This window comes from Pseudomonas sp., assembly GCF_046581935.1.
Taxonomy (GTDB): domain Bacteria; phylum Pseudomonadota; class Gammaproteobacteria; order Pseudomonadales; family Pseudomonadaceae; genus Aquipseudomonas.
The window spans coordinates 57,672-286,103 of sequence record NZ_JAYGFK010000003.1 but is presented as its reverse complement, the minus strand read 5'-3'; the positions used below and the strand labels follow the sequence as shown (position 1 = coordinate 286,103).

General features: G+C 59.5%; 200 protein-coding genes, 3 pseudogenes and 1 riboswitch (2 of these 204 running past the window's edge). Of the genes and pseudogenes, 113 read left to right on the top strand and 90 right to left on the bottom strand.

The window, feature by feature from the left end; genetic code table 11:
• On the top strand, window positions 1-717 hold the 3' portion of the coding sequence (locus tag VCA57_RS03310; protein ID WP_411183534.1) for an ATP-binding protein. It extends 1,038 nt beyond the left edge of the window; only the last 717 of its 1,755 coding nucleotides appear in the window; the start codon falls outside the window, past its left edge; its stop codon occupies window positions 715-717.
• A gap of 188 nt (window positions 718-905) precedes the next feature.
• A complete protein-coding gene (locus VCA57_RS03305; protein WP_411183533.1) occupies window positions 906-2,258 on the top strand; it encodes a sigma-54-dependent transcriptional regulator in 1,353 nt (450 codons plus the stop codon).
• A 3-nt stretch (window positions 2,259-2,261) separates the two neighbouring features.
• On the opposite strand, the gene VCA57_RS03300 is transcribed toward VCA57_RS03305, so the two are convergent.
• Window positions 2,262-3,953: an amidohydrolase gene (locus VCA57_RS03300; protein ID WP_411183532.1), complete on the bottom strand. Its 1,692-nt coding sequence runs from the start codon at window positions 3,951-3,953 to the stop codon at window positions 2,262-2,264.
• A gap of 587 nt (window positions 3,954-4,540) precedes the next feature.
• On the opposite strand from VCA57_RS03300, the gene VCA57_RS03295 reads away from it, so the two are divergent.
• The 6 genes from VCA57_RS03295 to VCA57_RS03270 all read left to right on the top strand — a co-directional run bounded on the left by VCA57_RS03295 (window position 4,541) and on the right by VCA57_RS03270 (window position 12,668).
• The gene (locus VCA57_RS03295; protein WP_411183531.1) at window positions 4,541-5,494 is read left to right on the top strand and encodes a TAXI family TRAP transporter solute-binding subunit; all 954 of its coding nucleotides are present in this window, start codon (window positions 4,541-4,543) and stop codon (window positions 5,492-5,494) included.
• Between the two features lie 239 nt (window positions 5,495-5,733).
• Complete coding sequence (locus VCA57_RS03290; RefSeq protein WP_411183530.1) at window positions 5,734-7,761, top strand: TRAP transporter permease; 2,028 nt, start codon at window positions 5,734-5,736, stop codon at window positions 7,759-7,761.
• Window positions 7,758-8,180: a DUF1850 domain-containing protein gene (locus VCA57_RS03285; protein ID WP_411183529.1), complete on the top strand. Its 423-nt coding sequence runs from the start codon at window positions 7,758-7,760 to the stop codon at window positions 8,178-8,180. Before VCA57_RS03290 ends, VCA57_RS03285 begins: the two co-directional genes overlap by 4 nt.
• 144 nt (window positions 8,181-8,324) lie before the next feature.
• The gene (locus VCA57_RS03280) at window positions 8,325-8,825 is read left to right on the top strand and encodes a GNAT family N-acetyltransferase (protein ID WP_411183528.1); all 501 of its coding nucleotides are present in this window, start codon (window positions 8,325-8,327) and stop codon (window positions 8,823-8,825) included.
• A gap of 412 nt (window positions 8,826-9,237) precedes the next feature.
• Window positions 9,238-11,373 carry a TonB-dependent siderophore receptor gene (locus VCA57_RS03275; RefSeq protein WP_411183527.1) on the top strand — a complete coding sequence of 712 codons (2,136 nt, stop codon included), beginning with the start codon at window positions 9,238-9,240 and terminating at the stop codon, window positions 11,371-11,373.
• Window positions 11,374-11,438: 65 nt separating this feature from the next.
• Window positions 11,439-12,668, top strand: a complete 1,230-nt coding sequence (locus VCA57_RS03270) for a PepSY-associated TM helix domain-containing protein (protein ID WP_411183526.1) — start codon at window positions 11,439-11,441, stop codon at window positions 12,666-12,668.
• Here the strand turns inward: VCA57_RS03270 and VCA57_RS03265 are convergent.
• Window positions 12,665-13,405, bottom strand: a complete 741-nt coding sequence (locus VCA57_RS03265) for a substrate-binding periplasmic protein (protein WP_411183525.1) — start codon at window positions 13,403-13,405, stop codon at window positions 12,665-12,667. The genes VCA57_RS03270 and VCA57_RS03265 overlap by 4 nt on opposite strands.
• A 282-nt stretch (window positions 13,406-13,687) precedes the next feature.
• Between VCA57_RS03265 and VCA57_RS03260 the strand changes: the two genes are divergently transcribed.
• Entirely contained in the window at window positions 13,688-15,355 is a 1,668-nt protein-coding gene (locus VCA57_RS03260) for a BCCT family transporter (protein WP_411183524.1), read from the top strand.
• A 96-nt stretch (window positions 15,356-15,451) separates the two neighbouring features.
• Here the strand turns inward: VCA57_RS03260 and VCA57_RS03255 are convergent.
• From VCA57_RS03255 to VCA57_RS03245, 3 genes and pseudogenes are all read right to left on the bottom strand, one after another.
• Window positions 15,452-15,961, bottom strand: a pseudogene (locus VCA57_RS03255) (methyl-accepting chemotaxis protein); the annotation flags it as partial.
• 348 nt (window positions 15,962-16,309) lie between these two features.
• Window positions 16,310-16,447: pseudogene (locus VCA57_RS03250) on the bottom strand (HAMP domain-containing protein); the annotation flags it as partial.
• 1,601 nt (window positions 16,448-18,048) lie between these two features.
• Window positions 18,049-18,210, bottom strand: a complete 162-nt coding sequence (locus VCA57_RS03245; protein ID WP_411183523.1) for a DUF2986 domain-containing protein — start codon at window positions 18,208-18,210, stop codon at window positions 18,049-18,051.
• 699 nt (window positions 18,211-18,909) lie between these two features.
• Between VCA57_RS03245 and drt5 the strand changes: the two are divergent.
• A pseudogene (drt5, locus tag VCA57_RS03240) lies at window positions 18,910-20,346 on the top strand (antiviral reverse transcriptase Drt5); the annotation flags it as partial.
• 388 nt (window positions 20,347-20,734) lie between these two features.
• Here the strand turns inward: drt5 and VCA57_RS03235 are convergent.
• The 5 genes from VCA57_RS03235 to VCA57_RS03215 form a co-directional block, all read right to left on the bottom strand.
• The gene (locus tag VCA57_RS03235; protein WP_411183522.1) at window positions 20,735-20,947 is read right to left on the bottom strand and encodes a DUF6434 domain-containing protein; all 213 of its coding nucleotides are present in this window, start codon (window positions 20,945-20,947) and stop codon (window positions 20,735-20,737) included.
• 118 nt (window positions 20,948-21,065) lie between these two features.
• A complete protein-coding gene (locus tag VCA57_RS03230; protein ID WP_411183521.1) occupies window positions 21,066-21,773 on the bottom strand; it encodes a 3'-5' exonuclease in 708 nt (235 codons plus the stop codon).
• Window positions 21,770-23,644, bottom strand: coding sequence for a DUF294 nucleotidyltransferase-like domain-containing protein (locus VCA57_RS03225; protein ID WP_411183520.1), 1,875 nt, complete (start codon window positions 23,642-23,644; stop codon window positions 21,770-21,772). Before VCA57_RS03225 ends, VCA57_RS03230 begins: the two co-directional genes overlap by 4 nt.
• 89 nt (window positions 23,645-23,733) lie before the next feature.
• Window positions 23,734-25,503, bottom strand: coding sequence for a sensor histidine kinase (locus VCA57_RS03220; protein ID WP_411183519.1), 1,770 nt, complete (start codon window positions 25,501-25,503; stop codon window positions 23,734-23,736).
• The gene (locus tag VCA57_RS03215) at window positions 25,500-26,150 is read right to left on the bottom strand and encodes a response regulator (protein WP_411183518.1); all 651 of its coding nucleotides are present in this window, start codon (window positions 26,148-26,150) and stop codon (window positions 25,500-25,502) included. The genes VCA57_RS03220 and VCA57_RS03215 overlap by 4 nt, the downstream gene beginning before the upstream one ends.
• 263 nt (window positions 26,151-26,413) lie before the next feature.
• Here VCA57_RS03215 and VCA57_RS03210 point away from each other — a divergent pair, with 263 nt between their 5' ends.
• Both VCA57_RS03210 and VCA57_RS03205 read left to right on the top strand, forming a co-directional pair.
• Window positions 26,414-28,144 carry a ShlB/FhaC/HecB family hemolysin secretion/activation protein gene (locus VCA57_RS03210; RefSeq protein WP_411183517.1) on the top strand — a complete coding sequence of 577 codons (1,731 nt, stop codon included), beginning with the start codon at window positions 26,414-26,416 and terminating at the stop codon, window positions 28,142-28,144.
• A gap of 23 nt (window positions 28,145-28,167) precedes the next feature.
• The gene (locus VCA57_RS03205) at window positions 28,168-32,877 is read left to right on the top strand and encodes a GLUG motif-containing protein (protein ID WP_411183516.1); all 4,710 of its coding nucleotides are present in this window, start codon (window positions 28,168-28,170) and stop codon (window positions 32,875-32,877) included.
• A 209-nt stretch (window positions 32,878-33,086) separates the two neighbouring features.
• On the opposite strand, the gene thrS is transcribed toward VCA57_RS03205, so the two are convergent.
• The 6 genes from thrS to folE2 all read right to left on the bottom strand — a co-directional run bounded on the left by thrS (window position 33,087) and on the right by folE2 (window position 38,665).
• Complete coding sequence (thrS, locus tag VCA57_RS03200) at window positions 33,087-35,015, bottom strand: threonine--tRNA ligase (RefSeq protein ID WP_411183515.1); 1,929 nt, start codon at window positions 35,013-35,015, stop codon at window positions 33,087-33,089.
• Window positions 35,016-35,227: 212 nt separating this feature from the next.
• Window positions 35,228-36,568, bottom strand: coding sequence for a dihydroorotase (locus VCA57_RS03195; protein ID WP_411183514.1), 1,341 nt, complete (start codon window positions 36,566-36,568; stop codon window positions 35,228-35,230).
• 2 nt (window positions 36,569-36,570) lie between these two features.
• A complete protein-coding gene (locus tag VCA57_RS03190; protein ID WP_411183513.1) occupies window positions 36,571-37,131 on the bottom strand; it encodes a carbonate dehydratase in 561 nt (186 codons plus the stop codon).
• A complete protein-coding gene (gene yidD, locus VCA57_RS03185; RefSeq protein WP_411183512.1) occupies window positions 37,128-37,355 on the bottom strand; it encodes a membrane protein insertion efficiency factor YidD in 228 nt (75 codons plus the stop codon). The genes VCA57_RS03190 and yidD overlap by 4 nt, the downstream gene beginning before the upstream one ends.
• Window positions 37,352-37,771 carry a phosphoribosyl-AMP cyclohydrolase gene (gene hisI, locus VCA57_RS03180; RefSeq protein ID WP_411183511.1) on the bottom strand — a complete coding sequence of 140 codons (420 nt, stop codon included), beginning with the start codon at window positions 37,769-37,771 and terminating at the stop codon, window positions 37,352-37,354. The genes yidD and hisI overlap by 4 nt, the downstream gene beginning before the upstream one ends.
• Window positions 37,772-37,774: 3 nt before the next feature.
• Window positions 37,775-38,665, bottom strand: coding sequence for a GTP cyclohydrolase FolE2 (gene folE2 / locus VCA57_RS03175; protein ID WP_411183510.1), 891 nt, complete (start codon window positions 38,663-38,665; stop codon window positions 37,775-37,777).
• A gap of 80 nt (window positions 38,666-38,745) precedes the next feature.
• Between folE2 and dksA the strand changes: the two genes are divergently transcribed.
• Genes dksA through VCA57_RS03160 form a run of 3 tightly spaced genes read left to right on the top strand, consistent with a single transcriptional unit; the run spans window position 38,746 to window position 41,037 of the window.
• Window positions 38,746-39,159 (top strand): RNA polymerase-binding protein DksA, encoded by a 414-nt coding sequence (dksA, locus tag VCA57_RS03170; RefSeq protein WP_411183663.1) that lies wholly within the window; start codon window positions 38,746-38,748, stop codon window positions 39,157-39,159.
• A gap of 28 nt (window positions 39,160-39,187) precedes the next feature.
• Complete coding sequence (gene zigA, locus VCA57_RS03165; protein WP_411183509.1) at window positions 39,188-40,393, top strand: zinc metallochaperone GTPase ZigA; 1,206 nt, start codon at window positions 39,188-39,190, stop codon at window positions 40,391-40,393.
• Window positions 40,393-41,037 carry a DUF1826 domain-containing protein gene (locus VCA57_RS03160; protein WP_411183508.1) on the top strand — a complete coding sequence of 215 codons (645 nt, stop codon included), beginning with the start codon at window positions 40,393-40,395 and terminating at the stop codon, window positions 41,035-41,037. Before zigA ends, VCA57_RS03160 begins: the two co-directional genes overlap by 1 nt.
• Window positions 41,038-41,226: 189 nt before the next feature.
• On the opposite strand, the gene VCA57_RS03155 is transcribed toward VCA57_RS03160, so the two are convergent.
• Window positions 41,227-41,577 (bottom strand): NADH:ubiquinone oxidoreductase, encoded by a 351-nt coding sequence (locus VCA57_RS03155; protein WP_411183507.1) that lies wholly within the window; start codon window positions 41,575-41,577, stop codon window positions 41,227-41,229.
• Between the two features lie 141 nt (window positions 41,578-41,718).
• On the opposite strand from VCA57_RS03155, the gene VCA57_RS03150 reads away from it, so the two are divergent.
• The 3 genes from VCA57_RS03150 to VCA57_RS03140 are packed head-to-tail and all read left to right on the top strand — an operon-like array spanning window position 41,719 to window position 43,974.
• Window positions 41,719-42,684 carry a CobW family GTP-binding protein gene (locus VCA57_RS03150; protein WP_411183506.1) on the top strand — a complete coding sequence of 322 codons (966 nt, stop codon included), beginning with the start codon at window positions 41,719-41,721 and terminating at the stop codon, window positions 42,682-42,684.
• 55 nt (window positions 42,685-42,739) lie between these two features.
• Entirely contained in the window at window positions 42,740-43,618 is an 879-nt protein-coding gene (locus VCA57_RS03145; RefSeq protein ID WP_411183505.1) for an alpha/beta fold hydrolase, read from the top strand.
• A gap of 2 nt (window positions 43,619-43,620) precedes the next feature.
• A complete protein-coding gene (locus tag VCA57_RS03140; protein WP_411183504.1) occupies window positions 43,621-43,974 on the top strand; it encodes a hypothetical protein in 354 nt (117 codons plus the stop codon).
• Window positions 43,975-43,986: 12 nt separating this feature from the next.
• Here VCA57_RS03140 and VCA57_RS03135 read toward each other — a convergent pair whose 3' ends face one another.
• From VCA57_RS03135 to VCA57_RS03125, 3 genes are all read right to left on the bottom strand, one after another.
• Window positions 43,987-44,385, bottom strand: a complete 399-nt coding sequence (locus VCA57_RS03135; protein ID WP_411183503.1) for a DUF3301 domain-containing protein — start codon at window positions 44,383-44,385, stop codon at window positions 43,987-43,989.
• A gap of 80 nt (window positions 44,386-44,465) precedes the next feature.
• Window positions 44,466-44,951, bottom strand: a complete 486-nt coding sequence (locus tag VCA57_RS03130; RefSeq protein WP_411183502.1) for an acyl-CoA thioesterase — start codon at window positions 44,949-44,951, stop codon at window positions 44,466-44,468.
• A 121-nt stretch (window positions 44,952-45,072) separates the two neighbouring features.
• Window positions 45,073-46,053: an AraC family transcriptional regulator ligand-binding domain-containing protein gene (locus VCA57_RS03125; protein ID WP_411183501.1), complete on the bottom strand. Its 981-nt coding sequence runs from the start codon at window positions 46,051-46,053 to the stop codon at window positions 45,073-45,075.
• Window positions 46,054-46,124: 71 nt separating this feature from the next.
• Between VCA57_RS03125 and VCA57_RS03120 the strand changes: the two genes are divergently transcribed.
• Window positions 46,125-46,982, top strand: a complete 858-nt coding sequence (locus VCA57_RS03120) for a sterol desaturase family protein (RefSeq protein WP_411183500.1) — start codon at window positions 46,125-46,127, stop codon at window positions 46,980-46,982.
• A 39-nt stretch (window positions 46,983-47,021) separates the two neighbouring features.
• Here the strand turns inward: VCA57_RS03120 and VCA57_RS03115 are convergent, their stop codons facing one another.
• Window positions 47,022-48,389, bottom strand: coding sequence for a glutamine synthetase family protein (locus tag VCA57_RS03115; RefSeq protein WP_411183499.1), 1,368 nt, complete (start codon window positions 48,387-48,389; stop codon window positions 47,022-47,024).
• A 93-nt stretch (window positions 48,390-48,482) separates the two neighbouring features.
• A complete protein-coding gene (locus tag VCA57_RS03110) occupies window positions 48,483-49,880 on the bottom strand; it encodes an aspartate aminotransferase family protein (RefSeq protein WP_411183498.1) in 1,398 nt (465 codons plus the stop codon).
• 122 nt (window positions 49,881-50,002) lie between these two features.
• On the opposite strand from VCA57_RS03110, the gene VCA57_RS03105 reads away from it, so the two are divergent.
• Both VCA57_RS03105 and VCA57_RS03100 read left to right on the top strand, forming a co-directional pair.
• The gene (locus VCA57_RS03105) at window positions 50,003-50,773 is read left to right on the top strand and encodes an SDR family NAD(P)-dependent oxidoreductase (RefSeq protein ID WP_411183497.1); all 771 of its coding nucleotides are present in this window, start codon (window positions 50,003-50,005) and stop codon (window positions 50,771-50,773) included.
• Between the two features lie 211 nt (window positions 50,774-50,984).
• The gene (locus tag VCA57_RS03100) at window positions 50,985-51,638 is read left to right on the top strand and encodes a GntR family transcriptional regulator (protein ID WP_411183496.1); all 654 of its coding nucleotides are present in this window, start codon (window positions 50,985-50,987) and stop codon (window positions 51,636-51,638) included.
• Between the two features lie 27 nt (window positions 51,639-51,665).
• Here the strand turns inward: VCA57_RS03100 and VCA57_RS03095 are convergent, their stop codons facing one another.
• Window positions 51,666-52,076, bottom strand: coding sequence for an SMI1/KNR4 family protein (locus VCA57_RS03095; protein WP_411183495.1), 411 nt, complete (start codon window positions 52,074-52,076; stop codon window positions 51,666-51,668).
• 284 nt (window positions 52,077-52,360) lie between these two features.
• On the opposite strand from VCA57_RS03095, the gene VCA57_RS03090 reads away from it, so the two are divergent.
• Complete coding sequence (locus tag VCA57_RS03090; RefSeq protein WP_411183494.1) at window positions 52,361-52,954, top strand: hypothetical protein; 594 nt, start codon at window positions 52,361-52,363, stop codon at window positions 52,952-52,954.
• A gap of 31 nt (window positions 52,955-52,985) precedes the next feature.
• On the opposite strand, the gene VCA57_RS03085 is transcribed toward VCA57_RS03090, so the two are convergent.
• The 4 genes from VCA57_RS03085 to uvrD form a co-directional block, all read right to left on the bottom strand.
• Window positions 52,986-53,354, bottom strand: coding sequence for a VOC family protein (locus VCA57_RS03085; RefSeq protein ID WP_411183493.1), 369 nt, complete (start codon window positions 53,352-53,354; stop codon window positions 52,986-52,988).
• A 141-nt stretch (window positions 53,355-53,495) separates the two neighbouring features.
• Complete coding sequence (locus VCA57_RS03080; protein WP_411183492.1) at window positions 53,496-54,335, bottom strand: Tim44 domain-containing protein; 840 nt, start codon at window positions 54,333-54,335, stop codon at window positions 53,496-53,498.
• 178 nt (window positions 54,336-54,513) lie between these two features.
• A complete protein-coding gene (locus VCA57_RS03075; RefSeq protein WP_411183491.1) occupies window positions 54,514-55,647 on the bottom strand; it encodes a TRAP transporter substrate-binding protein in 1,134 nt (377 codons plus the stop codon).
• 30 nt (window positions 55,648-55,677) lie between these two features.
• On the bottom strand, window positions 55,678-57,867 hold the full coding sequence (gene uvrD / locus VCA57_RS03070) for a DNA helicase II (protein WP_411183490.1): 2,190 nt from the start codon (window positions 57,865-57,867) through the stop codon (window positions 55,678-55,680).
• A 233-nt stretch (window positions 57,868-58,100) separates the two neighbouring features.
• Between uvrD and VCA57_RS03065 the strand changes: the two genes are divergently transcribed.
• From VCA57_RS03065 to VCA57_RS03020, 10 genes are all read left to right on the top strand, one after another.
• On the top strand, window positions 58,101-60,989 hold the full coding sequence (locus VCA57_RS03065) for a putative bifunctional diguanylate cyclase/phosphodiesterase (protein WP_411183489.1): 2,889 nt from the start codon (window positions 58,101-58,103) through the stop codon (window positions 60,987-60,989).
• Between the two features lie 125 nt (window positions 60,990-61,114).
• A complete protein-coding gene (locus VCA57_RS03060; protein ID WP_411183488.1) occupies window positions 61,115-61,627 on the top strand; it encodes an RNA polymerase sigma factor in 513 nt (170 codons plus the stop codon).
• A 114-nt stretch (window positions 61,628-61,741) separates the two neighbouring features.
• Window positions 61,742-62,719, top strand: coding sequence for a FecR family protein (locus tag VCA57_RS03055; RefSeq protein WP_411183487.1), 978 nt, complete (start codon window positions 61,742-61,744; stop codon window positions 62,717-62,719).
• A gap of 207 nt (window positions 62,720-62,926) precedes the next feature.
• Window positions 62,927-65,530 carry a TonB-dependent hemoglobin/transferrin/lactoferrin family receptor gene (locus VCA57_RS03050; protein WP_411183486.1) on the top strand — a complete coding sequence of 868 codons (2,604 nt, stop codon included), beginning with the start codon at window positions 62,927-62,929 and terminating at the stop codon, window positions 65,528-65,530.
• 96 nt (window positions 65,531-65,626) lie between these two features.
• On the top strand, window positions 65,627-66,229 hold the full coding sequence (locus VCA57_RS03045) for a heme acquisition protein HasA (protein WP_411183485.1): 603 nt from the start codon (window positions 65,627-65,629) through the stop codon (window positions 66,227-66,229).
• A 165-nt stretch (window positions 66,230-66,394) separates the two neighbouring features.
• Window positions 66,395-68,167 carry a type I secretion system permease/ATPase gene (locus VCA57_RS03040; protein WP_411183484.1) on the top strand — a complete coding sequence of 591 codons (1,773 nt, stop codon included), beginning with the start codon at window positions 66,395-66,397 and terminating at the stop codon, window positions 68,165-68,167.
• 15 nt (window positions 68,168-68,182) lie between these two features.
• Window positions 68,183-69,511, top strand: a complete 1,329-nt coding sequence (locus VCA57_RS03035) for an HlyD family type I secretion periplasmic adaptor subunit (protein WP_411183483.1) — start codon at window positions 68,183-68,185, stop codon at window positions 69,509-69,511.
• Entirely contained in the window at window positions 69,508-70,881 is a 1,374-nt protein-coding gene (locus VCA57_RS03030; RefSeq protein ID WP_411183482.1) for a TolC family outer membrane protein, read from the top strand. The genes VCA57_RS03035 and VCA57_RS03030 overlap by 4 nt, the downstream gene beginning before the upstream one ends.
• An 87-nt stretch (window positions 70,882-70,968) precedes the next feature.
• The gene (locus tag VCA57_RS03025) at window positions 70,969-71,562 is read left to right on the top strand and encodes a biliverdin-producing heme oxygenase (protein WP_411183481.1); all 594 of its coding nucleotides are present in this window, start codon (window positions 70,969-70,971) and stop codon (window positions 71,560-71,562) included.
• Window positions 71,563-71,572: 10 nt separating this feature from the next.
• On the top strand, window positions 71,573-71,956 hold the full coding sequence (locus tag VCA57_RS03020; protein ID WP_411183662.1) for a YbaN family protein: 384 nt from the start codon (window positions 71,573-71,575) through the stop codon (window positions 71,954-71,956).
• Between the two features lie 114 nt (window positions 71,957-72,070).
• Here VCA57_RS03020 and VCA57_RS03015 read toward each other — a convergent pair whose 3' ends face one another.
• The 3 genes from VCA57_RS03015 to VCA57_RS03005 are packed head-to-tail and all read right to left on the bottom strand — an operon-like array spanning window position 72,071 to window position 76,006.
• Window positions 72,071-72,901, bottom strand: a complete 831-nt coding sequence (locus VCA57_RS03015; protein ID WP_411183480.1) for a hypothetical protein — start codon at window positions 72,899-72,901, stop codon at window positions 72,071-72,073.
• Entirely contained in the window at window positions 72,902-74,512 is a 1,611-nt protein-coding gene (locus VCA57_RS03010) for a hypothetical protein (RefSeq protein ID WP_411183479.1), read from the bottom strand. It lies immediately after the preceding gene.
• A 15-nt stretch (window positions 74,513-74,527) separates the two neighbouring features.
• Window positions 74,528-76,006 (bottom strand): OmpA family protein, encoded by a 1,479-nt coding sequence (locus tag VCA57_RS03005; RefSeq protein WP_411183478.1) that lies wholly within the window; start codon window positions 76,004-76,006, stop codon window positions 74,528-74,530.
• Window positions 76,007-76,320: 314 nt separating this feature from the next.
• Here VCA57_RS03005 and VCA57_RS03000 point away from each other — a divergent pair, with 314 nt between their 5' ends.
• Entirely contained in the window at window positions 76,321-77,577 is a 1,257-nt protein-coding gene (locus VCA57_RS03000; RefSeq protein ID WP_411183477.1) for an MFS transporter, read from the top strand.
• A 204-nt stretch (window positions 77,578-77,781) separates the two neighbouring features.
• Window positions 77,782-78,456 (top strand): hypothetical protein, encoded by a 675-nt coding sequence (locus VCA57_RS02995; RefSeq protein WP_411183476.1) that lies wholly within the window; start codon window positions 77,782-77,784, stop codon window positions 78,454-78,456.
• Window positions 78,457-78,505: 49 nt separating this feature from the next.
• Here VCA57_RS02995 and zwf read toward each other — a convergent pair whose 3' ends face one another.
• The gene (gene zwf, locus VCA57_RS02990) at window positions 78,506-79,996 is read right to left on the bottom strand and encodes a glucose-6-phosphate dehydrogenase (protein ID WP_411183475.1); all 1,491 of its coding nucleotides are present in this window, start codon (window positions 79,994-79,996) and stop codon (window positions 78,506-78,508) included.
• 111 nt (window positions 79,997-80,107) lie between these two features.
• Between zwf and hexR the strand changes: the two genes are divergently transcribed.
• The 3 genes from hexR to VCA57_RS02975 all read left to right on the top strand — a co-directional run bounded on the left by hexR (window position 80,108) and on the right by VCA57_RS02975 (window position 82,830).
• On the top strand, window positions 80,108-80,974 hold the full coding sequence (hexR, locus tag VCA57_RS02985; RefSeq protein ID WP_411183474.1) for a transcriptional regulator HexR: 867 nt from the start codon (window positions 80,108-80,110) through the stop codon (window positions 80,972-80,974).
• An 85-nt stretch (window positions 80,975-81,059) separates the two neighbouring features.
• Entirely contained in the window at window positions 81,060-82,325 is a 1,266-nt protein-coding gene (locus tag VCA57_RS02980) for a ubiquitin-like protein (protein ID WP_411183473.1), read from the top strand.
• Window positions 82,326-82,605: 280 nt separating this feature from the next.
• Window positions 82,606-82,830 (top strand): PA3496 family putative envelope integrity protein, encoded by a 225-nt coding sequence (locus tag VCA57_RS02975; protein ID WP_411183472.1) that lies wholly within the window; start codon window positions 82,606-82,608, stop codon window positions 82,828-82,830.
• Here VCA57_RS02975 and VCA57_RS02970 read toward each other — a convergent pair.
• Window positions 82,772-83,734, bottom strand: a complete 963-nt coding sequence (locus tag VCA57_RS02970; protein WP_411183471.1) for a LysR family transcriptional regulator — start codon at window positions 83,732-83,734, stop codon at window positions 82,772-82,774. The two genes, VCA57_RS02975 and VCA57_RS02970, sit on opposite strands and share 59 nt — an antisense overlap.
• A 188-nt stretch (window positions 83,735-83,922) precedes the next feature.
• Between VCA57_RS02970 and VCA57_RS02965 the strand changes: the two genes are divergently transcribed.
• Both VCA57_RS02965 and oadA read left to right on the top strand, forming a co-directional pair.
• Complete coding sequence (locus VCA57_RS02965; RefSeq protein WP_411183470.1) at window positions 83,923-85,338, top strand: acetyl-CoA carboxylase biotin carboxylase subunit; 1,416 nt, start codon at window positions 83,923-83,925, stop codon at window positions 85,336-85,338.
• Between the two features lie 16 nt (window positions 85,339-85,354).
• Complete coding sequence (gene oadA, locus VCA57_RS02960) at window positions 85,355-87,163, top strand: sodium-extruding oxaloacetate decarboxylase subunit alpha (RefSeq protein ID WP_411183469.1); 1,809 nt, start codon at window positions 85,355-85,357, stop codon at window positions 87,161-87,163.
• A gap of 347 nt (window positions 87,164-87,510) precedes the next feature.
• Here the strand turns inward: oadA and VCA57_RS02955 are convergent, their stop codons facing one another.
• Together VCA57_RS02955 and VCA57_RS02950 are read right to left on the bottom strand one after the other, a co-directional pair.
• A complete protein-coding gene (locus tag VCA57_RS02955) occupies window positions 87,511-88,344 on the bottom strand; it encodes an amino acid ABC transporter permease (protein WP_411183468.1) in 834 nt (277 codons plus the stop codon).
• Window positions 88,341-89,162 carry an ABC transporter substrate-binding protein gene (locus VCA57_RS02950; protein WP_411183467.1) on the bottom strand — a complete coding sequence of 274 codons (822 nt, stop codon included), beginning with the start codon at window positions 89,160-89,162 and terminating at the stop codon, window positions 88,341-88,343. Before VCA57_RS02950 ends, VCA57_RS02955 begins: the two co-directional genes overlap by 4 nt.
• Before the next feature lie 112 nt (window positions 89,163-89,274).
• On the opposite strand from VCA57_RS02950, the gene VCA57_RS02945 reads away from it, so the two are divergent.
• Entirely contained in the window at window positions 89,275-90,174 is a 900-nt protein-coding gene (locus VCA57_RS02945; RefSeq protein ID WP_411183466.1) for a homocysteine S-methyltransferase family protein, read from the top strand.
• Between the two features lie 80 nt (window positions 90,175-90,254).
• A complete protein-coding gene (gene glsB, locus VCA57_RS02940; protein ID WP_411183465.1) occupies window positions 90,255-91,163 on the top strand; it encodes a glutaminase B in 909 nt (302 codons plus the stop codon).
• Window positions 91,164-91,397: 234 nt separating this feature from the next.
• Here glsB and VCA57_RS02935 read toward each other — a convergent pair whose 3' ends face one another.
• The 5 genes from VCA57_RS02935 to VCA57_RS02915 form a co-directional block, all read right to left on the bottom strand.
• Window positions 91,398-92,753 carry an 8-oxoguanine deaminase gene (locus VCA57_RS02935; protein ID WP_411183464.1) on the bottom strand — a complete coding sequence of 452 codons (1,356 nt, stop codon included), beginning with the start codon at window positions 92,751-92,753 and terminating at the stop codon, window positions 91,398-91,400.
• A gap of 153 nt (window positions 92,754-92,906) precedes the next feature.
• On the bottom strand, window positions 92,907-93,362 hold the full coding sequence (locus VCA57_RS02930; protein WP_411183463.1) for a GNAT family N-acetyltransferase: 456 nt from the start codon (window positions 93,360-93,362) through the stop codon (window positions 92,907-92,909).
• 104 nt (window positions 93,363-93,466) lie between these two features.
• Window positions 93,467-93,862: a hypothetical protein gene (locus VCA57_RS02925; protein ID WP_411183462.1), complete on the bottom strand. Its 396-nt coding sequence runs from the start codon at window positions 93,860-93,862 to the stop codon at window positions 93,467-93,469.
• Window positions 93,863-93,963: 101 nt separating this feature from the next.
• Window positions 93,964-94,950 (bottom strand): asparaginase, encoded by a 987-nt coding sequence (locus tag VCA57_RS02920; RefSeq protein ID WP_411183461.1) that lies wholly within the window; start codon window positions 94,948-94,950, stop codon window positions 93,964-93,966.
• 79 nt (window positions 94,951-95,029) lie between these two features.
• Window positions 95,030-96,478 (bottom strand): alanine/glycine:cation symporter family protein, encoded by a 1,449-nt coding sequence (locus VCA57_RS02915; protein ID WP_411183460.1) that lies wholly within the window; start codon window positions 96,476-96,478, stop codon window positions 95,030-95,032.
• Between the two features lie 152 nt (window positions 96,479-96,630).
• On the opposite strand from VCA57_RS02915, the gene VCA57_RS02910 reads away from it, so the two are divergent.
• Window positions 96,631-97,449 carry a helix-turn-helix domain-containing protein gene (locus VCA57_RS02910; RefSeq protein WP_411183459.1) on the top strand — a complete coding sequence of 273 codons (819 nt, stop codon included), beginning with the start codon at window positions 96,631-96,633 and terminating at the stop codon, window positions 97,447-97,449.
• 6 nt (window positions 97,450-97,455) lie between these two features.
• Here the strand turns inward: VCA57_RS02910 and VCA57_RS02905 are convergent, their stop codons facing one another.
• The 3 genes from VCA57_RS02905 to VCA57_RS02895 are packed head-to-tail and all read right to left on the bottom strand — an operon-like array spanning window position 97,456 to window position 99,236.
• Complete coding sequence (locus VCA57_RS02905; protein ID WP_411183458.1) at window positions 97,456-98,133, bottom strand: GNAT family N-acetyltransferase; 678 nt, start codon at window positions 98,131-98,133, stop codon at window positions 97,456-97,458.
• Between the two features lie 12 nt (window positions 98,134-98,145).
• Window positions 98,146-98,589 carry a GNAT family N-acetyltransferase gene (locus VCA57_RS02900; RefSeq protein WP_411183457.1) on the bottom strand — a complete coding sequence of 148 codons (444 nt, stop codon included), beginning with the start codon at window positions 98,587-98,589 and terminating at the stop codon, window positions 98,146-98,148.
• Window positions 98,586-99,236, bottom strand: a complete 651-nt coding sequence (locus VCA57_RS02895) for an FMN-binding negative transcriptional regulator (RefSeq protein WP_411183456.1) — start codon at window positions 99,234-99,236, stop codon at window positions 98,586-98,588. The genes VCA57_RS02900 and VCA57_RS02895 overlap by 4 nt, the downstream gene beginning before the upstream one ends.
• 216 nt (window positions 99,237-99,452) lie before the next feature.
• On the opposite strand from VCA57_RS02895, the gene VCA57_RS02890 reads away from it, so the two are divergent.
• Window positions 99,453-100,460: an NAD-dependent epimerase/dehydratase family protein gene (locus tag VCA57_RS02890; RefSeq protein ID WP_411183455.1), complete on the top strand. Its 1,008-nt coding sequence runs from the start codon at window positions 99,453-99,455 to the stop codon at window positions 100,458-100,460.
• 119 nt (window positions 100,461-100,579) lie between these two features.
• Here VCA57_RS02890 and VCA57_RS02885 read toward each other — a convergent pair whose 3' ends face one another.
• The 5 genes from VCA57_RS02885 to VCA57_RS02865 form a co-directional block, all read right to left on the bottom strand.
• The gene (locus tag VCA57_RS02885; RefSeq protein WP_411183454.1) at window positions 100,580-101,581 is read right to left on the bottom strand and encodes an NADP-dependent oxidoreductase; all 1,002 of its coding nucleotides are present in this window, start codon (window positions 101,579-101,581) and stop codon (window positions 100,580-100,582) included.
• A gap of 94 nt (window positions 101,582-101,675) precedes the next feature.
• A complete protein-coding gene (locus VCA57_RS02880) occupies window positions 101,676-102,419 on the bottom strand; it encodes an SDR family NAD(P)-dependent oxidoreductase (protein ID WP_411183453.1) in 744 nt (247 codons plus the stop codon).
• On the bottom strand, window positions 102,416-103,345 hold the full coding sequence (locus tag VCA57_RS02875; protein WP_411183452.1) for an alpha/beta fold hydrolase: 930 nt from the start codon (window positions 103,343-103,345) through the stop codon (window positions 102,416-102,418). Before VCA57_RS02875 ends, VCA57_RS02880 begins: the two co-directional genes overlap by 4 nt.
• A gap of 113 nt (window positions 103,346-103,458) precedes the next feature.
• Window positions 103,459-104,247, bottom strand: a complete 789-nt coding sequence (locus VCA57_RS02870; protein WP_411183451.1) for an SDR family NAD(P)-dependent oxidoreductase — start codon at window positions 104,245-104,247, stop codon at window positions 103,459-103,461.
• 58 nt (window positions 104,248-104,305) lie between these two features.
• Window positions 104,306-105,400, bottom strand: a complete 1,095-nt coding sequence (locus tag VCA57_RS02865) for an alkene reductase (protein ID WP_411183450.1) — start codon at window positions 105,398-105,400, stop codon at window positions 104,306-104,308.
• Between the two features lie 138 nt (window positions 105,401-105,538).
• Between VCA57_RS02865 and VCA57_RS02860 the strand changes: the two genes are divergently transcribed.
• Window positions 105,539-106,105 (top strand): TetR/AcrR family transcriptional regulator, encoded by a 567-nt coding sequence (locus tag VCA57_RS02860; RefSeq protein WP_411183449.1) that lies wholly within the window; start codon window positions 105,539-105,541, stop codon window positions 106,103-106,105.
• A 149-nt stretch (window positions 106,106-106,254) separates the two neighbouring features.
• Here VCA57_RS02860 and VCA57_RS02855 read toward each other — a convergent pair whose 3' ends face one another.
• Entirely contained in the window at window positions 106,255-106,665 is a 411-nt protein-coding gene (locus VCA57_RS02855) for a MerR family transcriptional regulator (RefSeq protein WP_411183448.1), read from the bottom strand.
• Window positions 106,666-106,904: 239 nt separating this feature from the next.
• On the opposite strand from VCA57_RS02855, the gene VCA57_RS02850 reads away from it, so the two are divergent.
• The gene (locus VCA57_RS02850; protein WP_411183447.1) at window positions 106,905-108,398 is read left to right on the top strand and encodes a PLP-dependent aminotransferase family protein; all 1,494 of its coding nucleotides are present in this window, start codon (window positions 106,905-106,907) and stop codon (window positions 108,396-108,398) included.
• On the opposite strand, the gene VCA57_RS02845 is transcribed toward VCA57_RS02850, so the two are convergent.
• From VCA57_RS02845 to aspA, 3 genes are all read right to left on the bottom strand, one after another.
• Window positions 108,395-109,156 (bottom strand): substrate-binding periplasmic protein, encoded by a 762-nt coding sequence (locus tag VCA57_RS02845; protein WP_411183446.1) that lies wholly within the window; start codon window positions 109,154-109,156, stop codon window positions 108,395-108,397. The two genes, VCA57_RS02850 and VCA57_RS02845, sit on opposite strands and share 4 nt — an antisense overlap.
• A 309-nt stretch (window positions 109,157-109,465) precedes the next feature.
• On the bottom strand, window positions 109,466-110,728 hold the full coding sequence (locus tag VCA57_RS02840) for a dicarboxylate/amino acid:cation symporter (protein WP_411183445.1): 1,263 nt from the start codon (window positions 110,726-110,728) through the stop codon (window positions 109,466-109,468).
• Between the two features lie 160 nt (window positions 110,729-110,888).
• The gene (aspA, locus tag VCA57_RS02835) at window positions 110,889-112,313 is read right to left on the bottom strand and encodes an aspartate ammonia-lyase (RefSeq protein WP_411183444.1); all 1,425 of its coding nucleotides are present in this window, start codon (window positions 112,311-112,313) and stop codon (window positions 110,889-110,891) included.
• Window positions 112,314-112,750: 437 nt separating this feature from the next.
• Between aspA and VCA57_RS02830 the strand changes: the two genes are divergently transcribed.
• The 3 genes from VCA57_RS02830 (at window position 112,751) to VCA57_RS02820 (ending at window position 117,697) form a co-directional block, all read left to right on the top strand.
• Complete coding sequence (locus tag VCA57_RS02830) at window positions 112,751-113,674, top strand: LysR substrate-binding domain-containing protein (RefSeq protein WP_411183443.1); 924 nt, start codon at window positions 112,751-112,753, stop codon at window positions 113,672-113,674.
• Window positions 113,675-113,766: 92 nt separating this feature from the next.
• Window positions 113,767-116,637, top strand: coding sequence for an ATP-binding protein (locus VCA57_RS02825; protein ID WP_411183442.1), 2,871 nt, complete (start codon window positions 113,767-113,769; stop codon window positions 116,635-116,637).
• Window positions 116,627-117,697: an HD-GYP domain-containing protein gene (locus VCA57_RS02820; RefSeq protein ID WP_411183441.1), complete on the top strand. Its 1,071-nt coding sequence runs from the start codon at window positions 116,627-116,629 to the stop codon at window positions 117,695-117,697. The genes VCA57_RS02825 and VCA57_RS02820 overlap by 11 nt, the downstream gene beginning before the upstream one ends.
• Window positions 117,698-117,746: 49 nt before the next feature.
• On the opposite strand, the gene VCA57_RS02815 is transcribed toward VCA57_RS02820, so the two are convergent.
• Window positions 117,747-118,532, bottom strand: coding sequence for an AraC family transcriptional regulator (locus VCA57_RS02815; protein ID WP_411183440.1), 786 nt, complete (start codon window positions 118,530-118,532; stop codon window positions 117,747-117,749).
• A 93-nt stretch (window positions 118,533-118,625) separates the two neighbouring features.
• On the opposite strand from VCA57_RS02815, the gene VCA57_RS02810 reads away from it, so the two are divergent.
• Entirely contained in the window at window positions 118,626-119,621 is a 996-nt protein-coding gene (locus VCA57_RS02810; protein WP_411183439.1) for a bile acid:sodium symporter family protein, read from the top strand.
• A 132-nt stretch (window positions 119,622-119,753) separates the two neighbouring features.
• On the opposite strand, the gene VCA57_RS02805 is transcribed toward VCA57_RS02810, so the two are convergent.
• The 4 genes from VCA57_RS02805 to VCA57_RS02790 all read right to left on the bottom strand — a co-directional run bounded on the left by VCA57_RS02805 (window position 119,754) and on the right by VCA57_RS02790 (window position 124,195).
• Window positions 119,754-120,878: a polyamine ABC transporter substrate-binding protein gene (locus VCA57_RS02805; RefSeq protein WP_411183438.1), complete on the bottom strand. Its 1,125-nt coding sequence runs from the start codon at window positions 120,876-120,878 to the stop codon at window positions 119,754-119,756.
• A gap of 57 nt (window positions 120,879-120,935) precedes the next feature.
• Complete coding sequence (locus VCA57_RS02800; protein WP_411183437.1) at window positions 120,936-121,970, bottom strand: histone deacetylase family protein; 1,035 nt, start codon at window positions 121,968-121,970, stop codon at window positions 120,936-120,938.
• A 336-nt stretch (window positions 121,971-122,306) separates the two neighbouring features.
• Window positions 122,307-123,299, bottom strand: coding sequence for an AraC family transcriptional regulator (locus VCA57_RS02795; RefSeq protein ID WP_411183436.1), 993 nt, complete (start codon window positions 123,297-123,299; stop codon window positions 122,307-122,309).
• Window positions 123,300-123,400: 101 nt separating this feature from the next.
• A complete protein-coding gene (locus VCA57_RS02790) occupies window positions 123,401-124,195 on the bottom strand; it encodes a hypothetical protein (protein WP_411183435.1) in 795 nt (264 codons plus the stop codon).
• Between the two features lie 289 nt (window positions 124,196-124,484).
• Between VCA57_RS02790 and purE the strand changes: the two genes are divergently transcribed.
• The 6 genes from purE (at window position 124,485) to VCA57_RS02760 (ending at window position 128,250) form a co-directional block, all read left to right on the top strand.
• Entirely contained in the window at window positions 124,485-124,976 is a 492-nt protein-coding gene (gene purE / locus VCA57_RS02785) for a 5-(carboxyamino)imidazole ribonucleotide mutase (RefSeq protein WP_397492081.1), read from the top strand.
• A 3-nt stretch (window positions 124,977-124,979) separates the two neighbouring features.
• Complete coding sequence (locus VCA57_RS02780) at window positions 124,980-126,065, top strand: 5-(carboxyamino)imidazole ribonucleotide synthase (protein WP_411183434.1); 1,086 nt, start codon at window positions 124,980-124,982, stop codon at window positions 126,063-126,065.
• 53 nt (window positions 126,066-126,118) lie between these two features.
• Window positions 126,119-126,787: a substrate-binding periplasmic protein gene (locus tag VCA57_RS02775; protein WP_411183433.1), complete on the top strand. Its 669-nt coding sequence runs from the start codon at window positions 126,119-126,121 to the stop codon at window positions 126,785-126,787.
• A gap of 156 nt (window positions 126,788-126,943) precedes the next feature.
• Window positions 126,944-127,189 carry a GlsB/YeaQ/YmgE family stress response membrane protein gene (locus VCA57_RS02770; protein ID WP_411183432.1) on the top strand — a complete coding sequence of 82 codons (246 nt, stop codon included), beginning with the start codon at window positions 126,944-126,946 and terminating at the stop codon, window positions 127,187-127,189.
• A 34-nt stretch (window positions 127,190-127,223) separates the two neighbouring features.
• On the top strand, window positions 127,224-127,757 hold the full coding sequence (locus tag VCA57_RS02765) for a DUF3299 domain-containing protein (protein WP_411183431.1): 534 nt from the start codon (window positions 127,224-127,226) through the stop codon (window positions 127,755-127,757).
• 16 nt (window positions 127,758-127,773) lie between these two features.
• On the top strand, window positions 127,774-128,250 hold the full coding sequence (locus VCA57_RS02760; protein WP_411183430.1) for an FAD/FMN-containing dehydrogenase: 477 nt from the start codon (window positions 127,774-127,776) through the stop codon (window positions 128,248-128,250).
• Window positions 128,251-128,256: 6 nt separating this feature from the next.
• On the opposite strand, the gene VCA57_RS02755 is transcribed toward VCA57_RS02760, so the two are convergent.
• From VCA57_RS02755 to VCA57_RS02745, 3 genes are all read right to left on the bottom strand, one after another.
• The gene (locus VCA57_RS02755; protein WP_411183429.1) at window positions 128,257-129,165 is read right to left on the bottom strand and encodes a D-hexose-6-phosphate mutarotase; all 909 of its coding nucleotides are present in this window, start codon (window positions 129,163-129,165) and stop codon (window positions 128,257-128,259) included.
• 100 nt (window positions 129,166-129,265) lie between these two features.
• Window positions 129,266-130,642, bottom strand: a complete 1,377-nt coding sequence (locus VCA57_RS02750; RefSeq protein ID WP_411183428.1) for a TRAP transporter large permease — start codon at window positions 130,640-130,642, stop codon at window positions 129,266-129,268.
• Window positions 130,635-131,180 carry a TRAP transporter small permease subunit gene (locus tag VCA57_RS02745; protein WP_411183427.1) on the bottom strand — a complete coding sequence of 182 codons (546 nt, stop codon included), beginning with the start codon at window positions 131,178-131,180 and terminating at the stop codon, window positions 130,635-130,637. Before VCA57_RS02745 ends, VCA57_RS02750 begins: the two co-directional genes overlap by 8 nt.
• 194 nt (window positions 131,181-131,374) lie before the next feature.
• Here VCA57_RS02745 and VCA57_RS02740 point away from each other — a divergent pair, with 194 nt between their 5' ends.
• On the top strand, window positions 131,375-132,475 hold the full coding sequence (locus VCA57_RS02740; protein ID WP_411183426.1) for a TRAP transporter substrate-binding protein: 1,101 nt from the start codon (window positions 131,375-131,377) through the stop codon (window positions 132,473-132,475).
• A gap of 70 nt (window positions 132,476-132,545) precedes the next feature.
• Here VCA57_RS02740 and VCA57_RS02735 read toward each other — a convergent pair whose 3' ends face one another.
• Entirely contained in the window at window positions 132,546-132,947 is a 402-nt protein-coding gene (locus VCA57_RS02735) for an acyl-CoA thioesterase (RefSeq protein WP_411183425.1), read from the bottom strand.
• 312 nt (window positions 132,948-133,259) lie between these two features.
• Between VCA57_RS02735 and VCA57_RS02730 the strand changes: the two genes are divergently transcribed.
• The 7 genes from VCA57_RS02730 (at window position 133,260) to VCA57_RS02700 (ending at window position 142,220) form a co-directional block, all read left to right on the top strand.
• Window positions 133,260-134,228, top strand: coding sequence for a phosphate ABC transporter substrate-binding protein PstS (locus tag VCA57_RS02730; RefSeq protein WP_411183424.1), 969 nt, complete (start codon window positions 133,260-133,262; stop codon window positions 134,226-134,228).
• A gap of 166 nt (window positions 134,229-134,394) precedes the next feature.
• Window positions 134,395-136,680, top strand: a complete 2,286-nt coding sequence (locus tag VCA57_RS02725) for a phosphate ABC transporter permease (protein ID WP_411183423.1) — start codon at window positions 134,395-134,397, stop codon at window positions 136,678-136,680.
• Between the two features lie 81 nt (window positions 136,681-136,761).
• Window positions 136,762-138,378 (top strand): phosphate ABC transporter permease PstA, encoded by a 1,617-nt coding sequence (gene pstA / locus VCA57_RS02720; RefSeq protein WP_411183661.1) that lies wholly within the window; start codon window positions 136,762-136,764, stop codon window positions 138,376-138,378.
• A gap of 65 nt (window positions 138,379-138,443) precedes the next feature.
• Window positions 138,444-139,277: a phosphate ABC transporter ATP-binding protein PstB gene (pstB, locus tag VCA57_RS02715; RefSeq protein ID WP_411183422.1), complete on the top strand. Its 834-nt coding sequence runs from the start codon at window positions 138,444-138,446 to the stop codon at window positions 139,275-139,277.
• Between the two features lie 150 nt (window positions 139,278-139,427).
• Window positions 139,428-140,159: a phosphate signaling complex protein PhoU gene (phoU, locus tag VCA57_RS02710; RefSeq protein WP_411183421.1), complete on the top strand. Its 732-nt coding sequence runs from the start codon at window positions 139,428-139,430 to the stop codon at window positions 140,157-140,159.
• Between the two features lie 132 nt (window positions 140,160-140,291).
• Window positions 140,292-141,203, top strand: a complete 912-nt coding sequence (locus VCA57_RS02705; RefSeq protein ID WP_411183420.1) for a response regulator — start codon at window positions 140,292-140,294, stop codon at window positions 141,201-141,203.
• Between the two features lie 120 nt (window positions 141,204-141,323).
• Window positions 141,324-142,220: a peptidoglycan DD-metalloendopeptidase family protein gene (locus tag VCA57_RS02700; protein WP_411183419.1), complete on the top strand. Its 897-nt coding sequence runs from the start codon at window positions 141,324-141,326 to the stop codon at window positions 142,218-142,220.
• A 162-nt stretch (window positions 142,221-142,382) separates the two neighbouring features.
• Here VCA57_RS02700 and VCA57_RS02695 read toward each other — a convergent pair whose 3' ends face one another.
• Together VCA57_RS02695 and VCA57_RS02690 are read right to left on the bottom strand one after the other, a co-directional pair.
• Window positions 142,383-143,105, bottom strand: a complete 723-nt coding sequence (locus tag VCA57_RS02695) for a FadR/GntR family transcriptional regulator (RefSeq protein ID WP_411183418.1) — start codon at window positions 143,103-143,105, stop codon at window positions 142,383-142,385.
• Between the two features lie 68 nt (window positions 143,106-143,173).
• Complete coding sequence (locus tag VCA57_RS02690; RefSeq protein WP_411183417.1) at window positions 143,174-144,493, bottom strand: C4-dicarboxylate transporter DctA; 1,320 nt, start codon at window positions 144,491-144,493, stop codon at window positions 143,174-143,176.
• 540 nt (window positions 144,494-145,033) lie between these two features.
• A riboswitch (guanidine-I (ykkC/yxkD leader) is annotated at window positions 145,034-145,138 on the top strand.
• A gap of 45 nt (window positions 145,139-145,183) precedes the next feature.
• On the opposite strand from VCA57_RS02690, the gene VCA57_RS02685 reads away from it, so the two are divergent.
• The 16 genes from VCA57_RS02685 (at window position 145,184) to VCA57_RS02610 (ending at window position 159,651) form a co-directional block, all read left to right on the top strand.
• On the top strand, window positions 145,184-146,188 hold the full coding sequence (locus VCA57_RS02685; protein ID WP_411183416.1) for an ABC transporter substrate-binding protein: 1,005 nt from the start codon (window positions 145,184-145,186) through the stop codon (window positions 146,186-146,188).
• A gap of 77 nt (window positions 146,189-146,265) precedes the next feature.
• Entirely contained in the window at window positions 146,266-147,291 is a 1,026-nt protein-coding gene (locus tag VCA57_RS02680; protein WP_411183415.1) for a fatty acid desaturase family protein, read from the top strand.
• A gap of 2 nt (window positions 147,292-147,293) precedes the next feature.
• Window positions 147,294-148,067: an SDR family NAD(P)-dependent oxidoreductase gene (locus VCA57_RS02675; RefSeq protein ID WP_411183414.1), complete on the top strand. Its 774-nt coding sequence runs from the start codon at window positions 147,294-147,296 to the stop codon at window positions 148,065-148,067.
• On the top strand, window positions 148,064-148,831 hold the full coding sequence (locus VCA57_RS02670) for an SDR family NAD(P)-dependent oxidoreductase (protein WP_411183413.1): 768 nt from the start codon (window positions 148,064-148,066) through the stop codon (window positions 148,829-148,831). Before VCA57_RS02675 ends, VCA57_RS02670 begins: the two co-directional genes overlap by 4 nt.
• A gap of 1 nt (window position 148,832) precedes the next feature.
• The gene (locus tag VCA57_RS02665; RefSeq protein ID WP_411183412.1) at window positions 148,833-149,717 is read left to right on the top strand and encodes a DMT family transporter; all 885 of its coding nucleotides are present in this window, start codon (window positions 148,833-148,835) and stop codon (window positions 149,715-149,717) included.
• The gene (locus VCA57_RS02660; RefSeq protein WP_411183411.1) at window positions 149,714-150,478 is read left to right on the top strand and encodes a creatininase; all 765 of its coding nucleotides are present in this window, start codon (window positions 149,714-149,716) and stop codon (window positions 150,476-150,478) included. Before VCA57_RS02665 ends, VCA57_RS02660 begins: the two co-directional genes overlap by 4 nt.
• A complete protein-coding gene (locus tag VCA57_RS02655; RefSeq protein WP_411183660.1) occupies window positions 150,466-151,101 on the top strand; it encodes a cysteine hydrolase family protein in 636 nt (211 codons plus the stop codon). The genes VCA57_RS02660 and VCA57_RS02655 overlap by 13 nt, the downstream gene beginning before the upstream one ends.
• Window positions 151,098-151,874, top strand: coding sequence for an N-acyl homoserine lactonase family protein (locus tag VCA57_RS02650; RefSeq protein WP_411183410.1), 777 nt, complete (start codon window positions 151,098-151,100; stop codon window positions 151,872-151,874). Before VCA57_RS02655 ends, VCA57_RS02650 begins: the two co-directional genes overlap by 4 nt.
• Window positions 151,871-152,629 carry a hypothetical protein gene (locus tag VCA57_RS02645; protein WP_411183409.1) on the top strand — a complete coding sequence of 253 codons (759 nt, stop codon included), beginning with the start codon at window positions 151,871-151,873 and terminating at the stop codon, window positions 152,627-152,629. The genes VCA57_RS02650 and VCA57_RS02645 overlap by 4 nt, the downstream gene beginning before the upstream one ends.
• The gene (locus tag VCA57_RS02640; RefSeq protein WP_411183408.1) at window positions 152,626-153,462 is read left to right on the top strand and encodes an ABC transporter permease; all 837 of its coding nucleotides are present in this window, start codon (window positions 152,626-152,628) and stop codon (window positions 153,460-153,462) included. The genes VCA57_RS02645 and VCA57_RS02640 overlap by 4 nt, the downstream gene beginning before the upstream one ends.
• Before the next feature lie 5 nt (window positions 153,463-153,467).
• On the top strand, window positions 153,468-154,310 hold the full coding sequence (locus VCA57_RS02635) for an ABC transporter ATP-binding protein (RefSeq protein WP_411183407.1): 843 nt from the start codon (window positions 153,468-153,470) through the stop codon (window positions 154,308-154,310).
• 700 nt (window positions 154,311-155,010) lie between these two features.
• Window positions 155,011-156,363, top strand: a complete 1,353-nt coding sequence (locus tag VCA57_RS02630) for a flavin-containing monooxygenase (RefSeq protein WP_411183406.1) — start codon at window positions 155,011-155,013, stop codon at window positions 156,361-156,363.
• Window positions 156,363-156,809: a RidA family protein gene (locus VCA57_RS02625; RefSeq protein ID WP_411183405.1), complete on the top strand. Its 447-nt coding sequence runs from the start codon at window positions 156,363-156,365 to the stop codon at window positions 156,807-156,809. The genes VCA57_RS02630 and VCA57_RS02625 overlap by 1 nt, the downstream gene beginning before the upstream one ends.
• Complete coding sequence (locus tag VCA57_RS02620) at window positions 156,806-157,480, top strand: DUF1028 domain-containing protein (RefSeq protein WP_411183404.1); 675 nt, start codon at window positions 156,806-156,808, stop codon at window positions 157,478-157,480. The genes VCA57_RS02625 and VCA57_RS02620 overlap by 4 nt, the downstream gene beginning before the upstream one ends.
• 252 nt (window positions 157,481-157,732) lie before the next feature.
• A complete protein-coding gene (argE, locus tag VCA57_RS02615) occupies window positions 157,733-158,884 on the top strand; it encodes an acetylornithine deacetylase (protein WP_411183403.1) in 1,152 nt (383 codons plus the stop codon).
• 134 nt (window positions 158,885-159,018) lie between these two features.
• Complete coding sequence (locus VCA57_RS02610; RefSeq protein WP_411183402.1) at window positions 159,019-159,651, top strand: LysE family translocator; 633 nt, start codon at window positions 159,019-159,021, stop codon at window positions 159,649-159,651.
• Window positions 159,652-159,749: 98 nt separating this feature from the next.
• Here VCA57_RS02610 and VCA57_RS02605 read toward each other — a convergent pair whose 3' ends face one another.
• The 7 genes from VCA57_RS02605 to VCA57_RS02575 form a co-directional block, all read right to left on the bottom strand.
• Window positions 159,750-160,493: an endonuclease/exonuclease/phosphatase family protein gene (locus tag VCA57_RS02605; RefSeq protein WP_411183401.1), complete on the bottom strand. Its 744-nt coding sequence runs from the start codon at window positions 160,491-160,493 to the stop codon at window positions 159,750-159,752.
• Window positions 160,494-160,772: 279 nt separating this feature from the next.
• Entirely contained in the window at window positions 160,773-162,899 is a 2,127-nt protein-coding gene (locus VCA57_RS02600) for a UvrD-helicase domain-containing protein (RefSeq protein WP_411183400.1), read from the bottom strand.
• Between the two features lie 55 nt (window positions 162,900-162,954).
• The gene (locus tag VCA57_RS02595; protein ID WP_411183399.1) at window positions 162,955-165,213 is read right to left on the bottom strand and encodes an AAA family ATPase; all 2,259 of its coding nucleotides are present in this window, start codon (window positions 165,211-165,213) and stop codon (window positions 162,955-162,957) included.
• A 450-nt stretch (window positions 165,214-165,663) separates the two neighbouring features.
• Window positions 165,664-165,978 carry a hypothetical protein gene (locus VCA57_RS02590; RefSeq protein ID WP_411183398.1) on the bottom strand — a complete coding sequence of 105 codons (315 nt, stop codon included), beginning with the start codon at window positions 165,976-165,978 and terminating at the stop codon, window positions 165,664-165,666.
• Between the two features lie 108 nt (window positions 165,979-166,086).
• Window positions 166,087-166,455 carry a DUF6232 family protein gene (locus tag VCA57_RS02585; RefSeq protein ID WP_411183397.1) on the bottom strand — a complete coding sequence of 123 codons (369 nt, stop codon included), beginning with the start codon at window positions 166,453-166,455 and terminating at the stop codon, window positions 166,087-166,089.
• Window positions 166,456-166,611: 156 nt separating this feature from the next.
• Window positions 166,612-166,992: a hypothetical protein gene (locus VCA57_RS02580; protein WP_411183396.1), complete on the bottom strand. Its 381-nt coding sequence runs from the start codon at window positions 166,990-166,992 to the stop codon at window positions 166,612-166,614.
• 580 nt (window positions 166,993-167,572) lie between these two features.
• Entirely contained in the window at window positions 167,573-168,493 is a 921-nt protein-coding gene (locus VCA57_RS02575) for a LysR family transcriptional regulator (RefSeq protein ID WP_411183395.1), read from the bottom strand.
• 174 nt (window positions 168,494-168,667) lie between these two features.
• On the opposite strand from VCA57_RS02575, the gene VCA57_RS02570 reads away from it, so the two are divergent.
• The 7 genes from VCA57_RS02570 (at window position 168,668) to VCA57_RS02540 (ending at window position 177,220) form a co-directional block, all read left to right on the top strand.
• Window positions 168,668-169,468 carry a carbon-nitrogen hydrolase family protein gene (locus VCA57_RS02570; RefSeq protein ID WP_411183394.1) on the top strand — a complete coding sequence of 267 codons (801 nt, stop codon included), beginning with the start codon at window positions 168,668-168,670 and terminating at the stop codon, window positions 169,466-169,468.
• 227 nt (window positions 169,469-169,695) lie between these two features.
• Complete coding sequence (locus tag VCA57_RS02565) at window positions 169,696-171,189, top strand: aldehyde dehydrogenase (RefSeq protein ID WP_411183393.1); 1,494 nt, start codon at window positions 169,696-169,698, stop codon at window positions 171,187-171,189.
• Window positions 171,190-171,298: 109 nt separating this feature from the next.
• Entirely contained in the window at window positions 171,299-172,669 is a 1,371-nt protein-coding gene (locus tag VCA57_RS02560) for an aspartate aminotransferase family protein (RefSeq protein WP_411183392.1), read from the top strand.
• Between the two features lie 191 nt (window positions 172,670-172,860).
• Entirely contained in the window at window positions 172,861-173,847 is a 987-nt protein-coding gene (locus VCA57_RS02555; protein WP_411183391.1) for an ABC transporter substrate-binding protein, read from the top strand.
• 157 nt (window positions 173,848-174,004) lie between these two features.
• Window positions 174,005-174,808, top strand: a complete 804-nt coding sequence (locus tag VCA57_RS02550) for an ABC transporter permease (RefSeq protein ID WP_411183390.1) — start codon at window positions 174,005-174,007, stop codon at window positions 174,806-174,808.
• 17 nt (window positions 174,809-174,825) lie between these two features.
• The gene (locus VCA57_RS02545; RefSeq protein ID WP_411183659.1) at window positions 174,826-175,629 is read left to right on the top strand and encodes an ABC transporter ATP-binding protein; all 804 of its coding nucleotides are present in this window, start codon (window positions 174,826-174,828) and stop codon (window positions 175,627-175,629) included.
• Between the two features lies 1 nt (window position 175,630).
• A complete protein-coding gene (locus VCA57_RS02540) occupies window positions 175,631-177,220 on the top strand; it encodes a GMC family oxidoreductase (protein WP_411183389.1) in 1,590 nt (529 codons plus the stop codon).
• Window positions 177,221-177,260: 40 nt separating this feature from the next.
• Here VCA57_RS02540 and VCA57_RS02535 read toward each other — a convergent pair whose 3' ends face one another.
• The 6 genes from VCA57_RS02535 to glcC all read right to left on the bottom strand — a co-directional run bounded on the left by VCA57_RS02535 (window position 177,261) and on the right by glcC (window position 183,465).
• Window positions 177,261-178,601: a hemolysin family protein gene (locus tag VCA57_RS02535; RefSeq protein WP_411183388.1), complete on the bottom strand. Its 1,341-nt coding sequence runs from the start codon at window positions 178,599-178,601 to the stop codon at window positions 177,261-177,263.
• A 69-nt stretch (window positions 178,602-178,670) separates the two neighbouring features.
• Window positions 178,671-179,978, bottom strand: coding sequence for a phosphate regulon sensor histidine kinase PhoR (gene phoR / locus VCA57_RS02530; protein WP_411183387.1), 1,308 nt, complete (start codon window positions 179,976-179,978; stop codon window positions 178,671-178,673).
• Window positions 179,979-180,032: 54 nt separating this feature from the next.
• Complete coding sequence (gene phoB / locus VCA57_RS02525) at window positions 180,033-180,722, bottom strand: phosphate regulon transcriptional regulator PhoB (RefSeq protein WP_411183386.1); 690 nt, start codon at window positions 180,720-180,722, stop codon at window positions 180,033-180,035.
• 222 nt (window positions 180,723-180,944) lie between these two features.
• The gene (gene ubiA / locus VCA57_RS02520; protein WP_411183385.1) at window positions 180,945-181,841 is read right to left on the bottom strand and encodes a 4-hydroxybenzoate octaprenyltransferase; all 897 of its coding nucleotides are present in this window, start codon (window positions 181,839-181,841) and stop codon (window positions 180,945-180,947) included.
• Window positions 181,842-182,029: 188 nt separating this feature from the next.
• Window positions 182,030-182,584, bottom strand: coding sequence for a chorismate--pyruvate lyase family protein (locus VCA57_RS02515; protein WP_411183384.1), 555 nt, complete (start codon window positions 182,582-182,584; stop codon window positions 182,030-182,032).
• A 107-nt stretch (window positions 182,585-182,691) separates the two neighbouring features.
• Window positions 182,692-183,465, bottom strand: a complete 774-nt coding sequence (gene glcC / locus VCA57_RS02510) for a transcriptional regulator GlcC (RefSeq protein ID WP_411183383.1) — start codon at window positions 183,463-183,465, stop codon at window positions 182,692-182,694.
• Window positions 183,466-183,718: 253 nt separating this feature from the next.
• Here glcC and glcD point away from each other — a divergent pair, with 253 nt between their 5' ends.
• The 12 genes from glcD to VCA57_RS02450 all read left to right on the top strand — a co-directional run bounded on the left by glcD (window position 183,719) and on the right by VCA57_RS02450 (window position 195,791).
• On the top strand, window positions 183,719-185,218 hold the full coding sequence (gene glcD / locus VCA57_RS02505; protein WP_411183382.1) for a glycolate oxidase subunit GlcD: 1,500 nt from the start codon (window positions 183,719-183,721) through the stop codon (window positions 185,216-185,218).
• A gap of 5 nt (window positions 185,219-185,223) precedes the next feature.
• Window positions 185,224-186,282, top strand: a complete 1,059-nt coding sequence (gene glcE / locus VCA57_RS02500) for a glycolate oxidase subunit GlcE (RefSeq protein ID WP_411183658.1) — start codon at window positions 185,224-185,226, stop codon at window positions 186,280-186,282.
• Window positions 186,283-186,285: 3 nt separating this feature from the next.
• Window positions 186,286-187,503 carry a glycolate oxidase subunit GlcF gene (gene glcF, locus VCA57_RS02495; RefSeq protein ID WP_411183381.1) on the top strand — a complete coding sequence of 406 codons (1,218 nt, stop codon included), beginning with the start codon at window positions 186,286-186,288 and terminating at the stop codon, window positions 187,501-187,503.
• A 12-nt stretch (window positions 187,504-187,515) separates the two neighbouring features.
• A complete protein-coding gene (locus tag VCA57_RS02490) occupies window positions 187,516-187,917 on the top strand; it encodes a heme-binding protein (RefSeq protein WP_411183380.1) in 402 nt (133 codons plus the stop codon).
• Between the two features lie 68 nt (window positions 187,918-187,985).
• Window positions 187,986-190,166 (top strand): malate synthase G, encoded by a 2,181-nt coding sequence (locus VCA57_RS02485; protein WP_411183379.1) that lies wholly within the window; start codon window positions 187,986-187,988, stop codon window positions 190,164-190,166.
• Window positions 190,167-190,370: 204 nt separating this feature from the next.
• Complete coding sequence (locus tag VCA57_RS02480) at window positions 190,371-192,071, top strand: L-lactate permease (RefSeq protein ID WP_411183378.1); 1,701 nt, start codon at window positions 190,371-190,373, stop codon at window positions 192,069-192,071.
• 148 nt (window positions 192,072-192,219) lie between these two features.
• Entirely contained in the window at window positions 192,220-192,387 is a 168-nt protein-coding gene (locus VCA57_RS02475; protein ID WP_108489156.1) for a rubredoxin, read from the top strand.
• Between the two features lie 182 nt (window positions 192,388-192,569).
• On the top strand, window positions 192,570-192,737 hold the full coding sequence (locus VCA57_RS02470; protein WP_411183377.1) for a rubredoxin: 168 nt from the start codon (window positions 192,570-192,572) through the stop codon (window positions 192,735-192,737).
• A 55-nt stretch (window positions 192,738-192,792) separates the two neighbouring features.
• Entirely contained in the window at window positions 192,793-193,947 is a 1,155-nt protein-coding gene (locus tag VCA57_RS02465; RefSeq protein ID WP_411183376.1) for an NAD(P)/FAD-dependent oxidoreductase, read from the top strand.
• A gap of 185 nt (window positions 193,948-194,132) precedes the next feature.
• Entirely contained in the window at window positions 194,133-194,405 is a 273-nt protein-coding gene (locus VCA57_RS02460; RefSeq protein ID WP_090250753.1) for an HU family DNA-binding protein, read from the top strand.
• A 133-nt stretch (window positions 194,406-194,538) separates the two neighbouring features.
• The gene (locus VCA57_RS02455; RefSeq protein ID WP_411183375.1) at window positions 194,539-194,931 is read left to right on the top strand and encodes a helicase; all 393 of its coding nucleotides are present in this window, start codon (window positions 194,539-194,541) and stop codon (window positions 194,929-194,931) included.
• Between the two features lie 122 nt (window positions 194,932-195,053).
• The gene (locus VCA57_RS02450; RefSeq protein ID WP_411183374.1) at window positions 195,054-195,791 is read left to right on the top strand and encodes a hypothetical protein; all 738 of its coding nucleotides are present in this window, start codon (window positions 195,054-195,056) and stop codon (window positions 195,789-195,791) included.
• Window positions 195,792-195,847: 56 nt separating this feature from the next.
• Here the strand turns inward: VCA57_RS02450 and VCA57_RS02445 are convergent, their stop codons facing one another.
• The 3 genes from VCA57_RS02445 to VCA57_RS02435 all read right to left on the bottom strand — a co-directional run bounded on the left by VCA57_RS02445 (window position 195,848) and on the right by VCA57_RS02435 (window position 200,356).
• A complete protein-coding gene (locus tag VCA57_RS02445; protein ID WP_411183373.1) occupies window positions 195,848-197,254 on the bottom strand; it encodes an aminoacyl-tRNA deacylase and HDOD domain-containing protein in 1,407 nt (468 codons plus the stop codon).
• Between the two features lie 90 nt (window positions 197,255-197,344).
• Window positions 197,345-199,420 (bottom strand): ATP-dependent DNA helicase RecG, encoded by a 2,076-nt coding sequence (gene recG / locus VCA57_RS02440; protein WP_411183372.1) that lies wholly within the window; start codon window positions 199,418-199,420, stop codon window positions 197,345-197,347.
• Window positions 199,421-199,429: 9 nt separating this feature from the next.
• Entirely contained in the window at window positions 199,430-200,356 is a 927-nt protein-coding gene (locus tag VCA57_RS02435; RefSeq protein WP_411183371.1) for a hydrogen peroxide-inducible genes activator, read from the bottom strand.
• A gap of 266 nt (window positions 200,357-200,622) precedes the next feature.
• Here VCA57_RS02435 and VCA57_RS02430 point away from each other — a divergent pair, with 266 nt between their 5' ends.
• The 10 genes from VCA57_RS02430 to VCA57_RS02385 all read left to right on the top strand — a co-directional run bounded on the left by VCA57_RS02430 (window position 200,623) and on the right by VCA57_RS02385 (window position 212,714).
• Window positions 200,623-201,036 (top strand): NADH-quinone oxidoreductase subunit A, encoded by a 414-nt coding sequence (locus VCA57_RS02430; RefSeq protein WP_090379694.1) that lies wholly within the window; start codon window positions 200,623-200,625, stop codon window positions 201,034-201,036.
• 10 nt (window positions 201,037-201,046) lie between these two features.
• Entirely contained in the window at window positions 201,047-201,724 is a 678-nt protein-coding gene (locus tag VCA57_RS02425) for a NuoB/complex I 20 kDa subunit family protein (RefSeq protein WP_411183370.1), read from the top strand.
• A 56-nt stretch (window positions 201,725-201,780) separates the two neighbouring features.
• Window positions 201,781-203,562, top strand: coding sequence for an NADH-quinone oxidoreductase subunit C/D (nuoC, locus tag VCA57_RS02420; protein ID WP_411183369.1), 1,782 nt, complete (start codon window positions 201,781-201,783; stop codon window positions 203,560-203,562).
• Window position 203,563: 1 nt separating this feature from the next.
• Window positions 203,564-204,076, top strand: a complete 513-nt coding sequence (nuoE, locus tag VCA57_RS02415; protein ID WP_411183368.1) for an NADH-quinone oxidoreductase subunit NuoE — start codon at window positions 203,564-203,566, stop codon at window positions 204,074-204,076.
• A complete protein-coding gene (nuoF, locus tag VCA57_RS02410) occupies window positions 204,073-205,422 on the top strand; it encodes an NADH-quinone oxidoreductase subunit NuoF (RefSeq protein ID WP_411183367.1) in 1,350 nt (449 codons plus the stop codon). Before nuoE ends, nuoF begins: the two co-directional genes overlap by 4 nt.
• A 96-nt stretch (window positions 205,423-205,518) precedes the next feature.
• Entirely contained in the window at window positions 205,519-208,254 is a 2,736-nt protein-coding gene (nuoG, locus tag VCA57_RS02405; protein ID WP_411183366.1) for an NADH-quinone oxidoreductase subunit NuoG, read from the top strand.
• Window positions 208,251-209,243 carry an NADH-quinone oxidoreductase subunit NuoH gene (gene nuoH, locus VCA57_RS02400; protein ID WP_411183365.1) on the top strand — a complete coding sequence of 331 codons (993 nt, stop codon included), beginning with the start codon at window positions 208,251-208,253 and terminating at the stop codon, window positions 209,241-209,243. The genes nuoG and nuoH overlap by 4 nt, the downstream gene beginning before the upstream one ends.
• 12 nt (window positions 209,244-209,255) lie before the next feature.
• Window positions 209,256-209,804: an NADH-quinone oxidoreductase subunit NuoI gene (nuoI, locus tag VCA57_RS02395; protein ID WP_411183364.1), complete on the top strand. Its 549-nt coding sequence runs from the start codon at window positions 209,256-209,258 to the stop codon at window positions 209,802-209,804.
• Between the two features lie 230 nt (window positions 209,805-210,034).
• Window positions 210,035-211,414, top strand: a complete 1,380-nt coding sequence (dbpA, locus tag VCA57_RS02390; protein WP_411183363.1) for an ATP-dependent RNA helicase DbpA — start codon at window positions 210,035-210,037, stop codon at window positions 211,412-211,414.
• 64 nt (window positions 211,415-211,478) lie between these two features.
• On the top strand, window positions 211,479-212,714 hold the full coding sequence (locus VCA57_RS02385) for a diguanylate cyclase domain-containing protein (protein ID WP_411183362.1): 1,236 nt from the start codon (window positions 211,479-211,481) through the stop codon (window positions 212,712-212,714).
• Here VCA57_RS02385 and VCA57_RS02380 read toward each other — a convergent pair whose 3' ends face one another.
• Window positions 212,715-213,452 carry a substrate-binding periplasmic protein gene (locus VCA57_RS02380; protein WP_411183361.1) on the bottom strand — a complete coding sequence of 246 codons (738 nt, stop codon included), beginning with the start codon at window positions 213,450-213,452 and terminating at the stop codon, window positions 212,715-212,717. It lies immediately after the preceding gene.
• A 132-nt stretch (window positions 213,453-213,584) separates the two neighbouring features.
• On the opposite strand from VCA57_RS02380, the gene VCA57_RS02375 reads away from it, so the two are divergent.
• Window positions 213,585-214,769, top strand: coding sequence for an NAD(P)/FAD-dependent oxidoreductase (locus tag VCA57_RS02375; RefSeq protein ID WP_411183360.1), 1,185 nt, complete (start codon window positions 213,585-213,587; stop codon window positions 214,767-214,769).
• Window positions 214,770-214,806: 37 nt separating this feature from the next.
• Here the strand turns inward: VCA57_RS02375 and VCA57_RS02370 are convergent, their stop codons facing one another.
• Complete coding sequence (locus tag VCA57_RS02370; RefSeq protein WP_411183359.1) at window positions 214,807-215,487, bottom strand: glutathione S-transferase; 681 nt, start codon at window positions 215,485-215,487, stop codon at window positions 214,807-214,809.
• Window positions 215,488-215,648: 161 nt separating this feature from the next.
• On the opposite strand from VCA57_RS02370, the gene yccS reads away from it, so the two are divergent.
• The 3 genes from yccS to VCA57_RS02355 all read left to right on the top strand — a co-directional run bounded on the left by yccS (window position 215,649) and on the right by VCA57_RS02355 (window position 220,276).
• Window positions 215,649-217,826 carry a YccS family putative transporter gene (yccS, locus tag VCA57_RS02365; protein WP_411183358.1) on the top strand — a complete coding sequence of 726 codons (2,178 nt, stop codon included), beginning with the start codon at window positions 215,649-215,651 and terminating at the stop codon, window positions 217,824-217,826.
• Window positions 217,827-217,919: 93 nt separating this feature from the next.
• On the top strand, window positions 217,920-219,722 hold the full coding sequence (locus tag VCA57_RS02360) for a diguanylate cyclase domain-containing protein (protein ID WP_411183357.1): 1,803 nt from the start codon (window positions 217,920-217,922) through the stop codon (window positions 219,720-219,722).
• 71 nt (window positions 219,723-219,793) lie between these two features.
• A complete protein-coding gene (locus tag VCA57_RS02355) occupies window positions 219,794-220,276 on the top strand; it encodes a GreA/GreB family elongation factor (protein ID WP_411183356.1) in 483 nt (160 codons plus the stop codon).
• Between the two features lie 5 nt (window positions 220,277-220,281).
• Here VCA57_RS02355 and VCA57_RS02350 read toward each other — a convergent pair whose 3' ends face one another.
• Window positions 220,282-221,034, bottom strand: a complete 753-nt coding sequence (locus VCA57_RS02350; RefSeq protein WP_411183355.1) for a substrate-binding periplasmic protein — start codon at window positions 221,032-221,034, stop codon at window positions 220,282-220,284.
• A gap of 111 nt (window positions 221,035-221,145) precedes the next feature.
• Here VCA57_RS02350 and VCA57_RS02345 point away from each other — a divergent pair, with 111 nt between their 5' ends.
• The gene (locus tag VCA57_RS02345) at window positions 221,146-221,379 is read left to right on the top strand and encodes a DUF2789 domain-containing protein (RefSeq protein WP_411183354.1); all 234 of its coding nucleotides are present in this window, start codon (window positions 221,146-221,148) and stop codon (window positions 221,377-221,379) included.
• Here VCA57_RS02345 and VCA57_RS02340 read toward each other — a convergent pair.
• The 9 genes from VCA57_RS02340 to tkt form a co-directional block, all read right to left on the bottom strand.
• Window positions 221,362-221,886, bottom strand: a complete 525-nt coding sequence (locus VCA57_RS02340) for a YgjP-like metallopeptidase domain-containing protein (RefSeq protein ID WP_411183353.1) — start codon at window positions 221,884-221,886, stop codon at window positions 221,362-221,364. The genes VCA57_RS02345 and VCA57_RS02340 overlap by 18 nt on opposite strands.
• Before the next feature lie 75 nt (window positions 221,887-221,961).
• Window positions 221,962-223,062, bottom strand: coding sequence for a PQQ-dependent sugar dehydrogenase (locus tag VCA57_RS02335; protein ID WP_411183352.1), 1,101 nt, complete (start codon window positions 223,060-223,062; stop codon window positions 221,962-221,964).
• 31 nt (window positions 223,063-223,093) lie between these two features.
• Window positions 223,094-223,549, bottom strand: a complete 456-nt coding sequence (locus tag VCA57_RS02330; protein WP_411183351.1) for a hypothetical protein — start codon at window positions 223,547-223,549, stop codon at window positions 223,094-223,096.
• A gap of 168 nt (window positions 223,550-223,717) precedes the next feature.
• Window positions 223,718-224,143, bottom strand: a complete 426-nt coding sequence (locus VCA57_RS02325) for a hypothetical protein (RefSeq protein ID WP_411183350.1) — start codon at window positions 224,141-224,143, stop codon at window positions 223,718-223,720.
• Window positions 224,144-224,208: 65 nt separating this feature from the next.
• Entirely contained in the window at window positions 224,209-225,273 is a 1,065-nt protein-coding gene (gene fba, locus VCA57_RS02320) for a class II fructose-bisphosphate aldolase (RefSeq protein WP_411183349.1), read from the bottom strand.
• 102 nt (window positions 225,274-225,375) lie between these two features.
• Window positions 225,376-225,702: an MliC family protein gene (locus VCA57_RS02315; RefSeq protein ID WP_411183348.1), complete on the bottom strand. Its 327-nt coding sequence runs from the start codon at window positions 225,700-225,702 to the stop codon at window positions 225,376-225,378.
• Complete coding sequence (locus VCA57_RS02310) at window positions 225,695-226,858, bottom strand: phosphoglycerate kinase (protein ID WP_411183347.1); 1,164 nt, start codon at window positions 226,856-226,858, stop codon at window positions 225,695-225,697. Before VCA57_RS02310 ends, VCA57_RS02315 begins: the two co-directional genes overlap by 8 nt.
• Window positions 226,859-226,860: 2 nt before the next feature.
• Entirely contained in the window at window positions 226,861-227,916 is a 1,056-nt protein-coding gene (gene epd, locus VCA57_RS02305) for an erythrose-4-phosphate dehydrogenase (protein WP_411183346.1), read from the bottom strand.
• Between the two features lie 66 nt (window positions 227,917-227,982).
• Window positions 227,983-228,432 carry the end of a transketolase gene (gene tkt / locus VCA57_RS02300; RefSeq protein WP_411183345.1) on the bottom strand. 1,551 nt of this gene lie beyond the right edge of the window, so only the last 450 of its 2,001 coding nucleotides appear in the window; its start codon lies off the right edge, out of view; its stop codon occupies window positions 227,983-227,985.

The following is a 228,432-nucleotide window of genomic DNA, read 5'->3' as shown; positions in this document are numbered from 1 at the left end:
GAATTACGCGAGGCCCAGGACGGCCTGGTGCACGCGGCGAAGATGGCCGCACTGGGGCAGATGTCCGCCGCCATGGCCCATGAAATCAACCAGCCGTTGACCGCCATGCAGATGCAACTGGGCAGCCTGCGGCTGTTGCTCGACAGCGGCCGTCAGGATGATGTGCGCGAGGGCTTGCAGCGCATCGATGGCTTGTTGCAGCGCATCGCCGGGCTCACTGGCCACCTGAAAACCTTTGCCCGCAAGAGCCCGGCTGGCCTCAGTGAACGCCTACGCCTGAGTGATGTACTGGAGCAGGCCTTGCAACTGCTGGCGCCGCGCCTGCGCAGTGAACAGGTGCAGCTGCACACGGAGATCGACAGCAGTGCGCGGGTGCTCGGCGATGCCATTCGTCTTGAGCAGGTGCTGCTCAATCTGCTCAACAACGCCTTGGATGCGATGGCATCTGCTGAGTCGCGGCAGTTGCATATCCGTATTGAGCGGCAGGCCGAGCAATGCCTGCTGAGCATCACCGACAGCGGCGGCGGGATTGCCGCCGAAGTGCTGGGCCATGTGTTCGAGCCGTTCTTCACCACCAAACCGGTGGGTAGCGGTTTGGGCCTGGGCTTGGCGGTGTCCTACGGCATTGTGCGTGAGTTGGGCGGCAGCCTGGAGGCGGCCAACGCCGAGCAGGGCGCGGTGTTTACCCTGCGTCTGCCGGCAGCGCCAAATGCGTGACATCCCGTAGGATGGGTTAGCGGCGCAGACAGAACAGGTAACCGCAACGAGGTTTTCGAGCGCTGCGTAACCCATCAGTTTTAATACAGAGGGGGCTTGGTGGGTTACGCCGCCCCTAGGCATGGTGTAGGCCAGGCAACCGTGCCGGGCGGCTAACCCACCCTACCGCCGATTGATCAGGAGGTGATATGACCGGGCAAGTGATAGTCGTTGACGATGAAGCGGCGATCCGCGAGGCGCTGCAGCAGTGGCTGGAGCTGTCTGGCTTCAGCGTGCACAGCTGCGCCAATGCGCAGGACGCGTTGGCGCTGATTGATCGCGACTTTGCCGGCATTCTGGTTAGCGATGTACGCATGCCCGGCACCGATGGCCTGCAGCTGCTCGACAGCGTGCTGGAGCGCGACCGCGACCTGCCGGTGATTCTGATTACCGGGCATGGCGACGTGCCGATGGCAGTGCAGGCGCTGCGCCAGGGCGCTTACGACTTTATCGAGAAGCCCTTCACCCCCGAACGTCTGCTCGACAGCGTGCGCCGCGCCCTGGACAAGCGCCGCCTGGTCTGTGAGAACCGCCAGCTGCGCCAGCAGTTCGCCCTCAAGGACCATATCGAAGCGCAGCTGCTCGGCGTCTCGCGGCCGATGGAAACCCTGCGCCGGCAGATCCTCGAACTGGCCGGCACCTCGGTGAATATCCTCCTGCGTGGCGACACCGGCAGCGGCAAGGAGCGGGTGGCGCGCAGCCTACACGACTTCAGCAATCGCGCCGGCAAGCCGTTTGTCGCGCTTAACTGCGCGGCAATCCCCGAGCACCTGTTTGAAAGCGAGCTGTTCGGCCATGAAAGCGGCGCGTTTACCGGCGCGCAAAGCAAGCGCATCGGGCGCATCGAACATGCCGACGGTGGCACGTTGTTTCTTGATGAAGTGGAAAGCCTGCCGCTGGCCCAGCAAGTCAAATTGCTGCGCGTGCTGCAGGAGAAAACCCTGGAGCGCCTTGGCTCCAACCGCAGTATTCGGGTCGACTTGCGGGTGATCAGCGCGGTTAAGCCGGACCTGCTCGATGAGGTCAAGGCCGGGCGCTTCCGTGAGGATTTGTATTACCGCCTGAACGTCGCCACCTTGCGCATTCCGCCGTTGCGCGAGCGCCGTGAAGACATTCCGTTGTTGTTTGAACACTTCGCCAATCAGGCCGCGCTACGCCATGGCCGCGAAGCCCCGAGCCTGGCCCCGGCTGAGCTGACGCGTTTGCTGGCGCATGACTGGCCGGGCAACGTGCGCGAGCTGATCAACGCCGCTGAGCGGCATGCTTTGGGCCTCAGTGGCGGGGCCGAGCAGGCGGATGGCGGGCCGGTGCAGTCGCTGGCCGAGCAGATGGAAGCCTTCGAGGCGCAATGCCTGCACCGCGCGCTGCAACATTGTCAGGGCAATATCGCCGAGGTGATGGCGCTGCTGCAGCTGCCACGCCGTACCCTCAACGAGAAAATGCAGCGCCACGGTTTGCTGCGCAGCAGCTACCGACCCGCCGGCAGCAGCGACGAAGAGTAAGCCCTACAGCGCGTCGGCGGCGTATTTGCGTTGCCCAGCTAGGTACACCGCGCGCACCTGTATGCGCTGTAGGTCAGTTGGCGCGACTTGGTAGGGGTTTTTATCGACAATCAGCAGGTCAGCCCATTTACCGGGCTCCAGGCTGCCGGCCTGTGCTTCGATGCGCAGTTGATAGGCGCCGTTGATGGTCATGGCCCGCAGCGCTTGGTGAATATCGATGGCTTCAGCCGCGTTGAGGGTGCGCCCGGAGCTGGTGGCGCGGGTGATCGCGGTTTGCATCAGGCTGAACGGGCTGGCCGGGAACATCGGGCTGTCAGCATGCAGGGTCGGGCGCATGCCCTGCTCGAAGGCGCTGCGCACCGGCAATATCTGCTGCGCCATGCGTGCGCCGATGATCGAATCCTCTAGGGCGTCGCCGTAATACAGAATGTGGTTGATGTGGAACGACACCGTCACGCCCATCTTGGCCAGTACCGGCAGCCTGTCGATTGGCAGCTCTACGCCATGTTCCAATCGCAGCACCGGCAATGGCCCGGAGATTGGCCCAGCAAGCTTGATCGCCTGGGTCACGGCGCGTGCCGAGGCATCGCCCTGGCTGTGGATCGCAACCTGCCAGCCATCGGCGGTGTAGCGCTGGATTTTCGCCTGCATCTCGGCCTGGCTGAACATCGCCTCGCCATAACTGCCGGGGCTAATCCCCAGGCTGCCACTCAGTGGGCTGGCGAGGTAGGGTGCGCTGGTAAACATGCTGCCGGTGTAGGGCGAGCCGTCGTGCCAGAGCTTGACGCCGAGGATGCGGAAGTAAGGGTCGTCATTATCGGGATGATCGGGCAGGTATTTCAGTTCGTCCTCAACCAGGTAGAAGAACTGACGGATGCGCGGCTGCAGGTTATCCGAGGAGACAAAGCGCGCCATCAACGGCGGCACGTTGAAGCCCAGCGAGGCCACCGAGGTGAAGCCGTTGGCGACGAGGTTGTTGAGCACGGCCTCATAGCGACTGAACAGCTTCCAGGGTGATTTGAGGTCTTTCAGGAACGGTTGCGCCGCGCGGCTTTCGGCAATAAACCCGGTCAATTCGCCTTGGCTGTCGCGCTGGTAGTAAGCACCATCGCCGGGATCGGGAGTGTTTTTGTCGATGCCGGCTTCGGCAAAGGCGCGGGAATTGGCCCAGAATGAGTGCAGGGTTTGCGATACCAGCAGCACTGGGTTGTCCGGGGCGATTTGGTCCAGCGCCTGGCGCATGGGGATGTTCAGGTCCGGGGTGAGAATCGGGTCGATCCCGCCGGCATATACCCAGTCACCTTTCTCGGCGTTGGCCACCGCTTGCTTCAGGGCTGCCCAAACCTCGGCGTTGCGTGTGTGGGTAAAGCCGGAGAGGTCCGCTGCACCGTTGAATACCGCGCTAAGGGTCGGGTGCTCGTGGGCGGCGATAAAGCCTGGCAACACGCTGCTGCCTTGGAGGTCGATGACCTTGGTACGGGCAGTTTGCAGGGCGAGTATCGCCGCGTTGCTGCCAACGGCCTGAATCACACCGTCACGCATGGCAAGTGCTTCGGCGACGTCATCCTGCGGGTTGACGGTGAGCACGCTGCCGCCGTGCAGGATCAGCTGCGGGCCGTCATCAGCCGAGCAGCCAACCAGTAGGACACAAAGTGCGAATAGGCGGCTTAGATTTAACAGGCCAAACCTGGGCATGGCGTTATTTCCTTGTCGAATCACACCGACTGTTCAGGTATTGGCAGGCGCGTGTTTGGTGATGGGCAAAGGGGCTGCGTGTAGCGATCCTAATGATTTGAGCGTGGTTGTTGGCTATCAACCGTGGAAATGGCCAAGTAGGGTGATCATCTGGCAGAAAAGCCCTGCAAGCCCCGAGAAGTCTGCGCCGGACTATTTGCTATGGGATCAGCGGTTTTCCGCCTATTGCTGTTCTGGTGCTGGCGGAATTCCGCTCAATGTGCCCTTGTATAGTTGCTGTAACCGCTCTAGAACGCCACTTTCAGCTCTGGCACGGCATCTGCTATAGCTCTTGTCAGCCACGCACTTGATTGCGTTGGCATACATAAGAAAGGCAAGAGGTTAACCCTATGAGCTGCCAAGCATTATCTGCGCGTCCCGCGTGCCCGGCATCAACACCTGCTCTCTTGTGCGCTCGGCTGCGGCCGTGTGCAGGCGTTGCCTCTTTCCCCCATTCAGCTGATCCAGGCTTTGCACGGCCTTAGTGCCGTATAGCGTCTACAGTGAAAACCTCTGCATAAAGCCATAACAACGACGGAGTTTCTTCCATGCGAATGACTAAACGTTTCAGCCTATTTGCTGCTGCCGCAGCTTTTACCGCCAGCACCGCAGCCCTGGCTGCGCCGACCTTTATCAACATCCTCACCGGTGGCACCAGTGGCGTGTACTACCCGATTGGTGTGGGCCTGTCGCAGCTGTATAGCAACGGTATTGAAGGCTCGAAGACTTCGGTACAGGCAACCAAAGCCTCGGTAGAAAACCTCAACCTGCTGCAAGCCGGTCGTGGTGAACTGGCCCTGGCGCTGGGTGATTCCGTGGCGGATGCCTGGAATGGCGTGGAAGAGGCCGGCTTCAAAGCGCCGCTGACCAAACTGCGGGCGATTGCCGGGACTTACCCGAACTACATCCAGATCGTGGCCAGCAAGGAGTCCGGGATCAAAACCCTGGCTGACCTCAAGGGCAAGACCATTTCCGTGGGCGCACCGAAGTCAGGTACTGAGCTCAACGCTCGCGCGATCTTCAAGGCTGCTGGCCTGAGCTATGACGACATGGCCAAGGTCGAGTTCCTGCCGTACGCCGAGTCGGTTGAGCTGATCAAAAACCGTCAGCTGGACGCCACCCTGCAGTCTTCTGGTCTGGGTATGGCGGCCATTCGTGACCTCGCCGCGACCCTGCCAATCACCTTCGTCTCGGTACCGAGCGACGTGACTACCAAGATCGGCAACGCGGCCTACCAGCCAGCGGTGATTCCAGCGGGTACGTACGATGGCCAGGATGCCGATGTGCCAACCGTGGCCATCACCAACATTCTGGTGAGCCATGACGGCGTGCCGGAAGAAGTGGCCTACCAGATGACCAAACTGATGTTCGAAAACCTGGATCGCTTGGGTAATGCCCATTCCGCCGCCAAGGACATCAAGCTGGAAAATGCAGCGAAAAACCTGCCGATCCCGCTGCACCCAGGTGCTGAGCGTTATTACAAAGAAGTCGGCGCGCTGTAAGGCCGCTGTAAGCTTGGCCGCGTAGGGTAATGCGAGCACATGATACCCAGGCGGCCCAGCGTGGAAGGTGTACACCTTCCTCTGTCTGATGGGTTACGCCGTTACGCGGCTAACCCATCTTATCCAGCGCCGATGCGCCATCCTGTAGGTAGAGTTGCGAATAAAACCGGCGTGCGCGCTACGGTAGGTTTTGTTGGCGACTCTCGTGCTAGCGAAGTTGTAATGAGGGTATCCGCTCCATGAGTGACCAAAACCAAGGTCTTGCTGGCAGCCCCAGTGAGTGGCCGAAAGCGCTGTTTTATGTCGCGCTGCTGTTTTCCATTTTCCAGATCACTACCGCCGCCTTTCACCCGGTATCCAGCCAGATTCTGCGGGCGGTACACGTGGGTTTTCTGCTGCTGGTGGTGTTTCTCAGTTTTCCCGCCTACGGCAAGGGCAAGCCTTGGCAGCCGTTGGCTTGGCTATTTGGCCTGGCTGGTATGGCCACGGCGTTCTACCAGTGGTATTTCGAGGCGGATCTGATTCAGCGTTCCGGTGATCTGACCCAGAGCGACATGGTGATTGGCCTGGTGCTGATCGTGCTGGTATTTGAGGCCGCGCGCCGGGTTATGGGCATCGCTCTGCCGCTGATCTGCGCACTGTTTCTGGCTTATGGACTGCTTGGCCAGTACTTGCCGGGCGAGTTGATGCACCGTGGTTATGCCATCGACCAGATCGTCAACCAACTGGCCTTTGGCACCGAAGGCCTGTACGGCACGCCGACCTACGTTTCGGCCACTTACATCTTCCTGTTTATCCTGTTTGGCGCGTTTCTCGAACAGGCCGGGATGATCAAGCTGTTCACCGATTTCGCCATGGGCCTGTTCGGCCACAAGCTCGGTGGTCCGGCCAAGGTCTCGGTGGTGTCGTCGGCACTGATGGGCACCATCACCGGTTCGGGCGTGGCCAACGTGGTCACCACTGGCCAGTTCACCATCCCGCTGATGAAGCGCTTCGGCTACAAATCGGCGTTTGCCGGTGGCGTTGAAGCAACCTCGTCGATGGGCAGCCAGATCATGCCGCCGATCATGGGCGCGGTGGCGTTCATCATGGCCGAGACGATCAACGTGCCCTTCTTTGAAGTGGCCAAAGCCGCGCTGGTGCCGGCTTTGCTGTACTTCGGCTCGGTGTTCTGGATGGTTCACCTGGAGGCCAAACGCGCCAACCTGCGCGGCTTGCCGAAGGATGAATGCCCGAACCCGTGGAAGGCCGTGAAAGAGCGTTGGTATCTGCTGATTCCACTGTTCATCCTGATCTACCTGCTGTTCTCTGGGCGCACGCCGCTGTTCTCCGGGATGATCGGTTTGGCCATGACCGCCATTGTGATTCTCGGCTCGGCTATCATCCTGCGGGTGTCGTCCAAGGTCATGCGCTTCGCCTTCTGGATTGCTCTGGGCGTGCTCTGTGCGGGGTTCTTCCAGCTGGGCATCGGTGTGGTGTTCGGTGTGGTGGCGTTGTTGGTGGCGATCTGCTGGTTTGTTAAAGGTGGCCGCGACACGCTGACCATCTGCCTGCACGCCCTGGTTGAAGGTGCGCGCCATGCGGTGCCGGTGGGTATTGCTTGCGCCTTGGTCGGGGTGATCATCGGCGTGGTGTCGTTGACCGGTGTGGCCTCGACGTTTGCCGGTTACATCCTGGCCATCGGCCAGGACAACTTGTTCCTCTCGTTGCTGCTGACCATGCTCACCTGTCTGGTACTGGGCATGGGCATCCCGACCATTCCCAACTACATCATCACCAGCTCGATTGCTGCGCCAGCCTTGCTGGACCTGGGCGTGCCGCTGATCGTCTCGCACATGTTCGTGTTCTATTTCGGCATCATGGCCGACCTCACCCCGCCCGTAGCGCTGGCCTGTTTCGCAGCTGCACCGATTGCTAAGGAAACCGGCTTGAAGATCAGCCTGTGGGCCATCCGCATTGCGGTGGCCGGGTTTATCGTGCCGTTTATGGCGGTGTACGAGCCGGCGCTGATGCTGCAAAGCGATAGCCTGTGGGCCACCTTCTATGTGGTGTTCAAGGCGGTGGTAGCGATCGGCATCTGGGGCGCAGTGTTCACTGGCTTCCTGCAGATCAAAATGCCGTGGTGGGAGCGTGCGCTGGGCTTTGCGGCGGGCGCGAGCTTGATTATGGCCACGCCAATGAGTGATGAGATTGGCTTCGCCTTGGCTGCTGTGTTTATTGCCCAGCATGTTTGGCGGGCACGCCAGGCTCAGGTGGCCACTGCATGATCGGCCTGTGTCTGGGTTTGGCTGGCGCGATATGGGCAGAGGTGCCCACGCCCGCTTTTACCCTGGCGTGGAAGCACACCATCGAGAAGATTCGCTGGGAAGAGGATTACCGCGTTACGCCCGAGGGGTTGTTGCTGGGCGAAGCGCGGGTCAAGGGTTCCGGAGCCGGTATGGAAATTCCAGACGGCGCCGAACTACGCGAGGGCAGCTGGCATTACCAGCGTCAGCTACCACCCTTGCAGCCACTGCGATTGGGGCGAACCCCCGAGGCAGGGGATTACCAACTGTGTTTCAACCAGCGTTGTCACTCCATGAGTGAATGGCTCGGCCCGCCACAAGCGACCCAGCCGGCGTTGGAACTTTGGAGTTGTGAGCTAAGCTCCCCAGCCGCTTCGGCGACTGGCCAAGACGACGGTTAATCGACGTCCGCTCCCAAGGCCACAAGCCTTGGCTGTTGTAGAGGAGAACCCCCATTTGGCTCAGCCGGTGGGGGTTTTGTTCGTTTGCAGGAACGAGTAGGTTGCACGGCCGACTTCGTTCAACTGACCGACAAGCAGGGCCCTATGAGCACCATCACCTATTACCTGGCGATGCAGCACCCCGAGCAGATTCTTGGCAAGGCGTTGCCGGCTGACTTGAGCGTGGTGGAATGCCAGCTCAAGCAATTTCAGCTCAACCGTTTTCTCTACCAACTGGTCGGCGAACCCTGGCAGTGGACGGACAAACTCAGCTGGAGCGGGGCGCAGTGGCGCGAGTTGATCGAGCAGCCGGGGCACCGCACCTGGGTTGCCTATCATCAGGGCGCAATCGCGGGGTATTACGAATTGCTGCGCGATACCGAGGGCGCGGTGGAAATTCTCTATTTCGGCCTGGTGCAGGCGTTCTTTGGCCAAGGCTTCGGTGGCCCGCTGCTGACCCATGCCTTGCAGTCCGCCTGGGCTTGGCCGGGCACCACAAAGGTCTGGGTGCATACCTGCAGCCTCGATCACCCCAGCGCCTTGGCCAACTACCAGGCGCGCGGCCTGCGTATCTATTGCGAAGAGGTTGAGGCCGACGCCTCGTAAGCGTGTCCGCTGCTGGCGGTCAGAACGCACCGGGGGATTCGCCCATGCGCCGCGGCCTCAACCGTCTTCTGCCTCTCTTCACGCTTGCCAGTGACGTATCGCTGCAAGTGCTCAGCGTTCTGCGACGGCAAAACCGTGCGCGTTGGGTGGAGGGGCGCTGCAAGAAACTCAGCAGCCGGTGATTTGGCGGCAGTGAAGGTCTATCTCTTGTCCGGTTTAATAGAAATTAATCTCAAAAGATAACAAAGCTTATTTGCGTTGACTGGCGGCAAAAAATCCTGCGAAAATCTAACGGATAATTATTAGCGTTTGCATCTGTGTGCTGGATAACCCGCACGCATGCGGCTAAACGCTTCCTGCAAGCAAGGACGACCCTGCAGGCCATTCGATATTCGTATTGGGGAGAGTCCTTGTGTTGTCCAGAAAGACCCACTTGGCCGTGGCTATCGCCGCTGCCTGCAGTTTCAACCACGCCCTGGCTGCTGACGCTACAGCAGTACAACTCGATGCCCAGACGGTATTTGGCAGCACTGACGATGCTCAGTCAGACAGCTACAAGGCTCCTCGTAGCAGCGCCGCGACCAAGCTGGACCTGACCCCGCGACAGACACCACAGGCAGTCTCAACCATCACTGGCGCGCAGTTGGAGGACTTCAAGCTGACCAGCGTGAATGATGCGCTGAAGGCTGCGCCAGGTATCCAGGTACAGGAAGTGGAAACCGACCGTACCTACTACACGGCGCGTGGTTTCGACATCACCAACTTCCAGTACGACGGCATCTCCGTGCCCTTCGTCTATGGCAACGTCGAAGGTGACCTGGATACCGCCATATACGAACGTGTTGAGGTCATTCGTGGTGCCAACGGCCTAATTTCTGGCACCGGTAACCCATCGGCGACCATCAATTTCGTGCGTAAACGACCGACCGCTACGACGCAGGCTCGCGTCGATCTGACGGCAGGCTCATGGGACAAACGACGCATCGACACCGACGTATCCGGCCCGCTTAACGACGCCGGAACGGTGCGCGGTCGCGTGGTGTACGCCAACGAAAACAAGAATTCCTACCTCGATCGCTATTCGCGCGAGAAGAACATATTCCATGGAGTGCTGGAGTTCGATTTGGACGACCGCACCCTGTTCACCCTCGGTCACACCCTACAGACCAGCGATGCTAACGGGGCGATGTGGGGGGCATTGCCGCTGGTCTATCAGGACGGCAGCCATACCGACTATTCACGTTCCACCAGCACGGCCGCCGACTGGTCCTACTGGGATAACCAAGAGAATCGCAGTTTCGCCGAACTGGCGCACACCTTCGACAACGGCTGGCAGGCCAAGGGTGTGCTGACACGTGTGGAGAAGAAGAGCGATGGCTCGATGTTCTACATGTACGGCACGCCTAACCGTGAAACGGGTGCTGGTCTGTATTCCTACCCGTCCGAGTATACGGAAAAGAACACTCAGCTAATTGTCGACTTGCAGGCCAGCGGCCCGTTCAGCTTGGCCGGCCGAGAGCACGAGGCGACATTAGGTGCCAGTTGGTCGCGCTCCGAGCTGGAGGATCGCTCTTGGTATGACTCGACCACCGGCACGATGCTGCCGCCGATGGAAGATTGGAATGGCAACATCGGTAGTCCGCTCAACGACAACGGCAGTAACGGCAGTGACTTCACTGATCGCATGAAGAGCCTCTATGGTGCTGCGCGCTGGAGCCTGACCGACAGTTTGAGCCTGATTACCGGCGCTCGGGTTCTCGACGTTAAGAGCGATGGCACTAACTACGGTTTGGCGAAGTCCTCGCAGAACAGCGGCAAGGTCGTACCTTATGCCGGCGTGGTCTACGACCTCAACGAGCAGTACTCGGTCTATGCCAGCTACACCGAGATCTTCGATCCGCAGACCAAGACCAATATCAGCGGCTCGCGTCTGGACCCCGTTGAAGGGGTCAACTACGAGGCTGGGATCAAGGGCGAGCTGTTCGACGATAAGGTTAATGTTGCGTTGGCCGTGTTTCGCACCGAACAAGACAACTTTGCTCAGCAGGCCGGCACCAACGGCGGCGTAGCCTATTACGGGGCCATCGATGGGCTGACCAGCGAGGGCTACGAACTGGAATTCTCTGGCGAACCGCTGGACGGGCTGCAGCTAAGCGCCGGCTACACCTTCGTCGACATTACCAATGCCGATGGCTCACATGGGGTGACCTATTCGCCCAAGCACATGATCAAGACTGCAGCGACTTACCGCGTCCCAGGGATGGATAAGCTCAAGGTGGGTGCTGCGATACGTTGGCAGGACGATATCAAGATCGCCGTACCACTGACTGCCGACGACGGTTACACCAGTCTGGGCAGCGCCGATGCCGAACAGAAGGCCTACGCCGTGGTTGATCTTATGGCCAGCTACGACATCGATCCGAACTGGAGTGTGTCGGCCAACCTCAACAACCTCACCGACGAGAAATACCTGACCAGCTTGTACTGGACCCAGGCTTATTACGGTGCCCCGCGCAACGCCAGCGTGACTGTCAGCTGGAAATACTAGAAAGCTGCCATGCCGGCGCCGCACAGGTTGCCGGCAGGTTGCCACTTACCGTGACGAGATAGCCCATGCGTACCTCACTGGTACTTTTACACCGTTGGTTCGGCCTGTTTATCGCGCTGTTCCTCTTCGTTTCCGGCCTGACTGGGGCAGTGATCTCCTGGGATCACGAGGTGGATGAATGGCTTAACCCGCAGTTGTTCGAGGCGCGCAGTGAAGGGCCGGCGCAAACGCCTGAAGCCTTGGCTGCACAATTGGAAGCGCGTGACCCGCGCCTACAAGTCGGCTTTATGCCGCTGTATACCGAGCCTGGCCACGCCTTCGGTGTCACCGTTAATCCGCGCATTGATCCGACCACCGGCAAGGCTTATACGCTGGACTTCAACCAGATCGCCCTCGACCCAGTAACCGGCGAGGAGCAGGGCAAACGCATGTGGGGCGCGGTTTCGTTGAGCCGTGAAAACCTCATGCCGTTTCTCTACAAACTGCACTACAGCCTGCATATCCCTGATGGTTTTGGTATTGAGCTGGGCATTCTGCTGTTTGGCATCGTTGCTATCGTCTGGACGCTGGACGCTTTTATCGCCCTTTGGCTGTCTTTTCCGAGCTGGCGTGCCTGGCGAAAATCCTTCGCCTTTCGCTGGAAACAGGGTGGCTACAAACTGAATTTCGACCTGCACCGCTCTGGCGGCGTGTGGGTGTGGGGTTTGCTGCTGATCCTGGCGGTGACCTCGGTATCGATGAACCTCAATGTGCAGGTGACCCGGCCGCTGGTTGAGTTGTTCTCGCCGCTGACCCCAAGCCCTTTCGCCAGCCGTACTCCGGTGAGCCTTGATCAGCAGAAGCAACCGGGTATCAGCCGTGCTGAAGCGGTAACCCTGGCAACAGCCGAAGCTACGCGCCTGGGCTTGGCGAACCCTGCCGGCGGGGTGTTTTATTCACCAGAATTCGATGTGTACGGTGTGGGCTTCTACACCGCTGAAAACGACCATGGCGACGGTGGCCTGGGTAATCCTTGGTTGTATCTGGATGGCCAAACCGGCGCGATGGCGGGTAACCAGATCCCGGGTACAGGCAGCGCTGGGGATATCTTTATGCAGGCGCAGTTCCCGCTGCACTCCGGGCGCATCATCGGCATGCCGGGACGCATTCTGGTGTCGCTGCTGGGGTTGGTTGTGGCCATGTTATCGCTGACCGGCGTGGTGATCTGGGCGAAGAAGCGCCGCTCGCGGGTGCTGAGCAAGCAAAGCAGCCGCAACCGCGGTGTCGTAGTTAAAGACGTATCGCTGCAGCCTTAGTGACCAGTTAGCGGGTTGCTGATGCCGTGGCGGTCTTTAAGTGTTTGCACCAGCTCGGCCTGATTGATCAGGAAGGCATCGAACTGCTCAATCACCTCCGGGTGATTGAGGGTTGAGAGGAAGTAGTAATCATCCTGATGGGCCAGGCTGGGATCGAATACCAGCGATTCAGTTTTTGTACTGTTGTACAGCTGGTGCTGAACCACTTGTGGATTGAGGTAAACACCGTCGACCCGATCATTCAGCGCCATGGCCAGCAGTGAATCGATCTGGTTGGCCTGAATCAGCAAAATCTTGCCCGCCTTGATGTCATCCAAATAAGGCCACGGGGTAAAACCGCGCTGGGTGCCCAAGCGGCGCAGGCGCTCTTTGCCTTGGCCAAGAAACTGCGGCTTAACCAGCACGCCATCAATGGCTGGCGCGGCTGCCTGGCTGAAATACACCTTATAAGCCTGCTTCTTATCGGCATTCCAGCGTGGGTTATCTGGGTATTTGAAATCTAACCGGCCGTTGAGGAAGTCATTCAGCAGGCGGCGCACAGGTAATGGTTGATAGACAAAAACATGGCCTTGCTGGGCTGCAAAGGCGTCGAGCAAGTCACGGCCGTAGCCGACGTAATGCCCCTCCACGACACTGGAATAGGGCATGTAGGGTTGCAACTCAACCCCGACCGTAAAGGTCTCGGCGCCGGCTAGCGGGGCAAGGCCAAGCAGCAAACAAATCAGCAGAACTCTCATTATCACGTCTCGTAAGGCCGCCTTTGTAAGCCACCTAGCAACGATAGCTAATTGCCACTCATCGTGGGCGCTAAGCTAGCAAAAAACTGACCAAATAGACGAGAAAAGCTGCCGTAAACGCCCCGTTTTTAACGGCAAAGGCCGCCAATACTGGCTTTGCGCCTGCACGTAGGGGCTATGGCTGTTACCCTGTACCCCGCAGCTGCCGGTTCGGCGGCTGTACGAGTAGGGCAATCCCGTCCTCGTGCGCGTAAAGCGTGCCACACGTCAAAGGAGTCCCCCATGGGTCAAAAACCTTCGTCTGACACGACCCCGCAACCAGAAGCGGCAACTCTGGAAGGTATCCCGGCTCCTACCGGCGATGCCAATCTGATCGACACGGACTACGTGATCGGTCAGGACAACATCAAAGGGCAGTTCTCATTTGCCCTGGATATCCACGGCAAGGTCTTCACCATCTCCGCGCTCACTGTGGTGCTATTTGTGGTGCTGACCCTGGCCCTGCAAAACCAGGTAGAGCCGCTGTTCAGTGCCATGCGTGGCTGGCTTACCAGCAACCTGGCGTGGTTCTTCCTCGGCTCGGCCAACATCTTTGTGCTGCTTTGCTTGGGCTTGATCGTCTCGCCGCTGGGCAAGGTGCGCATCGGCGGTATGCAGGCCACGCCTGATTATTCCTACACCGGCTGGTTCTCCATGCTGTTCGCAGCGGGCATGGGCATCGGTTTGATGTTCTATGGCGTAGCTGAGCCCATGTCGCACTTCTCGGCGGCGCTGGGTGGCGTCAGTGTGGGTGAGGATGGCTTACGTACCGATTGGGCACCTTTGGGTGCGGCAGCCGGCGACACCGCTACAGCCGCGCGCATGGGCATGGCCGCAACGATTTTCCACTGGGGTCTGCATCCCTGGGCGATTTACGCGATTGTCGCGCTGGCCCTGGCGCTGTTCTCGTTTAACAAAGGCCTGCCGCTGTCGATTCGCTCGATTTTCTACCCAATTCTCGGCGAGCGCGTGTGGGGTTGGCCGGGGCATATCATCGATATTCTGGCCGTGTTCGCCACCCTGTTTGGTCTGGCGACCTCTCTCGGCCTGGGGGCTGAGCAAGCGGCGGCGGGTTTAGACCAGTTGTTCGGCATTGCCGCTACCGATACCAGCAAGGTGTTGCTGATCATCGGTATTACCGCGATTGCGCTGCTGTCGGTACTGGCCGGCCTGGATAAAGGCGTTAAGCGCCTCTCCGAGCTGAACATGGGCCTGGCCATTCTGTTGCTGCTGTTTGTGATCATCGCCGGCCCGACGCTAGCCATCCTCACCGGCTTCTTCGACAACCTCGGGGCATACCTGCAATACCTGCCGGCATTGTCCAATCCAATTGGCCGTGAAGACGCCAACTTTAGCCAAGGCTGGACGGCCTTCTACTGGGCCTGGTGGATCAGCTGGTCGCCGTTCGTGGGCATGTTTATCGCGCGGGTCAGCCGTGGCCGCACCGTGCGTGAGTTCCTGATTGCCGTATTGCTGGTGCCGTCGCTGGTGTCGGTGCTGTGGATGACTGCGTTTGGTGGCACGGCTATCGGCCAACTGGTGGGTGACGGCTTTACCGGCGTGCAGGATGCCGCGCTGGAGCTGAAGCTGTTTGCCATGTTGGCGGAGCTGCCGTGGTCAGCGATCAGCTCGTTTGTCGGCATCGTGCTGGTGATCGTGTTCTTCGTCACTTCGTCGGACTCCGGCTCGCTGGTAATCGACACCATTACGGCTGGCGGCAAGGTCAACGCGCCAGTGCCGCAGCGGGTGTTCTGGGTGATTATCGAAGGTGTAATCGCCATTGCCCTGTTGCTTGGCGGCGGATTGGTGGCCCTGCAAGCCATGGCCGTTTCGACCGGCTTGCCGTTTACCATCGTGCTGTTGGTGGGCTGCGTGTCGATCGTCAAAGGTCTGATGAGCGAACCGCGCTGACCGTTGCGGTTGGGTAAGAAAAAGCGCGCCTTCGGGCGCGCTTTTTTGTAGGTGGTTTCGACAACTGTGGCCGATGCCACGGTGTTTCTGCTGAGTTCAGACCTTAAAGCTTTCCACCTGACGACGTAGCGCCTGATAGAGCGCCGAGATCTGCTTCGACTGGCTCTGCACTTCTTCCGACATGCCGCGCACGCCGTCAGTCTGGTCCTTGAGCGCGAGTAGGTTCTCGCTGATGTAGTGCGAGGTCTTGGCCTGCTCATCCGTGGCCTGTGCCGTGTGGGTCGCCATCTCCTGCACGCGCTCGAAGGACGTGCTCAGTGTGTCAAAGACGCTCGTAACCTGGCTAATTTGCGCGGCGGTGCTCTCGGCGTTGCTGCGGCTGTTGCGAATGGCGCTGGCCGACTCAGCCACGCTGAGCTTGAGGCGCTCAATCATCTTGTCGATTTCGCTGGTGCTTTCTTGGGTGCGCGTGGCCAAGGTGCGTACCTCGTCGGCTACCACGGCAAAGCCGCGCCCTTGCTCACCGGCTCGCGCGGCTTCGATGGCGGCATTCAGGGCTAGCAAGTTGGTTTGCTCGGCGATTTTGCGGATCACCTCCAATACCGCGACGATAGCGGCCGAGTTCTGCTCCAGATCGGCGGAGCGCTCAAGCGCCAGCTCGATATCAGCCACCAGCCGCTCGATGGCCTGGTTAGACAGGTTAACCGCGTTGGCTCCTTGATGAGTCAGGCGGCTGGAGTTATTAGCCTCCTCGGCCGTGCCCTTGGCCAGATCCGCCATCTGCTGGTTTGAGGCGTTCATTTGGTTACCGGCGCTGACCATGGAGTCGGACGAGCTGACCAATCCTTCGCTGATCCGCCCAGCCTGCTCGGAGACGGTGTTGAGCTGGCCAGTCATGCCGCCCAGCGTGACCGACTGCGTCTGTATGGCACTGATAATCCCCCGCAGGTGCTCGACAAAACCGTCGAACTCCCTGGCGAGATCCCCGAGTTCATCACGCGAGCGGGAGTTTATGCGTTGGGTTAGGTCGCCATCGCCTTCGGCAATTTCCTTGATGCGCCGGGTCATGTTTTGCACGTTGCGCGTCAGCATTAACGGCACGTAGAAGCCCACCATCAGGGCGATCAAAAAGGCCACAGCGATAACCAACACGGCAATTTTCTGATAGCCGGCAATCCGCTCCTTAACGGCTTCCTTCTGGCTGCGGGCGTGCTCGTTAGCCGCCTCACCTGCCTTGTCGAGCACCCCGCGAATGGCGTCAAAGCGCTCATTAGCTGTGGCCCTATCCTGCGGGATCATGGCCTGGCTCTTCGCTGGCGGCGCATCCAGCATGGCTTTGCTCTGTTGTATCCATTCGTTGAACAGCTCATCAAACTTCTCGTATGGTTTGATCAGCTCGGGCTCACGGATCAGGTAGCTACGGTAGTTATGGAAGCGCTGCAGGGCTTGCTGAATGTTCTCTTCAAAAAAGGCCCGGTTATCAGCCGCGCTGCCTGAGCCAGCCGCCATCTTCTGCAGGGCCAGCCGCGCCTGGTAAATATCACGGTCAGCGTTGAGCACTTCGGAGAGTGCCTCCACATACTGCTGGAGATCGACGTCACCGTCAGACGCGGCCTTCTTCTCGGTTATGTGCTGGCGCAACCGCTCACCGGCATCGTCGAGCATGTTGCGCATCGTCTGGAACTTTTCATCCTGCTGCTGCAGGTTGCTGGACAGCGCTTTACCCGCTTCGAAAGAGGCATTCAGCGATTTGCTGGCCTCCAGCCACTCTTTATAGAGCTGATCGAAATTGGCAAACGGTGCGATTACCTCGGGCTCATCGGCCAGAAAGCCGCGAAATTTCTGAAAGCGGTCGAAGACCTGTTGAGCGTTCTCGTCAAACTCGGCCTGGTTGTCGGCTGCTGTGCCTTCCCCGCTCATCAGCCGTTCCTGGGCGATCAGGGCCTGATAGATATCGCGGTCGGCATTGAGCACCACCGAGACCGCCTCGAAATAGTTCTCCGCCTGGCGGCGCATCGCCTCTTGCTGAACCTGAGTCATCAGCAGCATAAATACCAGCAACCCACCAAGAATCAGGGCCAGCAGCGCTATCGGCAAAATCATTTGAACGCGAATCGAGTGGAGGCGCATCAGGAACTCCTCGCTTACGTATTACTTAACGTTATTTTGAGGTGAGTCTAGGTAACAGAATCAGACTGCGCCAAAGCGGGGCCAAGATTATGGCCAGGTGGGGGGCTTATGGTTTTGCGGTTAGCGAGGTTTGCGCTGGTCGGGACACTGCTTTAGCCGCGACGCTTTGCTTTTCCGCCGGCAGGGCTTCGTAGGCTGGCTCGGGCCGCGCAGGTCGAGCTTGGCGATACCCATCACTTGGCTATTTGCTCGATGTGCTTGGCATTACACCGTATGCGCTGACGGCTCGTGGGAGGGGCTTCAGCCGCGACTTTTCAGTGCTTGGCATTGCACTGCGTGTGTAGAGGTTTTGTGTTGCGCCCTTCGGGGGCACTTTCTCTTGCTGGCCCATCGCCGCTCTCGCGGCACCCGTACCGCTCAATCCCTTACGCAGCGATTCTGCGCATCCAGCTGACGGGACCGTTTGCGACGAGGTTCGGTTAAACCAAAAGTGACCTCTGACGCAATTTCTATGGGCCGCATGTTAGTAAACAGTAAGAAGAATATTTATAAGAGGTGAACTATCAATTATCAGAGATGCTGATTGAATCTTCACTGGCTTCGGCCGTTGGTTTCAAACGGTCGGCTTTACTAACGTATGTAGACTTACGTTTTGGTGCCAACTTAGCGCTGGCCTTTTTGGCGTGAGCTTGTAGTAACTGCTTAATCTTTTTGCGACGGTTCATATGTGCAACTCGATTGTAAGTTGTTGAATAGTAGAAGCTTAGAATGTTGAGCCGGATTTAGATAGTGCGCGATTAGCGCGTAATATTCAGTTTAAGCACGCTATTAGGCGATACCCATCACTCGGCTGATGGTTCGTGGGAGGGGCTTTAGCCGCGACGCTTTGGTGCTTTGCATTGCACCGCGTGTGCAGATATTTCTGTTGCGCCCCCTTCGGGCGCGTCACTTTTTCTTGCTTGCGCGCGGCGGCTGGCCAGAAAAAGTAATCCAAAAGAAGGGCAACCCGACATCCGGCCCTGCCTGCGGCAGGGGACGTTCACGCCATCAGTGCTCCAAGGGCCCGACCGGATGCGGCCTACTGTCGAAGGGCCATCCCTTGTTCATCGCAACTCTCGCGGCATCCATGCCGCTCAACCCCTTGCGCAATGATTCTGCCCACCCTCCTGACGGGAGATTTGGCGCACGTCTGGGAGTCTGGAGTTTATGGCAATGGGTCAGTGGTTTGTTGGAGTAGTCTTGCAGTGAATATGGAGCTACTTTGCTTATGGGGTTTCGTAACGGTACAGCTGGTTGTAAGCCGCAGTTATATGGAGCTATGTGTTATAGCTGAGATGTGCTAACCAACGGTATATCTAGATAAAATAATATATAAGTAGGTTGTAACGACAAATCACAGCAAGGTCAAAGAATTTTATCTCTGGGACTATGATCGGACACTATTCCCAATGGATACTTGCAGGGTTTTAATAGAAAATAATAGTAACGCCCTGTCGGCTTATATTGGAAAAATTGCCAATCCCAAGGAGACAGGATATTCATTTCTTTCTCAAGAAACAGCTTATGCAAGTAAAGCTCAGCATCATCTCAGGAGAACCATGAAGTTAGATCCTGTCGCTGAGTATTATCTGTATGAAATGGCTTATAAGAATAGGAAGATATTCAGGAAAAGTACTAATCCCTCAAGAGAGAATTTTGGGTACAGGTTTGTGGACGGAAAACCCATAGATATAAGTGATGGATATAAAGAGTTTGTTTCTAGGGCGAGCGAGCTAAAGTCAAAGTACAGCTATTTTATAAAGTTTGATATATCATCATACTTTAATTCTATTTATCATCATGATATTACAAACTGGTTTTCTTCCCAGAAGCCGACGCAAACTGAAATTGATTTGTTCGGTCAATACATGCGTGAGATAAATACCGGGTACTCCATCGATTTTCTTCCACATGGACTATATCCGTCAAAAATGCTTGGGAGTCATTTCTTATCATTTATGGATCACTCTGAACTGGTTAAGTGTGAGCACATGATAAGGTTCATGGACGATTACATGCTTTTTTCAGACTCGAAAGATGTTCTGATCAGAGATTTTCAAACAATACAAAAGGGGTTAGGCCAAAAGTCTTTAAATCTTAATTCTGATAAGACGGTTCTATTCTCCGATAAAGAAGTTTCTATCGAACAAACGCTCCATGATGTAAAAAGCGATTTGCTAAGTAAGCTGTATGTAGGGTTAGTTTCTGGAGTCGATCATGAGGAATATGATGATGCCGTTATGGGGTTGTCAGAAGCAGATATTGAGTACCTTGTTAGTCTTTTAAGTGAAGATGAAGCAACTGACAATGAAGCAAGTCTAATTCTAGATTGTATTCATGAGCATTCAGAAAATTTCTACGAATTTATTCCAGATTTCCTATATAAATTCCCTCATCTTGCAAAGAAAATATACTACAAGTGTGAAGACGTATCTGAAATATCAGAGCTTGTTGAGGGATTGATTAAGCTTTTGGAATCATCGCACTCGATGAGTGAGTATCAGTTATTTTGGATAGCAAAGATTGTGGAGAGCTATCTGTTAGGTGCTAATTCAGTTGGTAAATTACTTGCGTTACTTTATGAGCATAAAGATGCTACAAATATCTCTATGGCTAAGGTCTTAGAAATACCAGAGGCTAGATTCGGTATGCCTGAGTGGAGAGAGGTTCATCTTAAAAATGGTTCTAGTGGTTGGTTAGCTTGGGCTTCAGCAGTTGGTATGAGGAATGGCACAAAGCAAAGTAGGAATTATTTATTGGGATATTTTTCAAAAATCAGTACTATAAATAAACTGATTGCTGAATCAATTATTGATTTATAAGTATTTCTGGAGGCAGTTAATAAGAGTTGGTGCTAAATAAATTGGTGTTATGCTCTTATATAAATAAGTATGTATATCAGCCGCGTGCCAAGCCACCGTCAGAGGACAAGTGGAGAAGTTGCGTAGGAGACGAGCCGCTGGATGTGGCGACGACTGCATGGATGAAGGAGGTAGAGCAAAGCGAAACCCGGATGCAGGGGCGCAACCAGAAACATCAGCAAATACGGTGCTGTGCCGAACGCCAAATAAAACGTCGCGGCTGAAGCCCCTCCCACGGTCAGTGCCTTCGATGTTGTGCCAAACACATCGGCGAAATGGCTAAGCAATGATGGGTATCGCGATGCTCAATCTACGCGGCCCGTCCCATCGTACGTTGCTTATTCCTTCGCTACTGCTGCTGACGCCGCTGCCATTCCGCCGCTACGTCACCCATTGTTTTGGGTGCTCCGTCTTTTATCCACGCCATAAACGCGCGATTAAAGCGGAAGTCAGGGCCGCAAGCTTCGGTTAGAAAACGGCGAACATTTTGCGTATTTCGATAGGTGGTCGTGATCGGTGTTGCTGCCGTTATCGTGTCGCTGTGCCAGTCGAAGCTATTCATCCTGGTTTCTCGAGGTCGTAAATGCGGGCGGGGTTATTTACATGGGTGGTTCAGTTTACAAATAAAACCTTCGGCATTTGTGCTGGTGCGTCGCCCACGCTGTGCCTGCGTAACCGCCTCAACTCCACAATTGCCCAACCGGTGTATCCGCCGTATACCGTGTCGCCACTTGCGCCTGCAGCAGCTCGGCGGTGGCCAGGGCATCGGTCAACGCATGGTGCGCTTGGTATAGCGGTAGGTTGTAGCGCAAGCGGCTATCGGCCAGGCGGATTGATATGGGCTGGCGGCCAAGCAGGCGGCCGAGCCAGCCGGGTTGGCGGTTGGGGTACAGGCGCGCTTCCAGTTGCATGGTGTCGATCACCGGGAACTGCAGCCCTTCGCCCAGTTGCTGGCGCACGGCTTGGTCGAGAAAGCCGCGTTCGATAGCGCGGTAGTGCACCACCATCACGTTGCCGGCCATGGCGCTGAGCAGTTCATCGAGAATCTGCCCTAGGCGCGGTGCGTGGCGGATGTCGGAGTGGGTGATGCGGTGGAACGCTACGGATTCGCTGCTCAGTTCGCTGGCGGGTTTGACCACCCAGTAACGTGCATCGCCACAGCGAATACGTTGCAGGCTGAAGGGCAGCAGGCCGAGGCTGACGATGGCGTGCTGGTTGGCATCCAGGCCGGTGGTTTCTACATCCAGGGCCAGCAGAGGCACTTGCTCCAACGGGGTGTCGGCGGCCACGCAGCCGGCCTGGTAGAAGGCTTGCAGGCGTGGGTCGGTGGCGCTGGTGGCGAGCTCGGCAAAGCGCGCGGCCCAGTCCAGTGTGGTAGGCGAGTTCATAGGCTTTTGCCCGGCTGGGCGGGGTAGCGAAAGCGTAGGAATTTCTGCGCGTTGCTGAGTATCTGAAAGGCTTCCTTGAGGTTGTGCCGATCACTGGCGGAAACCTTTTCTGGCTCGATGTAGTTGTTTGGCTCAATGCCTTGCGCCAGTGAGTCGGCTTGATGGCGGATGCGCACCAGGTTGAGAAACTCCAAGGCGTAGCGCAGTTGGCTGATGGCTTCGGGCTGCAGCAGTTTGGTTTTGGCGATGGCGTCCAGGCGCTCCAGCGAGTTCTGCGCCTTGCTGCCGCAGGCCAGCGCGTGCACGCGGATGAGGTCGGTGAGTGGCGCGGTGCCACGGCCTTTGAGGTTGATGATGTTCTTTTGTTGGCCGTCGGTTTCCATCACGAAGGTGCGAAAGAAGCCCAGTGGCGGGGTGCGGTTCAAGGCGTTGCGGGCCATGGCGGCGAGAAAGGCCGGGGCGTTGCTGGCTTTTTCGGCGAGCAGTTCTTTGAGGTTTTCTGCCAGTTCGACTTCGCCGTGCACGCCGTCGAGGTCAAAGAAGATGCTGCTGTTGAGCAGGGTTTGCGGGTTGGGCCGGTCGATCCACTGGCTGAAGTAGTCGCGCCAGACCTTGAGCGGCTGTCGCCATTGGCGGTTACTGGCCATGATCCCGCCCTTGCAGTAGCTGTAGCCGCAGGCGGCCAGGCCATTACTGACGAACTGCGCCAGCTCGGCAAAGTAGGCGTCGTGCAGGTCTGGCTCAAAGCGGTCATCCAGGATCAGCGCATTGTCCTGATCGGTCACCACCAGTTGTTCGTCGCGGGCCATGGAGCCGGCCGCGAGAAAGCAGTAGGGCACGGGCGGCGGGCCGAGTTTCTGCTCGGCCAGCTCCAGCAGGCGCTGCGTGAAGGCGCGGCCGATGCCGGCCATGGCGCTGCCGATCATGTGGGCGGTGGCGTGCTCGTTGGCCATGCGCACGAAGGTGCCGCGTAGGTCGGGCAGCAGCCCTTGCAGGCCGCCGACATCGGGCTGGTTGAAGATCGAGTTGACTAGGTACAGGCTGCTTTGCGACTCGTAGCGGATGATGTCGGAGAGGTTGATCATCCCGACCGGGCGGCGGCGCTGCACCACCGGCAGGTAGTGGATGTTGTGGCGCAGCATACGCAACATGGCCTCGAACACGCTGTCATCGGCCTGGATGGTGATGGGATTTGGCGACATTACCTGGCTGACGGGCGTTGCTGCGTCTAGCCCGACAGCCAGTACCCGGGTGCGCAAATCGCGGTCGGTGAGGATGCCGACCATGGTTGCGCCGGCCTCGTTGCTGTCGAGAATCACCAGCGACGATACGCTTTGCTCGGCCATCAGTTGCGCGGCCTGTTGTACCGGGGTGTCGAAGCTGGTGCCGACGGGCTGACGGGAAATCAGCGTGCGCACTTTAATCTGCATCAGGTCGCTGGCTTTGCCCTGGCTCTCCACGGCGGATTTGAGGCGTGATTGGCCTTCGGCCTCAACAAAGTCAGCGAAGCTGTCGTGTTGCTCACACAGCTGGGCGAACAGGGCAGCGGGGATAAAGTAGATCAGGCTATCTTCGATGGCCCGCGCCGGGAAACGCACTTTGTTGCTGCGCAGCAGGCCGGCCTGGCCAAAAATGTCGCCTTCGCTCAGGCGGTTGTACAGCTCGCCATGGCGTCGGTAGATTTCCACCGCGCCGCTGCGCACGTAGTGCAGGTCTTGGATGGCGGCGCCGTGCAGGAGGATGTCGGTGCCGGCTTTGAAGTAGCTCACGCCGACCTGGCGGGCGATGGCGTCGAGGCTTTCCTCGGGCAGGGCATCAAAGGGCGGGAAGCGTTGTAAGTGGTCACGGATCTCCAGTAACTCGATCTGCATGGGGGCCTCGCGGGTTGGCTGGCCCTACAGGATACGGGCATCGCGATGGCATGTCCGCCTTGCCGACGTTTGTTGAGTGCGTAAGGCACTTAAATTGGCAACTGGTGCGGCACGTGCAGGGCTACAGTGGTGCCCAGGCCTGGGGTGCTGTCGACCCGCAGGGTTGCCGCCAGGCGTTCTGCCCGCGAGCGCATGCCGGCCAGGCCTCGCCCACCCAGGGCGGTCTCGTGCAGGGAAAACCCGATGCCATTGTCGATGACTTGGATGATCACTTCCGACGCTTCGGGGGTAATGACCAGGCGAATGTGGTCGGGCTGCGCATGGCGCAGCGCATTGTTGAGCGACTCTTGCACAATACGCAGGATTGCCAGGGCGCTGGCCGGGCTCAGCGACGCCAGGGCCGGCAACGGTTGCGCCTCCCAGCTCAGCTTGATACCCAGCGAGGCCAGGCGTGGCTCAAGGCGAAAGCGCAGGTTGCCCAACAGGGGCAGCAGGTCGCCCTCACGCACGTCGAGTGAGTCAATGATCAAGCGCAGGTCCTGCAGCGACTCGTCGATCACCAGCGCCAGGTCGTGACGATCCACCTCCGGCCTCAGGGCGAGGCGTTTGGCGGTGATCAACTGGGCACCCATGCCGTCGTGCATGTCCTGAAGGATGCGCGAGCGCTCGGTGGCGATCGCATTGTGCTGGCTGCGCAAGGCTTCCTCGCGGTCGAGCACGAAACGCTCGCCGAAGAACAGCAGCAGCATGATGCACAGTGGGATGCCGCCGGCAGAGCGATAGCGAAAGCTCTCCCACGGCAGCCAGCCAAGCGGCGTGACGAGTGATTGCAGCGCAGTAGTGCACCAGAGCAGGCCGGCCAGCGCGAGCAGTAGCAAGCGTACCGAGCGCTGTTGCCAGGCGGTTTCCAGAATCATCGCCCCGACCAGCGTCAAGGCGACCACGAATGGTAGATCTAGGCCCCACACGCGGTCGCTCGCCACGCCCATCGCCATGCTGCCGAGAATGCTCGCAGTGACGAGCACCCAGAGCCCATCGAAGAGGAGCAGTAGCACTTTCGGTTGGCGATTGGAGAGGCGATAGCCCACGCGACAGAGCATCCACATCAACAAGGTGAAGAACAGGGCGCGCACGGCATGACGCTCTCCCTGCGACAGCGGCAGGATCGGAATCATGTCGATCAGTACGGTCAGACCACCCACGCCGAGCGCGATCAGAATCAGCGTGTATTGCCGGCGCTGGCGTGCATAGGCATAGGCCAGACACATAGCGGCACCGAGCAGGATCATCAGGGCATAGGGCAGCACGGTATACAGCAGGTTCTGCCGTTGCCATACCGGCTCGATCAGTGCTACCGGCCCCAGGCGCACGGCGGACAAGCCGCTACGGATGGCGGCATCGCCCTGTAGGCGCACCAGCAGTTCATTGCTGCCGTTGCGGAAGGCGCTGGCTGGCAGGATCAGGTACACCGGCGTGTCCACGGTTTGTCGACCTCGGTGCTGCGCCGTGGCGAACTCGGCCCGAGGAGTCAGCAGGGCATCGTTCAGCCACAGTTCGCCAAGGGCCGCCAGGCGCGGCAGGTACAACGCCTGGGGTTCCGTAGGCAGTGCGGGCAGGGTGAAGCGAATGCGATACCACGACAGTCCGCTGGCTTGCGGCTGGCGCTCGCGCCAATTGTCAGGCAGCACGACCGTTTGCCAGCCGTCGGCCGGTGGTACCGGCGATTCGCTCATGACGAATTGTGCTTCCTGCAAGGTGCGGACACCGTCGGTTTCGGTGGGCGGCTGCAGCGGATTCCAGGCGACGAACGCCACCATGGCCAGCAGCAATGCCAGCGTCGAGGCGAACAGGCGAATCAACGAATCAACCCGCGCAGGCGGGCCTGGTTGACCGCCTGCACGCGGTTGCTGACGGCCATCTTGCTGTAGATGTTCTTGATATGGGTGGCCGCCGTATGCGCCGAGATGTGCAGATGTTCGGCCGTCTCGCCGACGGTGAAGCCCTGTGCAATCCGAGTCAGGATATCGATCTCGCGTTCGGTCAACGCATCTGGTTCGTGCGCCGGGGCGCGCGGCGTGGGCGGTGCCAGACGAGCCAACAGGTGCTTGGCAATGTGTGGCGACAGCGGCGCGCCGCCCTGATGCACCAGGTTGATGGCGCGCACGAATTCGGCAGGCGTGCTGTCTTTGAGCAAGTAGCCGCGCGCACCGGCCTCGATGGCGCGAATCACATGGGCTTCATCGCCGAACACCGTCGCCACCAGGGCGAACACCGGTGGCTCCCGGTTGGCAAGCTCGGCGATCAGTTCGCTGCCGTCGCCATCGGGTAGCCCCAGGTCGATCACCGCGACGTCCGGTTTATCGTCGACAAGCAGCTGGCGCGCCTGCGCCAGCGAGCCTGCACCACCGAACCAGCATAACCCGGGCTCGCTGAGCACCATGCGCTGGAGCTCCTCGCGCAAGGGCGCATCGTCTTCGACGATGAGAATGGAAAGGGGTGTGGACATCGAGCGATCCCGAGCGGATGAAGGAGTGACGTCAGCGCAGTCGTGGCGGGCCGCGCGCTGGTATGCATTCTAGACCGGATCAAGGCCCTGTCTGCCTACCCGGTTTCAGGTATTTACCGCCGCTGTCGAGGCGTGTTCGAGGTGACGGGGCACTGCGCAAATACCCGAAACAGGGTATGTGCGCAAAGAGCGGAGTTTTCATACTGCAAGCAATGCGCAGACCGCCCAGTGGCTGCATTCACCTACCTGGTGCCCGGATCGTGATGAAAACCTGCTCCGTCTCTCTTGCCATGCGCGCATGGCTGAATACGTCTTTCTGTGTCGCCGGTCTGGCCTGTATGCCCTTGGCAATGGGCGCTCAGGCGCAGACGCTACCCGACGCCGGGCGGATTCAGCAGCAACTCGAACAGTCCATACCGCCACCCGCTTCGACACCGCTCGAGCCGCTGCCTGCCGAGCAGCCGGCCAGCGCTCAGGATCAGCCACGGATCGTCCTGCATCAGGTCGTCGTAGAGGGCGCGCAACTGATCCCGGCTGCCGAGCTGGAACAGGCGTTCGCCGCCCATCTGAACCAGCCGGTTGCCCTGGACACGCTGCAACAGACCGCCCAGTCCCTGGTCGCGCTCTATCGCCAGCGTGGTTGGTTCGCACGCGTCACCCTGCCGGCGCAGGATGTCTCCGGCGGCGTCCTGCACGTACAGGTGGTCGAGGCTCGTTTCGGTACGTTGCACCTTGCGCCCGGCGCGACGCGGGCCAATGCGGACTTTGTCGCGGGCATGGTCGGTAGTCGTCTGCAGGAAGGTCAGCCCTACAGCATGGACGACCTCGAGCGCGGCCTGCTGCTGGCCAACGATCTGCCGGGTATCCAAGCCGACGGCGTACTGCAGGCCGGCAGTACGCCGGGTAGCAGCGACCTGGCACTGAGCGTGCGCGACAGCGCGTGGTTGTCCGGCCAGCTTTCCGCTGGCAACCAGGGCAGTCGTACCACCGGTTATGCGCAGGGTGTAGGGCAACTGGCGTTGAATAATCTCAGCGGTTATGGCGACCAGATCCGCTTGACTGGCGTGGGTGCCGAAGACCTGGACTACGCCCAACTGGGCTACGCCACCCCACTGGGCACTGACGGTTTACGCCTGGATCTGGATGTCAGCCGCCTGAATTATCGGTTGGGCAAGGAGTTCGAAGAGCTCGACGCCGAAGGGCGCTTCGATGTTTATCAGGTTGGGCTCAGCTATCCGCTAACCCGTCTGACGGCGCGCAACCTGTGGGTGAGCTTCGGCCTGGCGCATCGCGACAGCCGTGACGAAGTCCTTGGCAGCGTCGTGCGTGAGCGCGACGTGGACAGCGCCACCCTGTCGCTGTATGGCGACCAACGCTTCGAGCAGGGCGGCAGTGCCTTCTCCTGGCGGCTCGACCTCAGCCAGGGCGAAGCCCGCCTGCACCTTGCGGACGACCGCGCCAGCGATCAGGACGGGCCGCGCGTCGCCGGCAGTTTCAGCCGCCTGAACGGCAACGCGTTGTGGGATCAGTGGCTAGCGCCGGCCTGGTACCTGCGCGTGCGCGGCAGCGGCCAATGGGCGCCCAACAACCTCGACTCCTCGCAACAGTTCTCCCTCGGTGGCATGTACGGCGTGCGTGGCTACCCGACCAGCGAAGGGGCCGGCGACAGCGGTGCCCTCATGCAACTGGAAATCCATCGCCTGCTCGGCGACCTGGGGCTGCCTGGCTTCGAGGCCTATGCCTTCCTCGACGGCGGCGTGGTGCGCCAGCACCACAGCCTGTGGTCAGGCTGGAACACCGCTGAAAGTGAGCACAACAGCTATGCCTTGTACGCCAGTGGCCTGGGGCTGCGTTGGAGCCATGCGTCTGGTCTGGGGCTGGACGCCGTACTGGCCGCACCGCTGGGCAGCAATCCTGGAACCAGCGACGGGCATAACCACGATGGCAGCCGCAAGGGCCCTCGTGGCTGGCTGACCGCTACCTACACCTTCTAACTGATCCGAACCGGAGCCACACCATGTGGAAGCACGCCAACCTCAATCGTCGTTATCGCCTGGTGTGGAATCGCGTACGCCAATGCTGGAGCGTCGCACCGGAAATCGCTTCTGGCCAAGGCAAGGCTGCTGCCGGGGTGAGCGAGCCGGTGCAGGCCGCCTGCATCCTGCCGCTGCGTGCGTTGGTGGTGGCTATCGGCTGCGCCTTCAGCCTGCCAGCCCTGGCTCTGGATGCCAGTGCCTTGCCGACTGGCGGCAGCGTGGTCGCCGGGCAGGCCACGATTGGCCAGCAGGGCAGCACGCTGACCGTTAACCAAACCACGGATCGCGCCATCCTTGAATGGCAGAGCTTCAATATCGGCAAGGATGCGGCCGTGCATTTCAACCAGAACAGTGCCAGTTCGGTGGCCCTGAACCGAGTCACCGGTGGCACCCGCTCGGAGATCTACGGCAGCCTGACCGCCAACGGCCAGGTGTACCTGGTCAATAGCGCCGGAGTGTTGTTCGGCAGCACGGCGCAAGTGGATGTCGGCGGCATCGTCGCGTCCACACTCGACATTTCCAATGACGATTTCCTCGCCGGTAAGAACCGCTTCGTACAGGGCAGCGGCAGTGGTGAGGTGATCAACCAGGGCAGCATCACCGCCCACGATGGTGGCACGGTGGCGCTGATCGGCAGCAGCGTCAGCAACACCGGGCAGATCGTTGCCAATGGCGGCAACGTGGCGTTGGCGGCTGGCCAGCAAGTGACCTTCGCCGCCGGTGCCAACGGCCACTTGCAGATTGCCGTCGATGCCAGCGAAGCGCAGATGATGGTCAACAACGGCGGGCTGATCCAGGCCGATGGCGGGCAGGTGATTCTCACGGCGCAAGGCGCTAATGCGCTGGCTTCTGCCGTGGTGAGCAACACCGGCACCATCCAGGCGCGCACGGTGGCTGAGCGGGAAGGGAAGATTCTGCTGCTGGCGGACTTCGACAGCGGCACCAGCCAGGTGGCCGGTACGTTGGATGCCAGCGCGCCGGACGGCGGCAATGGCGGCTTTATCGAAACCAGTGCAGCGCACGTCACGGTGGCAGAAAGCACCAAGGTCACCACCAAGGCCGCGAGCGGCCAGACCGGCACCTGGCTGATCGACCCCAACGACTTCACCGTCGCTGCCAGCGGCGGCGACATGAGCGGCGCCACCGTAGCGGCCAACCTGGCCAACACCAACTTCACCATCGAAACCGCCACCATGGGCACGGCGGGCGGCAATGGTGATATTCACATCAACGATGCGATCAACTGGAGTGCCGACACCACGCTGACGCTCAATGCCGAGCGCAACATCAACGTCAACGCCGCCATCACCGCCACCGGCAGCAATGCTGGGCTGGCGCTGAACTACGGTGGTACCAACGGCAACAGCAGCAGTACCCCCGTCAGCGGCAGCGACTACAACGTCAAGGCGCCGATCACGCTCAACGGCAGTAATGCCAGCCTGGCGATCAATGGCAACGCTTACACGCTGATTCACAGCATGGCGCAGCTCGATGCGCTCGACGCTGCCGGCACCGGTGTATCGGGTTACTACGCCCTGGCGCAGGATCTGGATGCCAGCGGTACCACGTACGGCCAAGCGCTGGTGGGAACGTCCAACAGTAACGCCTTCACCGGTACCTTCGCCGGGCTCGGGCATACCATCAACAATCTCACCATCGATGCGGGCGGCACCGACTACGTTGGCCTGTTCGGTTATACCGGCAGCAACAGCGTGATTCGTGATATCGGGATGGTGGGCGGCAGTATCAAGGGCAATACTTACGTCGGCGCGTTGTCGGGATACAACGTCGGCAGCATCAGTAATGCCTATGCCACGGGTAGTGTGGCTGGCAACGACACCGTCGGCGGGTTGGTTGGATTCAACTACAACGGCAGCATCAGCAACGCCTATGCAACAGGCAGTGTTACGGGAACAGGTGGCTACGTCGGTGGGCTGGTCGGAACCAACTACGCCGGCAGCATCGGCAACGTCTATGCCACGGGTAATGTCACAGGAATAGGCGATTTCGTCGGTGGGCTGGTCGGATATAACACAGGCAGCGTCGGTAACGCCTATGCCTCGGGCAGTGTATCGGGCTCTTCCTACGTCGGTGGGTTGGTTGGATATAACTACAACGGCAGCATCAGCAACGCCTACTGGGATCGTGACAGTTCAGGCCAGAGTAATGCGATTGGCGGCGGCAGCGGCACGGCTACCCAGATCTCCAGCAGCAACCGCTACAACCCGAATGCTTACGGGAATTTAGGCACCTGGAGCCTCGTTGCCGGCGCCACCAATGTTTACGCCGCCAGCGATGCCAATGGCGTGCAGTGGATCATGATCGAGGGCCAGACGCGTCCCTTCCTCGCCAGCGAGTACAGCACCACCATTGGCAATGCCCATCAGTTGCAACTGATGGCCTACGACCTGGCTGCCAGTTACACCCTGGTACGCGATATCGATGCCAGTGCCACCGCCGGCAGCAATGCCAGCGGCATGTGGAGCACGGCCGGCTTCGTCTCGGTGGGTGACGAGAGCAATCCGTTCACTGGGCAATTGGACGGGCAGAGCCATACCATCGGTGATTTGCTCATCAACCGTAGCAGCACGAACTATGTCGGCCTGTTCGGTTATACCGGCAGCGGTAGTGTGATCCGTAATATCGGGTTGGTCGGTGGGGGCGTGCTGGGGCAGTACTACGTCGGCGGGCTGATCGGCTGGAGCAACGACAGTACCATCAGCAATGCCTACACCACTGGCAGCGTATCGGGTAACGGCAGTGTCGGTGGGCTAATCGGCTGGAACCAGGGCAGTACCATTAGCAATGTCTATAGCACTGGCAGCGTATCGGGGATCAGCCAATACACCGGTGGGCTAGTCGGAGTAGTCAATGGTGGCAGCATCAACAACGCCTATGCCGCCGGCAGGGTGTCGGGCGGCAACCAATATAGCGGTGGGTTGGTCGGGTTCAACAGCGGCGGCAGCACCATCAGCAACGCCTATGCCACCGGTAGCGTGACGGGCGGCTTCCAGGTTGGCGGGCTGGTCGGGGAAAACAATGGCACCGTCACATCCAGCTTTTACGCCACCACTGATGCTCAGGGCAACGTCATCAACAACGGTGGTGGCGCCACCGGTGTATTCACGGGCAACGCTCTCGGCACAGGCAAGAGTTGGGTCGAGCTGACCCAGCTCTCTACCTTCAGCAATGCTGGCTGGGATATCGACGATGCGGGCGGCACCGGCCTGGTCTGGCGGATTTACGAGGGTTACACCACGCCACTCTTGCGCAGCTTCCTCAAGAGCGTGACGGCCACGGCTGCTATCAACCAGAGCAAAACGTACGATGGCACCACGACCGGTACCGTCAGCTACACCACCAGTCTGGTTGATGCGGTACTCGATGGGAGTGTTGGTTACACCACTCAAAGCAAGAACGTGGGTGTCTACAGCTCCAGCAATAGCAGCTTGAGCCTTACCAATGGCTTGTACTCCAGCCAAGAGGGCTATGACATCGCTTATGTAGAGACCAACAGCGATGTCACTATCGACAAGGCCAGCATCACCGTCAGTAGCAGTGATGTCATCAAGACCTACGATGGCACCACCAACGCAGCCGGCTCGGCGGCGGTGACCCTTGGCACTCTGTTCGGTAGCGATAGCCTGTCCGGCGGCAGCTTTGCCTTCACCGACATCAATGCCGGCACCGGCAAAACAGTGAGCACCAGCGGCGTGACCGTCAGTGACGGCAACAACGGCGGCAACTACGACGTGACCTACGCCGACAACATGAGCAGCACCATCGACAAGGCCAGCATCACGGTCAGCACCAGCGATGTCAGCAAGACCTACGATGGCACCACCAGCGCAGCCGGGTCGGCAGTTCTGATCGGTGGCACGCTGTTCAACAGCGACAGCCTGTCCGGCGGCGTCTTCGCCTTTACCGATGCCAATGCTGGCACCGGCAAGACCGTTACGGCCGACGGCGTGACGGTCAGCGATGGCAACAACGGCGGCAACTACGACGTGACCTACGTCGACAACACGAGCAGCACCATCGACAAGGCCAGCATCACCGTGACGGCTAATGGCGGTACTTCCACCTATGGCGACAATGGCCTGCTCAACCCTGGGCTGACGGCAGCCGGGCTGGTCAATGGCGAGGATGAGTCGGTACTTACAGGCCTGGCCAACAGCTTCGGCATCGATAACAGCACCAACGCCGGCAGTTACACGCTCACCGTCGATGGCACGCTGAGCAACGGTAATTACGTGGTGACCCAGACCAGCGACGGCACCTGGGTCGTCGACCGCAAGACCTTGACGGTAAAGGCCAGTGATGACCGCCGAAGCGTATCGAACCAGGCCTACAGCGGCGGCAATGGCGTGACGTACCAGGGTTTCGTCAACGGCGAAGGTCTTGGCGTACTCAATGGCAGCCTGAGCTATGGCGGCACTGCTCAAGGTGCTACGCAGGCCGGCACCTACGCCTTGAGCGTGAGCGGGCTGAGCGGCGACAACTATGCGATTCAGTATGTCGATGGCCGTTTGCTGTTGACGGCGCCGTTGACTACACCAGGCGGTGGCGAGCTGGTGCGGCCGGTGCGTGACAGCCTGCGCAACCAGCCGTCCGGTTTGCCTCTCGCCTTGGCGAGTAGCGAAGGCTTGCGTCTGACCATTCTGGGTGACCCGATGGGTATGGCGGATTGATTGGCGGATTGCACGCCCTGTAGGAGCGGCTTTAGCCGCGAATTTCGCGGATAAATCCGCTCCTATAAATGCTCGATTGCGGCGTTCAGCCGCGCCGATAGCGCAGCAGCAAGCCTTGGCAATTGTCCTGCGTGCCAGGCCAGTTGCCCGCATACCAAGGTGCTGCGCACCGCATGGCGAAAGGCGGGGACCTGGAGCGGTGGCCAGCCTCAGGCGTCGCGGTTCTCCTGGCCGGGCAGGCGCGCTTCTCTGCTCAGGCGTGCGACCAGCTCAGCCAACGGCAGACTGCCGAGGTTGTCGCCGGCGCGGCTGCGCAGGGTAACGCGGCCTTCGGCTTTTTCCTGTTCGCCGATGACCAGCAGGTAAGGCACTTTCTGCAGGGTGGCTTCGCGGATCTTGTAGCCGATCTTCTCGTTGCGCAGGTCTGCCGCTGCACGCAGGCCGGCGCGCTTGAGGCGGGCCAGTACCTGGCGGGCGTAGTCGTTCTGCCCTTCGCTGATGGTCAGCACGGTCGCCTGCTGCGGCGCTAGCCACAGCGGGAACAGGCCGCTGTACTGCTCGATGAGAATGCCGGTAAAGCGCTCCAGTGAGCCGAACAGGGCACGGTGCAGCATCACTGGGCGTTCACGTTCGCCCTGCTCATTGATGTAGCTGATATCGAAGCGCTCCGGCAGGTTGAGGTCCACCTGCAGGGTGCCGCATTGCCAGTCGCGGCCGATGGCGTCACGCAACACGAATTCCAGTTTTGGCCCGTAGAACGCGCCTTCGCCGGGGTTGAGCTGGTAGTCGATGGCCATGCGCTGCAGCGCGCCGGACAGTGCACCTTCCAGTTGGTCCCAGGTTTCGTCGCTGCCGATGCGGTTGGTCGGGCGGGTGGAGAGCTTGACCGCCACCTCGTTAAAGCCGAAGTCGCGGTAGATGGCGAACACCAGGGCGATGGTGTCGGCGCATTCCTGTTCCATCTGCGCGGCGGTGCAGAAGATGTGCGCGTCGTCCTGGGTAAAGTGGCGCACGCGCAGCAGGCCGTGCAGCGCCCCGGAAGGCTCGTAGCGATGCACCTTGCCGAACTCGGCCATGCGCAGCGGCAGGTCGCGGTAGCTCTTCAGGCCTCGGGCGTAGAGCGCCACCGCGCCGGGGCAGTTCATCGGCTTGAGGGCGAACACGCGTTCGTCCTCGGTGGTGGTGGTGAACATGGCCTCGCGGTAGTTGAACCAGTGCCCGGAGGTTTCCCACAGGCTACGGTCCATCACGTCCGGGGTGTTGACCTCGACGTAGCCGGCAGCGTCCTGGCGCTGGCGCATGTAGCCGATCAACTGCTGGAACAGGGTCCAGCCCTTGGGATGCCAGAACACCGAGCCGGGGGCGCAGTCGTCGAAGTGGAACAGGTCAAGCTGGGTACCGAGCTTGCGGTGGTCGCGCTTGCCGGCTTCTTCCAGGCGGGTGAGGTAGGCCTTGAGCTCTTTCGGCGTGGCCCAGCAGGTGCCGTAGATGCGTTGCAGCGCGGCGTTTTTTGCGTCGCCGCGCCAGTAAGCGCCGGCCACCTTGGTCAGCTTGAACGCCTGCAGCAGGCCAGTGCGCGGAATATGCGGGCCTCGGCACAGATCCTCGAAATCGCCCTGGCGGTACAGCGACAGCACCTCGTCTGCGGGAATATCGCGGATCAGCTCGGCCTTGTAATGCTCGCCCTGCGCCTCGAAGTGGGCGATGGCTTGGTCGCGCGGCAGTTCGCGGCGGCTGACGGGTAAATCGGCGGCGGCCAGCGCGTGCATGCGCGTCTCGATCAGCGCCAGGTCATCGGGGGTGAAAGGCCGCTCGAAGGCGAAGTCGTAGAAAAAACCGTCTTCGATGACCGGGCCGATGGTCACCTGGGCACTTGGGTACAGCTGCTTGACCGCCATCGCCAGCAGGTGGGCGCAGGAGTGGCGCAGCAGTTCGAGACCCTCTGGATCGCGGGAGGTGATCAGGCTGAGTTGGGCGTCGTTTTCGATCAGTGTGCTGGTGTCTACCAGGCGGCCATCGAGGCGGCCAGCAAGCGCGGCCTTGGCCAGGCCAGGGCCGATATCGGCGGCCACTTCGGCGACGCTCAGGGGCTGGGGATACTGACGCTGGCTGCCGTCGGGCAGAGTGATGCTGGGCATATGGGGTCTCTAATCAGGGTCGGTTAAAGGTGAAATCTGTAGGGTGGGTTAGCGGCGCAAAGGCGCAGCTATGGAGGCCACCACGTAGTCCGTGCGCCGCGTAACCCACCATCGGCGCAACACAGGGAGATCGTCCGGTGGGTTACGCGGCGCGCCACGAGGGCGGTGTCTGCTTGTTTGTAGCTTGGCGCCGCTAACCCACCCTACAGTTGTTATTGGCGCTGGTAGCGCAGTGGCAAACCCTGGCAATCGTCCTGCACCTGACCGTTGTGCCAGGCCAGTTGCCCGGAGACGATGGTGCTGCGCACGGCATGGCGGAAGGCGCGGCCCTGGAAGGGCGTCCAGGCGCAGTGGGCGAGGATCGGGTCGGCCGCCACCGGGTGTGGTTCGGCCAGGCGTTCGATCAGCGTCAGGTCAGCCCAGTAGCCTTCGCGCAAATAACCGCGCTGCTCAATGGCAAAGCGTTGCGCCACGGCATGGCTGGTTTTTTCCACCAATGTGGTCAGTGGCAGCAAGCCATCGGCCACCAGTTCCAGCAGCGCCGGCAGGGCGTGTTGTACCAGTGGCAGTCCAGACGGCGCTTGCAGGTAAGGCTGCTGCTTTTCTTCCAGGGTGTGTGGGGCGTGGTCGGTGCCGATGATGTCCAGCCGCCCGCACAGCAGGGCCTGGCGCAGGGCATCGCGGTCGGCCTGGCTCTTGATCGCCGGGTTGCATTTGATCAGGTGGCCGAGTGCTGCGTAGTCGCGGTCGTCAAAGTACAGGTGGTGCGCGCAGACCTCGGCGGTGATCTGCTTGCCGGCCAGCGGGCCGGGGTGGAACAGGCTCAGCTCGCGGGCCGTGGTGATATGCAACACATGCAGCTGGGTGCCATAGCGCCGGGCCAGACTGACCGCCAGGCTGGAGGACAGGTAGCAGGCCTCGGCGTCGCGGATCAGCGGATGCTCGCTGGCGGGGATATCGTCGCCGTACTGCGTCTGCCACTGCGCCTCGCGTTCGCGGATGCGCGGGGTGTATTCGCAATGGGTCAGCAGAATGGTCGGGCAATCGCGGAACAGCCGTTCCAGCGCCGGCAGGTCGTCGACCAGCATGTTGCCGGTGCTGGCACCCATGAACACCTTCACCGCTGCCACACGGCTGGGGTCGAGCGCGGCGACGGTGTCGAGGTTGTCGTGGCTGACGCCGAAGTGAAAGCCGTAGTTGACCCGCGAGCAACGGGCAGCGCGTTGCTCCTTGGCCGCCAGCGCCTCCAGCGTCAAGGTCGGCGGATTGGTATTGGGCATGTCCATGACGCTGGTGATGCCGCCGGCCACCGCTGCCCGGGATTCCGTGGCGAAGCTGCCTTTATGCGGTGCGCCAGGGTCACGGAAATGCACCTGATCATCGATCATGCCCGGTAGCAGCAACTGCCCGGCGGCGTCGATTTCCATAGAGGTATTGCGCCCGCCGATGCTGCTGTCGATCTGCTCTATACGACCATTGCGCACCCAGACATCGGCGTCGAACTCACGTCCTTCATTGATCAGGCGGGCGTTGCGGATCAGTAAGCTGCTCATCTTCAGAACTCGTTCTGCAGGGCTTTGTAGCCGCGCACCAGGTCGATATTGGTGCGCGCCACGTCTTCGGAAAATTCGCTGGCTGAGACACTGACGCGTGGCAGGCTGGCCAGCTCGGTCTGTGGCCCGATGCGCTGGGTGGAGGTGACGTGAAAGCCCGCCGGCAGGTCGCAGCCGTCGACCACGGCGTTGTGTCGCACCACGCAGCCGTCGCCGACCGTGCAGTTGAACAGCACGCTATTGAAGCCGATAAACACGCGATTACCGACGCGGCACGGGCCGTGGATGATCGAGCGATGGGCGATGGACGTGTGCTCGCCGATGGTCACCGCCGCGCCGGACTTGGAGTGGATTACCACGCCGTCTTGAATATTGGAGTTGGCACCGATGACGATGGGCTGCATATCGCCGGTTTCGTCCACCTCGTCGGCGCGGATCACTGCATAGGGGCCGACGAAGACGTTGTCATGAATGATCACTTTGCCGCAGATAATCGCGGTCTTGTCGACATAGGCGGACTCGGCAATGACCGGCAGGTGGCCGGACGGGTTCTTGCGGATCATGGTCGTTCCTTGGGCGAGGGCACTGGGTCGTAGCCGCCCGGATGCCAGGGATGACAGCGCAGCAGGCGGCGCAGGCTGAGCCACAGGCCGCGTAGCAGGCCGTGCTTCTCCAGCGCTTCGATGGCGTAGTGCGAACAGCTCGGGTGGAAGCGGCAGCGCGGCCCGAGCAGCGGGCTGATCAGGTACTGGTAGAAACGCACCAAGGCGACGGCCAGGCGCTTCATGCGGGACGGCTCACGGCCACGTGCAGGTGCTCGCCGCCGAGGTCGTTGTAGAAGCAATTGGGCCGGCCGGTGTGGCAGGCCGGGCCTTGCTGCTCGACCTTGAGCAGCAAGGCGTCTCCGTCGCAGTCGAGATGAGCGCTGAGCAGGCGCTGGCGATGGCCGCTGGTTTCGCCCTTGCGCCACAGTTGTTGGCGCGAGCGCGACCAGTAGCAGACTTGGCCGCTGGTCAGGGTTTCCTGCAGCGCGCTGTGATTCATCCAGGCCAGCATCAGCACTTCGCCGCTGTCATGGCGCTGGGCGATCACCGGGATCAGCCCGGCGTCGTTCCAGGCGATGGCCTCCAGGGCCACGCTCAGCGCCACGGTGTGGCCGGCTTCGGCGGATTCCAACTGCAGCCAGAAGGCGTCGGCAGGCATGGCTCAGCTCCAGTTCCAGCGGCTTTGTGCCACCGCGTCGTGGGCGTGCAGGCTTTCCGCATGCACGACCTTGAGGCGGAAGGCGCTGGCCTGCGGCAACTGGCGCAGGGCGCGGTGCAAGCGGCGTGCTGCATCCTCGCAGAACATCAGGTTCTGCCCATTGGCGAGGGCGAAGGCCTGTTCGTCGGCGCGCTTCACCGCCGTCTGCACCGGCGTGGCAAGGGCTTGTTCGGCGCTGTCGATCAACGCCAGCAGCGGCAGGTCGACACAATTCTGAGTCAGGCGCAGTTGTAGGGTCGCCGTGCTGCGCTGGCTGTGCGGCGTGGCGACGATGCCCTGGGTCGAGCCGAGCCAGTCGAGCGCCTCCAGGTAATCCAACGGCTGCGCCGCGAAGGTTTCGGCGAAGCGTTGTTGGATCAACTGCCGAGCCAGCGCTGCCGAACAGGGGCAGGTGGACGAGTAGGTGACGTCCACCTGCAACTCGATGCTCACACCACGGCCGTCCTGGCGAGCGCGAAGCTCGAAGGGGTAGGTCTTCCAGCCACTGAGCGGGCTGACCAGTGCCGGTCGCTCGAGCGGCACCTCGCCGCGTAGCGTGAGGGTGGCACTGTCGGACAGATCCCGGTGGCTACCCAGGCAATCATCCAGTACCCGCAGCATGGCAGGTACATCCAGCGCCTGATGCACCAGGCGCTGCGCAGCCATGTATAGCCGCGACATGTGGATGCCGCGCGCGCCGGCGTCGTCGAGGCTGACGCCGATATCGACGTTGGCGGTCACGGCTGCGCCACCCAGGCGGATGGGCAGGGCGATACCGGCCATGCCGACCCAGTCCAGCGGCAGGTCGTGATGGGTGGGCTGAGCAGCGATATCGGGGAGGGGCTGATCGTTCATCGCAAATCCGTGGGTTGATTGCAGGTTTTAATGTTATGTTATAACACTTAAAACAAGCCAGCCGATTTGCCATGATCCCGATGACTGTACTTACCCAAGACGAGCTGCTAGCCCAGCCGGCCGACGCGTACATGAGCGACACCCAGCAGCAGTTCTTCCGCCAGCTGTTGCTGGCTCAACGTGCCGAACTGCAGGCGCGCATCGACGACGAATTCACCGAGCTACGCCAGCCTGACAGCAGCAGCGATGTGGCCGACATCGGTGCTGCCGAGGAGCAACGCCAGTGGCAGCTGCGCTTGCTAGAGCGGGAAAAGAAGCTGCTCGACAAGATCGACCAGGCCCTCGACCGCCTGGCACGCGGCGAGTACGGCTGGTGCCGCGATACCGGCGAGCCCATCGGCCTTAAACGCCTGTTGCTGCGGCCCACTGCCAGCCTGTGCATCGAGGCGAAAGAGCGCGAAGAACAGCGCGAACGCCACCAACGCCCCGTGTAACCCCTGATTCCGTGATGAGGAACCCACCATGTCCAACCGCCTTCCCGTAACTGTGTTGTCCGGCTTTCTCGGTGCCGGCAAAAGCACTTTGCTCAACGCTATCTTGAAAAATCGCCAAGGCTTGAAAGTGGCGGTAATTGTTAACGATATGAGCGAGATCAATATCGATGGCAGCGAAGTTCAGCGTGATGTCAGCCTGAACCGTGCCGAAGAAAAGCTCGTGGAAATGAGCAACGGCTGCATCTGCTGCACCCTGCGTGAAGACTTGCTGGAGGAGGTTGGCCGTCTGGCGCGTGATGGTCGTTTCGATTATTTGCTGATCGAGTCGACGGGTATCAGCGAGCCACTGCCGGTGGCCGAGACCTTTACCTTCCGTGGCGAAGACGGTCAGAGCCTGGCCGATGTGGCGCGCCTGGACACCATGGTCACGGTGGTCGATGGGGTGAACTTTCTGCGCGACTTTCATCAGGCCGAGAGCCTGGCCAGCCGTGGCGAAACCCTTGGCGAAGAGGACGAACGTGCAATCACCGATCTGTTGATTGAGCAGGTTGAGTTCGCCGATGTGATTCTGGTTAGCAAGATCGACCTGATCAGTAGCCACGAGCGTGAAGAGCTGATGGCCATTTTGCGTGGCCTGAATACCCATGCTGAAATCCTGCCGATGGCCATGGGCGCAGTGCCCCTGGAGAAAATCCTCAACACTGGCCGCTTCGATTTCGAGCGCGCCGCCCAGGCACCAGGTTGGCTCAAGGAGCTGCGTGGCGAGCACATTCCCGAGACCGAGGAATACGGCATTGCTTCAAGCGCTTACCGTGCGCGTCGGCCGTTTCACCCGCAGCGCTTCTTCGGCTTTATCAACCGTGAGTGGAGCAACGGCCGCCTGCTGCGCAGCAAGGGGTTTTTCTGGCTGGCCAGCAAGTACCAGGAGGCCGGCAGTTGGTCGCAGGCTGGCGGCTTGATGCGCCATGGTTTTGCCGGGCGCTGGTGGCGTTTTGTGCCCAAGTCGCAGTGGCCGCAGGACGATGAAGGCCTGCAGACGATCATGAAAAACTGGCAAACGCAGACCGGCGATTGCCGCCAGGAACTGGTGTTTATCGGCCAGAACATCGACTTTGCCCAACTGACCCGCGAGCTGGATGCCTGCCTGCTGACCGATGCGGAAATGGCTCTGGGCACAGACGCCTGGCAGGCGCTGCCAGACCCATTCGGCCCTTGGCACGAGGAGGCCGCCTGATGCTTGCGCCGCTACTGCGTCAACCGATACGCCAGGTTAATAGTGAGCAGATTGAGGTCCTTGGCGAGGTGCTGCGTGATGAGGTCAACCTGGCTGTTTGGCAGCGTCAGTTGCCGGCGCAGATCAGCGATTTCGCCACGGCACTGCTGGCGCAGGGCGAGCCACTGGCACAAACCATCGTGCTTGAATTGGCCAACGCGGACAGCCCGATAAACCTCAGCGGCCTGGTGGACAGTTACAGTGATCTGCCGGGGCAGACGGCTTTTCTGCAGGACTTGAGTTGGTTGGTCGGTGCCTTTGTTTGCCTGTTTGATGCCAAGCGCATTGGCCTGCGTTTGCGCATTCTCGATAAGGCTATGTGTCCGCGCTTTCACGTCGATCACGTGCCCGTCAGGCTGATCACCAGCTACGCCGGGGCGGGCAGCGAGTGGCTGGCTGAGGGCGTGATGGCGCGGCGGCGTCTGGGCGATCCGACGGCCGAGCCAAGCGATGCGGCGCAGATTGAGCGCGCCAAGGCGGGTCATGTGCTGCTGGCCAAGGGTGAGAAATGGATCGGCAATGAAGGCGCTGGCCTGATTCACCGTTCGCCGCAACCACCAGCCGGTGAGCGGCGGCTGTTATTGACCCTAGATTGGCTGGCCTAGCGGCAACAGACCCTAAATACCAGGCAAAAAAATAGGCTGCGATTTAGCAGCCTAAATACTAGAAAGGCATGCCAGCGTGTGGTCCGGCATGCAAGGGGAGACCCTGAGACCACTTGAACACAGACACGGTGACGCTTTGATGACCGTGCATGTCTGTCGCGTAACTAATGGTTTATGCGCAACTGGCGGTTAGCGCGCCATCCACACGCCCTTGCTCTGTTTCTCGCAGAAGGGCTTGAGGTAGTTGGCATCGTTAGCCACGCCGTAATAGTGAATATCTTGTTTGTAGAAACCGCCCACCGTGGCGTTGCGGCACACACCGAATGCGCCGGTTGGGCATTGCTCGACGAAGTCCACTGCAACCTTCTGGCCTTTCATTTGTGGCTGGCAGAAACCGCTACGGAACAGGTTGGGCGGGATGCTGCGGTTTTGCTGGCAAACCTTGACGTCCAGGCGCTCGGCCTGGCTATGCACCACGCAGGCCTCACCCCAGGCCAGGCCGGACAGCGTAAACAGGCTCAGCAGCAAAAAAGCGCGCATCAATTGACCCTCGAAAAATATGCCGGCGACTCTAGCATGCTGTTTTGATTTGGTCTGCGTGGGCCGCGACTAGCGGCGGGGCAGGGTTAGAATGGCCACCGCAAAAATCTTCTTATCGATGAGCAGTGGCAAACGCCGATCATGCTGAAAAATATCCCCACCCATGTGATTGCCGGGCCGCTCGGTGCTGGCAAGACCAGCTTGATTCGTGACTTGCTGGGGCAACGGCCGGCGCATGAGCGTTGGGCGGTGTTGATCAATGAATTCGGTTTGGTTGGCCTCGACGCTGCCTTGCTGACCCGCGATGACGACGGCATCACCATGGGCGAAGTGGCGGGCGGCTGCCTGTGCTGCGTCAACGGCGTGCCGTTTCAAGTTGGCCTGAGCCGGCTGCTGCGCCAGGCCAAACCGCATCGTTTGCTGATTGAGCCGTCTGGCCTTGGCCATCCCCTGCAATTGCTCGCGCAGTTGCGTGAAGCGCCCTGGGCGGGCGTGTTGGCGGTGCAGGAGCCGCTGCTGGTGCTCGATGCCCAAGCGCTGGCCGCTGGCGAAGCCTTGCCGGAGAGCCAGCAGGCGACGCTGAGCCATGCTGGGTTGATCCTGCTGAATAAAGCCGAAGGGTTGGATGATGCGACCAAGGCTCGCATTCAAGCGCAGCTGCCAGCACGGCCGATTTACTGGACCCGTCAGGGTGCACTGCCACTGGTAGAACTGCCCGGCTTTAGCACCCAGGCCGATAGCGGCGGCACGCTGGATAACCTGCCCACGGCCGCTGCGCCATTAGCGCAACTGTGGCGCAGCGCGCATGAGCCCATTTGCCAGGTGCAGCAACAGGCCGAAGGCTGGAGCATCGGCTGGCGCTGGCACCCCAGCCAGCAGTTTGAGTTGCTGCGCGTGCAACAGTGGCTCAGTAGCCTGCCTTGGCGTCGCGCCAAGCTGGTGCTGCAAACCAATGCCGGCTGGTTGTCAGCCAATGCCTTGCATGGCCAGGCCCTGCACTGGCAAAACAGCGAATGGCGCAAGGATTCGCGCTTGGAACTGATCTTTTCTGAGGTGCAGAACATGGCCGAGCTGCAAGCCGCGTTTGCCGCGTGCCGCTTGCCATGAGTGAAAGGCCTGCCGGTGTTGATAAACTGCGCGCACTTTTTTCCGGATAACTACCATGCAACTGCTTCCCTGGTCCCATGACTGCTCTGCCGGTTTTACCCTGCGCGGTTGGCACACGCCGCCTTCAGGCAAGCCGGTGCTGCATTTTTTGCACGGTAACGGCTATTGCGGACGGGTTTATACGCCGTTGCTGCAGCTGCTCAGCGAGGATTTCGATCTGTGGCTGTGTGATGCTCAGGGCCATGGTGAGAGTGACCACGGCGGACGATTCCATGGCTGGAATCGCAATGCCGAGATGGCGGTGGAAGCCTTTGCCGCAGGGCGCGAGCGCTTTGCCGATGCGCCGGTGTTTGCCATGGGGCACAGTTTTGGCGGGGTGCTGACCAGCTTGATCCTGGCGCGCCATCCCGAGCTGTTCCAGCGTGCGGTGTTGCTCGACCCGGTGCTGTTTAGTCCGGCGATGATTGGTGTGTTTGCGCTGTCTGATGTGGTCGGTTTGAGCCGGCGTACTGCCCAGGCTAGCAAGGCGTTGAAGCGCCGCAGCCACTGGCCTGATCGCACAACAGCACATGCGGCCTTGCACGGTCGGGGGATGTTTCGCGGCTGGACCGAAGAAGCCTTTAGTGCCTATATCCAGCACGCGCTAAAAGACAGTGAGAAGGGTGTTGAGCTGAAATGCCGACCAAGCCGTGAGGCGGATATTTTCAGCTCCATGCCCAAACGCCTATGGCCGTCGCTGGGCAAGGTGACAACGCCGACCCAGGTGCTTTACGGCCAACGCAGTTATCCCTTTGTGGCCAAATCGGTGGCACGTTGGTGTGCCAGCAATGGCCATGTCAGTGCCCAGGTGGTGGCGGGCGGGCATTGTTTTATGCAAGAGCAACCGGCCGAAAGCGCCGCCCGCGTGGCGCACTTTCTGTTGCAGCGCGATTAGTAATGAGCCCCCGCGAGGCAGTCTGGCTGGCGCTTTCCGAGCTATGGCTGGACACAACGCTGGATGACTCGGACTTACGGCATATCGCCGCCCGGCTACGCGCCAGTGGTTTGAGTCGAGATGAGTTGCAGCATATCTACTGCTATGAAGTGGCGCCGCAGGTCTGGCATAACCACTGGACGGTCGCTGGGGTGTGGGACGCTTTTGAGCCGCACTGGCTGTTGGCGGGATGCCGGCGTCATCAGCAAGGCGGGCGTTGGCATCGGTTGAAGTGCCGTCTGTTGCATCGCCCGATGACCTACGCCTGTGACGCGCAATGGCAGCAGGTGTTGGTTTATCTGGCGGCTCCGGCCTGAGCTTCGTTGGTTTTAATGGCGCGTGTGGTCATCTGAGTTGAGGTGCCGGCTGCGCCACTGCTGCATTTCGATCACTTGCGCGCTGGGCTGCGGTTCGCGAGTAGGGTGGGGCGCTAGTTCAATGCGGCCCAGCTGTTTGCCAAACAGGGTGATGCTGCCGGCATGCCGCTGCTCGCCGGTAACCGTGAACTCGAAGCCATACACCCGCGCCAGACGTTTGTGCCCGCGTGCATCAGGCAGCAGGGTGAGCCGGCGCAGGGCGACATTTTCATCGAGCAATTCGATGTCGGATTTGGCGCAATGTTGTTTCACCAAACCCAGCGCGTGTTCACGCAGGCCATGGGCGTGCCACAGCCAGGCGCAGGCAGTGGCGAAGAGCATCAGCAGGAATACATCGAAGAGATCGAACATGGTGGCTCCAGCAACAGAGGGCAGAGCTTAACCGGATGTTCGCCTCGTCGCCCAGTTGGTCGAGGCGCAGGCCGGTATGCTTAGTGTTCCGCTGCGTTAAGCGCTTGGTAACGCTGCTGCAGTTCGTGGCGAATTTGCCGGCGTTGTAGGCCTTGGCGTTGCCGGCGCAAACCGTCCGGGGTGTCGGCTGCGAGAGGCGGAACCGTCACGGGGTTACTGTGCTCATCGACGGCCACCATGGTGAAGAAGCAGCTGTTGGTATGGCGCACCGAACGCTCGCGGATGTTCTCGGTGACCACCTTGATACCGACCTCCATGGAGGTGCGCCCGGTGTAGTTGACCGAGGCGAGGAAGGTGACCAACTCGCCGACATTGATCGGCTCGCGGAAAATCACCTGATCCACCGACAGCGTCACCACATAACAACCGGCATAGCGGCTGGCGCAGGCGTAGGCGACTTCATCAAGGTATTTGAGCAGGGTGCCGCCATGAACCTTGCCGGAAAAGTTGGCCATATCCGGGGTCATTAGGACAGTCATCGTCAGCTGGGCGGTTCCGGGTTGCATAAAGGGCTCTGTGGCTGGTTGATACAGGCAGTGGGAGATATTGACGTGCTGTGCGTTGAATACGGTACTGGTTGGGCTAAACGATAAGCAAGCGCTGTAAGGTCTTTGCCTGTGCTTGGTATTACCCCGTGCTGGTTTGCCAACGTTTACGCGCATGCAAGTAGGCAGCGCTGTCGGCGTAGCCAAGTTGCTCTGCAATTTGGCTGCTGTTCATGCTTTGTAGCTGCAGGCTTTGTTCCAGCTCGCTGCGCACGCTGTCGAGCACTTCGCGAAAACCCAGCCCTTGTTCCTGCAAGCGCCTGCGCAGGGTGCGCGGGCTCTGATGCAGGGCATCGGCGGCAGCTTCCAGGCTGGGTGGGCGCTGCTGCTGTAAATCCTGGCGCACCTGTGTGGCCACTTGTGCAGCCCAGCCGTTGAGATGTTGCAGGCGGGCCATGCGGCGATCTAAGCCCTCACGCAGCAATTCAACCAGTACCGGATGATGCTGACGCATGGGCAGCGTCAGGCAGGCGGTATCCAGGTAGAGACGGTTGTGTGCTGCATTGAATCGCACCGATGGGCCGAACCATTGCGCGTACTGCGTGTGGTAGGCCGGCCGCGCATGGCGGAACTCACCGCTCATTGCACTGAGGGCGATGCCAGCACCTTCACGCAGTACGCTGGTAGCCATCACCGAATAATGTTCGACCAGATAGCGTTCAAGCTCGCTGGGAGCATCTATTACTAGGTCGATGGCGATGCGCTCGCCTTCATGTGTTACGCGCACCTGTTCCATGTCTGAAGCCAGGCGTGCATAGCGCTGCCAATGTTGCAGGGCTTCGCCCACGTTGCTGCTGACCTGAGCCAGGTGCAGTAACACATGCCAATCCGCCGGCGTGAATTCGGCAAACAGGTGCAGGCCAATAGCTGGGTCGAGCTCGGCCGCTTGTTGCCAGAGGTTTTCCAGTCGGGCCAGGCTGTATTCCTGTTGCGGCCGTTGCTGGCTTAGATAGCGCTGCAGCACTTGCCCTAGAGCCCCGCGATGCACACGCAGGGTATTGGATGTAGCTGCCGAGCCTGGACGCTTGGCCGTTTCGGGTGGGTTGTTGTCCATTTCGCGCATGGTGGCTGTCACCAGATTGGCTTTTGATACAGGCAACCCGGGCGAACCGGGATTTCTAATAAGAGGTTGCCATGAACCCTAATGCCTTAGCCAATAATCCCATTATCGTAATCAGCCTGATCTTTCTCGGCTTTATCTTGCTGGAGCTAGCCGTAGGCTGTTTTCGCCAGCCTCGTGGCCAGCGGCGTGATGTGCTGATCGAAATTATCGGCTCCAGCCTGCTGTTGGGCGTTACTTTCCCACTGGTTATGGGGCTGACCAACGTCGCGTTGGGTCACTGGCTGCCCGATTGGCGTGGGGCCCTGGCTGGTTTGCCGTTTGTTGCTGGTTTTGCTCTGTTTCTGCTGTTTGATGATATGACCCAATACTGGTGGCACCGGCTCAGCCACAAGGTGCCGTTTCTCTACAGCCTGCACCGCGCGCACCATTCTGCGCCGTATATGAGCATCCGTATCGTCTACCGCAACAACAGTTTTTACTATTTATTGATGCCCGGTATCTGGTTCTCGGCAGCGCTGATTTACCTGGGGTTGTCTGAAGTCTACTACGTGTATCTGATTATCAAGATGAGCGTGATATTCAGTGCCCACAGCAGTGTGGCCTGGGATGAAAAGCTCTATCGCATCCCCGCATTACGGCCCTTGATGTGGCTACTGGAGCGCAGTATTTCCACCCCGGCCACCCACTCTGCCCACCATGGGCTGAATGCCGAGGACGGCGTGACTAACTACAAAGGTAATTTCGGTAATTTGCTGTTCTTCTGGGACGTGTTGTTTGGCAGCGCCAAGATCACCCGTCGCCGTCCAGAGCAGTTCGGCATCGAGAACCTGAAGCCCGTGAGCTGGCAGCATGAGGTGTTCTGGCCGCTGGTGCGTCAACCGGTGGTGCAGGCTGAGCCAGAGGAAACGGCCAAGGAGTTGGCCCAGTGAGCGTGAGCATCATCCGGGCTGCCTTTGGCCTGCTACGGGTCAGGCGTGGGTCAGGTACCAGCGCCAGTCCTGCTCGCCGACTTCGCCCATAAACTGGCGGAATTCATTCCACTTGATTGCCAGGAACACCTTGAGGAATTCCTCGCCCAGCGCGTCTTTGGCCCACGCCGAGTTTTCCAGGGCGCGCAGGGCGGTCAGCCAATCTGTGGGCAGCGTTTCGCGGGCTTGCTCGTAGCCGTTGCCGATGATTTCTTCGCCCGGGTCGATCTGGTTTTTGATGCCGTGGTGGATGCCGGAGAGGATTGCCGCTGCAGCCAAATAGGGGTTGGCGTCAGCGCCGCAGATGCGGTGCTCAACGTGCCGGCTCTTGGCCGGGCCACCGGGCACGCGGAAGGACACGGTGCGGTTGTTCACCCCCCAGCTCTTGGCCAGTGGCGCGTAGCTGTTGGCCTGGAAGCGGCGGTAGGAGTTGGCATTGGGGCAGAAGATCGCCAGCGCATCGTTGAGCGTGGCCATCATGCCGCCGATGGCATGTTTGAGCAGCGGTGTACCGTGCGGGTCTTCACTGGCCATCAGGTTGTTGCCGTTTTCATCCGCCAAACTCACATGCATGTGCATACCGCTGCCAGCCTGATCGCCGAATGGCTTGGCCATAAAGCAGGCCTGCAGCCCGTGTTTGTTGGCCACACCCTTGACCAGGCGCTTGTAGCGCACGCCTTCATCCACGGCTTGCAGGGCGTCGAAGCGGTGCTCCAGGGTCAGCTCGACCTGGCCCGGCGCGTACTCGGAAATCGCCGTGCGTACGGGTAGGCCCTGTACTTCGCAAGCGCTGTAGAGGTCGTCGAGGAACGGTTGCAGCTGCTCCAGCTCGTACACGCCATACACCTGCGGCGCTTGCGGGCGCACGCCGTTGGCTTGCAATGCGGGTTGCGGCCGGCCATTGGCATCACGGTTTTTATCCAGCAGGTAGAACTCCAGCTCCACCGCCATTACTGGGTGGTAGCCGTCGGCCTTCAGCCGGTCGATGGCGCGGATCAGCACATGCCGTGGATCAGCCGGCGCAGCGGGCAGGCCTTGGGTCGGGTGCATGCTTACCTGCAACTGGCCGGTCGGTGTGCTACGCCAGGGTTGCAGGGTCAGGCTGCCGGGGATTGGGTAAGTCCAGCAGTCGGCGTCGGCCACTTCCCAGACCAGACCGCTTTCTTCCACGTCCTCGCCCTGGATAGTCAGTGCAAGGATTGAGCTGGGCAGCGGTCGGCCGTTCTCGTAGATGGCCAGCAGCTCGTCGCGGTGCAGCAGCTTGCCGCGTGGTATGCCGTTGGCGTCGATCAGCATCAGCTCAATCAAGCGCACTTCGGGGTGTGTGGCGAGGAAGTCGTGGGCTTCCTGAATATCGGCGTATTGCATGGCGCTTCTCACTGTGTGTCGTTATCTCGTGGGAGGAGCTTTAGCGGCGATTGTCGCGGCTGAAGCCCATCCCACGGGTCGTAGGATGTGCTTTTATTCGCGGGCGTCGGGGATGGCCAGCAGCTCGGTCAGGGCCTGGTCGAGCATGCTGATCAACTTATCCACATCGTCCGCCGTGGTGCTTGGGCAGCACAGGGTCATGTTGTGGAACGGGGTGATCAGGATGCCGCGGTTGATCAGGTACAGGTGCAGGGCCATCTGCAGTTCATCGTGAAATGCCGCTTCAGCCTCGGCACCGGTCTTCGGTGACACCGGGCAGAACTGGAATTCGCTGCGCGCGCCCAGCTCGGTCACCGACCACTTCAGCTCATGCTTGCCGATCAGCGTGCGGAAGCCATCGGCCAGGCGTTTGGCCAGCGGTAGCATGTGGTCGTAGGCGGCCTCGGTCATCACCTGTTCCAGGTTGGCGCGCATGCAGTGCATGGCCAGGGCGTTGGCCGACAGTGTGGTGCCCATGCCGCTGTGGCCATGGCCATGGCCGTGGCTGTTTTCGCTGGCGCGTTGGCGCGCGGCAGTCATGGCTTCGGCCATCGCTGCGCTGCAGCCAAAGATGCCGCACGGCACGCCGCCGGCAATCGGTTTACCCACCACGAAAAAGTCCGGTTCGAGGTTCCACAGCTTGGTGCAGCCACCCATGTCGGTGGAGATGGTGTGGGTCTCGTCGATGATCAGCAGCGCGCCGTATTTGTGTGTGAGTTCGCGGCATTTCTGCATAAAGCCCGGCTCGGGCAGAACCATGCCGATATTGGTCATCGCGGGTTCACAGATTAGGGCGCAGACATCGCCTTGGGCTAGCGCGGCTTCCAGTGCGACGACATCGTTGAACGGGATCGAGCGGCTGTGCTGGGTCAGGTCATAGGCTTGGCCGAGCAGACCAGAGCGCGGCACGGTTTCGCCATCGATGCAGCGCACCATCACATCATCCACGGTGCCGTGGTAGCAGCCGTCGAATACCAGCAGGGTTTTGCGCTCGGTAATCGCGCGGGCCCAGCGCAGCACGTAGCGGTTGGAGTCGGTGGCGGTGGCCGTGACCTGCCAGAACGGCAGGCCGAAACGCGCGGCCAGCAGCTCGCCGCAGACTACGGCGTCTTCACCCGGCAGCATGGTGGTCAGGCCGTTATTGCCTTGCTCGGCAATGGCCTTGGCGATCGGGTCCGGCGAGTGGCCAAACATGGTGCCGGTGTCGCCCAGGCAAAAATCGATGTATTCGTGGCCGTCGACGTCATAGAAGCGTGCGCCCTTGGCACGCTCGACGAACAGCGGCACCGGCGTCGACCAGTCGGCCATCCAGTGCATCGGCACGCCGCCGTAGAGCGAGTTGCGCGCCCGTTCGGCTAGGGCCACGGATTTTGGATTGCGCGCGATAAAACGCTCACGCTCGCGCTGGGCGAATGCTTCTACGGCGGATGGGCTGATACCACTGGCAGTCATGTTGAACACCTCGTTCGAATATCTGCACATGCTATTTTGTGATCACAGAAAACTCAAGCATTGGTTTAATCAGGCTTTATTGCTAGATTAACTCCATATTTGTGATCACAGGATGTTGAGGAATGGTCTTTGAACAGCAAGTCGCGCTGATCAGCGGTGCGGGCAGTGAATCGGGTATTGGTCTGGCGATTGCCCGCCGTTTGGGTCGTGCCGGTGCGCGGGTGCTGCTGACCGCCAGCAGTACGCGGGTCGAGCTACGTGCCGCTGAACTCTGTGCAGAAGGTATAGACGCACGCGCCAAGGCGGCGGACCTGACCGATGAGCAGCAGGTCGGCGAATTGCTCGACTGGGCGCAGGCGCAGTGGGGGCAGATCGACATTCTGGTGAACAACGCCGGCATGGCCATGCAAGGCAGCCCCGAGCCGTTCGCCGAGTTAGCGGATATGGACCTGGTGACCTGGAACTTGTCTATCGCGCGCAACCTCGGCACTGCATTTCTGCTCACCCGCGCGGTGCTGCCGGGCATGCGTGCGCGTGGCTACGGGCGCATCGTCAATATCAGTTCGACCACCGGCACCCGTGGTAGCAACCCTGGTGAGGCGGCCTACAGCGCAGCCAAGGCTGGCATGCTCGGCCTGAGCATGGGCCTGGCGCTGGAAGTAGCCAAGCAGGGCATCACGGTCAACAGCGTGGCACCGGGTTGGATTGCTACGGGTTCCAGCACCGAGGAAGAGCGCCATGCCGCCGAGTACACCCCTATGCGCCGCGCCGGACGGCCTGAAGAAGTGGCAGCGGCGGTGGCCTTTTTGGCATCGCGCGAGGCCAGCTATATCACCGGCGAAGTTATCGTGGTCGATGGTGGTAACTGCCTGATCGAAAACAAAGCCCCCTGAGCGTTTCTGCGTCGCTCAGGTGTTGTTGCAGGGATACTCGAAAATGCCCATTGACTGCAGTCAACTGCGCTTTTCAAGCCCCCTTGCGCCTAGCCAGTCTCTCGCAGAACCACTTAGATCAATTTGCTTAACTTCGGAGAACCCTATGCATAACTGCTCGCTGACCCTCGCCCAACTCCCTGCACCGCCGGCACAAGGACGCTGCTGAACCATGGCCGACAATCTGCAGGATCAGCTCTACCAACGTATTCGTGAAGGCCTGCTGGCTGGGCGCTTCCAGCCGGGCGAGCGTTTGAAAATCCGCGACCTGGCGGCCGAGTGGGGCACCAGCCCGATGCCGGTACGCGCAGCGTTACAGCGTCTGGTGGCCGAGGGCGCGTTGGAAGGCGAGCCGCAGCGCTCGGTGCGCGTACCGCCGATGACCCGCGAGCGTTACCAGCATATCTTTCAGGTACGCATGGGCCTCGAAGGCTTGGCTGTTGAGCTGGCCACACCGCGCCTGACCCCCGCCGATCTAGATGAGCTGCGTGACTGTGTGGCGCGCATGGATCAGGCCATCGAGCAGCGGCAGATCCAGGCCTATCTGGATGCCAACAGCCAGTACCACCTGCGCCTCTACAGCGCCTGCGGCAACCCTGTGCTGCTGCGCAGCATCGAATCGCTGTGGCTGCAGATCGGGCCATTTTTCAACAGATTATTCACCGGCGCAGACCTGTCGCTGCGCCTCAATGACTTCCACGAGGAGGCCTTTGCCGCCATCGAAGCTGGCGACGGCAAAGCTGCGCGCCAAGCCATGGAGCAAGACCTGCTCTACTTCGCGCGCTTTCTGCTTAATCTGTTGGACTTGGAGCAGGGCCAGCACTAAAGGTGCTGAGCGTGGTTGCCCAGCGTTTTAGCTCTCCAGCCACACATCACGCACCCAATGCCAGACGGATTCCCAGGTTTCGTCTTCATTGATTTCAGTGGTGTCGGCTTCCCACAGCAGCACGGTGCCGTCTTCTTCGACCACGTAGTAGTTGCCGTGGTCTTCGCACAGCGGCACGAACTCGCGCGGCACGCCGAGTGACCAGGCGGTGGCGGCGACTTCGGGCAGGTAGGTGTGCGATTGCGGGTCGCTGGCGGTTACCGGCTCAAGGCGGCCGTACACCACGTCGCTGGCTTGCAGCAGGTATTCGCGCAGGCCGAATGGCAGGTGAATAAGGATCTGTTCCTGGATTTCCACCAGCACTTCTTCTTCCGGAAGTTCCAGCGGCACCGGCACGGGTTCGTTGAGTTCGCGCAGTTGTTCGATGACTTCTTCCACGGGGCCTGCCTCTTTATTTACGGTTACGGGTAATGCGGCAGCGTCTTATACCGTAGAACCTATCTCGGATCTGCTGCGCGTCTGCTCACTGGGGTTAAAAATGCCATTGGGCTGTTTATTTACCGCCTCGTAAACCCCGCGGCCTCAACTATTTTCATAGTGTCTCGTTTTAGTTTGTTGGGGCTGAAACAGGTTGTGGAGGTATTCACGCAAACGGCTGGCAAAGTGCTATCGTTCTGCCTGGTAGTGCGTCAATTAATTAACGTCATAAAAATGGTCTTTCTATGAAAAGCCAAGCGCAAGAGCCCGAAGATGGTGTCCTCAGTGAGGAAGAGCGCCTGCAGGTGCTGACCAAGGCAGGTAAGCGCAATCGCCTATTTATCCTGGCCTTGGCCGGGGTGTTAGGCCCGTTAATGCTGGTTTCGGTCGGGCTGAATATCTACAGCGTATTCAGCCCCGGTGATCAGCCGCGTATCCAGGCGCTGGAAAAACAGGTGGTGCAGCTTGAGCAGCAACTGTCAGAGCAGCAGATCGCGCTAAACAATCAGGAAGAGTTGTTGGCCAGTCAGCAGGCGTCAAAGCTGACGGGTTTGTTTGAGCGGGTGGAGAACCCCGATAGCATTGCTCAGGTGAGTAAGGTGTTGCAGGCCCAGGAGCGCGATTACCAGCAGGTGATGCAGGGCTTGAAGGCCGGCATGCTGGATTTGGCGAATATGTTGCCGGGTTCGCGCAGTTGGCTGGCCTATTACAACGAAATGATTGACCGCGCCCAGCTCAACAGCCGTAAGCGCATTGAGGAAATCCAGGCCTGGAGTGATAAGGCCCAGCAGCCTGCGCCGGCGGCTAAGCCGCCGGGCAAGGCTGTCGACTCGCCCTGACAGGCCGTCTTCCAACGGCCTGCAAATACCTTCAGCCCATATGGTAGAAGGCAAGCTTATTGCCATCTAAATCACGGAAGTAGGCGCCGTAGAAGCCAGGAATGCGTTCACCGGGCTCTCCTTCGCTGCTCGCGCCTAGCTCGATTGCCTTGGCGTAGAGTTTGTCCACACCTTCGCGGGAGCCGGCGGGCAAGGCCACCATGTTGCCGTTACCAGGGTTTGGCGCTTGTGTGTCGTAAGGCAGGCAGACGCCGAACATTGGCTGACCTTTGGCGATACCGTAAAGGGCGAGGCGGCCCATATCCATCACCACTTTGGCGCCCATTTCAGCGAGCAAAGGCGTGTAGAAAGACTTGGCTTTTTCCATGTCAGTGGTGCCAACCGTTGTGTATCCGATCATTGTTCAGTCCTCGTGGTGGTAAATCGCATTGGTAGTTTGCAGCTTGGCCCTTGTGGGCATTAGGCGCTAGCTCATGCGTTTGCTGAATGATGGGCAAAGAAAACCCGGGCATGCCCGGGTTTCTTGGTGTTGCAGCAGTTATTAGCTGTTCTGGCGGATACCGGCGACCAGCCATGGCTGGTTGTCACCAGCGGCACGCTCCATGCGCCAGCTTTCGCTGAAGACTTCACCCTGGTCAAAGCGCGAGGTCTTGGCCACGCCAGTGAAGGTCAGGGTGGCGACGGTTTTGTCGCTGAGGTCATCGACGCCGTCCAACTGCGCGTCGAGGTTGTCGACGTAGGTGGACTGGAAGCCATCACCCAAATCGGCACGTTCGCGACTGAGGAACTCGAGCATTTGCGGGGTGACGAACTCGGCGATCTTGTCCATTTCGTTGGCATCCCAGTGCTGTTGCAAGCTGAGGAAGTGCTCACGACCGGCGCTGATAAAGCTCTGCTCGTTGAACCAGGCCGGGGCGTTGATCACCGGCTTGATGGCTGCAGCACTGCTACTGCCAAAGATCGACGCTGGAGCGCTGGGCATTTCACGCTGCATGGGTGCGCCATTGGCCGCGGCCGGGCTGGCCTGCTGACGACGGGCGGCGAGGAAGCGGAACAGCAGGAAGGCGATCAGGCCGAAGATCAGCATGTCCATGACCTGCAGGCCTTGGAAGCCGTCACCCATAAACATCGACGCCAGCAAACCACCGGCGGCGAGGCCGGCCAATGGGCCTAACCAACGTGATGCACCGCTGGTTGCTGCCGCTTGACGGCCTGCGCTTGCCGGGGCTGCCGATTGCTGAGCTGGTGCTTGGCGGGTTTGGTGGCTTGGTGCGGAGCCAAAGGATTTGCTGCCACCAAAGCGCTTGGCTTCGGCATGGAAACTCATGGTGAGGCCAAGGCTGAGGCACATGGCCAGGGCGATGCTGAGGAAACGCTGCATGTTTGGCTGTCTCTTGGTTATTTGATCTACGCGCGGCATCTTGCCCGGCGAGGCTAGCGCTGGCTAGGCATAGAATGTTTCTGGCTTTTGCCTTGCGCGGTCGCGCTGTTCTGGCGTGGGCTAAAAACGACAAACGGAACCCTGGGGTTCCGTTTGTAAGGCGTTGGTTAAAGCAGCATCAGCGCCAGTTGTACAGCTCCTTCTCGGAGAGCTGGTGCATCTGGCTGACTTGCGCCTGGAAGGCTTGCATTGAGGCCCAGATACGGCCGTTCAACTCGCTCTGTGCGGCCAGATCGTCGAGCACCACGGCGCTTTCACGGTGCAGGGCAGCCAGGACCTCGTCGGGGAAGCGCTTGAGCTGAGTGCCTTGCTGCTTCAGCTCTTCCAAGGCGATGGCGTTGTGGTAGACGTAGTCATCCAGCATGTCTTGGTTTGCGGCGCGGCTGGCCTCGGTGAGAATCGCCTGTAAGTCGGCCGGTAGGCTGTCATAGGCCTTCTGGTTGACCAGCAGTTCGAGCACGGCCTGGGGCTCCTGCCAGCCCGGGTAGTAATAGAATTTGGCCGCTTTATTCAGGCCGAAAGCCAGGTCGTTGTAAGGGCTAACCCAGTCGCTGGCATCGATAGCATTGGTCTGCAGCGCGGTGAACACTTCGCCGCCGGGCAGGTTAACGGTGGTGGCGCCAAGCTTGCTCAGCACTTCGCCGCCCAGGCCGGGCATGCGAATTTTCAGGCCTTTGAGGTCATCCAGGGAGTTGATTTCTTTGTTGTACCAGCCGCCCATCTGCATGCCGGTGTTGCCCACAACCATGGGTTTTACGCCATACGGCGCATAGGCTTCCTCCCACAGCGCTTGGCCGCCGCCCTTGCTCAGCCAGGCGTTCATTTCCGATGTAGACAGGCCGAACGGTACGGCGGTAAAGAACTGCGCGGCTGGAACCTTGCCCTTCCAGTAGTACGCTGCGCCATGACCCAGCTCGGCGGTGCCGCGCGACACGGTGTCGAATACTTCCAGCGGCGGCACCAGTTCGCCACCGGCATACACCTTGATGGTCAGGCGGCCGTTGCTCATGGTTTTGACCCGCTCGGCCAAACGCTCGGCGGCAGTGCCCAGGCCTGGGTAGTTTTTCGGCCAGGCGGTGACCATCTTCCAGTGGAAGCTTTCTGCGGCAGGCGATCCTGTGGCAGGCACTCCTGCGGCAGGCGTTTCTGCAGCAGATTTTGCTGTGGTCTGCGGGGCGGTTTCTTCCTTGCAGGCACTCAGGCCGAGGGCGGCGAGCAGGGCGCTGGCAAGCAGCAGAGGGCGGCGAATCATGTGGGCTCCTGGTTATGTGTACGCGGTTGGTTACAGCGCCTGCAGCTTGGCGTAGCTGAGCATCAGCCACTTGCTGCCTTCGTTCTCGAAATTCACCTGCACCCGTGCCTGCGCGCCGGAGCCTTCGAAGTTGAGGATGGTGCCCTCGCCGAACAGCGAATGCTGCACGCGCTGGCCGAGGTTGAAGCCGGTGTCAGGCACGGCACTGCCAGCGAACAGGTTGTCGCCGCCCATGTTGCGGCTGACCGCGCCAAAGGGTCGACTGACGCTGTTGCTCAGGCGTACTTCCTGAATCAGTTGTGGCGGAATCTCGCGCACGAAGCGCGACACCTTGTTATAGGTTTCGCTGCCATACAGGCGGCGGGTTTCTGCGTAGGTAATCACCAGTTGGGTCATGGCGCGGGTGATGCCGACGTAGGCCAGGCGGCGCTCCTCTTCCAAGCGGCCCGGCTCTTCCAGGCTCATCTTGTGCGGGAACAAGCCCTCTTCCATGCCCACCAGGAATACGTGGGGGAACTCCAGACCTTTGGCGCTGTGCAGGGTCATCAGTTGGATGCTGTCTTCGTTTTCCGCTGCCTGGGTGTCGCCGGCTTCCAGCGAGGCGTGGGTCAGGAACGCCTGCAGGGGCGTCATGTCCTCGCCTTCGTCGTTATCGAAGGTGCGCGCGGCGCTGACCAGCTCTTCCAGGTTTTCTACGCGGGCCTGGCCTTTCTCGCCTTTCTCGGCCTTGTGGTAAGCAATCAGCCCGCTTTGCTCGATTACCGTCTGTGTCATCAGGTGCAGGGGCATGTCCAGCACCTTGGCGGACAGGTTATTGATCAGTTCAATAAACCCGGCTAGGGCCCCTGAGGCGCGTGCCGGCAGGGTTTTCGCGGCGACCATCAGGTGCAAGGCACCCCACATTGAAACGTCATTGGCACGTGCGTACTCGCGGATCGCCTCAATGCTTTTCTCACCAATACCGCGCGCCGGCACGTTGATGATACGTTCCAGTGCAGGGTCATTACCGCGGCCATCGAGCAGGCGCAAGTAAGCCATGGCGTTTTTGATTTCGGCGCGCTCGAAGAAGCGCTGACCGCCATAGATGCGATAGGGAATTTTCTCGCGCAGCAGGGCTTCTTCGAGCACCCGCGACTGGGCGTTGGAGCGATACAGGATGGCGATTTCGCTGCGCTTGAGGCCGTCTTTGCGCAGCGCGTCCTCGATGGTTTCCACCACGTAACGCGCTTCGTCGTGTTCGTTGAACGCGGCGTACAGGTTGATCGGCTCGCCGTCACCAACATCGGTGCGCAACTCCTTGCCGAGGCGGCCCTGGTTGTTGGCGATCAGGGCGTTGGCGGCGTTGAGGATGTTGGCGGTGGAGCGGTAGTTCTGCTCCAAGCGGATGATTTCCGCTCCGGCGAAATCGCTGTCGAACTGCTGAATGTTCTCGATTTTCGCTCCGCGCCAGCCGTAGATCGACTGGTCGTCGTCGCCGACCACCATCAGACTTTCGCCGCCCTTGGCGAGAAAGCGCAGCCAGGCGTATTGCACTGCGTTGGTGTCCTGGAACTCGTCGACGAGGATATGCCGGAAGCGCCGCTGGTAATGCTCCAGCAGGCCCGGCTTGTCGCGCCACAGATCGAGGGCGCGCAGCAGCAGCTCGGAGAAATCGATCACTCCAGCGCGGGCACAGGCAGCCTCGTAGCCTTCGTAGATTTTCAGCATGGTGGCCAGGAACAGGTCACCGCCGGGCTGAATGTTCTTCGGCCGCAAGCCTTCATCTTTCTGCCCATTGATAAACCACTGCGCCTGCTTGGGCGGCCAGCGCTGTTCATCCAGGCCCAGCTCGCGGATTACTCGTTTGACGATGCGCTGCTGATCATCGGAATCGAGAATCTGGAAGTTCTCCGCCAGCCCGGCTTCCTGCCAATGCGCGCGCAGCAGGCGATGGGCCAGGCCGTGGAAGGTGCCCACCCACATGCCGGCCGGGCTCTGCCCAAGCACGTCTTCGATGCGGTGGCGCATCTCGGCGGCAGCCTTGTTAGTAAACGTCACCGACAGGATGCTGTGTGGTGAGACGTCCAGCCGCTGAATCAGAAAGGCAATACGGTGCACCAGCACGCGGGTCTTGCCGGAGCCGGCACCGGCCAGCACCAACTGATGACCAGGCGGCGTGGTGACCGCATGGTGCTGGGCAGGGTTGAGAGAGGTGAGTCGCTGATCGAGGTCATTTTGCATCGCGGCATTCTAGGGGGCTGCGCGAGGCAGGGCAAACCAGGCAGAGCCTTGATTGTTGCACTTGCTGGGATCGGACGACTGGCGAGTCAGCTCGGTGGGCGCAGATAGGCGTTGGCTGGGCTGATCAAAAGTTAGGGGCTTGTGGTGTTATTTAATCGGCGTGCGGCTTGGGCGATGCGTCTAGCTCGCGTATGCTGCCCGACGTTTAGGCAACCATTACAAGAAAATCGCCTATGACCGCATCGACTTCATTTGCTGCTGCAGATGGTATTAAGCCGACTTCCGGGCGGGAGGTGGCTCAGCTATTTGCCGCAGATATCGCCGCCGAACGCATGCGCATGCTCTATCAGGGCTCGCAGGTGCCGGCCTTGTTTATGCTGCTTAGCGGCGTGGCGTGTGCGTTCCTACTATGGGATACGCTGCTGCCACTGTTGTTGGTCAGCTGGTCGACCTGGCTGTTGATTCTCGCTGTGCTGCGCATCGTACAGGTGCGTGCCTTCAATCAGGCGTTGCCCAGCCATCAGCTCGAACGCCATTGGTGGTACCTGTTCCTGCTGGGTGCTGGCGCATCTGGATTGACTCTGGCGTTTGCGGTCATCGCGTTGGTGCCGTCCGATGTGTTCTACCTGCAGGCGCTGGTCTACGGCCTGATTGCCGCGGTGATTCTCTCTGCCAGCGTGGCGTATGCCATCAGTTTTACCGCCTTCCTCAGTTTTGCCTTGCCCTGCCTGCTGCCCTCGGTGGGCTACCTGCTGCTCAGCGATAATTCCCTGCAGCAGGGCTGGGGCATGCTCGGCAGTATCCTGCTGTTGGCTTTATCGGTGGTGGCTTGGCAAGTCAATCGTCTGGTGCAGCGCAGCTTATTGCAGCGCTTTCAGAATCAGGCGCTGATCAGCAATCTGGAGTACGCCAAGTTGCAGGCCGAAGGCCTCAACATCGAACTGGCGCGCGAGGTGGAACAGCGTCGGCGTGCCGAGCGCGAGTTACGCCAAGCCCATAGCGAACTGGAAATGCGCGTGGCCGAGCGCACCCTTGAGTTGGATGAAACCACCTTCGCCCTGAGCAAGAGCCGTGCGCGCCTAACCCTGGCGATTGAGGCCAGTGAGTTGGGGCTGTGGGACTGGAACCTGCAAAGTGATGAGGTGCACCACTCGCGGCTCAAGGAAATCTTTGGCCTGGAGCCACATGAAGTGCAGGTGATGTTGCGCGACCTCAAGCCGCGCCTGCACCCGGATGATCTGCCAGTCCTGCGCCGTGCCCTGATTGAGCACATGAAGGGTCGCAGCGACGACTACCAAGTGGAATACCGTATCAAGCATGCCCAGGGCCATTGGGTGTGGATCGAAGACCATGGCCGTGCGGTTGAGCGCGACAGCGCGGGGCGGGTGCTGCGCATGCTCGGTACGCGCCGCGACATCAGCGCGCGCAAGCTCCAGGAAGAGCAGCAGCAACTGGCCGCCACCGTGTTTGAAGCCGCCAGTGAAGGCATTGTGATTCTCGATCCGCACTACCGCATGCTGTCGGTCAATCAGGCGTTTAGTGATGTCACCGGGTATCGCCAAGAGGATGTAGTTGGTAAGAGCGTGATCAACCTGGCCAGCAGTGGCGACAGTCGCCAGCAATACCAGATGATCCGCCAGGAGCTGGAAAAGACTGGCTCCTGGCGTGGTGAGCTGATTGAAACGCGCAAGAACGGCGAGCTTTACCCGCAGTGGCTGCAACTCAACGTAGTGCGCGATAACCAGGGAAATGTCAGTCATATTGTCGGCTTCTTCGCCGATTTGTCATCAAGGCGCGAGGCCGAAGAGCGTTTGCGCTACCTGTCGCACTATGACGAACTAACCGGTTTGGCCAACCGCAGCTTGTTCAAAGAGCGCCTGCATGAAGCCAGCCAGCGCTCACGGCAAACTGGCCGCAGCATTGCCCTGCTGCATGTCGATCTGGACCGCTTCAAACTGCTTAACGACAGCCTCGGCCATGAAGTGGCTGACCAATTACTGCGTCAAATCAGTCGCCGTCTGACCCAGGCCGTACCGGAGGCCGATACGCTGGCGCGGCTGTCCAGCGACGAATTCGCCATTCTTATCGACTCCTACGCCAGCCTTTCCAGCTTGGCGCGCTTGGCTAGCCGGTTGCTTAGCAAACTGCGTGTACCGATTGTCGTGGGCGGGCATGAATTGGTGATCAGCGCATCCCTCGGTATCAGCTTGCTGCCTGACAACGCCCGGGAGATTTCCGCCCTGGTCAGCCAGGCCAACATGGCCATGCAGCATGCCAAGCACCTAGGCGGTAATACCTTCCAGTTCTTCACCGATAACCTGCAGGCCTGCACTCTGGAGCGCTTGCAGTTGGAGAACCAGCTGCGCAAAGGCATCCAGGACGGCCAGCTAGAAGTGTTCTACCAGCCCAAGCTGTGCCTGGCTGATGACAGCCTCAACGCCGCCGAGGCGCTGGTGCGCTGGCGTCACCCAGAGCTGGGCCTGGTGCCGCCGAACGATTTTATCGGCCTAGCCGAAGAGACCGGGCTTATCAGTGCCATCGGCGAATTCGTCCTGCGCCAAGCCTGCATGCAGGCCCGTGCCTGGCAACTACAAGGGCTGACGCAGATTCGGGTGTCGGTAAACCTGTCTGTGCATCAACTGCGTCAGGGCAATCTACTCAGCCTGGTGCGCCAGGTACTTGATGAAACGGGCCTGGCCGCGCAATTCCTTGAGCTGGAACTGACCGAAAGCCAACTGCTGGACAATGTCGACAGCGTGATCAGCACCTTCCGCCAGCTACGTGAGCTAGGGGTCAAGCTGGCCATCGACGACTTCGGCACCGGCTACTCCTCGCTCAGCTACCTCAAACGCTTCCCGGTGGATTACGTGAAGATCGACCAAACCTTTATCCGCGACCTCACCCCAGGCAGCGAAGATGCCGCGATCACCCGCGCGATCATCGCCATGGCCCATAGCCTGGAACTCAAAGTAGTCGCCGAAGGCGTGGAAACCCAGTCGCAGATGGACTTCCTCAAGAGCCAGCGTTGTGACGAAATCCAGGGCTACTTAATCAGCAAACCGGTGCCGGCTCAGCAGTTTGCACAGCTGTTGCGCGAGCAGGCCAGTGGTCTGTTGGTATAAGGGGCAGCACCTTGCTGCGGCTGTTACAGGCGTGATGCTCTCGGCTGCTGTTCTTTCCTAATTGAAACTTATTCTCAATAAAAATAAGATGCGGCTTCCTTTCGGCCATGACCAGGGATGCTCGCTTGTCGGACTTGGACATCAAGGGCCTGTTCCAACAACACGCCAAAACCCTGCAGCACTTCTTGTTGCGCAAGAGCCGCGACCCGCAATTGGCTGCCGATCTGACCCAGGAGAGCTTCCTGCGGCTGGCTGAGCAGCGCGGCGGCGAAGGCATCGACAACTCACCGGCTTACCTCTACCGCACGGCGAGTAACCTGCTAATCGACCACCAGCGACAGCAGGTGCGGCGCAAAACCGACCTGGCGTCCCACGATATGATGGCGGCGGTGGAGTCGGGCAGTAGTTCGCTGGAGGACATCACCGCGGCACGCCAGACTGTTGAGCGGCTGCAGCAGGCTATCGGCGAACTGCCACTGCGCACGCAGGATATCTTCCGCCTCAATCGTATTGAGGGCATGACCCATGCCCAGGTAGCTCGTGAGCTGGGTATTTCCGACAGTTCGGTGCAGAAGCATCTTGCCCGTGCGCTGGCTCATGTAATGGAGCGGCAGATCGAGGCTGGAGAGCAACAGTGAGTGTGAGTTACGGTAAAACCGGCCGTTACGCGTCATTACCTGAGATGTGGCTATGTTATCGGGGGGACTTTGCCCCGCCACGTCTCTACCTATAACGAGAATCGAGAGTTGAGCGTGATTAGCCAAGATCCGCATGAGCGGAGAGTTCGTGAGGCAGCCGCCGAGTGGGCGATTCTGCTGAGTGAAGGTGAGCTGGACACGGGCCGTGACGAGGCCCTGCAACAATGGTTGCGGGCCGATCCGCGACATGCCGAGGCGCTGTCTTTTGCACAGCGTACTTGGGCTGCTTTGGGCGCGTTACCAGCCGAGCGTAAACCGTCTGCCCGGCGAGCACCTCCGGCACCAGGCGCGCAGTCGGTTCCGCTCGCTGCGCGGCATAAGGCCAGGTTGCGACGTTGGGGCGCGGCGGCTTGTTTGGCGTTGCTGCTCGGCGGCTTCGGTCTGAGTCAGAGCGAACAGCTGCTGCTGCCGCTACAAGCTGATTACCGCACTTCACTTGGAGAGGTGCGCAACGTGACTCTGGCCGACGGCAGCGAAGTCACCTTGGATAGCGCCAGTGCTATCCGCCTCGACTACTCTCCCGAGCAGCGCCGGGTTGAACTGCTCGCAGGGCGCGCGATCTTCCAGGTCGCGCCGCAAGCCGAAAGACCATTTGTCGTGGCTACCTCTGGTGCTACAGCGCAAGCCTTGGGCACTCGTTTTATCGTGCGCCGCGAGGACGATAGGCAGGCTTGGATCGGTGTGCTAGAGCATGCAGTACAGGTCAATGCTGCTGGCCAGGAAAGACGTTTGGAAGAGGGTGATAGCGTGCGCTATGGCGCTGCTGGTATCACCCCTCAGCAGGTTGACCTGCAGCGCGCCACGAGTTGGCAGCGCGGCTTGCTGGTGTTTGATCGGGTGCCGCTGGCGCAGGTTGTCGAACAGCTCAACCGCTATCGCTCAGGGCATATTCTGATTGCGAATGATGAGCTGGCCCGGCGTGAAGTCAGCGGGGTGTTTCGTCTCAATGACTTGGACAATGCGCTGTCCACCCTGATCCGCGAAATGCAGCTGCAGCATACGCAATGGCTTTCTCTGAGCCTGATCTACTGATTCCGACGGGTTGCCGTGACGCGGCTAAAAAACATTTCACATTGGCTTACTGACTTTCTCTAGGTCGCACGTCTTGTTCGTAGTGATATTCATTACCAATAAGGCAGCCTGGAGTCAGTCGTGCATTATCGAAAGTCCGTAGTAGTACCCGCCTTTTGCCGTATCACACCGTCGGCCCTGCTCAGCAGTGTCGCTTTAGGGGTGTCTATGGCTCTGAGTGGCGGCATCTTCGCCGCCGAGCAGGCGAGCGAAGATGTATCGGTCCGGCATGAGCTGATGCCGTTTGACATCGCTGCTCAGCCGCTTGACCAGGCTAGCCTGGCCTTCGCCGAGCAAGCCGGTATTCAGGTGTTCTTCGATAGCGAGCGCCTGCAAGGCTTGAGTAGTCAGGCGGTGCAAGGACGTTTTACGGCCGACGAGGCGATCCGCCAACTGCTGGGGCGTGCCCCGGTAACTTACAGCTTCAGTGGCCCTCGTCAGATCACCTTGACGCGTCAGGTCGCGGTTGATGGACAGACCATTCATTTACAGGACGTCACGGTAGTCGGTGCTCGCCCTGCAAGTGAAAGCGTTTATCAGCAGCCTCGCTCGGTCAGCATAATTACGCGTGAGCAAATCGACCGCAGCCCACCACGTCACGCGGCTGACATGCTTGAGCAAACCTCCGGCGTGTACACCGCTGTCAGCCAGCAAGACCCTGGCCTATCAGTGAATATTCGCGGCGTGCAGGACTACGGCCGCGTCAACATGAACATCGACGGCATGCGCCAGAACTACCAGCAAAGCGGCCACCAGCAGCGCAACGGCACCATGTACATCGACCCGGAATTGCTCAGCGGTGTCTCGGTGGAAAAAGGCGCCACTTCCGGCATGGGCGGCGCCGGTGTGATTGGCGGCGTGGCCGAGTTCAGCACTCTGAATGCCCGTGATTTCATCCACGAGGGCAAAGAGTTTGGCGGCCGTATCCGCGCCACCACGGGCTTGGGCGGTTACGCCAATGGCACCGACTTTATCGGCAGCAGCGCCTTCGCCTTGGGCAATGAAATTGGCGACATTCTGCTGGCCGCCAGCGAGCGTCACCTTGGTGATTACGACCCTGGTACGAACGGTGAAATCGGTGAGTTGCGAACCGGCTCTGGTTTTAACCCCGGTATTGATGACGAGATCAAGAACACCTCCGTGGCCTACTCCGGCTCAGTGATGAAATCGCGTCTGGCCAAGATTGGCGTCAACTTGTCGCAAGACCAGCGCGTGCAGTTCAGCTACCTGCGCACCCACGTCACCTACGACGACGCCAGCATCATGAATGTCGCCACTGACGGCTTGTGGACGAAAAACGGCAGCAGCGATGTGCTCTCCGAAAACTACGCCATTGACTACAACTACGACCCGGACAACAACCTGATCGACCTGAAGGCCAAGTTTTATTACGTCGACAACAGCAATGAGCAGACCGTGCTGCCGGTCAGAACGACGCCAGGTTATGACGTCACCTACCAGACCCAAACCTATGGCATGCAACTGGAAAACACCGCCACCTTCGCTCTGAGCGAAAGCAGCGACCTGAAGGCCAACTACGGCCTGGAATACTTCAAGGACAAGGTGCGGCCCGATTCCAACCAGGCAGTCGCCGCCACGTCGGCTGTGGACTTCCCCGCTTCGGAAGGGCTGACCCCGAAAGGCGAGCGCGCCATGGGCAGCCTGTTTACCAATCTCGAATTCGACTATGACGGCTGGCTGACGCTTACCGGTGGCCTGCGTTACGACCGCTATCGCCTGCAGGGTGAGACGGGCCTCAGCTACACGCTTTATCGCATCAATACCACCGGCAACCCGACCTATAGCGTTCCACTGAATTACGACGTCGACAGCGAAGAGGGCCAGTTTTCCCCAACCTTTGGCATCGCGATAAAACCCGGTGTGGACTGGTTGCAACTGTTCGCCAGCTATGGCGAGGGGTGGCGCCCGCCAGCAGTGACTGAAACCTTGGTATCCGGTCGGCCCCATAGCGGCGGCACGGAGAGCCTGTATCCCAACCCGTTCCTCAAACCGGAAAGCTCGCAGTCCTGGGAAGTGGGTTTCAACATCCTCAAGGAAAACCTGCTGACCGAAGGCGATGTGCTGGGCGCGAAGGTCTCGTATTTCGATACCCGCATCGACGACTTCGTATTTTTGGGTATCGACCTGCAGCGGCCCGGCGTAGGCGTTTCGAGCCTAGGCACCACGGCCTACGTCAATGATCAGAGCAGCACGCGCTTTCGCGGCGTGGAATACCAGATCGACTACGACGCCGGCAGCTATTACAGCAATTTTACCTACACCCACATGATTGGCGAGAACGAATACTGCAAAAAACAAGCGTGGCTTGGGGGCGCTGTCAGCCCGGTATATGGCAGCGGGCGACGCCCGCCAGTGACCGGCTACGTGCCTAACGACTATGCCAATGGCGCGGTCAAGTGCGGCGGGATTATGGGCTCGGCAGAACATATGCCCATGGACCGTGGCAGCTTGACCCTCGGTACCCGCCTGTTCAACGAAACCCTGGATCTCGGCGCCCGAGCCCGTTACAGCGAAGGCTATTCGTTGGACGCTGGCGACTCCGCGGCAGCTGATCAGGTGTACCCGGCCGATTGGAAGGCCTACACCGTTTACGACCTGTACGGCAGCTACAAAGCCACCGACGCCCTGACCTTGCGGCTGGCTCTGGATAACTTCACCGACCGTGCCTACCTGGTGCCGCTGGGCGATGTGCTGGCCTTCACCCTAGGCCGTGGCCGCACCTTGCAGGGTACCGTGGAATACACATTCTGACGTTTTAAAAGCCAAATTTGCCCATGGAGGGCAAAGCCGTTGTGCAGCGGGTTGTAGCACGACGGATCTTAATGAAACCTCAATTGGAGAAATTGCATGAGCCTTTCCATTACCTACGACACCACCTACGCAAGCTGGACCGTCGCTGACTACCTGGCTGACTGGGCTGGCTATTTCGGTGATGCCAACCATCGCATCGGTGAAGTTGAAGATGGCGTGAATACCGGTGGTTTCTACCCAGGTTCTTTGAGCGGTACCCAGTACGCCTTGTCCAGCCCGAACAGTGACGCCGGTTTTATTGCCGGTGGCAGCCTGACCTATTCGCTATTCGCAGACCCGGCACACACCGTATATGGCTCGCTGGATAGCATTTCGCTGGGTACCGATGTGGCCGAAAACGCCTCGGGCTTCTACTTCGCTCCGGGCTTTGAAGAAGTCAGCTTCGACGGTCTGGGTCTGTCCAGCCTGCTCAGCGAAGGCCATGACGGCGTTGTGCATGAGGTCATCTACGGCCTGATGAGCGGCGACGCCACCGCGCTGGATACCGCACTGGACGGCATCCTGGCCGCCTATGGCGTTGACACCGACGACACCTTCGACGTGGTCGCTGCCGCTCTGGCCTCCGGCCCCCTCAGCGTTTCGCCAGCTGAAGCAGTGGGTGTGCAAACGCCGGTCGAGGACTACGCCCTGGCGGCCTGATCGCCTCAAGAGCCTGGCGTAAAAAAGCCAATGGAAGAGTTCTCCTCCATTCGCCGTTCTGTTTCACCCCAGCCTTTGTCTTTTGCGGGGCCAAGGCTGGGTTGCGAATTTTGTGGCTACGCGGGGCAAGCGTCAATAATCCGGGTGGCCGTTTTGGGGTAGCGCATGTCGAGTTCCACGCCGCGTAATGAAGTGCTGCAGGCGCTGTTCGCCTACCGCGCCGGCTTTGTCAACATCGGCCTGTTCACTGCCGTGATCAACCTGCTGATGCTGGCCCCGGCGCTGTATATGTTGCAGGTGTATGACCGGGTGCTGGCCTCCGGCAACGAGATGACCCTGGTGATGCTCAGCTTGATGGTGGTAGGCCTGTTCGTTTTTATGGGCGTGCTGGAGTGGGTGCGTAGCCTGGTGGTGATTCGCCTCGGCACGCAGATGGACATGCGCCTGAATCAGCGGGTGTTTGCTGCCAGCTTCGAGGCCGGGTTACGGCTCGGAAAGGCTAATGCCGGGCAGGCGTTGAACGACCTCACCACGTTGCGCCAATTCGCCACTGGCAATGCGCTGTTCGCCTTCTTCGACGCGCCGTGGTTTCCGTTGTATCTGGTGGTAATTTTTTTGTTCAGCCCGTGGCTGGGGCTTTTTGCGTTGGCCGGCGCGCTGCTGCTGATGGGCCTGGCCTGGCTTAACGAGCGACTGACTCACGCACCGTTGGCCGAGGCCGGGCAAATGTCGATGCAGGCCAACCAGCAGGCCAGCGCCAACCTACGCAATGCCGATGTGATCGAAGCCATGGGCATGCTGGATGCCATGCGCAAGCGCTGGCTCGACCAGCATCAGGGCTTTCTTACTCAGCAGAACCTGGCCAGTGAACGCATGGCGGTGGTCAGCGCTTGGTCCAAGGGCGTGCGCATGACCCTGCAATCGCTGGTGCTAGGCCTGGGTGCCTGGCTGGCGCTGGAGCAGTTGATCACGCCCGGCATGATGATCGCAGGCTCGATTCTGATGGCGCGGGTATTGGCTCCCATCGATCAACTGATCGGTGTTTGGCGGCAATGGGCTTCGGCAAGGCAGGCCTATGAGCGCTTGCTGGCGCTATTGCAGGCCCAGCCGGCGCGCTCGGCGGGTATGCCATTGCCCGTACCGAAGGGTACTTTGAGCGTCGAACAACTCAGCGCCTTTGCCCCGGGCACGCGCCGTCAATGCTTGAGCAATGTCGGTTTTGCCCTGGCTGCAGGGCAGTCGCTAGGGGTGATTGGTGCTTCGGGCTCGGGCAAGTCCTCGCTGGCGCGGTTGCTGGTCGGCGTGGCACTGCCGGCTACCGGGAAGGTGCGTTTGGACGGTGCGGATCTGCAGCAGTGGGACAAGGTCCAGCTTGGCCCGCACATCGGCTACCTGCCGCAAGACGTGCAGTTATTCGCCGGCAGCATCGCGCAAAACATCGCTCGTTTTAGCTGTGTGGACGCTGAACAGGTGGTCGAGGCAGCGCGGCATGCAGGAGTACATGAGCTGATTTTGAGATTGCCCGCAGGCTATGACACTCAATTGGGTGAGGGCGGTGCTGGGTTGTCTGGTGGTCAACGTCAACGCATTGGTTTGGCCCGCGCCCTATACGGTCTGCCAGCTCTGGTGGTGCTCGATGAGCCTAATTCCAACTTAGATGAAGACGGCGAGCGCGCCTTGCTGACGGCTCTTGCTGAGCTGAAAAAACAGGGCAACACGGTGGTGCTGATCACCCATAAGCCCAGCCTGCTGGCCGGCGTCGACAACCTGCTGGTGTTGCGCGCCGGGCAGATGCAGGCGTTTGGCCCCACCGCACGGGTGACTCAGGAATTGCAGCGGGCCGCCGCGCCACCGTCTCGCGTTGAAACGCCGCGTCCGACGGCTGTGGTGGCCCCCAGTTTTAGCGCGAATTATCGCCTGGATGCGTCCAGGCCCTGACTGTCGAGGATCATTGTGAATTCCCTTGCTGAAGATATTCGTCCGCTTGCGCCTGTGTTGCTCCTGGACGAGCGCCGGTTTACCCGGTTGGGGCGCTGGCTGGTGCTATTGGGCTTCGGTGGCTTTGTGTTGTGGGCTGCGCTGGCACCGCTGGATAAGGGCGTGTCGGTCTCTGGCAATGTGGTGGTCGCCGGCAGCCGCCAGGTGGTGCAGCACCAGATGGGTGGGGTGATTGAGCACATTTTGGTCCGCGATGGCGATGTGGTCAGCGCCGGCCAAGTTCTGGTGCAGATGGATACCACACAAACCCGTGCCCAGCGCGAATCGCTCTACGCGCAATACATCAATGCCCGCGCCAGCGAAGCGCGGCTGACCGCTGAGCGCGACGGCCAGGTAGGTATCCTATTCACCAGCGATTTACTCGCCGCTGAAACCGATCCCTGGGTCGCTAGCGCCCTCCAGTTACAGCGGCAACTGCTCACCAGCCGCCGTGATGCTCTGCGGATGGAAGTGGACGGTCTCAAAGAAAACATCGCCGGTGCCCAGGCCATGCTGCAAGGCGTGCGCGACTCCATGGCGCATAAGGAAGAGCAACGCGCGGCGATGGCCGAACAGTTAAAAGGTCAGCGCGAACTGGCCCGCGAAGGCTACCTGTCGCGCAACCGTCTGCTGGAGGCCGAGCGCCTGTACGCCCAACTGAACGGTGCCATCGCCGAAGACCTCGGCAACCTAGGCCGCACTCAACGCCAGGTGCTGGAGCTGAAACTGCGCATCGGCCAGCGCCAAGAGGAATATCAGCGCGACCTGCGCCAACAGCTCAGCGATACCCAACTCAAGGCGCAAGACCTGGCCAGCCGCCTTCGTGCCGCCGACTTTGAGTTAGCCAATACTCAAGTGCGCGCACCGGCTGCTGGCACGGTGGTGGGCCTGAGCGTTTTTACTCCGGGCGGGGTGATCAGCCCCGGCCAGCAATTAATGGAAATCGTGCCCAACGACGTGCCGCTGTTGGTGGATGCCCGCGCCCCCGTTGAACTGGTGGATAAGTTGCACCCCGGCCTTGAGGTGGAGTTGCTGTTTGTTGCCTTTAGCCAGAGCAAAACGCCACGTGTAGCCGGCACGCTGACGCTGGTCTCCGCCGACCGCCTGGAAGACGAAAAAACCGGTGAGCCCTACTACAAAGTGCGCGCTCAGGTCCGCGACGCGGGCATGCAACAATTGGCCGGCGAAGTGATTCGCCCCGGTATGCCAGTGCAGGCCTTTGTGCGCACCGGCGAGCGCTCGCTGCTCAGCTACCTGTTCAAACCATTGCTGGACCGTACTCATATGGCGATGGCAGAAGAATGAAAAACCGCCTGTTCTGCCTTGCCCTGATGCTGCTCAGCGAGCCGGTGGTGGCCCTGAATCTTCAGGACGCTTATGCGTTGGCGCTGCGCAACGATGCCACGTTTCACGCCGCTATCAAGGAGCGCGAAGCCGGTCACGAGAACTTGGCGATTGGACGTGCGGCGCTGCTGCCCAAGGTGTCCTATGCCTACAACAACGCGCGCAACGAATCGCAAGTGACCTCGCAAACGGTCGCCGGAGATGTCACCAGCAACCGCGACTACCGCAGCTACTCCTCCAGCCTAACTCTGCAACAACCGTTGCTCGATTACGGCGCCTGGGCCAGCTACCGCGAAGGCGAAGCCAAGGCGCTGTTGGCGGACGAACGTTTTCGCGGGAAGAGCCAAGAGTTACTGGTGCGCTTATTCCAGGCTTACAGCGAAGCCCTGTTGGCAGGCGAGCAAATCAGCCTGGCCGAAGCCCAACGGCACGCCTACGCCGAGCGCCTGCAACTCAACCGGCGGCTATTTGAGGAAGGTGAAGGCACGCGCACCGATATGCTGGAAACCCAAGCCCGCCACGACTTGGCCCTGACCAGCGAAATCGACGCGCGCGATACCCTCGACGTTGCGTTGCGCGAGCTGCAAGCCATTGTCGGCGAACCACTGGCCCTGCAGGACCTTACCCCGCTACGTGATGGCTTTGTCGTACAGCCGTTGCAGCCAATGGGGTTCGTTGCCTGGCGCGACCTGGCTCTTAGCGAGAATGCCGAGCTGGCTGCGCAGCGTCACGCCCTGTCGGTGGCCGAACAGCAGCGTGAGCAACGACGTGCCAGCCACCTGCCTACCTTGAGCCTCTATGCCAGCACGCGCCTGACCAACTCGGACTCGGAAAGCAGCTACAACCAGAAATACGACACCGACAGTGTTGGGATACAACTCAGTTTGCCGCTGTTTGCCGGTGGTGGCGCGGCGGCCAGTACCCGTCAGGCCTCGCGCCAATACGAACAAGCAAGCTATGAACTGGACGCCCAAATCAGCGTAACCCTCAACGAGCTGCGCAAGCATTACAACCTGTGTCTCAGCAGTGCGGCCAAGTTGCGAGCATATGAATTGGCGGTGGCGTCGGCCAGCACCCTGGTCGACGCCACACGTAAAAGTGTCACTGCGGGCGAGCGAGTCAACCTTGATGTGCTTGATGCTGTACAGCAGCTCCATGGTGCACGTCGTGATTTGGCCGAGGTGCGCTATGCGTACCTGCGTAGTTGGCTGCAGTTGCGTCAACTCGCGGGCCAGTTGCACGAGCGTGACCTGCGGCATCTTGCTCAGTATTTCTCGCAATTACCGAGCATGGCTGCGGATAACTCGACTGAGGCTGATTCGCATCTGTGATTACGGTATTTGCTGCACTGATTCGTCATTAATGGGGGGCTGATCAGTCGATCGGCCACTTCGTCCAGACCATTCGAGAGTGCTCACATGACTGCGCTAAATTCATCACTCGGCGACGCCCTGCGCTCCCAGCGCCTTAATCAGATCACCCATGAGCCACACAGCCGTCTGGATGCGCTGGTCAAGAGCCATGATCCCTTTGCCAGCCGCGAGCGGTTCGCCCGATTTGTTGCCGCGCAGTACCTGTTCCAGCGTGATTTGCAGCCGCTCTACGCTGACCAGCAATTGGGCAAATTGATCCCCGAGCTGGCCACGCGCTGTCGGGTTGAGCAGGCAGAGCTGGACCTGCTCGATTTACAACAGGCCGTGCCCGAGGGCGATCAGGCCATCCGCAGCACGTCGATGGCTATTGGCGAGGCGCTGGCTTGGCTTTTTGTGTCAGAAGGCTCCAAGCTTGGCGCGGCATTTTTGCTTAAGCGAATGCCGGCACTAGGGCTAAGCGAAACGTTTGGTGCACGCCATCTGGGGGAGCCTAAAGGCGGCCGCAGCCAGGGCTGGAAGTCCTTTGTCAGCGCCCTAGATGATGTTGAGTTGACCGCCGAGCAGGAACGCCAAGCCGAAGCGGCAGCGATTGCCGCCTTCAACCGGTTCACTGACCACTTGGAGCGCTGCTTTGCTTGATGCCTCAAACATGCGCCCGGTCTGGCAGCGCTGGCTGTGGTTGTGTGTGGCCTACCTGAGCCTCGGTATGGCCATGCTCGGTGTGCTATTGCCCGGCCTGCCGACGACTGAGTTTGTGCTACTGGCGGCCTGGGCTGCAGCCCGCAGTTCACCACGCTTGGCTGCCTGGCTGGATAATCACCGGTTGTTCGGCCCGCTGCTGCGCGATTGGCGTAATGGTGGGCTGATCAGCCGCCGCAGTAAAATGCTCGCCAGTCTGAGTATGTTGCTGGCCCTTGGCGTTATGTTACTGACCGTCAAGCACTTGCCATCGGTGGTATTCGCGGCCATTGGCATGAGCTGTGGTGCAACGTGGATCTGGTCGCGCCCGGAGCGGCCGAAGCTGCCCTTTTGACCATCACTGCGCCTCCTTGCGCTTGGCTTAGGCCTGATTAGCAGGCTGTTTATATGCCTGCTGAATTAGGTCGCGGCCATACATCTTGGCGATGTGCGTGTGGGGCTTTAGCGGTTAGTTCAAGTCGACATTCAGGCTTGGCGAACCAAATGCCGCCAGGCTTGCGTTAGAGCCTTCGAAGTAGCCTTTCCAAAAGCTTTGCAACAACTCCATGGTTTTGCCTGAGCGGTAGGCCTGCTTGACGTCTTTGGTGACCAGGCCGGCGCCAGCCACGTACACCCGAGCACCTTGCAGGTCGGCAAACAGCTGCTTATCTCCAACCCGCTGCAGTTCGGCCTGCGGCTGCAGGTCGCGGATGCGATTGTTGGCGTAAAAACTGCCGAAGTCGCTGTTCTCTAACATGTCAGAGATCAGCAGGATCACGCGGTCATCGGCCGGTTGGCGGGCCAGGTCAGCGCCTATGTCGCGTAGCGAGTGGAAGATCTCGCTGCGGGGAATATCTTCCGATGCTTCGCGCAAGGTAGTGACGAAGGCTTGGCCGAATTTTTTGCGAAAAAAAGCCTGTTGCTCCACCACGCATTTGTCGAATGTGCGCAGTGATTGCATGCCAACGCTGTCACGCACTTTGCCCTCAAGCGGCTTATTCAACTCACCGGCGAAACGCAGCTGCATGAACTGGTTTGGCAAAAAAGCCGAAAAACTATAAAGACGAATCTTATCGCCAGGGGCGACAAACCGATTGATCTGCCCCCACGCGGCTTTCTGGATGCTTTCTGGCATGGGGATGGTTTGGTCTACGATCACCGTCAGTTCGCGTCCAGAGCCGGCCTGGCGGTGTTCGTTGACCTTGGCATAGCCGTAGCAGTCAGGGATGTCGTTGCGCTCGGCTGCCTGCCCGAGGGCAGGCAGGCACAGCAGCAAGGCATAAAGGGCCTTGAGCTTCATTTAGACCTCTTCAAAGTCTTTCAACAGTTGTTGTTCGGCGCGAATCGCTAGGACGGCATCCAGGTCGTAGCCTTTGGCGCGGCAGATGGTGCCCAGCTGCTCGTCGTTATAGGCGGTGAGGTCCTTGTTGCGCAGTACGTTGTGGTCCGCTGTAACTGGTGCGGCTACGGCTGCTGGCGCGGGGCTTTCGGCCAGTACTTCGGGCATTGCCGGTTCAGGCGTAGCGGCTACTGCAGCAGGCGTGGTTTGTGCTGGCGCGGCTGGGCTGCTCGGGGCCGTTTGCACTGCACTCGGCATGCTTGGCTGTGGCTGCGAGCGGTGGGTGCCGGCTTCTTCCTGCATGCGCAGCACATAAGCATTGAAGTCGCGGCCATGGGCGCCTTTGAGGGCTGTTTGTACGGTGCTGTCGGTGGTGGTGCGTTTGGACAGCTTCATTTGCAGCATGCGCAGCTTGTGATCGGCATGCGCGGCGATCTTGCCGCGTTGGTTTTCCATCCAGCGTTCAAGCTCAACGGCATTGTTGAATTTGTGCGTGTATTCCCAGGCTTTTTTCGATTCGACCCCGGCAAAACCGAAGATCGATGCCAGCCAAACACTGACTGCCTGGATGGCGACGTAGATGACCGAGAGCACCACAAAGGTGATCAGCGAGGCGCTACGAATGGCGTCCATTTTGTCGGTCAGGGTGCTGTTGGTGGCTTCCTGATTTACCGCGGCGGAGTCCGCAGGCAGTTCGAACGGGCTTGCGCTGCTTTCGTAGCTTTGCTCGGCAAACACGCTCGGGTTGCCAACCATTTCGGTTTCGATGCTTTTGAGCTGATAGGCGCGGATACCGAACGCCGCACAGGCCATGATCACGACCACTAGGGCGCAGCCGACGATCCAGCCATGCCGTGGGGTTACGGTTTGATTGGTAACGATACGCGCCAGAATCCGGTTGTAATCTTTGCCGCCTTCATCTTTCTCGGTTTCTTTGATGCGCACACCTGGCTGCACCTGTTTCAGCGGGGTGACCTTGTTCTCATCCTGGTCGCCTTCCCACCAGTGGCGGGCCTTGTTGACCAGCGAGTTGTGGTGGATGGCTCGCCCTGCGGCTTCGGCAAAGCCAGCAGAGATAATCGACAGGAGGAACGCAGCCATCCAGCCCAGGTAGGCCTGGTCATTGGATGACAGGTTCTGGTTGATAAAGGGCACCAGTACATAGGCGAAGCCCACTGCCTCAAAGAGGATCAGCAGAAAGATCAGCACCAGGACCCAGATCGGCCGTTCGCGGCGGTCGCCTTCACCGATGGTGTCCAGGTAGGACTCGCATTTGTTGTAGTAGTCGGAGCTTTTTTCCCCAACATCTTGGTAGTAGTCGTAGTAGTTGTTGCACAGCGAGGCTTCGCTGAGCAGCCATTTCTTGTGATCGGTACTGGTGCTGCCGCTGGCCAGGCGCGAGACAGTGCCAATCAGCGGAATGCCGTGCCATACGCGCATCAGAAAATAGCCAACTTTGTCCCAGTAAACCTTGATAAGGATTGCCGAGAGCAGGGTGGAGATCACCGCGCCGGTAAGCAATTTGTTGGCCCAGGCTAAGGCCATCAGCGCATTGAAGCTGAAGTCTTCCATTTTGAATTCCTTGTATTAGGTTCGAACCGGAATAAACCGGGCGCTGTAGGCTTCGCCATTACTTTTCGGATAGAACAACATGCCGTCTGTTGCCTGCGAGTTACCTTTGCTGAACACCACGTCCATGCAGGACACGGGCTCTTGTGGGTCGGTTATAAACACGCGATAGAGCACGCGGTCTTCGCCTTCGTAGGTGTTGGCGATGGCTTTGGCCTTGACCTGTGCTTTGCGGTTGCCGGCCGCGTAGTCCTGCACCACTTCCACGAAGGGTTGGCGATCCACTGTGGCGGCATCGCGGAGGATGGACACTGGGGAAATCATCACCAGGTGGCCATTGACCGTTTGTGCCCATACGCGGTTGTTGTAGCCGGGTAGGTAATCGGTCGTGGCGCGGGTTTGCAGGGCTTGGCCGCTTGCCAGGTTAAAGACTTCGCCACTCTGGCGCGGCTTATCGCTCTCGCAGCTGCTCATCGGGATGTCGGCTGCGTTGGCCTTGCTAATCAGGGTGAAGCCGCCACTTTTCGGGGTGATAGCCTGGCCCAGCGTCCAACTGCTGGCAGTGGCGGGTTGCCCGGCAAAATCGATCACCTTGCCAGTGTGCGCGGGTTTTGTGGATTTACTGGCAGGGGTTTTAGTGCCGGAGGTCTTGGTGGTCGCTGTGGGTTTGCTCGGCGTAACCGTGGCGACTGTGGTGGACGTGCCGTGAGCCAAATATTTGGGGTTGTTCTGCTCGGCATTGACCCGTTTGACCAGGGTGCTGCGGTCGTTGACCTCGACTATCTCTACGCGCCGATTTTTACCACGCTGCAGGCTGTCGCTGTTGTCGGCGATGGGCCTGGACGCTCCGGCACCTTGGAAATACATACGTTCGCGAGCGATGCCCTGCTCGGCCAGAATACTGGCGACCGCGCGAGCGCGGCGCTCAGAGAGTTGTTGGTTGCCTTGCGCGCTGCCAGTTGCGTCGGTATGACCGACCACCAAAATTGCCGAGTTGCTAGGCTGGTCGGGTTGCGTGGCAAATGCACTGGCCAGCTTGCGTACCTGGCGTCGACCATCGTCGCTGAGTGTGGCGCTGCCCACCGGGAACATGCCTTGGTCTTCGATCTGCGCAACTATGCCGGCGTCTTCGGGGGCTGCGCTTGACGTGCTACCTGAAGTCTGCAGGGTTTCTAGCTGCATCTTGAGGTTTTCTTCGCGTGCTAGTTGTTCCAGCTTGTTCAGGCGGTTTTTGTAGAGCAACGCCATGCCACAACCGGCGGCGGCACCGGCTACCGCACTGCCAATAATGACTTTGTCGTTTTGTTTGGTCAGCACTGCTAAGGCCGCGCCGGCAACGGCACCCGCTGCGCCGCCAGCCATGCAGTTGATGTTGCTACTGTTGTTCTTGGCGAAGTTATCAACCGTGGCGCAGCTGCTGGTGCCTAAGCTAATGGCGATGGCCAGAGCCGTGCTGCGAAATGTTTTCGAGCATCGGGTATGCAGGGCGGTGGGCAAGAATGGCGCTCCTGAAGCGTGGCGGGCACTCCAGGGCAAAGCAGATTGAGCCTGGGGCTCAAATGTTCGTCCATGAAGCATCGGTCTTTCTATCGCGACTCTGCGAAGGGGCGCGATTTCATCACAGTGGTGATGGCAATTCAATGGCGTCAATAAATGGAAGGCTTTTGCCAAGGTGGTGCGTAATGTCTTGGCTATATGGATTCATGTGTGAACACCTACCACCGCTGGCATTGCGAGAGTGTTTCAAGGCGCACTTGTAATACGGCTTTGCTACTCGTTACTGTCGCCGCGTATTCGCCACGAGATCACAGATGTTGCCGTCAGATCCCCGCCCAACTAATGCCACGCTGATCCTCCTGGCCTCGCTGTATTGCGCGCAGGGTTTACCTTCCGGGTTGTTGGCTCATTCGCTGCCGGTGTTGCTGCGTCAGCACGGTGTCGATCTGGCGTTGATCGGCTTGCTCAAGTTGTTGGCGTTGCCCTGGCTGCTCAAGGTGCTTTGGGCACCGTGGGTTGATCGCTTGGCTTCAGCGCGTTTGGGTCATCACCGTGGCTGGATTTTGCCGTTGCAGATGGGCATTACTGGGGTGATTGCCGCCTTGGCATTGCTCAATCCCGAGCGTTTATTCGACAGCCATTTTTTGCTGCTGATTGCTCTGTTGTTGCTGGTTAACCTTGCCGCTGCGACCCAAGACATCGCCACCGATGGGCTAGCCGTGCGCTTGTTGCCGGAGCGTTGGCGTGGGTTGGGCAATAGCTTGCAGGTGGGTGGTTATAAGGTCGGTATGTTGGTCAGTGGCAGCGGCCTGTTGTTGGCGATGGATAGCCTGGGCTGGCACCTGAGCCTTGCGCTGGTGGCTGTGCTGCTGGTGCTGATGACGCTGCCGATCTGGCGCTTTAACGAGCGCCGCGAGCTACCGTTTCAACCGGCGCTGGCGGAGTCGGCCGGGCCGGGGCTGCTGCTACGGCATTACCGTGGCTTGCTGATGCAGCCGGGCATGCTGCTGTGGCTGGCGGTGCTAGTGAGTTTTAAGCTGGGTGACGCGCTGGGCTCGCCGATGATCAAGCCGATGTTGGTTGATCAGGGCTGGAGCAATGCCGAGTTGGGCCAACTGACGTTGATCAGCAGTCTGGTCGGCATTGCGGGGGCGTTTCTCGGCGGCCTGCTGTATGCGCGCATCGGCGCACTGCGGGCGCTGTTGCTGTTTGGTCTGTTGCAGGCCGGTGGCATTGCGGGCATGGCCTTGCTGGTGAATGCCGGCGCTGATAGCGGTTTGGTGTATGGCGTGGCGTTGTTTGAGCAGGCCGCCGATGGTATGTCCACGGTGGCGTTGTTCGCGGTGATGATGCGCCAGTGTCGGCCCGAGCATGAGGGTGCTGACTTTACCCTGCAGGCCAGCGTGCAGTTGCTTTTGGCTGGTTTAGTGGGTGCCACCAGTGGCTGGCTGGCCGAGCAGTTGGGCTTTGCCGGGCTGTTTATCAGCGCCGGCGTGCTGGGCGTGCTGGCGCTGCCTATCGTGCTGTTGCATTTCTGGCGCAGCGCCAGGGCGGTGGTAACCGCAGCATAAAGCGCGTGGTGATGCTTATCGCTGTTTCTGTGTGCAGTCTTACTTGGCATTACCGCGCAACGCTGGTGTTTCTTCTATTCCCATCCGTTTCGCCGTCAGCTTGGCGTAGGGAGCTTGGCGCGCGTGTAACCGGAGCAAAGATGGCTGCCTTTGCCCATCTGGCGGGCAATCCTGATGACCTGTCCGGATTGAATAGAGGTGCGTATGCCCAAACCCGCAAACCTGAGTGTTGGCCTACGTCTACTGTTGGCGTCCCAGGCCATGGCCCCGTTGGCAGTCAAGTTGGGGCTGATCCAACAGTTGGGTGCTGAGAAAGCCGCGTTGTTGGCCCCGCACATGCCGCCTGGCCAGTTGCGTGAGTTGATTATGGCGATGCCTATCGAATTTGTGGCAGCGGTGGTCACCCATCTCGACCCGCGTTTGATCCTCGACACCTACCTGAGCTTGCCGGACAGTTTGCACTTGGAGGTGGCGCGCCAGCTCTGCGCCGATGGCGCGTTTGCCACGGCCGCGCGTTATGCCGAGTGCCTGGCACCCAAGCAGATCAAGGTGCTGATCTACGGCATTAATGATGTTGACCATGTATTGCAGATCGCCCGCTATATCGTGGATATGCCATTGATCAGCGAGAGTTTGCGCAGTTTCTCCACTGGCTACTTGCGCAAGCTCACTGAGGCGGCGCGGATAGACGGCAACGTAGCAGTGTCTGCGCAGGTGCTCAGTGGCCTGTCATTGGTGCGCCAGGCGGATGTTTGTGCGGGGTTACAGCCGGCAACACTGCGTCAGCTCCTGCCGATGCTCCTGCTGATTAGCGGTGAGGCGTTGCGCGAGCAATTGCCGGAAGCCGTGTTGCGGCTTTTTGCAGAGCAGCCGGCGTAGGATCTGCTCCCGTTGCGTTCGCGGCTCACGAACGAAGCTGGAGCAGCCCCTAACTTTCCATCCACTGCCGCTCATGGCGTTCGAGCAGGTTGCTGGCTTGCTCCGGGCCGTCGCTGCCGGCCGGGTACGGGCGCGGGCTTTGATAGTGCTGGTGCCAGCCTTTGATGATCGGGTCGACCCAGCTCCAGGCCGCTTCAACTTCGTCGCGGCGCATAAACAGTGTTGAATCGCCCTCGACCACATCAAGCAACAGGCGCTCGTAGGCGTCCCAGCGCCGTTGTTTGTGAAAGGCATTGGCCAGGTTGAGATCAAGCTCTACCGGCTGTAAATGCATGCCTTTGCCGGGGCTCTTGCCCATTAGTTGTAGGCTGATGCGCTCTTCTGGCTGTAGACGAATCAACAAACGATTGGCCTCGCTGCCGTCGAACAGCTGGTGCGGCACCGGCTTGAACTGAATCAGAATTTCCGAAGTCTTGTGCCCCAGGCGTTTGCCGGTGCGCAGGTAGAACGGCACGCCGGCCCAGCGCCAGTTGTCGATCTCAGCCTGCACCGCGACAAAGGTTTCGGTGTCGCTGTCGTTATCTACATTCTTTTCAAAGTAGTAGGCCGGTACTTCCTGGCCGCCGATCTTGCCGGCGGTGTACTGGCCGCGCACGGTTTTATCCTGCACATCCAGGCCGTTGATGGGCTTGAGTGCTTCGAGGATTTTTACCTTCTCGTTGCGCACCGATTCGGCATCGAAGCGCACCGGCGCTTCCATCGCCACCAGGCAGAGCAACTGCAGCAGGTGGTTCTGGATCATGTCGCGCATGGCCCCGGCTTTCTCGTAATAAGCACCACGGTTTTCCACGCCGAGGGTTTCGCACACGCTGATTTGCACGTGGTCGATGTGCCCGGCACGCCATACCGGCTCGAACAGGGCGTTGGCGAAGCGCAGCGCCATGAGGTTCTGCACCGTCTCCTTGCCCAGGTAGTGATCGATACGGAACACCCGCGACTCATCGAACACGGCGCCAATGGCGGCATTGATTGCTTGAGCCGACTCCAGCGAGTGGCCAATCGGCTTTTCCAGCACGATGCGTGCTTTGGGGCCTGCCAGGTTGGCGATCTTCAAGTGTGAGGCGATGTCTTCGAACAGGTCTGGCGCAGTGGCCAAGTAATAGATGCGCACGCGCTCGTGGTCTTGCCCCAGGCGCTTGCCCAGGCGGCCGAAGTCGGCGCTCTGGCTGGCGTCCATGGCGAAGTAATCGAGACGTGCGGCAAAGCTGGCCCAAGTGGCATTGTCGAAGTCGCTGCGCGCCACTTGAGCACGGCAGTGGCGTTCAGCCAGGGCTTGGTAGGCGTCGCGGCTGTTGGCGCTGCGGGCCAGGGCAAGAATGCGCGTATCGTCGTGTAGCCGACCCGCACGATGTAGATGGTAGAGCGCTGGCAGCAGCTTATGCAGGGCCAGATCGCCGGTGCCGCCAAACACCAGCATGTCGCAGGGAATGCTCAAGGTGGGAACTCCGACTCGGTTTAGCCGTGCGGGAGAGGCGGCCATGTAGTATAACTACAAGACCACTACAACCCGTCGTGCGCCGATCATAACCGAGTCGTGACTCCTATGCGGCGTGCTTGATGGATTCGTTAGCCAAATGTCGAGCCTAAATCCGTGAATCTGTTGCAGCACATTGCCCAATCGCGCTCCTTGTTACGCAAATCCGAATTGAAGGTGGCCGACCACGTGCTGCTTGATCCTGCATCGGTCATGCACAGTTCCATGGCCGAACTGGCGCACAGCGTTGGCATTAGCGAGCCGACCATCGTGCGTTTCTGCCGGGCAATTGGTTGCACGGGTTTTCAGGACCTCAAGCTCAAGCTGGCGCAGAGCCTGGCTGCCGGGGCCAGTTTTGGCCAGTTCGCCATTCATGAAGATGACTCGGTCGCCGACTTCAGTCTGAAGATCTTCGACACCACCCTGCATACCTTGATCGACGTGCGCGAAAAGCTCGACACCCAGGCCCTGCAAAAGGCCATTGCGGCTATCGCCAATGCGCAGCGTGTGGAGTTTTATGGCTTTGGCGCGTCCGGTGCAGTGGCGGCGGATGCCCAGCACAAATTCTTCCGTTTGTTGCTTACTGCGGCAGCTTATTCTGACCCGCATATGCAGGCCATGAGTGCCGTGACGCTGAAGCCTACCGATGTGGCTATTTGCATTTCGCAGTCCGGGCGTTCCAAGGATCTGCTGATTACCGCGAATCTGGTGCGCGAAGCTGGCGCAACCTTGATCGCCCTGTGCCCCAGCCAAACACCTCTGGCTGATCTGGCTACCGTCAACCTGGCCATTGATGTGCAGGAAGACACCGAAATCTACACCCCGTTAACCTCGCGCATCGCCCACCTGGTGGTGATCGACGTGCTCGCCATGGGCGTGGCGATGGCTCGGGGTCCTAGCCTGGTCAATCACCTCAAAAGCGTTAAGCGCAGTCTGCGTAGCCTGCGCTTGTCGCCAAAATCGGTGAAAGCGCAGGAAGATTGAGGTCTTTAGCTGGCCTTGGCGTCGTTATTGTAGTTTTTACTCTCAAGTCGTTCTGCTTTGTACTGAGCTACAACAAGGATCATTCATGCAGTTTTTCAGTGCCTTTCTTTTGCCGCGCTTCCGTCGTCAGTATCTGTGCTCGTTTTTACTGTTGTTCTCTCTGTGTCTCAGCGCTGATGCGTTGGCCATGCAGATATTTGTCAAAACCGTGACCGGTAAAACCATCGGGCTTGAAGTTGAAGCAAACGACACTATCGAAAACGTTAAATCCAAGATTACGGAAAAGGAAGGTATTCCGCCTGATCAACAGCGCTTGGTGTTCGCCGGCAAGGAACTTGAAGAAGGACGCACGCTTGCTGATTACAACATTCAGAAAGAAGCCACCCTTCATCTGTCACTGGCTATACCTGTATTCAATTTAGCGTCCTATCACCAGAGCCTTAGCAGTCAGTCGCAGGTTTCTGTTGCGGCCACCAATACGGCCGCTTTGGTGCTGCACGGCAATCATGGTCATCCACTGGATATGCGCGCCGCGCCTGGTAAAAACAATTGCGCTTGGGTCGCTGGCGACTGGGGCGGCTCTAGCCTTGGCGGTAATAACGGTTCAATTGGTCTGGCGGAGGTGGGCGGGTGCCAGGTACTTGGTGAGTCGCGCGCTCAGATTGGCGTGGCTATTGGCAAGTCATGGAGCAGGCAAAACACTGTTTACGACGGCAAGCAGAAACTCGATGGTCAATACGGGCTCGTCGAGCTAATTGCACCGCTGCAGGGCGTTTCGCCAAATCTATGGGCCACTGCTACTGCGTATTACAACCGTGCAGATGCCTCGGTAGTGCGCGGTTACAGCAGCGGGTTATCTTTTGATAGTTCCAGTGGTGATGCCAATACCGATACTTGGGCGCTGCGCGCTCGGTTGGACTGGGAAAATGCGCTGCGTGCACTGGCAACCGACTTCACGCCCTATGTGGATGTTTCTTGGATCCAGACTAGTGTGGGCAGCTACAGCGAGGATTCTGGGCCTACTCCTGCACATTTTGACAGCAGCAGGCAGGAGGTTACCGAGTTGCGACTGGGCATGAATGCCCGCCATGTGATAACGCCTGCCTTAGCTCTGGTCGCGGGTGCCGAGGGCGTTCACCGGTTCAACAATACAGCGCCTGCTGCCTCCGGTCTGGTCAGGGGTATTCCGTTTGATGTGGACGGCGGTAGTGATGATCGCACCTGGATGCATATGTCACTGGGTGCAGAGCTCGCGTATTCAAGCAGTCGTCTTAGCCTTATTGCCAATACCACCACCGAAGGTCAGGACCCAGATATTTGGGTGGCTCTTACCTGGAGCGTGTCGCTGTAGTTCATAAAGCCAGCCTGCTTGGGTTGGCAGCACGCGACTCTCGGTGGTGCTTTCGGCTTATCACGGCTTTCCCAGCCAGATAACTGGCTTTTATCTCTGTGATGGATGCAGGTACTCGCCATGCCCTGCAATGATCAGTCTTGCTTTCGTTATGTGCTGCGCCGATCCAAGCTAAGGCACTGCGCTGCTGATTTCATCGTCAGGCAATCGTCTGGCCATCAAAGCGTCATATCCCGAGTCGATGCTGGTACTCCCTTATTCAGCTTGGGAGTTACCCCCTATGTCTGGCTATCTGGATAAACCGCAGTCTTACGAAAACACGGATGCTAAAGCGCGGCGCAAGTTGATTGACCAGCGCCGCATGGAGTACCGCCGCGCCATTGAGAGTTATTCCGAGCAGCGCCAGTTGCAGCAGCAATTGGCCGATTATCCGGAGCTGATTGCCGCTAATTACCTGGCTGGGAAGCAGGTTCTGACTCGGCAAAGCGCTCAGCCACAGCGTTGATCAGGCTGCGTTGATCGCGCACGAAGGCAAAAAACGCCTGAGCGACGGGTGACAGGTATTTGCCGCGTGGGTGTACCAGGCACCAGCTGCGCAGTAGTGGTAGCTCGCTCACCGGTAGCTCGCGCAGTGCGCCGCAGGCCAGTTCGCGGCGCACTGCGTGGCGTGGCAGCAGGGCCAGGCCAAGACCTGCTAATACGCCCTCGCATTGGCTTTCCATCGAGCCAACTTCCAGCGTTTGGGCGAAGTGCGCGCGCTTCTGGTGGCAATATTCCTCGCAGGCCAGGCGTGTGCCTGAGCCCGCTTCGCGAATCAATAGTGGGAAGGCGGTGAGGTCTTGCAGGCTCAATTGCCCTTGCTGGCACAGCGGGTGATCGGTCGGTGCCACGGCGATGATCGGGTTGTTGAGGAATGGCAGAAACTCCAGGTTCATGTCCGTGGGTACGCGCGACATGATCAGTAGGTCATCGCGGTTGGCATTGAGGCGCTTGAGTGCCTGGGTGTGGTTGGTGACCACCAGTTGTAAGTTAACTTCTGGGTACTCGCGGCGAAAAGCGGCAAACAGGTGGGGGACGAAGTACTTGGCGCTGGATTCAATCGCCAGGCTTAGTTGCCCTTGCAGTGAGCCCTGCAGGTCAGCCAGCTGCATGTCGAGGCTCTCCAGTCTGCCGAAGATGTCCGCGCTGGCGCGTTGCAGGGTTTCCGCCGCTTCGGTCAGGTAGAGCTTTTTGCCGACATAGTCGAACAGCGGCTGGCCGATCAGCTCCTCTAGCTGGCGAATTTGCAGGCTGACGGCGGGTTGAGTCAGGGCCATTTCTTCGGCGGCGCGGCTGTAGGAGAGATTGGTGCAGACCGCACGAAATACCTGAAGTTGACGAAGTGTCATACGCATCAATGACTTACGCACGTTTTTACCTCTGCAGCGTTGCCTATTCTGGCTAACTATAAGTTTTAACTAATGCTAAACCCAATAAATATTGATTTTGGTTAATCGCCAAGCCGGCGTAGCGTGGCCGCCTGACCGCAATTGCTGCTGCGGTCATACGTCGACCGCTGTTGCCGGTTGCCTGCTCACGTGATCGAGGAAGCTGGCTCGTGATCAAGAAAATTCTGATAGCCAACCGCGGTGAAATTGCCGTACGTATCGTGCGGGCTTGTGCCGAAATGGGCATTCGCTCAGTGGCGGTTTATTCCGATGCCGACCGTCAGGCCTTGCACGTGAAGCGTGCTGACGAGGCTCACGGGATTGGTGATGACCCGCTGGCTGGCTACCTGAACCCGCGCAAGCTGGTCAATCTGGCGGTGGAAACCGGCTGTGACGCGCTGCATCCCGGCTATGGCTTTCTGTCGGAAAACGCCGAGTTGGCGGAAATCTGCGCCGAGCGCGGGATCAAGTTTATCGGTCCTAGCGCCGAAGTGATCCGCCGTATGGGCGACAAGACCGAAGCGCGGCGCAGCATGATCAAGGCTGGCGTGCCGGTTACCCCCGGCACCGAAGGCAACGTGGCGGATATCGCCGAAGCGCTGCTTGAAGGCGACCGTATTGGTTACCCGGTGATGCTCAAGGCTACCTCCGGTGGTGGCGGTCGCGGTATTCGCCGTTGCAACAGCCGTGAAGAACTCGAACAAGCGTTCCCCCGAGTGATTTCTGAAGCCACCAAGGCCTTTGGTTCGGCAGAAGTGTTCCTGGAAAAATGCATCGTCAACCCCAAGCACATCGAGGCGCAGATCCTCGGTGACAGCTTCGGCAACGTGGTGCATCTATTCGAGCGCGATTGCTCGATCCAGCGGCGTAACCAGAAGCTCATCGAAATAGCCCCAAGCCCCCAGCTAACCCCTGAGCAGCGCGCCTATATCGGCGACCTCGCCGTGCGCGCGGCCAAAGCGGTGGGCTACGAGAACGCCGGCACCGTGGAGTTCCTGCTCGCGGAAGGCGAGGTGTACTTCATGGAGATGAACACCCGGGTGCAGGTGGAGCACACCATCACCGAGGAAATCACCGGGATTGATATCGTCCGCGAGCAGATCCGCATCGCCTCCGGCCTGGAACTGTCGGTCAAGCAGGAAGACATCATCCACCGTGGTTTCGCTTTGCAGTTTCGGATCAACGCCGAAGACCCGAAGAACAACTTTCTGCCCTCGTTCGGCAAGATCACCCGTTACTACGCCCCCGGCGGCCCTGGCGTGCGCACCGATACGGCGATCTACACCGGTTACACCATTCCGCCGTACTACGACTCCATGTGCCTGAAGCTGATCGTCTGGGCGCTGACCTGGGAAGAGGCGCTGGCCCGTGGTCTACGCGCCCTGGATGACATGCGCGTGCAAGGGGTGAAAACCACCGCCGCCTATTACCAGGAAATCCTGCGTAACCCGGAATTCCGTAGCGGCCAGTTCAACACCAGCTTCGTTGAGGCACACCCGGAGCTGACCGAGTACTCGATCAAACGCAACCCGTCGCACCTGGCCATTGCCATCGCCACCGCCATTGCTGCCCACGCCGGCCTGTAGGGGAAGGAATCACAACATGAACAAAAAGATTACCGTCACCGATACCATCCTGCGCGATGCTCACCAGTCGATCATCGCCACGCGCATGCGTCTGGACGACATGCTGCCGATTTGCGCCAAGCTTGATCAGGTTGGTTACTGGTCGCTGGAAGTCTGGGGCGGCGCGACCTTCGATGCCTGCGTGCGCTTTCTCAAGGAAGACCCGTGGGAGCGCCTGCGCAAGCTGAAAGCAGGTTTGCCGAATACCCGTCTGCAGATGCTTCTGCGTGGGCAGAACCTGCTCGGCTATCGCCATTACAGCGATGACGTAGTCAAGGCTTTCGTGGCCAAGGCCGCCGTCAACGGTATCGATGTGTTCCGTATCTTCGATGCGATGAATGACGTGCGTAATCTGCGTGTGTCCATCGAGGCGGTGAAGGCTGCCGGCAAACATGCCCAGGGCACTATTGCCTACACCACCAGCCCAGTGCACACCGTCGCGGCCTTTGTGAAGCAGGCCAAGGCCATGCAGGCCATGGGCATCGACTCCATCGCGATCAAGGATATGGCCGGCCTGCTGACCCCATACGCCACCGCCGATCTGGTGCGGGCGTTGAAGGCAGAAGTCGACCTGCCGGTGTTTATCCACAGCCACGACACTGCTGGTCTCGGCTCGATGTGCCAGCTCAAAGCTATCGAGGCCGGTGCCGACCATATCGACACGGCCATCTCCAGCTTCGCCTGGGGCACCAGCCATCCGGGCACCGAGTCGATGGTTGCCGCGCTCAAGGGCAGCGAATACGACACTGGCCTGGACCTGGCGCTGATCCAGGAAATCGGCCTGTACTTCCACGCCGTGCGCAAGAAGTACCACCAGTTTGAAAGCGAGTTCACCACCGTGGACACCCGTGTGCAGGTCAATCAGGTGCCCGGCGGGATGATTTCCAACCTGGCCAACCAGCTCAAGGAGCAGGGCGCGCTAAACCGCATGAACGAAGTGCTGGCGGAGATTCCGCGGGTGCGTGAAGACCTCGGCTTTCCGCCGCTGGTCACGCCGACCTCGCAGATCGTCGGTACCCAGGCGTTCTTCAACGTGCTCGCCGGTGAGCGCTACAAGACCATCACCAACGAGGTCAAGCTCTACCTGCAAGGCCGTTATGGCCAGGCACCGGGCAAGGTCAACGAGCAGTTGCGCAAGCAGGCGATTGGCAGCGAAGAAGTGATCGAAGTGCGTCCGGCCGACCTGATTCCTCCGGAGCTGGCCAAGTTGCGCGGTGAAATCGGCGCGCTGGCTTCGTGCGAAGAGGACGTGCTGACCTACGCCATGTTCCCGGACATCGGCCGCAAATTCCTCGAAGAACGCGCCGCTGGCACCCTTGTCCCCGAAGTGCTGCTGCCGATCCCGGAAGCCGGTGGCGTAGCGGCGGCCGGTGGCGAAGGCGTGCCGACCGAGTTTGTGGTGGATGTGCACGGTGAAAGCTACCGCGTGGATATCACCGGCGTCGGGGTGAAGAGCGACGGCAAGCGGCACTTCTACCTGTCCGTCGACGGTATGCCGGAAGAGGTGGTGTTCGAGCCGCTGAACGACTTTGTTGCTGGCAGCTCAGGCAAACGTAAGCAAGCCAGCGCACCGGGCGATGTCAGCACCAGCATGCCGGGCAATATCGTCGATGTGCTGGTCAAGGTCGGCGACACAGTTAAGGCTGGCCAGGCGGTGCTGATCAGCGAAGCAATGAAGATGGAAACCGAAATCCAAGCACCGATTGCCGGCACCGTGAAGGCGCTGCACGTGGCCAAGGGCGACCGGGTCAATCCGGGCGATGTATTGGTGGAAATCGAAGGTTAACCTCGGAGGCCCCGCTGTTTGAACAGGCATTTGAACGGTTTTTTGGGGCCTCTTTTTACACGGCTGGCGTGGCGTTAAGCGGCGTCGGCAAGGATTTTGGGCAAGTGCCCGAGTCCCTGGGAGCCGAATGGCTCCCTTTTTTTCGGTTATGCCCCACAGTTCAGGGGTTGGCTGGTTACAGCAGGAGCCTGGACAAAGCTGCGGGTATCAGCACGCGCGCGGTAGGGGCATAACCTTTTATTCAGGCAGATGGTGAGGCAGCGAGCGCCAGCGCTGCGGTTCACGCGGCTCGTGGTGAGGCGCTGGCAGTCGTTTTCGCTTGTCGGTTATCTGCGCCCAGAGAGGGTTTACCGGGCGTTCAGATAGGCCTTGCCGTAATGCCGTTCGAGGCGCGCCTGGAGCAATTCCAGGCCGATCGACAGCAGCCAGTAGATCAGCGCTGCGGTGGTCAGCATCTCGATATAGCGGTACGAGGAGCGGCCGTAGGACTGCGCCAGGAACATCACCTCCCAAACGCCCATCACCGAGATCAGCGAGGAGTCCTTGAGCATTGAGATGAACTGGTTGGCCGAGGGCGGAATGATGGTGCGCATGGCCTGTGGCAGGGTCACCCGCCAGAAGATCACTGCCGGCTTGAGGCCCAGAGCCAGTGAGGCTTCGCGCTGGCCCGTCGACACGCCGATGATGCCTGCGCGGAAAATCTCGCTCAGGTAAGCGCCGTAGTTCAGCGACAGGGCGATCACCCCGGCGGTGATCGCGCCTGGCACTACGCCCAACTGCGGCAGGCCGAGGTAGATCAGCATGATCTGGATCAGCAACGGTGTACCCCGGAAGAACGAGGCGTAGAAACTGGCGATACCGAACGCCACGGCGCTTTTCGACAGTCGCGCCAGGGCGGTGGCAAAACCCAGCGCCAGCGAGGCGAAAATCGAGCAGAAGCAGACGAACAGGGTTAGCGCCGCACCCTGCAGGAAGCCGTTGGGTGCCAGCTGTAAGCCGAGCAGGAACGGCAGCTTCTCCTGGATGATCGAGAACTTCAGATCAAAGGTCAGGAAGAACGCCACGCACAGGGCGAGCATTACTGCCCAGGTCAGGTACAGGCGGGTGCGAAAACCGAACAGGCGGGCCAGCGGGGCCACGCGCGGTTCGGCGGCGCGTGGCGGCTGTGGGGCTTGGCTCATTGGCTAATGTCAGCGCCGATCCACTTTTGTGAGAGCGCGGCCAGGGTGCCATCGGCTTTCAGCTCGGCAAATACCGCACGAACCTTGGCGTCCCATTCGGCATCGCCTTTCTCGATGGCCACCGAGTTAGGTTCGAGGTACAGCGGCGCACCGGCTAGCTTGAAGCGGTCGTCCTGATCCAGGCGCGGCTGGGCGCTGACCAGGTTGGTGATCATGGCATCCAGACGCACACCAGCGCCCAGGGCCAAATCCTGGAAGGCGACGTTATCTGAGTCGTATGGCGCGGCCTGGACGTTATCGAAGGGATACTCCAGCTTGGTGTCCTCTGCGCCTTCGATGACCAGGTTCTTGTTCACGTAGCTTTCATAGCTGGAGGCGCTGACCAAGCCGACCTTCTTGCCGCTAAGGTCTTTGGCCGAGGCAATGCCTTGCTGGTCTTTGTGCACCACGATCACCGCCGGCGAGGCGTAATACTCCACCGGGAAGTCGAAGACTTCGGCGCGGGCCTTGCTCGCGGTCATCGAGCAGATGCAGATGTCATAGCGGCCACCCCAGCGGCCAGCGGCGATCACATCCCAGGACGGCGTTTCGAAACGTGCTTTGACGCCCAGCTTTTCTGCAAAGGCCTTGGCCACATCAACGTCGAAACCGTCGAGCTGGTTTTGCTCGTTAAGAAAGGAGAACGGCGGGTAGCTCTCCATCAGCACGTTGACCACTTCCTGATTCTTTTCGACGCGATCAAGGGTGGCGCCGGCCAGTGCTTGGGTGGATGCAGCCAGTACGGTGAGGCCCAAGGCCAATAGCATGTGCAGTTTCACGAGAATCCCTTGAAGCGAAAGTGGTTGTGGAGTGCCAAGGCGGGCGTATTAAATAGTTATAGAGAAAGCTCTGATAGTGAGTTTTTTTCATAACCATATAAGCAGGCAGCATATGAGCGCAAACCCGGTGGTAATTCTTGATGGCGGCATGGGCCGTGAACTGCAACGGCGTGGTGCTCCTTTTCGCCAGCCCGAGTGGTCGGCCCTGGCCTTGAGCGAGGCTCCTGAGCAGGTGGTGGCTGTGCATGCGGCCTATATTGCCGCTGGTGCTCAGGTGATCACCAGTAACAGTTATGCGGTGGTGCCGTTCCACATCGGTGAGGCGCGCTTTGCTGCCGAGGGGCTGGCCCTGGCTGACACGGCTGGGCGTTTGGCGCGCCAGGCCGCAGAGGCATCCGGTGGCAAAGCACTGGTGGCTGGCTCATTGCCGCCGCTGTTCGGTTCCTACCGCCCGGATCTGTTCGAGGCGAGCCGAGTTAACCATGTGTTGGCCCCTCTGGTGGCCGGCCTGGCTCCGCATGTCGACCTGTGGTTGGCGGAAACCCAGAGCGCCACGGCCGAAGCGCGTGCTATTCGTGCTGGGGTACCGGCTGATGGCAAGCCGTTCTGGTTGTCTTTCACCCTGCAAGATGAGGACACCGATGAGGTGCCGCGCCTGCGCTCTGGTGAGCCTGTAGCAGAAGCCGCTGCGGTCGCGGCTGAGCTGGGTGTTGCCGTGCTGCTGTTCAACTGCAGCCAGCCGGAAGTGATCGGCGGGGCCATCGATGCCGCGCGTGAGACCTTCACGCGCCTGGGCGTGCAGGTGGCCATCGGCGCTTACGCCAATGCCTTCCCGCCGCAGCCAAAAGAGGCGACTGCCAATGATGGCCTTGATCCGCTGCGCGATGACCTCGACCCGCCCGGCTACCTGCACTGGGCCGCAGATTGGCGTGCGCGTGGTGCCAGCCACCTGGGCGGCTGCTGCGGCATTGGCCCTGAGCATATCGCCGTGCTGGCGCAACAGTTGCGCTGAGCCGCTGTGCTTTGTCGGCGGCGTCGGGCGTCTAGCAGGCAATGCCCGGACGCCGTCCGGGGTTGCCGGCGAGCCTAAGCATGCAAGCGCTGTTGAATGAAATTCTCGACCAAGTCCGGCCGTTGATCGGTCAGGGCAAAGTGGCTGACTACATCCCAGCGCTGGCCGATGTGTCGGCCAACCAGCTGGGAATCGCGGTGTACAGCAACGATGGCGAGCTTTACTGCGCCGGTGATGCGCACACGCCGTTCTCCGTGCAGAGCATTTCCAAGGTATTCAGCCTAGTGCAGGCCATCCAGCATTCCGGCGAGGATATCTGGCAGCGCCTGGGCCATGAGCCGTCTGGCCAGCCGTTCAACTCCCTAGTGCAGTTGGAGTTTGAGCGTGGCAAGCCGCGCAATCCGTTTATCAATGCCGGCGCACTGGTGATCTGCGACATCAACCAGTCACGCTTTGCCGCGCCGGTGTTGTCGATGCGCGATTTCGTGCGGCGTTTGGCGGGCAATCCCGAGATTGTGGTTGACGGTAAGGTGGCCGACTCGGAATACCAGCACCGCGCGCGCAACGCGGCAGCCGCTTACCTGATGCAGGCGTTCGGCAATTTTCACAACGATGTGGAAGCGGTGCTGCGCAGTTACTTCAGTTACTGCGCGCTGCGCATGAGCTGCGCTGATCTGGCGCGCGCGTTCTGCTTTCTGGCGAACGACGGCTTCTGCAAGCACAGCGGCGAGCAGGTTCTTACGGCGCGGCAGAGCAAGCAGGTCAACGCGATCATGGCCACCAGCGGCTTGTATGACGAGGCTGGTAATTTTGCCTACCGCGTCGGCTTGCCGGGCAAGAGTGGCGTCGGTGGCGGGATTATCGCGGTAGTGCCGGGGCAGTTCAGCGTGTGTGTGTGGTCGCCGGAGCTGAACGCCGCGGGCAACTCCCTGGCCGGCATCAAAGCGCTGGAGCTGCTCAGTGAGCGGATCGGCTGGTCGGTGTTTTAGGGTGGATCGGTTTCGCGCCGCTTGTGTAGGGTGGGTTAGTGACGCAGAGGCTAATCGGCAAGGACAGTTACGTAATCGGTGTGGCACGTAACCCACCAAGCGATGTTCGGCCTGCCACCGCTGGTGGGTTACGGCGCAACTGACTTCGCAGCAGCAGAGAGTCCATGCATATGCGCCTAACCTACCCTACAAAGCTGCTGGTGCGCCGCGTAACCCATCTACGACTCCATACCATCACCCTGCTATCAACTCCTTGGCCGCCTGCCGGTGATCAGCGACCAACTGGGCCACATCCAGCCCTTCGATCTGCCCATCGATCACCCGCCATTGGCCGCCGATCATCATCCGGTCGGCCTTGTCGGCGCCGCACAGCAGCAATGCGGAGATTGGATCGTGGCTGCCGGAGAAGCGCAATTCATCCAGCTTGAACAAGGCCAGGTCGGCCTGTTTGCCGACCGCCAGCTCGCCAATGTCGGTGCGGCCGAGCAGCTTGGCCGAGCCCTTGCTGGCCCAGCCGAGCACCAACTCCGGGGTGATTTTCTCGGCACCGTAGCGCAGGCGTTGGATATACAGAGCCTGACGCGCTTCAAGGATCATGTTCGAGGCATCGTTGGAGGCCGAGCCATCGACGCCGATGCCGATGGGCGCGCCGGCTGCGGCTAAATCAAGGGTTGGGCAAATACCTGAGGCCAGGCGCATGTTCGAACTGGGGCAATGGCAAATGCCGGTGCCGGCTGTGCCGAGGCGTTCGATTTCATCCGGGTTGAAGTGGATGCCGTGGGCCAGCCAGGTACGCGAGCTGAGCCAGCCGACGCTGTCCAGATAATCCACGGTACGCAGGCCGAAGCGTTGCAGGCAGAAGTCTTCTTCGTCCAAGGTTTCTGCCAGGTGGGTGTGCAGGCGCACGTCGAGTGCTTCAGCCAGTTCAGCGCTCTGGCGCATGATTTCCTGAGTTACCGAGAACGGTGAGCAGGGTGCCAGGGCAATCTGGATCTGCGCGCCGTCGCCGCGCTGGTGGTATTGCCTGATCAGCCGCTCGCTGTCGGCCAGGATCACTTCACCTTGCTGTACGGTTTGCTGCGGCGGCAGGCCACCGTCCGCTTCGCCCAGGCTCATCGAACCACGCGTGAGCATGGCGCGCATACCCAGTTCGCGGACTGCCTCGACCTGCACGTCGATGGCGTTTTCCAGGCCACCGGGGAACAGGTAGTGATGGTCCGCCGCCGTGCTGCAGCCGGACAGCAGCAGTTCGGCCAAGGCCACCTTGCTGGCCAGGGCGAGCTTCTCCGGAGTCAGGCGTGCCCACACCGGGTACAGGGTTTTCAGCCAGGGGAACAACGGCTGATTGACCACCGGACCCCAGGCGCGGGTGAGGGTTTGGTAGAAGTGGTGGTGGGTGTTGATCAGCCCCGGCAGGACCACATGCTCGCGGGCATCGAAGGTTTGCTCGCAGGGCCGGGACGGCTGCTGGCCGGCCTTGAGCAGTTCGCTGATTACGCCATTTTCAATGACCAGGCCGCCGGCAGCGTCGAGGTTGTTGGCGGTGAAGATGGCGAGGGGGTTTTTGATCCAGATACGCGTAGCAGCCATTGAGTTGGCTCCTCTGAAGGTGGGTTCAGGTTAGCCAGCTCAGTTTTTCCCTGTCTGCTGATCCAGGTACGCGGCGGCGCAGTGGCCGGGCGTGGTGCCGACGATAGCGCCGTGTTTTGCCCGCTGCAAGAGCAGTGGGCGCAGTGTTGCTCGTCAGAGCAGCTTGCGGTATTGCAAGAAGCCTGAGCGCTCGGCGATGCGTTCATACAGCAGCATGGCTTTGCTGTTGCTCTCATGGGTCAGCCAGTAGGTGCGTGAGCAGCCTTGGGCTTTGGCTTGCTGGTAGACGTACTCGATCAGCTTGCGCCCGGCACCGCTGCTGCGTACGTCCTTGGCGATAAACAGATCCTGCAGGTAGCAGTAGTCGCCTTCGGTCCAGGTTGAGCGGTGGCAGATCCAGTGCACCAGGCCAATGGCTTGGCCTTCATGCCAGGCCAAGGCCGCGTGCATGGGCTCGGCCGGGTCGAGGAAGCGTTGCCAAGTAAGGTCGCTGGTCGCGGCGGCGATCTCGGTCATGTAGAAGCGTTGGTAGCTCTGCCACAGCGGCAGCCAGGCCGCGTGGTCGGCGTCGGTGATGGGACGGATTTCGACAGGAATACGGATGGGCATAAAGCGGATCTCCTCTTCGACTGGCACGGGCAATTAGTCACTGCAAACAGGGTAGATGCTTTGACCTCATTTGCAGTGATTGATGCCGTCAGGGTCGTATTGCATTACTTACTGGCGCGGTACTCGGCCCTGAGCAGGGCTTCGTCTTCACGCGAGCACAGCGCGGGCTGCTGGCTGCTCATATCGAAGCAGCGCTGGCCAAAGCCCATTGGCCAATAAATGATGCTGTAGGGCGGCCAGAAGATCGACACCACGCGAAAGCGCGTGCGCAGCTTGCCTTCAGACAGGGTTGCGCCGGTTGCGCTGGTCAATTTGTACGGCACACCAGCGGTGCGGTTCCAAAAGAACGGGCGGGTTTTCACCAAGCCTTGTGAGTACTGTGTTGGGCGCTCGTTAATGCTGATGGTGCTCTGCTCTGGCAGCTTGAAGAAGGCCTTGGTGGAGCAGCCGGTGATGGCCAGAGCGAGCAGCAGGAAAGAGATAAAGCGAAGCGGTGACATGCAGGTACGTCCTTGTAAGGCGGGTGGCTGGATTTCTCTAGGCCGGCGCGCGAGTTGCCGGGGGCGCGACTATAGCGACTTGCCTGTCGGCAAGCCGCTACTTATTCGGCTCGCTCACCACATAGATCCAGAGTGAACCAGTGTTCCACTTCGGCTTGGCCAAGGCCTGCACCAAGCAGGGCGAACAACTTGCCCAGGGCTGCTTCACGGGTCATGCCACCGGCAGAAATCAGCCCGGCGCTGGCCAGTTGGCTGCCGGCGGCATACACGCCGAACTCGACATGGCCGTGCGGGCACTGGCTGATCGCGGCGAGTACTACGCCTTGATCATGCGCGGCCTTGAGTACGTTGAGCAGTTCAGCATCATCCGCCGGGCCGGTGCCGCTGCCGTAGCATTCCAGCAGCAAACCTTTTACGCCGCTGTCGAGCAGGGCGCGCACATGGCTGGCCTGGATGCCGGGGTAGAACGGCAGTACGGCCAGGTTGACCGGCTGGCGTGACTGGCGGTAGTCGATGCTGGCTGGGATGCTGTCGGCACGCGCACTTTGGCGCTGGCGCGGCAGCACGTGGAAGGCGTCGAAGGCATCGCTGCGCAGCTTGCTGACGCGCGCGCCATGCAGCAGCGCGCCATTGAAATACAGGTGCACGCCTGGCGCTATGCCCGCTTGCAGGGCGCGCATGGCACCGAACAGGTTACCCCAGGCATCGCTGCCCTCGGCGCCGGCTGGCAGCATCGAGCCGCTGAGAATGACCGGGATCGGCAAACCGAGCAGGAGAAAACTCAGGGCCGCGGCGCTGTAGGCCAGGGTGTCGGTGCCGTGCAGCAGCAGTACGCCGTCGCAACCGTCCTGCTCGATACCGGCGCGAATCGCCGTGACCATCGCCAGCCAGTTGTGCTGGGTCATATTGGCGCTGTCGATTGGCGGTAGCAGCTCGGCGAAGGTCCATTGCGGTAGCGGCTGAGCTTCCAGCTGTTGCTGGTTGCGCAAGCGTGCTTCGAAGCCGGACGCTGGGGCCAGGCCGTTGGCGCTCATCAGCATGCCGATGGTGCCACCGGTGTAGAGCACTAGGAGTTTTTTACAGCCCATCAGGAGGCCTCCACTTTTCATTGTTCTTATAAGCAAACAGGGGGCTAAGCCCCCTGTTTAATACATCTTTTCTAGCAGCTTAGCGTTGGTGCGCTGGGGTGCCGTCTTGCATTTGGTTCGCCTGCGCTGGGGCGCTGTTCGACTGAGCAGCCCAGACTTCTGGATCGAGGTCCAGGTCGGCGAAATTCTTCGCGTCCAGTACCGGCGACTCAACGCCCGCCTTGATTTGGCTATCGTAATCGCGCATCAGGCGCAGGCCGACCTTGAACAGCAGGGCCAGGGCAATCAGGTTAGCGATGGCCAGCAAGCCCATGGTCACGTCCGCGAAGGCGAATACGGTGCCCAGGTCCTGCATCGAGCCCCAGAGTATCAGGACGATTACCAGCACACGGTAGACCAGTACCGGTGCGCGCTTTTTGCTGAAGAAGCCCAAGGCGTTTTCGCCGAGGTAGTAGTTATAGATCAGGGTGGTGAACACGAACATCAGCAGGGCGACGGTGACGAACACCCGGCCCCACTCACCGACCACGCTGGCTACGGCGGTTTGGGTCAGCACCACACCGGCGATGTCCATGCCTGGCTGATAAACGCCCGACAGCAGGATGATCAACGCGGTGCAGCTGCACAGGATGATGGTGTCGATAAATACGCTGAGCGACTGCACGATGCCCTGTGCAACCGGGTGCTTAACCTCGGCAACAGCAGCAACGTTCGGTGCACTACCCAGGCCGGCTTCGTTGGAGAACAGGCCGCGTTTTACGCCCATGATGATCGCTGCGCCGATACCGCCAGCAAATGCTGGCTCCAGGCCGAAGGCGCTGTTGAAGATCAGCTTAAAGGTGGCCGGGATAGCGTCAACGTTGCTGCCGATCACGAACAGCGCCATAGCGATGTAGGCAAACGCCATGACGGGTACCAGCACGTCAGCGAACTTGGCGATGCGCTTGATGCCGCCGAAGATGATCATGCCGATTACTGCGGTCAGGATCAGGCCGCTAACATAAGTCGGCATGCCGAAGGTGTCATGCATCGAGCTGGCGACGGTGTAGGACTGCACCGCGTTGAAGCCGAAACCGAAGGTTACCAGCAGCAGGATCGACACAACGATACCCAACCAACGCTGGCCGAGGCCGTGCTCAATGTAGAAGGCTGGGCCACCGCGATAACCGCCATCAGGTTCACGGCGCTTGTACAGCTGAGCCAGGGAGCATTCGAAGTAGCTGGTGGCCATGCCGACCAGTGCTACAACCCACATCCAGAAGATTGCACCAGGGCCGCCGAGCATGATCGCTACCGACACACCGGCGATGTTGCCAGCGCCTACGCGGCCGGCGACTGACAGCATCAGCGCCTGGAACGAGCTGAGTTGGCCTGGCTGACGCTCAAAGGCTTCGGAAAAAATGCGGAACATGCTACCGAAGTAGCGAAATTGGACGAAACGCGAGGCGATGGTGAAGTACAGACCAAGGCCAATCAGCATCACGATCAGGAGCTTGCTCCAGATCAGGTCGTTGAGAATATCGAGCATGGCGGTCAAGTCTCTCTTGTTGTTTTGTGAAGGAAATGTGGCCGGGTACAAATGGTTGAGCAGGCGCGTTTCTGGTGCAATTTCGCGGGTGGCGGCTATCTGATGCGAGTTGATGCTAGAATCGCGCCGCTCGCATCACCAGGAAATCCGTTATGTCCGACTACCTAGGGCTCAATCTCAAGCTGTTGTGCAGCCATTACCGGTCGATTGCCGAGGTGTGCCGCAAACTGGCGATCAATCGCGCCCAGTTCAACAAATACCTCAGCGGACAGAGTCGGCCGACGGCCTACAACCTCAAACGGATTTGCGATTTCTTCGGCGTCGAAGCCTACGAACTGAGTTTGCCGGCTGAGCAGTTCGCCGACCTGATTGGTGCGCGCAGCAGCAGTCAGGAGGTGCGGGTCAGCAGTGATCCCTTGATGGAGTTTTTTCAGCCCCTGGGCGAGTACTCCAACAGCTTGTCGCGCTATTGCGGTTACTACTTCGAGTACGCCAACTGCATGTCGGTACCGGGGCAGATTCTGCTCTCGCTGGTGCAGCTACGTGAGGAGCGCGGCAGCTTCCTATTCGAGCGCCAGGAGCGCCAAGAGCCCTCGCGCGCGGCCAGCGGCAAGGCCGAAGATTGGGTGCGTTGCCGTTACCTGGGGGCGGCGTTCTACCTGCAGGATCGTTTATTTCTGATCGATTACGAGTCGCTGACCGGCAACGAGATGACCCAAACCATCCTCATCCCCAGCTTTAAAAGCCGCATTAGCCGGCTTAACGGCTTGAAAACCGGCGTGTCCAGCGGCGACCTGCGGACCCCTGCCTGTACTCGGGTGGTGTGGGAGTTTCTCGGCAACGACATCAACCGGGTCAACGCCTACCGCCAGGTGATGCTCTACAGCCCGGATGACCCGCGCATCGACGCCGATATCCGGCAGCGCTTGGCCGGTGCGCAGATCCGAAATGGCTTGTTTGAGATCGATTAAAAAGGCTTAGCCGCGTAGCTGCTCCAGACGCTGCTTTTGCTGGCCATTAGTGTCGAAATTATCCACTGCCAACCAGCGCTCATAACCAGCGGCCAGGGCTGGCCATTCGCTGTCGATAATCGAATACCAGGCGGTATCACGGTTGCGGTCCTTGAACACCCTGTGCTGACGGAAAAGCCCTTCATAGCTAAAGCCGAAGCGCTCGGCGGCGCGCTTGGAGCGGGCGTTGTCGTTATTACATTTCCATTCCAGGCGGCGGTAGCCATTGTCGAACGCGTGCTTGGCCAGCAGGTAGATCACTTCAGTGGCCTGCACGCTGCGCTGCATCACGCTGCCGAAACAGACGTGGCCGATTTCGATACTGCCATGTTCCACGGCGATGCTCAGGTAGCTGAGCACGCCCTGCACCTGGCCGCTGCGTTGTTCGACCACCGCGAAAAACAGCGGGTCTTGGCTGGCGGCATTGTGGTTGAGCCAGGCATTGAAGTCCGCGCGCTCGTTGAAGGGGCCGTAAGGCAGGTAATCCCAGAGCAGCGGGTCGGCGTCCGGGCCTTGCAGGGCTTGCCACAGGTCGTCGCCATGGCGTGCCGGGTCGAGTGCTTCAAGGCGCACGCTGCGTCCTTGCAGGGTGTTGCGGCTGGGTGCGTTGACGGTTTGCCAGTTGAGGGGCGGCGTAAGGCTCATGGGTCGGTCCTATTAGAAGAGTTTGCGGTATTGCAGAAATCCGGAACGGTCGGCGATGCGCTCGTACAGCTGCATAGCGTCTATGTTGCTTTCGTGGGTTAGCCAGTGCACCCGTGAAGCGCCGGCGGCGCGTGCTTGAGCATAGACATGCTCGATCAACTGGCGACCGATACCGCCGCCGCGCAGGCCGTCGGCGACAAACAAATCCTGCAGGTAGCAGTAATCGCCCACCGTCCAGCAACTGCGGTGATAGATAAAGTGCACCAGCCCCACGGCGCGGCCATCCTGCCAAGCCAGGGCGGCATGCATCGGCTCCGCCGGGTCGAGAAAACGCTGCCAGGTTACGGCGCTGGTGGCTTCGGCAATCTCGGCTTTGTAGAAATGCAGGTAGCCTTGCCACAGCGGTAACCAAGCGGCGTGATCGGCGGCGCTGATCGGGCGGACTTCAATGCTCATGAGTCTTCCTTTAGTGAGTGATGGTTATTGATGTGGCTAGCCAGCTCGCGGTCGCGTGGCTCAAAGCTGCCTGCCAGACCTTCGCGCATGCCGGCCTGGTCAGCCTGGCTGCGGTTCTGGCCGAGCTTCCACTTACCTTCCAGGCGCTGAATCGGCAGGGCGAAGCCGACGATGGCGCGCAGCATGCTGTCGATGTACTCACGCGGTGCATCGCTCACCGCCCAGGGCTGCGGGCGGTCGGCCTCGTACAGCGCGCTGAGGCGGCTGACCAGTTGCAGCAGGCGCTCGGGGTCATCGAATACCTCGGCGCGGCCATGGGCCTGCACGCTGATGTAATTCCAGGTCGGCACCACCTTGCCGTGCTCAGCTTTGGCGGCGTACCACGACGGGCTGATATAAGCCTCCGGTCCCTGGAAAATCACCAGCACTTCGCTGCCTTCGGCCAGGTCGCGCCACTGCGGGTTGGCGCGCGCGAAGTGGCCGTAGAGCGTGCCGTATTCACCTTCGTCAGGTGCTAACAACAGCGGTAGGTGGCTGGCGAGCAAGCCCTGACTGCCGTGGCTGACGAGCGTGGGCAAGCGGCTGTCGCGCATCTGCTGGTGCAGCGTGGCGAGGTCGTCCTGGCGGAAGGCGGCGGGTGTGTACATGGGCGGACTCCTGGCGAGATGGAGCCATGCTAGGTGGTGTATTGGTCTGTTGTAAGATCCATTTCTTGCGACTTGGATGGGGCCAATTGATATGCAGACCGTCCGCGCCTTCGAGCAGCCCCGTTCACCTTCTGCGGGGCTTGACTCTGTCCTTAGGGGCAGACTTTACCCTGCGCGCTTCTATTCATAGTCAGCGAGCAAGGATCACGGGCCACGATGAGCACATTATGTTTGGTGACAGGGGCCAACGGGCATCTCGGCAACACGTTGGTCAGGGCGCTGCTGGCGCGCGGTGACAAGGTGCGCGCAGGTGTACGCAACCTCGACAACCGCGCGTCTTTCGAGGGGCTGGCCTGTGAGCTGGTCTATGCGGAGTTACAGGACAAGGTGGCCATGCGCAAGGCACTGGAAGGCGTGGATGTGCTCTATCAGGTCGCTGCCGTTTTCAGGCATTGGGCCAGAGACCCCAACGCGGAAATTATTCAGCCCAACATCAACGGCACCCGCTTGTTGCTGGAGGCCGCCGCCGAAGCTGGCGTCAGGCGCATTGTCTACGTCAGCTCGGTTGCTGCCGTTGGGCATAACGGCCAGTTGTTGGATGAGGCGTGCTGGAATGATGAGGCGAGCAACCCTTACTACCTGTCCAAGATCCTCTCAGAGCGTATGGCCTGGAAGGTCGCGCAAGAGCACGACCTGTGGATGGTTTCGGTGTTGCCCTCGGCCATGATCGGCCCCAACGCCAATCGCCTTACCGATACGATGAGTTTTCTCGCGGCGGTTCAGGGCCGCCGAGTGCCGCTTGATCCGAACTTCCACTTCAACTTTGTGGATGTGCGAGATGTTGCTGAGGGCATGATCCAGGCTGCAGAGAAAGGCCGCTCCGGCCAGCGCTACATCCTCGCCAATCGCTACTCGTCACCGCTGGCCGTGTTAATCGACGCCGCCAATCACATAGGCCCCGGCCATCGCCTGCCGCCGTTAGCGCCCCGCTGGTTGCTGCTGGGTTTGGCCTGGTTGCAGGAACGTCTGGCGCGGGTGACTGGCAAACCCGCTGAGCTGCTCGTTAGCCAAGTGCGGCTGTTCTATGGCGTAAGGCAGGAGTACAGCATTGCCAAAGCGCAAGCCGAGCTGGGTTATTGCCCGAGACCGCCGGAGCAGGCGCTGAGGGCTGCCTTTGGCTATTTAGCTGTTCGGGGGACTGGTGGGGTAATTGCATTGATTTGACTTGCCATTTGCAGCGGATTTTACCTGCAGAGAAGGAGCGGCAACAGGATGTGTGTAAGTCCTTCTCCATATCGTAGACATGCCGAGGAATTCCAATGCCTGCGAGGTCTGCGCGCCAGCTAAATCATTTGAACGACAACCTTGCCTTTGGTGCGCCCACTGTCAACGTAGGCCAGTCCTTTGTGGGTGTCCGCAAACGGGAATACTTTGTCGACGATTGGGCGGATCACGCCTAATTCAACGAGACCGGTAATCTTGCTCAGATGCGCTCCGTCGGCCCGCATGAATAAAAACGTGTAGTGCTTTGCGCTCTTCTTTGCTTGCTTCCTAATGCTAAAACTCAGTAGGCGCAGCACCTGTTTGAGCGGCCAGGCCAAGCCACGTGAGGCGGCGAAGGTTGGGGTGGGCGGCCCGGAGATGGAGATGAGATGCCCGCCGGGCTTGAGAATCTGCATGGATTTTTTCAGTTCGTCATTGCCGAGGCTGTTCAGTACCACGTCGTAGTCACGCAGCTCAGCGGCGAAGTCCTGCTTTTTGTAGTCGATGACGACGTCGGCACCCAATGCTTTCGCCCAGTCGACATTGGCAGTGCTCGTGGTCGTGGCCACGAATGCGCCCAGGTGCTTGGCTAGCTGGATGGCAACAGTCCCCACGCCACCGGAGCCGGCTTGGATGAATACCTTCTGTCCCTTCTTCAGCTTGGCGGTTTCGACCAGTATCTGCCAGGCAGTTAGCGCTACCAGGGGAATAGCGGCGGCTTCGACCATGCTGAGGTTCTTAGGCTTTAGCGCCACTGACGATGCCTTGATGGCAATAAACTCGGCAAACGTGCCGATACGGTCATCGTCCGGGCGCGCGTAAACCTCATCGCCTGGTTTGAAGTTGCGTACGCGCGCGCCGACTCGTACCACGGTCCCGGCCATGTCGTTGCCCAACACAAGAGGAAGGCGATAGGGAAGGATCAGTTTAAATTCGCCGCTCTTGATCTTCGTATCCAGCGGATTGACGCTCGCGGCGTGAATTTGCACAAGAACGTCATCGTCCCCCATATCTGGGGTGGGCATTTCGCCGATGCGGCCGACTGCTTTTTTCCCGTAACGCTCAATGATGAATGCCTTCATGGTGAGACCGTGCTCCAGCGTTTTTGATTAAATGTATTCGAGAGTACCGCGCGCACAATGCGTGGCCCGTACCTGGGGTTTTGGATCGATGCGCTTACCAGTTTTCTTTGAACGGTCTCAGGTCGAGCTCCTGCGTCCACGCCGATTTCGGTTGTCGATGCAGCATCCAATAGTTTTCGGCGATCGCTTCGTACCCGAGTAGGCCGTCCGCAGCAGCAAGGTTCACCCTATCCGGAAAGGCGGCTTGAAGCCGATCCCCAAGAATGCCGCCATCGATGACTACGTGCGCGACGTGGAGCCCTGTGGGGCCGTACTCACGGGCCATGCTCTGCGCGATCATGCGCAGCCCTGCTTTGGCAGCCGCGAAGTGGGCGAATCCGGGCTTGCCGCGCAGGCTGCCCGAGGCCCCTGTGAATATCACCGTGCCCCGGCCCTGCGGGGCCAGCCGACGTGCGGCCTCGCGACCGACCAGGAAGCCGGAGTAACAGCCAACGCGCCAGAAGTCCTCAAACTGCGCGGCGGTTAGTTGGGTGAAATCGATGAAGGCATTGTTGCCCGCATTGGAGATGACGACATCGGCGGGCTCGCGCCCAGGTATGGGCTGCATCGCGAGGTCAAAGGCTGCGATCACCTGCGCTTCATCGGTCACATCGGTTGGACATGCCTCGGCACTGCCGACGCCCAGCGCGCTGATTTCTGCCACCACTGTCTCGATCTTGGCCGGCGTGCGTCCTGCCACGATGACGTGGTACCCCTCGCGGGCAAAGCGTTTGCAGACGGCACCGCCAACGCCGCGCACTGATCCCACACCGAATACAATTGCCGTTGGCTGACTCATTTCATCGCTTCCGTTGTGCTGTGCGGACTAACTGTCCCGCTGGAATCCTGTCGTGCATTGAGGAAGGCCAGTGCCGTAAGCACGAACTCACCGTAATACTGGAAAATCCCGCCATGCCCTGCGTCTTTGTAGATGACCAGTTGTGAGTCAAAGATGCGCCGCGCCAGTTCGTGACTGTTTTCGGTAGGCACCATGATGTCGTTGTCGCCATTGGCGATTAACACCGGGATGCGGATGCTGTCGAGCGCTTGAGGTGCCTGCCGTCCCCAGGCCTTGATGGCTTTGAGTTGGCGCAGAAACGCAGCGGGGGTTGGGCCCTTGTCTCGGTCCAGCTTGCGCTCCTTCAGGCTCTGCAGAAAAGCCCGTGCCGCTAGCCGGCCATCGGCCGAAGAAGTGAAGAACAGGTACGTCTTGGGATCGCGTAGGGTGAACAAACCTTTGACCATGAGCGGCCAGGAGACCTTATCTACCTGCGCGATACCTGTGCCGCCAGCCGGCCCCGTGCCAGTCAGAATCAGCCGGCGCACCAGGTCGGGGGCTTTCAGCACGATGTCCTGCGCCACGAATCCACCGAGGGAGAAACCGAGCAGATCAACCTTGCTAAAACCCAGCGCGTGGATCAGTGCGATCACATCCCGTGCCATTGCATCAATGGTCACCGGTGCCGTTCCGCCTGAAGCGCCGATGCCTCGGTAGTCGATGGCGATGACGCGATGCTTGCGTGCAAGCCCGTCAACAATTCGTGGGTCGAAATTGTCGAGGACCGCACCCCAGTGGTTAAGAAGAATCAGCGGTACACCGCTACGCGGCCCCAACTCGCGGAACGCGAATGGGGTCCCGTCGACGTCAATCGAACGGGTCGGGGTGTCGATGTAGCTGATGTTCAACTCGCCCGCTTGATTGGCGTGCGGTGCCTTGACTGTCATTGTTTTCTCCGGCGTAGAGCGCCATGCGTTGCGCAGATCAATCGACCAAATTGCAGAATCTAGGGCTCACCGCCAGGGACGGCGGTGGTTTCCCTACGCGAGGCTGTTGAATTTCAAGGCGCGGCTTGATAACGCTCAGCGACGTGCGCTTGGCGCAGATCGGAAACTAGGCCCAATCGCGCGGCGTTCAGTGCTTCCCAGTGTGCGGCGTCATGCAATGGCGGGATCGTCACCAGTTCGCGGCGATCGAAGCCGACCAGTGCCGCATCCACCAAGTCATCAACGTGCATCAAGTCGGCAAGGGTGTTGACGTCGATGCCAGCACGTTCCCAGATCTCGGTGCGGGTGCCAGCCGGAAGCACGGCCTGCACGTAGACACCTTTGGGCGTAAGTTCAAGGCTCAGACCCTGCGACAAGAACAGAACGAAGGCTTTGGTTGCACCATAGACCGACATGCCGAACTCAGGTGCCAAGCCGACCACTGAGCCGATGTTGACGATCGCGCCTTTACCAGCTTGCGCTAGGCGTGGCGCTATGGCGCTCGCTAGCCTCACTAAAGCGGTGGTATTGAGGGTGACCAAGCGGCCGACATCCTCGGTCGATTGACTGATGAAGCTACCGGACAGTGCGGCTCCAGCGTTGTTAATCAGGATTTCTATTTTGGCGTCTTCGCGCAGGCGTGCTTCGACTGCAGCCAATTCGTCGGGCTGGGTCAGGTCTGCTGGGAGAATATTGACTGTTACCCCGGTTTCCTGGCGCAGGCTTTCAGCGAGTGCTTCCAGGCGCGCCTTGTCGCGGGCAACCAGCACCAAGTTATGGCCTCGGTGTGCAAAGCGTTGCGCGTAGGTGGCACCAATGCCGGTGGATGCGCCAGTGATAAGTACAGTTGAGTGCGATGTCATGATTTTTTCTCTGGTCGAGTGGTCAGCCCATGACGCGATAGGCGCCATGGTCGATTGGCTACTGAGCGTTGCAGTTAGCGAGGGTCGGATAGTCGGTGTAGCCCTTGGGGCCGCCGCCATACAACGTGGTCGGGTCTAGCGGATTAAGCGCCGCGCCGGTCTTCAATCGTTCGACCAGATCGGGATTGCTGATGAACGGGCGACCAAAGGCAAACAGATCGGCTTTGCCTTCGTTCAGGCGGGCGTTGGCCAATTCAAGGTCATAGCCGTTGTTCGCTAGGTAGGTGTTGGTGAATCGGCTGCGCAGGGCGTCGAAGTCGAAGGGAGCAACATCGCGCGGACCACCGGTGGCACCTTCCACCACGTGCAGATAGACGATGCCCAGCGCGCTGAGTTGGTCTGCAATGTAGTTGTACTGCGGTTGCGGGTCGCTGCAGGAAATTCCGTTCGCCGGCGAGACCGGGGAGATGCGTACGCCTGTGCGTTCGGCTCCAATTTTATCGGCTACTGCCGCAGTGACTTCCAGCAAAAGCCGGGCACGGTTCTCAATGGAGCCGCCATACGCATCTGTACGCGTGTTGGCACCGTCTTTGATGAACTGTTCGAGCAGGTAGCCGTTGGCACCATGCACTTCAACCCCATCAAACCCAGCGGCGATGGCATTGGCCGCTGCCTGGCGGAAATCCTCGACGATGCTTGGGATTTCATCCAGCGAGAGTGCGCGTGGCTGGGAGACATCGGTAAAGCCATTGTTGACGAAGGTTTTGGTCTCGGCGCGGATCGCCGAGGGTGCAACCGGCGCAGCGCCATCGGGCTGCAGATCAACATGAGATACACGTCCGACGTGCCACAGTTGAACGAAAATCCGCCCGCCCTTGGCGTGAACGGCGTCGGTCACTGTGCGCCAGCCATCAATCTGCGCCTGGGTGTATAGACCGGGGGTGTCCTGGTAGCCCTGAGCCTGTGCCGAGACCTGCGTGGCTTCGCTGATCAGCAAGCCCGCAGAGGCGCGTTGGCTGTAGTAAGTGGCGGCATGCTCGCTGGGCACTAGGCCCGTACCTGCACGGTTTCGGGTTAGCGGTGCCATTACGAAGCGATTAGAAAGCTCAAGTGAGCCAAGTGTGTAAGGTCCGAAAATCGTGTTGTCAGTCATGGTTATCTGCGCCGCTTCTTTTCTAAAAAGTCGCGTAATGATTTCGATCATAATCTTTACTGTCAAGAATTTTGATTATGATTGACATCAATGTATATTGCCGACTCTATTGATGGTGGATTTAGGGAGTAGCTGGGCATGAAGGTCACCAAAGCGCAGGTGCAAGCGAACCGCGCGCGCGTCGTTGAGACAGCCTCGGTGCTATTTCGCGAGCGGGGTTACGACGGGGTGGGGATTGCAGACTTGATGGCCGCCGCCGGCCTTACCCACGGTGGCTTTTACAAGCACTTTGCTTCCAAGACCGAACTGCTGGCTGAGGCGTCGAGTTGTGGTTTTGCACAGGGCGCAGCCAAAGCCGAGGGCATGAGTGCGGTTGAATTCGTCAAGCACTACCTGTCTCGTGAGCACCGCGACATGCGTGGTGAAGGTTGCACGATGGCAGCACTGTGCGCAGACGCGGCTCGGCAGCCCGAGTCAATTAAGACGGCTTTTGCGTCCGGCTTTGAAAGCATGCTGGCGACCCTTGCACAGCAAACGTGTGAGGGGGACGGTCAGCGCGCTAGATGCATCGAAGTGATTGCTCAGGTGGTCGGTGCGCTGATGCTGTCGCGGGCGTGTCCAGACGACTCACCCTTCGCCGACGAGATTCTGGATGTTTGCCGTGCGGCAGTTTTAACCAAGCCGTCCCTGCGCCCCAGCGAGTAAAGTGCGCACTCGGCAGTCCACCGGTTGTCATTGTGGTCCGGTGACAAATTGTGCGTGTGCCGGTACGGCCGCCAATGCCCTACCCCGAGTCGTGCTTCGTAAAGGTATACCGTCTATTCAGCGTCCAATACTGGGTACTTCTTGGCCTTTTATGAGGGCGACGCAAGCGGGTCTGGTGCGGTGCAATTTCCCATCGGGGTAATAGCGCTGGCAAACAATGCATTTACCTCTGCTTGCAGCTCTACTAGTCGCTTGTCCCGCGCGGTAAGCGCAGCGATATCTGCCTGCACCTGCTGGCGCTTGGCGGCTATTCCTTGATTGGCCAATTCCAGGGAGAAAACCTGCTGGCGCTCTTTCTCCTTGAGCAATGGCTGCATCTCGGCGAGCTGGAAGCCGGCAGCTTGGGCGACGCGGATCATGCGGATGATGGCCACGTGGTGTGCGTTATAGAGGCGATAGCGCCCCTGCCGGCTGAGTGTGGGCAATAGGCCGAGGCTCTCGTAAAGGCGTATGGCTTTCGGCGTACAGCCCGTCAGTTCAGCAACTTTGCCAATGTACATAGTGGAATTCCGTTCCTTGTTCGGGCCAGGGGCAGCGGGTTTTAGTCGGCGTACATGGTGGATGATAGGGCGAGCGCCAGACCGCCAATCAGGCCAGAAAGTACCCTGGGTAGCCTACCTGATGCGCGTCAATAAATAGCGGCTGTGTACAGGGTCACCCTTGAGCTGGGGCGCATGCTAGAACGCGTATTGGTCTGTTGTAATGTGGTCTTCTTGCGACCTCAGTGGAGCCAATTTCTATGTCTGCCCCGATTGCCCCGCCTTTGCCGGTGGACCTCTCCGGTATCCGCCTCGACCCGCAGCAGGGCTTGGCGCGTCAGCTGTATCAGGCGCTGCGTGAGCGCATTCTTGATGGTCGCCTGCAAAGCCGCACGCGGTTGCCGGCGAGTCGCGACCTGGCGCAGCTCTTGGCGATTTCCCGCAATACCGTGACCCGCGCCTTTGATCAGCTCTACGCCGAGGGGTATATCGAGGGTCGCACGGGTGACGGCACTTACGTTGCCGAACTGAGTGCCGTTAGTCGACCAGTGCCATTGGCGACCGCGCCGGTAGCGCAGAGTGCCGCGCTAAAGCGCTTGCAACAACATCACCTGAGCCCACCGCTAAGCGGCCCGCCACGGGCGTTTCGCGTCGGCGTGCCGGCGTTTGATCTGTTTCCGTTCGAGGCCTGGGCGCGTTTGTCGGCGCGCTTTTGGCGTAAGCCGTCGCCGGCGCGGCTGGGTTATGGCGACCCGGCCGGCGACTGGCAATTACGCGAGTTGATCGCCGCTTACCTGCGCAACAGCCGTGGCTTGCATTGCGACCCGGCGCAGATCGTGGTCACCAGCGGCGCTCAGCAAGCCATCAGCCTGTGCGCGCAACTGTTGGTGACGCCGGGTGATCGGGTGGCGGTGGAGAATCCTGGTTACCGCGCCGCCGGCCATGCCTTGGCGGTGGCTGGCGCGCAGTTGTGCGGCGTGGGGGTGGATGCTGACGGCTTGGATACCGCTGCATTGGCGCAGATTGAAAATTGCCGGCTGGTCTACCTGACGCCGTCACACCAGTACCCCACCGGCGTCACCTTATCGCTGGCGCGGCGTTTGGAGCTGCTGGAGTGGGCCGAGCGTCACGACGGCCTGATCATCGAGGACGACTACGACGGCGAATACCGCTACAGCGGCACGCCGTTGGCACCGCTCGCCGCCCTCGACCGGCAGGGCCGGGTGCTCTACGTCGGCACCTTCTGCAAGATTGCCTTTCCGGCGTTACGCCTCGGTTATCTGGTGTTGCCGCCGGCATTGGCGGAGGCCTTTGCCCAGCGCCGCGCGGTGGATATGCGTCATTCGGAGATTGGCACTCAGGCGGTGATGGCTGAATTTATCGCCGCCGGGCACTTTCAGCGGCATATCCGCCGCATGCGCACGGCTGCTCGCAGTCGCCGTGATGCGTTGCTGGCGGGTTGGCCTGCTGACGTGCCGGGTTGCGCGCCACTGCCGTTGGTGGAGGCGGGTTTGCACCTGTGTGTGCGGGTCGACAGCTTGGCCCGCGAGCGCGAATTAATTGCCAGCGCTGCACGCGTCGGCGTGGAGTTGAACGGGCTAAGCAGTTATTGGCTGCCGGACAGCGCCACCCCCGAGGATGCCCGCGCCGGGCTGGTGCTGGGCTTTGCTGCGGTGCCCGAAGCGCAGATTGACCAGGCCTTACAGCAGTTGCGTAAGGCTTGGCATGTGGCAGAGGCGGGCTGCCGGGTTTAGCGGCCGAAGCCTTCTGTGCGCATTTGCTCTAGCGCCGCTTGCAGGCGTGTGACGACTTCGTCGGGGGTGTCTTTGTTTATCGCGAGGTACATATCTGAGGTGTTGAAGCTGAGCACGACCTCCAGGTCAGTGACGCCTTGCTCACTGGCATAGGCGCGCCAGACTGGATCGGAGGTGGCCCACAGGTCGATCTGCCCGCGCTGCAGCTTGCGGATATTCTCCTGATCGCGCAGGGCGTTCTGCGTGGTGAAACCCAGGCCCTGCAGATGTTGGCTTACCGCCGAGCTTTGGTAAGCACCGATGCGATAGGCTTTGGCCGATTCCAGGTTATCCACTATCGGGTGTTTGCCTGTGCGGCCGACCAGCACACTTTGATCTTGGGCAATCGGGCCAACCCACTTGAACAGCGGCTTGCGCGCCTCACTCATGGAGGTGGAGAACAGGCCGTGGTTGGCCTTGGTCATGGCCTGCTGGTAGATGCGGTCCCACGGGAAGCGCAGGGTCAGGCTGTAATCGATGCCCGCGCGCTTGAACATCTCGCGCACGATGTCGGTGCTAATGCCCTGGATATTGGCATCGCGGGCGAAGTTCTTGCCGTTCTCGGCCATGTTGAAGGGGGGGAAGTTTTCGGTTAGCAGCACCATCTTGTAGCCGGGCGGTAAGTCGGCCTGGCTCAGGGGGCTGAACAGCAGGCCTAGCAGCAGCGCCGCTAAACCGTGGCGGCGTAAGCGCGGAAGATGTTCAAGAAGCTGCAACATGAGTGTCCTGCCTTCTTAGTGATGTCAGGTTGTGATGCCGCAGCACTGCCCGGATAGGGCAAGGCTGGTGAGTGGTACGTGTGCTGCAGTTAGGCAGCCCGCCTGGTCAGGGTGGTTGCGAATGGGTGTGTGCCGACACAAAAAGTCGCCACCACGCTAACCAGGCGGGCTGTTTGGTGCGGCGGAGCTAGGGATTGCCCGGCTCCGCCTGCGAGGAAGTGGCCGTGTGCTGGGTATAGGCATGCGGCCACCCTCGCAAACTCGTATGCAACACCCGCACATCACCGTGCGGGTGTTGCAGCGCTGGGTCTATTCTGCGTTGTCGCTGTTGTAGATGCGTTGATCCAGCTCATTCTCGCTGCGGCCGACCAGGGTGGTGGTCATCAGGTCACCGGCGACGTTGACCGTGGTGCGGGCCATGTCGAGGATGCGATCAATACCAGCGATCAGTGCCACGCCTTCCAGCGGTAAGCCTACCGAGGTCAGTACCAGACCAAGCATGATCAACCCAGCACCCGGTACGCCGGCGGTGCCGATCGAGGCCAGGGTGGCGGTGAGGATAATCATCAGGTATTGGCCGCCGTTGAGATCAACGCCGAAGGCTTGGGCGATAAACAGCGCCAATACGCCTTGGTAGATGGCGGTGCCATCCATGTTAATCGTCGCGCCTACCGGCAGGACGAAGCCGGCCACGCCTTGCGACACACCAAGGTTCTTGCGCGCACATTCAATCGACACCGGCAGGGTGCCGGCGCTGCTTGAAGTACTGAATGCCACGGCCAGCGCTGGCGCTACGCCTTTAAAGAAACGCAGCGGGCTGAGGCGCGCGAGCAGGGCCAGCAGGCCGCCATAAACCAGCAGCATATGGGCGATGCTGGCCAGGTAGATAACGCCAATTACGCTGGCCAGCGGCAGCAACACTTCGATGCCGTGGGAGGCCACCACGCCGGCAATCAATGCGAATACACCAATTGGTGCGCAGCGCATGATTAGGTCGGTGAGTTTGTAGAACACCTCGGCCAGACTGTCGAACAGCTTGACTGCCGGGGCGGCTTTTTCGCCGATCAAGTTCATGCTCACGCCTAGGGCGATGGCGAACACGATGATCTGCAGAATGTTGCCTTCGGCGAATGCCGTTACCGGGTTGGTAGGCACCAGGCCGACGAGGATTTGCACCAGCGACGGTGCCTGTTTGGCTTCCTGCGCACCGCTGGCGACCATATTCATGCCTTCGCCCGGTGCAAACAGGGCACCGAACAGCAGGCCAATGCTCACCGCAAACGCAGTGGTGACCAGGTAGATGGCGATGGTTTTGACGCTGATGCGGCCGAGCTTGGCGCTGTCACTCATGGCGGTGATACCGGCCACCAGGGAGACGAATACCAATGGCACGATGAGCATCTTGATTGCATTAAGGAACAGTGTGCCGATAGGTGCGAGCACCTGTGCATCGGCCTTGAACAGTACGCCAGTTAGCACACCGAGCACGAGGCCGATAAGAATTTGCTGCCATAGCGGCATGCGGCCTAGGAAGCCTAGGAAGCCTAGGAAAGAGGTCTTGCGCTGACTCATGCGTGTCACCCGAATTGTCGTTTTTGTGGGGCCTTTTTGGCCTGAGCGGTGCCGCCCGGCAGACGAGGGCGGAAAGGCCATATGCCCGGCGTAATGCCAGATTTATGGCTAAAAAAACGCGCCGGTCCTTGCGGATGCGGCGCGTTGTATTGCTCTGTGGTTAGCCTTTGAGTGGTACCAGGCGTGGGGCGATCATATTTTCTGGGCGCAGGATCTCGGCCAGCTCGGCGTCACCCAACAGCTTCTCTTCACGCACCAGCTCCAGTACTCCGCGGCCAGTTTCCAGCGCGACTTTGGCGATGCGCGTGGCGTTTTCGTAGCCGATGTAAGGGTTGAGTGCGGTGATCAGGCCGATGGAGTTTTCCATCAGTTCACGGCAGCGCTCTTCGTTGGCGGTGATGCCGTCGATGCACAGCTCGCGCAGCATATCCATGGCGCGGGTCAGCAGGCGGATCGAGTCGAAGATCTTGTAGGCGATCAGCGGCTCCATAACGTTGAGCTGCAGCTGGCCAGCTTCAGCGGCCATGGTCAGCGCCAGGTCGTTGCCGATTACTTCAAAGGCCACTTGGTTGACTGCTTCCGGGATAACCGGGTTGACCTTGCCTGGCATGATCGAGCTGCCCGGCTGACGTGCCGGCAGGTTGATTTCGTTGATCCCGGTACGCGGGCCGCTGGAGAGCAGGCGCAGGTCGTTACAGATCTTCGACAGTTTGACGGCGGTGCGCTTGAGCATGCCGGAGAACAGCACGAACGCGCCCATGTCTGACGTCGCTTCAATCAGGTCGGCGGCTGGTGTCAGCGGTTGGCCGCTGATAACGGCCAGGCGCTTGACCGCCAGCAGTTGGTATTGCGGGTCGGCGTTGATGCCGGTGCCAATCGCGGTGCCGCCCAGGTTCACTTCAGTGAGCAGGGTTGGGGCGAGCAGTTTGAGGTGCTGCAGGTCTTCGCCGAGGGTGGTGGCGAAGGCGCGGAATTCCTGGCCCAGGGTCATCGGTACGGCGTCTTGCAGCTGGGTGCGGCCCATCTTCAACACGTGGTTGAACGCCAGGTGCTTTTTCGACAGCGACTGGATCAGCTTATCCAGCGCGGTCAGCAGGCTTTCGTGACCCAGCAGCAGGCCAAGGCGAATGGCGGTGGGGTAGGCGTCGTTGGTCGACTGCGCCATGTTCACGTCATTGTTCGGGTGCAGCTGCTTATAGTCGCCTTTCTCGAAGCCCATGGCTTCCAGGGCGATGTTGGCAATCACCTCGTTGGCGTTCATGTTGGTCGACGTGCCGGCGCCGCCTTGAATCATGTCGACCACGAACTGGTCGTGGAACTCGCCCTGAATGATGCGTGCGCAGGCGGTGCTGATCGCTGTGTGCTTGGCTGCGCTCAAGTGGCCCAGTTCGCGGTTGGCGTCGGCCGAAGCCTGCTTGACCATCGCCAGGCCGATGATCAGTTTCGGGTAATGCGAGAGCGTCACACCGGACAGGTGGAAGTTCTGTACGGCGCGCAGGGTCTGGATACCGTAATAGGCGTCAGCCGGAACTTCGAGGGTGCCGAGCAAGTCTTTTTCGAGGCGAGTAGATGCAGCAGCGGACATGATGGAGGTCATCTCAGGAAATGCGGCTTATGCCGCGATGTCCCGTAGATTAGGGGCTGTGCTCCGGTTGTGGCCAATGCTGTTAAACGCTGGGCCATGCATAATCGGCATAACGCTGGCGTGACGTCCCGTATTGTTCGGACGTACAGCGAGCTTGTGGGAGGGGCTTCAGCCGCGATCGTCGCCGCTAAAGCCCCTCCCGCAATGTCTTGCCTCGGAGATCGGCTGCGCAGATGAGTAAACGTAGGATGGGTTAGTCGCCTGCCATCATTGGCAAACTCCAAGCTACTTGAGGTGCGGCGTAACCCATCACAGGTGTAATGCGGTCAGACCGTCTGGTGGGTTACGCGCCGCATACCCAGCGCATATTCAATAAGGATCGGTGTAGGGCGGCGCTAGCCCACCCTACGCATTGGGCAAATTATCGGGAGCCTGGGATGAACCTGGAAAGTAAATGGCTGGATGATTTTGTCACCCTGGCGGCCACCCGCAGCTTTTCCCAGGCTGCGCAAAAGCGTTTTGTCACCCAGCCGGCCTTCAGTCGTCGGATTCGCAGCCTAGAGTCGGCGCTGGGGCTGACGCTGGTTAACCGCGCCTGTACGCCCATCGAGCTCACCGAGTCCGGTCAGCTGTTTTTGGTCACGGCGCGCAGCATGGTCGAACAACTGGGCGATGTTGTGCGGCACTTGCATAACCTGGAAGGTCAGCGCGGTGAGGTGTTGCAGATTGCCGCCGCACATTCACTGACCCTCGGCTTCTTCCCGGAATGGATTGCCCGCCTGCGCCGCGAAGGTTTGCCACTGAACACCCGGCTGGTGGCAACCAACGTAGGTGAGGCGGTGCATGCGTTGCGTGAAGGTGCCTGCGACTTGATCCTCGCGTACTACGACCCAGACGCCGCCCTGCAGATGGACCCGGAAATATTCCCCTCGCTGCACCTAGGCCGCACGGAAATGCTGCCGGTGTGCGCAGTCGGTGAAGACGGTGCGCCGCTGTTTGACCTCAATAGCGGCCAAAGCGTACCGCTGCTGGCCTACAGCGCCGGGGCCTTTCTCGGGCGTTCGGTAAATTTATTGCTGCGTCAGCGCGCCTTGCGTTCGACCACGGTGTACGAAACGGCGATGGCCGACAGCCTGAAAAGCATGGCCCTGCAAGGCATGGGTGTGGCGTGGGTGCCGCGTTTGTCGGTAACGGCCGAATTGGCGCGCGGGGAGTTGGTGGTGTGCGGCGATGAACAGTGGCAAGCACCGCTGGAAATTCGCCTGTACCGTTGTGCCCTGGTGCGCAAGGCGGCGGTGCGTCTACTTTGGCGCAAGCTGGAAGGCGGCTTGGGTGGGCCAGAGGAAGAGACTAAGGGCTAATAAGCTCTTAAGGATTACACTGATATCATTCTGGCATCACACAATGTCGGCTACTCTTCCTGTTTATGAGTGTTTGCAGGAGCCAGATCAGCATGTCGGCCCCCCCCGTTATCAGTTTGAGCCAATGGATCTGGCGAGCGTTTGCGCAAAGCGCCTTGATACCGCTGGTGCTGGTGGAAACGGTGCTGATCGCCATCTACCTGTTAAGCAACAACGCTATCCGTGATGCGCAGATCGAGCATTTGCGGCAAACGGCATTGAGTGACCTGCAGGCCTCTGCGCGAATTCAAACACGGATTATTGATGGGCAATTGATGCAAATCGAGGCCCTGACCAACACCTATCGCAACCTGACCCAGCGCGCCCTGCTGCAACCGGCGAGCGGCGCGCCAGAGCTGGCGATCACCGCCAGCGGCGCGCGATACAGTCCGCATGACAATGGCGGCGCGGCGTTCTTCTATTCAGCAGCCACGCCTGCTGCGCAACATGAGCAGAGCAAGATTGCCCAGTTGGCGACGCTTGATCCGCTGATGCGCGAGTTCAAACAAAGCAACCCGCTGGTGGCCAGCCTGTACTTCAACAGCTGGGACAGCCTTAACCATATCTACCCCTGGTTCAAAACCCAGGAGCAGTACCCACACGATATGGTCATCCCCGATTACAACTTCTATTACCTCGCCGATGCCGCGCACAACCCGCAGCGCAAAGTGGTGTGGACCAATGTCTACCTCGACCCGGCAGGCCAGGGGTGGATGATGTCGGCGATTGCCCCGGTGTATCGCGATAATTTTTTGCAGGGCGTCAGCGGTGTCGACATCACGGTTGACGGCATCCTCTCGCAAATTGACCAACTGGAAGTGCCTTGGAATGGCTACGCCATGCTGGTCAGCGAGAAGCTGAATATCATGGCCCTGCCCAAGACGGGTGAATATGATTTCGAACTCAGTGAGCTGTCCAGTCACTCATCTGAGCAAGCAATTCGTCAGGAGGTCTTCAAGCCCGAGGACTTTAACTTAGCTAACCACGAGCTAACCCGCACTTTGGCCGCGGCCGTGGCTGCTCAACCGCAGGGTGTTTTGTCGGTGGTATTGGCTGGGCACCGCCACTTGATTGCCTGGGCAACGATCGAGCGTACCGGCTGGCATCTGCTGGCGGTGGTGGATGAAGCACAGGTGTTCAGTCAAACCAACTTCCTCGCCAGCCGCTATCAGCAGATCGGTTATTTGCTGATTGCTGGGTTGGTGCTGTTTTACCTGCTGTTTTTCACTTTTATGTGGCTGCGTGCACGCCGTCTGGGCCAGCATTTGCTTAGACCGATTGCCGGTATTTCCACGATGATGGCGGCTATCGGTAAGGGGCAGTGGCAACCTGAACGGGTGACTTCCGATATTTGTGAGCTGGATGACATGGCCGTCCAGGCGGCACAAATGGGCAGTACCCTGGCGCAGAGCGAGTCGCGTAATCACGCCGCTCAGCAGCGCCTTGAACTGGTGCTGGAAGGTGCCACTGAAAGCCTTTGGGAATGCAACTTTGATACAGGCCTGGTTCACTTGCGTGGCCGCTTTGGCCAGCGTTTCGGCTTCCCCGAGCAAACGTTGCGTGAAGAGGATTTTCTGCAGCGCGTGCACCCGGATGATGTGGAATCTATCCACAGTGCGGTGCAGCGCGTGCGCGAGGGTCGTAGCCAAAGCTATGAGGCCGAGTTCCGCTTTGCCGATGCAGCCGGCAATTATGCTTGGCTGCTAGGGCGCGGTCGGGTGCTTGAGTATGACCCGCAAACGGGCTTGCCGCGTGTGCTGGCGGGCACCGATGTGGACATCGATGCACTGAAGCTCAGCCAGGCGGCTTTGCGCCAAGCGACACAAGAGGCGCAAACGGCCAACCAGGCCAAGTCGCGGTTTATCTCCAGTATGAGTCACGAGCTGCGCACACCGCTCAATGCCATTCAGGGTTTTGCCCAGTTGATCCGCATGGGGGATTTACCCCCCACTAAGCAGAGCCAATATCTCGAAGAGATTCTGTCGGCTGGCCAGCACCTCAATCAGTTGGTCGGCGACATCCTGGATTGGTCGAGTGTGCAGGCGCAGAAGCCACAGCTTGAGCTACAGGCGGTGGACGTTGCGACGATCATGAGCGAGTGCGCCGATCTGGTTCGCCTAGAGGTTCGGGGCCATGGTTTGCAGTTCAACGTTGATCTGCCAAGCATGCCACTGCAGGCCCGCGCCGAGCCGCGTCGGCTGCGTCAGGTGCTGCTCAACCTGTTGTCCAACGCGATGAAATACAACCGCCCGAATGGCCAGATTAGCTTCAGTTATCAGGTGCTCGACGGGCATATTCGCCTTCTGGTTGACGATACCGGGTTGGGTATCAGCGCTGCACAACAGGCGCTGCTGTTCGAGCCGTTCCAGCGCCTGGGTCGGGAAAATACCTCGATTCAGGGCACTGGTATTGGTCTGTCACTGTGTCGCGAATACGCCAGCCTTATGGACGCCAGTATCGGCATACGCAGCGAGCCTGGTGTGGGCAGCAGCTTCTGGATCGAGTTGCTGCGGCTTGAGCCTGTCGTCGTCCCGGCGAATAGCCAGCGCGTTGCGCATATCTTCTACGCGGATAACGACGCTGCGAATCAGCAAGCCGTGCGTGAGGCGTTGTCTGGTCTGGGCCGCGTCAGTGTGGCCGGCGATGCTCGGGTGGTGCTGGGGCAGCTGTTGCGTGATCCGGCCGATTTGCTGCTGCTTGATCTCGAACTGCCCGGTATGGCCGGCGAGGAGTTGCTCAAGCAGTTGCGTAGTAACCCGCAGACCGCCGCCATGCCGGTGGTGCTAATGGCTGCCGGGATGAGCGCCGAGGTGGCTGCTGCAGCCGTCAACTGCCAGGGTCTGCTGAGTAAACCTCTGGATTTGAACGAATTGCATGGCCTGGTCGAGGCCCTGTTGAGTGAGGTGTTGGATGATGCTGAGTGAGTCCCTGCGGTTTTCTAAAGTAGTGGTGGTCGATGATGTCAGCGCTAACCTGCGTCTGCTGGAGTCGAGCCTAAAGGTGCTGGGCTTGCGTGAGATCAAGGCATTCAGTGATTCGGCGCAAGGCCTGCAGTGGCTGCTGTCTCAGCATTGGGACCTGTTGCTGCTTGATCTCGACATGCCGGCCCCGGACGGTTTCGAGATTTTGCGGCAATTGGCGGCGCGTGATCGCAACAGCGCTCCGGTGATTCTGGTAACGGCCCTCAGCGATGTGGAAAACCGCCGCAAGGGCCTGGAGCTGGGGGCTAATGACTATGTCTGCAAACCCTTGGACCTGCCCGAATTACTCCTGCGGGTATGCAACAACCTGCAACTGAGCCAGGCCAGCCAGGCGTTGCAGCGCGAACGCGATCAGCTGGAGAGGCATGTCCAGCAGCGTACTGAGCAACTGAGTGTCAGTTACCAATCGGTGATTCGTTGCCTGGCGCGGGCGGCGGACTACAAGGATAACGAAACCGGTAACCACATCATGCGTATTGGCGAGTCTGCCGCCATCCTGGCGCGTGCCTACGGCATGGATGAGCAATGGGTGGAGCTGCTGCGTCAGGCCGCGCCGATGCACGATGTGGGCAAGATTGGTATTCCCGACAACATCCTCTGTAAACCTGGCAGGCTCGATGAGGCCGAGCGACTGGTGATGAACACCCATGCGCAGATTGGTCACGACATCCTCCAGGATGTTGCGGCTTCGCCATTGCTCATCTTGGCGGCCGAGATTGCCCTGCATCACCATGAGAAATGGGACGGCAGCGGTTACCCGCAAGGCCTCAAGGGCGCGAAAATACCGCTGTCAGCACGCATCGTTGCACTCTGCGATGTGTATGACGCGCTGCGCTCCACGCGGCCATACAAGCAAGCCTGGACAGCGCAGAGGGCTCAGGCGTTGATTCTTGAACAATCTGGAACGCATTTTGATCCGCATCTGGTGCAGCTGATGGCACCACTGTTTGAAGATATTGAGAAGCTGCAAAGCAGTCTGGCGGATGAGGACGCTTTAAGTTAAATAGCTCAGTGCAAAAGTAAAGCTATAGATCTGGGGGGGTAGCCAACTGTTAAATATGGAAGAACTGCCCCGGGGTAACCCGGAACTGCTGTTTGAATGCATCACTAAACGCTGACAACGCATCATAACCACACTGGTCGGCCACCTCTGCGACACGACAGCCTTGTTGCAATAGCGATAATGCATGAATAAGGCGAACCCGTTTTCGCCACTGTTGGAAGGTTAAACCTGTTTGCAGTACAAACAGTCGGCTTATGCTGCGGCCAGTCAAGCCGATGTCATTCCCCCATTGTTCAATGCTACGGCGATTCGCCGGGTCGTTTTGTAAGGCTTGGCATATCTTGAGAATACGTTTGTCACTGGGCAGTGGCAGCTCCATCGTAACGCTGGGTTGATCTTGTAATTCGTCGAGCATGACCTGCGCTAGTCGTGCTTGCTTTGAGTCCACGGCGTAGTAAGGGTCACCCTGACAAAAGCGGATGACTAATTCACGGCACAGCGGCGAAATTTCACAAACTAATGGTTGTTGCCACTCATCGGCACATAGCAGTGGCGTTGAAATATAAAGGCTACGCATCTCTGCCGCGCCTAATGAAACGACCCGGTGTTCAATATTTTGCGGTATCCAAATGCCATAGTTGGGTGGTGAAACATAGCTGACGTTACGCGTCTGTACCTGCAGAATCCCGGTAGCGGCATAGGAAAACTGCCCCCAGGCATGCTGATGCCAGGCGGTGACGCTGCCTTCTTCGCCCCAGCTTTCTGGGCGGCCCCAGATGGGGCGCGGCAGTTGGCTGAAAATAGGAACCTGCCGTTCATGTCTGGTATTCGACATTTTTCGTCCTGACATCGGTAGCCCGATATTTTTCGCTAATGTACGGTAATCCGACGGAAAGTTAAATCCAGCGTTAATGTGAGTAATCGGCTGATGAATATAATTAAAAAGGAGTGGTTTTTATTTGCCATGGTCGCGGCAATTGGCCTGGCGGTATTGATGCCAGATATTGGCAAAACCGGCGGATGGCTGCAGTTGGGTTGGTTAACCAGTATTGGTATTGCACTTATTTTCTTTCTTCATGGTATTGGCCTATCGTCACAGAAAATAAAACAAGGTTTAAGTAACTGGCGTTTGCACGTGCTAATTCAGGTTACTACTTTTGTTATTTATCCGTTAATTTGGGTAATAGCAGGGCAAGGCATGCTGGCCTTGCTGCCAAGCGCACTGGCTATTGGCTTCTGTTATTTATTTGCCTTGCCGAGCACTATTTCATCATCAGTCGCGATGACCAGCATTGGTAAAGGTAATGTGCCCGGCGCGATATTTAACGCCTCGTTGTCGAGCATTCTCGGGATTATCCTTACGCCGTTATTGGTTGGCTTGTTTACCGATGTGCAAGGTGCACAGATGGAGATGACCGCCACGATTGTGTCGGTGGCCAAATTGCTGCTGCTGCCGATGGTAATTGGCCAGCTCTGCCGCCCCCTATTAGCAGCACTGCTTGAGCGCTATAAAAGCATCACCAACAAGGTCGATAAGTGGGTGATTTTGATGATTGTGCTCAATGCCTTTAGTGATTCGGTTGCTGAGCATATATGGGTCGGGTTTTCAGTTTATTTGTTGCTGAGTTGTGTGGCGATTTGCCTGGTGGTGTTGCTTGCGATTGCTTACTTCCTTCAGTTCAGTTGCAAGAAACTGCAATTCAACCATGAAGATGAAGTGGCGGCCGTATTCTGCGGCACCAAGAAAACCTTAGCGGCGGGCATCCCCATGGCCAAAGTGATTTTTGGCGCTAACCCTAACCTGGGCATGATCTTGCTGCCGATCATGCTTTATCACCCGATCCAGCTTTTCTATTGCGCGATGTTAGCCAACCGCTACGCCGCACGCGCTACGACCGCAGCGACGGCAGTGGCGGCGAAATAGCAGTGAAGTGCGTGCTGCGACGGTGTCTAGGTCGTTATCGGTGACTGTGTTCGTGTGGCGTAGCCCCAGCCTTGCTCTTCAAGGATGGGCGTCTCACCACACTGGGCGGTGAGACGCCAATGGGCTATGCACTTAGGTGCCGGATTTGATGGTGTTCCACACGCGGGTGCGTACGCGCTCGATCTTTTGCGGCAGGGGTTGCAGCACGTAGAGGGTTTTCTGCGCTTCGGCGGTTGGGGTCAGGCCGGGGTTGTCGCGGATCTCCGGGCCCACCAGGGGCATGGCGTCCTTGTTCGGGTTGGGGTAGCCGAGGAAGTCGCTGATCGGCGCAACCACTTTAGGGTCGAGCAGGTTGTTAAGGAACTCATGCGCTTCGGCGACGTTCTGCGCGCTTTTCGGTATGGCGAAGGAGTCGTACCACAGCGGCGCGCCTTCCTTCGGCAAGCGCCAGTCGACCACTACACCGTTACCGGCCTCTTTGGCGCGATTGGCGAACTGGTAGAAGCTGCCCGAGTAACCGATGGCCACGCAGATGTCGCCGTTGGCGATGTCAGTCATGTATTTGGCTGAGTGGAAGTAGGCGACATAAGGGCGAATTTTCAGCATCAGCTCGGTGGCTTTTTTGTAGTCATCCGGGTTTTTGCTGTTTGGGTCCAAACCCAGGTAGTGCAGGGCGATGGGCAGAATGTCGCCGGGTGAATCCAGCATGGCCACGCCGCATTGCTTGAGCTTGCTGATGTTCTCTTCTTTGAAGATCAGGTCCCAGCTGTCCACGGGGGCATCGGCCCCCAGCACTTCTTTGACCTTGTCCGGGTTAAAGCCGATCAACACGGTGCCGTACATATAGGGCACGGCGTACTGGTTGCCGGGGTCGTTGGCGGTCATCAGCTTGAGCAGGCCAGGGTCGAGGTGCTGCCAGTTGGGCAGCTTGCTCTTATCCAGTTTCTGGAATACCCCGGCTTTGATTTCGTTCTCCAGGAAGGTGTTGGTCGGCACCACCAGGTCGTAGCCGGAGTTGCCGGTGAGTAGTTTGGCCTCCAGCGCTTCGTTGGTGTCGAAGATATCCCAGGTTAGCTTGATGCCGGTTTTGTCGGAAAAGTCCTTGGGCACCGAGGGCAGGATGTAATCAGCCCAGTTGTACACGCGCAGTTCGCGCTGCTTGCTTGGCGATTGTTCTGCTGTTTGTGCCTGGGCCGCCGTAGCCGCTAGGGTTGCGCCGCAGATGGCGACTGCGAGCAGGTGTTTGATCGTGTTCATCGTGTCTCACCCCTGAATCATTATTGATGTTGTGTTGGCTCGGATGCGGTGCGCGGCTTATGCGTTGCCAGCTTCGAAACCTTCGAGGACGTTGACCGCGTTGACGCCGATGGCCTCGACCGCATAACCGCCTTCCATGACAAACAGGGTTGGCTTGCCGAGGGCGGCAATGCGCCGGCCCATGGCCAGGTAATCCGGGCTGTCGAGTTTGAACTGGGAAATCGGGTCGTCCTTGAAGGTGTCCACGCCCAGCGACACCACAATCACCTCGGCGTCGTATTCGGCAATGCGTTGGCAGGCGTCATCCAGCGCTGCGCTCCACACTTCCCATGGGCTGCCCATGGCCAGCGGGTAGTTGAAGTTGCAGCCTTCGCCGGCCCCTTCACCGCGCTCATCGGCATAGCCGAGGAAGAACGGGAATTCTTCGCTCGGGTCGCCGTGAATCGAGGCGAACAGCACGTCATTGCGCGAGTAGAAAATGTCCTGGGTGCCGTTGCCGTGGTGGTAATCAACATCCAGGATCGCCACGCGTTGTGTGCCTTGATCGAGAAAGGCTTGAGTGGCGATGGCCGCGTTGTTCAGGTAGCAGTAACCGCCCATCAGCTCGCCGGCCGCGTGGTGTCCGGGTGGCCGGCATAGGGCAAAAGCGCTGTGTGCACCGTTGCTGATTGCTGCCTGAGCGCTAAGGGCTACTTGCGCGGCACTGTAAGCGGCCTGCCAGGTGCCGGCGGTAATCGGTGCGCCGCCGTCGAAGCTGTAATAGCCGAGCTGGCCGTGCAGATCATTGGGGATCACTTTGCGTAAGGTGCGCGCGGGCCAAGTGAAGGGCAGCAGGTCACCGCTGCCGCTCTGCGCCTGCCAGCGCGCCCAGGCGCCCTTGAAGAAATCTAGATAAGCACTGCTGTGGATGCGTTCGATTGGCGCGAGGCCGAAGTCTGCAGGCGCACGTACTTCGCCGAGCTGGCGAGCTTTGATCCGCTGCAGAATATGGTCGGCGCGTTGCGGCTTTTCGAAGCAGGGCATTAGCTGGCCGTCGATCAGTTCGCAGCTGCCGTGGTGCAGGTGATGGTCGTCGCTGTAAAAGGTCAGCATGCAAGTGGTTCCCAGGCTTGTTGTTGTGGTCTCCATTGTTCGCAGCTAATGCGCGGCGGATGAACGCTGGCAACGGCCAAAAGGGGATCGATGTGGCCAAAAAATCCGCCGGGAGCGTTTTTAACGTCACGCAGCGCTGGCCCGTGGGGTGGTCGCCAGGGTTGGCAGGCCATAAATTGCGCGGCCGCCTTGGCATTTCGTAGGAGGTGCCTTAGCGGCGAGCTTTTTAAAAGCGGTAGTCGCGGCTACGACTGCAGGGATGCAGGAGGTAGAGCGAAGCAGGATGCCGGAGCCGAAAGCCCCTCCCACAAATCTCAGTCACTGTGCAGTGTGGGGTCAAGCGCGAAAGCGGCTCGGCGGCACGCCACTCCAGCGCTGGAAGGCATGACGAAAGCTGGCGGTTTCGCTGAAGCCCAAATGTTCGGCAATGCGACAGATGGGCCAGTCTTCTTGGCCGAGCAAGGTTTTGGCCTGTTCAAAGCGCAGCTCGTCGAGTAGCTCCTGATAATGCGTACCCAGTTCTTGCAGGTGGCGGCGCAGGGTGCGCGGCGAGCAGTGCATTTGCTGCGCCAGTTGCTCCAGGCCTGGCGGGGCGGCCAGCTGCTCGGCGAGTAATTGGCGAATGCGTGCGAGCCAGGCCTGACGGGTGGTGTACTCGGTGTTTTGCTTGCGGCAGCGGTCGAGCATTTCGCGGTGGGTTACCGCATCGGCCAAGGGTAGTGCCTGCTGCAACCAACTGGCGGGGAAGGCGAAGGCATTGCGGGCGGCATTGAACTGCAGCGGGCAGGCGAAGTTGTCTGGGTAGTGGGCGCTGTAGTGCGGTTCGCTGTAGCGAAACTGTGCGGCGCTGAGTGGCAATGGCTGACCGAGCAGGTCATCACTGATCAGTTTGAGCGAAGCCAGGCACATTTCCAGGTTGAAGACTTCCAGCTCCGGCCGGTGCTGGTACTCGCTGGCGACGACCCAGGCCAGCTCGCCTTCGAGGTGCATATCCAGCTTGAAATAGGTGCCCAATAGCGCCGGGTATTGCAGCAGCAGCCGCCAGGCGTCACCAAAGGTGGCGCTCGACAGGGCGGCGTAACCGACCATGCCGTAAGCCGACACATGCATGCGCCGGCCCAGCTCCAGGCCAAGGTCGCTACGTAGCAGTAGGGCATTGGCGCAGACCTGTAATTCCTGCGTGCGGGTGATGCGGGTATCACTGCAGGGCAGATCGGCGGCGCTAATGCCACTGCCGGCCAACAGCTGTTCGGTCAGTTCGGGCTGTGCGGCAAATATTTCGAGGATTTGTGAAACCACATGCAGGGTGGTCAGGTGGGCGTGCAACATCGGGGGTGACCGCAACTGTTTAGAGTCCCCGAGTGACGCAAGAACTATGCCGCAGCACCGCAGCCGGCCGCTCTGATGCGGGCCGCTGCGGCTAGCTGGATTTAGCGATTACGCAGGAAGGCGTTGATAAAGTCGCCCTGATTTGGTGCTTCTTCGTGGGTGGTGAACAGCAAACCGTCATTGCTCTCGCGCAGCTTGAGTTGTGCAGCAAAGCTGCATTGCACGGTTTTCAGCTGTTTAGCCTGGGCTTTGAAGTCCGCGCTGCTTTCACACAGGTTGGCCATCTGGCTAACTACTTCACCGCAGAAGCTCGGTACGCTCAGGCGCTTGAGCTTGTCATCGTCAATCGCACTCCAGTCAACCTGGGTGGTCATCTCGCTGCCGCAGACTTTTGAAGCGTCTTGGTCGATTTGCTGCAGGCGTGCGCTGAAATCGGCAACGCGCTGTTCGCGGTCGAAGCGACTGAGTTTGTCCTGAATGCCCTTTTTCATCTGCTGCTCATACAGCGCCAGCAGGGTGTCGGGTTTGGCTGCCTTGCTTTTGGCTTCATCGAAGCTCAGGGCAAAGCCATCAGTGCTTGGCAGGTACATTTGGTAGTTCTCGCCACCCCAACCCTGGCGTTTTAGCAGCAGGTTGTAGGCGCTGCCGTTCAGGGTGGTGGTGTAGTCGAGTTCATCATTGCCGCGCTCGTTGATGTTGCTCAGCAGTACCACGTCATCCAATGGGTGGTTGATGCCGTTGACCTGGATCAGCGCCTGCTTGCCGTCGCTGCTGGGCGCGACGGTGACGCTGATGCCTTTGCCGGCATTGAACACTTGCGGGTATTTGGCCAGTTCAAGGGCGTGGGCGTTGAGGGTAAGCAGCGAAGCTGCAAGCAGTAGTGACAGCCTTGTCATGGTGGCGTCCTTAGTTGATTGGGGGGCGGGCAGTATAGCCAGGAGGCTACAAGCCGTTTGTGCGCGAGGTCTGCTAATAGTTCCAGCAAATGTTTGAGCTGCTTGTGATGGCATCAGCCTCGACAAACGGTTGGTGCGGGTGCCCGTCCACCAAGGCTTTACGGTATACTGCGCGGCCTTTGGCCGGTAGCACCGGCCGGAATTCGCACACAAGCCACGCCGGTTCTCCCGCGTGGCTTGTTGGTTTTTGCCGCGCCTGCTGGCGCTAATTTTGAGAAGAGGCACGACGATGAGCGCACTGGTTGGCGTGATCATGGGCTCTAAGTCCGATTGGTCCACCCTTAGCCACACCGCCGAGATGCTGGACAAGCTGGGCATCCCCTACGAGGTCAAGGTGGTTTCGGCGCACCGCACCCCGGATCTGCTGTTCCAGTACGCCGAGCAGGCTGATGAGCGCGGTATTCAGGTGATCATCGCCGGCGCGGGTGGTGCTGCGCATCTGCCAGGCATGTGTGCGGCCAAGACGCACCTGCCAGTGCTGGGTGTTCCAGTGCAATCGGCCGTGCTCTCTGGTGTTGATTCGTTGCTGTCGATCGTGCAGATGCCGGCTGGTATTCCCGTCGCCACTCTGGCTATCGGCAAGGCCGGTGCGGTGAACGCTGCATTGCTCGCCGCGAGTATCCTCGGCCACCAGCACCCGCAGTTCCATGCCGCGCTCAAGCAGTTCCGCCAGGAACAGACCGAAACCGTCTTGGACAATCCGGACCCGCGTGAGGCCTAAATCATGAAAATCGGCATAATCGGTGGCGGCCAACTGGGCCGTATGATGGCTTTGGCAGGCACCCCGCTGGGGATGAGCTTCGCCTTCCTTGACCCTGCGCCGGACGCCTGCGCGCAAGCGTTGGGCGAGCATATCCGCGCCGATTATGGCGATCAGGATCACCTGCGCCAGTTGGCCGACGAGGTCGACCTGGTGACCTTCGAGTTCGAGAGCGTGCCGGCGGAAACCGTGGCATTCCTCTCGCAGTTCGTCCCGGTTTACCCGAGCGCCGAAGCCCTGCGTATCGCCCGTGATCGCTGGTTTGAAAAGTCGATGTTCAAGGACCTCGGTATTCCGACGCCGGATTTTGCCGATATCCAGTCACAAGCCGACCTCGACGCCGCCGTGGCCAGCATTGGTTTGCCGGCCGTGATGAAGACCCGCACCCTGGGTTACGACGGCAAAGGGCAAAAGGTTTTGCGCAAGCCTGAGGATGTAGTCGGCGCTTTCGCCGAACTGGGCAGCGTGTCGTGCATTCTTGAAGGTTTTGTACCGTTCACTGGCGAAGTGTCGCTGGTGGCCGTGCGTGCCCGCGATGGCGAAACGCGCTTCTACCCACTGGTACATAACCGCCACGACAGCGGCGTGCTGGCGCTCTCCATCGCCAGTACCGACCACCCGCTGCAGGCGCTGGCCGAAGATTACGTCGGCCGTGTGCTGAGCAAACTCGACTACGTCGGCGTGCTGGCCTTCGAGTTCTTTGAAGTCGATGGCGGCCTGAAAGCCAACGAAATCGCCCCGCGCGTACACAACTCCGGGCACTGGACCATCGAAGGTGCCGAGTGCAGTCAGTTCGAGAACCACTTACGCGCCGTCGCGGGCCTGCCGCTGGGTTCGACTGCCAAGGTCGGCGAGAGTGCCATGCTCAACTTCCTCGGTGTTGTGCCGCCAGTCGAGCAGGTCATCGCCATTGATGACTGCCACGTACACCACTATGGCAAGGCCTTCAAAGCCGGGCGCAAGGTCGGTCACGCGACCCTGCGCTGCGCGGATCGTGCCACCCTGGGCACGCAGATCGCGGCGGTCGAGGCTTTGATCGCCAAGGCCTGATCTGCGCTTTGTGACTACGCTCTTGTGTATAGGCCATACACAAGAGCTTCGTCATGAAGTACGTGCTATTGCTGTTTCTCCTTTGTCTGCCGCTTTGCCATGCCGAACAGGTATTACGCGCCGATTACCGTGAGCGCCCACCGGAAATGCAGGCTCGCGACTCTTTGCCCGTCGGTCCGCTGATCGAGGTGCTTAATGTCGCGGCGCAGCGTGTTGATGCGCGCATTGAATGGCGCTATGCCCCCTTTGTCCGCAGCTTGAAAGATCTCAAGTCTGGGCGCGTCGACCTGGTGCCTCGGGTGTTATTCACCACCGAGCGGATGGGCTACATACACTTTCTGCCATCGATTGGCACCCAGCGAAAAAGCATCCGCTTTATCGTCAAGAGCGGTCAGCAAAGTAGCTTGCGTAGCTATGCCGACCTGCAAGGCAAGGTGATCGGGGTTAAGCGCGGCACCGCCTACTTCGATCAGTTCGACAGTGACAACACCCTGAACAAAAGCCTGATTACCGACGACTATCTGCTGGCCGGGATGTTTCGCGCTGGGCGTTTGGACGCGATGGTCGTGCTGGATGCTGAAGCCATCGAGGCGCAATTCCGCAAGGTCGGGTTCAGCGACTATAGCTATGCCGAATACCGCTATGAGCAGTCCATCGGTAATTATTACGGCGTATCGAAGCGCAATTACCTGGGCGCAAAAAAGCCATTTACGAGCAGTTAGGACAGGTGTTGAACGACATGCGCGAGCGTGGCGAGATCGCTCGCATCTACCACCGCTATGGCGTTGTGCCACCCGAGACCGTCGAATAACGAACTGCCTAATCTTTGCATGGTCAGATCAACGGTCTTAAACCTACCGTTCATTCAGGAGGCTCGCATGAGCATTCTCGGCATTATTTTTATCGGCCTGATTGTTGGCTTGATTGCCCGCTTTATCAAGCCCGGCAACGACAGCATGGGTTGGATCATGACCATCCTGCTCGGTGTTTGCGGCTCAATTGCCGCCACCTATGGCGGTCAGGCGTTGGGCATTTACAAAGTGGGTGAATCCGCTGGTTTTATCGGCGCAGTGATCGGTGCGGTGGTGTTGCTGGTAATCTACGGCGCTGTCAAAAAGGGCTGATGTCCTTTCCTTCTGCTGCCGTGTGAGGCCGTCGATGCGCTACCTGCTGTTCCCCCTGCTATTCATCAGCACCCTGGCCTGTGCCGAACTGCCGGAAACCGATTGGCTGGAGCTGATGCCGCCGCAAGACCGCCAGGCTCTGGAAGACATGCCCGAGATCAGTCACCAGGGCATTGAGCAGGACAGCGGCTTCTACAACCCTGGCGGCCTCAAGCAGCAAGATAAAAACTTGCCCGCCGTGATGTACTCGACGAACACCGTTGCGGCGCTGGATGGCAAGGCACTGCGCCTTGGCGGATATCCCGTGCCGTTGGAGACCGACAGCCAAGGCCGCAGCATCTTGTTCTTCCTGGTGCCGTATCCCGGTGCTTGCATCCACGTCCCGCCACCACCGCCTAACCAGTTGGTGCTGGTGCGCTACCCCAAAGGCATTGAGCTGGAAGACATCTACGCACCTCTATGGGTCAGTGGCACGCTGAAGATCGAGCAGGTCAATAATGACTTGGCTGATGCAGCCTATGCGCTAGATGCAGATACCGTCAGAGTGGTCACCGATGATGACCTTTAACACTGGAGTTCCATCCATGAAAGCTGCCTGCCTTCTGCTGCTGTGTTTGATCTCCGCTAGCGCCATGGCACTGGAAACTGGCGAACGTTTAGCGCCCTGGACCCTGTTGGACCAGCATGACCAGGCTTACACCCTGGACAACCAACTGCAGGTGCTACTGGTGGCCCAAAGTATGGACGCCGCCAAACTGGTCGACGCCGCGCTGCAAGGCAAACCCAAGGGCTACCTGGAACAGCGCCACACGGTCTTTCTCGCCGATATCAGCCGCATGCCCAAGGTGATTGCCACCCTGTTCGCCCTACCCAAAATGCGCGACTACAACTACCGCATCCTCCTCGACCGCGACGCCCGCATCACCCCGCGCTACCCGGTAGACACCACCAGCGTGCTATGGCTCGACCTGCGAGACGGCAAACTGCAGGGGCAACGTAGCTTTACCGACGCTAGTGAGTTGGCTAAGGCATTGGAGGCAGATGAGCCGATTGCCCAGTAAAGGGTTTTAATCAGAGACCAGCAGCTCAGCCCACAAACTAAGGTTGAGCCGGTGCTGCTCACCTGCGGCCAGTACGCGGATGTCGTCCATTACGTTGGCGTGTTCAATACAGAGCATGCCTTGCCAGGCATCGTCAGCGAACTGTGACAGGCGCTGCGCTTTGTCGATCCAGGGGTTCCACAGTACGGCGGAGTTTGAGCCGCTGCTCAGTAGTTGGATGCGCCGCTGCCAGGCGTCATCACGGATGCTCAGGCTGGCTGGAGTGTCCAGGTAGATGCGGTCAGTTTCGCCGTTGAACTGCAGTGGCCCTTCCTGTTGGCGCGTCTGCCAGTCTTCCAGGGTTTCGATGTAGCGGCAGCCGTGCAGGCCCTCAACACTGACCTGGCGAATATCACTGACGGCAAAGTAGCTATGCAGCGCTTGGCTGATCGCCAGCGGTGTAGTGCCCAGGTTACGACTGTGCAGTTCGAGGTGCAGGCGTTCATCCAAGCGAATGCTCAAGCGTAGTTCGGCGGCATGTGGCCAGTCGTTCTGCGGCTGGCTGAGGCTGTTGAAGGTGAAGTCGATGTGGATGCCGTCCGTGCGGCTGTCGATGCCTTGCAGTTGCCAATCAAGGTTGCGTACCAGGCCGTGGGCAGGTGCTTGCGCCGGTTGTGTGTGCATGGCCTGCACCGCTGGCGGATTGCGCTGCAGGTTGCCGAACCAAGGCCAGCAAACCGGTACACCGCCGCGCACGCCTTGGCCCTTGTGGAAGACCGCTTGCTTGCTGAGCCAGATCAGCGGCGGCTGGCCATCGGTCTGGTAGCTGAGAACCTGAGCGCCTTGCTGGCTGATTACGAGTTCGTTAGCCCCGTAGCGCACGCGCCAGCAGGTCAGCTCGCCCAGTTCAACGCGTTCAACATTGGATTCGGCCATCGCTGTGTCCATCCGCTAGATAAAGAGGTCTATTGGAGCGCAGCTTGGCGGTAGAAAGCAAAACGCCCGTCAGTGACGGGCGTTTTGTTGGTTGCGTGGCTTACTTGCCGTAGACCTGCTCTGGCAGCCAGGTGATCAGTCCGGGGAACTGATAGGCAATCACCAGCAGGAACAACTGGATCAGGATAAACGGCAGCACACCCTTGTAGATGGTGCTGGTAGGCACTGACGCCGGCGTGACACCGCGCAGGTAGAACAGCGCAAAACCGAAGGGTGGCGTGAGGAACGAGGTCTGCAAGTTCAGCGCGATCATTACGCCGAGCCAGATCGGATCCAGTCCCATTGCCAGCAATACCGGACCGACAATCGGCACCACCACGAAGGTGATTTCGATAAAGTCGAGGATAAAGCCGAGTAGGAAGATCACCAGCATGACCAGGAAGAACGCGCCGAGCACGCCACCCGGCAACTGCGCGAATATGTCTTCAATCATCACTTCGCCGCCGAAGCCGCGGAACACCAGGGAGAACAGCGAAGCCCCGATCAGGATGAGGAACACCATGGCGCTGATTTCGGTGGTGCCGCTGGCTACTTCGCGCAGTTGGCTAAGGTTCAGCTTGCGTTTGTACAGTGCCAGCAGCATGGCACCCAGCGCGCCGAGTGCTGCTGCTTCGGTCGGTGTCGCGTAACCCGCGAGGATCGAGCCCAGCACTGCGCCGATCAGCAGCAACGGCGGTACCAGGGCATTGATCAGTTTGTTCCATTCGATCGGTCCGAGCTCTTCCTGCGGCAATGCAGGCAGCTTCTTCGGTTGGAAGATTGCCACGCCGATGATGTAGAGAATGTACAGGCCGACCAGCAGCATGCCGGGCAGGAAGGCACCTACGAACAGGTCGCCGACCGAGACCGTCTTCGGCGAGAAGATGCCCATCTTCAATTGTGCCTGTTGATAGGCGCTGGACATCACGTCGCCCAGCAACACCAGCACAATGGATGGCGGAATGATCTGCCCCAAGGTGCCGGTAGCAGCCAAGGTGCCAGTGGAGATAGCAGGGTCATAACCGCGCCGTAGCATGGTTGGCAGAGCTAGCAGGCCCATGGTCACCACGGTTGCGCCCACGATGCCGGTACTGGCGGCGAGCAGTGCGCCCACCACGCACACGGAAATTGCCAGACCGCCGCGCAGGGTGCCGAACAGGCGCGACATCGACTCCAGCAGGTCCTCGGCAACCCTAGATTTCTCCAGCATCACCCCCATGAACACGAACAGCGGCACCGCCAGCATGGTCTGGTTGTTCATGATGCCAAATAGACGGTTGGGCAGGGCACTCAGGTAGCTACCATCAAAGGTGCCGGTGAGTATTCCAATGCCGGCAAATGCCAGTGATACGCCGGCCAGGGTGAAGGCCACCGGGTAGCCAGCCATCAGGGCCGTACAGATGCTGATAAACAGCAGGATCGCCATCAACTCAGCCATGGGTCACCTCCTCTGCAGGCATCCGACTGGTGAGGATGTTGGCAAATTTGATCAAGTCGGAGATTCCTTGCAGCACGAGGCTGACGACCAGCACCATGATGATGCTCTTTTGCAGGTAGACGAATTTAAGTCCGCCTGACTCGCTAGAGCCTTCTAGGGTCGACCAGGAGTTACTGACGTAATCCCAGCTGCTCCAGCCCAAGAACAGGCAGACCGGTAGCAAGAAGCACAGCGTGCCTAGGCTATCGACTAGAGCTTTACGGCGTGGGCTAAAGCTTTGATAGAAAATATCCACGCGGACATGGCCATTGCGTTGCAATACCCAGGCGGCAGCACCCATGAACACCAGGGCGTGGGCATACAGTACGGCTTCCTGCAGTGCGGTTGCGCCGATGCCGAAAGCGTAACGCAACACCACCACAACAGCGGTACCAACGACCAGGAATAAGGTTAGCCAGGAGCAGGCTTTACCGAAGCGTGCGTTGAATGAGTCGATCAGATGAGCAAGGCCGAGTAGGATCGGAGGCTTGTCGGACATCGTAAGTCCTTCTTATGGTTATGAGCTTTGTGGGCAGGCCGGCGATTCTAGACAGGCCTTACGTATGCAGCAATGGCACTACAACTTTAGTCGTATTCGCTAGGCTTGAGAGTCACTTACCCCTATGTTACTCAGGCGCGGTCTGTCTGTAGCGATCCTGTGGTCAGACCACTACAACAATAAAGGAGCTTTGCATGAAACGTCGTCAAATTCTCGCAGCAGCAGGTGTTGGCCTCGCAGCCACGGCTTTAGCCGGTTGCAAGCAAGAGGCGGATACCGCTGGCAAGCCTCAAGAGGGCGCGAGCGCTCAGACCTTCAACTGGAAAATGGTCACCTCCTGGCCGAAGAACTTCCCAGGCGTGGGCGTTGGTGCTGAAAATTTTGCCAAGCTTGTTGAATCAATGAGCAATGGCCGTCTGAAGATTAAAGTGTATGCCGCTGGTGAGCTGGTGCCGGCGCTGGAAGTATTTGATGCAGTGAGCCGTGGTACGGCGGAAATGGGTCACGGCGCACCTTACTACTGGAAGGGCAAAGTGCCTGCTGCGCAGTTCTTCTGTGCTTTGCCATTTGGCCCTAATGCCCAGGAAATGAATGCCTGGCTGTACCGTGGCGGCGGTATGCAGTTGTGGGAAGAAACCTACAAGCCGTTCGGCGTGCTGCCGATGGCCTGCGGTGCAACTGGCGTGCAGACTGCCGGTTGGTTCAACAAAGAAATCAATAGTGTTGATGATTTCAATGGCCTGAAAATGCGCACTCCAGGCCTGGGCGGTGAAGTGCTGACGAAGATGGGCGGCACTGTGGTGAACATGCCGGCTGGGGAAATCTTCACTGCACTGCAAACCGGTGCGATTGATGCCACCGAGTGGATTGGCCCATATAACGACCAGGCCCTCGGCCTACACAAAGCCGCCAAGTACTACTACACCCCGGGCTGGCAAGAGCCGAACGTGACCTTTGAGTTGGACATCAACATCAAGGCTTGGGAAACCCTGCCGGCAGATTTGCAGGCAATCGTCCGCGCAGCGGCTCGTGATGTGAACGGCGACATGCTCGACGATTACAATGCGCGCAACATGGAAGCCATGGAGCAGCTCAAAGCCGAGGGTGTTGATGTACGTCGTCTGCCAGACGAAGTGTTGGCCAAGCTCAAGGTGGTGGCGGCTGAAGTGGTTGACGCCAGCGCAGCGGCTGACCCGGTGGCCAGCAAGGTGTGGGCGCAGCAGAAGGCTTATCTCGAGCGTCTGTACGAGTATGCCGAGATGAACGAGAAGGATATTTACAATATCCGCGGCTGATTCATCGCCCAATAAAACGCCGGCTCTTGAGCCGGCGTTTTCGTTTATGGCGCACTGATGCAACGCCATCCTACCGCCGTGCAGGCACCGGGCGAGTGCGGCCGCTGCCGTCGATGGCGACGAATACGAACACTGCTTCGGTAACTTTGCGCCACTCGCTGGACAGCGGGTCATCGCTCCACACTTCCACCAGCATCTGGATCGAGCTGCGGCCCACTTCTACTGTTTGGGTGTAGAAGGACAGTTGCGCGCCAACTGCCACCGGCACCAGGAACGCCATACGGTCGATAGCCACCGTCGCGACGCGCCCGCCCGCCACCTTATTGGCCATGGCCGTGCCGGCCAGGTCCATCTGGGAAACCAGCCAGCCGCCGAAAATATCGCCGAAACCGTTGGTTTCACGTGGCAGCGCGGTGATCTGCAAAGCCAGGTCGCCTTGCGGGATGGGGTCTTCCTGTTCGAAATCGTGCATTCGGATAGGCTCGCGATGCGGTTGTTTTTATTGGCGCAGTGCCAGGCTTGGCAATGGCGGCGAGTCTGGCTCTGCGGCAATTGCGGGTGTGCCCGGCAGGCCCGCAGTTAGGCGGGCGCTGCGAGTATAACGACTCAGTAGTCGCAGGGCGACCATGGCACTTCGCCTTGATAGTTATTCCAGTCTTTTTGCGGGTAATAGCAAAATCTGAGTAACGGTCATCTAACTGTCATATTGGTTACATACAGTCGTCATACGGCCTACAGATACTTGGCCCCGTTCAATCCAACACTAGTTTTCCAGGAGTAAGGCATGAAACTTAAGCGTTTGATGGCGGCCATGACATTTGTCGCCGCTGGCGTCGCCACCGCCAATGCGGTTGCTGCTATCGACCCGGCTCTGCCGAGCTATGAAAAAACCTCTGGTGTATCCGGTAACCTGTCGAGCGTCGGCTCTGACACCCTGGCTAACCTGATGACCCTTTGGGCTGAGAACTACAAGCAGTTCTACCCGAACGTGAACATCCAGATCCAGGCTGCCGGTTCTTCTACTGCGCCACCTGCTTTGACTGAAGGCACCTCTAACCTCGGCCCGATGAGCCGTAAGATGAAAGATGCCGAGCTGCAAGCTTTTGAAGAAAAATACGGCTACAAGCCGACTGCAATCCCAGTAGCTATCGATGCCCTGGCTGTATTCGTGCACAAAGACAACCCAATCAAGAGCCTGACCATGGCTCAGGTTGACGCGATCTTCTCGAGCACTCGCTTGTGCGGCGAAGCAAAAGAAATCAAAACCTGGGGCGACGCTGGCATGACTGGCGAGTGGGCGAGCAAGCCAATCCAGTTGTTCGGTCGTAACTCGGTATCGGGTACTTACGGCTACTTCAAAGAAGAAGCCCTGTGCAAAGGCGACTTCCGCTCTAACGTCAACGAGCAACCAGGTTCTGCCTCGGTTGTGCAGTCGATCTCCAGCACTGTTAATGCCATCGGTTACTCGGGCATTGGCTACAAAACCTCCAGCGTTCGCGCTGTGGCCCTGGTCGACAAGCAAGGCAACGCTGAAGAAGCCAGCGAAGCAAACGCACTGTCGGGCAAGTACCCGCTGTCGCGCTTCCTCTTCGTTTACGTGAACAAGGCGCCGAACAAGCCGTTGAGCCCGCTCGAAGCGCAGTTCGTGAAGATGGTTCTGTCTAAGCAAGGCCAAGAAGTTGTGGTGAAAGACGGTTACATCCCGCTGCCTGCCAAAGTGGCTGAAAAAGCCATGAAGGATCTGGGTCTCTAAGCGATCCCGGTGTCGTGAAATAATGCGATATAGCAGCGCCCGCACTCGATATTGAGCGCGGGCGTTGTTGTGTCACTACGCTGTAGCTTTTCTGTCACAAAAGACCGTTAGATTTGTGCCTCCGCTGACTCAAGGCGCGCGTGCATAACCGCCCAGAGATCCTCGAATGAACGACTTGGCCAATGACTCCATGACTGCATCTTCCGATAACAGCCAACGAATTGACTTCAACACGCCTGCGTTACTGCGTAAGCGGCGTATTCGCGGGCTCAAAGACCACATGGCGCGTTGGTACGTGTCGATTGGCGGTCTGGCGGTACTGGGTGCGATCACCCTGATTTTCTTCTACCTCGCCTACGTGGTGATGCCGATTTTCTCGGGTGCCGATATAACCGCGCACAAAACTCAGCAACCCGCTTGGTTGGCTGATCAAGGCGAGGCACTGATGCTCGCCGTTGAAGAGCAAAACAAGGTTGCGATGCGTTTGAACCGCAACGGCCATGTGCAGTTCTTCACCCTTAAAGATGGCACTGCACTAACTAATTACGACTTGCCAATGCCGGCGGGCGTGAGCATTAGCTCGTTCAGTGAAGACCAGCCCGGCAGCCGCCGCACCGTGGTCGGTCTGTCTGACGGTACGGCGTTGGTGTTCAAGCAGAATTACGCAGTGACCTACCCGAACAACGTTAAAACCATCACCCCGGTCATTCAGTACCCGTTTGGTGAAGAGGCGATCAAGCTTGATCCGCAAGGTCGTGCCCTTGAGCACGTGGCGGTCAATGTGAATGGTGACAACCTGCTGCTAAGTGCCTCGACCGGCGCTGAGCTGCACGCGTTATTGATCACTAAAGAAGAAAACCAGTTCACTGGCGAAACCAGCCAGGAACAACAAGCGCTTGACCTGCCGCAGATCGCCGAGCCGATCACGGCCATGATCATTGATCCGCGTCAGCAGTGGTTGTACGTGTTTAACGGCAAAGCCACCGCCGATGTTTTCGACCTGCGCAACAAAACCCTGAATGGCCGCTATACGCTGCTGAAAGGTGATGCTGAGGTGACGGCGGTAAGCCCGTTGCTGGGTGGCATTTCGCTGTTGATTGGCGACAGTAAAGGCGGCATTGCCCAGTGGTTTATGGTGCGCGATAAAGACGGTAAGTCTGAGCTGACCAACATCCGCGACTTCCAGATGAAAGACAGCCCGGTCACCCAGTTCATGCCAGAGGAGCGCCGCAAGGGCTTTATGGCGATGGACAGCCAGGGCAACCTGGGCCTGTTCCATAGCACCGCACACCGCACATTGCTGGTTGAGCCGGTTGCCAAAGGCGCTAGCGTTGCGGCCCTGTCGCCACGTGCCAGCCGCGTTTTGATTGAGTCTGGCGGCCAACTGCAAACCTACAGCGTGGACAACCCGCACCCGGAAGTATCCTGGAGTTCGCTGTGGGGTAAAGTCTGGTACGAAAGCTACGACGAGCCCAAGTACGTGTGGCAATCGACCTCGGCCAACAGTGACTTTGAGCCGAAGCTGAGCCTGGCACCCCTGACCTTCGGTACGCTCAAAGCGGCGTTCTACGCCATGCTGCTGGCCGCACCCCTGGCCATCTGCGCGGCAATCTATACCGCCTACTTCATGGCCCCGGCCATGCGCGGCAAGATCAAGCCCGTCATTGAGTTGATGGAGGCGCTGCCAACGGTAATTCTCGGCTTCTTCGCCGGCTTGTTTCTCGCGCCCTATGTCGAGGGGCATCTCCCCGGAATATTCAGTTTGCTCTTGCTAACCCCCATAGGGGTGCTAGTCGCCGCGTACCTGTGGAGTCGCTTGCCTGAGCGCATTCGTCTGGTGATCCCGGATGGTTGGGAAGCGGCGCTGCTGATCCCGGTGATCCTGATGATTGGCGCGGTTTCGCTGTCGATGAGCGGGCACATGGAGAACTGGTTCTTCGGCGGCAACATGCGCCTGTGGTTGAGCAACGATCTGGGCATTGCCTTCGATCAGCGCAACGCCCTGGTGGTCGGCCTGGCGATGGGTTTTGCGGTCATCCCGAACATTTATTCGATTGCCGAAGACGCCGTGTTCAGCGTGCCGAAGAGCCTGACATTTGGCTCGCTGGCCCTCGGTGCAACGCCCTGGCAGACCCTCACTCGCGTGGTCATTCTGACGGCCAGCCCCGGCATTTTCTCGGCGCTGATGATCGGTCTGGGCCGTGCAGTGGGTGAAACCATGATCGTGCTGATGGCCACCGGTAACACGCCGATTATGGACATGAACATCTTTGAAGGCCTGCGCACGCTGGCTGCCAACGTGGCGGTGGAAATGCCGGAGTCGGAAGTCGGCAGTAGCCACTATCGCGTGCTGTTCCTGTCCGCGCTGGTGCTGTTGAGCTTCACTTTCGTGATGAACACGCTGGCAGAAATAATTCGAACCCGCCTGCGTAAGAAATACGCCTCGCTCTAAGACTCAGGAAGGTAGACGTCCGTGAACGTGAAAAAGCAAAACCTCAAATCCTGGTTCCAGAGTGGCTCACCCTGGGTCTGGATGACTGCTAGCGGTGTATCGATTGCGGTGATCATGACCCTGGGTCTGCTTGCGGTAATCGCCACACGCGGCCTGGCGCACTTCTGGCCAGCTGACATTATTGAAGCCACCTATCAAGTGCCCGGCGAAGCGCCGCGCGTGATGGCCGGTGAGTTGGTGCAGGCTGAAGAAGTACCACGCGCCCGTCTGGCATCCGCCGGCTTGCCCGTTGATGTTAAAGGCGGCGAGTTCATGACCCGCGAGCTGTTTAAGGTCGGTAACCGTGACATTAGCGGTGCTGACTTCAGCTGGGTGGTGGATGAGTGGATGAAGGATCCGCGCACGCCAAAAGACATGGTCGCCGTCGAGCGCCGTGAGTGGGGCAACTTCTACGGCTATCTGGTCAACGTTAAAGAGGACGGCAAGCTGGTCGCTGAAGGCGATTCAGCATGGGACGAGCTGCAACAGCGCATCGTTCGTGTTGATGAGTTACACGGGCAAATCGCCGCCCTGCAGAAAAAAGACATTGGCCGAATTAACCATGGCCTTGAAAGCCTGCGCCTGAAAAAGCGCAGGCTGGAAATGCATAACCAGTTGGATGCTGCTGCTCAGGCTGACCTTGATTCCGAACGTGCGCAGTGGGATGCCGAGTACAAGGTGCTAGAAGCGCAGTTGGTTGATCTGAATGAGCAGTTCAATCGCGACAGCGTGACCCTGAAAACCGTCGACGGCACCGAGAAGGAAGTCAGCCTGGGCAAAGTGGTGCGCGCCTATATGCCCAACGCCATGGGCACCACGGAAAAACTGGGCTTCTACTTTGCCAAGATGTGGGAGTTCGTCAGCGACGAGCCGCGTGAGGCCAACACCGAAGGCGGGATTTTCCCGGCAATCTTCGGCACCGTGATGATGACCTTGATCATGGCGGTTATCGTCACGCCATTTGGTGTGCTGGCGGCTATCTACCTGCGTGAATACGCCAAGCAAGGTCCACTGACGCGGATCATCCGCATCGCGGTAAACAACCTTGCCGGGGTGCCAGCGATTGTTTACGGGGTGTTTGGCCTTGGCTTCTTCGTCTATGTACTGGGCGGCTCGATTGACCAGTTGTTCTTCGCTGAAGCAGCGCCGGCACCCACCTTTGGTACGCCGGGCTTGCTCTGGGCTTCGTTGACCCTGGCCATCCTGGCTGTACCGGTGGTTATCGTCGCGACTGAAGAAGGCTTGGCGCGGATCCCCCGTGCGCTGCGTGAAGGCTCGCTGGCGCTGGGGGCAACCAAAGCGGAAACCTTATGGAAAGTGGTGTTGCCAATGGCCAGTCCCGCGATGATGACCGGGCTGATTCTGGCTGTGGCGCGCGCAGCGGGTGAAGTGGCGCCGTTGATGCTGGTAGGGGTGGTTAAGTTGGCCCCAGCATTGCCGCTGGATGGCAACTATCCCTACTTGCACTTGGATCAGAAGATCATGCACTTGGGCTTCCACATCTACGACGTCGGCTTCCAGAGCCCTAACGTCGAGGCGGCGCGGCCACTGGTTTACGCCACTGCGCTGTTGCTGGTGCTGGTGATTGCCTTGCTTAACCTCACCGCCGTGTTTATCCGTAACCATCTGCGCGAGAAATACAAAGCGCTGGATCATTAATCGATTGCGTTGCCCTGGCATGTGTCAGGGCGGACTGAATGAATTGTTAGCGTAGGGAGCATCCCATGCAGCACGAAGTACACACACACGGTATCGACATGGCCGCGCTGGGTCGCCAGCGCCAAGGTCTGGATATGGCCAATGAGCGAGTGGCCATTGATGTTCCAGGTCTGAATCTGTACTACGGCGACAAGCAGGCCTTGTACGACGTCAAGATGACCATTCCCAAGCAGCGGGTTACGGCTTTTATCGGCCCGTCGGGTTGCGGTAAATCGACCCTGCTGCGCACCTTCAACCGAATGAACGATCTGGTCGATGGTTGCCGTGTTGAGGGCGAAGTGAACCTGGATGGCACCAACATCTACCGCAAAGGCGAAGACGTTGCCGAGCTGCGTCGTCGCGTTGGCATGGTGTTCCAGAAGCCCAACCCGTTCCCGAAAAGCATCTACGAGAACGTGGTCTATGGCCTGCGTATTCAAGGCGTAAACCAGAAGCGTGTGCTCGATGAAACCGTTGAGTGGGCACTGAAAAGTGCTGCTCTGTGGGATGAAGTTAAAGACCGCCTGCATGAGTCGGCACTGGGCATGTCCGGTGGTCAGCAGCAGCGTTTGGTGATCGCTCGTACCGTGGCGGTGCAGCCGGAAGTGTTGCTGCTCGATGAGCCGTGCTCGGCCCTCGATCCGATCTCGACGCTGAAGGTTGAAGAGCTGATCTACGAGCTGAAGTCCAAGTACACCATCGTCATCGTGACCCACAACATGCAGCAGGCCGCGCGGGTCTCGGACTACACGGCGTTTATGTACATGGGCAAACTGATCGAGTTTGGTGACACCGACACGCTGTTCACCAACCCAGAGAAGAAGCAAACCGAAGATTACATCACCGGTCGCTATGGCTGATCGGCAATGGCAAATCGCGCTGCGCATTATTGGCAGCGCGTGCTCTACGCGTTTGTACTGTCTGCGCGCCGCCTCCTCGCTTTGTACGATTTACCAAAGGCCGGCTAACACCACGATAGGAATATCATCCAGCTTCGCAAGGGTTCGATCATGATCAACAAAGAAAACCTTACCCAGCATATTTCCCAGCAGTTCAACGCCGAGCTGGAGGAGGTGCGCAGCCACCTGCTGGCGATGGGTGGCCTGGTGGAAAAACAGGTTAACGATGCGGTAACCGCGTTGATCGACGCTGACTCCGGCCTGGCTCAGCAGGTGCGTGAGATCGATGACCAGATCAACCAGATGGAGCGCAATATCGACGAAGAGTGCGTGCGCATTCTCGCGCGCCGTCAGCCGGCCGCTTCCGACCTGCGCTTGATCATCAGCGTCTCGAAATCGGTAATCGACCTCGAACGTATCGGTGACGAAGCGACCAAAATCGCCAAGCGCGCGATTCTGCTGTGCGAGGAAGGCGAAGCGCCGCGCGGTTATGTTGAGGTGCGGCATATTGGTGACCAGGTGCGCAAAATGGTGCAAGAGGCGCTGGACGCTTTTGCCCGTTTCGATGCCGATCTGGCGTTGTCTGTTGCGCAATACGACAAGACCGTTGACCGCGAATACAAGACCGCTTTGCGTGAGCTAGTTACCTACATGATGGAAGATCCACGCTCAATCGCGCGGGTGCTCAACATCATCTGGGCGCTGCGCTCCCTGGAGCGTATTGGCGATCATGCACGCAACATCGCCGAACTGGTGATCTACTTGGTACGTGGTACAGACGTGAAACACATCGGCCTGGCTCGCATGCAGGAAGAAGTGCAGGGTACCGGCAAGAGCAGCTGAGGCGTTAAAGCCTCAGTTGGGCACACGTTCCCCGTTCTGCCCGAGTGCACTAATCGCCATATATGTGCATTTCGGTTGGCCATTGGCCAATAGCCGTGACTATGCTTACGGTCATTAGAACGGGAGTTGTCGATGAGTAAAGTCAGTGTGCTGGTGGTGGACGACGCAACTTTTATTCGCGATCTGGTGAAAAAGGGTTTGCGCGACCATTTTCCAGGCATCCAGATCGAGGAAGCGGTGAATGGGCGCAAGGCCCAGCAGTTGCTTAGTCGGCAAAGTGTTGACCTGATTCTGTGTGATTGGGAAATGCCGGAAATGTCCGGGTTGGAGCTGCTCACGTGGTGCCGTGAGCAGGATGAACACAAGATCACGCCCTTCATTATGGTTACCAGCCGCGGCGATAAAGAAAACGTCGTGCAGGCGATCCAGGCTGGCGTTTCAGACTTTATCGGCAAGCCGTTTTCCAATGAGCAACTGACCACCAAGGTGAAAAAAGCCCTGAGCCGTGCCGGCAAGCTGCAGGCATTGATGTCCAGTGCGCCGCCGAAGATGCTCAGCACAGGTGCTTTCGCCAATGATTCGCTGTCCGCTCTGACAGGTGGCAAGGGTGCTGTGGTTAAGCCAAGTGCTGCGCCGGCGGTGCAAGCAGCGACGGCCTTTGCCGGTAAACCTGCAGCGAGCAAAGCCGCTGCAGCTAGCTCGCCGAGTGGCCGTGGTCAGGGTCAACTGCGTTTACCTGGCGGCACCATGAGCTGTGTGATCAAGGCGTTGAGCTTGAAAGAAGCGCTGTTGGTGGTCAAACGCACTGAAGTGTTGCCGCAGGTGCTGGAGAGCGCCGTGCTTGATTTAGAGCAAGGCGAGGCGGCGGAAACCGCACGGCTTAACGGCTACCTGCATGCCGTAGTAGCGTTCGAGCCCAAGCCCGATAGTGAGTGGCTGCAATTGACCTTCAGGTTTGTTGATCAGGATCCGCAAAAGCTCGATTACATTTCCCGACTGATCGCCCGTGGCACCGCGCAGAAGCATTTCAGCCCCGGTGCATGAGTGGCGCGCGTGGCAAGCCATGGGAGGTGGCTCACAACCCTGGCTTAGCCGGTCGCATGGCAAGCAATCGGCTGCTAATCTCAACGCCCCGGACAGACAAATCATAAGATCCGAGTCGTTATGCTAGGGCGTCTGATACTTCTCTGCAGTGTGTTGAGCCTTGCCGGCCAGGCAATGGCGTTGACTATTTACAAGTACACCGATGCCAACGGTGTGGTCACCTATACCGATCAGGCTGCCCCCGGCGCGCAGGTTTTTGTGTTCCGTGATCGCATGGTCGAGCGCTTGGACAACCAGGTGAAGTTGGAAACCAAGAAGCATGAGGCGGGCGAAACCCTGCTGGTGCGTAACGACCTGTTCGCCCCGGTGCAGGTCGAGTTACGTCTGGAGAACACCGATAACGTCAGCGGCGTTCCCAGTAAACCGATCAATTGGGTGTTGCCGCCGCGCAGTCACATCCGCCTGGCCACTCTGGCCCCGCGTGATGCCAGCAAACCCATGCGTTACACCCCCAAACTGCGTTATGCCATGGGTGATCCGCGCTTGCTGCCAACCCAGAAGCAATATCCGCTGCCCTGGCGTGGTGGCCCGTTCCGCCTGACCCAAGGCGCTAATGGCAAGTACAGTCACTTCACCCCGAAAGGTCGTTATGCGCTGGATATCGCCATGCCGGAAGGTACGCCGATAGTCGCAGCGCGCAGCGGTATCGTGGTGAAGACCGAAAGCCAGCAGACGGGTCGTGGCAATAACCCGTCCGGTAACTATGTGCGCATCCTGCATGACGACGGCACCATGGGCGTGTACCTGCACCTGATGCGCGGTTCGGTGGCCGTCAAAGAAGGCAGCCGGATTGAGGTCGGTACATTCCTCGCGCGCTCTGGCAATACCGGCAACAGCACCGGCCCGCACCTGCACTTCGTGGTGCAGCGCAACGTTGGCTTGGCTCTGGAATCCATCCCATTCGACTTCGCCCAGCCGGTCGACAGCCTGCCCAACTTTGCCGTAGGTGGCGACTAGCAAGCTGCCTAAGTGACCGGTGAGCCAGTGGTCATTCAGGCAAGTTCGGCCGCCGTACGGTGCCGTAAACCATCATCAGGTTGTTAATTACCGAATTGTTCTTTCAGGTGCAGTGCCATGCGGCAGTTGTCGGCGCTAGCGCGCAATATCCGCACCTCGCACTTACTGGTTTGGCTGCGTTGTTGCGGGGTCATTTTCCGGTATACGCAGCACAATATTCAGGCGCAATCCTTCATTGAGAATGTGTTGGCGCATTGCCTGGCTGGCCGCTTCGCTATTGTGCTGACGGATCGTGCGAACGATGGTTTCGTGCTCATGCAGAATGTCTTCAGCATGTGCCGCGTTACGCTGAACGAGGTGTTTGCTTTGCTCAAGGGCACCACTGATTTGTTGCGACACGCTGAGGAAAATCGGGTTAGAGGTGAGCGCCACTAACTTACGATGGAACGCGTTATACGCCTCGACCAGGCCATCGGCGTGCCCATCCTCGACAGCCTCGCGCAGGTCCAACAGCAACAAACGCAGCTGGCCGATTTCATCGCTGGTTATGTTTTGCGCGATCAGGCCGGCGATGAAGGGTTCCAGGGCGTAGCGCAGCTGCAGGACATTCTCTAGGGAGGCTGTTGCAACTGTTGGGCTGCGCAGGTCGCGCAAGGCGGGTGTGTTGTGCTCAAGCACCATTACCCCTTTGCCGGGTAACGAGCGCAGCACTCCCAGGGTTTCCAGAACGGTAATGGCTTCGCGCAAACTTGGTCTGCTGATCGCTAGTTGCTCGGCAAGCTCGCGCTGGCCCGGGAGCATCTGCCCCGTGGTCCAGCGGCCTTGTTCAATGGTATCGAGCAGCCTCTGCACAACTGAGTTAATCAGCCTGGATGAGGAGAACATGATTGCACCTAAAGTTCTCAAAGTCGGGGCTGGTTTAGCCCCGATGATTAGTCAGCAGAGTATGTCTGTTAACCAGACAGTCCGCCTTTGTTTGGTGCGGGCATTGCTGGCGCTTTATCGGCGCTGCCTGGGTGATCATCAAGCACGGCATTGGCGTTTGGGATGTTGATGTCGTTCTCCCAGCGGGCGATGACGACAGTCGCGATGCAGTTACCGATCATATTGGTCAGCGCTCGGGCAATGCCCATGAACCAGTCAACCGACAATACCAGTACCAGACCGGCTGCGGGGATGGCCGGCACAGCCGTGAGGGTCGCAGCGAGAATCACCAGGGCAGAGCCGGGAATACCGTGCGCACCTTTTGAGGTGATCAGCGATACCAGCAACACCGTCATCAGGTCACTAAAGGCAAGTGGTGTACCGGTAGCGTGAGCGATGAACACCACGGCCAGGGTTAAGTAGATCGAAAAGCCATCAAGGTTGAACGAATAACCGGTAGGAATTACCAAGCCCACGGTCGAGCTACGGATGCCCAGCTTTTCCAGCTTGCGCATGATTTGCGGCAACACGGCATCGGAAGAAGCGGTGCCCACAACGATCAGCAGTTCTTCGCGGAAGTAACGCAGAAAGGGAAACAGGCGCACGCCACACAGGCGCAACACGGTGCCGAGCACCAGCGTGACGAACAGCGCGCAGGTTACATAGAACACTAAAACCAAGGCACCAAGATGGCTGAGCGAGCTGACGCCGTAGCGGCTGATGGTGAAGGCTACTGCACCGAATACCCCCAGCGGAGCCAGGCGCACAATCATGCCCATGATGCGAAATAGCACGTGACTGAATTCGTTGATCAGCCGCGCCAGGCCACTGGCTTGCTCACCCACTAGGTTGAGGGCGCTGCCGAACAGCACAGAAAACAGCAGCACTTGGAGAATGTCGTTACCGGCAAAAGCGCTAAACACCGAGGATGGGATCAGTGCCATGAAGAACGCCACCGGACCGTGCATGGCTTGGGCGTTACCGGTATAGGCGGAGGCATCGCTAGCAGACAGGCTGTTCAGGTCGATGTTGGCGCCTGAGCCCAAACCGGTGCTGTAGGCCACCACTAAACCAAGAACCAAGGCAATGGTGGTGAGCACTTCAAAGTAGATCACTGACTTCAGGCCGATTCTGCCGACCTTCTTCAGGTCTCCAGCCCCGGAGATACCGTTGACCACGACACAAAATACGATGAGCGCAATGAGCATTTTGATCAGCTTAATAAAGCCGTCGCCCAGGGGTTTCAGATGGGAGGAAAAATCAGGAAAGCTAACCCCAGCAATTACGCCAAAGATCAGAGCTATTACGACTTGCAGGAAAATTGAGCGCGAGCAGTTTTTGATAAACATTGCAGTGGTCTCCGTATGCGTAGTCGCCCTGTGGGAGAGGATCGGCTCGCAGTTATTGTTCTGGTATTACCGGTAAGACCAGTGCAATTTATGCGCTGCAAACGGCTTTGACAAGTTTTGTATTGGTGGGCAATCGCTGGTAAAGCCAGTGGCTTTTACCAATAACGTCTTCTAAAACGCTGCATTGAATACTCAACGGAGGGTGAGTCAGAGGTTTGCCAGAGGTCCTAGTGCAGCCTTGTAGCGTGTTCATAGCCGTTAGTTGGTTATGGTAAGCCGCACCTGCAATGTGCTCGCACTTAAAGCAGGCGTCGCGCCTTATGCTGGTGCGGTTGTGGGGTAGGGCTGTTGCTTGCGTGGCTCTGTTCTGGTTTTTGCTTTGTGGTCCAAGCCTCTGTATAGGCAGGGCTTTTTTCATACGTGATGATTTTTTGAATGGACTGGCACCGGACTTGCTTTGACCCTTACAGACGGGATGAGTCAGCACGTCGGCCTAGCCGGTACGCAATCGCTCATGACGCTTGGCACAGTGGAGTTTAACCAGAGGCGAACTAGGGTTCCGGTCAACTGCGACGTTGATGCTGGTCCGAGAGTTTTCCGGCCCTAAGGACCAGGGCTACACGGCGGGATAAAAGCCCGGGAGGACGTGATGTCATCCCGTGCCGATTTCTAACGTGTAGGAGCTATGCCATGACCCCGCTATCCCTGCGTTCACTGCGCAAGACTCTGCTTTGTGCCAGCCTGGCCAGCGTATTCGCTGCGCTGCCCTTTTCTGCACACGCCCTGGAAAAACTCAAGATCGGCACCGTGGTATGGGCCGGTTATGCGCCGTTTTACGTCGCTGACGAGTTGGACCTGTACAAGGCGCACGACCTCAAAGTTGAGCTGCAATTCTTCAACGATCCCGCGCTGATTCCCTCCGCCATGCTGGGCAGCGCCCTCGACGGCGGCATGCTCACTTACGACCAGGTGGTTGGCGGCGTGGCCAAGGGCCTGAAGCACAAGGTGGTGATGCCCATCGACTTCTCCAACGGTGGCGATGCCATTGTGGCGGACAAATCGATCACCTCGGTTGCCGACTTCAAGGGCAAGAAAGTCGGCTTCAACCCGCTGTCGCCGTCGGACTTCCTCCTCGCCTATGCGCTCAAGGTAAATGGCCTGACCGACAAGGACATCAAGCCGATCAACATGACGCCTGAGGGCATTCCTGGGGCCATGGCGTCTGGCAGCCTGCCGGTGGGCGTGACCTATGAGCCCAACGTGTCGCAGATTCTCGGCATGCCTGGCGACAAGTTCCACGTGGTCTATTCGTCGAAGGATGCGCCCGGCCTGATCACTGACGTGCTGGTGTTCGACGAGAAGATGATTGCCAAGAAGCCCGCTGCGATCAAAGCCATGATGCAGGGCTACCTCGATGGCTTGGCCTACATGCAGAGCCACCCGGACGAAGCTGCGAAGATCATCGGCAAAGTGCTCGGTGTCAGCGCTGAGGAAGCCAAGGAGCAGATGAGCGGTGTGTACAACATCCCATTGGCCGAGATGAGCAACAACTTTGTCGAGTCCGACAAGACCAGCTCGTTCTTCGGCAGTGGTGCGGTGATCGCCACGTTGCTCAAGGATAACGGCCAGATCCCAGCCATCCCCGATTTCGCCACGACCTTCGACGCGCAGTTCGTCGAGGCGCTGGCCAAGTAGCGCGATAAGTCCGCTGGCAGGCTGGCGCGTCATGTCAGCCTGCCACGCACGGCGTCATGCACCCATCGGAGAGAACCATGTCTACTCAGCTTTATCGCTATGCTGATGGCCGGGTCGCCAACAGCTTGGCTATCGCTTATGCGCTCGGCGGCTATGTCGCCGGTATCGCCTTGTTGCTGGCCGACAGTTGGCTGGCCAACGCGGCCGGTACGTTGCTGCTGGGCCACGCGATGATTATCGCCGCTTACCTGATCCACGAATTCGCCCACGGCACCATCTTCGCCAAGCCCAAATACAACGAACGGGCCGGTGAGCTGGCCAGTTGGATCTGCGGCAGTTGCTACGCCGGCTTCCAGGATTTACGGCGCAAGCACATGCGCCACCACGTCGACCGCGCCGATGTGCTGACCTTCGACACCAAGGTCTTCCTTAACCAGCGCTGCCCCGCCTGGGTGCGCAAGCTGGTGCTGGCCGCCGAGTGGGCCTACGTGCCAGCGGTGGAACTGATCATGCACTGGTACGTGATCATCCTGCCGTTCATTACCGATAACCCCAAGCACCGTGCCAATCGCCGCAAGGTATTGCTGACCCTGCTGGTGCGTGTGGTGCTGTTTGGCTTGCTCGCGGCAGCCTCACTGAAGGCAGCGATTCTCTACTTCGTGGCCTGGTCGATCATGCTCACCGTGCTGCGCTTTACCGATGCCTATCAGCACACCTACGACGCCTTCGCGGTGCTTGAGGACGACGGCAAGATCCCCGCTGACAAACAGCGCGACCGCGTGTACGAGCAGATGAACACCTACAGCAACGTGGTTTCCGTGCGCTGGCCGGTGCTTGATCTGCTGTTGCTCAACTTCGCCTACCACAACGCCCACCACGAAAAACCAGTGGCTCCCTGGTATCGCCTGCGCAAGCTGCACAGCGAGCTGTATGACAGCGAATACAGCCAGATATTGCCGATGCACCTGCTGCTGAAAAGCTTTCACCAGCATCGCCTGCGCCGGGTGATTGATGACCACTATGGCCAGGTTGAACTGAGCGGTGCGCAGCGTGCCGATGGTTTCTACGGCGCGGTTGGCGTGTCCTTTCTGACGGCGGTGTGACGATGATCGACTATCGCGGTAAACAGGTGCTGATCAGCGGCGCGGCCAGCGGCATCGGCCGTGGTCTGGCGCGGGCTTTTGCCGCTCAAGGCGCGAGCCTGGAGTTGCTTGATCGCGATGCGCCGGCGCTGACAGCGGTGGCTGCTGAGTTGGCGTCGCTGACGACCTGCCAGATTGCCACGCTCGACCTGAGCGATAGCGAGGCGATTGCCGCTTACGTTGCCCAGCGCGGCGAGCAGCCGCTGGATGTGCTGATCAACAACGCCGGGGTCGAGTACGTCACCCCGTTGGCCGACACCGGCAGCGCCGCCGATGCCCGCTGGCAGGCGCTGCTGGATAACAATGTGGCCTCGATGCTGCGCCTGACCCGCGCCCTGCAAGGGCAGTTGCGCGCGGGGTCGAGCGTGATCAACCAAGCGTCCATCTGGGGCTTGAAGGGCGTGCCGGGGTTTTCCGCTTACGTTGCCAGCAAGCATGCGGTAATTGGCCTGACTCGTTCGCTGGCCTGGGAGCTGGGGCCGAGGCGGATTCGCGTGAATGCCGTATGTCCTGGCTGGATCGGCACCGAGGCGGCCATGCGTTCACTCAAGGTTATGGCCGAGGCCAGCGGCCGCAGCGAAGCCGATGAGCTGGCGCTGATTCTCGCCGCGCAGGCGGTGCCGGAATTGCTCACGCCCGCCGATCTGGCCGGCACCTTCTTGTTTCTCGGCAGCAGCCTGGCGGCGCCCATTACCGGGCAGGCGCTGTCGGTCAGCCATGGCGAGGTGATGCATTGAACCCGCTCGCGCACGAGCGGCCATTGGCCGGGCAAACCGCGCTGGTCACCGGGGCCACGCAAGGTATCGGCCGGGCGACTGCCGTGGCGCTGGCCCAGGCTGGCGCGTTGGTGTGGCTCAACCACCTTGATCAGGCGCAGGCCGCCGATGAGCTGGTCGCGGAGATTGCCGCCAACGGTGGTCAGGCCCGTGCGGTGCAGGCCGATGTGGCGGATGCGCCGCAAGTGGCGGCAATGTTCACGCAGATTCTGCAGGCCGGTGACCTGGATATTCTGGTCAACAACGCCGGGGTGATTCTGGAAAAACCCTTCGTCGACACCGATGAAGATGATTGGGCTTTTGTTCTGGGCGTTGACCTGCACGGCGTCTACCGCTGCTGCCGGCATGCCCTGCGGCATATGCAACTGCGCCAGCGCGGCTGCATCGTCAATATCGCCTCCGAGTTGGGCCACCTGGGCCGTGCCGATTTCGTCGCCTATTGCACGGCCAAGGCCGGGGTGATCGGCCTGACTAAATCCCTGGCCCGCGAATTTGCCCCGCATATCCGCATCAATGGCGTGGCACCGGGGCCGGTGGATACGCCGATGGTTTCGGCCGAGCACATGAGCGCCGAAATGATCGCCAAGGAAAGTGACATTCCCGCCGGCCGCCTGGGGCAACCACAAGAGATCGCCGCCGCGGTGCTGTTTCTGGTTTCGCCTGGCGCGAGCTTTTTTCACGGACAGATGCTCGGTGCCAATGGCGGTGCCTGGATGGGAGGCTGATATGGGCTGGCTAAAGCCGGAAATCGTCCTGCTGCTGGGTGCCAGTTTCTGGGGCCTGGGCTGGATTCCCTTGGACCACTTGGCCGGGCAGGGGCTGGCCGGTATGCCGGTGGTGCTCTACACCTACGGCCTGCTGTGCCTGGTGGCGTTGCCGATTTTAGTTGTGCAGCGGCGTGCCTGGTGGCCGCAGCGGCGTGCCCTGGCAGTGATCTGCCTATGTGGTGGTTGGGCCACGGCCGGGCTGGTGGGAGCACTCTCTGAAGGTGATGTGGTGCGCGCCATGCTGCTGTTTTATCTGGCGCCGGTGTGGGCGTTGCTGGGTGGCTGGTTGCTGTTGGGGGAGCGGCTCAGTTTTGTGCGCGTTGGTGCGCTGCTGCTGGCGATGAGCGGCATCGCTCTGACGTTGGGCGTCAGTGCGGAAACCTTCCGGCCGCTCACCGCCAGTGATTGGCTGGCGCTCTCCGCCGGCCTGGCGTTTGCCTTTAACAACCTCGCCACCCGCGCGGCGGATCAGGTGCCGATAGCCAGCAAGGCGGTGGTGGCCTTTCTCGGTGCGGCCTTGCTCGGCGGGCTGTTTTGCCTGCAACAACAGGTCGCGTTGCCGCCGATGAGCGCCGGCTTGTGGCTGCAAATCCTGCTGTTTGGGGGGTTCTGGCTGATCGCCATGAGTGCGGCGCAATACGGCTTCAGCCATGTTGAGACAAGCCGTGCGGCAGTGCTGGTGGTGATCGAACTGGTGGTGGCAGTGCTCACCGCCGCCTGGCTCGGTGAGCGCGAACTGGGCCTGCGTGAGTGGTGTGGCGGCGCGCTGGTGCTGTTTGCTGCGCTACTCGCCGAACGTCCATCGCGTGCTTCTTCGACAAAACTCTGTGAGGCCAAACCATGACCATTCGGATGGACCAACTTAGCTGGGTTGAATACGCGCGCCGCGTGCGTGAAGACTCCCCCGTGGTATTCCTGCCGTGCGGCGCCACCGAGCAGCACGGCCCGCACCTGCCGCTGGGCACCGATGCGCTGCTGGCCAGCGCCTTGTGCGAAGACGTTGCCGCGCAGGTCGGCGGTCTGGTCGCGCCGGCCCTGTCCTACGGTTACAAGTCGCAGCCCAAGTGCGGTGGCGGCAACCATTTCTGCGGCACCACCAGCCTCGATGGGCAAACCCTGATCGCCCTGGTGCGTGATGCCGTGCGTGAGTTTGCCCGGCATGGCGTAACGCGTCTGGTGCTGGTTGATGGTCACTACGAAAACCAGTGGTTCGTCACCGAAGGCATCCAACTGGCCATGCGCGACCTGGACGCGGCCAGCAAGCTGGAAGTGATGCGCCTGGAACACTGGGATTTCTGCACCGAGCAGACCCTGGCCGATGTGTTCCCGGACGGCTTCCCCGGTTTTGCCCTGGAGCACGCGGCGGTGATTGAAACCTCGCTGATGCTGCATTACCTGCCGCATCTGGTGCGCATTGACCTGATCCCTGACGATGCCCCAGCGGACTTCCCGCCCTACGACATGTACCCAACCCGCACCGAGTGGGTGCCGCCGTCCGGCGTGCTGTCCTCGGCCAAGGGCTCAACGGCAGAGAAGGGCGCGCGCATGGCCGGCGATATTAGCCAAGGCATTGCCGCTGCTGTGCGTAAGGAATTCAAGCTGTGAGCACGGCCCTGATCGTCATCGATATGCAGCGCGACTTCTGCTCGCCAGGCGGCTATGCCGACCAAGCCGGCTTGGATATTAGCCTGCTGCGTGCGCCGATCCCGGCCATTCGCCGGGTTTTGGATGCCGCCCGCGCCCGTGGCCTGCTGGTGCTGCACACCCGTGAAGGGCACCGCGCGGATCTGGCTGATTTGCCCGAGCCAAAACGCCTGCGTGCGGCCAACTCCGGCGCACCCATTGGCCATCCTGGCCCGCTGGGCAAATTGCTGGTGCGCGGTGAATACGGCCACGACCTGATCGACGAGCTACAGCCGTTGGCCGGTGAGCCGGTAATCGACAAGCCCAGCTACAGCGCCTTCGCCAGCACCGATCTCGACCTGCTGCTGCGCAATCGCGGCATCCGCGAGTTGATCATCTGCGGGGTCACCACCGAGGTGTGTGTGCATTCCACCCTGCGCAGTGCGGTGGATCGCGGTTATGCCTGCACCCTGGTCAGCGATGCCTGCGGCTCGGCCTACCCGCAACTGCACGCGGCGGCGCTGGCCATGGTCGATGTCGAGGGCGGCTTGTTCGGCCGTGTGCTGGACAGCCACAGCCTGCTTAACCAGTGGGAGGCCGCATGACTCAAGTAACCAAGCTCTGGCCGTTGCTCACCGCCACTCATCGTTACGACAAATCCATCTCCACCTGGCAGCGTAATCAGGGCGTGATGATTGAGGCACCGATCCTCGCCTACCTGATCGAAACAAGCCACGGTCGCATTCTTTATGACGTTGGTTGTGACTACGCCAAGATCGCCGAGCCAAGCCTGCGTGAGCGCTGGTACGGCGACTTCCCCATGGGCGCGCCACGCATGAGCGAGGAGCAACGCCTGCCCGCGCATTTTGCTCGCCTGGGGCTGACCCCGGCAGACATTGATCTGGTGTTCCTCGGCCATCTGCATTTCGACCATGCCGGCGGCTTGTGTGAGGTGTGCGGGGCCGAGGTGCACGTGCATGCCGCCGAATTGCAGGCAGCCAAGGCGCAGGCCGACGACGCCTATTTCGTCGATGATTTTGCCGGCGACTACAACTGGAAGGTGCAAACGGGCGAGTACGACCTGCTGCCCGGCGTGCGCGCGATCAACACCCCCGGTCACACCGCTGGGCATATGTCGCTGTTGATCGAATTGCCCAAGGGCGCGCCGATCATCCTTGCCGGTGATGCCGCCGACTTGACGGAAAACATCGAGCAGGAAATCGCCCCCGGTTCGCTCTGGCAAGACCGTGAAGACCTCGCCATCGACAGCATTCGCAAGCTCAAGGCGCTGGCCAACGAAACCGGTGCCGAGCTATGGCCGAACCACGACATGGCCTTTTTCAAGCGCCTGCGCCAGTTCCCGGAGTTCCACGCATGACAGCCGTTCCCGCAAGCTACCTCGGCGTGTGGCAGCGCACGCTGCTGACCACCACGGCCGGGCTGCATGACGCCAGCACGCAGGTTTACTGGCTGCAAACCGCCGAGCTGTTTGCCGACCTGCGCGTGCCGCAGCCGTTGCCGAGCAGCCCGGCCGAGTTGGCGCTGCAGGCTGGCTTTGCCGGCCGCACGGCCATCGACGGGGACATCTGCCAGTGGCACCGCGCGATTGATTTCCAGCCGCCGAGTGGCCGTGATGACATCGGCCGGATGCACTTCGAGCGCCCCGACTACCTGCTGGAAGATGGCCTCGATGGCAGCTACCACGAAGTCTGGGAGCGTTTGCCGGAATCCCTCGGGCGTAACTGGGGCACCTGGCTGAGCGCGGCCGATGGTCGCCAGGGTTGCCTGCTGTTGGCTGGCGACTACTTCCTGTTTGCGGCCGGCCGCGCGCAGGCACTTGCCCCTGCCGACTCGTTGGCCGAGCTACTGGCCGTAGCCGCTGAACCGCAGGCGCTGCTTGCGTTTGAGCTGTCCTTTGGGCGCTATGCAGGCGGCACACAACCCTGGTGCATTGCCCTGTCGACCTTGCCCGCGCGCATCGGCCAGGCGTTGCTGCCGGCGACTATTAATGCCGATTCGCCTGCCGAGCTATTGAGCCCGGCCGTGCTCGCCACCCTCGGTGCACAACCGCCTTTGGGCGGCTGGCAGGCGTGCGACGAAGCTGTTTTCCCCTGTGCAGGAGCCAAACCATGACTGCTCATCAATCGCTGCCCACCACCGAGGCCGCCGCTCCACCGGCGCGGCCCAGTTGGTGGGTGATACGCGGCGAGCTGCCGCGTGTCGCCGTTTGGAGCCTGGCTGTTGCCGGGCTGCTGTTGCCGCTGCTGGTGTGGTGGGCTTGCACCGCACTGGGGCTGACCAACCCGATGTTTATCCCCGGCCCCGGTGCGGTGCTGGCGCGGGTTGGCCACTGGTGGAGCGAAGAAGGCTTGCTCACCGACATTGGCATCAGCGTCTGGCGGGTGATGGGCGGCTTCGGCGCCTCGGCGCTGTTGGCCCTGCCGCTGGGGTTGTATATCGGCACCTATCGCCCGGTGCAGGCCTTCCTTGAACCACTCACTGACTTTATCCGCTACATGCCGGCGGTGGCCTTTATCCCGCTGATCATGCTTTGGGTAGGGATCGACGAAGGCTCGAAGATTCTCATCATCTTTATCGGCACCTTCTTCCAGATGGTGCTGATGGTCGCCGAGGATGTGCGCCGGGTGCCCATGGCGCAGATCGAAGCGGCGCAGACCATGGGCGCTTCGCGTGCTGAAATCGTCAAATTGGTGATCCTGCCGTCGGCCCGCCCGGCGCTGCTCGACACCCTGCGCATCACCTGCGGCTGGGCCTGGACCTACCTGGTGGTGGCCGAACTGGTGGCGGCCAACTCCGGCCTCGGTTACGCCATCCTCAAGGCGCAGCGCTACATGCACACCGACAAGATTTTCGCCGGCATCCTGCTGATCGGCATTATCGGCCTGCTCACCGACCAGGCGTTTCGCTGGCTGGGTCGCGTGGCCTTCCCCTGGATGAAGAGGTAAACGGCATGACTGACAGCAAGATTCAGATTCGCCGCGTCGGCAAGCTATTCAAAAGCCAGGATCGCCACGTACAGGCCCTGCAAGAGATCAACCTGGATATTCGCGCCAACGAATTCATCACCTTCGTCGGTGCCTCCGGCTGTGGCAAATCGACCCTGTTACGCAGTGTCGGCGGCCTGGAGCAGCACAGCGTCGGTGAAATCCTCGTCGATGGTCGCGCGGTCAACGGCCCCGGCATCGACCGTGCGATGGTCTTTCAGCACTACAGCCTGTACCCCTGGCTCAAGGTGATGGATAACATCAAGTTCTGCCGTCAGCTCAAGGTGGTGTCCGACACCGTGCGCGGCGACGCCGATATCGAAGTGGCCAGCGGTCGCGCCGATGCCCTGCTGAGCCTGATGGGCCTGACGGCCTTCGCCAATGCCTACCCTAATCAGCTCTCCGGCGGCATGCAGCAGCGTGTGGCGATTGCCCGAGCGTTGATGCCCAAGCCGCAAATCCTGCTGATGGACGAGCCCTTTGGCGCGCTGGATGCGCAAACCCGCGAAGTCATGCACGACCTGATCCGCCATGTGCACCGGCTGGAGAAGAGCACCATCCTGTTCGTCACCCACGACGTCGAGGAGGCGATCTACCTCGGTGGCCGCGTGGTGCTGATGGCCCCGCGCCCCGGCCGCATCGACACTATTTACGACGTGCCGCTGCCGGCCGAGCGCAATCAGGACATGAAGCTTTCGGGGGAATTCCTCACCCTCAAGCGGGAAATTCTCAACCGCATCCGCGAAACCTCGGGCATGAACACTGACCTGGAACTGCTGGAGCAACTGACTCGTACCGTACCGGCTTGAGTGCCGCTGCGGCTGCCATTTTTCTAGGCTCTTCGCGGATTTTTGGGGAAGTGCGGGTTGATACTGGGCAGGCAAACAAGTGTGCGTTGCCTATGACGTGTCTCTATCCATTACCGAGCCGTCTGGTCTGATGGGTTTCGCCCCTTACGGGCGAGTCACTTTCTCTTGCTTGCCCAAGAGAAAGTAACCAAAGAGAAGGGCACCCCAGCATACGGCCCCGGCTGCGCCGGGGTTCCCTCGCGCCATCTCCGCTCCAGGGGCCGCCGCCAAGGGCCATCCATGGCCCATCGCGGCTCTCGCTACATCCATGTCGCTCCGCCCCTTACGCGGCGACTCCACTCGGCCTCCTGACGGGGCTTTGGGCGTCGTCTGCACGATCGCGATTCAAGGGCAAAGCAAAAGCCAAACGCCACACTATTTGCCGAGCCATACACAAACGTGCCAGTTCGACGTCGGCTCAATATCTCCAAAAAATGCGAAGAATTATTTTTTAGGGGCTGGCGTCCCGCCTGTGGGCGACGTATTGCGCGGGTATGGCCGTGCCGCGAGCAGGCTTTTTTGGGCAGGCAGTTTTTTCCTAGCCTGCGACTACAAAAATCATCATTTCGCTAAACCGCCGCTCTGAACAAAATGCGCCAAACACCGCCCAGCCTTGCTGCGATTGCGGAACCGCCATGATTAGACTCAGAGCAGGCACGCCATGACCGACCTAAAGCAATCCGCTTTCCCTCGCCCGGACAGGGCAGGGCAACCCACAGAAATCGATACGCTGGTGGTGGGCGCTGGCCAGGCCGGTGTCGCCATGAGTGAGCACCTGAGCAACCTCGGCGTGCCGCACCTTGTTCTGGAGCGTAAGCGCATCGCCGAAGCCTGGCGTACTGGCCGTTGGGATTCGCTGGTGACCAATGGCCCGGTTTGGCATGACCGCTTCCCCGGAATGGAATTCCCCGGTCTGGCCCCTGACGCCTTCGCCCACAAGGACCAAGTGGCGGATTACTTCGAGGCCTACGCCCAGCAGATCAACGCGCCGATCCGCACCGGCGTCGACGTGCTGCGCGTGGTACGCAATGCCGACCGTGCCGGCTTTACCGTCGAGACCTCCGAAGGAGTGATTTTGGCCAACCGCGTGGTGGTCGCCACTGGCCCGTTTCAGCGGCCGGTTATCCCGCCAATCGCCGCCCAGGACGCAGGCCTTTATCAGATTCACTCCGCCGACTACCGCAACCCGCAACAACTGCCTGAAGGCGCGGTGCTGGTGGTGGGGGCCGGTTCCTCTGGTGTGCAGATCGCCGACGAATTGCGGCGCGCCGGCAAGCAGGTTTACCTCTCGGTTGGCGCACACGACCGCCCGCCGCGCGCCTACCGCAACCGCGACTTCGTCTGGTGGCTGGGGGTGCTCGGCCTGTGGGATGCGGAAGTCGTCCAGCCGGGCAAGGAGCACGTCACTATCGCCGTCAGCGGCGCACACGGCGGCAGCACCATTGATTTTCGTCGTCTGGCCCAGCAGGGCATCACCCTGGTTGGCCTGACCCAATCGATTGCCGATGGCGTTGTCCACTTCCAGGCTAACCTGGCCGAAAACATCGCCCGTGGCGACGAAAACTACCTGTCGCTGCTCGATGCCGCCGATGCCTACATCGCCCGCAATGGCCTGGATCTGCCGGAAGAACCGCAAGCCCGCGAGCGCCTGCCCGACCCGGATTGCGTCACCCAGCCGATCCTCGAACTCGACCTGGCCAAGGCCGGCGTCAGCGCCATCATTTGGGCCACTGGTTACGCCAACGACTTCAGCTGGCTGCAGGTCGACGCCTTCGACGCCAACGGCAAACCTCAGCATCAGCGCGGTGTTTCCAGCGAGGCGGGGGTGTATTTCCTCGGCCTGCCGTGGCTGTCGCGGCGCGGCTCGACCTTTATCTGGGGCGTGTGGCACGACGCCAAACACATCGCCGGGCACATCGCCATCCAGCAAAAATACCTCGCTTATCGCGACCCTTCTCAATGCCAGGCCGAGACCGCTGCCAGCCAGCCCGTCAGCCTTTCGGGAGTTCGTTGATGCCCACCCATACCCGCATCCGCATGTTTAACACTAAAGACACCTACCCCAACCAGACCCTGGACAACGACCTCTGCCAAGCCGTGCGCGCCGGCAACACGGTGTATGTGCGCGGCCAGGTCGGCACCGACTTCGACGGCAATCTGGTTGGCCTCGGCGACCCGCGCGCGCAGGCCGAGCAGGCCATGAAAAACCTCAAGCAACTGCTGGAGGAGGCGGGCAGCGACCTGTCGCACATCGTCAAAACCACCACTTATCTAACCGACCCGCGCTACCGCGAGGCGGTCTACCAGGAGGTGGGCAAATGGCTCAAAGGCGTGTTCCCGATCTCCACCGGTTTGGTGGTTTCGGCCCTCGGCCAGCCGCAGTGGCTGATGGAGATTGATGTGATCGCCGTCATCCCCGATGACTGGCAAATCACCCCCGCCAAGGAGCTGCACGCATGACCTTCTCCATCGTTGGGCGCTGCGCCGAAACCGGCCAGCTGGGAATCGCCATCAGCTCATCGAGCATTGCTGTGGGCGCGCGTTGCCCCTGGCTGCGCGCCGGGGTTGGCGCGGTGTCGACGCAAAACATCACCTTGCCGGCCCTCGGCCCGCAGATCCTCGACCTGCTGGAAGCGGGCGAAAGCCCCAGCGCTGCCTTGGACAAAGCGCTGACCAGCAATGGTTATGGCCAGTACCGCCAGGTAACGGTGATCGACAGCCACGGCGCTTGCGCCCACTTCAGCGGCAGCGAAGCCCTCGGCGTAAACCATGCGCGGGCCGGCGAACAGTGCGTGGCCGCCGGTAACCTGCTGACGTCCCCGGCGGTCATCGACGCCATGGTTGAAGCCTTTGAACAGGTCGAGGGTGGCTTGCCGGATCGCCTCCTGGCCGCCATGCATGCCGCCATGGCGGCGGGTGGTGAGGCCGGCCCGGTGCATTCCGCCGCCATGTCGGTGGTCGGCGACCTGATCTGGCCGGTGATCGACCTGCGCGTCGACTGGGCCGACGACAACCCCATCGGTGAACTGGCCAAACTCTGGCGCGCCTATGAACCGCAAATGCATGACTACATCGTGCGCGCCCTCGACCCGACCCAAGCGCCACGCTACGGCGTACCCGGCGACGAGTAGTGAGTGCAGTCCCCCCACGGAGGCATCTGTGGGAGGGGCTTCAGCCGCGACCTTGGGGCTGCCCACGTCGCTGCTGAAGCGAGTAGGGTGGACGACGCTTTTCTCGTCCACCGGGCAACTATGGCTAAAGCGCCCTCCCAAGGGCGTACCCTGTGGCTGGGGCTTTAGCCGCGACCCTTGCTGCTGTCGCCGCTGAATCGCCAGACGGGATGTACAGCGTTATCAATCACCCCTTGCATCGGTAATTGCCCCATGCCCACCAGCCGCGCCCTGCTTGCCGACCTGATTGCCTTCGACACCACCAGCCGCGAGTCCAACCTGGCGCTGATCAGCTACGTGCGCGACTACCTGGCCAGCCTCGGCATCGCCAGCGAGCTGCTGTTCAATGCCGAGCGCAGCAAAGCCAACCTGCATGCCCGGCTTGGCCCGCCCGGTGCCGGCGGGGTGATGCTCTCCGGCCACAGCGACGTGGTGCCGGTAGACGGCCAAAACTGGAGCGTGCCGCCGTTCCAACTCAGCGAGCGCGACGGCCGCCTGTACGGCCGTGGTACGGCGGACATGAAAGGTTTTATCGCCTGCGTACTGGCCGCGCTGCCGCAGTTCCTGCAACAACCGCTGCGCCTGCCGCTGCATATCGCCATCTCCTACGACGAGGAAATTGGCTGCCTCGGCGTGCGTAGCCTGGTTGAACAACTGCGCGCCAGCCCGGATCGGCCGGCGATCTGCCTGATCGGCGAACCCACCGAGATGCGCCCGGTGCTCGGTCACAAAGGCAAATTGGCCATGCGCTGCGAAGTTCACGGCGCGGCCTGCCATTCGGCCTACGCCCCGCACGGCGTCAACGCCATTGAATACGCCGCCAAACTGATCGGCCACCTCGGCGAAATTGGTGCGCAACTGGCCGCACCGGAACGCCACGACCCACGCTTCGATCCGCCGTATTCCACCGTGCAAACCGGGCTGATCAGCGGCGGCCGTGCGCTGAACATCGTCCCAGCAGAATGCCGCTTCGACTTTGAAATGCGCGCCTTACCGGCCGACGACCCGCAGCACGTCGCCGCCGAACTGCAGGCTTATGCCGAACGCGAACTGCTGCCACAGATGCGCGCAGTCAGCGCCGCCAGTGCTATTCGCTTTAGTGAACTGTCCAGCTACCCCGGCCTACTCACCGACCCAAACAGCGCCGCCGCGCGCCTGCTGGCGCTGCTCTGCGGCCATGCAGACTTCGCCACCGTGGCCTTCGGCACCGAAGGCGGCCTATTTGACGCCGCCGGCATCGCCACCGTCATCTGCGGCCCTGGCAGCATGGAGCAGGGGCACAAGCCGGATGAATTCGTCAGCCTCGCCCAGCTCGATGCTTGTGATGCATTGCTGGGTAAGTTGGCGAAGTGGATGCAGGGCTGAGTACGTAACCTGGTGCTGCCGGTTGGTCGATAAGTCTCTATCGCCCGGCGCTGACGCCGAGATGGACCTGATAGCCGACTTGCTTTTTGCCTGTAGAGAAGCGTCACATACCGTACAGCCCCAGGAGGTGTTCCATGCAAGAGTTGATTGCACTCGTCGGCATCACGATGGCCTTGGGGCTGGGGGCTGCCAGTCCTGGCCCCAGCTTTGTGATGGTTGCCAGGGAGGCGGTAGCAACCTCACGCCTCAACGCGCTCGCTGCCGCGCTTGGTATGGGGCTGGGCGGCGTTATCTTCGCGGCTGCGGCCCTACTCGGGCTCCAGGCGATGTTCCAGGCGGTGCCGATGGCCTACCTGCTGTTTAAGGTACTCGGCGGCCTCTATTTGGCCTATCTCGGCTACCGCATTTACCGGGGTGCCCGCGAGCCGCTGTCGGTTAGCGTTACGGCTACAGTCACTGCCCGGCCGATACGGCGCTCGTTTCTGCTGGGCCTTACCACCCAAGTCAGCAACCCGAAAACCGCCATCGTCTACGCCAGCGTATTCGCCTCCTTTCTCCCCGCAGCGGTGTCTTGGTCACTGGCTGTGGGGCTGGTGCTCTGCGTCTTTGCCGTCGAATTCGGTTGGTATGCCTTCGTCGCGGCACTCCTGTCCGCCCCCGCACCTCGGCGTGCCTACCTGCATTACAAGAGCACCATCGACCGGCTGGCCGGAACCATCATGATCGGGCTCGGCATTCGCCTTGTTACCAGCGGTGCGCAGTCTTAGGCCTCGTTGGTCATTGGAAAAAGGCGTGGATTTATTTTTACGTCAGCTGTATTCGAGCAACCAATAAGTCTGTCGCTGCTTGTTCTTTTGTTGCCGGTTCAGGCTTTGCTCAAGCGGCAACTGAGCGCGCAATGGTCGGATACGCCGGTACTCAGACGGACGTTTTCCAGCCGGTAGCCCGGCGTGTGGAACAGCCCGTCGACCATAAACGGAATGTCTCCGGCGCGGTGCAGCGAGCCGTCAATGCTGCTGGTGTAGTGCGCCGGTATGCCATCGATCAAGTGCGCGGCGATCAGGTCGAAGGTGGCGCGGCCGCGCGGGGCGTTGAAGTCGCCTACCAGCAGCAGGTCGCCAGCCTGCTGGGCTTGCGCCTGAGCTAGGCGAATCAGCTTGCCGGCACTTTCCCGCTGGTATGCGGTGGAAGTGCCAAGTGGGGTCACGTTGAGGTGGGTGACTGCGATGCGTAAGCCCTGGAGGGTAGCGCTCAGCATGACTTCGGCGATGCTCAACGGGTCGGCTGTGCGCTGGCCCTGCGTGCTGAAGAAGGTGATTTCGCGAATGTCCTGCGCGCTGCCTGAGTAGTAGTCGACGGCCACATCCGTCAATGCGTCTGCGCGGGCGATCATACCGACGCCGACCACATCCGCAGGCTCTTCCCCCGGATGGAGCATCATTGGCGCGAAGTGCAGGCGACCGCCCATCAGCGCTTCGAAGAAGCCAATGTCGCGCTCGCAGAGCTCCTGCAGGCAGAGCAGATCCGGGCGCTCACGCTTGACGAAGGCCTCGACGCGCGGCAAGTGCCTGGAGCGTTCGATGTTGATGGACGCGATATTGAGCGGCATGGGATCAGTCGGCGATGACGGCACGGGGTGCTTCGCGAGCGATGAAAAACCGCTGCGCTGGGTTGCCGAAGTGTACCAGACGCCCGTCATAGAAGGCCGGGCCTATTATTGTTACAAGGCTACTTCAGAGCATCCTTAGGCCTACCATTTTCTAAATGGAATTGCGGCAATTAATGGGAATCAGAGGAACATGGGACGGGTTTATTTTCAGGTCAGTCGGATTAGGCCAATCAATAAATTGGTCCTCTTTTGCGATCATTTTTTATTAAAAATAAAAACTCATGCTGGGCTATGAGTTCTATCTTCTGGCCAAGGGTTACTTTTGCCAAAAATAGCCTCAATGCCACATTTTATTTCCGATATATCATCCAGATAAAGTACCCTGAGATTTTTTATCGCTCTTGAGCAGGCCACATAGAGTAAGTTTTTGGTATTAATATGTATTTCTTCCTGCTCTGGATTAGCAAATAGAAGCTCTATTCCCTTCACCTCTTGTTGTACAACCTTGAAGTAGTTTTTAAATTTATCTCTGTTCTTACTGCCAAAGCTATGCTCAAGAATGATAGCTACATTCTTATACTCTTCACCCTTAGTTCCATGATATGTATGGTAACTAATTTCATCAGCTTCGATACCTTTAATGAAATTGACCCAGTTTGTTAAGGATGCGATTGGTAATGATAGAATGCTGTCTATCTTTTCATTGGCTTTATCTTCATCTTCCGAATCTTCATTCATTAGTGTATTGATGCTGTCTGATAGTGTTTCTCTGAATATTTCTCCAGAAGACAATTTGACTTGCTCGTAGTTGATGCGGTTAATTAACGCTTTAGCTAATTCGTTTTTAACATGGCTATTTTCAAGCCGCTCAATTATTAAATTCGTCCAGTCTTTTAATAATGAGACTTTTTCATTCTTTAATTCGCCGATAACCAAGCATGCTTTGGAAAAAGCCATGTTTTTACCTGATGATCCAAAAACATCATGGTACGAAATTTCCCCTTGCTGTATGTCTTGATAAAAATTAATAAGGTGGTAGATAGTTAAAATAGTTGGGTGTAGCTTTTCTAACTGTTGAGATAGAACCTGGGTGTTTAGGTTGTCGTGAAAGATTGATGACTTTTGATAAGCATCATAAACATCGCCAAACCCATTAAAACTTGCCATGAGTTTATTTGTTAATACCAAACAGTGGATTTTATTCTCGTCATCAGCCAGGTCTCCTTGCGTTCCATTCTCTTTGATAAGATCATTTCTATACTCGGCTAGAAAACTTCGAGCTGTAGCTAATTTTTCTTCTGAGTTGTTATGTGAAAAAAGCACTGATCCAGTATTTCGCTCCTTAAAGATTGGTACTTGGACTATGTTGTCGGCGCGAATATTGTTGGCAGTATTGATAATTTGCTGATGCGAACGGCGATTGAATATCTTGTCGATATTTTTTAGACCTGCATGAAGCACTTCGATATTTCGGCCAATGCCATCATCATAAATGCTCTGTGCAGTATCACCAAAGTAACCAACCATCCAGTTTCTATTATTTTTAATCGCGTAGTCATGAAGAATTTTTAAAAATTTCACCACGTTACAGTGTGTGTCCTGATATTCATCGATAAAGAAGTAGGGGTAGCTGTCAATAATTATACGACAAAGAATCGGATAGTTTTCGACGAGTTTCAAACCATACTCAAGCAGAGTGTCATGGCTAAATTTCATGTAGTGAAGTCTGTCTAGATTTACCTTGCTGTCATAACTTACACGGTTTTCCTCTCCAGCATCAATTCTCTCAAGGCACTCTTCAAGCCTTTGTTTTTTATATAGCAAGCTGACAAGGAATTTAAATTTCTCTAAATTTTTCAGGCAGGTATCTAGAAATGCGGGCTGATTAATTCCTGTGTTTTTATAGGCGGCTCTAAAAGATGCAGAGTTTAGTTTTTTAGAGTGATAGAAAAGCTCTTTTGTTTGCTTGGCAAACTCAATAAATTCTTGTTGCTGTACCTTATCAAGGTCGTTAAAGAATTTAGCTTTCTCAGAGAGTGATAAATCTTGGTTGATTTGCTTTATAACTGCCACTATTTTTTCTTGGTGACATATTAAAAGCTGTGGTTGAGCTATTTTTATTATTTCCCATAGTCTTTCATGAATAGTTGAAACGTGTGCTGTTTCAGAGTTTCCTAATCGAGTATTTATTTCATTCACCGCAACGTTGGTATAGGTGATACATGCTACTTTTTGTGAGCTTTTGTTGGCTGCAATTTTATTGATGGTGACATGTTTTAGAGTTTCTATCAGTGCGTAGGTTTTTCCCGCGCCGGCCCCTGCATTAAAACGAAAACTTTTAAAATCATCGATATGACTCTCAATGCTTTTCTGAATCTCCAGCTCCGCTCTCTCATTTGGCGTCATCAGATATAATCCCCGTGCTTTAAGTTTTCTATTCCCAGTCTTCTACAATCCCTACCTAGGTTTTAATTGATGAGAGCGCGTCATTGGTTTGCAGTTTAGTAACTAACCAATTTAAACCGCTTTCTAGGTAGTTGGGTAATTTCGGTAAGTCTTCACCTTCGACTGAAGAAAGAAAACTAAAAAGCAATTTGTTGGAGAAATCACTTTTACTGTCTGATAGTTTTTTCTGGAGTTTATACGAGTTGTGAATCAGGTTAGCTCGTGCTTCTTTTCCACCTGTACTTAAAATCTCGTTATATATATCAGGCTTACAGCCTGAAATTACATTATTAATAATATCGTTTTGGTAGTTTGTTAAGATTAATGCCTCTTCTAAGCTGGTTGCGTATTGCTTTTCAATTGGATCTTTTTGGAATACTACATAAAGGTTGTCGTCTTCAAAGAACTGGATGTCTTCAATTAGATCCGCTTCACTTTCGAGTTTATTACCTATCTGCTGATTAAACGCTTTAAGTGTTGCATTGGTTGTTTTGCGTCCATTAAGGCTAGTGATTTGATTATATTCTGGAGCATTTCCTGGCGCGCAAGGTGTCTTATCCGTTTTAGCCTTATGGCTACACACACCACAAGATTCATTATCTTTGTGTTTTTCGTTCTTCTCGCATTTCTCACGTTTGATATCTAAGTCGGTCACAATCAAACTTGGAATGCTAAGTTTTTTCGCCAGTGGAAGATACAATTTGCCGTGCGCGCCATTGATATTAAATACTGAAATATAGTGTTTGCTAAGAGTAGGGTGTTTTTCTAGATAATAACTTAACAGTGTTTCTTCTGTGATGCCCTCAACGAAAATAATCGCGTCAGAAAAGAATAGCTCAGAGACTTTGTACTTTATATGTTTCTTGATGAAGTTAAGCTTTTTGTTAGCGTCAATGCCATCGTCAGAAACAACAGCGTCATCAGTCAAGTTTATGGCTTTAGTGCATTTATTGACTGAGGTTAAATAGTTTAGATTGTTGAAGGTGTTGCTGCTGTGAATTTTACTGTTGACGATGTGAGAGGAATGAGTGGTAATCGCAATCTGACACTGTAGTGTTTTTTCATGTGCTGAAGACGCATTTGCAATTTCCAGAGCCTTTATTACTGCATTATCAATACGCTTAATGAAAAATTCCTGCATCTGAGGGTGCATGAACGCTTCTGGTTCTTCAATAAAGAGAAGATTTATGCGACTAAAATGGCTTTTGTCTTCATAGCTATCAACAAAATGGATGATCTCACCAATAATATTTAGTAGGTTGATATAGCCTAAGCCAAATTGATCCTCAGGAATATAATCATTGCCATCCATAAAATTATATTTTATCAGTCCTTTCATTATCGCATCGTAAGTAACGTTGCCCGAAAGGCTCATCTCAACCTTGTTGCTGCTTTCCACCTCTCCTAAGACTTTAGAAATATCACCACTCTTAGAACCTACATCGTCAGATATGAGTTTGTTTATCGACTCTATGCTTGCTGCCAATTTTGAGCGAGAGGTAACGTCATTGGTAAACTGAAAGGAAACTATTTTATTAAATACACTGGTCAGCACGCCATCTTTAAGGTGGCGATTGGCTTTGATTTCTTTAATGTGTATTAGCTCTTTAAGAGAAAACTTTTCTGTTGCATCTCCTATGAGGTCAATAAATTTAAACTGATAAATATTGCCCGCTGTTTGGTATGGGTTATTTTCTTTTGAAAGCAATTTGTAAAATTTCGAAAACTGCTGTGTTCCGTCTAGTTTGTTATTCTCCGAGTCAATGGCTTCAAGAATTTCTTTGATTTTTGCTTTGAAAGCAGACTCCTCTGTAAGTACTACTTTAACCTTAATGCATACACTAACTGGTTCCCCATTGCTCTTTTCACTAATTGACATAAAAGGAGCGAGGTGAGTAATTAAGTCTTCATCGTTAAAGTCCACTTTAATCTTTAAAGTAAACTCTAAGTTCGGTGTTTCTAAATTTTCGAATTTTGTCTTTTGATTTTTTTCAAAATCTTGCTTGTATTGATTGAATAGCTCATTTAAATAGGAAAGATTGAAATCTGATGCCGATGGCTGCTCATTTTGGCATAGCATTTTTAATGCATTGACGACGGTAGTTTTGCCGGAGTTATTCTTGCCGATGATTAAAGTTGTTGAAGGTGCAATCACTGACTCTGGTTGATTTCCTTCAGTGCTCATATTAATAATTTTAGGTTTAACGAAGCATACCGTATTGTCTGTAGATCGGAACTTGCGGTAGTTCTTTATGGTTAGACTTTCTAAATACACTGGCTTTCTTCCTATAGATAGATGGTCAACGCTTTCTGAAATCTAACGCCTCGTTATGCTGTTGGAATAATTCTAGTTAAAGGGGAGGATTAATAATCTAGCGGCCAGCTCAATTCGAATTGACAAGAAATAAATTACTCCAGCCCCTTTAGTATTCCTTTATCTACACGCGTCTTAAGATTTTCCGAGCTACTTATTTTTCATCGGGCAGTTTCTAGCGTCGTGGTTTCTACCATTGCAAATGCTACACCTTCGTGCGTCTGGGCAAGTTTGTGCGTTGTGGCCGGATTTGTTACATACAGAACAGCGTGAAACATTGGGGCAGTTTCTGAGAGTGTGGTTTCCTGCACCACAAGCACTACATGACATAGCTTAATTTCCTTTGAATTTATTTAGGGTAAGTGAACTTATATTTTTGGTCTTTATAGGCCAGGGTCGTTTCAGTAATTATTAATCTTCTATATTCCTATCTTTTAGTATTGCGGACGCTGCTGCTTTTTCAGCGAAAGATCCATTCTCTTTGAGATTTTTAAGCTTCTTTTCGCTGGACTCAAAGTGTTTTTCTTTTTGTTCTGATATTTCTTTCCCTTTTTCTACTGCGGTCTTTCCTGCAAATAGTATTGTATTAAACAATGTCTTCCCAAAAAGTTTTGCACCAGCAATAGATTTCTCTTTGGCTCCTAATGCATCGCCTATATCGTTGGTGGCTTGTTTTAGATCGAAATATTCAAGTTTTATATTTTGAGTTTTTTCTTCTTCTTCCATTGAGAGAGTTTCCTTGTGCATTTGATAGCCCTAACTAAATTTAGGGTTGAAGTGAGATATTTAGCCCCTAGAGCTAATTTGGGTTTGCTATCATCGAATGGTGACGTATTATCCGCGGCTGACTATGGCCTCGTTTAATGAGGTGATTACATTGGCTATATATTCTTTTTCTTCGCTTACCAGTGCCTGATTTTCACCGGATGAGGTGTTTAAAATCACAGAATATTTTTCTTTATTACCTATCCATACCAATGCAGCTATCGCTAGCGCTACTATGCCAGCTATGAAAATCCATCCACTCCCAAATAAACAAAGTAAACCTATAGCTGCGATAACTATTGACGCGCCTCTATCTGGAGGTGTGACGCCAGATTTCACAGAGGTCACGTTGCTCATTGCATACGTCTGGCCGTCGACAATAAACCGGCTGTTGCTTACGCTGACATTTCCTTGGTTGAAGAAGATTGTTTCGTCCATTTTTATATCTCCGGTTGTGGGTTAATTAAGGTTTGCTCATGGGGTTAAAGGGGGCGGAGTGAATGTTCTTGCAGGCTGGTAATTCCTGGTTGGTCAAAATTAAATCACTATGACCCCGTTAGCTTCGTGAGCGAATCGGGCGATTTGAAACAGTTTTTATGTAAGCTGTTCAAGGTCAAAAACATAGGATAGCTGACCAAATCTTCCAGATTTTTCTTCGGCCTCTTTAAGAATCTCAGGTGCATTAGTCCCACCAGTACACTTAAAAACTCCGATATAGCGATAGTCTTTACTTTTTTTGTTAGGCTTTGTGAATACCGGAAATTCATTTTCAGGTTGAGAAATAATAAGTTCAGCTTTTCTAATAACTTTACTCGCGCTACCTGCTTGAATTTGTAAAGGGCAGTTTGGGTTCAATTCTTTATTAAAGCACCCAGCAAGAATACGGTTATTCCTTTGCGGTAAATACGTCTGGATTTCTCCGCCTACCAAACTCTGAATTTCGGTTCTTGAGTACACTCTGTCTTTGTCAAACATCTGAATTCCATTGGGTTAAATGACTAACGGTTATACGAGTATTTCTCACGAATACATTACGAGAAATTCCACATAGCAATGCCGTCGATCTCCGATGGCTTCTATAAAGTTCATTCGTATCAATCGTTTTCCCGCCCTTGGTGAGTCCATAGTGCGCATTAGCGCGACTCCCACATTTCACACAGCCATAACCACCACCGCCATCCACGCTCGAATACGAGTCGCCAAGCAGTGTTGCGCCAGTGCAGAAAAGAGTAGGGGTGTTCGAGAGGGGGATGTTGCGCATTCCAAACTCCCTTTGGTTGCGGCTGGTAGTGGCAGTTGGCCTGCCTGTTCGCTGCGACATTAAGCATTTGCCGTGTAAACGGCAAGCAGCGCATGCGGGCGCTGTTTTAGCGCCTGGTAGGTTTTTGCTGGTTTTTAAACTGCTGGTTGGTGGTGGTGCGCTGCCGCCGTTGAGCGGCGCTAACCTAATTTGTCAGTTCATCACGGCCCCGGCCTACGCAGGTTTAACCGGCTGGGTATCGCTGCGCTTGGCTATGTGGCGAAGGCCAACGCGCAGCAGGTCATGAACAGGTTCTTACGCCTCGCTCGGCGCGGCGGGTGCCATCTGTTCTTTGCAGTAATCCACAAACAACTGCGCCGGTTTGGTCAGTTGTGCGCGTTTTAGCCAGCCGGCTACCAGGCCGGAGCCGGTGACGTCTTCGGTGATGTCGACGCAGACCACTTCTTTGCCATCGTAGGTGGTGTTGCCGTAGGGGCGGGTGACCAGGACGGAGAAGCCGAAGCCCTGGCCGACCATGCCGCGTACCATTTCTATCGATGGCGAGCTGAAAACGATATTGGGCGAAAGGCCGAGTTCTTCGAAGATGCTCACGAAGTAGGTGCGGCTGGGTTGCACGTCGAGCAGGATCATCGGTTCCAGCGCCAGGTCGCGCAGTGACACTTGGCTTTGCGCGGCAAAGCGGTGGCCGGCGGGCAGCAGGGCGTAGGGCCGTTGCGGGGGCATAAGGGGGTCGGTTTCGATGGTGCTGTCGAGGTCGTGCTCGTAGAAAATCGCCAGGTCAAAGCGCCCGCCGGTGAGGCCTTGCACCAGCTCTTGTTGCTCGCCGTCGTGCAGGCGGATTTCTACACCGGGGTAGCGTTGGCCGAAGCCGGCGATCAGGCTCGGCAATATCAACGGGGCGACGGTCTCAAAGCAGCCGATATCGATCTGCCCGGCCACTACGTCGTTGTCGGCCAGGGCGTTTTGTTCAAACTCATGGGCCATGCGCAGCAGCTTTTGCGCTTTGCGGTAAAAGCGCGCGCCACCGGGCGTCAGCGATACGCCCTGGGCGTGGTGGCGGATAAACAGTTGTACGCCAAAGCTCTCTTCCAGGCCTTTGATGGCGGTGGAGATCGACGGTTGGGCGATGTACAGCTTGCGCGATGCTTCGGCGACGCTGCCGCATTCCACGGTGGTGACGAAGTACCTGAGTTGACGCAGGGTATAGGAAGCCACGCAAAACCTCGGTTGAACTGTGCTTGCTGGTGAGTGCACCTTAACCCGTTGGCCACGGCAGCGCGGTGCGGGCGGGTGAGCATTTTGTTCGGCAGCGACGATATTTTTGCTGGCCGCCTGCGGAGCGATTCCTGCTTGCAAGAGCCATACACGATCACACGAAGGAGACTCACTATGCGCTTGGCCCTGTGGCAAACCCAAGGCTTCCCTGCCGATATCAACGCCAATCTGTTGGCCTTGGATGTGCAGTTGCGCGCTGCCGCTGTGGCGGGTGCGCAGTTGCTGTTGTGCCCGGAGCTGTGGCTAGGCGGTTATCAGGTGCCGCAGCAAATGGCGGCGCTGGCCGAGGATGCCGACGGTCCATCTGCGCAGCGGATAGCCGAGTTGTGCCGCAGCTATGGCGTGGCGGTTTGTTATGGCTACGCCGAGCGCCACGAGGATGGGCAGCGGCCGTATAACGCGGCGCAGTTGATTGATGCCGATGGGCAGCGCTTGGCCAACTACCGCAAGACGCATTTGTTTGGGGCCATGGAGCACGAGCTGTTTACCCCAGGCGACTGCCTGCAAGCGCCGGTGGAATGGCTGGGCTGGCGTATTGCGCTGTTGATTTGCTTCGACGTGGAGTTCCCGGAAACCGTGCGCACGCATGCCCTGGCAGGTGCCGAACTGGTGCTGATCCCTACCGCGTTGACCCCCGAGTACCGCACGGTGCCGGAGCTGATTGTGCCAACACGGGCGGTGGAGAATCAGTTGTTTGTCGCCTACTGCAACCACAGTGGCGTGGAGAACGGCTTGGTGTTTCTCGGTGGCTCCTGCGTTGCCGCGCCCAATGGCGAACGCCTCGGGGTGTTGGCCGGTGGCGAGGGCTTATTGCTGATTGATCTGGATCGCGCGCCGCGTGAGCAGTGGCGCGCGCAGTTTCCTTACCTGGAAGGACGCCGTCCGGCGTTGTACGGCGCACTCGTCACGCGCTGAAACGGTGCGGGCCTGGCACCTCGCTGAGCGCTGCCAGGTAGCGCTGCGCCAGCCGCAGTCGCCACTGCGCTAATGGCTGCACGCTAATAACGCGTAGCGCACCAAGGTGGTGCGGGTGTGACCAGCTTTTTCGTATGTCCCGATGATATTTTTAATATTTTTCCTATCCCCAGGCTTGAGCCACCATCGACTCGCAGCAGCAATCAATCGGCGAGAAGGGGATAGCGGTGTACGAATTCAGCGACTGGCAACAACGGGCGCAGCAGCAACGCTTTATCACCACGGCGCTGATCAATGGTCAGCCTGTGGCGGCGCAGTCGGGCGCGACCTTTGCCTCGATCAACCCGGCCACCGGCCAACTGCTGGCTAACGTCGCCGCCTGTGATGCGGCTGATGTTGACCTGGCGGTGCGTGCCGCGCGGCAAGCCTTCGAGGCGGGCGACTGGTCGCAACGGGCACCGGTCGAGCGCAAGCAGGTGCTGCTGAAACTCGCCGACTTGATTATGGCCAACCGCGATGAGCTGGCCCTGCTCGACTCGCTGAACATGGGCAAGCCGGTGATGGACGCCTGGAATATCGACGTGCCCGGCGCGGCCGGGGTGTTCCGCTGGTACGCGGAAAGCCTCGATAAGCTCTACGACGAAGTCGCGCCGAGCGCGCGCAACGTGCTCGCCACCATCACCCGTGAAGCGCTGGGCGTGGTTGCGGCCGTGGTGCCGTGGAACTTCCCCCTGGATATGGCCGCCTGGAAGCTCGCCCCGGCGCTGGCGGCGGGCAATTCGGTAATCCTCAAACCGGCTGAGCAATCGCCGTTTTCCGCGTTGCGTTTGGCGGAGTTGGCATTGGAAGCGGGCATCCCGGCTGGCGTGTTCAATGTGCTCCCCGGCCTTGGCGAAACCGCCGGCAAAGCCCTCGGCCTGCATATGGATGTCGATTGCCTGGCCTTCACCGGATCCACGGAAGTGGGCAAATACTTTATGGGCTACTCGGCGCAGTCCAACCTCAAGCAGGTGTGGCTGGAGTGCGGCGGCAAGAGCGCCAATCTGGTGTTTGCCGATTGTCAGGATTTGGACTTGGCCGCCGAGAAGGCCGCGTTCGGCATCTTCTTCAATCAGGGCGAAGTTTGCTCGGCCAATTCGCGCTTGCTGGTCGAGCGCAGCATTCACGATGAATTCGTTGAGCGCCTGCTGATTAAGGCCCGCGACTGGCAGCCGGGCGACCCGCTGAACCCGGCTAGCCGCGCCGGTGCCATCGTTGAGTCGCGGCAAACTGCACGCATCATGGAATTTATCGGCAGCGCCCAAGCCGACGGCGCGTGCCTCGCGTGCGGTGGCCAACAGCTGAGCTTCAACGGCGCGGACAACTTTATTACGCCGACCATCTTCACCGGCGTGTCGCCAGCCAGCCGACTGGCCCGTGAAGAGGTGTTTGGCCCGGTGCTGGCGGTGACGCCCTTCGACAGCGAAGCGCAAGCCGTGCAACTGGCCAACGACAGCATTTATGGCTTGGCTGCTTCGGTCTGGAGCGACGACCTCAACCGTGCCCACCGCGTGGCGCGCCGCCTCAAGGCCGGCACCGTGTCGGTGAACACCGTTGATGCGCTGGACGTCAGTACGCCGTTCGGTGGCGGCAAGCAGTCGGGCTTCGGCCGCGACCTGTCGCTGCATTCGTTCGACAAGTACACCCAATTGAAAACCACCTGGTTCCAGCTGCGCGGATAGCCGATGCGGCGCAGCGATGGGTATCGCTGCGCTCAACCCATCCTACGTGGCTCGACCTACGCGGCCCACCCCATCCAAGTGTGACAACAACAATTAGCGGAGCCCTGCGATGACTGCCAAGCACACCACCAAGGAATATCAGGCACTGGATGCGGCGCACCACATCCATGCCTTTCTTGACCAGAAAACCCTCAACGAGCAGGGCGCGTTGGTCATCGCCAAAGGCCAGGGCTTGCACCTCTGGGACACTGACGGTAAGCGCTACTTGGATGGCATGTCAGGGCTGTGGTGCACCGCGCTGGGCTATGGCCGCGCTGATTTGAATGAGGCCGCCAGCCGCCAGTTGGCCGAGCTGCCGTACTACAACCTGTTTTTTCACACCACCCATCCGCGGGTGATCGAGCTGTCTGAGCTGCTGTTCAGCCTGCTGCCGGCGCATTACAGCCACGCCATTTACACCAACTCCGGTTCCGAGGCCAACGAGGTGCTGATCCGCACCGTGCGTCGCTACTGGCAGATCCTCGGCAAGCCGCAGAAGAAGGTGATGATCGGCCGCTGGAACGGTTACCACGGCTCAACACTGGGCAGCGCCGCGCTCGGCGGCATGGGCTTTATGCATGAGATGGGCGGCATGCTGCCGGACTTCGCGCATATCGGTGAGCCGTACTACTTCGTCGAGGGGGGCGAGCTGAGCGAGGCCGAATTCGGCCTCAAGGCGGCCCGCGAGCTGGAAGCGAAGATTGTTGAACTTGGTGCGGAAAATGTCGCAGCCTTTGTCGCCGAACCCTTCCAGGGCGCTGGCGGCATGATCTTCCCGCCGGCCAGCTATTGGGCCGAGGTGCAGCGCATCTGCCGCCAGTACGACGTGCTGCTGTGCGCCGATGAAGTGATCGGTGGTTTTGGGCGCACCGGCGAGTGGTTCGCCCATGAGCATTTTGGTTTTCAGCCAGACACCCTGACCATCGCCAAGGGCCTGACCAGCGGCTACATCCCCATGGGTGGCCTGGTGCTCAGCGCGCGCATGGCCGAGGTGTTGGTGCAGCAGGGCGGCATGTTCGCCCACGGCCTGACCTATTCCGGGCACCCGGTCGCGGCGGCGGTGGCCATCGCTAACCTGACCGCGCTGCGCGACGAGAAGATTGTTGAAACGGTGAAACACGACACCGGCCCCTATCTGCACAAATTGCTGCGCGAGACCTTTGCCGAGCACCCGCTGATCGGCGAGATCCAGGGCACCGGCCTGGTGGCCGCGTTGCAGTTTGCCGAAGACAAAGCCACGCGCAAACGCTTCGCCAACGAGAACGAGATTGCCTGGCACTGCCGCACCGTTGGTTTTGACGAAGGCCTGATCATCCGCTCGACCCTGGGCCGAATGATCATGGCACCGGCGCTGGTCGCCAGCCACGCTGAACTGGATGAACTGGTCGAGAAAACCCGCCGCGCGGTGGACCGCACCGCGCGCGAGTTGAACCTGCTGTAACCCGCAAGGTGATGCACGCCCATACAACAGCGGGCGTGCACCACCGCGCTATGAAAAATCGCCCCACAGAGGGCGGAGCAAGAACCTGGCAACGGCCCGATGAGGCCGGCCCGTAAACATGTGTTCCGGCCTTTGGCCAAAACCTGCCCCACGCTAACTAACAACGAGCCAACAGGCTGTGGGAGTGCTCCATGAACAAGTCCTTGCGCCACCGTATCGCCCGCTCTTTTGCATGCACCGCACTGGCCGCCGGCATGGCTGCCAGCGCGCAGGCCGGCACGCTATCTATCGGCCATACCACTTGGGTCGGTTACGGCACCCTGTACCTGGCCCGCGACCTCGGTTACTTCAAGGATGCAGGGCTTGATCTGCAACTGACCACCATCGAAGAGGCTTCGATGTACATGGCCGCGCAGGCTTCGGGGCAACTGTCCGGCTCGGCATCGACCATCGACGAAATCCTCAAGTACCGTTCCAAGGACTTCTGCTTCAAGGCGGTTGCCGCGCTGGATGAATCCCACGGTGGCGACGGCATTGTGGTGAGCAACGACATCGCCGATATCCAAGGCCTCAAGGGCAAGCCGGTGGCGGTCAACGAAGGTTCGGTGTCGCAGTTTTGGCTGAGCTACCTGCTGAAGAAGGCCGGCATGAGCATGGCCGACATTGAAGTGCAGAACATGACCGCCGATGACGCGGCCTCGGCCTTTATCGCCGGGCGCATACCGGCTGCCGTGACCTGGGAACCGAACCTGACCATGGTTAAGCAGAAAGGCGCTGGCAAGGTGCTGGTCGACAGCAGCGCGACGCCGGGGGTGATCGTTGACGTGGTGGCGCTGGATTGCGGGGTGATTGAGAAGCAGCCGGAAGACGTTAAGGCGCTGGTCGCTGGTCTGTACAAGGCTGTCGAGTACACCAAGAGCCATCCCAAGGAGGCTTACGCGATCATGGCCAAAGGCGTTGGCGGCTACCTGTCCAAGCCGGAAGACCTCGCTGAAGCGGCCAAGGGCGTGAAGTTCTATGACCAGGCCATGAGCGAGAAGCTGCTCGGCACGCCGGGGCATGAGGGCGACATCGCCGGCATCATCAGCCTGGCCAACGAAACCTGGAGTACGCTGCAAGGCAAGCCCTATGCCGTGAAGTACAGCGACCTGGTGGATACCTCGTTCGTCACGCCGTAAGCCTTCGCTTCCCTCTGCACAGAACTGGCTCCGTGGCAGGGGCTTTAGCCGCGACTGTCGCCGCTGAAGCGCCTCCCACAGGTGCGGGTTTATGCCGAGAGAGAGGGGCATGACTGCGCTTTCAGCTTCTTTAAATACCCGCAACACGAGGTGGTGTATGGCCACGCAAAAATCCTGGGTGCAGCGTTGCCTGACGCCCAAAGTGGAACTGCCGGGCAAGCTGGTACTCGGTGCCGGCGGTCTGTGCTGGCTGCTAGTTATTGGCCTGTGGGCCGGTTTTTCTTACGGCGGCATCGTGCCGTCGATGTTTCTGCCAACGCCGGGCGACGTGATCGCTGCCGGCTTTCGCCTGGGCGGCGATGGCACCCTGAGCAAACACGTGATGGCCAGCCTGGAGGTGGTGCTGATCGGCTTCGCGATCTCGTCGCTGGTAGCGGTGCCGTTGGGCCTGCTGATGGGCAGCTTCCGCATTGTTCAGGCGTTTCTCGAGCCGCTGGTCAACTTCATCCGCTACCTGCCGGTGACCTCCTTTGTGCCGCTGTTCATCCTGTGGATCGGCATCGGCCTGGAGCAGCGCGTGTCGGTGATCATCTTCGGCGTGTTCTTCCAGCAACTGGTGATGATTGCCGACGTTTCCAAAGGCGTGCCGCGAGACCTGATCAACGCCAGCTACACCCTCGGTGCCAGCCGCCGCGATGTGGTGCTGCACGTGCTCGGCCCGGCCTCGCTGCCGGGCATTCTCGACACCCTGCGCGTGACCATGGGCTGGGCCTGGACCTACCTGGTGGTGGCTGAACTGGTCGCTGCCAGCAGTGGCCTCGGCTATATCAGCCTCAAGGCGATGCGCGGCTTCCAGGTGGATGTGATCTTCCTGGCTATCGCCATCATCGGCCTGCTTGGGCTGGTGACCGATCAACTGTTTCGTCTGCTTCGACTGAGGATTGCCGCATGGGCGCAGTAGCCAAAAAACCTTACCCGATGCCGGCGCTGAGTGAATATGCCGAGGTCACCGCACGTCTGCGGGTAGACAACGTCAGCCTGCGTTACCAGTCGCCCAAGGGCGAGACCTTTACCGCGCTGGAGCGGGTTTCCTTCGAGGTGCCGGATCAGCAGTTTGCGGTCATCGTCGGCCCGTCGGGCTGCGGTAAGTCGAGCCTGCTTTACCTCACTGCCGGCCTCAACGAGCCGAGTGAAGGCGATATTTATGTGGGCGGGCAAAAGGTCCAGGGGCCGGGCGCTGATCGTGGCATGGTGTTCCAGGGCTACACCTTGTTTCCCTGGCTGACGGTGCGCCAGAACGTCGAGTTCGGCCTCAAGCGCCGTGGTCTGGACAGCAGCGAGATCAACACCATTGTCGATTTCTACCTGGGCGAAGTGGGCCTGGCCAAGTTCGCCGGGCATTACCCCAAGCAGCTTTCCGGCGGCATGATGCAGCGCGTGGCGATTGCCCGTGCGCTGGCTAACGACCCGCAAATCCTGCTGATGGACGAACCCTTCGGTGCCCTCGACAGCCAGACCCGGCTGCAGATGCAGCAACTGCTGTTGCAGGTGTGGGGCAACAGCAAGAAGACCGTGGTGTTTGTTACCCACGACATCGACGAGGCAATTCTGCTGGCCGACCGCATCTACGTGATGGGCGCGCGCCCGGGGCGCATCAAGGAAATCCTCGACGTGCCGATTGAGCGTCCGCGCACCTTGGATGTGGTGATGGAGCCGGAATTTATCCGCATGAAACGGCACATTCTCGGCCTGCTGCACGATGACCTGGCGGAGGTGCATTGAGATGAGCGACAGCTTCGATTACCTGATCGTCGGTGCCGGCTCGGCGGGTTGTGTACTGGCCAACCGATTGAGTGCCGACCCTGCCGTGCGCGTGTGCCTGATCGAGGCCGGCGGCAGCGATGCCAGCCCGCGTGTGCAGGTGCCCGCCGGCACCATCACCTTGTATACCAGCAAGGTATTTAGCTGGAACTACCTCTCTGCGCCGCAGCAACACCTGGCCGGGCGCAGCCTGCACACGCCGCGCGGCAAGGCCTTGGGCGGCTCCAGCGCGATGAACAGCATGATCTACATCCGTGGCGACGCCAGCGACTATGACCGCTGGCAGGCCGCCGGCTGCCCAGGCTGGGGCTGGCAGGACGTGTTGCCGTACTTCAAACGCTCGGAAGGCAACCGCCTCGGCCAGTCGCTGCTGTATCACGGCACCCAGGGCGAGCTGCTGGTGGATAAGCCGCGCGACCCCAATCCGCTGTCCAGTCTGTATATTCGCGCCGCTGAGCATATCGGGCTCAAGCACAACGACGACTTCAACGGCGGCACCCTGGAAGGCGTGGGCATCTACAACGTCACCCAGAAGAACGCCAAACGCTTGTCCAGTTACCGCGCCTTCGTCCATCCCGTGCGTGAGCGCAGCAACCTCACTGTGCTGACGGGCTGTGAGGTTGAGCGACTGGTGCTGGATGGCGAGCGAGTGAGTGGCGTGGAGCTGCGCCAGAACGGCCAGTGGCGCACCCTGCGCTGTGAGCGCGAGACGATTCTCTGCGCCGGCTCATTGGGCTCGCCGCATATTCTGCTGAAGTCCGGCATCGGCCCCAAAGCCGAGCTGGAAGCGGCTGGCGTGGCCTGCAAGGTCGACCTGCCTGGCGTGGGTAAAAACCTCCAGGACCACGTCGATGGCTTGGTCACCGTGCGCTCGAAGAGCCCGCTGTCACTGGGTTTCTCCCTCGGCTCGCTGCCGAAAATAATCGCTTCGCCGTTTAAATACCTGGCGCAGAAGACCGGCTGGCTAACCACCAACTACGTCGAGGCTGGCGGTTTTGCCCGTACGCCGTTGGCTGAGGCGCTACCGGATGTGCAGATGCATTTTGTGCCCGGCTATCGCAGCCATCGCGGCCGCTTGTTCGAGTGGGGCCATGGCTACGCCATCCACACCTGCGTACTGCGGCCGAAGAGTGTTGGCGAAGTGCGTTTGGGCGCTGGGCGTAGTTTGCACATCGACTTCAACTTCCTCAGCGACGAGGCCGACGCCAAGGTGCTGGTAGAGGGCGTAAAACTGGCGCGGCAGATTCTCGCTCAGGCGGAGTTCGATGGCCTGCGCGGCGCAGAGATGCTGCCGGGTCCAGAGGTGCAAAGCGATGAGCAATTGCTCGCGCATTTGCGCGAATGCGCCGCCACCGTGTTCCACCCGGTCGGCACCTGCAAGATGGGCACCGATGAGATGGCGGTGGTGACACCGGAGTTGAAGGTATTGGGCGTGAGCAACCTGCGCGTGGCCGATGCCTCGATCATGCCGACGCTGATCAGCGGCAACACCAACGCGCCGTGCATCATGATCGGTGAGAAGGCAGCTGACCTAATTCGCCAGCACGCCTAGGCCTACGTTACTGAGTTGTTGCCGGGGCTGGCTAAAGTGCTCAATCCAGCTTGAGCACCTTGGCCAGCACCACCTTCGGCCCTTTCATCTTCTTAACGATGATGCGCAGGCCGTCGACCTCCAGCACTTCCTCTTCGCTGGGCATGCGCTTGAGGGTGTCGTAGATCAGCCCGGCGAGGGTTTCTGCTTCCACGTGGTCGAGGTCGACGTTGAGCAGGCGCTCTATCTTGGCCAGCGGGGTGTCGCCGCGCACCAGCAGTTTGCCCGGCTGGTAAGCCAGGATGCCGCGCTCGGCCTTGCGGTGTTCGTCCTGAATATCGCCAACCAAGGCTTCCAGCACGTCTTCCATGGTCAGGTAGCCGATGACTTTGCCATCGGCCTCTTCAACCAGGGCAAAGTGCGAGCCGCCCTGGCGGAACTGCTCCAGCAGGTTGGACAGCGGCATATGCCGGCCGACGCGCTCAATCGGGTGCATCAGGTCGGCCAGTTTCAAGGCTGAGGGCAGCATTTCCAGCAGGGACAGGTGCAGCAGCAGGTCCTTGATGTGCAGCACGCCGACAAACTCGCCACTGTTGTCATCAAAGATCGGGTAGCGGCTGTATTTGTGCCGGCGGAATACGCTGAATACTTCGTCGAGGGTGGCGTTCAGCGGCAGGACGATGAGGTCCTCGCGGGAGTTGGCCCAGTCCACCACTTCTAGCTCGCCCAGCTCCACGGCCGAGGCCAGCACGCGCATGTCTTGATCGCTGGGGTCGCTGGCGCGGCTCGAATGGAGAATCAGTTTGAGTTCGTCGCGGCTGTAATGGTGTTCATGATGTGGCCCTGGTTCGCCCTGACCCGCAACCCGCAGGATGGCGTTGGCGCTGGCGTTAAGCAGGAAAATCGCCGGGTACATGGCCCAGTAGAACAGGTACAGCGGGCCGGCAGTCCACAGCGACAACAGCTCCGGTTTGCGGATGGCCCAGGACTTGGGCGCCAGCTCGCCGATGACGATGTGCAGGTAGGAAATGATGAAGAACGCGGTGAAAAACGCGATGCCATGCACCAGCTTCGGCGACTCGATGCCGATGGCCGCCAGCAGCGGTTCCAGCAGGTGGGCAAACGCCGGCTCACCGACCCAACCGAGGCCCAGCGAGGCCAGGGTGATGCCCAGTTGGCAGGCCGAGAGGTAGGCGTCCAACTGGTTATGCACGGTGCGCAGAATATGCCCGCGCCAGCCATTCTTGACGGCCAGGGCTTCCACCTTGGTGGCGCGCAGCTTGACGATGGCGAACTCGGCGGCCACGAAGAAGCCGTTGAGCAGCACTAGAAACAGGGCGAAAAGCACAAGGCCGAAGTCGGCAAAGTAGGTTGAAGCGGTGTAACTCGTGGAGGGGTCCATACAGGGTTCGGGTAGTGAATGACCGCTAAAGGTTGGGGGCTCGCTGCTGCGTTTGCAAGTGCGGCGCTGTTACTGGCCGCGACGCACCATTTGCAGGCTGGCGAAGTGGCAGGTAAACACGCTGCCTTTGCCCAATACGCTGCTGATTTCCAGGCGTGCCCGGTGACGCAGCAGCACATGTTTAACGATGGCCAGGCCGAGGCCGGTGCCGCCGGTATTGCTGGCGCGGCTGGAGTCGACCCGATAGAAGCGCTCGGTCAGGCGCGGCAGGTGTTTGGCATCGATACCCATGCCGGTGTCCTGCACGCTGAGGTGCGCGCCTTGTTCATCGCCCCACCAGCGAATATGAATGTCGCCGTCGTCCGGGGTGTATTTCACCGCGTTGAACACCAGGTTGGAGAAGGCGCTGCGCAGTTCCGCTTCGCTGCCCTTGAGGCGCAGGTGCGGGTCGGCCTCCAGGCTGATGCGATGGTGGCGCTCACCAGACAACGCCTGGGCATCGTTCTTGATGCTCAGCAGTAGCAGGTCTACGGCTACCGGCTGGTTGTCCGAGGGGTAGTCAGTGGCCTCTAGCTTGGCCAGCAAGAGCAGGTCGTTGAGCAGGTTTTGCATGCGCCCGCCTTGCTGCTGCATCTGCTGCAGGGCGCGCAGCCAGCGCGGATTAACGTTCTCGACGTTATCCAGCAGGGTTTCCAGGTAGCCGGCGATTACCGTCAGCGGCGTGCGCAGTTCGTGGGAGACGTTGGCGACGAAGTCTTTGCGCATCTGTTCCAGCTGATGCAGGCGGGTGATGTCGCGCACCAGCATCAGGTGCTCGCGGTTGCCGTACTGGGTGATGTGGAACTGCAAGCGCAGGCGGTCGCTGACCGGTGACGGCAGCTCTAGCGGTTCGTGGTAGTTATGCCCTTCAAAGTATTCGATAAAACGCGGGTCGCGCACCAGGTTGGTGATCTGCTGGCCACTGTCCTGCGGTGTTTTCAGGCCCAGCAGCTTCTCGGCAGCGATGTTCCACCATTCCAGATTGCCATCGCGGTCGAGCATGATCACCGCATCTTTCAGCGCTGCCGTGGACTCCTGCACGCGGTCGATCACGGCTTGCAAGCGGCCACGGACTTTCTGGTCGCGGCGTTGCAGGTGATAGATGCTGTCGAACACTTCGCCCCACAGGCCGTAACCATCCGGTGGCGCTTCGTCTTCTTTGCGGGTGCGCAGCCATTTGTGCAGGCGCAGCAGTTGTTGCAGGTGCCAGCCGAGGTAGCCGGCCAGGCCGAGTGCGAGCGCCCAGGCGTATTCGCCAGTGGCCAGCCCAAGCAGCAGGCAGGCACTGATCAGCAGCAACAAACGACGTATCAGGGGGCCGCGCCAGTCTTGATTCAATTCGAACTCATCCGCCAACAATCCGTGGTTGCCAGGTCCGCGCTGCGGCGTTGCCTAGCTTTTGGTGGAGAAACGGTAACCTGTGCCGCGTACGGTCTGCACCAGATTCTCGTAGACCTCGCCGAGGGCTTTGCGCAGGCGGCGGATATGCACATCAACGGTGCGCTCCTCGACATACACGTTGCCGCCCCAGACCTGATCGAGCAACTGGCCACGGGTATAGGCGCGTTCTTGATGGGTCATAAAAAACTGCAGCAAGCGGTATTCGGTGGGGCCCATTTCTGCCGGTTTGCCGTCGATGGTGACGCGGTGGCTAACTGGGTCCAGCAGCAGGCCGCCGACTTCGATCGGCCCTTCGCTGTCGATCGGGCCGGCGCGGCGCAGCACGGCTTTCAGGCGCGCTACTAGCTCACGCGGGGAGAACGGCTTGGTGATGTAGTCGTCGGCACCGACTTCCAGGCCCTGAATCTTGTTGTCCTCTTCGCCCTTGGCCGTGAGCATGATGATCGGGATGTCACTGGTCAGCTCGTCACGCTTGAGGCGGCGCGCCAGTTCAATGCCGCTGGTGCCGGGGAGCATCCAGTCGAGCAGGATCAGGTCAGGTTTGCGATCAACAATAATGGCGTGCGCCTGCTGGGTATTCTCCGCTTCCAGGCACTCGTAGCCGGCCATTTCCAGGGCCACGGCGATCATTTCACGGATCGGTGCTTCGTCATCGACGATCAGGATGTTCTTGCCAACCATGGGTCAAGCCTCGGGTCATCTCGCTGTAATGGGCTGCATTAGATAACGGAATTATTGCAGCGATATGACAGAACCGTGCCACAGCAACCTGCTTGCCGGGCCCGTTTTAGCGCGATGCTGCGTTTCTCGATGGCTCATTTAGCCCGCTAAACTTCGCATCTCGTGCCTTGCCTCGCGCTAAAACGGGCTCCGGCGCGGCCGCGAACGAAACGCCAACAGACCCTAGCTGCGCAAGGCGTAATCAATCACCAAGCCAATAAAAATCGCTAGCCCGGCCCAGTGGTTGTGCAAAAAGGCATTGAAACAGGCCATTGGCTTGCGGTTGCGGGTCTTGTGGTACTCCCAGGCAAAGCAGCCGGCAGCCACGACCAGGCCAAGGTGGAAGTACAGGCCCAGCTCGAAGCGCGCTGCCGCCAGCAGCAGGCAGAGCAGCGTCAGGCCCTGCAGGATGACGATGATCAGGCGGTCGGCATCGCCAAACAAAATGGCCGTGGATTTCACCCCGATCTTCAGGTCGTCTTCGCGGTCGGCCATGGCGTAGTAGGTGTCGTAGGCCACTGTCCACAGTAGGTTGGCGATATACAGTAGCCAGGCTTCCGGCGGCGGCATCTCTCCCGTCACCGCGCTGAAGGCCATCGGCATGCCCCAGGAGAACGCTGCGCCCAGCACCACCTGTGGGTAGAAGGTGAAGCGCTTCATAAACGGATAGCAGGCCGCCAGCGCCAGGCCGCCAAACGACAGCCAGATGGTGGTGGCATTGGTGAACAGCACCAGGACAAAGCTCAGCGCCACCAGCACGGCAAACAGAATCAGTGCCTCGCGTGGTTTTACCTTGCCGCTGGCCAGCGGGCGCGCCTTGGTGCGGCTGACGTGGCCGTCGAAGTTGCGGTCGGCGTAGTCGTTGATCACGCAGCCGGCAGCGCGCATCAGGATCACACCGACGACGAAGATAAACAGGTTTTTCGCGCTCGGTAGGCCTTCGGACGCCACCCACAGCGCCCACAAGGTTGGCCACAGCAGCAGGTAAATGCCGATGGGTTTGTCCAGGCGCATCAGCTGCACGAAGTCCCAGGCGCGTGGGTGCATGCGATTGAGCGATTGCAGCAGGCGGGTGTACATCGGGCGTTTCTCCTGGCGAGGTGCGCGGATTATACGGAGTCGCTGCGCGGGATGGGCGCAAGGTTGAACTGTAGGATGGGTGGGGCCGCCTAGGTGGGGCCGCCTAGGTTGAGCATAGCGATACCAATGCTGCACGAGTGGCGCTGCTTATTGATGGGTTACGCCTGTGGCTAACCCATCCTACAGCTCTACGGCTTAATGGCCGCCGCAACCCAAAAGGCCGGCAGAAACACCTCGGCAACCAGCAGGTTAAGCGGGCCGCGACTGAAGCAGGAGCGGCGTGCCCATAAATCGGCACTGCGCACCGCTTCAGGCAGCCAGGCGGCGGGGTAATGGCAAGCTTGCAGAGGGCCGCGGGCGAAGGCTGGGTTAGTGAACAGCAACTCGCCAAGGGAGCGGCTGCCGAGTTGGTCGAGGCCCATGTCTGACGCTTCCAGCGCACTGCGCGCTGCCACGCTGCGGGCGAATACCCAGGGTTGTTGATGGCCGCGCAAATACACTTCGCGTACCCAGCCTTGGCTGCCTTCGGCCACATTGAGGGCGGCGCATTCATCACTGCGCAGGCACTGCCAGCCCTCGTTTAGCGGCTGCACGCTGAAGTGATCGGCGGATAGCTCAATCAGCCGCTGGGTCAGCGAGTCCTGGTTGACGAATAGCCAGCTGTAGATGTCCGCCGCTGGGGTCGGACGTAATTGGCTGGCTGGCAGCCAGTTGGGCTGATCAGTGGGGGAGGCGTGGGGCACGGCTGCAAGTCACCACAAACGAAAGGGGGCGAGTGTAACAAATGCCCAGCGCAGTCAGGCCGTTGCCACATTGCCGCAGGGGCTGGCGCTGATGCAGAGCGCCGGCGTTACGTCCAACCTTCCAGGCGCATGGTGGCGCGCACCAGGCGCTGTTCTTCCTGTTCGATTTCCTTGAGGTTGTCGCGGATGCTGTGGATATGCTCGCGCGCCGCACGCTGCGCTTGTTCCGGTAGGCGCTCGATTACCGCGTGATAGAGGCGTGTGTGCTGGCGGTCGATCTGGCGTTTTTGCATAGGCCGGTGATAGAGGTTGTTGACCGAGGCAAACACCGTGCTGAGCATCAAATCGGTCAACGACTGCAGGGTGTGCAGCAACACCGGGTTGTGCGACGCCTCGCAGATGGCGAGGTGGAAGGCATGGTCGAGGCGCGCATGCTCGCGTGGGTCGACCGGCGCGGCCTGGCTGTGGGCGGCGAGCATTTCCTCATAGCGGCGGGTAAGCAGGACGAAGTCGGCATCGGTGCCGCGCAAGGCGGCCAGGCGAGCCGATTCCGCTTCTAGCAGTGCGCGCACCTCCAAGAGGTCAAAGAGTGTGCGCGGTTGTGAGTTGAACAGGTGCATCAGCGGGCTGGCATCACGCGGGCCGTTCAGCGAGGCCACGCGTGAGTCGCGGCCCTGGGCCGTGTCAATAATGCCGCGACCGCGCAGCACTTTTAGCCCTTCGCGCAGGGCTGAGCGGGAGATACCCAGCTTCTCGCATAGACGGCGCTCTGAAGGCAGTGCCTGGCCGGTCTTGAGCACGCCATCGACGATTAATCGCTCAATCCGTTCGGCAACCACATCGCTGACCTGGCGGCGCGCACCTGGCTTGTCTTCAAGCATCCTAAGGCCCTCTGCTAACTGGTAGTACCAATTTTATTGGGTCAATCACGTGGCGCTCAATATAGGCACTAATCCCTTTGCTTGTAAGGCTTAGTTCAGGTAAATGCCGGGTTCGTGTTTGCATAAACTGGTCATACCAGCATGTTTAACAATGGACTCAGGCGACGTTGGGCCCTAAACATGCCGGCACAATAAACAGGCGGTGCTGCCACTGACCTGTGCACAAGAACAACGTGAGCCAAGTGAGCCTGCCATGAGTATTCTGTACGACGAACGCGTCGATGGGCCGCTGCCTAAGGTTGATAAATCAGCCCTGCTGGCCGAATTGCGTGAGCAGCTGCCTGATCTTGATGTGCTGCACACCCCGGAAGACCTCAAACCCTATGAATGCGACGGCCTTTCGGCCTACACCACCACGCCAATGCTGGTGGTCCTGCCTGAGCGTATTGAACAAGTCGAGCAACTGCTGAAACTCTGCTACCAGCGCCAGGTGCCGGTGGTGGCGCGCGGGGCTGGTACTGGCCTGTCGGGCGGCGCTTTGCCGTTGGCGCAGGGCATTCTGCTGGTGATGGCGCGCTTCAAACATATCATTGAAGTCAACCCGGAAGGGCGCTTTGCGCGGGTGCAGCCGGGTGTGCGTAACCTGGCCATCTCCCAGGCGGCTGCGCCTTACGACCTGTATTACGCCCCGGACCCGTCCTCGCAAATCGCCTGCTCAATCGGCGGCAACGTCGCTGAAAATGCCGGTGGCGTGCACTGCCTGAAATACGGCCTGACCGTGCACAACCTGCTCAAGGTAGAAATTCTCACGGTTGAAGGCGAGCGCATGACCCTGGGCAGCGATGCCCTGGACTCGCCCGGCTTCGACCTGCTGGCCTTGTTCACCGGCTCCGAAGGCATGCTGGGGATCATCACCGAAGTGACGGTCAAGCTGTTGCCCAAGCCGCAGGTCGCCAAAGTGCTGTTGGCCAGTTTTGATTCGGTGGAGAAGGCCGGGCGCGCGGTCGGGGAAATCATTGCTGCCGGGATTATCCCCGGTGGCCTGGAAATGATGGACAACCTGGCGATTCGCGCCGCCGAAGACTTTATCCACGCCGGCTACCCGGTGGAGGCCGAGGCCATTCTGTTGTGCGAGCTGGATGGCGTAGAAGCCGACGTGCATGACGAGTGCGAGCGGGTTAAGGCCGTGCTGATTCAGGCTGGTGCCACCGAGGTGCGCCTGGCCCGTGATGAGGCCGAACGGGTCAAGTTCTGGGCCGGACGCAAGAATGCCTTCCCGGCGGTTGGGCGCCTGTCGCCGGATTATTACTGCATGGATGGCACCATCCCGCGCCGTGAGTTGCCGGGCGTGCTCAAGGGCATCAGCGAGCTGTCCGAGGAGTTCGGCCTGCGCGTGGCCAACGTGTTCCATGCCGGTGACGGCAACATGCACCCGCTGATTCTGTTTGATGCCAACCAGCCCGGTGAGCTGGACCGTGCTGAGTCGCTGGGCGGCAAGATCCTTGAGCTATGCGTCAAGGTGGGCGGCAGCATTACCGGCGAGCACGGTGTGGGCCGCGAGAAGATTAATCAGATGTGCGCCCAGTTCAACAGTGACGAGCTGACCCTGTTCCATGCGGTGAAAGCGGCCTTCGACCCTAGCGGCCTGCTCAATCCCGGCAAGAACATTCCGACCCTGCACCGCTGCGCCGAATTCGGCGCGATGCACGTGCACCACGGGCAGCTGCCTTTCCCTGAACTGGAGCGCTTTTAATGGTTATGCAGCATGACTGCGACGCCAGTACGGCGCTGCTGGAACACGTCAATCACGCCCTCAACAACGCCACCGCGCTGCGTATTCAGGGCGGCAACAGCAAGGCATTTCTCGGCCGCAAGGTCGAGGGTGAGCTGCTGGATACGCGCGCCCATCGCGGCATCGTCAGCTATGACCCGACCGAATTGGTGATCACCGCTCGCGCCGGCACGCCGCTGGTCGAGCTGGAAGCTGTGCTGAATGAGGCTGGGCAAATGCTCACCTGTGAGCCTGCGCAGTACGGTGGTGTCGCCACCTTAGGTGGCTTGGTCGCGGCAGGTCTGTCGGGGCCGCGCCGGCCTTGGTCTGGTGCGGTTCGCGACCTGGTGCTGGGCACTCGGCTGATCACCGGCCATGGCAAACACCTGCACTTTGGTGGCGAGGTGATGAAGAACGTCGCCGGCTACGACCTGTCGCGCCTGCTGGCCGGTAGTTTCGGTTGCCTTGGGGTGATCACTGAGGTGTCGCTCAAGGTGCTGCCCAAACCACGCCAATGTCTGAGCCTGCGCTTGGAAATGGACGCGGCCTTGGCACTGCAAAAACTCGCCGAATGGGGCCAGCAACCGATTCCGCTGAGCGCCGCTAGCCACGACGGCAGCGCCTTGCACTTGCGCCTGGAAGGCGGCGAAGGCTCGGTGGCCGCTGCCCGTGAACGCCTGGGTGGTGAGCTGCTCGACAGCACTTATTGGGTTGACCTGCGGGAGCAGCGCCTGGACTTCTTTGCTGATCCTCGGCCGCTGTGGCGCTTGTCGGTGCCGAGCAATAGCGGCGTGCTGAGCCTACCCGGTGAGCAGCTAATCGACTGGGGTGGCGCGCAGCGTTGGCTGAAATCCGATGCCGATGCGGCGCTGATTCGCCAGGCCGCCGACGCCGTTGGCGGCCATGCCACCTGCTTTACGGCTGGCCATTGCGACAGCCCATTCCATCCGCTTGCTGCACCACTACAGCGTTATCACCGCCAGTTGAAGGCCCAGCTCGACCCGCAGGGCATCTTCAACCCTGGCCGCATGTATTCCGAGGTTTAAGCCGTGCAGACCAATCTGAGTGAACACGCCAAATCTCTGCCGCGCGCCGAAGAAGCCGAACGCATTTTGCGCAGCTGCGTGCATTGCGGCTTTTGCAACGCTACTTGCCCGACCTATCAACTGCTCGGCGACGAGCTGGACGGCCCGCGCGGGCGCATCTATCTGATCAAGCAAGTTCTGGAAGGCAACGAAGTTACCGCCAAGACCCAGTTGCATCTGGACCGCTGCCTGACCTGCCGCAACTGTGAAACCACCTGCCCGTCGGGCGTGCAGTATCACAACCTGCTTGATATCGGCCGCGCCGTGGTCGATGCCGCCGTGCCGCGTCCGCTGGCGCAGCGTGTGCTGCGTGAGAGTTTGCGCGCGGTGGTGCCGAACGCCCGGCTGTTCAAGGGGCTGACCCAGGTTGGCCAAGTGTTCCGGCCTTTGCTGCCAGCCAGCCTGCAGGCCAAGTTGCCGCGCACTGCTAGCGCTGCCAAGCCGCGCCCAGAACCCCGCCACGCGCGCCGGGTGCTGATGCTGGAAGGCTGCGTGCAACCTGGCCTGGCACCTAACACCAATGCAGCCACCGCGCGGGTGCTGGATCGCCTCGGCATCAGCGTTACGCCGATCTATCAGGCCGGTTGCTGTGGCGCGGTGGACTATCACCTGAATGCTCAGGAGCAAGGCCTGCAGCGTGCACGGCAGAACATCGATGCATGGTGGCCAGCCATCGAACAAGGTGCCGAGGCCATCGTGCAGACCGCCAGCGGCTGCGGTGCCTTCGTCAAGGATTACGGCCATCTGCTGGCCGGCGATGCGGCGTATGCGGCCAAGGCCGCACGCGTCAGTGCGCTGGCCAAGGACTTGGTTGAAGTGCTCAGCCGCGAGCCTCTGGAGCAGTTGGGCGTACGCGCCGACAAGCGTTTGGCCTTCCATTGCCCGTGCACCTTGCAGCATGCGCAAAAGCTTGGCGGAGCGGTTGAGGGTGTGCTCGAACGCCTCGGTTTTGCCCTCACCGCCGTAGCGGACAGCCACCTGTGCTGCGGCTCGGCCGGGACCTATTCGCTGACCCAGCCGGAGCTGTCCAAACAGCTGCGCGACAACAAAATGAACGCCCTGGAAAGCGGCAAGCCGGAGGTGATTGTCACCGCCAACATCGGCTGCCAGACACATCTCGACGGCGCCGGTCGCACCCCCGTGCGGCACTGGATTGAACTCGTCGAAGAAGCCCTGAATTAACCGGAGAAGACCATGCACAGCAAAGCAGTAATGAGCCAGGCCGAAGTGACCCGCATCCTCGCCGCCGCCCGCAGTGAGGCGGCGCAAAACGGCTGGGCGGTGTCTATCGCGGTGGTCGATGACGGCGGCCACCCGCTGGCCCTGGAGCGCCTCGACGGTTGTGCGCCAATCGGTGCCTACATCTCCACGGAAAAAGCACGCAGCGCGGCGATCGGTCGACGTGAAACCAAGGGTTTTGAAGACATGGTCAACGGCGGGCGCAGTGCTTTCCTGTCCGCGCCGCTGGTGACGTCTCTGGAAGGCGGTGTACCGATCATTGTTGATGGCCAAGTGATCGGCGCGGTGGGCGTTTCTGGGGTCAAGGCCGATCAGGATGCACAAGTGGCCAAGGCTGGCGTCGCTGCCCTGGGCTGATTCGCATCGCAACGCGGCTCCTCGGCGTGCCGCTGCCACATACGCACTGAATTTATGGAGAGTAAGACATGACTGATCGGGTGAACTGCCAGCGCTTGCAAGTGGCCAGCAATCTGCAACGCTTCGTCGATGAGGAAGTACTGCCAGGCAGCGGTATTGAGCGCGAGGCATTCTGGAGCGGCTTCGATGCCCTGGTGCATGACCTGGCCCCGCTGAACCGCGCGCTGCTGGCAGAGCGCGATGCCCTACAAGTGCAGCTGGATACCTGGCACCGCGAACATCCGGGCCCGGTGAGCGATATGCCGGCTTACCGGCGCTTCCTTGAGTCCATCGGCTACCTGCTGCCGCAGCCGGACAGCGTGCAGGCCAGCACCGCCAACGTCGACAGCGAGATCACCAGCCAGGCTGGGCCGCAGTTGGTGGTGCCGGTGATGAACGCCCGCTATGCGCTGAATGCTGCCAACGCCCGCTGGGGTTCGCTGTACGACGCCCTGTACGGCACCGATGCCATCGCCGAAGACGGCGGTGCGCAGAAAGGCCCGGGTTATAACCAAGTGCGCGGGGCCAAGGTGATTGCCTTCGCCCGCGCCTTCCTCGATCAGGCCGCGCCGCTGGCCAGTGGCTCGCATGTCGACTCGGTCAGCTACCAGGTGGTTGACGCGCAACTCCAGGTGACCCTGGCCAATGGCAGCCAGACCGGCCTGGTACAGCCAGACAAGTTTGTCGGCTACCAGGGCCAAGCCAGCGCGCCTGCGGCCGTGCTGCTGCAGAACAATGGTCTGCATGTGGAAATCCAGATCGATGCCAGCAGCCAGATCGGTGCAACCGATGCTGCTGGGGTCAAGGACCTGCTGCTGGAGTCGGCGCTGTCGACCATTCTTGACTGCGAAGACTCGGTGGCGGCGGTCGACGCTGCCGACAAGGTGCTGATCTACCGCAACTGGCTCGGCCTGATGAAGGGCGACCTCAGCGAAGAGCTGGAGAAGGGCGGTAAGCGCATCGTCCGCCGCCTCAACCCGGATCGTGCCTACACTGCGGCGGACGGTGGCGAGTTGTCCCTGCACGGCCGCTCGCTGCTGTTTGTGCGTAACGTTGGCCACCTGATGAGTAATCCGGCGATTCTCGATGGCGAAGGCCAGGAGATCCCTGAGGGCATTCTCGATGGTGTGATGACCAGCCTGTGCGCGCTGCATGACCTGCAGCGTCGCGGTAATTCGCGTACCGGCAGCGTGTATATCGTTAAGCCGAAGATGCACGGTCCGGCGGAAGTGGCCTTTGCCGATCAGCTGTTTAGCCGCATCGAAGACTTGCTACAGCTGCCGCGTCATACCCTGAAAATGGGCATCATGGACGAGGAGCGGCGCACCAGCGTCAACCTCAAAGCCTGTATTGCCGCAGCGAGTGCGCGGGTGGCGTTTATCAACACCGGCTTCCTCGACCGCACCGGCGACGAGATGCACACCGCAATGGAGGCGGGTGCCATGTTGCGCAAAGGCGATATGAAAAGCAGCGCCTGGATTCAGGCCTACGAACGCAACAACGTGTTGGTCGGCCTCAGCTGCGGCCTGCGCGGCCGGGCGCAGATCGGCAAGGGCATGTGGGCCATGCCGGACCTGATGGCGGCGATGCTTGAGCAGAAGATTGCGCACCCTAAAGCCGGTGCCAACACCGCCTGGGTGCCGTCGCCAACCGCTGCCACTTTGCATGCGCTGCATTATCACAAGGTTGATGTCCAGGCGGTGCAGCGTGAGCTGGAACTTATCGACCTGAATAGCCAGCGCAATACCCTGCTGAATGACCTGCTAAGCGTGCCTGTAGTGGCTGCAGCGAATTGGAGTACCAGCGAAATTCAGCAGGAGCTGGACAACAACTGCCAGGGCATTCTCGGTTACGTGGTGCGCTGGGTGGAGCAGGGCGTCGGCTGCTCGAAAGTACCGGATATCCACAACGTTGGCCTGATGGAAGACCGCGCGACATTGCGCATCTCCAGCCAGCACATCGCCAACTGGCTGTATCACAACGTGGTGAGCGAGGCGCAGGTGCGCGAAAGCCTGGAGCGTATGGCCACGGTGGTGGATCAGCAGAACGCAGGTGATACCGCCTACCGGCCGATGGCTGCCAACTACGTCAAGTCGGCAGCCTTCCAGGCCGCCAGTGACCTGGTCTTCAAGGGCCGTGAGCAGCCCAGCGGTTATACCGAACCGCTGTTGCACGCCTGGCGTTTGCGCTTCAAAGAGCAGGAGGCATAAGCCGAGACGATTGATAAACCGCCCCGCCAGACATGTGCTGTCGGGGCGTTTGAGCATTGATGGTGGTGTGGGTAACCCTCGTACCGCCATCTTTGGGTCTGTCGGGGTTGGCTGAGTGTTGCTCAGCGACTTGGCAGGTCTACGTGCGTGGCGCCGGGTATCCCCGGAACATTCTGGTTCACAATAACAAATAGGAACCAACACATGAGTCAAACACTGCTATCGATACTGGCCTTCGTGCCCTTGGTGCTGGCGGGTGTGCTGCTGATCGGCTTTCGCTGGCCAGCCAAGTACGCTATGCCGGTGGTCTTTCTGCTCACCGCGATCATTGGCCTGACGGCCTGGGATATGTCCTTCAATCGGGTGCTGGCGTCCAGCCTGCAAGGCCTGATCCTCACCGCCGCGATCCTCTGGATCATCTTCGGCGCGATTCTGTTGCTCAACACCCTCAAACACTCAGGCGGGATTGCCGCCATCCGCCGCGGCTTTGCCACCATTAGCCCGGATCGCCGGGTGCAGGCACTGATTGTGGCCTGGTTGTTTGGCTGCTTTATTGAGGGCGCGTCGGGCTTTGGTACGCCTGCTGCCGTCGCCGCTCCGCTGTTGGTTGCGCTGGGCTTCCCGGCTCTGGCTGCCGTGGTGCTGGGCATGATGGTGCAGTCCACACCGGTGTCCTTCGGCGCTGTGGGTACGCCAATCCTGGTCGGGGTTGCCGGCGGTCTGGATCAAGCGGGGATGAGTGCTCAGCTCGCCACGCTGAACAGCAGTTGGGATGTGTTCTTTCACCTGATCTACTCGCGGGTGGCGATTACCCACGGCCTGATCGGCATCTTTATGCCGTTGATCATGCTGTCCATCATGACGCGCTTCTTCGGTAAGAATCAGTCCTGGAAAGAAGGCCTGGAAATGGCGCCATTTGCCATCTTCACCGGCTTGGCTTTCGTCATCCCGTATATCGCGGCTGGCGTGTTCCTCGGCCCCGAATTCCCCTCGATGATCGGTGCCATGGTCGGCCTGGCTATCGTTATCCCTGCGGCCAAGGCTGGCTTTTTGCTGCCTAAAACCACCTGGGACTTCGCTGATGCCAAAGACTGGCCGGCAGAGTGGATGGGCAAGATCGAAATGAAGATTGACGACATCGCCGGTAAAGCGCCGATCTCGGTGCGCATGGCGTGGGCGCCATACGTGCTGTTGGCGGTGTTCCTGGTGGCTTCGCGGATCTTCCCTGAGTTGAAGGCCGCGCTGTTGTCGGTGAGCTTCGGTTGGGCCGATATCCTCGGCGAGGCGGGTGTCTCCGGCAAGCTTGAGCCGTTGTATCTGCCTGGCGGCATTCTGTGCATGGTGGTGCTGGTGACTGCGCTGCTGCACCGTATGCGTCTGGCTGATCTGGGTGCGGCGATCAATGAGTCGAGCCGTACCCTGCTGGGCGCTGGCTTTGTGCTGATCTTCACCATCCCGATGGTGCGCATTCTGATCAACTCTGGGGTCAACGGTTCCGATCTGGTGTCCATGCCGGTGGCGATGGCGCAGTTGGTGGCCGACAGCGTGGGCGGGGTTTATCCGTTCTTCGCTCCAGCGGTGGGTGCTCTCGGTGCCTTTATTGCCGGCTCCAATACCGTGTCGAACCTGATGCTGTCGCAGTTCCAGTTCAATGCGGCGAGCCTGCTTGGGGTTTCCGGCGCGATGATGGTGGCGGCGCAATCGGTGGGTGCGGCGGCGGGTAATATGATCGCCATTCACAACGTGGTGGCGGCTTCTGCCACTGTCGGCCTGCTTGGCCGCGAAGGCATCACCCTACGCAAAACCATTCTGCCAACGCTCTACTACCTGATCGCGGCCGGTGGCCTGACGATGATCGCCATGTACGGCATGGGCATTTCCGACCCGTTGCTGCAGGCGGGTTGAGCGCCCCTTCTGCCCGTCAACCCGACGGGCAGAACCCTACTTTGGTTGGCCGCCGTTAAGGCGGCTTTTGTCGTTCTGCGGCTTGGCGCACCTGTGCATATACGGTAGTTTGCCCGGCGCAATAGCCGTGTGATTCCCTGAGGTAGTTATGAAGAAGTGGCAATGTGTGGTTTGTGGACTGATTTACGACGAAAGCCAGGGTTGGCCGGATGAAGGTATCGCGGCCGGTACGGCATGGCAGGATGTCCCGGAAGACTGGCTGTGCCCCGATTGCGGTGTGGGTAAGCTGGATTTTGAGATGATCGAAATCGGCTAAGAACCTGTCAAATGTTGCTGCGCGTCGGTGATACGGCGTTAGCAATGGTCTCGCTCTGGCTCGCGAGATTTGCAACAGCTTCTACGTCCAAGCTGTTCTAGGCGGCGACCTTGGGTCGCCGTTTTGCTTGATTGCTGCGCATACTTGGCCACGCAAGCAAACAGCTAAGTGGCGAGGTGGTTATGCGCAAGTGGCAGTGTGTGGTGTGCGGTTTTATCTATGACGAAGCCCTCGGCTTGCCCGAAGAAGGCCTCGCCCCTGGCACAGCCTGGGAAGATGTCCCGGCAGACTGGCTGTGCCCCGATTGCGGCGTCGGCAAGTTGGATTTCGAGATGATCGAAATCGCCTAAGCCGCGCGTCAGCCCTGAAATCTATTAGGGCCGCAGCCTGCGGTCCGTGTGAGGAATGAGCATGAGTGCACCCGTCGTCATCGTCGGTACCGGCCTGGCCGGCTACAATCTGGCCCGTGAACTTCGCAAGCTGGACAGCGAAACCCCGTTGTTGCTGATCACGGCTGACGACGGCCGTTCTTATTCCAAGCCGATGCTCTCCACCGGCTTTGCCAAGAACAAGGATGCCGATGGCTTGAGCATGGCTGAGCCCGGGGCGATGGCTGAGCAGCTTAAGGCGGAAGTTCGCACGCACACGCGGATCAATGGTATCGACCCTGGCCACAAGCAGTTGTGGATCGGCGAAGAGGCTGTGCCGTACCGCGATTTGGTGTTGGCCTTGGGTGCCGAGGTGATTCGCGTACCGGTGCAAGGCGATGCCGACGATGCGATTTTCTCGATCAATGACCTCGAAGACTACGCGCGCTTTCGCGCGGCGGCCGCTGGCAAGCAGCGCGTCTTGCTGCTGGGCGCAGGGCTGATCGGTTGTGAGTTTGCCAATGACCTCAGCCTGGGCGGTTATCAGGTCGAGCTGGTGGCACCTTGCGAGCAAGTGATGCCTGGCCTGCTGCATCCGGCGGCGGCTGCTGCGGTTCAAGCTGGCTTGGAAGGTTTGGGTGCACGGTTTCACCTCGGTCCGGTATTGGCCAGCCTGAACCACAAAGGTGAGACGCTGGAAGCGCACCTCTCGGACGGCACGCTGATCAGCTGTGATCTGGTGCTGTCGGCGGTGGGGTTGCGCCCGCGCACCGAGTTGGCCGCCGCCGCTGGTCTGGCGGTCAATCGCGGGGTGGTGGTCGACCGCCAACTGCGCACCTCACATGCCAACATCTATGCACTGGGCGACTGTGCCGAGGTCGATGGCATCAATCTGCTCTACGTGATGCCGTTGATGACCAGTGCGCGCGCGCTGGCGCAGACCTTAGCCGGTACGCCAACGGCGGTCAGTTACGGGCCAATGCCGGTTACCGTGAAGACCCCAGTATGCCCACTGGTGGTCTCGCCGCCGCCGCGCGGGCTGCAAGGCGAGTGGAGCGTGGAAGGCAGCGGCGCAGATATCAAAGCGCTTTGTCACGACAGCAGCGGCGCGTTGTTGGGCTACGCACTGACCGGTTCAGCGGTGCAGGAGAAGTTGGCCCTGAATAAGCAGCTGCCCGCGCTTTTGGCCTGAATGGCAGGCGTTCTGTCGGATATGCCGTGAAGTTGCCTGGTTTAACCGTCGGGCAAGACTGGCGCAGGGCAGGATGGCGTGCCATTCTCCCTCAGTCTGCCGCAGCCTAGAGCTGCTGCGGCGCCTTGGTATCTGCTCACGCAGAGCAGCCCGGAAACAACAACAAAAAACCGTAAGAGGCATTTATGCGTAAACCGGAACTCGCCGCCGCCATCGCCGATAAGGCGGATCTGACTAAAGATCAGGCAAACCGTGTACTTAATGCGGTACTTGAAGAAATCACCAATGCACTGAACCGTAAGGACAGCGTCACTCTGGTGGGCTTCGGTACTTTCGTGCAACGCCATCGCGGTGCTCGCACCGGTAAAAACCCGCAAACCGGCGAGCCGGTAAAGATCAAAGCCAGCAATACCGTCGCTTTCAAACCGGGCAAGTCCCTGAAAGACGCGGTCAACTGAGTCTAAAGGCCCGGAGTCCTTGGCTCCGGGTTGTTCCTTGGCAGGCTGTTTACCCTTCTTTCAGCCGGATGTAGTCCCCCGAACAAACCGCTACAATGCGCCGCCTTTTCCTTTCCCTTGCGAGGCCTTGCGCATGAAATTCCGTTTTCTTCTGTGGATGCTGGGCCGCCTGATGGCCAAGGCCAGCCGTGAAAACCCAACGTTCCAACAGCAATTGCTCGACCGCGATATGGTGTTTCAACTGCACACCCTGGACGGCAAAGTAGCCCGTCACTTCATCGTTAAAGACCAGCGCATCACCAGCAAGCGCGGCACGGCTACTGAGCCTGCCTTCGCCCTCGGCTTCAAAGATGCGGCCTACGGTTTCGCCACTATGAGTGCGAAGAACAAGCAGTTGGCCTTTATGCAGGGTATCCAGAACAAGGACATCCAGATTCAGGGCAACCCCGCGCTGGTTATCTGGTTCCAGGGCCTGACCAAGTACCTGATGCCGAAAAAGAAAGACGCCGCGAAAAAGGCAGCCTGATTCGCCGTTCTACACGCCAGGGCGTACTCGCTACGCCCGAGTGCAGGGGCTTGCGGCAATCCGGCTTGCGCTAAAAGCGCATCAGCCTCTAGGCTGGGTACAGCCACTGTGAGAGCTTGCCCATGCGTCTGCTGCTGATTGCCCTGCTGTTGTCCTCCCCCCTTACTTACGCCGCCCCTGCCAAAGTCGATGCTTTTGCGCCGTTATTCGAGCTGGCAGGCATTCGTTTGCTCTGCGAACAGAGTGCCCCGCTGGTACAGCGGGGTTTGGCGGCTAAGCAGCAGGAGCAGTTGGCCAAGGTATTTGCTGCCGATGGGATATGTCTGGATCTGGCTAAGCGTCTGAGTAGCACGCTTGATCAGGTACAGCTGCAACGCGCCCAGGAGCTGCTGGAAAGCCCGCTGGCGGAGGACTTTACGGCTGCCGAGCGGGCGGTCGGTGAGGGTGGTACGGAAGGGTTGACGGCTTATCGCAAGCAGCTCGTTGAGCGTGCACCACGCGAGGAGCGCTTGGCTTTGGTGCGGCGGCTGGATGCTGCCGCACACACTACGACCTTGGCCACCCTGCTGCGTTATGAAGTCGGTAAGACGCAGGCATTGCTGGTCTTGCAAGCGCGTGGTGAAAGTCTCGATGAGTCAGCCTTGAGCAGCCAGACAAAATCTCAGGAAGACGTGCTGCGTGCGTCCAGTGCGCAGGCAGTGGAGTCCTTCATGCTTTACGCCTACCGGCGCATGCCCAGTGACAAACTGGCCGAATATGCCGCGCTATATGAGCAGCCTGCGGTTGCCCAGTTGCTCGAGGAAAGCGTGCGGATCTTGCCCGAGTTGTTTGCTGCCCGGCGCGCGCAGCTGGGTAAGTAAGGTTTGCTGTAAACCAACAAGGGGCCAGTAGGCCCCTTGTTTTCTTCACCGCACGCTTATTTTGCTGGATGAAACTGCATAGCCAATTCGCGCAGGGCGACTTCGGCGGCGAGCACCTTGCTTACGGCTTCTTCGGCCTTTTCGCGGCTGATGCCGAGGTTGTCGAATAGGCTTTGCGGAATCTCGCTCTGCGGCCCGGAACCGATGCCACGGTTGCGCAGCAGGCTGACCGACAGGCACACCAGGTTCGGATAGGCGGCATGCGCGCCGGCGTATTCTGAGTCGTGCTGGAAGCGCAGGGCGCTAGCAAGCTCTTCTGGCATGTCCCAGTAGCGCATCAGCCAGGAGCCGATTTGTTCGCGGGTGATACCGAGCAGGTGTTGCTCGATATAGCTGTGCGACAGGTGCGGGTTGACCTCAAGGTGGCGGCAGATCAGCGAGAAGTGCGGTGGAAACACATGCGCGAGCACCAGGTAGCCGAAATTGTGCAGCAGGCCCGCCAGGTAGGTCAGGCCAGCTTCCGGGCGTTGTGCCCGCGGAATGGCGCGGGTCAGCCCTTCAATCACGGCCGCAGTGTAGATCGCCTGTTGCCAGTAAGGCGTGGCTTGTTGCGGTTGGTCTTTGGGCAGGCTCAAGGTTTTACCCAAGGCCAAACCGAGTGCCAGGTTGATCACCAGATCAAAGCCCAGCACGCGGACGATGGCGTCTTCCACCGAGCGGATCTTGCCCGGAGCGGCGTAGTAGGGCGAGGCCGCCCAGCTGACGACCTGCGCCGCCAAGGCGGGGTCGGTTTCCACCACACCAGTGATGTCATCCACCGTGGCTTCCGGGGAAACCCGCAGTTTGATGATCTTCTGCGCGGTCTCCGGCAGCGGCGGAATCTCGATGGTCTCTTCTAAACGTTGCTGGATACGGCGTGCCGTGAACGCTTGTACCGCCTGGGTGATTTCTGCGCGGTCGTCGTCCGGGCGGTCCAGGTTCAGGCGGATATTGCTCAGCGGCTCGCCGAAGCGTGCGGCACTGGCCTTGCTCAGCAAGCTCTTGAAGGCCTCGGTGGTCAGCTCCAGCAGCACGCCGGGTTGGCCTGACTCGATATACAGGCTGGGCACCTGCAGCAGGCGCTCGTCATACAGGCACGGTGAGCTGGTCAGCGGTGGCAGGCCGGGCAGCGCCTTCAGCTTGTGCTTGCCGAGCATGCGTTCCAGGCGCTCCGGTCTGACCGCCGTGAGCTGGCGACCGGTCAGTTCGGTGAGGCGATTAAGGTCGAGTAACTGGCTTTGCGGAAAGAGCACCAGCAGCGCACCAACGGCATCGTCGAGCAGTACTGCCTGCAGCCGTTGCGCGGCGGGTAGGCCAGGCAGATCAAGGCAGACCTGGTAGGCCAGCCCCAGTTTCTCCAGCAATTGCACAATCACCGCTGGTGGTTGCGAATGGGTGTCGGCAGCAAGGGCGAGATCAGTCATGGCGGTATCCGGCAGAGGCAGCAGTGCTTTGAGTATAAACAGCCGCCTGGCGAAAAAACGTTACAGGCGACCTATTTGCTGTTTGCAGTATCACACTTGTCCGTATTGTTGGCCGTGTCGCAGCCAGCGTTCAAGCAGCGGGCTGACGTGCTGCGGCCAGTGTTCCAGTAGTGTCTGGGCCGCTTCGCGGACTGCTGGCAGCAGGTCGGCATCGCGCATCAGGTCGGCCACTTTAAATTGCAGCAGGCCGGTTTGTCGGGTGCCGAGCATCTCGCCTGGGCCACGCAACTCCAGATCTTTTTCAGCGATGACAAAACCATCGCAGGTCTCGCGCATGATTGCCAGTCGTTGACGGCCCAGTTGCGATAACGGCGCGTGATACAGCAGCAGGCAGTGGCTCGCAGCGCTGCCCCGGCCGACACGCCCGCGCAGCTGGTGCAATTGGGCCAGGCCCAGGCGTTCGGGGTTTTCGATAATCATCAGGCTGGCATTGGGTACGTCCACGCCAACTTCAATTACCGTGGTGGCGACCAACAGTTGCAGCTGGCCCTGCTTGAATTGGTCCATCACCGCAGCCTTTTCTGCGGGTTTCATGCGTCCGTGGATCAAGCCAACATTCAGGCCGCCCAGCGCGGCAGTCAGATCACTAAAGGTAGTTTCCGCAGCCTGGCAGGTCAGTTCCTCGGACTCTTCAATCAGCGTACACACCCAATAGGCTTGCCGGCCTTCGTTACAGGCCAGGCGCACCCGCTCGACAACCTCCAGGCGGCGGCTGTCGGCGATCACCAGGGTATTCACCGGGGTACGGCCTGGCGGCAGCTCATCGAGAATTGAGGTATCCAGATCGGCGTAGGCGCTCATTGCCAGGGTTCTGGGGATCGGTGTGGCGGTCATGATCAGCTGGTGCGGGCACATGCGCCCACCGATGCCTTTCTGCCGTAGTGCCAGACGCTGCTGTACGCCGAAGCGGTGCTGCTCATCGATAATCACCAGTGCGAGCTTGGCAAAGCGCACTTCATCCTGAAACAGGGCGTGAGTGCCGACCACCATGGGCGTGTCGCTGGCGATCTGCTCCAGCGCAGCAGCGCGGGCTTTGCCCTTGAGCTTGCCGGCTAGCCAGGCGACTTCAAGGCCCAGCGGCGCGAGCCATTTGCTGAAGTTGATGAAGTGCTGTTCGGCGAGGATTTCAGTGGGCGCCATCAGCGCCACTTGATAACCCGCCTCCAGTGCCTGTAGCGCGGCAAAGGCTGCCACCACGGTTTTGCCGGCACCCACATCGCCCTGTACCAGGCGCAGCATTGGCTCGCTTTGGCTAAGGTCGTAGGCGATTTCCGCGCCGACCCGCTGTTGCGCGCCGGTTGGGGTAAAGCCCAGGTTGGCCAGGTATTGCTGCGGTAGTTTTTTTGCCATGGGCATGGCCGGAGCCTGTTGCGCACGTACGCTCTCGCGCAGGCGCTGCAACGACAGCTGGTGGGTCAGTAACTCTTCGAAGGCCAGGCGGTGCTGGGCCCAGTGACGGCCTTCGGCGAGCTCTTCCAGGTCGGCGTCTGGCGGTGGCCGGTGCAGGTAGCGAATGGCCTGGTCGAGCGGGCTTAGCTGGTAATCGTCAGCCAGCTCGCGCGGTAACCAGTCTGGCAGGCTGTGCGGGCCGAGGCGCGCCAGGGCCTGTTCGCTGAGCTGGCGTAGGCGCTGTTGTGTCAGGCCTTCGGTGGTCGGGTAGATCGGCGTGAGGGTTTGCTCTACGGCGATCTGCTCGCTGCCGGACAGCGCGCGGTATTCCGGGTGATAGATTTCCAGGCCAGAAGAGCCTGGCCGAACTTCGCCGTAGCAGCGCACTTGGGTGCCGCGTTTGAGGCCTTCTTTCTGTGCCTGGCTGAAGTGATAGAAACGCAAGGAGAGGGTGCCGCTGCCGTCCTGCAGGCGCACCAGTAGGCTGCGCCGGCGACCCATGACCACATCGGCGCCGGCGATTATGCCTTCAACCACGGCATCCTGGCCCGGCCGCAGAGCGCCAATCGGCACGATGCGGGTGCGATCTTGATAGCGCAACGGCAGGTGGAACAGCACGTCCTGCAGGGTCTCCAGGCCGACCTTGGCGAGTTTTTCGGCCAAGGCAGCGCCCACGCCTTTTAGCGCGGTGACAGAAGTGGCGGCCAGCTCGCTCATTGTCGAGTCTTAGGCGCTTGGCGTTAGCGGGCGAGCCACCGAGCACAGGCGGATCGAGTCAGTCAGCACTTCGATGGCATTCGGCCGTGGGAAGCTAGCGCGCCAGGCGATAGCCACGGTGCGGAAAGGCGTCGGCGGGCTGAGCGGGCGTACTTCAATCACGCCGGGGGCGTAGTGGTGGCTGTCCACGGCGGAGAACGGCAGGATCGACACGCCAAGGCCCGAGGCGACCATGTGGCGGATGGTTTCCAGCGAGCTGGATTCCACCGTGGTGTGCTTGGCGCTGTCTTCGCCGCCCTTACGCAGGGTTGGGCAGGCTTCCAGCACCTGGTCACGGAAGCAGTGGCCTTCACCGAGCAGCAGCAGGCTTTTGTCATTCAGCAGTTTGCTATCGATGGTTTTCATCGCCGCCCAAGGGTGGCCGGCCGGCAGCAGCGCATAGAACGGCTCGTCGTAGAGCGGTTTGGTCAGCACGTCGGCTTCGTGGAAGGGCAGGGCGATGATGATTGCGTCCAGCTCGCCATTGCGCAGCTTGTCACGCAGCACGTGGGTGAAGTTCTCTTCGATGTACAGCGGCATCTGAGGAGCAACACGGTGCAGTTGCGGGATCAGATGAGGAAACAGATACGGGCCGACGGTGTAGATCGCACCGATTTTCAGCGGCGCAGCCATCTGGTTTTTGCCTGCCTGGGCCAGCTCGCGGATACCTTGGGCCTGCTCCAGCACTTTCTGTGCTTGGGTGACGATGCCTTCACCGACGGGCGTCAGGCGCACTGCGCTCTTGCTGCGCTCGAAGATCAGCACACCTAGCTCATCTTCAAGCTTCTTCACCCCTACAGACAGCGTCGGTTGGCTGACGTGGCATCGCTCGGCCGCGCGGCCGAAATGCTGCTCCTGAGCGAGGGTGACTATGTAGCGCAGTTCAGTGAGGGTCATAGTCTTTATCCATTGAGATGCGGCCAAGCATAGCGACTGTATTCAATGGAACCAACTGCTGATGCCGTTCTGTAGGACTGTTAAGGCTCCAGCGACGGTTCTGGTGGTTGGCCGTGGGTTAATGTCGCTGACCAACAGAAAATATTTGGTTACTAAAGTGTTGTACGAATAGAATTGTGCCCATACTTAGCGGGTGCCCCTAATCGGGGTCAGTGCTCGCAGTAATAAAATTATAGAAGCCGTTCCTTTTAACAGGGAGTACCGGCATGCCTGATGCGGTAACGACCATGTCCCATAACTGGGCTTTTGCTGTGTTCCTGCTTGGGGTCTTCGGCCTCATTGCTTTTATGCTTGGGCTGTCCAGTCTGCTGGGTAGCAAAGCCTGGGGACGCAGTAAGAACGAACCCTTCGAATCCGGCATGTTGCCCGTCGGCAGCGCACGCCTGCGCCTGTCAGCCAAATTCTATCTGGTCGCGATGCTCTTCGTGATCTTCGACGTTGAAGCCCTCTTTCTCTTCGCTTGGGCAGTTTCGGTGCGCGAAAGCGGCTGGGCTGGGCTAATCGAAGCTACAGTCTTTATAGCAATTCTGTTGGCAGGTCTTGTCTACCTTTGGCGGATCGGGGCGCTCGATTGGGCACCTCAGGGACGTCGCGAGCGGCAGGCGAAGCTAAAACAATGAGGCTTTGGCGATGCAATATAAACTTACTCGGGTCGACCCGGATGCGCCTAATGAGCGCTATCCGGTCGGCGAGCGGGAGACTGTTTCCGACCCGCTGCTAGACGATCAAGTCCACAAGAACATCTACATGGGCAAGCTCTCGGATGTTCTCACCGGCGCAGTGAACTGGGGGCGCAAGAACTCCCTCTGGCCCTACAACTTCGGGTTGTCCTGCTGCTATGTGGAAATGACCACCGCCTTTACTGCGCCGCACGATGTGGCACGGTTCGGCGCGGAAGTTATCCGCGCTTCCCCTCGCCAGGCAGACTTCATGGTCATTGCCGGCACCTGCTTTATCAAGATGGCTCCGGTCATCCAGCGCCTGTACGAACAGATGTTGGAACCCAAGTGGGTGATCTCGATGGGCTCCTGCGCCAACTCTGGCGGCATGTACGACATCTATTCCGTGGTTCAGGGTGTCGACAAGTTCCTGCCTGTAGACGTTTATATCCCCGGTTGTCCGCCCCGTCCTGAGGCATTTCTGCAAGGCTTGATGCTGTTGCAGGAGTCCATTGGCCAGGAGCGTCGCCCGTTGTCCTGGGTCGTCGGTGATCAAGGTGTTTACCGTGCTGACATGCCTTCGCAGAAAGAACAGCGCCGCGAACAGCGTATCGCCGTAACCAATCTGCGTAGCCCCGACGAAGTGTAAGCCTGGGCTCGTGTGAGCCCGCCTACTGACGCCGTTGACCGATAGCGACCGAGATCATGACTGCAGACAGCATTCTGTCCATTCCGCCGTACAAGCCTGACGACCAAGACGTGGTCGTTGAGCTGAATTCCCGTTTTGGCGCTGACGCCTTTACCGCGCAAAGCACCCGTACCGGCATGCCGGTGCTGTGGGTGGCCCGCGAGCGGTTGGTCGAAATCCTGACCTTCCTGCGCAACCTGCCACGCCCTTATGTGATGCTGTATGACTTGCATGGCGTCGATGAGCGCCTGCGCACCCAGCGCCGTGGCCTGCCCGGTGCGGATTTCACCGTGTTCTACCACCTGATGTCGCTGGAGCGGAACAGCGACATCATGCTTAAGGTGGCGCTCAATGAGCGTGACCTGAATATGCCCAGCGTTACCAGCATCTGGCCCAACGCCAACTGGTATGAGCGTGAAGTCTGGGACCTCTACGGCATCCATTTCACCGGTCACCCGCACCTGACGCGGATCATGATGCCGCCGACCTGGGAAGGCCACCCGCTGCGCAAGGATTATCCGGCGCGCGCCACTGAGTTCGATCCGTTCAGCCTGACCCTGGCCAAGCAGCAACTGGAAGAAGAAGCGGCGCGCTTCAAGCCGGAAGACTGGGGCATGAAACGCGGCGGTGAGCACGAGGACTATATGTTCCTCAACCTCGGCCCGAATCACCCGTCGGCCCACGGTGCGTTCCGCATCATTTTGCAGCTCGATGGGGAAGAGATCGTCGACTGCGTACCGGAGATCGGCTACCACCACCGTGGTGCCGAGAAGATGGCCGAACGGCAGAGCTGGCACAGCTTTATTCCTTACACCGACCGCATCGACTACCTCGGTGGGGTGATGAACAACCTGCCGTACGTGCTGGCCGTGGAAAAGCTCGCGGGTATCACCGTGCCGCAGCGGGTCGACGTGATTCGTATCATGCTGGCCGAGTTTTTCCGCATCACCAGCCATCTGCTGTTCCTTGGAACTTATATTCAAGACGTCGGCGCGATGACGCCGGTGTTCTTCACCTTCACCGACCGCCAGCGCGCTTATAAGGTGATCGAGGCGATTACCGGCTTCCGTTTGCACCCGGCGTGGTATCGCATCGGCGGCGTTGCTCACGACCTGCCGCGCGGTTGGGATCGTCTGGTCAAAGAGTTCGTCGACTGGCTACCCAAGCGCCTCGACGAGTACGAAAAAGCCGCGCTGAAAAACAGCATTCTCAAGGCGCGGACCATCGGTGTGGCGCAGTACAACACCAAAGAAGCGCTGGAGTGGGGCACTACGGGTGCCGGTTTGCGCGCCACTGGCTGTGATTTCGACCTGCGCAAAGCGCGGCCGTATTCCGGCTACGAGAACTTCGAATTCGAAGTGCCGCTGGCGGTCAATGGCGATGCCTACGACCGTTGCATGGTGCGTGTAGATGAGATGCGCCAGAGCATCAAGATCATCGACCAATGCCTGCGGAATATGCCGGCTGGCCCTTACAAGGCGGACCATCCGCTGACCACGCCGCCGCCGAAAGAGCGCACGCTGCAGCACATTGAAACCCTGATCACCCACTTCCTGCAGGTTTCCTGGGGCCCGGTAATGCCGGCCAACGAAAGCTTCCAGATGATCGAGGCGACCAAGGGCATCAACAGTTATTACCTGACCAGCGACGGCAGCACCATGAGCTACCGCACGCGCATTCGTACGCCAAGCTTCCCGCACTTGCAGCAAATCCCTTCGGTGATTCGCGGCAGCATGGTGGCTGACCTGATTGCGTATCTGGGCAGTATCGACTTCGTTATGGCCGACGTGGACCGCTGACATGATCCAGACAACCAACAGCAGCACACTTATTCAGACTGACCGTTTTGCCCTGAGCGAAACCGAGCGCTCGGCCATTGAGCATGAAATGCACCACTACGAAGACCCGCGCGCGGCGTCGATCGAAGCGCTGAAGATTGTGCAGAAGGCCCGTGGTTGGGTGCCGGATGGCGCGGCGGATGCCATCGGCGAGATTCTCGGCATCCCGGCTAGCGATGTCGAAGGTGTGGCCACCTTCTATAGTCAGATCTTCCGCCAGCCGGTGGGGCGGCACATCATCCGCGTGTGCGACAGCATGACCTGTTATATCGGCGGCCATGAGTCGATTCTCGAGAGCATCCAGCAACAACTGGGTATTGGCCTCGGCCAAACCAGTGCCGACGGCCGCTTTACCCTGCTGCCAGTCTGCTGCCTGGGCAACTGCGACAAGGCGCCGGCGGTGATGATTGACGATGACACCTTTGGCAATCTGCATGCCGACGGCGTCGCCAAACTGCTGGAGGCCTATGCATGACTACGCTGACGTCCATGGGGCCGGCTAACACCATCGCCCGCAGTGAAGAAACTCACCCGCTGACCTGGCGCCTACGTGACGACGGCCAACCGGTGTGGCTGGAGGAGTATCAAGCGAAGAACGGCTACGCCGCCGCGCGCAAGGCGCTCGCCGAAATGGCCCAGGCCGATATCGTGCAAACCGTGAAGGACTCTGGCCTCAAAGGTCGCGGTGGTGCCGGCTTCCCCACCGGGGTGAAGTGGGGGCTGATGCCCGCCGACGAATCCATGAACATCCGCTACCTGCTGTGTAACGCGGATGAAATGGAGCCCAACACCTGGAAAGACCGCATGCTCATGGAGCAGCTGCCACACCTGTTGGTGGAAGGCATGCTGATTTCTGCGCGGGCGCTCAAGGCCTATCGCGGTTACATCTTCCTGCGCGGCGAGTACGTCGATGCAGCGGCGAATCTGAATCGCGCCATTGAGGAAGCCAAGGCCGCCGGCCTGCTGGGCAAGAACATTCTCGGTAGTGGTTTCGATTTCGAGCTGTTCGTGCATACCGGTGCCGGTCGCTATATCTGCGGTGAAGAAACTGCGCTGATCAACTCCCTCGAAGGTCGCCGCGCCAATCCGCGCGCCAAACCGCCGTTCCCCGCTGCAGTCGGGGTGTGGGGCAAGCCAACCTGCGTGAATAACGTGGAAACCCTGTGCAACGTGCCGGCCATCGTCGGTAACGGCGTGGAGTGGTACAAAAGTCTGGCGCGACCAGAGAGCGAAGACCACGGCACCAAACTGATGGGCTTCTCCGGCAAGGTGAAGAACCCTGGCTTGTGGGAACTGCCGTTTGGTGTGAGCGCCCGTGAGTTGTTCGAGGATTATGCCGGCGGCATGCGCGACGGTTACACGCTGAAATGCTGGCAGCCCGGTGGCGCTGGTACCGGCTTCCTCCTGCCCGAGCACCTCGATGCGCTGATGTACGCCGGCGGTATCGGCAAGGTTGGCACGCGCATGGGCACCGGCCTGGCATTGGCGGTGGACGACAGCATCAGCATGGTTTCGCTGCTGCGCAATATGGAAGAGTTCTTCGCCCGCGAATCCTGCGGCTGGTGTACTCCGTGCCGTGATGGCTTGCCCTGGAGTGTGAAGATTCTCCGTGCTCTTGAGCGCGGCCAAGGCACTCAGGACGATATCCAGACCCTGCTCGGGTTGGTCAACCTTCTCGGCCCCGGCAAGACCTTCTGCGCCCATGCACCGGGTGCCGTCGAACCGCTGGGCAGTGCGATCAAGTATTTCCGTTCGGAGTTCGAGGCTGGCGTGGCCAGCGCGGCGGCTCCGGCAGCGACGGGGCAATTCGCTCCCGCGTAAAAAAATGGCGCTCTGGCGGCCACTAACCTGGCCCCGCAGCACACCGTGATTCCATTAGCCAAGCCTGCTTCGGCGGGTAAAGAAGAAACCTGAACCATGGCCACTATCCACGTAGACGGCAAAGATTTCGAAGTCGATGGGGCGGACAACCTGCTGCAGGCCTGCCTGTCCCTCGGGCTCGATATCCCTTACTTCTGCTGGCACCCCGCGCTCGGTAGCGTTGGTGCCTGCCGCCAGTGCGCGGTTAAGCAGTACAGCGATGAAAACGACACGCGCGGGCGTATCGTCATGTCCTGCATGACGCCGGCCACCGATAACACCTGGATCAGCATCGACGATGCAGAGTCCAAGGCGTTTCGCGCCAGCGTCGTTGAATGGCTGATGACCAACCACCCGCACGACTGCCCGGTGTGTGAAGAAGGCGGCCATTGCCACCTGCAAGACATGACGGTGATGACTGGCCACAACCAGCGCCGTTATCGCTTCACCAAACGCACCCACCAGAACCAGCAGCTCGGGCCGTTTATTTCTCACGAGATGAACCGCTGCATCGCCTGCTACCGCTGCGTGCGTTATTACAAGGACTATGCCGGCGGCACTGACCTCGGTGTGTATGGCGCGCATGACAACGTGTACTTCGGCCGCGTCGAAGACGGCGTGCTGGAAAGCGAGTTCTCCGGCAACCTGGTCGAGGTCTGCCCAACCGGCGTGTTCACCGACAAAACCCACTCCGAGCGCTACAACCGCAAGTGGGACATGCAGTTCTCCCCAAGCATCTGCCACGGCTGTTCCAGCGGCTGCAACATCAGCCCTGGCGAACGCTATGGCGAATTGCGGCGCATCGAGAACCGCTTTAACGGCGATGTGAACCAGTACTTCCTCTGTGACCGTGGACGTTTCGGTTATGGCTATGTCAATCGCGCTGACCGTCCGCGTCAGCCGCTGTTGCTCAGCGCCGATGGCAATCAACAGCTGGGCCTTGATGCGGCCCTAGACAAGGCTGCCGAGCTGCTCAAGGGCAAACGGCTGATCGGTATCGGTTCGCCGCGCGCCAGCCTGGAAAGCAACTTTGCCCTGCGTGAGCTGGTTGGCGAAGCCAACTTCTTCAGCGGTATCGCCGCTGACGAGCTGGAGCATATCCGCCTGATCAGCGACATTCTGCAGAACGGCCCGCTACCCGTGCCGACCCTGCGTGAAGTGGAACAACACGACGCGGTGTTTATCCTCGGTGAAGACCTGACCCAGACCGCTGCGCGTTTGGCCCTGGCCCTGCGTCAGACAGTTAAAGGCAAAGCCACCGAGATCGCCGCCGGAGCGAAGATTCAAGAGTGGCATATGGCAGCGGTGCAAAACGTCGCGCAGGACGCGCTGAATCCGTTGTTTATCGCCAGCGTTACGACGACTCGTTTGGATGATATTGCCGAAGCCTGCGTGCATGCAGCGCCTGCTGATTTGGCGCGTATTGGTTTCGCTGTGGCCCATGCCATCGACCCTAGCGCGCCGGCCGTTAATGGTCTGGATGCCGACGTGGTCGAGCTGGTGCAGTTAATTGCCGAGGCTTTACTGGAGGCCAAGCGTCCGCTGATCGTCTCCGGGGCCTCGTTGGGTAGCCGGGAAATTATCGAAGCCGCGGCCAACATCGCCAGCGCGCTGAAAAATCGCGAGAAGAACGCCTCCATCAGTTTGGTTGTACCGGAAGCCAACAGCATGGGCTTGGCCCTGCTGCTGGGTGAAACCTTCGCCGGCAAGTCCGTCGACGACGCGCTGCAGGCGCTGACGACGGGCCAGGCTGACGCAGTGATCGTGCTGGAAAACGACCTCTATCGCCGCGCCGAGAGAGCCAAGGTTGATGCCGCACTGGCCGCTGCTAAGCTGGTGATTGTGGCTGATCACCAGATGACCGCCACCAGCGCCAAAGCTCACTTGCTGCTGCCTGCGGCCAGCTTCGCTGAAGGCGATGGCACCCTGGTCAGCTTCGAAGGCCGCGCCCAGCGCTTCTTCCAGGTGTTCGAGCCGAGTTACTACGACGCCAGTATCCTGATCCGCGAAGGCTGGCGCTGGCTGCATGCGCTGCACAGCACAATCCTGGGCAAGCCGGTCGACTGGACCCAGTTGGATGAAGTTACCGCCGCCTGCGCGGCTGCTAATAAGCCGTTGGCTCGCATTGTCGAAGCCGCGCCTAATGCCTCGTTCCGCATCAAGGGGCTGAAACTGGCGCGCGAGCCGCACCGTTACAGCGGTCGCACGGCGATGCGCGCCAATATCAGCGTGCACGAGCCGCGTCAGCCGCAGGATAAAGATTCGGCCTTTGCCTACTCCATGGAAGGCTATTCCGGCAGCAAGGAAGACCGCCAGCAGATTCCATTCGCCTGGTCGCCGGGTTGGAACTCGCCGCAAGCCTGGAACAAGTTTCAGGACGAAGTCGGCGGCCACCTGCGTGCCGGCGACCCTGGCGTGCGTCTGCTAGCAGGCAACGGTGTTGCGCTGCCCTGGTTCAACGTACCGCCAGCCTTTAACCCTGCTCCTGGCACGCTGCAGGCTGTGGCACTGCATCATCTGTTTGGCAGCGAGGAAACCTCGGCAGGGACTGCGCCGCTGCAGGAGCGCATTCCCGTGCCGTACGCATTGCTGGCCAAGGCCGAAGCGCAGCGCTTGGGCGTGAATGACGGCGCACTGCTCAGCCTGACGGTTAAAGGGCAGGCCTTGCGTTTGCCCGTGCAGATCACTGAAGAGCTGGCCATTGGCGTCGTTGGGCTGCCGGTGGGCTTGCCGGGTATTCCCGCGCAGATCGCCGGTGCCGTGGTCAGCCACATTGAGGAGGCCGCGCAATGAGTTGGCTAACGCCTGAGGTGATCGACGTGCTGATCGCGGTGCTCAAAGCCATCGTGATTCTGCTGGCCGTGGTGATTTGCGGCGCGCTGTTGAGCTTTGTCGAGCGGCGCTTGCTCGGTTGGTGGCAGGACCGCTACGGCCCGAACCGGGTGGGGCCGTTCGGTATGTTCCAGATTGTCGCGGACATGCTGAAGATGTTCTTCAAGGAAGACTGGACGCCGCCGTTCGCCGATAAATTTATCTTTATCCTCGCGCCGATGATCGCCTTTGCAGCGATGCTGATGGCCTTCGCGATCATCCCGGTCACCCCGAACTGGGGTGTGGCAGACCTGAACATCGGCATCCTGTTCTTCTTCGCCATGGCAGGGCTGTCGGTGTATGCGGTGCTGTTTGCCGGCTGGGCGAGTAACAACAAGTTCGCCTTGCTTGGGGCGCTGCGCGCCTCGGCGCAGACGGTGTCTTACGAGGTGTTTCTGGCGCTGTCGCTGATGGGCATCGTCGCCCAGGTTGGCTCGTTCAACATGCGCGATATCGTCGATTACCAGGCGCAGAACCTGTGGTTCATCATTCCGCAGTTCTTCGGCTTCTGTACCTTCTTTATCGCCGGCGTGGCGGTGACTCACCGTCACCCGTTCGACCAGCCGGAAGCCGAGCAGGAGTTGGCCGATGGTTACCACATTGAATATGCGGGGATGAAATGGGGCATGTTCTTCGTCGGTGAATACATCGGCATCATCACCATTTCCGCGCTGCTGGTGACCCTGTTCTTCGGCGGTTGGCATGGCCCGTTCGGCCTGTTGCCACAGATTCCGTTTATCTGGTTCGCCCTGAAAACCTGTTTCTTCATCATGATCTTCGTCCTGCTGCGCGCTTCGATTCCGCGCCCACGGTATGACCAGGTCATGGCCTTCAGCTGGAAGTTCTGCCTACCGCTGACTCTGATCAACCTGCTGGTGACCGGCGCTGTTGTGCTGGCTACGGCCCAGTAAGGAGAAACACACATGTTCAGCTACATCAAAGATGTTGTGACCGGCACCTACACCCAGTTGCGCAGCATGGTCATGGTGTTCAGCCACGGCTTTCGCAAGCGCGATACCCTGCAATACCCGGAGGAGGCGGTGTACCTGCCGCCACGCTACCGTGGCCGCATCGTGCTGACCCGCGACCCGGATGGCGAAGAGCGCTGCGTGGCCTGCAACCTGTGTGCGGTGGCCTGCCCGGTGGGTTGCATCTCGCTGCAGAAAGCCGAAACCGAAGACGGTCGTTGGTATCCGGACTTTTTCCGCATCAACTTCTCGCGTTGCATCTTCTGCGGTTTGTGTGAAGAAGCCTGCCCGACCACGGCTATTCAGCTCACCCCTGATTTTGAAATGGGCGAGTTCAAGCGGCAGGACCTGGTTTACGAGAAAGAAGACCTGCTTATCAGCGGCCCTGGCAAAAACCCGGACTACAACTTCTACCGCGTCGCCGGTATGGCCATTGCCGGCAAGCCGAAAGGTGCCGCGCAGAATGAAGCCGAACCCATCAACGTCAAAGGCCTACTGCCCTAAGGAGCCCGTTTAATGCCTGCTGCGCTTGTTGATACTGCGTTGAAAACAGACTCGGAATGCTCATGTACAAAAGTACACTCCGCTTCCTCTCCTGTTTCTGCCTTGCATGGCTCTAGCTCGCGAGATCGTAAAAAGGTTCTAAGCCTCATAAAGACCGGCTGACCGTTAGAACTAAGCCGCTGTGCGCAGCCTGCTACACTGCACGCCATTTCGTTTAGCAGGCCTGTACCGTGACCAACACCGTTTTCTCTTCTCTGCCGCTTTCCGCCGCCATGCTGGCGAACCTCGAGTCCCTCGGTTACAGCGAGATGACCCCGATTCAGGCGCAGAGCCTGCCGGTAATGCTCAAGGGCATGGACCTGATTGCTCAGGCAAAAACCGGCAGCGGCAAGACCGCCGCCTTCGGCATCGGCCTGCTCAACCCGCTCAACCCGCGCTACTTTGGCTGCCAGGCACTGGTGATCTGTCCGACCCGCGAGCTGGCCGACCAGGTGGCCAAAGAACTGCGCCGCCTGGCGCGCTCTGCCGACAACATCAAAATTCTTACTCTATGCGGCGGCGTGCCCTTCGGCCCGCAGATTGCCTCGCTGGAACATGGTGCGCAGATCATCGTCGGCACGCCTGGGCGGATTCAACAGCACCTGAGCAAAGCCACGCTGAAACTCGACGGCCTCAATACTTTGGTGCTTGATGAAGCCGACCGCATGCTCGACATGGGCTTCTACGACAGCATCGCCGAGATCATCAGCCAGACCCCAAGCCGCCGGCAGACGCTGTTGTTCTCCGCCACCTACCCGAGCGGCATCAAGCAGCTGTCCGCGACCTTTATGCGCGACCCGCAACAGGTCAAAGCCGACGCCCTGCACGACGACACGCAGATCGAGCAACGTTTCTACGAGATCGCCCCGGAAGAGCGCATGGAGGCTGTGGTCAAACTGCTCAACTGCTACCGCCCACAATCTTGCGTGGCGTTCTGCTTTACCAAACAGCAGTGCCAGGAAGTGGTCGATCACCTAACCGCCAAAGGCATCTCAGCCGCCGCGCTGAACGGCGACTTGGAACAACGTGACCGTGATCAAGTTCTGGCGATGTTTGCCAACCGCAGTCTGTCGGTACTGGTGGCCACCGATGTCGCCGCCCGCGGCCTGGATATCGACGCACTGGACATGGTGATCAACGTCGAGCTAGCGCGCGACTCGGAGATTCACATTCACCGCGTCGGCCGTACCGGTCGTGCTGGTGAAAAAGGCCTGGCCATGAGCCTGGTGGCTCCTGCCGAAGGCCATCGCGCCCAGGCCATCGAAACCCTGCAAAGGGCGCCGCTCAACTGGCATCCGCTGAGCAGCCTGAAACACCAGGGCGGCGCACCGCTGCAGCCGCCGATGATTACCCTGTGCATTGGCGCGGGACGCAAAGACAAACTGCGCCCCGGTGACATTCTTGGCGCACTGACTGGCGATGCGGGCATCCCTGGCGCGCAGGTGGGCAAAATCGCCATCTTCGACTTCCAGGCCTATGTGGCCGTTGAGCGTGTCGTGGCCATGCAGGCACTCAAGTGCCTCAGCGAAGGCAAAATTAAGGGACGCTCACTGCGCATTCGTACCCTATAGTTGCCTAACAACACGAGCTAAATAGACGCCTGCAGTAATGCGGACAGCGGAGAAGGAGCGCCCCTTGCGTAATATTCTGGTGGTCGAAGACAGCCCCTTGGTGCTGAAAATTCTCGAGCATCTGTTTCGCAAGGAGACCGGATTTCAGCCGGTCTTTTGCGCCTCCATGGGCGAGGCCCAGATGATGCTGGAAACCTCGGCGGAGCTATTCTTCGCCGCCATCCTCGACCTCAACCTGCCGGATGCACCCGACGGCGAGATTGTCGACGTGGTAATGGCCTATCACCTGCCCTGCATCGTGCTCAGCGGTACCTATAACGAGCAGCGCCGCGACCAGATGCTGCTCAAGGGCGTGGTTGATTACGTACTCAAAGAAAGCCAGCACTCCTACGAATACGTCCTGCGCCTGTTACACCGCCTGGAAAGTAACAGCGAGGTGAAAATCCTTATCACCGAGGACTCCATCGCCACCCGTCACTACATCCGCCACGTGCTGACGCCACACCGTTATCAGATTTTCGAGGCGGGGGATGGCGACGAAGCCCTGCGCATTCTCCACGAACAACCGGATATCGACATGCTGGTAATCGACCACAGCATGCCTGGCCTCAGCGGTTTTGACCTGGTCAAACTATTGCGCCAGAAGATGAAGCGCCACGAGCTGATCATTCTCGGCCTGTCAGCCGATACCAAAGGCTCGCTCAGCGCCAAGTTCATCAAACACGGTGCCGATGACTTCCTGCGCAAACCCTTCTGCCCGGAAGAACTCAACTGCCGCGTAATGTCGACGCTGGAGCGACGCGACTTGTTGCGCGCACTAAAAAAAGCCGCACAGTTCGATGCACTGACCGGGCTGAACAACCGCCGGGCGTTTTATGAACATGGCCAGCAGCTGTTACAACAGGCTCGTGCGGATGGACGCAATATCAGCGTGGCGATGCTTGATTTAGATTTCTTCAAACGGATCAACGACGAACATGGCCACGCCAGCGGCGATGCTGCGTTGATCGGCTTCGCCAGAGCATTTGCGGGTGCATTTCCCGACGCCCAGCTCGGCCGCCTCGGGGGAGAAGAGTTCGCCATGCTCAGCCAGCAAGAAGCAGAACCCCTGAGCGACAGCCTCGACCAGCTACGCCGCCACTGCGCCAGCCTCAAGTACGCCATCGGCGCACCACCTTTGTCGTTCAGCGCCGGTATCTATCATGGCGCACCCGACGACCTGGAAAGCCTGCTGCACCAGGCCGACCAGCGCCTGTATCAGGCCAAGAGCCAGGGCCGTGGCCGCAACTACTGGCAGTGACTACAAACCGTGGCGCTGAAAAATCTGCTCGTAACTACCATCGGCGCGCATAGCCTCAATAGCCGTATTGAACGCGTCGACCACCTGCTGATGCTGCGGATACTTGCGGCTGACCAGAATATGCAGTCCGTTCTCGCTTAACGGCTGCGGCAAGAACTCCAGCTGATCACGAATTCCGGCCAGGCTACGATTCAGGTGGAACCGCGCGACCAATTCATCTTCCAGCGTTAGCTGTACCCGCCGCGCCTGCAACATTCGCGCAGCCACTTCAAAGCTGACCACGCCAACCTTGCTCAGACGGCTGTCTTGATCAAACGCACTGGAGTAGGCATAACCGCGCACCACCGCAATGCTGTAGGGATACAGATCGGGCAATTGGCTGAACTTAATTTTGCTGCCCTTGCGTTGTAGCAAACGGATGCGGTTAACCAGGTAGGGCTGCGAATAATTGCCGAAAGTCGCGCGTTCATCGGTATACCAGGCGTCGATCAGCACATCGTAAGTGTCTTGCTGCAAGCCACGCACCGCACGCTCCCAGGGCACTTGAACATAGCTGGTGGTGTAGCCGGCACGGGTCAAGGCGGTGGTCACCAAGTCGGAAGCCACGCCGTTATTCGGCAATGTTTGGTCACTGAACGGCGGCCAAGGGTCCGCGACCAAACGCAAGAGTTCCGCAGCGTTTCCATTCAGGGGCAGCAGCAGCGCCAGCGACAGCAGATAGACACGCAGCCCATTCATCAACGGCAGCTCCAGAACAACAGAAAGCTAATCCTAGTCGATCACTGGCCCAGTCACACGCCGCTGTCCTCAGTTAAGATGCGCGCTGTTTTGCGCCAGCCTTGGCGCACGCCGCATGTTGAGGAAATAGCTGTGCTTACACCCCAGGTTGTGATTATTGGTGCTGGTGCCGCCGGACTTATGTGCGCGCTCACTGCGGCCGCGCGTGGGCGTCAGGTGCTGTTGATTGATCACGCCAACAAGCCCGGCAAGAAAATCCTCATGTCCGGTGGTGGGCGTTGCAATTTCACCAACATGTACTGCGAGCCGAGCAACTTCCTCTCGGAAAACCCGCACTTCTGCAAATCCGCACTGGCGCGTTACACCCAGTGGGACTTTATTGGCCTGGTGGCCAAGCATGGCGTGCCTTACCACGAGAAAAAGCTCGGCCAACTGTTCTGCGACAACAAGGCCTGCGACATCCTCGGCCTGCTGCTCAGCGAATGCGCAGAAGCCGGCGCTGAACTGCGCATGGACACCTCAGTCAGCGAGATCAGCAAACTGGACAGCGGCTATCAGCTGCAAACCAGTGCTGGCGAAATACGCTGCGAATCCCTAGTGATCGCCACCGGCGGCCTGTCGATTCCAACCCTGGGCGCGACTGGCTTTGGCTATCAGGTGGCCAAGCAATTCGGCCACACGCTGCTACCGACGCGAGCCGGTTTGGTGCCCTTCACTATCACCGACCCACAGCTCAAAGAGCTGTGCAACGAGTTGTCTGGCACCTCGGTGGAAGATTGCGTGGTGAGCTGCAACGGGCAAAGCTTCAAGGAAAACATCCTGTTCACCCACCGCGGCTTGAGCGGCCCGGCAATTCTGCAGATTTCCTCGTTCTGGCAGCCCGGCGAGGCGATCAGCATCAATTTGCTGCCGCATATCGACCTACCCGAGTGGCTCGCCACGCAGCAACGCGAACGCCCCAATAGCGAATTAAAAACCCTGCTGGCCGAGCTGTTTACCAAGAAAATGGCCGGACTACTAGCCGACAACTGGTTCGCCTCCAAGCCCATGAAGCAGTACACCCACGCCGAGCTCAAGGCGATTGCCGAGCAGCTTGGCGACTGGCAACTGGTACCCGCCGGCACTGAGGGCTATCGCACCGCCGAAGTCACGCTGGGCGGTGTGGATACCCGCGAGGTGTCATCAAAAACCATGGAATCGCTGAAGTCATCGGGGCTGTACTTCGTCGGCGAAGTGCTGGATGTGAGCGGTCATCTGGGCGGTTTCAACTTCCAATGGGCCTGGGCATCCGCTTACGCGGCCGCACAATACGCCTGAGCATATGCACCAGGCGCAGCTGCCTCTAGCCACGCGGTTACAGCGCGCGCTGGACTGGACCGTATTGCGCCTCATAGCGCGCCAATAAACGCCGAAACCAGCGATCCACCGCCGAGTCATCAGCCCACGGCTGCGTACCCAGGCACCACGCCCAGAACAGCAGCCCCGCCACCAGATAATCGCTACCGGCGGACGACTCACCATCTAAATAGGTGGACTCCGCCAGCCAGGCCTCAAGCGGTTGCAGGGCTTTACGCAAGGCCTCCTCACCCGCCTGCGGATCGGCGAACGCTTCCAGGCTCATGCCCAGAGCCTTTTCTCGGCTGCTGCGAAAATAGGCCTGATCCGCCGCCGCAATCACCCCCTGCACACGCGGCAGGAGAATCTTCAGCAACGGCATGCGCACACTCTGAAACAGCACTTTTTCCAGCAGCCGCGCTCGCGTAGCCGCCACACCATCACCAAGCAGTGGGTTCGCCGGATAGGTGCGGTCCAGGTAGGCAAAGATCGCCACGCTGTCATGCACCACCTGCTCACCATCGCGCAGCACCGGCACCAGCGTCTGCCCGGAGCACGCCAGCGGCGCCTTATCGGTAAAGATCAGTGGCCGGCTCTCGAAGTCCAGCCCTTTGTGCTGCAAGGCCAGGCGCACTCGCCAGCAGTAAGGAGAGAACAGCAGCTGAGGATCACTGCCACAGAGTTCATAGAGTTCACGCATGGGAGCCCTCGTAGTGGATTGTGGATGCCCGATAGTGCCGGGACGCTGGCTGATTTGCCAAGTCGCTTTCAGGCTCGGGCTTCTCAGGCGCAGCAAGGCTCAGTAACCTGCATCGGTAAAGCGACGTCTATGGTTTACCCCCTCACAAGGTCAATTCCTGCATGCGCGTACCCGCCTTCCGTCACTCCTTGCGCCGCCTGTGGGCGCAGGACAAGTTCAGCTACAGCCTGCGGGTATTCATCGCCCTCGGCGGCAGTTTGCTGCTGTGCTGGTCGCAGGACTGGATGCATGCGCTGATTCCGCTGTTCCTCGGCATCATCGCCAGTGCGCTGGCCGAGACCGATGACAGCTGGCAGGGTCGCTTGACGGCACTCATAGTGACCCTGGGCTGTTTCAGCGCAGCGGCCTATACCGTCGAGTTGCTGTTCCCTTACCCCTGGCTGTTCGTTGTAGCGCTGGCGCTGTCGAGCTTTGCCCTGACCATGCTCGGTGCGCTGGGCGAGCGCTACGCCACCCTCGGCGCGGCCACACTGATCCTCTCGGTGTACAGCATGATCGGCGTAGAGCAACGCGGCGGCGAGGTGGGGCTCTGGCAAGAGCCACTGCTGCTGGTTGCGGGGGCGGCTTGGTACGGTTTGCTGTCGGTGGTGTGGAATGCGCTATTTGCCAACCAGCCGATACAACACAGCCTGGCGCGGCTATTCCGCGAGCTGGGCCAATACCTCAAGCTCAAGGCGGCGCTGTTCGAGCCGCTGCGCCAACTGGATGTAGAAGAGCGACGCCTGGCCCTGGCCAAACAGAATGGCAAGGTGGTGGCGGCGTTGAATGCGGCCAAGGAAATTATCCTGCACCGTGTCGGCAACGGCCGCCCAGGCCCGAAGCTCAGCCGCTACCTGAAGCTGTACTTCCTCGCCCAGGACATTCACGAGCGCGCCAGTTCCTCACACTATCCGTATAACGAACTGGCCGAAGCGTTCTTCCATAGCGATGTGCTGTTTCGCTGCCAGCGCTTACTGCGCTTACATGGTGAAGCCTGTCAGCGCCTGGCCCAGGCCATTGAGCTGCGTCAGCCGTTCGAGTACCGCGACCTGTGCCGAGAGGCGCTGGATGACTTGCATGATTCCCTCGAACACCTGCGCGTGCAAAGCAACCCCGCCTGGCGACACCTGCTGCGCTCGCTTGGCGCCCTGGCCGGCAACCTGCATAGCCTGGATGCGTTGCTGGGTAACGCCAGCAACCCCGATGCCATGGCGGAACAACAAGACAGCAGCTTGCTCGACCGTGAGCCACAGTCACTCAAGGATGTCTGGGAACGCCTGCGCCTACAGCTAACCCCAACCTCACTGCTGTTTCGCCATGCGCTGCGCCTGGCGTTAGCGCTGGCAGCCGGTTACGGCGTACTGCACTGGATTCACCCGACTCAGGGCTACTGGATTTTGCTGACCACGGTGTTTGTTTGCCAGCCGAACTACGGCGCGACCCGGCTCAAGCTGGTGCAGCGGATCAGTGGCACCGTACTCGGCCTGCTGCTCGGCTGGGCGTTATTCGATCTGTTCCCTAATCAACTGGTACAGGCGCTGTTTGCCGTGGTCGCGGGTGTGGTGTTCTTTGCCCTGCGCAGCAGCCGCTACACTCTGGCCACGGCCGCGATTACCCTACTGGTGCTGTTCTGCTTCAACCAGATCGGCAATGGCTATGGACTGTTTATTCCACGCCTGGTCGACACCTTGCTGGGCAGCCTGATCGCCGGCCTGGCTGTGTTACTGATCCTGCCGGACTGGCAAGGCCGTCGCCTGAACCGCTTGCTGGCCAACACCCTGAGCTGCAACAGCCGTTATCTGCAGCAGATCATCCAGCAGTACGCCAGTGGCAAACGCGACGACCTGGCCTACCGCCTGGCCAGGCGCAACGCACATAACGCTGATGCGTCGCTGTCGACCACCCTAGGCAACATGCTGATGGAGCCCGGGCACTTCCGTAAGGAAGCAGATATCGGCTTTCGCTTTCTGGTGCTCTCGCACACGCTACTCAGCTACCTCTCAGGCCTTGGCGCGCACCGCGGCGAAACCAGCCTGAGTGGCACCGATAACCCGCTGCTGGCCAGTGCCAGCCAGTTAGCCGCCAGCCTGGAAGATATTGCCAACTGCCTCAACGAAGAACAAACAGTGGCCATCCACAGTGACGCTGAAGAACAACTGGCTGCTGAGCTTGAACAACTGAGCGACAACCTGGATGACTCGCAGCGCCTGGTGCAAACCCAGCTAGCACTGATCTGCCGGCAACTCGGGGCGCTGCGCACCCTGGTCTCTCACCTGCAAAAACGTCAGCCACCGGCATAGCTTCGAACACAACGGGCACGACAATGGATGGCTAGCGTAGAGAGCAGGCTTTCTGCCAGTATGTCTGCGCACGTCCATCACTTTGGTCGCCCCATGCTCATCGCCAGGCACACCGCTACGGGATCTTTACCGATCAGGCTCAGCAGCCTGGTGCTAGCGCTCTGCCTGCTTCTGGTAATGCCCCTGAGCCAGGCTGAAACACGCCTCGACGAGCACACACCCGCGCAAAACCTCAGTGATCTAGCCGATTACCTGACCGACCCCAGCGGCACACTCACCCTGACAGATGTACAGCAAGTCGACGCCGATTTTCGCCATCGCAAGGACCTCAGCTTCGGCTACACCAGCGGGCCGGTCTGGCTACGCCTGCAGCTGCGCTCACATGCCACGCAAGCACGTACCTGGCGTGTGGAACTGGACTACCCCTCACTGGATGAAGTGCGCCTGTACGATGTCGGGGCAGACGGCATACGCTCGTCACGCTCGGGCGATACCGTGCCCTACTCACAGCGCAGCGTCGGCCACCGCACGCCGGTATTCGACATCCCCCTGCAGGCTGGCGAGCAACGCACCCTGTACCTACGCGTCAACTCGGCTGGCAGCATGACGCTGAGCGGCAGCCTGATGTCGCTCAGCGACTTCGAGCAGCACAGCCAGCGCGGCTACATGGTGCACGCCATCTACTGTGGCGTGCTGATGGCCCTAGGCCTGTACAACCTTCTGCTGTTTCTCGCGCTACGCGAACGCCCCTTCCTTAACTACGTGCTATTTATGTGCGCCTTTGCCCTCAGCGTACTGTCGCTCAACGGCATCGGTGCGCAATACCTATGGCCGCAGGCAGCGCCCTGGAGCAACCGTATGCTGCCTGTCAGCCTGACAATGGCGGCACTGCTTTCGGCGGTATTCGCCCGCAGCTTCCTCGACACTCGTAAGTGGCTACCGCGCTGGGATCGTGTACTGGTCGTGCTCTGCTTCGCGACTGCCTTGGCCGTTCTGGCCACCCTGCTGCTGCCGGTGCAGCGCGCCTTGCAGACCATGTCGCTGACCGGGCTGACGGTCACGCTAATGCTCCTACTCACCAGCTTCGTCTGCGTCGGCTACCGCGTGCCAGGTGCCCGCTTGTTTGCCCTGGCCTGGATGATGCTGCTGGCCGGCGCGGTGCTGCTAGCACTGCGTAACTTTGCCATCATCCCGTCGAACTTCCTGACGCTCTATTCCATGCAGATTGGCTCAAGCCTAGAAATGATCCTGTTGTCCTTCGCCCTGGCCGCCCGCTTCAACGAACTGAAACGGCAGCGAGAGGCGGCTCTGCAAAACAGCGAAAGGATTCTTGAACAGCGGGTGGCCGAGCGCACCCAGGCACTAGAGGAAGCCAACCAGCGCCTCAGCGAGCAAGCCCTGCGCGACCCGCTGACGGGCCTGGCTAACCGCACAGCACTGCAACAGCACCTGGCCCAGGCATTAAGCCGCAACCAGCGCCGCCAGGAGCTACTGGCCGTGATGTTGATTGATCTGGACGGTTTTAAGCCCATCAACGACCAATATGGCCACGGCTTTGGTGACCTGGTACTCGCAGAAGTCGCCCAGCGCCTTAACCTGCAAATGCGCGAGAGTGATTTAGCGGCACGCTTGGGTGGCGATGAGTTCGTGATGGTCTGCGAAAGTGTGCACTCAGCCGAGGCCGTCCAGCAGCTTGCCGAACGCCTGCTCGATCGACTGAATCAGCCGATGCCCCTCGAAGGACACACCGTGCATGTCGCGGCCAGTATCGGCATTGCCCTGAGCCGTGGCGAAGACGACACCACAACCCTGATTCGCCGGGCTGACGCCGCGATGTATCAAGCCAAAGCCGCTGGCCGCAACCGTATTCACCTAACGAATAACACCCTTAGCTGACTCGCCAGCGCCGCCCCACGAACGGTTTTCCGTTAACCTGCGCGCCGTCCCCGTGCCATCAAGTAGCGGTTATGAATAAAGCGCTTTTACACCAACAGGTTATTGCTCAACTCACGGCAAACCTGCGTAACGCCCAGCAAGCGGCTCTGACAGCCTATGAAACGGCAACTCACGAAGAAAATATCGCCGAGAACAAATACGACACCCTTGGACTTGAAGCCTCCTACCTGGCTGCCGGCCAAGCCCGCCGCGTCGAAGAAATACGCCAAACGCTAGCCATGTGGGAGCAACTGCGCCTACGCCCCTACGATGCCCAACAAGGCATTCAACTGAGCGCGTTAGTCTGGTTATGCGATGCGCAAGGCGCAGAGACTTGCGTGTTTATCGGACCGGATGGCGCCGGCCTGAAGCTCAACCTTGGCGCACAACAAATTCAGGTCATCAGCCCGCGCGCGCCGCTGGGCCAACGCCTGATTGGCAGCCGCGCTGGTGACGAGATTGAACTGCGCCTCGGCAGTACAGCGACAACATTCGAAATTCTACGCGTGCTGTAAGTGCCTCAAGGCACTTCGACCTGCCACTTCGCGGCCAGCGTGGCTAACTTGCCCTGGTCGACCATCAGCGCAAACTCACGGTCAAAATCCACACGCACAGGATCAACACCGATACGCCGCGGGAAGGCGAAATAACCATCTTGCTGATCAATCTGCGGCAGCAGTTGACCGACGGATTGACTCAAGCCCAGCTTCGCCAGCAAGGGAAGCGTATTGCGTTGGTTACTCGCCAACAGCTCCAAGCGCCCAGCCCTGAGCATTCTCAGGCCGTTTTCGACACTCTCCACCGTCACCAGCTCAAGCTGCTCACGTTGGTTATCGAAATAAGTGCCATAGGCCCACCCTCGCACCACACCAATACGCCGACCAAGCAGCTGCTGATAATCACCATTCCAACGCACGGTACGAGTAAGCAGGTGAAGGAACACAATACGGTCGCGATAGAAGGGTTGCGCTGAAAAGATAAAGCGCGTCTCGCGCTCAGCATTTTTGTAAGGCCCAATAAGAATGTCGGCCCGCCCATCTTCAACCATCTTCTGCGCACGCGCCCACGGGTAGAGGTCAAAGTGCACATGATGCCCAAGGGGCTCATATACCTCACGTAAGACGCTGACAGCCAGGCCTCCTGGCTGACCATCCGCCTGCTGTTCAAATACGCCAGGAAAGTTCGTTCCGACCGCCAATAACTCACGGGCCGAGGCTGGTGCGGCCAGCAACAGGCATAACCCAACGATCAGGGGCCAGCGTAAAGCGCTCACGCACATGGAGACCTCGGCTATGCAATGCAGTATTCAGCGTATCAGTTGGCCGGGCTTTCTGCGTTAGGCTGTAGGCACCCGCACACTCAATCAGACAGAGGAACAACTTCAATGGAGAACCCCGTTCACAGCCTGCAGTCCCTGTTCAAACAACTGGGCCTCGCGGCAGACCAAGCGAGTATTGATGCTTTTATCAAACAGCACTCGCCATTGGCGCAAGCGTGCAAACTGGCCGACGCCGCCTTTTGGGATAAAGCCCAAGCGAGCTTTCTACGCGAAGAGATTCTTGAGGACGCCGACTGGGCCGAGGTAATTGATCAGCTCAACCTACTGCTGCGGGACTAAAAGCGAACCGGAGGTACCGGGCAGCTCACGCCAGGTCAGGTACACGCGCAGGTCAAACTCCAACTGGTGATAGCCGGGCAGCATGTACTCGCAAAGCTTATAGAAGGCCTTGTTGTGCTCGGCCTCCTTCAAATGCGCCAGCTCGTGCACCACGATCATCTGCAAAAACTCTGGCGCAGCGTCCCTGAACAGCGACGCAACGCGAATTTCCTTCTTTGCCTTGAGCTTGCCGCCTTGCACCCGCGAGATGGCCGTATGCAGGCCGAGCGCGCGGTGGGTCAGGTCCAGGCGGTTATCGTAGAGCACCTTGTCGATGGCTGGCGCATTGCGTAAATGCTCCTGCTTGAGGCCCTGAATATAGGCATACAGCGCCTTGTCGCTTTGAATTGAGTGCTTAGCGCTGTATGAACGCGCCAGATAATCGCCCAGGCGCTGCTCAGCAATCAGTTGACGAATCTTGTCTTGCAGCTGGGCCGGATAGCCTTGCAGGTATTTGAGCGGGGTCATGGGCGATGTGGCATCGACGCAATACGGCTGGCGATTATGCCGCAGACATACTCACTACGTGCAGTGCTCAATAGGCTACTGATCTGGCACCACACGCAGCAGGCGTCCTTCAGCGCTATCCGTCAGTAAATACAGTGCGCCATCCGGGCCAGCGCGCACATCGCGGATACGCTCAGCCAACTCTTCGAACAACACCTCTTGCCCGGCTAACTCTCCATCTTTCAGGCGAATACGCCGCACGCTGCGCTCGGCCAGGGTCGAGGCGAACAGATCACCCTGCCACTGCGGGAACAACCCACCGCGATACAACGTCAGGCCTGAGGGTGCCACCGAGGGCGTCCAGTGCAACAACGGCTGCTGCAAGCCTGGTAGCTCGGTATAGGGCGAAATTTGCGCACCGCTGTAATCGACACCATAGGTAATCAGCGGCCAACCGTAATTGTTGCCGGGCTCAATCAGGTTCAGCTCATCGCCACCACGTGGGCCGTGCTCATGGCTATACAAACGCTGCAGCTGCTCGTCATAGACGATGCCCTGCACGTTGCGGTGACCCCAGCTGTAGATCTCCTGCGCTGCACCAACCTGGCCAACCAGCGGGTTGTCCTTGGGAATACTGCCATCGCGATTAAGGCGCACGATCTTGCCGAGGTGGTTATTCGTAACCTGCGCCTGCTCACGCCAGTCAAAGCCATCGCCCAGGGTCAGCACGAGCGTGTTGTCCGGGAGGAAGGCCATGCGTCCGCCGTAATGCGCCGCACCCGTTTTGGTTGGCAAGGCGCTGAACAGCACCTGTAAATCCTGCAACTGCCCATCGACCAGTCGCGCCTTGGCCAGACGGGTATTGTTGGCCTGCGCAGTGCCGTAGGCATAACTCAGATAAAGCTGCTGATTGCTGGCGAACTGCGGGTCGAGTAGAACCTCCATCAGCCCTGCCTGAGCCGCGACGAAACCCTCCGGCACACCGCCGACCGGCTGCGGATTGAGACGGCCATCCTGCTCGATAATCCGCAGGCGCCCCACCCGCTCGGTCACCAGCATGCGTCCATCCGGCAGAAAAGCCAGCGACCAGGGGTGCTCCAAGCCACTGGTCACAGTTTCAATGCGGTAATCCATGGCGTGCGCCACGCTGCTGCCGAGCAGACCAAGCAACAACAGCACGCGAGAAGTCTTCAACATGACAGGGGCCTTTTGCTCAGAGGTGAATAGATCAGGATTGCACGGGCACAACACGCTGCCCCAACACGGCAAACAACAGCGCACCGCAACTGCCGCAGGCCATCAACCCGAGGGTGCCGGACAGGCTACGGTTAGCACCGATCAGGGTTGGCATCGGCAGCAGCGCATTAGCCAGCACCATCGCCAACCACACGGCCAACGCACCGGCCAGGGCAAACAACAGCCAACGCCCAGTTGGCCAACTACGGGCCAGCAGATGGGCCGCTGGCAGCGCGAAGAGAAAGCCGAGGATGACCAATAGTGCAAAGGTCGGGCTGAAGCCCAATAGGTCCAAGCCCGTAGTCTGCAGGCGCACGGTCAAAGGCATCGGTGCACCGAGGGCCTGCAAGTTGGCCAGATTGAACTGCGTCTGCAACACACTACCGAGCACACTCGCCAGCAGCACAGCGAGGAAGAAGTACAACAAAGTGCGGAATTTACTCGGCATGCGCACGGCTATCCAAAAACAACGGTGTGCCGAGTATGGCCCCACCCACCAAGCAACATACGCCAGGTGTTTTACATAGTTTTACCAAGCACACATGCTCGATGGGCGCAGCCGCGCGTGCAGGCGGCACGATGTACGCCTCGTCCGCTTGCTGCCAGGTCATAAGCGTCAGTCGAGGCGACACACTGCAGTAGTGAACGCGCAGGGTTTGTCCGCCAGGTAACTGCGATAAATCTGCAGCAGCTGCGCCACCGTCAAACGACAAACCTGCGCCCGGCAGTGCGCATTGAAGGCAAACTCACTCTGCTCGGCCTCAGCCAAACGGATAGTCAGCGCCGGCCAGTTCGTTAGCGGTGCATCCGCCGGAGTGAATAGCAGCCACGCATCACGCTGCACCAACGGCGCACCGGCAGCGGCATAGTCAAAAACGAATAGCAGCGTACGCGACAGCTTGGTTGTGCACTCCGCTCGGCTTAGGCATTGCTGCGGGTCGACCGCAGCAACGGCGGGCAGGATCGATGTACTCGGCGGCGGCTTAGCCGCACAGCCAGTCAGCAGCAACGCCGCGACGATAAGAGCAAGCAACCGGCTCATCACAAGACTCCCAAGCGGATAACAAAAAGCCCCGCATCGGCGGGGCTCTCGGTACAGCAACAGGCTTAGTTGACCTTAGCGGCCAGCTCACCTTTGGCGTAACGCTGGAACATGGCTTCCAGGTTCATCGGTTTGATCTTCGAGGCATTGCCGGCAGTGCCGAAGGCTTCGTAGCGGGCGATGCAAATGTCACGCATAGCAGTCACGGTAGCACCGAAGAACTTGCGCGGGTCAAACTCGCTCGGGTTAGTGGCCATCAAGCGGCGCATGGCACCGGTGGACGCCAGGCGCAGGTCGGTGTCGATGTTGACTTTACGCACGCCGTACTTGATGCCTTCGACGATTTCTTCAACCGGCACGCCGTAGGTTTCTTTAATGTCGCCGCCGTACTGGTTGATGATCGCCAGCCACTCTTGCGGCACCGAGCTGGAACCGTGCATGACCAAGTGAGTGTCAGGGATACGCGCATGGATCGCCTTGATGCGGTCGATCGCCAAGATGTCACCGGTAGGCGGCTTGGTGAACTTGTAAGCGCCGTGGCTGGTGCCGATGGCGATGGCCAGGGCATCCACCTGAGTCTGCTTGACGAAGTCAGCGGCTTCTTCCGGGTCGGTGAGCATCTGGCTGTGATCGAGCACGCCTTCAGCGCCGACGCCGTCTTCTTCGCCGGCCATGCCGGTTTCCAGGCTGCCCAGGCAACCCAGCTCACCTTCCACCGACACGCCGCAGGCGTGGGCAAAGGCGACGGTCTGTTGGGTGACACGGACGTTGTAGTCGTAGTCGGCTGGGGTTTTGCCGTCTTCTTTCAGCGAGCCATCCATCATCACCGAGCTGAAGCCCAGTTGGATCGAACGCTGGCAAACGTCAGGGCTGGTGCCGTGGTCCTGGTGCATGCACACCGGGATATGTGGGAATTCTTCGATAGCGGCCAGGATCAAGTGACGCAGGAACGGCGCGCCAGCATATTTGCGCGCACCAGCAGAGGCTTGAACAATCACTGGCGAGTCGGTCTTGTCGGCCGCTTCCATGATCGCGCGCATCTGCTCAAGGTTGTTGACGTTAAAAGCCGGCACGCCGTATCCAAATTCGGCGGCGTGGTCGAGCATCTGGCGCATGCTGATAAGTGCCATGGTGTTCTTTCTCCCGGTGGGACGCGTTAATCGTGCAAGCCTGCCGCAGCGGCAGACGCTATTCAAGTCATTCAGATCAGGGACAACCCTGACCTGGATTAATTAGTTGCTCGGAGCCTTACAGCCACGGCCAATCAGGTCATTGTTGGCGGTCCAATAGACCAGCCCTTCCTCACCTTTGCTGTGAAAAGACAGCAAACCATCGCTGTACAACGCCCCCGAGCCGGATACTTCCTGATTCAGGCGATAAACCACATCACTGCCACCCAGACGCACATCCACCGACTCACGACTGCTGTCGGCGAAACGCCAGAACACTTCAGCCTGACTGTCGCAGACCCAGCGCGTCCAGTTATCCGACGGTGCTGGCTGACTGGCACACGCGCCAAGCAGGCTGAGCAACGCCAGTAGACAAATTGACTTAGCCATTGGCGCGTTGTTCCAACACATCTACAGCCGGCAGCACCTTGCCCTCGACGAACTCAAGGAACGCACCGCCACCGGTAGAGATGTAGCTGATCTGCGCACCGATAGCGTATTTGTCGATGGCCGCCAGGGTGTCGCCACCACCAGCGATGGAGAACGCCGGGCTTTCGGCAATAGCCTGCGCCAGAACCTTGGTGCCGTTACCGAACTGGTCGAATTCAAATACGCCGACCGGGCCGTTCCACAGAATGGTCTTCGACGATTTCAGCAGCTCGGCGAACTGCGCAGCGGTTTGCGGGCCAATATCCAGAATCATGTCGTCTTCAGCCACATCGGCGACCAGTTTGACAGTGGCTTCAGCGTCTTCGGCAAAGGCCTTGGCCACCACCACATCAACCGGCAGCGGCACGCTGACCTTGGCCGCGATGGCTTTCGCCGTTTCGAGCAGATCCGCTTCGTACAGCGATTTGCCCACAGGGAAACCGGCAGCTGCGAGGAAGGTGTTAGCGATGCCGCCACCGACGATCAACTGGTCGCAGATCTGGCTCAGGCTGTTGAGTACGTCGAGCTTGGTCGACACCTTGGAGCCGGCAACGATAGCGGCCATTGGCTTGACCGGGTTACCCAGCGCCTTGCCCAGGGCGTCCAGCTCGGCAGCCAACAGCGGGCCAGCGCAGGCCACTTTGGCGAACTTGGCCACGCCATGGGTCGAACCCTCGGCGCGATGGGCGGTGCCGAAGGCGTCCATCACGAACACGTCACACAGGGCGGCGTATTGCTGGGCCAGCTCGTCGGTGTTCATCTTCTCGCCCTTGTTAAAGCGTACGTTCTCGAACAGCACGATCTCGCCGGCCTTGAGCTCGACACCATTCAGGTAATCTGCCACCAGCGGCACGTCGCGCCCCAGCGCCTTGCTCAGGTAGTCGGCGACCGGCTTGAGGCTGTTTTCTGCGCTGAACTCGCCTTCGGTCGGGCGACCCAGGTGCGAACAGACCATCACCGCCGCGCCCTTCTCCAGTGCCAGCTTGATGGTTGGCAGGGAAGCGAGGATGCGCGCGTCGCTCTTCACCACGCCGTCTTTTACCGGCACGTTGAGGTCTTCGCGGATCAGCACGCGCTTACCAGCGAGGTCGAGGTCGGTCATTTTCAGAACGGTCATAGTCAGTCCTTCACAGCAGCAATATGAGTCAGAGAAAGGAAATGTTCAGCGACATCGAGCATGCGGTTGGCAAACCCCCACTCGTTGTCGAACCAGGCCAGCAGGTTGACCAGACGCGGGCCAGAAACACGCGTCTGGCTGCCATCGACAATCGCCGAGTGCGGGTCGTGGTTGAAATCACAACTGGCGTGCGGCAGCTCGGTGTAAGCCAGCAACCCCTTGAGCGGGCCGCTTTCTGCCGCCTGCCGGAGCATGGCGTTGATCTCGGCCGCCGAGGTGTCACGCGCGGTCTGCAAGGTGATATCCAGGCAGGACACATTCACCGTCGGCACGCGAATGGCTTTGGCCTGAATCCGCCCGCTAAGTTCCGGCAGCAAGCGTTCAATACCCCGCGCCAGCCCGGTGGATACCGGAATCACCGACTGAAAGGCCGAGCGCGTGCGGCGCAGGTCTTCGTGATGGTAAGCGTCGATCACCGGCTGATCATTCATCGCTGAGTGAATGGTGGTGATCGACACGTACTCGATACCCACCGTTTCATTCAGCAGTTTGAGCAATGGCACGCCGCAGTTGGTGGTGCAGGAGGCGTTCGACACCAGCGTCTCGCGGCCAGTCAGACAATCCTGATTGACCCCGAATACCACCGTGGCATCGATATCCGCCTCGCTGGCCATCGGTTGCGAGAGCAGCATACGTGGTGCGCCAGCAGCGATAAAACGCTGGGCAGCGGCGCGCGTGGTGTATTGGCCGGAGCACTCCAGCAGCAGGTCGATATCCAGCGCTGCCCAGTCGACGCCTTCCGGCGTAGCCTGGCGCAGTACCTTCACGCAGTCGCCATTGATATGCAGGCAATCACCATCGACCTTCACCTCACCGGGAAAACGCCCGTGAGTGGAGTCGAAGCGCGTCAGGTATTCAATACTGGCTTGATCGGCCAAATCATTCAGCGCAACGATCTCCAACTGCGCCCCAGCGCCGCGCTCATGCAGCGCACGCAGCACGCAGCGGCCAATACGGCCGTAACCGTTGAGGGCAATTCGATAGGGACGCTTGGACATGGCGATCTCGATGGGCAACCGTAGGATGGGTTAGCCGCAAAGCGGCATCACCCATCATTCGCCGGATCAGGCGTCCAGCAGCTCGGCGGCGGTTTCCAGGACATTTTCGACGGTGAAGCCGAACTCCTCGAACAGCGCAGGGGCTGGAGCCGACTCACCAAAGGTAGTCATGCCGATGATGCGACCTTCCAGGCCGACGTACTTGTACCAGTAGTCTGCATGCGAGGCTTCGATAGCGATGCGCGCACCCACCTGCACCGGCAGTACGGCCTGCTTATAGCCGGCGTCCTGCTGGTCGAACACGCTGGTGGACGGCATCGACACCACACGCACCTTGCGGCCTTCGGCAGTCAGCTTGTCAAACGCAGCGACAGCCAGACCGATTTCGGAACCGGTGGAGATCAGGATCAGCTCTGGCTCACCGGCGCAGTCCTTCAGCACGTAACCACCACGGGCTACGTCCGCCAACTGCTGAGCGTCGCGGTTCTGGTGTGGCAGGTTCTGCCGGCTGAAGAT

What these genes read in the sequence shown, in the direction of transcription:
- VCA57_RS03305 (WP_411183533.1), top strand. Translation starts at nt 906, where the DNA reads ATGACCGGGCAAGTGATAGTCGTTGACGATGAAGCGGCGATCCGCGAG.
- VCA57_RS03300 (WP_411183532.1), bottom strand. Translation starts at nt 3,953, where the DNA reads ATGCCCAGGTTTGGCCTGTTAAATCTAAGCCGCCTATTCGCACTTTGT.
- VCA57_RS03295 (WP_411183531.1), top strand. Translation starts at nt 4,541, where the DNA reads ATGCGAATGACTAAACGTTTCAGCCTATTTGCTGCTGCCGCAGCTTTT.
- VCA57_RS03290 (WP_411183530.1), top strand. Translation starts at nt 5,734, where the DNA reads ATGAGTGACCAAAACCAAGGTCTTGCTGGCAGCCCCAGTGAGTGGCCG.
- VCA57_RS03285 (WP_411183529.1), top strand. Translation starts at nt 7,758, where the DNA reads ATGATCGGCCTGTGTCTGGGTTTGGCTGGCGCGATATGGGCAGAGGTG.
- VCA57_RS03280 (WP_411183528.1), top strand. Translation starts at nt 8,325, where the DNA reads ATGAGCACCATCACCTATTACCTGGCGATGCAGCACCCCGAGCAGATT.
- VCA57_RS03270 (WP_411183526.1), top strand. Translation starts at nt 11,439, where the DNA reads ATGCGTACCTCACTGGTACTTTTACACCGTTGGTTCGGCCTGTTTATC.
- VCA57_RS03265 (WP_411183525.1), bottom strand. Translation starts at nt 13,405, where the DNA reads ATGAGAGTTCTGCTGATTTGTTTGCTGCTTGGCCTTGCCCCGCTAGCC.
- VCA57_RS03260 (WP_411183524.1), top strand. Translation starts at nt 13,688, where the DNA reads ATGGGTCAAAAACCTTCGTCTGACACGACCCCGCAACCAGAAGCGGCA.
- VCA57_RS03245 (WP_411183523.1), bottom strand. Translation starts at nt 18,210, where the DNA reads ATGAACCGTCGCAAAAAGATTAAGCAGTTACTACAAGCTCACGCCAAA.
- VCA57_RS03235 (WP_411183522.1), bottom strand. Translation starts at nt 20,947, where the DNA reads ATGAATAGCTTCGACTGGCACAGCGACACGATAACGGCAGCAACACCG.
- VCA57_RS03230 (WP_411183521.1), bottom strand. Translation starts at nt 21,773, where the DNA reads ATGAACTCGCCTACCACACTGGACTGGGCCGCGCGCTTTGCCGAGCTC.
- VCA57_RS03225 (WP_411183520.1), bottom strand. Translation starts at nt 23,644, where the DNA reads ATGCAGATCGAGTTACTGGAGATCCGTGACCACTTACAACGCTTCCCG.
- VCA57_RS03215 (WP_411183518.1), bottom strand. Translation starts at nt 26,150, where the DNA reads ATGTCCACACCCCTTTCCATTCTCATCGTCGAAGACGATGCGCCCTTG.
- VCA57_RS03210 (WP_411183517.1), top strand. Translation starts at nt 26,414, where the DNA reads ATGAAAACCTGCTCCGTCTCTCTTGCCATGCGCGCATGGCTGAATACG.
- VCA57_RS03205 (WP_411183516.1), top strand. Translation starts at nt 28,168, where the DNA reads ATGTGGAAGCACGCCAACCTCAATCGTCGTTATCGCCTGGTGTGGAAT.
- thrS (WP_411183515.1), bottom strand. Translation starts at nt 35,015, where the DNA reads ATGCCCAGCATCACTCTGCCCGACGGCAGCCAGCGTCAGTATCCCCAG.
- VCA57_RS03195 (WP_411183514.1), bottom strand. Translation starts at nt 36,568, where the DNA reads ATGAGCAGCTTACTGATCCGCAACGCCCGCCTGATCAATGAAGGACGT.
- VCA57_RS03190 (WP_411183513.1), bottom strand. Translation starts at nt 37,131, where the DNA reads ATGATCCGCAAGAACCCGTCCGGCCACCTGCCGGTCATTGCCGAGTCC.
- yidD (WP_411183512.1), bottom strand. Translation starts at nt 37,355, where the DNA reads ATGAAGCGCCTGGCCGTCGCCTTGGTGCGTTTCTACCAGTACCTGATC.
- hisI (WP_411183511.1), bottom strand. Translation starts at nt 37,771, where the DNA reads ATGCCTGCCGACGCCTTCTGGCTGCAGTTGGAATCCGCCGAAGCCGGC.
- folE2 (WP_411183510.1), bottom strand. Translation starts at nt 38,665, where the DNA reads ATGAACGATCAGCCCCTCCCCGATATCGCTGCTCAGCCCACCCATCAC.
- dksA (WP_411183663.1), top strand. Translation starts at nt 38,746, where the DNA reads ATGACTGTACTTACCCAAGACGAGCTGCTAGCCCAGCCGGCCGACGCG.
- zigA (WP_411183509.1), top strand. Translation starts at nt 39,188, where the DNA reads ATGTCCAACCGCCTTCCCGTAACTGTGTTGTCCGGCTTTCTCGGTGCC.
- VCA57_RS03160 (WP_411183508.1), top strand. Translation starts at nt 40,393, where the DNA reads ATGCTTGCGCCGCTACTGCGTCAACCGATACGCCAGGTTAATAGTGAG.
- VCA57_RS03155 (WP_411183507.1), bottom strand. Translation starts at nt 41,577, where the DNA reads ATGCGCGCTTTTTTGCTGCTGAGCCTGTTTACGCTGTCCGGCCTGGCC.
- VCA57_RS03150 (WP_411183506.1), top strand. Translation starts at nt 41,719, where the DNA reads ATGCTGAAAAATATCCCCACCCATGTGATTGCCGGGCCGCTCGGTGCT.
- VCA57_RS03145 (WP_411183505.1), top strand. Translation starts at nt 42,740, where the DNA reads ATGCAACTGCTTCCCTGGTCCCATGACTGCTCTGCCGGTTTTACCCTG.
- VCA57_RS03140 (WP_411183504.1), top strand. Translation starts at nt 43,621, where the DNA reads ATGAGCCCCCGCGAGGCAGTCTGGCTGGCGCTTTCCGAGCTATGGCTG.
- VCA57_RS03135 (WP_411183503.1), bottom strand. Translation starts at nt 44,385, where the DNA reads ATGTTCGATCTCTTCGATGTATTCCTGCTGATGCTCTTCGCCACTGCC.
- VCA57_RS03130 (WP_411183502.1), bottom strand. Translation starts at nt 44,951, where the DNA reads ATGCAACCCGGAACCGCCCAGCTGACGATGACTGTCCTAATGACCCCG.
- VCA57_RS03125 (WP_411183501.1), bottom strand. Translation starts at nt 46,053, where the DNA reads ATGCGCGAAATGGACAACAACCCACCCGAAACGGCCAAGCGTCCAGGC.
- VCA57_RS03120 (WP_411183500.1), top strand. Translation starts at nt 46,125, where the DNA reads ATGAACCCTAATGCCTTAGCCAATAATCCCATTATCGTAATCAGCCTG.
- VCA57_RS03115 (WP_411183499.1), bottom strand. Translation starts at nt 48,389, where the DNA reads ATGCAATACGCCGATATTCAGGAAGCCCACGACTTCCTCGCCACACAC.
- VCA57_RS03110 (WP_411183498.1), bottom strand. Translation starts at nt 49,880, where the DNA reads ATGACTGCCAGTGGTATCAGCCCATCCGCCGTAGAAGCATTCGCCCAG.
- VCA57_RS03105 (WP_411183497.1), top strand. Translation starts at nt 50,003, where the DNA reads ATGGTCTTTGAACAGCAAGTCGCGCTGATCAGCGGTGCGGGCAGTGAA.
- VCA57_RS03100 (WP_411183496.1), top strand. Translation starts at nt 50,985, where the DNA reads ATGGCCGACAATCTGCAGGATCAGCTCTACCAACGTATTCGTGAAGGC.
- VCA57_RS03090 (WP_411183494.1), top strand. Translation starts at nt 52,361, where the DNA reads ATGAAAAGCCAAGCGCAAGAGCCCGAAGATGGTGTCCTCAGTGAGGAA.
- VCA57_RS03085 (WP_411183493.1), bottom strand. Translation starts at nt 53,354, where the DNA reads ATGATCGGATACACAACGGTTGGCACCACTGACATGGAAAAAGCCAAG.
- VCA57_RS03080 (WP_411183492.1), bottom strand. Translation starts at nt 54,335, where the DNA reads ATGCAGCGTTTCCTCAGCATCGCCCTGGCCATGTGCCTCAGCCTTGGC.
- VCA57_RS03075 (WP_411183491.1), bottom strand. Translation starts at nt 55,647, where the DNA reads ATGATTCGCCGCCCTCTGCTGCTTGCCAGCGCCCTGCTCGCCGCCCTC.
- uvrD (WP_411183490.1), bottom strand. Translation starts at nt 57,867, where the DNA reads ATGCAAAATGACCTCGATCAGCGACTCACCTCTCTCAACCCTGCCCAG.
- VCA57_RS03065 (WP_411183489.1), top strand. Translation starts at nt 58,101, where the DNA reads ATGACCGCATCGACTTCATTTGCTGCTGCAGATGGTATTAAGCCGACT.
- VCA57_RS03050 (WP_411183486.1), top strand. Translation starts at nt 62,927, where the DNA reads ATGGCTCTGAGTGGCGGCATCTTCGCCGCCGAGCAGGCGAGCGAAGAT.
- VCA57_RS03045 (WP_411183485.1), top strand. Translation starts at nt 65,627, where the DNA reads ATGAGCCTTTCCATTACCTACGACACCACCTACGCAAGCTGGACCGTC.
- VCA57_RS03040 (WP_411183484.1), top strand. Translation starts at nt 66,395, where the DNA reads ATGTCGAGTTCCACGCCGCGTAATGAAGTGCTGCAGGCGCTGTTCGCC.
- VCA57_RS03030 (WP_411183482.1), top strand. Translation starts at nt 69,508, where the DNA reads ATGAAAAACCGCCTGTTCTGCCTTGCCCTGATGCTGCTCAGCGAGCCG.
- VCA57_RS03025 (WP_411183481.1), top strand. Translation starts at nt 70,969, where the DNA reads ATGACTGCGCTAAATTCATCACTCGGCGACGCCCTGCGCTCCCAGCGC.
- VCA57_RS03020 (WP_411183662.1), top strand. Translation starts at nt 71,573, where the DNA reads ATGCGCCCGGTCTGGCAGCGCTGGCTGTGGTTGTGTGTGGCCTACCTG.
- VCA57_RS03015 (WP_411183480.1), bottom strand. Translation starts at nt 72,901, where the DNA reads ATGAAGCTCAAGGCCCTTTATGCCTTGCTGCTGTGCCTGCCTGCCCTC.
- VCA57_RS03010 (WP_411183479.1), bottom strand. Translation starts at nt 74,512, where the DNA reads ATGGAAGACTTCAGCTTCAATGCGCTGATGGCCTTAGCCTGGGCCAAC.
- VCA57_RS03000 (WP_411183477.1), top strand. Translation starts at nt 76,321, where the DNA reads ATGTTGCCGTCAGATCCCCGCCCAACTAATGCCACGCTGATCCTCCTG.
- VCA57_RS02995 (WP_411183476.1), top strand. Translation starts at nt 77,782, where the DNA reads ATGCCCAAACCCGCAAACCTGAGTGTTGGCCTACGTCTACTGTTGGCG.
- zwf (WP_411183475.1), bottom strand. Translation starts at nt 79,996, where the DNA reads ATGGCCGCCTCTCCCGCACGGCTAAACCGAGTCGGAGTTCCCACCTTG.
- VCA57_RS02980 (WP_411183473.1), top strand. Translation starts at nt 81,060, where the DNA reads ATGCAGTTTTTCAGTGCCTTTCTTTTGCCGCGCTTCCGTCGTCAGTAT.
- VCA57_RS02975 (WP_411183472.1), top strand. Translation starts at nt 82,606, where the DNA reads ATGTCTGGCTATCTGGATAAACCGCAGTCTTACGAAAACACGGATGCT.
- oadA (WP_411183469.1), top strand. Translation starts at nt 85,355, where the DNA reads ATGAACAAAAAGATTACCGTCACCGATACCATCCTGCGCGATGCTCAC.
- VCA57_RS02955 (WP_411183468.1), bottom strand. Translation starts at nt 88,344, where the DNA reads ATGAGCCAAGCCCCACAGCCGCCACGCGCCGCCGAACCGCGCGTGGCC.
- VCA57_RS02945 (WP_411183466.1), top strand. Translation starts at nt 89,275, where the DNA reads ATGAGCGCAAACCCGGTGGTAATTCTTGATGGCGGCATGGGCCGTGAA.
- glsB (WP_411183465.1), top strand. Translation starts at nt 90,255, where the DNA reads ATGCAAGCGCTGTTGAATGAAATTCTCGACCAAGTCCGGCCGTTGATC.
- VCA57_RS02935 (WP_411183464.1), bottom strand. Translation starts at nt 92,753, where the DNA reads ATGGCTGCTACGCGTATCTGGATCAAAAACCCCCTCGCCATCTTCACC.
- VCA57_RS02930 (WP_411183463.1), bottom strand. Translation starts at nt 93,362, where the DNA reads ATGCCCATCCGTATTCCTGTCGAAATCCGTCCCATCACCGACGCCGAC.
- VCA57_RS02925 (WP_411183462.1), bottom strand. Translation starts at nt 93,862, where the DNA reads ATGTCACCGCTTCGCTTTATCTCTTTCCTGCTGCTCGCTCTGGCCATC.
- VCA57_RS02920 (WP_411183461.1), bottom strand. Translation starts at nt 94,950, where the DNA reads ATGGGCTGTAAAAAACTCCTAGTGCTCTACACCGGTGGCACCATCGGC.
- VCA57_RS02915 (WP_411183460.1), bottom strand. Translation starts at nt 96,478, where the DNA reads ATGCTCGATATTCTCAACGACCTGATCTGGAGCAAGCTCCTGATCGTG.
- VCA57_RS02910 (WP_411183459.1), top strand. Translation starts at nt 96,631, where the DNA reads ATGTCCGACTACCTAGGGCTCAATCTCAAGCTGTTGTGCAGCCATTAC.
- VCA57_RS02905 (WP_411183458.1), bottom strand. Translation starts at nt 98,133, where the DNA reads ATGAGCCTTACGCCGCCCCTCAACTGGCAAACCGTCAACGCACCCAGC.
- VCA57_RS02900 (WP_411183457.1), bottom strand. Translation starts at nt 98,589, where the DNA reads ATGAGCATTGAAGTCCGCCCGATCAGCGCCGCCGATCACGCCGCTTGG.
- VCA57_RS02895 (WP_411183456.1), bottom strand. Translation starts at nt 99,236, where the DNA reads ATGTACACACCCGCCGCCTTCCGCCAGGACGACCTCGCCACGCTGCAC.
- VCA57_RS02890 (WP_411183455.1), top strand. Translation starts at nt 99,453, where the DNA reads ATGAGCACATTATGTTTGGTGACAGGGGCCAACGGGCATCTCGGCAAC.
- VCA57_RS02885 (WP_411183454.1), bottom strand. Translation starts at nt 101,581, where the DNA reads ATGAAGGCATTCATCATTGAGCGTTACGGGAAAAAAGCAGTCGGCCGC.
- VCA57_RS02880 (WP_411183453.1), bottom strand. Translation starts at nt 102,419, where the DNA reads ATGAGTCAGCCAACGGCAATTGTATTCGGTGTGGGATCAGTGCGCGGC.
- VCA57_RS02875 (WP_411183452.1), bottom strand. Translation starts at nt 103,345, where the DNA reads ATGACAGTCAAGGCACCGCACGCCAATCAAGCGGGCGAGTTGAACATC.
- VCA57_RS02870 (WP_411183451.1), bottom strand. Translation starts at nt 104,247, where the DNA reads ATGACATCGCACTCAACTGTACTTATCACTGGCGCATCCACCGGCATT.
- VCA57_RS02865 (WP_411183450.1), bottom strand. Translation starts at nt 105,400, where the DNA reads ATGACTGACAACACGATTTTCGGACCTTACACACTTGGCTCACTTGAG.
- VCA57_RS02860 (WP_411183449.1), top strand. Translation starts at nt 105,539, where the DNA reads ATGAAGGTCACCAAAGCGCAGGTGCAAGCGAACCGCGCGCGCGTCGTT.
- VCA57_RS02855 (WP_411183448.1), bottom strand. Translation starts at nt 106,665, where the DNA reads ATGTACATTGGCAAAGTTGCTGAACTGACGGGCTGTACGCCGAAAGCC.
- VCA57_RS02850 (WP_411183447.1), top strand. Translation starts at nt 106,905, where the DNA reads ATGTCTGCCCCGATTGCCCCGCCTTTGCCGGTGGACCTCTCCGGTATC.
- VCA57_RS02845 (WP_411183446.1), bottom strand. Translation starts at nt 109,156, where the DNA reads ATGTTGCAGCTTCTTGAACATCTTCCGCGCTTACGCCGCCACGGTTTA.
- VCA57_RS02840 (WP_411183445.1), bottom strand. Translation starts at nt 110,728, where the DNA reads ATGAGTCAGCGCAAGACCTCTTTCCTAGGCTTCCTAGGCTTCCTAGGC.
- aspA (WP_411183444.1), bottom strand. Translation starts at nt 112,313, where the DNA reads ATGTCCGCTGCTGCATCTACTCGCCTCGAAAAAGACTTGCTCGGCACC.
- VCA57_RS02830 (WP_411183443.1), top strand. Translation starts at nt 112,751, where the DNA reads ATGAACCTGGAAAGTAAATGGCTGGATGATTTTGTCACCCTGGCGGCC.
- VCA57_RS02825 (WP_411183442.1), top strand. Translation starts at nt 113,767, where the DNA reads ATGTCGGCCCCCCCCGTTATCAGTTTGAGCCAATGGATCTGGCGAGCG.
- VCA57_RS02820 (WP_411183441.1), top strand. Translation starts at nt 116,627, where the DNA reads ATGCTGAGTGAGTCCCTGCGGTTTTCTAAAGTAGTGGTGGTCGATGAT.
- VCA57_RS02815 (WP_411183440.1), bottom strand. Translation starts at nt 118,532, where the DNA reads ATGTCGAATACCAGACATGAACGGCAGGTTCCTATTTTCAGCCAACTG.
- VCA57_RS02810 (WP_411183439.1), top strand. Translation starts at nt 118,626, where the DNA reads ATGAATATAATTAAAAAGGAGTGGTTTTTATTTGCCATGGTCGCGGCA.
- VCA57_RS02805 (WP_411183438.1), bottom strand. Translation starts at nt 120,878, where the DNA reads ATGAACACGATCAAACACCTGCTCGCAGTCGCCATCTGCGGCGCAACC.
- VCA57_RS02800 (WP_411183437.1), bottom strand. Translation starts at nt 121,970, where the DNA reads ATGCTGACCTTTTACAGCGACGACCATCACCTGCACCACGGCAGCTGC.
- VCA57_RS02795 (WP_411183436.1), bottom strand. Translation starts at nt 123,299, where the DNA reads ATGTTGCACGCCCACCTGACCACCCTGCATGTGGTTTCACAAATCCTC.
- VCA57_RS02790 (WP_411183435.1), bottom strand. Translation starts at nt 124,195, where the DNA reads ATGACAAGGCTGTCACTACTGCTTGCAGCTTCGCTGCTTACCCTCAAC.
- purE (WP_397492081.1), top strand. Translation starts at nt 124,485, where the DNA reads ATGAGCGCACTGGTTGGCGTGATCATGGGCTCTAAGTCCGATTGGTCC.
- VCA57_RS02780 (WP_411183434.1), top strand. Translation starts at nt 124,980, where the DNA reads ATGAAAATCGGCATAATCGGTGGCGGCCAACTGGGCCGTATGATGGCT.
- VCA57_RS02775 (WP_411183433.1), top strand. Translation starts at nt 126,119, where the DNA reads ATGAAGTACGTGCTATTGCTGTTTCTCCTTTGTCTGCCGCTTTGCCAT.
- VCA57_RS02770 (WP_411183432.1), top strand. Translation starts at nt 126,944, where the DNA reads ATGAGCATTCTCGGCATTATTTTTATCGGCCTGATTGTTGGCTTGATT.
- VCA57_RS02765 (WP_411183431.1), top strand. Translation starts at nt 127,224, where the DNA reads ATGCGCTACCTGCTGTTCCCCCTGCTATTCATCAGCACCCTGGCCTGT.
- VCA57_RS02760 (WP_411183430.1), top strand. Translation starts at nt 127,774, where the DNA reads ATGAAAGCTGCCTGCCTTCTGCTGCTGTGTTTGATCTCCGCTAGCGCC.
- VCA57_RS02755 (WP_411183429.1), bottom strand. Translation starts at nt 129,165, where the DNA reads ATGGCCGAATCCAATGTTGAACGCGTTGAACTGGGCGAGCTGACCTGC.
- VCA57_RS02750 (WP_411183428.1), bottom strand. Translation starts at nt 130,642, where the DNA reads ATGGCTGAGTTGATGGCGATCCTGCTGTTTATCAGCATCTGTACGGCC.
- VCA57_RS02745 (WP_411183427.1), bottom strand. Translation starts at nt 131,180, where the DNA reads ATGTCCGACAAGCCTCCGATCCTACTCGGCCTTGCTCATCTGATCGAC.
- VCA57_RS02740 (WP_411183426.1), top strand. Translation starts at nt 131,375, where the DNA reads ATGAAACGTCGTCAAATTCTCGCAGCAGCAGGTGTTGGCCTCGCAGCC.
- VCA57_RS02735 (WP_411183425.1), bottom strand. Translation starts at nt 132,947, where the DNA reads ATGCACGATTTCGAACAGGAAGACCCCATCCCGCAAGGCGACCTGGCT.
- VCA57_RS02730 (WP_411183424.1), top strand. Translation starts at nt 133,260, where the DNA reads ATGAAACTTAAGCGTTTGATGGCGGCCATGACATTTGTCGCCGCTGGC.
- VCA57_RS02725 (WP_411183423.1), top strand. Translation starts at nt 134,395, where the DNA reads ATGAACGACTTGGCCAATGACTCCATGACTGCATCTTCCGATAACAGC.
- pstA (WP_411183661.1), top strand. Translation starts at nt 136,762, where the DNA reads ATGACTGCTAGCGGTGTATCGATTGCGGTGATCATGACCCTGGGTCTG.
- pstB (WP_411183422.1), top strand. Translation starts at nt 138,444, where the DNA reads ATGCAGCACGAAGTACACACACACGGTATCGACATGGCCGCGCTGGGT.
- phoU (WP_411183421.1), top strand. Translation starts at nt 139,428, where the DNA reads ATGATCAACAAAGAAAACCTTACCCAGCATATTTCCCAGCAGTTCAAC.
- VCA57_RS02705 (WP_411183420.1), top strand. Translation starts at nt 140,292, where the DNA reads ATGAGTAAAGTCAGTGTGCTGGTGGTGGACGACGCAACTTTTATTCGC.
- VCA57_RS02700 (WP_411183419.1), top strand. Translation starts at nt 141,324, where the DNA reads ATGCTAGGGCGTCTGATACTTCTCTGCAGTGTGTTGAGCCTTGCCGGC.
- VCA57_RS02695 (WP_411183418.1), bottom strand. Translation starts at nt 143,105, where the DNA reads ATGTTCTCCTCATCCAGGCTGATTAACTCAGTTGTGCAGAGGCTGCTC.
- VCA57_RS02690 (WP_411183417.1), bottom strand. Translation starts at nt 144,493, where the DNA reads ATGTTTATCAAAAACTGCTCGCGCTCAATTTTCCTGCAAGTCGTAATA.
- VCA57_RS02685 (WP_411183416.1), top strand. Translation starts at nt 145,184, where the DNA reads ATGACCCCGCTATCCCTGCGTTCACTGCGCAAGACTCTGCTTTGTGCC.
- VCA57_RS02680 (WP_411183415.1), top strand. Translation starts at nt 146,266, where the DNA reads ATGTCTACTCAGCTTTATCGCTATGCTGATGGCCGGGTCGCCAACAGC.
- VCA57_RS02675 (WP_411183414.1), top strand. Translation starts at nt 147,294, where the DNA reads ATGATCGACTATCGCGGTAAACAGGTGCTGATCAGCGGCGCGGCCAGC.
- VCA57_RS02665 (WP_411183412.1), top strand. Translation starts at nt 148,833, where the DNA reads ATGGGCTGGCTAAAGCCGGAAATCGTCCTGCTGCTGGGTGCCAGTTTC.
- VCA57_RS02660 (WP_411183411.1), top strand. Translation starts at nt 149,714, where the DNA reads ATGACCATTCGGATGGACCAACTTAGCTGGGTTGAATACGCGCGCCGC.
- VCA57_RS02650 (WP_411183410.1), top strand. Translation starts at nt 151,098, where the DNA reads ATGACTCAAGTAACCAAGCTCTGGCCGTTGCTCACCGCCACTCATCGT.
- VCA57_RS02645 (WP_411183409.1), top strand. Translation starts at nt 151,871, where the DNA reads ATGACAGCCGTTCCCGCAAGCTACCTCGGCGTGTGGCAGCGCACGCTG.
- VCA57_RS02640 (WP_411183408.1), top strand. Translation starts at nt 152,626, where the DNA reads ATGACTGCTCATCAATCGCTGCCCACCACCGAGGCCGCCGCTCCACCG.
- VCA57_RS02635 (WP_411183407.1), top strand. Translation starts at nt 153,468, where the DNA reads ATGACTGACAGCAAGATTCAGATTCGCCGCGTCGGCAAGCTATTCAAA.
- VCA57_RS02630 (WP_411183406.1), top strand. Translation starts at nt 155,011, where the DNA reads ATGACCGACCTAAAGCAATCCGCTTTCCCTCGCCCGGACAGGGCAGGG.
- VCA57_RS02625 (WP_411183405.1), top strand. Translation starts at nt 156,363, where the DNA reads ATGCCCACCCATACCCGCATCCGCATGTTTAACACTAAAGACACCTAC.
- VCA57_RS02620 (WP_411183404.1), top strand. Translation starts at nt 156,806, where the DNA reads ATGACCTTCTCCATCGTTGGGCGCTGCGCCGAAACCGGCCAGCTGGGA.
- argE (WP_411183403.1), top strand. Translation starts at nt 157,733, where the DNA reads ATGCCCACCAGCCGCGCCCTGCTTGCCGACCTGATTGCCTTCGACACC.
- VCA57_RS02610 (WP_411183402.1), top strand. Translation starts at nt 159,019, where the DNA reads ATGCAAGAGTTGATTGCACTCGTCGGCATCACGATGGCCTTGGGGCTG.
- VCA57_RS02605 (WP_411183401.1), bottom strand. Translation starts at nt 160,493, where the DNA reads ATGCCGCTCAATATCGCGTCCATCAACATCGAACGCTCCAGGCACTTG.
- VCA57_RS02600 (WP_411183400.1), bottom strand. Translation starts at nt 162,899, where the DNA reads ATGACGCCAAATGAGAGAGCGGAGCTGGAGATTCAGAAAAGCATTGAG.
- VCA57_RS02590 (WP_411183398.1), bottom strand. Translation starts at nt 165,978, where the DNA reads ATGGAAGAAGAAGAAAAAACTCAAAATATAAAACTTGAATATTTCGAT.
- VCA57_RS02585 (WP_411183397.1), bottom strand. Translation starts at nt 166,455, where the DNA reads ATGGACGAAACAATCTTCTTCAACCAAGGAAATGTCAGCGTAAGCAAC.
- VCA57_RS02580 (WP_411183396.1), bottom strand. Translation starts at nt 166,992, where the DNA reads ATGTTTGACAAAGACAGAGTGTACTCAAGAACCGAAATTCAGAGTTTG.
- VCA57_RS02570 (WP_411183394.1), top strand. Translation starts at nt 168,668, where the DNA reads ATGCGCTTGGCCCTGTGGCAAACCCAAGGCTTCCCTGCCGATATCAAC.
- VCA57_RS02560 (WP_411183392.1), top strand. Translation starts at nt 171,299, where the DNA reads ATGACTGCCAAGCACACCACCAAGGAATATCAGGCACTGGATGCGGCG.
- VCA57_RS02555 (WP_411183391.1), top strand. Translation starts at nt 172,861, where the DNA reads ATGAACAAGTCCTTGCGCCACCGTATCGCCCGCTCTTTTGCATGCACC.
- VCA57_RS02550 (WP_411183390.1), top strand. Translation starts at nt 174,005, where the DNA reads ATGGCCACGCAAAAATCCTGGGTGCAGCGTTGCCTGACGCCCAAAGTG.
- VCA57_RS02545 (WP_411183659.1), top strand. Translation starts at nt 174,826, where the DNA reads ATGCCGGCGCTGAGTGAATATGCCGAGGTCACCGCACGTCTGCGGGTA.
- VCA57_RS02540 (WP_411183389.1), top strand. Translation starts at nt 175,631, where the DNA reads ATGAGCGACAGCTTCGATTACCTGATCGTCGGTGCCGGCTCGGCGGGT.
- VCA57_RS02535 (WP_411183388.1), bottom strand. Translation starts at nt 178,601, where the DNA reads ATGGACCCCTCCACGAGTTACACCGCTTCAACCTACTTTGCCGACTTC.
- phoB (WP_411183386.1), bottom strand. Translation starts at nt 180,722, where the DNA reads ATGGTTGGCAAGAACATCCTGATCGTCGATGACGAAGCACCGATCCGT.
- ubiA (WP_411183385.1), bottom strand. Translation starts at nt 181,841, where the DNA reads ATGTACACCCGCCTGCTGCAATCGCTCAATCGCATGCACCCACGCGCC.
- glcC (WP_411183383.1), bottom strand. Translation starts at nt 183,465, where the DNA reads ATGCTTGAAGACAAGCCAGGTGCGCGCCGCCAGGTCAGCGATGTGGTT.
- glcD (WP_411183382.1), top strand. Translation starts at nt 183,719, where the DNA reads ATGAGTATTCTGTACGACGAACGCGTCGATGGGCCGCTGCCTAAGGTT.
- glcE (WP_411183658.1), top strand. Translation starts at nt 185,224, where the DNA reads ATGCAGCATGACTGCGACGCCAGTACGGCGCTGCTGGAACACGTCAAT.
- VCA57_RS02490 (WP_411183380.1), top strand. Translation starts at nt 187,516, where the DNA reads ATGCACAGCAAAGCAGTAATGAGCCAGGCCGAAGTGACCCGCATCCTC.
- VCA57_RS02485 (WP_411183379.1), top strand. Translation starts at nt 187,986, where the DNA reads ATGACTGATCGGGTGAACTGCCAGCGCTTGCAAGTGGCCAGCAATCTG.
- VCA57_RS02480 (WP_411183378.1), top strand. Translation starts at nt 190,371, where the DNA reads ATGAGTCAAACACTGCTATCGATACTGGCCTTCGTGCCCTTGGTGCTG.
- VCA57_RS02475 (WP_108489156.1), top strand. Translation starts at nt 192,220, where the DNA reads ATGAAGAAGTGGCAATGTGTGGTTTGTGGACTGATTTACGACGAAAGC.
- VCA57_RS02470 (WP_411183377.1), top strand. Translation starts at nt 192,570, where the DNA reads ATGCGCAAGTGGCAGTGTGTGGTGTGCGGTTTTATCTATGACGAAGCC.
- VCA57_RS02465 (WP_411183376.1), top strand. Translation starts at nt 192,793, where the DNA reads ATGAGCATGAGTGCACCCGTCGTCATCGTCGGTACCGGCCTGGCCGGC.
- VCA57_RS02460 (WP_090250753.1), top strand. Translation starts at nt 194,133, where the DNA reads ATGCGTAAACCGGAACTCGCCGCCGCCATCGCCGATAAGGCGGATCTG.
- VCA57_RS02455 (WP_411183375.1), top strand. Translation starts at nt 194,539, where the DNA reads ATGAAATTCCGTTTTCTTCTGTGGATGCTGGGCCGCCTGATGGCCAAG.
- VCA57_RS02450 (WP_411183374.1), top strand. Translation starts at nt 195,054, where the DNA reads ATGCGTCTGCTGCTGATTGCCCTGCTGTTGTCCTCCCCCCTTACTTAC.
- VCA57_RS02445 (WP_411183373.1), bottom strand. Translation starts at nt 197,254, where the DNA reads ATGACTGATCTCGCCCTTGCTGCCGACACCCATTCGCAACCACCAGCG.
- recG (WP_411183372.1), bottom strand. Translation starts at nt 199,420, where the DNA reads ATGAGCGAGCTGGCCGCCACTTCTGTCACCGCGCTAAAAGGCGTGGGC.
- VCA57_RS02435 (WP_411183371.1), bottom strand. Translation starts at nt 200,356, where the DNA reads ATGACCCTCACTGAACTGCGCTACATAGTCACCCTCGCTCAGGAGCAG.
- VCA57_RS02430 (WP_090379694.1), top strand. Translation starts at nt 200,623, where the DNA reads ATGCCTGATGCGGTAACGACCATGTCCCATAACTGGGCTTTTGCTGTG.
- VCA57_RS02425 (WP_411183370.1), top strand. Translation starts at nt 201,047, where the DNA reads ATGCAATATAAACTTACTCGGGTCGACCCGGATGCGCCTAATGAGCGC.
- nuoC (WP_411183369.1), top strand. Translation starts at nt 201,781, where the DNA reads ATGACTGCAGACAGCATTCTGTCCATTCCGCCGTACAAGCCTGACGAC.
- nuoE (WP_411183368.1), top strand. Translation starts at nt 203,564, where the DNA reads ATGATCCAGACAACCAACAGCAGCACACTTATTCAGACTGACCGTTTT.
- nuoF (WP_411183367.1), top strand. Translation starts at nt 204,073, where the DNA reads ATGACTACGCTGACGTCCATGGGGCCGGCTAACACCATCGCCCGCAGT.
- nuoG (WP_411183366.1), top strand. Translation starts at nt 205,519, where the DNA reads ATGGCCACTATCCACGTAGACGGCAAAGATTTCGAAGTCGATGGGGCG.
- nuoH (WP_411183365.1), top strand. Translation starts at nt 208,251, where the DNA reads ATGAGTTGGCTAACGCCTGAGGTGATCGACGTGCTGATCGCGGTGCTC.
- nuoI (WP_411183364.1), top strand. Translation starts at nt 209,256, where the DNA reads ATGTTCAGCTACATCAAAGATGTTGTGACCGGCACCTACACCCAGTTG.
- VCA57_RS02380 (WP_411183361.1), bottom strand. Translation starts at nt 213,452, where the DNA reads ATGAATGGGCTGCGTGTCTATCTGCTGTCGCTGGCGCTGCTGCTGCCC.
- VCA57_RS02370 (WP_411183359.1), bottom strand. Translation starts at nt 215,487, where the DNA reads ATGCGTGAACTCTATGAACTCTGTGGCAGTGATCCTCAGCTGCTGTTC.
- yccS (WP_411183358.1), top strand. Translation starts at nt 215,649, where the DNA reads ATGCGCGTACCCGCCTTCCGTCACTCCTTGCGCCGCCTGTGGGCGCAG.
- VCA57_RS02360 (WP_411183357.1), top strand. Translation starts at nt 217,920, where the DNA reads ATGCTCATCGCCAGGCACACCGCTACGGGATCTTTACCGATCAGGCTC.
- VCA57_RS02355 (WP_411183356.1), top strand. Translation starts at nt 219,794, where the DNA reads ATGAATAAAGCGCTTTTACACCAACAGGTTATTGCTCAACTCACGGCA.
- VCA57_RS02345 (WP_411183354.1), top strand. Translation starts at nt 221,146, where the DNA reads ATGGAGAACCCCGTTCACAGCCTGCAGTCCCTGTTCAAACAACTGGGC.
- VCA57_RS02340 (WP_411183353.1), bottom strand. Translation starts at nt 221,886, where the DNA reads ATGACCCCGCTCAAATACCTGCAAGGCTATCCGGCCCAGCTGCAAGAC.
- VCA57_RS02335 (WP_411183352.1), bottom strand. Translation starts at nt 223,062, where the DNA reads ATGTTGAAGACTTCTCGCGTGCTGTTGTTGCTTGGTCTGCTCGGCAGC.
- VCA57_RS02330 (WP_411183351.1), bottom strand. Translation starts at nt 223,549, where the DNA reads ATGCCGAGTAAATTCCGCACTTTGTTGTACTTCTTCCTCGCTGTGCTG.
- VCA57_RS02325 (WP_411183350.1), bottom strand. Translation starts at nt 224,143, where the DNA reads ATGAGCCGGTTGCTTGCTCTTATCGTCGCGGCGTTGCTGCTGACTGGC.
- fba (WP_411183349.1), bottom strand. Translation starts at nt 225,273, where the DNA reads ATGGCACTTATCAGCATGCGCCAGATGCTCGACCACGCCGCCGAATTT.
- VCA57_RS02315 (WP_411183348.1), bottom strand. Translation starts at nt 225,702, where the DNA reads ATGGCTAAGTCAATTTGTCTACTGGCGTTGCTCAGCCTGCTTGGCGCG.
- VCA57_RS02310 (WP_411183347.1), bottom strand. Translation starts at nt 226,858, where the DNA reads ATGACCGTTCTGAAAATGACCGACCTCGACCTCGCTGGTAAGCGCGTG.
- epd (WP_411183346.1), bottom strand. Translation starts at nt 227,916, where the DNA reads ATGTCCAAGCGTCCCTATCGAATTGCCCTCAACGGTTACGGCCGTATT.